The organism is Mesorhizobium sp. CA10 (assembly GCF_020165285.1).
Lineage (GTDB): Bacteria > Pseudomonadota > Alphaproteobacteria > Rhizobiales > Rhizobiaceae > Mesorhizobium.
In genome coordinates this window covers 114564-338448 of the sequence record NZ_JAIUHV010000003.1, presented here as the reverse complement: position 1 = coordinate 338448, position 223885 = coordinate 114564, and the positions used below count along the sequence as shown (strand labels likewise).

Here is a 223885-nt window from a genome sequence, read left to right as displayed (position 1 = left end):
ACATGGCTTGACGGCTCATATCTGGCATCTGAAAAGGGCACGCCTGCGGACGTGGCGGAATTGGTAGACGCAAGGGACTTAAAATCCCTCGATCTCTGATCGTACGGGTTCGATTCCCGTCGTCCGCACCACCCTTCGCTCTTCGGAGAGTCCTCCGAAGCCTTGGCGAAGGAGGAGCTTCGGATGGCAGGCCGACTCGAACGCGCAATCGGCTCAACCTTTCATCGGATTGAGCTTCAGATACTGGATCAGGATGATCGTCTTGGCGTCGACGATGCGGCGGTCGGCGATGCCGGCCAGCGCCTCGTCCAAGGGCATTTCCAGAACCTCGATGTCCTCGCCTTCCTCCGGCGCGCCGCCGCCGTCGGAAATGCGGTCGGCTGGCGAATAGCGCGCGGTGAAGAACCAGAGCCGCTCCGTCACGCTGCCCGGGCTCATGAACGGCGAAAACAGCCGCTGGACATCCTTCAGGTGATAACCCAGTTCCTCTTCCGCTTCCTTGCGGATGGCGGTTTCGGGATCGTTCTCGTCGAGCAAGCCGGCGCAAGCCTCGATCAGCGGCTCGTGGTGGCCTACGGCGTAAGCCGGGAAGCGGAATTGACGCACCAAGAGGACGGTCGAGCGCTGCGGATCGAAGGGCAGGATCACCGCGCCGTCGCCGCGGTCGTAGGTCTGGCGGGTCTGCGTCTCCCATCGCCCGTCGCGGCGGCGATAGTCGAGCACCGTCTTCTTCAGCACCGCCCAGTCGTCCGAAAGGACCTCCTGCGAACGGATGCGAATGCGATCTTCCATGACGACCTCCGTATTGGTCGCAAAGGCGTAGCGGTGAAAGGTGTCGCAGGCAATCCAGGAAACCGATTGGCCTCGAAACCGATTGGTCCAGCGGGAGTCTCACCGGCTCGTGTCTGGCGCGCCGCGTCGCGACTGCCTAGATAGCGGTATCTCTCCAGGAGCCCGTTTCACATGACGTCATCGCTTTTCCAGCCGATCACCCTCGGCGGCCTCACCTTCCCCAACCGCATCGCGGTTGCCCCTATGTGCCAGTATTCGGCCGAGGACGGCTCGGCCAGCGATTGGCATCTCCATCACTGGATGAACTTGGCAATGTCGGGCGCCGGCATGGTGACCGTCGAGATGACCGATGTCGAGCGGCGCGGGCGCATCTCGCATGGCTGCCTCGGCCTCTATTCGGACGACAACGAGGCGGCCGCGAAGCGTACGCTCGACGCCGCCAGGCGCGTCGCCGCGCCCGCCACGAAATTCGGTGTCCAGCTTGCCCATGCCGGCCGCAAGGCCTCCAACCGCAAACCCTGGGAAGGCGGCGGTCCGCTGCAGCCGGGCGAAGATCCCTGGCAGACGGTTTCTGCGTCGGCCATCGCCTACGACACGGGCTGGAACGTGCCGCATGCGTTGGAGGAGGACGAGATCCTGGAGCTCATTGCACGTTTTGCGCAGTCGGCCGTGCGCGCCGAACGGGCCGGCTTCGACTTTGCCGAACTGCACGCCGCGCATGGCTATCTGATCTTCCAGTTTCTCTCGCCGCTCTCCAACCAGCGTACCGACCGTTGGGGCGGGTCGCTGGAAAACCGCATGCGCTTCGCTCTCGAAATCGCCAGGGCGGTGAGAAAGGCCGTCCCGTCCATGATGCTGGGGGCGCGCCTTTCGGTTAAGGAATGGGTCGAAGGCGGTTTCGACATCGAGGACGCGATCGAGGTGGCCAAGGCGCTGAAGGCCGAGGGCATCGCCTATATCTGCTGCTCCAGCGGCGGCAATTCGCCCCTGCAGCAGGTGCCGCCCGGTCCCGGCTACCAGGTGCATCTGGCGGAGGCCGTGCGCAACGGCGCCGGCATTCCGACGCGCGCCGTGGGACTGATCGACGATCCGAGCCAGGCCGAGGCGATCGTCGCCGAAGGCCGTGCCGACATGGTGGCGCTGGCGCGCGCATTCCTCGCCGACCCGCGCTGGGGCTGGCGCGCGGCCGCCGCCTTCGGCGAGGAAATCCATCCCGCGCCGCAGCTGGCACGTTCGGTGACGACGATGCGGCATTGGATGAAGGCCGCCGGCTAAAGCAATTCCAGGGGTGACACCGTCAGGCTCGGCGGCTTCGCCGTGGCTTTCCGTCCGAATTGCGTCAAAACAAAACCGGAAATCGGCCGGGTCCTGAGACGTTTGGGCGCAGGATCCTCGCCACAACTGCAACCAATTTGGCCGCTTTACGTTGGCGGCCATGATGGACAACAAACCCTTTGAAAAGCCGGTGGTGGTCGAGCTCGGCCATGTCGGCAAATACCGCCAGATAAGCAGCACCCGCGAGGCCGCCGAGTGCCTGATGACCGTTTGGCCGCTCAATCGCGGCGATCGCCATCGTTATGCTCTCGACACTTGCCTCAAAGCGCTGGAAGGTTATCGTTCGACAGCGGACGCGCGTCGCGCCCTTGTCGAGGCAGCCAGGGAATCGGAAGTTCTGGTTCCCGAAGACAGGCTGCCCGACGGAAAGCTGCACTGAGCACGCTTCTTAACCGGAGGATTCCATGGCGAAGCTGACTTACAAGATCGTCGAGCATGATGGCGGCTGGGCCTACAAGGTCGGCTCGACATTTTCCGAGACTTTCCGCACGCACCAGGAGGCGCTGCGCGCCGCCGAGATCGCCTCGTCCGAACAGCAGGTTGCCGGCACCACCGACGGCATCCAATATGAGGACGCCGAAGGCACGTGGCACGACGAACTCGCCGACGGCCGCGACCGCCCGCAAACCGAAGTCTCCGACTAGGCGAGTTGGAACCGCCCCGCGACTGGCGAAGCCGGAAGGCCTCGCACCGGCCGCTGGTGGCTATGCGGCACTACTTACCGCAGTAGTTATCGTTGACGTTCTGTTGCGAGTTGGCATCCGGACCGGGTGTGTTGTGGGCACACGGCCCGATGCCACCGGTATTCCCGTAGGTGGTCAGCCCGGAGCCGCCATTGATGCTGCCTGTGGTATAAGGATCTACCTGCTGCCTCGTGTCGGGGCGATGATCGCGGTGCCACCACCACCAGTCATCGGATGACTGCGCCATGGCTGCGCCACCCATGGCCAGCACCAGCGCCGAAGCTGCAATGAGTCTTGTAATCATTGGATTCTCCATTCTCTTGATCGCCAAAAAAACGGGCGCCAAGGCCCTGGCGACACCAACGAAACCCTGGGTTGGGTGCGAAGGTTCCCCTGGAAATTCCGGGTAGGACAGAATGTCCGACACATTTGCGTGACGCCGCGTGAAGAGCCGCGAGCCCCCACCAAGGTCAATTGCGGTCAATGCGCGAAAGCGCGCGCGGCGATACGCTGGACGAAGGCGACGACCCGTTCGGGGTCGTAAATTGCGGCATGTGGCCCAGGCCTTCGATCCGCTCAAAGTCGAGGGCGTCGATCTTGTCCAGCATCGGTTGGCCATGGACCGCCTCGCCGATTACCTGGTCGCCGGTGCCGAACAGAATGCCTGCCGGCATCGCAATTTCGCGGTAAGACCGTTCGATTTCGCCAAGATCCCGTTCCACGGCCACGACATCGGTGGAGGTGGCGAAATAGTGGGATGGACGCAGCCCAAGCCATCCGCCGCCGCCGATCATGTAGTCTGCCGGAACCGCTTGCGGCGCGAAAATGAACCGCAGCGTCGGCTGCGCGTAACGGAGGCTGAGCGGTATCGCCACCGTATAGGCCAGGACACGGCGCAGCAGTCGTGACGGAACATAGAGCAGGTCAAATCCCTGACGCCCCCTCGCTTCCAGATGCGTCAGCGGCGAGAGCAGCGCAATGCCGGAAATCGCGGTCGGATGCCCGGTCGCCAGCGCAAGCGCGATGGCCCCGCCGAGCGAATGGCCGACGACCAAAGGCCGTTCCAGGCGCAATTCCTCGATGAAGCGCCGCACGATATCAGCCTGCTCGGGCAGCCGGCCGGTGGCCCCGCTCGCCCGAACTGAATAGCCGGAGCCCGGCCGGTCGAGGGCGATCAGCCGGTAGCCAGGACCGAAGCGGCCGAACAGCGTCTGGCGGAAGTGGTGGAGTTGAGCGCCCAGCCCGTGCACAAAGATGATCGGCCTGCCGTCGCCCTCTTCCACATAGTGGATGCGGTTGCCGTCGATCTCGACGAATTTGCCGCAAGCCGGCACCAGTCTTTCGGCCTTTGCCGCAATCCACCAGGTCGCAACTGTCACGGCCAGCACGGCAAGCGCCGCCGCGACGAGCAAGCCGGCGAGCAACCACAGGACAAACGACATCAGCATGTTTTCACCCCAAGCCGACCGACCGCACCATATCCGCAACGGCCGCCGCCACAAGCGCTGATCCGGCTTTCGCATTGCGGCCCGCCGCGGGCCGCGTTATCTCAGGCGACCTTTGCTGCCGGAGCCCGCCATGCCTGAAATCGTCACCGCCGCCATGCTCGTCATCGGCGACGAAATCCTCTCCGGCCGCACCAAGGACAAGAACATCGGCCATCTCGCCGACATCATGACGGCGATCGGCATCGACCTGAAAGAAGTGCGCATCGTCCCCGATGAGGAGGACGAGATCGTTGCGGCGGTGAATGCCCTGCGCGCTCGTTATACCTACGTCTTTACCACCGGCGGCATCGGCCCGACGCATGACGACATCACCGCCGACTCCATCGCCAAGGCCTTCGGCGTGCCTTGCGAATACGACGCCAAGGCCTATGCGCTGCTCGAAGCAAGCTACGCCGGGCGCGGCATCGAGTTCACCGAAGCGCGCAAGCGCATGGCGCGCATGCCGCGCGGCGCCGACCATATCGACAATCCCGTCTCGGTCGCGCCGGGCTTCCGCATCGGCAACGTCCATGTCATGGCCGGCGTGCCGTCGATCTTCCAGGCCATGCTCGACAATGTGGTGCCGACGCTCAAGGCAGGCACCAAAATGCTGTCGGCCACGGTGCACTGCCCCTTCGGCGAGGGCCTGATCGGCGGGCCGCTGGCCGAGATCCAGAAGGCGCATCCAGGCACCATCATCGGCTCCTATCCCAAATATGGCGACGGCAAGTTCTGGACCGAGCTCGTTGTCCGCGCCCGCAGCGAGGAAGCGCTCGAGGCCGCGCGCAAGGACGTCGAGGAGATGGTGGCGGGCTTGGCCAAGGCAGGCTGATCCGCGGCTGGAACCAGTCAATGCGCTGAGGCGTTCCCTTGCCGCGCAGATGCGCGGGGTAAACAATTGAGGGACCAGCCATGCGCTTCAAGACGATTGTGGCCATTTTGCAGAACGAACAGGACGCCGAGCGCGTGCTCGATTGCGCCCTTCCGCTTGCCGAAAGATTCGAGAGCCATCTCGTCGGCATCCATGCCGAGGCGCTTCCCGTGCCCTACACATCGGCCACGGGCTTTCCCGACACCGAATTCCTGCAGGTCTCGGCCGAGATGAACAAGGAGCGCGCCGACAAATTGCAGGCCTATTTCCTCAAGCGGATCGAGGAATCCGGCCTCTCCTTCGAATGGCGAAGCCTGGAGAGCTTTTCCGGCGACAGCGCGCTGACCGGCATATCGAGCGTGCGCGCCGCCGATCTGATCATCGCCGCGCAGCGTGACACCGGCGGCGATCCGAGCGCCGATGTCGACACGCTGGTCTACGATGCCGGCCGGCCGGTGCTGGTCGTGCCGCATGACGGCCCGCTGGTGACAACCTTCAGGCGTGTGTTGCTGGCCTGGAACGGCAGCAAGGAAGCGGCCCGCGCGGCCTTCGACGCCCTACCCTTCATTGCCGAGGCCGACAAGACCGACATTCTCGTCATCGATCCGCCCGAGAGCCTGGACGAATCCCCCGAAGCGGCCGGCGCCGAGATCGCGGCCGCCCTGTCGCGCCACGGCGCCAATGTTAGCGTCTCGGTGCAGAAGTCGGATGGCTCGGCGATCGACGACATAATCCAGTCGAGGATGGCCGAATCCGGCACCGACCTGCTCGTGCTCGGCGCCTACAGCCACTCCTGGCTGCGCCAGCTCCTGTTCGGCGGCGTCACCCGCACGGTGCTGCGCAGCACGAATGTAGCCGCTTTCCTGTCGCGGTGACGCCGGAGCAACTCCGGGAAAAGCGCGACACGGTTTTCCGTCCGCGATGATATCTCAGTCACGCTCTCCAACGGAGGTCCACCGGTCTCCCGCGGAAGATCGTCGGAAATTCAGGTCGAGGGCCGTCTCACCTGCGATGGTCAAACATCATCCGGGGACGTTCATCCGCTGTCCCTTGCCAAGAGCAAGGCTTTCCAGCTAATTCCGCCTGCATTCCATTGTTTCCGCGCGCTGATGGCGCGCGCTTGCGGAGTGCGCGAACATGTCCCTTCCCGAAAAAGCCTTTCCCGTCTCCTGGGACCAGTTCCACCGCGACGCCCGCGCGCTTTCCTGGCGGCTGTCCGGCGCCAACAAGGGGCAATGGAAAGCGATCGTCTGCATCACGCGCGGCGGCCTGGTGCCCGCCGCCATCATCGCGCGCGAGCTCGGCATCCGCGTCATCGAGACGGTGTGCGTCGCCTCCTATCATGACTACACCAGCCAGGGTCAGCTGCAGGTCCTGAAGGAGATTTCGCCTCCGCTGCTCGCCGATGACGGGGCCGGCGTGCTGATCATCGACGACCTGACCGACACCGGAAAGACGGCCGGGATAGTGCGCGCGATGATGCCGAAGGCGCATTTCGCGACGGTCTATGCCAAGCCGAAGGGCCGTCCGCTGGTCGACACGTTCGTCACTGAGGTCAGTCAGGACACCTGGATCTACTTCCCGTGGGACATGGGCTTCACTTACCAGAAGCCGATCGCGGACGATCACGCCGGCTGAACGGCCATCTTATTCTCCAGAGAATCTGCCTTAAACTTCGGTCGTGTAGCCGCGCCAAGGAGCACGACTACTTTGCAGGATCGACTTTTTCTGGTGAGATTTTCCGACAGAGTGAAGTTTTTTACTTTTAAAGCTCATAATTCGCCGTAAGATTCGTAAGGTGGCAAACGATTCTGGAGGCTGGGGCAGCTTCTTACCATGTTGACGAGGCCGACGACGCACAACCAGATGGCCGAAAGAGTCCGGCGGCTCTTCGGCGTTGCGCCTTGTCGCCTTCAGGTTGCCGCCTTGCCTTGGCGCGAGAGCGAGAACGGCGTCGAGATCATGCTGATCACCAGCCGCGACACCGGTCGCTGGGTGCTGCCCAAGGGTTGGCCGGAGGCCAGGGAACCGCTTTGCGAAGCCGCCGCTCGCGAAGCAGGCGAGGAAGCCGGACTGCGCGGCTCCATATCGCATGTTGAAGCCGGCCGCTATTTCTACGCCAAAGTCCTCGCCTCCGGCGAGGAAGTGCCTTGCGAGGTGCTGGTCTTTCCGCTGCATGTCGACCGCGTCGCGGATCGCTGGAAGGAGAAGCGCGCGCGAACGCGCAAATGGGTTGGCCCGAACGACGCCATCCGGATGGTCAACGAACCCGACCTTTGCCAGATCATTGCCGGCTTCTGCGCCGCGCCGCGCAAGTTCGCCTGACCCGCTCAGGCACGGCCAAAATCGTCGGAACTGAGCCGGGTCCAACGATCGCCCATCAACCCGCCGATGAAAATGTCGCCGGAGCGGACCGCTTCGATGACCTCGGCGATTCGCGAGCGGACCATCGTGCCCCCGGCATAGCGGAAGAAGACGTCCTTGTGGCCGAAGAGTTGCGGCATGAACCGGTTCTGCGTCTGCCCGGCGATGCCGACGCAGCCCATCTCCCGCGCAGCCGCGATGAGGCCATCCAGCGTCGCTCCCCAATGGGATCCGGATGCCTGGATTTGCAACAGGTTCGCGATGCCGCCGGCCTGGCCGTAGAAGGCGTAGCAGCCCAGCATCCTGCCCGTTTCGTCGTAAGTCCCGCCGAAATGAAGTGGCCCGTCGGCCCGCTTCTCGGCCGCCAGCGCGAGCAGCCGCGGCAACTCCTCGCCCCTCCAACTCGGCCGAAGGGAGTAATCGGTCATGAGGGCGGGCAGTCGCTCCGCAAATTGGGCCGCATCGATCAGCTCCCGGTGGATCCGTTGGGATGACGAATGCTGGGCCGATGGCTCGAACCTTCTTCTTGCAAGAGCGTCGAACGCTCTCGCGCAAGGATCGAGCGCCAGGCGAGGCAGCCCGGGCCATTTTCGGCGCAGCACGGCGGCGGCCATGGCGCCCGGCCGGAAAATACAGGTCCATTCCAGGCAATGCACCGGCAGCAGCTGGTACTTCATCGGACGCGCGAAGGCCAAGGATGTCCGGTTGGCGGAATCGGTCAGGTACAGGTCGAATTCGCTCTGATGCAGGGCACGCAGCAATTGCGGGCCGGCCCAACCGTGATCGGTGCGGGAGTCGGTCATGAAGGGACCGATGATGGCCGCGCTCAATGCTCTTCCATTGAGCTCATAGCGGGCTTTCAGAACGCCCATGAAGCCACCCAGGCGGCCCTGCGGGTTGATCTGGACAAGAGCCTTGCTCTCATCCCCGTCCAGGTAAAGCCCCCTCATATAGTCCGCCGTCTGCGCGATCGCGCGATCGCGCTGGCGGCGACGATGGCGAAACTTCATCAGGAAGAGCGCGGCGACCTGCTCGAGATCCTCGGCGGTTAAAGGCCGAACCGAGCCATGCTGGGATTCCAGTGGGGCAACCACCTGTCCCGGACTCGCGGAAACAAGATTCATCGTGATTGCCTATACGAAAGCGCTAAAGGCGGTCGTGCTTCTCAAAGGAAATCTCCGCCTGGTCGGTTTCCTGCAAAAAATCCTATAGGCCTTCTTCTGCCACATCTGATTTTCTTTTCTGTAAATACATTCAAATCATTGCTTGAAAGCACGTAAATAGCTAAAATCTAAAATAGAATTTCCTAAAAACTTCGACTTATATAAAGTAGTTTGAAAAACATATTGAGCCGCTCTAACCGCATGACGGGAGAGCGGTTGCAACCGCGTTGCAGCGGACGGCGCCCGGCGGAGGCCGAGCGCCGTCCTTTCCTCAGGCAACGAGGCCCTTGGTCAGCTCGAGCGCCTGACGCTCGAACAGCCGCCGGTAGATGCCGCCGTTCAGCCGGATCAGGTCGTCGTGCGAACCTTCCTCGGCGATACGCCCGCGATCGAAGACCAGCAGCCGGTCGAGCGCGCGCACCGTCGAGAGCCGGTGCGCGATCACCAGGGTCGTGCGCCCGACCATCAATCGCTCCATCGCCTTCTGGATCAGCACTTCCGATTCCGAATCGAGGCTCGATGTCGCCTCGTCCAGGATCAGGATGCGCGCGTCGGCCAGAAAGGCGCGGGCGATCGCCACACGTTGACGCTCGCCGCCCGACAACTTCACGCCACGCTCGCCGACCAGGGTTCCATAGCCCTTGGGCAGGCTGGTGATGAAATCATGCGCGCTCGCGAGTTTGGCCGCATGCTCGATCTCGGCCTGGCTGGCGCCGGGTCTGGCATAGGCGATGTTCTCGGCGAGCGACCGGTGGAACAGGATCGGCTCCTGCTGGACGATGGCGATCTGGCTGCGCAACGAAGCCTGCTCGACCTGTGAGATGTCCTGCCCGTCGATCAGAATCCGCCCGGCACTCACATCGTAAAGCCGCTGGATCAGCTTGACGAAGGTCGTCTTGCCCGAGCCCGAATGCCCGACCAGTCCGATGCGCTCGCCGGCCGCGATATCGACCGAGAAATCGCGGTAAAGCGGCAGAAGGTGACTGCCGTAGTGGAACGTCACCTTGTCGAAGGCGATGTGCCCGTCGGCGATGCGGATCGGCCGGGCGCAGGGCCGGTCCTCGATGCCGAGCGGCTCGGACTGGAAGTCGACCAGTTCCTCCATGTCGTTGATCGAGCGCTGCAGGTTGCGGATATGCGTGCCGATGTCGCGCAGATAGCCCTGCAGCACGAAAAACGAGGTCAGCACGAAGGCGACGTCGCCGGCGCTCGCCTGGCCCCAGGCCCACAGCATGAGGGCAAGACCGATCACCGCCGCCCGCATCATCAGCAGCAGCGCCCCTTGCGTTGTGCCGTTGGCGGTGCCGCGCATCCAGGTGCGGCCGGTGCGCAGGCGCCATTTGGCGACGACGCGCGCCAGCCGCGCTTCCTCGCGAGCCTCCGCGCCGAAGCCCTTGACGACGGCGTTGCAGCTCACCGCGTCTGCCAGAGAGCCGCCCAGCCGCGTGTCCCAGCTGTTGGCGAGCCGTGCGGCAGGCGCGACATAGCCGAGCGACAGCATCGCCGTGACGGCGATGAACAGCACCGAACCGGCGGCCACCACGGCCCCCATCAACGGCCAGAACCAGCCAAGCAGCAGCGTGGAGCCGACCAGCATGACGACCGACGGCAGCAGCGCGATCAGGATCGTGTCGTTGAGCAGGTCCAGCGCCCACATGCCGCGCGTTATCTTGCGCACCGTCGATCCGGCAAAGCTGTTGGCGTGCCAGTCCGTCGAGAAGCGCTGCACCCGATGGAAGGCATCGGCCGCGATGTCCGACATCATCTTCAGCGTCAACTCGACGATACACAGGAACGCGACATTGCGCAGCACGACGCCGGCCAGCGCCAGCGCGATCAAGGTCGAGAACGCCGTCATCGCCGCATTCCAGGCGATTGCGTCGGTTCCGGCGCCGCTGGCGACGGCATCGACCAGGCGGCCGGAATAGAAGGGTGTCAGCACGTCGGCGAGCGTCGAGAGCAGGAAGGCGCTCATAATGAGCGAAAGCCGCCACGGCTGGCGGCGCCAGTGGCTGAATGTAAAGCCAAGCACGCTGCGAAAGGCGCTTGCGCGCAGGTCGATCTTGAAACGAGCCATGATGTCATACGGGCGCAAACGAGCCCGGTCCCGGTAAAAATCGAATTGGAAAACCCGCGTCCGCGCTTTGCGGCGACCCTGAAAGCGGGAGGTTCAGTATGGTAGGCCGCCTGCCCTGAGGCGGCGACCGGCAGCGGCAAATGCCTGTTCCGCGTCCGGCTCTCCGAGAAACCCTCGGAGCGCCGGCGCCGACCTAGGCCTCGCGGCCTCGCATAACGATGTCAAATCCTGCCATACGGTCCTCCCGGAAGGGAATCGCGGAAAGGTTGTTATAGGCAGGCATCAGCCGATCGCCAAGTCGGCCCGTCGCCAAAACGACATCTGGTCCAAGCACTGCGACGAATTTGCAACAACGGCGGGTTGTGCGGCCATTAGACAGTCAGGCTGTCGGCTTGCGATCCAGCCGCATGTAGCGCCCGTCGGTCGACGCCTTGAACCCAAACTTCTCGTAGAGGCTGTGGGCGTCGTTGGTCGAAAGGCTCCAATGCGTCACCATCCCAACCTCCGGGTGATCGATCAGCGCCTGGACGAGCCGCTTGCCGATCCCCCGCCCGCGATGTTCCGGCCAGATGATGACGTCGGCAACATAGGAAAAGACCGTGTAGTCGGTGATCGCGCGGGCAAAGCCGACTTGCCTGCCGTCAAGATAGGCGCCGACGCAAAGCGAGTTGTCGAAGGCGCGACGGTGGGCCTCGTCGGTTCTGGATGCGCCCCAATAGCTTTGCATGAGCTGGTCGGAGGTTGCCCGGAAATCGATCCGCGACAGGTCGAAACTGATTTCAACATCCTGCATGCGCGCGCAATCTCGCGGACTAGCCGCGGTCCCGGAACCGATTGGTGATCGGATAACGGCGGTCGCGGCCGAAATTCTTCCGTGTGATCTTCACGCCGGGCGCCGCCTGGCGGCGCTTGTATTCGGCGATGTAGAGCAGGTGCTCGACGCGCGTCACCGTCGCCCGGTCGTGGCCGCGCGCGACGATGTCGTCGACGCTCATCTCGTTCTCCACCAGGCATTCCAGAATGTCGTCCAGAACCGGATAGGGCGGCAGCGAATCCTGGTCGGTCTGGTTCTCGCGCAGCTCCGCCGACGGCGCCTTGTCGATGATGTTGTTGGGGATCACTTCGCCCGACGGTCCGAGCGCACCCGGCGGCACATGGTTGTTGCGCCAGCGCGACAGCGCGTAGACCTGCATCTTGTAGAGATCCTTGATCGGGTTGAAGCCGCCATTCATGTCGCCGTAGAGCGTGGCGTAGCCGACCGACATCTCGCTCTTGTTGCCGGTGGTGACCACCATAGAGCCGAACTTGTTGGAGATCGCCATCAGGATCGTGCCGCGGGCGCGGCTCTGCAGGTTCTCCTCGGTGATGCCTTCCTGGGTGCCCTCGAAGAGCTGCGTCAGCGCATGCTTGAAGCCTTCGACCGGCTCGAAGATCGGCACGATGTCGTAGCGGCAACCAAGCGCGCGCGCACAGTCCTCGGCGTCCTTCAGCGAATCCTTCGACGTATAGCGGTAGGGCATCATGATGGTGCGCAGCCGCTCTTCGCCCAGCGCATCGACGGCCAAAGCCGCGCAGATCGCCGAGTCGATGCCGCCGGAGAGGCCAAGCACGACGTTCTTGAAACCGTTCTTGTTGACGTAGTCGCGCAACCCCAGCATGCAGGCCCGGTAGTCGGCCTCTTCGCGTTCGGGGATCTTCGACATCGGGCCTTCCGAGCAGACCCAATGATCGCCTTTCCGTTTCCAAGTGGTGACGGCGACCGCCTCCTCGAACTGGCTCATCTGGAAGGCCAGCGTCTTGTCGGCCCCGATGGCGAACGAAGCGCCGTCGAAGATCAGCTCGTCCTGGCCGCCGAGCTGGTTGGCATAGATCATCGGCAGGCCGGTCTCGATGACCTGGCGGATGACGACCTGGTGCCGGACGTCGATCTTGGCGCGATAGTAGGGGGAGCCGTTCGGCACCAGCAGGATCTCGGCGCCGCTTTCGGCAAGCGTCTCGCACACGGCGATGTCGCCCCAGATGTCCTCGCAGATCGGAATGCCGATGCGCACGCCGCGGAAGTTGACCGGACCCTGCAGTTCCGGCCCGGCCTGGAAGACGCGCTTCTCGTCGAACTCGCCATAATTCGGCAGGTCGAGCTTGTAGCGCTCGGCGATGATCTTGCCGCCGTCGGCGAAGACGATCGAGTTATGCGTGCCGCTTTTGCGCTTCAGCGGCGTGCCGACAATGACGCCCGGCCCGCCATCGGCCGTGTCCTCGGCGAGGTCCTGCGCCGCCTTCTCGCAAGCCTTCAGGAAGGAAGGCTTCAGCACCAGGTCTTCCGGCGGATAGCCGGCGAGGAAGAGCTCGGTGTAGAGCACCATATCGGCGCCCTGGCGCGCCGCGTCCGCCCTCGCCTCGCGCGCTTTTGCCAGATTGCCGGCGACGTCGCCGACGGTCGGGTTGAGCTGGGCGACGGCAATGCGCAGGATATCGGGAGCGGTCTTGGTCATGGTACGGATTTAGCGTGGCTGAAATCGCCCCGCAATGGCGTTTGGTTGTGCCACTTAGGATCGATCGAAGATCGTATCCTGACTAATCGGCGGAGCCGATTATGTCCCTGATCGATTGAGGACCGTATCCTGACTAATAGGCGGCGCCGGCAGAGCCGACTATCTCCCTGATCGACGGACGTCGATCGATCCCAACCACTTAGTCGCCCATATATTCGCGCAGCGCCTCTGCCGAGCGGTTCTCGCCGATCGACATCGCTAGGATGCGCGAGATGTGGCGGCGCGGCAGGCCGGTCTCGGCCGACCATTGGTTGATCTGCGCCTGGATCTTGTCGAGGTCCCGCTTCGAGGTCGGGTTTTCGGCGATGTCGAGGCCGGCATCGCGCAATGCCGCCGCCATGTCGGTAGAGACGACAAACGTGTCCCATTCGAGCCAGCGCAGGAAATACTGGCCGGTGTTGCCGCCGAGCCGGCTGCCATGCTTGGCGAGATAGGCGGTCAGGCCGACCTGATCGTCCGCGGGCCAGGAGGCGATGAATTTGCCGAAACTGCCATTCTCCTTCGAGACGCGATCGACGAAGGCGGCATTGTCGCGCACCGACTTGATCTTCTGCGGATTGCGCACGATGCGGCTGTCGGATGCAAGCTCGTGCCAGAAGTCGTCCGGCTGGAACAGAAGCCGCTTCGGCTCGAAGCCTAGGAACGCTTCCTCGAAACCTGGCCATTTCTGCTCGATGACCCGCCACACGAAGCCGGCGGCGAAAATGCGCTCGGCCATGGTGGAGAGGATGCGGTCGTCGGGGATCTTTGCAACCGCCATATTATCGGGCGCGGGGCCAAGCAACTGCGCCAGCACGGCCTCTCCGCCCTTGCGCTTTGCCGCCCGTGCATGGATTTTCTGGAAATCGAGCATCATTGTCCCCGCTTGTTCGCCGCAATCTATCACTTCACGTCCGGCCCGGCAGCCTCTACCTCTATCGACGCCCGGCCGAAGGAGAGGACAAATGAACAAGATCGTCGAAGATATGGCGAACCGTCTGCTCAAGCGAAAGCCGGACGGTTTCGGTCCGATCGAGAGCCGCGTGCTCCAGTCGACGCTCGAGCGCACCACCATCACCCGCGACACCAACAAGGCCGTGGCCTTCCACGAGACCTATGGCGACCGTATTGCCGACACCATCGCCAGGATCGGCGGCTCCTGGTCCTTCATCCTGAGCTTCCTGGCCTTTCTTGTTGTCTGGACTGCCGGCAACGCCTGGCTGCTCACCCGCGACGCCTTCGACCCCTACCCTTTCATCTTCCTCAACCTTGTTCTGTCGATGCTGGCGGCTATCCAGGCGCCGGTGATCATGATGTCGCAGAACCGCCAGACCGAGCGCGACCGCATCGACGCCGCCCATGACTACGAGGTCAATCTGAAGGCCGAGATCGAGATCATGGCCCTGCATGAAAAACTCGACGAGCTTCGCCATAGCGAGATCATCGGCATGCGTGACGAAATCCTGCGCATGGCCGAGCAGATCAGGCGCATTGACGAAAAACTGTCCGCGCGGCCCGCAACGGAATGAGCGAGACTATCCATCGCCTCATCGAGCAATACGGGCTGATCGCGGTCTTCCTGGGTTGCGTGGCCGAAGGCGAAAGCGCGGCGATCCTGGGCGGCTTCTTCGCTCATCAGCATGTTTTCGTGCTGTGGCAGACTTTCTTTGCCGCCTTCCTCGGCGCCTTCGCCGGCGACACGTTCTTCTTCACCCTGGGGCGCAGCTTCGCTGAACATCGCTATGTGAGACTGTTGCGCAGGCGTCCGGGCTTCAGCCGAGCCTATCGCCTGCTCAACACCCATCCCAACATTTTCGTGCTGACCAACCGCTATATCTACGGCATGCGCCTGGTCGGCGGCGTCGCCGCCGGCCTGTCGACCGTGTCCATGCCGCGTTTCGTCATCCTGAATGCCATCTCGTCCGCGGTCTGGTCGGCCCTGTTCAGTGGCATCGGCTATGTCTTCGGCCTGGGCGCGGAGGAAATCGTGGGCCAGGCGTTTGCTCGCCATCAGCGCCTGCTCATCGCCCTCGGCGTCGGCATCGTTATCGCCATGGTCGCCTGGTTGGTAGGCCATCACTTCGCGAAGCGCGAACGCGCCAGGGAAGACCAGGCAGGATCTTGATCAATCCGCGAGGATCAGATCGGCGCGCCGACAAGGCGTTCGATGAGGGCGATACCCCAGACGCCGCCGGCGATCACGATCGAAATCAGCACGGCCAGCGAACCGCAGTCCTTGGCAAGTTGGATGTCGATGTGGAATTCGCGCGAGATTGCGTCGCAGGCCGCCTCGATGCCGGTGTTGAGCACTTCGACCATGATCAGGAGCAGCACAGCACCGATCAGCAGGGCATAGCCGCGCCAGGAAACCGAGATGAACCAGCCGGCCGGCAAGGCGAGCGCCAGCAACAGCAATTCCTGCTGGAACGCCTTTTCGTGGGCGGCCAACTTGCGGAAGGCCCGCACTGAATTGATGAAAGCATCGATCAGCCGCTGCATTCCTCTGCCCCTTTGCGAGTCACCGGCAGGGGATATCGCAATGGTGGGATCAAGGGAATAAGGCAGCCGCTGCAAAATTCATCCGCCCGCGACCTTTATCGACGGCGCCGATTTCTCGAACTGCGGCAACCCGTCCTCGATCGAATAATAATCGCCCTTGTCGCCGACGAAGATGTGGCATTCGCCCTGAAGCCCGCTCGGTTCCTCGAATGAACCAGCCATAACCGAAACATATGCATCGCCTTTCGGCTTCCAGAACAGCACCGAGCCGCATGTCTTGCAAAAGCCACGCTTGGCGAAGTCGGATGCCTCATACCAGGTGAGATTTTCCATGCCTTCGATAACGATGTCGGCGTCCGCTACATTGGTTGCGGCGTAGAAATGGCCGCTCTGCTTGCGGCATTGTGAACAATGGCAATAAATCACGCCGCGTAGCGGGCCCTTCGTTCTGAAACGCACCGCCCCGCACAGGCACGATCCGCTATGATTGTCGTCCATTCCGGCCTCCTTCGACGTCGTCTGCACCGTTCATTGCCGGATGTAGAATTTCAGTTTTGAGATGACCGCGCACCGGAAAATGCGACACCGAAGCGACGCGTTTCAGAAGCTGCCCCTGCACCGCTTTGCACCCTGTGGTAGCAAGGACAATGAGGAAATGCAGGCTATTAAGGAAACTTTAGCAGGACTGCATTTATGATTCCCACAAGCGATGGTCGTGTTGGGGACGCGCCGTCGCAATTCTGATTCAAATCCCCGCGTGAGCGAACGCCGGCGGTGGCAGGTCTCCGGTCGCACTGAAGGGGCAGTGAACAGACATGAAGCCGGCAGCCATTCCGACCGACAGGAATACCGACATCGCCAGCACCGTCGTGACGACGATGCGACAGCTCGGCGTGCTTGGCCTGCCGCGTAACTATGAAATCTTCTACGAGGCGCTCAGCAGCAGCAATCGCGAACTCAGCCTTGCCGTCGTCTCGTTGAGCAACCGCCCAACCCAGGAAGATCTCGACCGCATCGGACGGAGCTTCTTCCCGCAGCACCACGGCCCCGCCATTGTCGAGCACGCCCGTGAAGTGGTCGCCAAGGAGCTCGAGGACATCGCCGCCCTGTTGCGCAGCGAGCGCTCGCATATCGAGAAGTATGGCCGCATCCTCGACGAGACCTCGAGCGGCCTGAGCAATCGCAGCCTGCTTTCGCAAGAACTCCTGCAGAAGATCGCAGGCGCGATGTCGGCCGCCACCAGCTCGACGATCGACCATGGCCGTCAGATCGCCAGCACGCTCAGCGAAAAGACAGCCGAGCTTGAAAGCGTCAAGTCGAAGCTCGAGGAATACAAGCGGCTTGCCGACACCGACCCGCTTACGCAGCTGTGGAACCGCCGCGCCTTCGACAAGGAGATCACCCGGATCTACAACAGCAACCGCGGCATCCTGTTCAACGCCTTGATCCTTGCCGATATCGATCATTTCAAGGACCTAAACGATCGCTATGGCCACCCGGTCGGCGACAGGATCCTGCAGATCATCGCCGAGATCTTCCAGTCTAGCGTGCGTGCCGACATATTTGTCGCGCGCACTGGCGGCGAGGAGTTCGCGCTTATCGTCGAAGGCGCCAGCGAGGAAGCCACATACGAGATCGCCGAGCGCATCCGCGCGCTCGTCGAGCAGACCCCGTTCACCGGCAGCCAGACCGGCATGAACTACGGCACCGTTACCGTGTCGCTGGGCATCTGCATGGCCTCGGAGGCAGAGAACCCCGAAGATCTCTACACCAAGGCGGACCAGGCCCTTTACCGCTCCAAGGTCGGCGGCCGCAACCGTGTGACCAAGCACTCGGCCGTGGTCAGCCGGGCTGGCAAAAGCTGGCTGCTTTACAAAAAAGACTGACACGCCCCTTTCCAGGCGAATTTTTGTGGATTATATTTTCCACAGAAATGAAAAGGGTGCGCTTATGCAACGTCCAGTCGCGGCCGCGACGGCGGCCGAAAATGCCGTCGTTACCAAGGCCACGCTGCGCGCGGCCGACCTGCTCGATATCACCGCCAGGACGCTTGCCTTGGTCATCGGCGTGTCGGAAGCAACGGTCTCGCGCATGCGCCGGCAGGAATTCCTGCTTGAACGCGGCACCAAGCCCTTCGAATTAGCGGTGCTGTTCGTGCGCCTGTTTCGCTCGCTCGACGCCATCGTCGGCGGCGACGAGACCGTCGCCCGGGCGTGGCTGAAGAATCCCAACACCACGCTCGACGGCACGCCGCTCGAAAAAATCCTGACGATTGCCGGACTTGTCGATGTCATTGCCTACCTGGACTCCCGGCGCGCTCTCGTCTGAGGCCGTCCGGCTCGAAGGCAAGTACTGGCGGATGGTCGAGGCGCAGCACCGCGTCTCGACCCTTAAGCTCATCGACACGCTCGATGAGCAGGCGCTGCTTGAGGATCTCATCGAGGACACCAAGCCGCGGATCCCGCTTGAGTGCCGCCATCTCCACTATCTGTTGGCGACGCCTTTTCGCTACGGCTCCGTCTATCCGTACGGCTCCCGCTTCCGCCGCGCCGGCAAGACGAAAGGCGTCTACTACGCCGCCGAGACGGTGCTGACGGCGGTGGCGGAGATGGCCTTCTACCGCTTGCTGTTTTTTGCGGAGTCGCCGGCGACGCAATGGCCGAGCGACGCGGCGGAATACACCGCCTTCGCCGCCGCGATAAAATGCGACCGCGCAGTCGACCTGACACGGCCGCCGCTCGATCGCGACGAGAAGGCCTGGACGCACGCCACCGACTACACCGCCTGCCAGGCGATCGCCGACGTCGCGCGTGAGGCCGAACTGCAGGCGATCCGCTATCGCTCGGCGCGCGATCCCAAGGGCGTCAATATCGCGCTGTTGACGTGCAAGGGCTTTGCCAAGGCAAAACCGCTGGAGCCGCAGACCTGGCGCATCCGGATCGGCTCTTTCGGCCTTCAGGCGATCTGCGAATTCCCGGACAAGCGGCTGGAATTCTCACGCACCGCCTTTGCCGATCCCCGATTGGCCGGCATGCGCTGGGAGCGGGCCACCTGATATCGGCGATGAGCAGTATTGAGATTCAGCCGAGCAGAAGATCGTCATTCGCAGGCCGACCTCTCCTGAATATCGATACAGTTTAGGCCAGGATGTTGACGGCACGCGCCGCCACCAGCGCTATGGTCAGGAGCGAGATCATCGCTTCGGCCATCATCAGGAGCTTCGCGCGCTGCGTGAGCGGCAAGGTGTCGGTCGGCGAGAACGCCGTGGCATTGGTGAAAGCCAGGAAGACATAGTCGACGAAGCCCGGCAGCCAGCCCTGTATCTCGCGATCTGGTAGCGTCATTTGCGGAAACAGGAAGTCTGCCTGCGCGCGCTTGACCAGCCCGCAGGTCGGCGGGCCTCCCCGGTCAGTGCTCCAGAACCACAGCGCAAAGACAATCACATTGGTGACCCAGATGTTGAGCGCGTCGACGAGCAGCGTCGTGCCGGCCCCGGCATGCCCTTCCAGCAACGCCCGCACCAGGAAGACCAGCGACCCGCAATTCATGATGCTGATGACGCCGGTCATCACCAATGCTGCGCGGCGGATATAGAGGCGCAATCGGCCGATCGCGTACCAATGCTCATGGTCGACGGCGTTGCGCGTCGCCATTTGCGTCCAGGCCGTCGCGATCGACAGGGGCGCCAGCAGCGCCGCCTCCACTGTAGGGGCCAGCCAGCGCGGACCGAAGGACAGGTTGTTGATGACCAGAAGCTGCAGGCAGATGACGACGAGAACCGCGGCGCGCGCCGACCAGAAATCGAGGCCCCGGTGATGGATGACGGCATGCTGATGGCGCATGGAGGAACCTGTATTGCTAAAACCGCGGCGCTACGGACGGGCTCCCGCAATGATCGCCGGCCGGTCCTGCCCGAAGCGCCGGCGACGGGTTCCATCGCAATCTTGGTTTTACAATGTTGCCGAAGAATACTTTTTCGTAAGCTTTTGCTATCGGACTGTTCAGCAATCCATCGGTCTGATTTTAGGCCCGTATGTCGAGAACCAGTGAATCCGTGCATGTCTGGCCCGCCGCGGCTGCGGCGGAAGACGATCTGTCTTCCATCTGGAAAGGTCTGGTCCGGCATCCATGGCGGTTGCTGGCGCTTTTATGCCTGATCCAGATCGCTTGCTGGACCGTCATGCCCGCGCTCGTCAATGTTGGGCCGCCGCGCGACGTCGTCGAGGGTTTCATGTGGGGACGCGAATGGGTGCTGCTGACCTACAAGCACCCGCAACTCCCCTGCTGGCTGCTCGAGATCAGCCACCTGCTCACCGGCTCGTTCCGCTGGCCGCAATATATGCTGTCGCAGTTGATGATCTCGACGACTTTCGTCCTGGTCTACCTTCTCGCGCGCGACATCATGGGCCCGACCCGGGCGATCGCCGCCGTGCTCTTGATGCCGTCGATCTATTTCTTCGGCTGGCCGACCCCGCAATTCAACCATGACTATGCGCAGATGCCGTTCTGGGCCGCAATCTCATGGTTGCTATGGCGCTCGGCGCGCGACGGCCGTCCAGGCTGGTGGCTCGCCCTCGGCCTCGTCTCCGGCATCGGGCTCTACGCAAAGTTCTCTACGGCTCTGCTACTGGTGTTCGGTGGTATCTGGATTTTGTACGACGCCCGCGCTCGAAGCCGGCTTGCCACCCCATGGCCATGGCTCGGTCTTGCGGTTTTTCTGGGCCTCGCGGCGCCGCTGGCAATTGCGCTTTTCCGCCTCGATTTCCTGCCGCTGACCTATGCGGAGCATCGCAACGCCTGGGTGCTCGCTAACCGCGCACGGCTCTACTATATCGGCGTTCAGCTTGCAGGGCTTGCCGCTCTTCCCGCCGTTCTTGCTATTTCCGGCCTGCTGCGACGGCGGCCCGACCCGGCACGAGACCCCTTACCGGCCCGCCCTGCCCCCGAGCGGCGCGCGATTGTCTACCTGGCATGGATGGGCCTGGGGCCGGCGCTCCTGATCATGGCCGCCTCGCTGTTTACCGGCACCGGCGAGTCCTGGGGCGCGACGATGTACAATTTGGTCGGCACCCTCGCGGTTGCACTCTTGGGACAGCGCCTGGGGCTGGCCGAGTTGCGCCGGCTGACGCTGCTGGCACTGCTATGCGTGGTCGGCGTATCGAGCGCCTATGCGATTACACGCTGGACCGGTTGCAACGTCCTCGGTCGCCTGCAGCCGATGTGCTGGCCGGCACGATCGGTCTCGCAGACGGCCGAAGCGATCTGGCATGAGACGGTACCAGGACCACTGGGCATCGTCGGCGGCGAGGACGGCGTGGCTCAGCTTGCCGGGTTGGAAGCGGCGGACCAGCCGTCCATCTTCACGGCTCTCGACAGGCGCCTTGCCCCCTGGATCACGGACCAGCGCCTGCGCGATCAGGGCCTGCTGCTGGTGTGGCCGACCGGTTGGAGGCTCTCCCCGCAACAGCAGGCGTGGATCGCCGGCCTGCCGGTCAAGACCGTGCCGTTCGACTGGTCGCTCAAGGCACCGCCGCTGGAGATCAGCTTTGCCGTCATTCCGCCCGGCAGGACCAGTTTCCCGGGCGATCCGCCCGGACCGCCCGATCCGGAATGACCCGCGACTTGAAGTTTATCAGCCCGACGTCAAAAGGCGACGGCATCGCCGCCAGCGCCTCCGACGATAGGCGTCAAGCCTCTGTTCAGGCGTTAGCGGCCTGCTTGTGCTGGACCGGATGGCTCTTTTTGAGCAGGTCCGAGACCAGGAAGGCGAGCTCGATCGCCTGATCGGCGTTGAGGCGCGGGTCGCAATGGGTGTGATAGCGGTCCTGCAGGTCTTCCGCCGTGATGGCGCGGGCGCCGCCCGTGCATTCGGTGACGTTCTTGCCGGTCATCTCTATATGGATGCCGCCCGGATGCGTGCCTTCCGCGCGATGAACTTCGAAGAAGGTCTGCACTTCCTTGAGGATGCGGTCGAACGGCCGCGTCTTGTAGCCGGCCGCCTCGATCGTGTTGCCATGCATCGGATCCGACGACCAGACAACGTTGCGGCCTTCCTTCTTAACTGCCCGCACCAGCTTCGGCAGATGCTCGGCGACCTTGTCGGAGCCGAAGCGCGCGATCAGCGTCAGACGGCCCGGCTCGTTTTCAGGATTGAGCAGGTCGATCAATTCCATCAGGCCGTCCGGCGTCAGCGACGGCCCGCATTTCAGACCGAGAGGATTCTTGATGCCGCGGCAATATTCTATATGCGCGTGATCGGGCTGGCGGGTGCGATCGCCGATCCAGATCATGTGGCCGGAGGTCGCGTACCAGTCGCCGGAGGTCGAATCGACTCGCGTCAGCGCTTCCTCATAGCCGAGCAGCAGCGCCTCGTGGCTGGTGTAGAAATCCGTTTCGCGCAGCGCGAAATTGGTTTCGGACGTGATGCCCACCGCGCGCATGAAATCCATCGTCTCGGTGATGCGGTTGGCGAGCGATTCGTATTTTTCTCCCTGCGGGCTGTCGGCGACGAAGCCCAGCATCCAGCGATGCACGTTCTCCAGGCTGGCATAGCCGCCCTGCGCGAAGGCGCGCAGAAGGTTGAGCGTCGCGGCGGACTGGCGGTACGCCATCTCCTGGCGCGCCGGATCCGGAATGCGCGAGGAGGCGTCGAATTCGATACCGTTGATGATGTCGCCGCGGTAGCTCGGCAGCGTCATGCCGGCCTTGGTCTCGTTGTCGGACGAGCGCGGTTTTGCGAACTGGCCAGCGACGCGGCCGACCTTCACCACCGGCTGCGCGCCGGCGAAGGTAAGCACCACCGACATCTGCAGGAAGACGCGGAAGAAGTCGCGGATGTTGTCGGCGCCATGCTCGGCAAAGCTCTCGGCGCAGTCACCGCCCTGGAGCAGGAAGGCTTCGCCGGCGGCGACCGCCGCCAGCTGCTTCTTCAGCTTACGCGCCTCGCCGGCAAAGACCAGCGGCGGATAGGTCGCAAGCCGCGCTTCCGTGGCTTGCAAAGCCCCAAGGTCCGGGTAGGCCGGGACCTGCTTGATCGGCTTTGCTCTCCACGAATTCGGCGACCATTTCGTCATCGCTGCACCCAACGCCCTTCCAGAGCAACTCCAGGAAAGTGTAACGGCTTTCCGTCCGGAATTGCGTCAAATAAACCGGCGAGCGTGCTTGCCCGCCATTCCAGCCTCGATACGAGGTCGCGGCTCCTTACACGAAGCCGACTGCCTATTCTAGCCGGGTTTTTCAGTGGTGGCGAATGCGTTGAGCTGCTCGGCTTCCAATGTAGACGCCGTTACGCGGCCTTGTCGACGAGCCGCGCCAGTTGCGTCATCACCACGGCCGAGCCGGCGAGCCGCTTCTCCGCGTTCGGCCAGTCGCGGATGAAAACGACGCTATGGTCGGCCCTGATCTTGGCCAGCGATCCCTGCTCGCCGATGAACTTGACCAGCCCGACCGGATTGGGGAACTCGCGCTTGCGGAAATGAATGACGACGCCCTTGGGCCCGGCATCGAGCTTCTCGACATTGGCCCTGCGGCAGAGCGCCTTGATGAAGACGATCTTCAACAGGTGCGTCACCTCTTCCGGCAAAGGCCCGAAACGGTCGATCAGCTCGGCGCCGAAGCCGTCGATCTCCTCGGTTGTTTCGAGGTCGCCCAGGCGTCTGTAGAGCGCCATGCGGAGCTGCAGGTCGGGCACATAGCTTTCCGGGATCATCACCGCGGTGCCGACGGCGATCTGCGGCGACCAGCCGCCGTCCTGCGCCTCGCCGGTATCCTTCACCTCGGCCACCGCCTCTTCCAACATCTGCTGGTAAAGCTCGAAGCCGACCTCCTTGATATGGCCGGACTGCTCTTCGCCCAGAAGATTGCCGGCGCCACGGATGTCGAGGTCGTGGCTGGCGAGCTGGAACCCTGCGCCGAGCGTGTCGAGCGACTGCAGCACCTTCAGCCTGCGCTCGGCCGTATCGGTGAGCTTGCGGTTCGCAGGCAGCGTGAACAGCGCATAGGCGCGGACCTTCGAACGGCCGACGCGGCCGCGCAACTGGTAGAGCTGCGCGAGGCCGAACATGTCGGCGCGGTGGATGATCAGCGTGTTTGCGGTCGGGATGTCGAGGCCGGATTCGACGATGGTCGTCGACAGTAGCACGTCGTACTGACCGTCGTAGAAGGCGTTCATGATGTCGTCGAGCTCGCCCGGCGGCATCTGGCCATGCGCCACTGCCACTTTCAGCTCCGGCACGGATTCCCTCAGGAAATCATGGATTTCGGCCAGGTCGCTGATACGCGGCACGACATAAAAGGAATGGCCGCCGCGATAGCGCTCGCGAAGCAGTGTCTCGCGTATGACCAGCGGATCGAAGGGCGAGATGAAGGTGCGCACCGCCATGCGGTCGACCGGCGGCGTGGCGATCAGCGAGAGCTCTCGAACGCCGGTCAGCGCCAGTTGCAGCGTGCGCGGGATCGGCGTCGCCGACAGCGTCAGCACATGCACGTCGGACTTGAGATCCTTCAGCCGCTCCTTGTGCTTGACGCCGAAATGTTGCTCCTCGTCGATGATCAGCAGGCCGAGGCGCTTGAACGAGATCGAGCTGCCGAGCAGCGCGTGCGTGCCGACGACGATGTCGACCGTGCCTTCGGCGATGCCCTTCTTGGTCTCCGCCAATTCTTTTGAACCAACCAAGCGCGACGCCTGCGCAATGCGGATCGGCAGGCCCGAAAAGCGCTGCGAGAAGGTTTTGAAGTGCTGCCGCGACAACAACGTCGTCGGCACCACGACCGCGACCTGGAACCCTTCCATGGCCGCGATGAAGGCGGCGCGCAACGCAACTTCCGTCTTGCCGAAGCCGACGTCGCCGCAGATCAGCCGGTCCATCGGTTTGCCGGCGCCGAGATCATCCAGGACGGAATCGATCGCCGTCTGCTGGTCGTCGGTCTCCTCATAGGGGAAACGCGCGGCGAACTCGCCATAAAGCCCTTCCGCCGGAATCATGGAGGGCGCTGCACGCATCTGCCGCTCGGCGGCGATGCGGATCAATTGCCCGGCCATGTCGAGCAGGCGCCGCTTCAGCCGTGCCTTGCGCGCCTGCCAGGCGCCGCCGCCCAGCTTGTCGAGCGTCGCCTCAGCCGAATCCGAGCCATAGCGCGACAGAAGCTCGATGTTTTCCACCGGCAGGAACAGGCGATCGTCGCCGGCGTAGTGGATTTCGAGACAGTCATGCGGCGCGCCGAGCGCTTCGATGGTGCGCAAGCCGATGAAGCGGCCTATGCCATGGTCGGCATGGACGACGATGTCGCCTGCCGACAGCGACGAGGCTTCGGCTATGAAATCGGAGGCCTTCTTCTTGCGCTTGGAACGCCGAATGAGCCTGTCGCCGAGGATGTCCTGCTCGGCGACGACGACCAGATCGTCGGTCTCAAAGCCGGATTCGAGCGGCAGCACGGCAAGGCCCGCCTGCCCCGGCTCTAGCTTTTCGACCTCCGCCAGCGTCGCGACAGATTTCAGATTACTGAGATGGTGCTCCGCGAGAATTTGCCCGAGCCGGTCGAGCGAGCCTTCAGTCCAGCCGGCGACGACGACGCGGCGACGCGCCGCGCGCTCGTCGGCAATGTGCTTCACGACGACGTCGAAGACGTTGATGTTGGGATCGGCGCGCTCCTCGGCAAAGCTGCGGCCTTGCCGCGAGCCGCCATGGAAGACTTTTTTGCCGCCGACGTCGGGGGCGTCGAAGACGGTGAAGTCTATGTCCTCGCGCGGTCCGAGCGACGCCTTGAGGTTTTCGGGCGAGAGATACAGCAGATCCGGCGCCACCGGCTTGTAAGGTACGGCATCCTTGAGCGCGCTGTCGGCCTGCTTCCGCCGCGCCTCGTAATGGTCGAGGATCAGCGTGTGGCGCTCGGCCAAGGCCTCATGTGCCAGATGGTCGAACACGACGGGCGCGTCCGGCAGATAGTCGAACACGGTCTCCAGCCGCTCGTAGAAGAAGGGCAGCCAGTGCTCCATGCCGGCGAAGCGGCGGCCTTCGCTGACCGCCGCGTAGAGCGCGTCGTCGCGCGACGGCGCGCCGAAGGCCTCGATATAGGACCGGCGAAAGCGGCTGATCGTTTCCGGTGTCAGCGCCACCTCGCTCATCGCTTGCAGCGACATCGACTTGCGCTGCCCGGTGGTGCGCTGCGTCGCGACGTCGAAGACGCGGATCGATTCCAGCGTGTCGCCGAAGAAGTCGAGCCTGAGCGCCTCGCTCCAGCCGGGCGCGAAAAGGTCGAGGATGCCGCCGCGCACCGCGAATTCACCAAGCCCGCGAACGGTCGGCACGCGCTCGAAGCCGGAGGTCTCCAGCCGCGCGATCAACGCATTCATGTCGATCTGGTTGCCGGGCTTGGCGTGGAAAGTCTGAGCTTCGATCAGCTCGGCCGGCGGGATGCGCTGCAGCAACGCATTGGCGGTGGTGAGGATCACCGCGCGATGCGGTTTCTTGGCCAGCGCGATCATGGCCGAAAGCGCGTCGAGCCGACGCGCCGCGGCATCTGCGCCGGGCGAAACGCGGTCGTAAGGCAGGCAGTCCCAGGCCGGCAGCTCCAGCACCGGTAGGCCGGGCGCGGCAAAGGCGAGCGCCTCGATGATCGCCGGCAGCCGCTGGCCGTCGCGCGCGACGAACAGCAGCGGCTTGTCGGGCGCGATCTCCTGCGCCGTCCGCACCAGGGCGAAGGCTTCGTAGCCGTCGGCGACGCCGTCGACGATGAACTGGCCGGCGCGGCCCTTGGGCAGGCCAATGGAAGGAATGAGGGTCATGGATATGCGTTTTTCAAAATGTCATGGTCCGGTGCGACGCCAGGATCTTCCGCAGAACCGCGCAGTCGATATCGGGCGGAACCGGGCGCTCGCCGGTGACCATCGGGAAAAATTCAGTGTCGGGAATTTCGAGAAGTCTCTCATATTGGTCGATTTCATCGCCGGTCAAGGCGCCGATCTCGGCGTCGGCGAAGGAACCGAGGATCAGGTCCATCTCGCGCATGCCGCGATGCCAGGAGCGGAACAGGAGCTTGCGGCGGCGCGCGTCCAACCCCTCGCTTGATCGCTGTGTTCCGGTCATGGCGCCGCATCCCTGTCCAAGCGGCGCATATAGCGTGGATAGAGAGCGGTGTCAGCCTTTGCGCTGCCCTCGTCGCGACATAAGCTGACACCATGCGTCCCACCATCCTCGATCCCTTGTTCGTTCCGATCACTTCGCTTGCCGGCGTCGGCCCGAAGGTCGGATTGCTGATCGAGCGTGTCGTGCCGGCCGACCTCGGCGATCGCGCTGCGCGCGCGGCCGACCTTCTGTTCGTGCTGCCCAACACCGTCATCGACCGCCGCAACCGGCCTGGCATCGCGCTGTCGGCCGAGGGCCAGATCGTCACGCTCGAGGTGCGCGTCGACCGCCATCAGCCGCCGCCGCGCGGCAACAGGTCGGTGCCGTACAGGGTTTACGCCCATGACGACACCGGCGAGGTCGCACTGACCTTCTTCCATGCCCATGCCGCCTATTTGCAGAAAATGCTTCCCGAGGGCGAGCGTGTGGTGATCTCGGGCCGCATGGAGTGGTTCAACGGCCGCCCGACGATGGTCCATCCCGACCACATCGCGCCGATCGACGAGGCCGAGGGCCTACCGTTGGTCGAGCCGGTCTATCCGCTCACCGCCGGCCTCTCGGCCAAGGTGCTGCGCCGCGCCATCGGACAGGCGCTTGGCCGCCTGCCAGAACTGCCGGAGTGGCAGGACGATGCCTTCATGCGCCGCCATACATTCCCGTCCTTCAGCGATGCGCTCGCCCGCATCCATTATCCGAAGGATCCGATCGACGTTGCCGTCGAGGGATCGGCCTGGCGACGCCTTGGCTATGACGAATTGCTGGCCGGCCAGGTTTCGCTGGCGCTGGTGCGAGCGAGAATTCGCCGCCTCTCGGGCCGGCCGCTTACCGGCGACGGCCGCATCGTCGAGAAGCTGCGAGCTGCCCTGCCCTACAAGCTCACCCCCAGCCAGGAATTCGCGCTCGGCGAAATCAATGCGGACCTTGCCGATCCCGAACGCATGCTGCGCCTGCTGCAGGGCGATGTCGGCTCAGGCAAGACGGTGGTGGCGCTGCTCGCCATGGCGCGCGCGGTCGAGGCCGGCGGCCAGGCGGCGCTGATGGCGCCGACCGAGATCCTGGCGCGCCAGCATCTGGCGACGATCGCGCCGCTAGCGGAAAAAGCCGGCCTGCGCCTCGCTATCCTGACCGGGCGCGAGAAGGGCCGCGAGCGTGCCGAGACGCTTGCCGGTCTTGCCGGCGGCGAAATCGACATCGTCGTCGGCACGCATGCGCTGTTCCAGGAAAGCGTGACGTTTCACGACTTGGTGCTTGCCGTCGTCGACGAGCAGCACCGCTTCGGCGTTCATCAGCGCCTCGCCATCACCGCCAAGGGCGATGCACCCGATATGCTGGTGATGACGGCGACGCCCATTCCGCGCACGCTGGTGCTGACCGCCTTCGGCGACATGGACGTCTCGAAACTGACCGAGAAGCCGGCCGGCCGGCAGCCGATCCGCACCGTCACCTTGCCGATGGAACGGCTGGATGAGCTGGTCGGCCGCATGCTTGACGCCGTCGCCGATGGCCAGAAGATCTACTGGATCTGCCCGCTGGTCGAGGAATCCGAAGAGATCAAGCTGATGTCGGCGGAGGACCGCTTTGCTTCGCTGAAACCGCTCTTCGGCGACCGGATCGGCCTGGTGCACGGTCGCATGAAGGGTGCGGAGAAAGACGAGGCGATGCGCTCCTTCAACCAGGGCGAAACGCGCATCCTCATCGCCACCACCGTGATCGAGGTCGGCGTCGACGTGCCCGACGCCACGATCATGGTGATCGAGCATGCCGAACGCTTCGGCCTTGCCCAGTTGCACCAGTTGCGCGGCCGGGTCGGGCGCGGCGACAAGCCCTCCTCCTGCGTCCTGCTCTACAAGGAGCCGCTCGGCGAGACGGCCAAACGCCGGCTCTCGGTGATGCGCGAGACAGAGGACGGCTTCAAGATCGCCGAGGAGGACCTGAAACTGCGCGGCGAAGGCGAGTTGCTGGGCACCCGCCAGTCCGGCACACCAGGCTTCCAGGTGGCGCGCCTCGAGTTCCATGCCGATCTGCTCGAAGCCGCGCGCGATGACGCGCGGCTGATCTTGTCGCGCGACCCGGAATTGCAATCCGAACGCGGTGAGGCGCTGCGGCTGTTGCTTTACCTGTTCGGCCGCGACGAGGCAGTGCGGCTGCTGCGCGCCGGCTGAGCGGCGCCAATCGCCGGGTTGGCGAGGCCGCCTTCGACGGGCTCGCCGTTCAGTGTCACCAGCTTGGCCTTGACCTCCGGCGCCACCATGCCGGCCGAGACGATCAGCTTGGCGCCGTCCTCGATCGACATGTCGAGTGGCACGATCTCGGATTTGTGGACATACATCAGGAAACCGGTGGTCGGATTGGGCGTGCAGGGCATGAACACCGCAATCAGCGGATCGCCTTCCTGATCGAGCTTCTGGTTGATCTCGGTTTCCTTGTCGCTGGCGACGAAGACCAGCGACCAGACGCCCTTTCTCGGATATTCGACCAACCCGACCTGGCGGAACATGTCGCCCTTGTTCGACAGCACCGTCTCGAAAATCTGTTTCAGCGAGCCATAGATGCCACGCACCAGCGGCATGCGGCCAAGCAGCCGCTCGCCGAAATTGACAATGGCGCGGCCGACGATGTTCGCCGTCAGGAAGCCGATCAGCGTGATCAGCACCAGCGCCACGATCAGCCCGAAGCCCGGAACCGGGAACGGCAGATAGGTATCGGGGTTGTAGCGGGCTGGGATATAGGGTTTTACCCAGGAATCGACCCAGCCGATCAGCGACCAGGCGATATAGACCGTGATCGCCAGCGGCGCGCAGACGATGAAGCCCGTCAGGAAATAATTCCTCAGCCGGGTCATGCCAGAGGTCTTCAGGGCGTCGGACATGGGTTCACCGCGGCGCAGGTTGCAACGCTGAGATTAGTGAACCGCGAGCCGGTTTGGAACTGCGAAGTTTTTAAGGGTGCCCTCCATCAACCGGCTTTCAGCATTCCAAATGGAAGCTGCTCCGTTCGCGATTGGCCGCAACACCCCTCCCTCGTCATCCACGGGCGGAGCGGGGGCGAAGCGGACGCGCGGACCCGAGGATCCATTCCGAGACGCCGGCCAAAAAATGCCACCCGTCAGAATAGTCCCCTAACCCTCAATCCGTTATCGTTCACGCATGACCGGCTATGTCTATATGACAGCAAGCAAGAAGCGCGGCACCATCTACACTGGTGTGACGAACGATCTTGGCCGTCGGATGCCGGAGCACAGGTCCGGCGAAGGCTCGCGCTTTATCGGGCGCTACGGCTTACAACGCCCGGTCTGGTACGAGGAGTATTTCGACATCCGCGATGCGATCCAGCGTGAAAAGTCGCTGAAACGCTGGCCTCGCCAGTGGAAGATCGAACTGATCGAAAAGGCAAATCCCGAGTGGTTCGAGCTGTTCCGCGGTATCGGGTGGTAGTGCCTAATTCTGCACCGCTTTGATCCGCCGCAAACGTCACGGAATGGATCCTCGGGTCTGCGCAGGAGCTTCGCTCCTGCTCCGCCCGTGGATGACGAAAGAAGGCTGTTGGCCGTCGCACTTCGAAGTACTGTCACTAACCGAGGAACCCATGACGCAATCCACAATCCGGCGGTAGTGACGGTGCTACTCCACCGTCACCGACTTCGCCAAGTTGCGCGGCTGGTCGACGTCGGTGCCCATGAAGACGGCGGTGAAATAGGCCAGCATCTGGATCGGCAGCGCGTAGATGATCGGCGAGATGATCTCCGGCACTTCGGGCAGGATGATCGTCTCCATCGTCTTGATGCCGGCCTGCGCCGCGCCCTTCTTGTCGGTGATCAGGATGATCTTGCCGCCACGCGCCGCCACTTCCTGCATGTTCGAGACGGTCTTTTCGAAGATGCGGTCATGCGGCGCAATCACGATCACCGGCATGTTCTCGTCGATCAGCGCGATCGGACCATGCTTCAGCTCGCCGCCGGCATAGCCTTCGGCGTGGATGTAGGAGATTTCCTTGAGCTTCAGCGCGCCTTCCATGGCCAGCGGAAAATTGGTGTCGCGGCCGAGATAGAGCACGTCCTTGTAGCGCGACAGCTCGCGCGAGATGCGCTCGATCTGCTCGTCGAGCTTCAGCACCCGGGTGGCATAGCGCGGCGCCTCGGAAAGTTCGCGCACCAACTGCTTTTCCTCATCGCGCGAGATCGTGCCGCGCGCCACGCCCGCGCGGACCGCGAGCGCAGCCAAGACGGATAGCTGGCAGGTGAAAGCCTTGGTCGAGGCGACGCCGATCTCCGGCCCGGCCAAGGTCGGCAGCACGACGTCGGATTCGCGCGCCATGGTCGATTCCCGCACATTGACGACAGCGCCGATTTTCATGCCGGCCTTGCGGCAATAGCGCAGCGAGGCAAGCGTGTCGGCGGTCTCGCCCGACTGCGAGATGAAGAACGCCGCGTCATTGGCCGAAAGAGGCATCTCGCGGTAGCGGAACTCGGAGGCGACATCGATGTCGATCGGCAGCCGCGCATAGCGCTCGAACCAGTATTTACTGATCAGCCCGGCGAGATAGGCGGTGCCGCAGGCTGAAAGCGCCAGGCGGCCGATCTTGGCGAAGTCGAAGGGCAGGTCGAGCGGCTTCGACACCCCCGATGCGAAATCCAAGTAATGCGCCAGCGTGTGCGAGATCACCTCCGGCTGCTCATGGATTTCCTTTTCCATGAAATGGCGGCGGTTTCCCTTGTCGACCATGAAGCTGGTCGACAGTGACTGCTGGCGCTTGCGGTCGACCTGTCTGCCGTCGATGTCGTAGATGGTCACGCTTTCGCGACGCACGACCGCCCAGTCGCCGTCCTCGAGATAGGTGACCGCATTGGTAAAAGGCGCCAGCGCAATGGCGTCGGAGCCCAAAAACATCTCGCCCTCGCCATGGCCGACGGCCAAAGGCGGTCCGTTGCGGGCGCCGACGATCAGGTCCTCGTCGCCCTTGAACATGATTGCCAGGGCAAAGGCGCCGGAAAGCCGCTTCAGCGCCGCATGCGCGGCTTCCACCGGCTTCAGCCCCTTGGCGAGCTCGCGCGCCACCAGATGCGCGACGACCTCGGTGTCGGTCTGCGAAGAGAAAGAGTAGCCGTCGCGGGTGAGTTCGTCGCGCAGCTCGGCGAAATTCTCGATGATGCCGTTGTGGACAATGGCGACGCCCTCGGAAAAATGCGGATGCGCATTGGTCTCGTTGGGCACGCCATGCGTCGCCCAGCGTGTGTGGCCGATGCCGATCGTGCCGTCCAGCGGCTCGTCCTTCAGCCGGCGTTCGAGATTGACCAGCTTGCCCTCGGCGCGGCGGCGGCCGAGCTCGCCCCTTTCGATGGTGGCGACGCCGGCCGAGTCGTAGCCGCGATATTCAAGCCGCTTCAGCGCATCGACGATGAGCGGCGCGACTTGGCTTCGGCCAACGATTCCAACGATACCGCACATGGCGATTGCCCCCGATTCCCAGCAGAAAACCCAGCGCTATCTATGGATTGCCGGCCTGCCGTAAAAGTCACTTTGCGTTTCGTTCCATGTCACCGGGAACGGTTTTGTACCATTGGACATTCTCAGATCGCCCTTGCAATCCGGTTACCGCAAACGCTCGTCTTGTCGCTTAGACGGTTTGGCGGCGTTCATCACCATGTAAACATTTGTGGCCGGAGCATGTCATCGTTCGAACGACAAACGCCACGCCACAGTTGGCAAAGGCCCGTATGGCGAACGCTCCTTGGGGCCTTGCCTCGGCTCGAATTGGGCAGTTTCTTCGACCAATGAGCAAAGCGACGCATACCGTAACGCTGTGGCGGCCGGTTGGACCGCAGGAGTTGACGCTGATCAAGGCTTTGGGCATGCGCGAATTTCCGCCGCGCCTGCCCGATCAGCCGATTTTCTATCCGGTGCTCACTGAAGCCTATGCTGTCCAGATCGCCCGCGACTGGAACGTGCAGGCGAGCGGTTCCGGCTTCGTCACGCGGTTTGAGGTCCTGAAAAGCTTTCTCGACGGCTACCGCGTCGAGCACGCCGGCAGCAGGGCGCATCTCGAATATTGGATACCCGCCGAAGACCTGCCTCAATTCAACAAGGCAATCGTCGGCGAGATCGTGGTAACGGCTGCTTTCGGCAAAATCACCGAAAGCACCACCTGAAACGCTATTCCGCCGCAGCCTTCTTCTTCGCCGCGGCGGCGGAAGCAAAGCGCTCGCGCAACTCCTTGCCCTTGCCGGGGATCGTTTTCTGGCGGGCGCGGCCAAAGGCCAGCGCGTCGTCGGGCACGCTTTCGGTGATCACGCTGCCGGAGGCGATGTACCCGCCCTTGCCGATCGAGACCGGCGCCACCAGCGAGGAATTCGAACCGACAAAGGCCCCCTCGCCGATGTCGGTGAAGAACTTCGAGTAGCCGTCATAATTGCAGGTGATGGTGCCGGCGCCGATATTGGCTGCCGCACCCACGCGCGCATCGCCGATATAGGTCAGGTGGTTGACCTTGGCGCCCTCCTCGATCGTCGCCTGCTTGACCTCGCAGAAATTGCCGACCTTTGCCTTGTTTCGAAGATCCGCGCCGGGCCGCAGCCGGGCGAACGGCCCGACATCGCAATTTGAGGCGATCATTGCGCCCTCGATATGGCTGAAAGCATGGATCTTGGCGCCCGATGCGATCTTGACGCCCGGCCCGAACCAGACATTTGGCTCGACGATCGTATCGGTGCCGATCTCGGTATCGTGCGAGAAATAGACGGTTTCGGGCGCGATCAGCGTAACTCCTGACAGCATCGCCTCGCGACGGCGGCGCGCCTGCCAGATCGCTTCCGCTTCGGCGAGCTCGGCCCGGTTGTTGATGCCGAGCGCGCTTTCGAAACTCGCTTCCGTCGCTACCACGTCCAGCCCTTCCGCGCCGGCGATCTCGACGATGTCGGTGAGGTAGAATTCGCCCTTGGCGTTCTTGTTGCCGACCTTGTCGAGCAGCCGCAGCGCATGCTTGGCCGCAACCGCCATCATGCCGGCATTGCAGAAGCCGATCTTTTTCTCTTCCTCCGAGCAGTCCTTCTCCTCGCGGATGGCGATGAGATGACCGTCCTTTTCGATCAACCGGCCGTAGCCGGTCGGGCTTGGCGGACGGAAGCCGATGACCGCGACGGCGGCACCCTCTGCCAGCTTCTGCCGCGCGGCGGCCAGCGCCTGCGCATCGATTAGCGGCGTGTCGCCGAACATCACGAGAATATCGTCATAGCCCTTTGATATCGCTTCGCGCGCGGCAAGGACCGCATGCCCGGTGCCGAGCCGCTTCTCCTGCACGAAGGTCTCCGCCTTCGGCGCAAATTTCTGCACCGCCTTGCGCATCTCGTCTGCGCCGTGGCCGATCACCAGCGCCACACCGGTCGCGCCGGCAGCCTCAGCGGCTTTCACGACATGCGCCACCATCGGCAGGCCGGCAATGGCATGCAGCACCTTGGGCATCGCGCTTTTCATGCGCGTGCCTTCGCCGGCGGCGAGGATAACGGACAGGCAGGTTCTCTGGCTCATGAATGGGCAACCGTATGAAAAAGGTTTGAATCAACGCATGTTAACAGCGTAGGCCATGCTGCACCAATGCGGTTAAATTCCGGTGAGATGGCAAAGCCAAGTCTCCAAGTGCGAACGTCGGGTGTGATGCCCGATACAAAAGCACCGCCACGGTGGCGTCAGCCGGTTACACAGGTCAGGAAATATCCCCGGCCTGCTGGGGGTGCTGCGTCGCAAGCGGGATGGCGAAGTCTCGTGAAGGCAAGGTCGAGCTGCGTTTTCCGTTCCACATCGGCGACGGGCGGAGACTGGGAGAGATGGATACCATGCGCGTGGCGCGTCTGGAAGTTGGCGGGACATGGACGCGGAGCGGCACGCGTGCAGGCGCTTGGCCGAGCGGTGCGATGACCGTGCGGCGCCACCTCGCTGCGATCCTAGCTTGCGACGTGGTCGGTTATTCGCGCCTGATGGAGCGCGACGAGCGCTGCACGCTCGAGCGGCTGAAGATCTACCGCAAGGACCTCCTCGAACCGCTGGTCTCCGAGCATCAGGGTCGGATCGTCAAGCTCACCGGCGACGGCATGCTGTGCGAATTCGCGAGCGTCGTCAACGCGGTGACCTCGGCGATGGCGATCCAGCGGACCCTGGCAGAACGCGAGGCGGAGACCCCCGAGGAAGAGAGGATTCGCTTCCGCATCGGCGTCAATCTCGGGGACGTGGTTTGCGAGGAGGATGGCGACCTCTACGGCGACGGGGTCAACATCGCCGCCCGCCTCGAAAGCGTCGCCGATCCCGGCACCGTTGTCGTCTCGGGCACCGCCTACGACCACCTTCAGGGCAAGCTCGACTGCGGCTTCACGCCGCTCGGCGAGCTGCGCCTCAAGAACATCGAGCGGCCCGTGCGCGCCTACCGCGTCGAGTCCGACGCCAGCGCTGCCCCGCCTCCCCTGCCCGAGAAACCCTCGATCGCGGTTCTGCCTTTCACCAACATGAGCGGCGACCCCGATCAGGAATACTTCGCCGACGGGCTGGTGGAGGACATCATCACGGGATTGAGCCGAGTGAACTCCTTCTTCGTGATCGCCCGCAACTCGTCCTTCACCTACAAGGGCCGGGCGGTGGACCTGCGCCAGGTCGGGCGCGAGCTGGGCGTCCGCTACGTGCTCGAAGGCAGCATCCGCAGGGCAGGATCGCGGGTGCGTATCAGTGGGCAGTTGGTGGACGCGATCAGCGGACACCATGTCTGGGCCGACCGCTTCGAGGGCGATATGTGCGACATCTTCGACCTGCAGGACAAGGTGACCGAGAGCGTCGTCGGCGCTGTCGAGCCGAGCATCCGGCTGGAGGAAATCAAGCAGGCGCGCATGAAGCCGACCGACTACATGAGCGCCTACGACCTCTACCTTCGCGCGCTGCCGCGCTTCTACAGCATGACGCGCGAAGGCTTTGCCGACGTGCGTCGGCTCACCAACGAGGCGCTTAGCATCGACCCCGGCTTCAACTTGGCGAAGGCACTCGGCGCCTATATCCGCAGCATATCCGTGAGCCAGTGCTGGCACGAGCCCGAGGATACCCGGGTCGCCACGCGCATGGCGCGCGAGGTACTGGCGGAAGCGCGCGACGACCCCACGAGCCTGCGCTTCGCCGCGCAGGTGATCGCCTACAGCGCGAAGGAATACGAGATGGCGCTGGCCACGATCGAACGATCCCTGCTGCTCAATCCCAATTCGGCGCAGGGCCATACGAGCTGCGGTTGGGTCAACGCACATTCAGGCCGCCCGCTCGTCGCGATCGAGCACTTTCACAGGGCAATGCGGCTGAGCCCGGTCGACCCCGAGAAGGGCATCGCGCTCTCGGGCATCGGGATGAGCTACCTGATGCTCGAGCGCTACGAGGAAGCGCTGGCATGGGGAGAACGCGCGCTGCAGGAGATGCCGAACTACGGCTCCTCCCACCGGGTGGTGATTATGGCGCTGGTCAAACTCAACCGGCTGGAGGAGGCGCGGGCGGCGGCGCGGCGGCTGATGGAGGCGTTCCCGACCTACACGCTCACCCTGCAGAGACAGATCAACCCATGGCAGGACAAGGTGTTCGGCGAGCGTTACGTCGAGGCGCTGGGCATCTCCGGCGTGCCGGAGTGATCGTCGCGGCGGAAATTCCGGTGAGACGGCGGAGCAGGTGACTCGATGGGTTGTCTGAACATAGTGGTCGCCCCAGGTCTCCATAGCAAATTATGGAACACGAGATAGAGGGCACCGGACCCTTCGATGCTGATCTCTACAACGGGTTCACAGCTCGACTCTCTGCCAGCAACTAAACTACCCCAGCCTTCCCAGCACCGGGAAATTCTCCAAGAGCCAATAGGACGCGCTCTGCACGCCGCCAGTGAGGAAAAACACGCCGGCGATGACCAGCAGCGCGCCGATCGCTTTCTCGACACGGCCGAGATGGACGCGGAATTTGCCGAGGAAGCGCATGAAGGCGCCGGAAAACAGCGCCGCGATCAGGAACGGGATGCCGAGGCCGAGCGAATAGGCGGCAAGCAAAAGCGCGCCCTCACCCACGGTCTCGCGCCCGCCGGCCAAAGTCAGGATCGGTCCCAGCACCGGGCCGATGCAGGGCGTCCAGCCGAAGGCGAAGGCCAGCCCCATGACATAGGCCGCGATCATGCTCGCCGGCTTGCCCTGCGATTGGAAGCGCGCCTCGCGCGACAAAAGCGGAATGCGCAGGATGTCAAGGAAGTTCAGGCCCATGATGATGATGAGCGCTCCCGCCGCCATCGCCAGTGGCTCCTGCCAGACGCGCAGCAACCGCCCGATGGTCGAGGCCCCGGCGCCGAGCGCCACGAAGACGGTGGAAAAGCCGAGCACGAAGGCCACGGAAGCATAAAGCAGCGCGCCGCGCGCGCCCTCCTTCGCCGTGACGCTCTGATTGCCGCGGAAATCGTCGACGGAAACGCCGGCCATGTAGCAGAGATAGGGCGGCACCAGCGGCAGCACGCATGGCGACAGGAAAGAGATCGTCCCTGCCCCGACCGCGCTGACATAGCCGATGTCCAATGCCATCCAATGAGTCCGATTGTGCTAGCGACGATATAGCGATGCGGGCACGCTCCTGCCAATCACCATTGTGTGGCAAGTCGCCGCTTCGCCGCAGGAAGAAACAGGCAAACGCGTTGACCGAACAAGCGCGCGATAGCCGCCCGCCCGGTTCGAGGCGCGCATACATCCATCCCCAAAAAATGTGATCTTTGCCATACACTCTAAGAGTGTATCGTCCGCGGCCGCTTCCCAAATTGGCCGCTTCCCCTTGACCGATGGCAAAAGCACGGCCATGTGAGCGACGAAAAGAGTGGGATTTCGTCGTGCGTCGCGGAGTTCTTCCGCCACCTCACAGCTGATTAAGAGACCTCATGGACGTCGTCGTCGTCGAATCGCCGGCCAAGGCGAAGACAATCAACAAATATTTGGGCAAGAACTATAAGGTTCTGGCCTCGTTCGGCCATGTCCGCGATCTGCCGGCCAAGGACGGCTCGGTGCGGCCCGACGAGGACTTCGCCATGTCCTGGTCGGTCGACACCGCGTCCGGCAAGCGCCTCGCCGACATTGCCAAGGCGGTCAAGGATGCCGACGGGCTGATCCTCGCCACCGACCCGGATCGCGAGGGCGAGGCGATTTCCTGGCACGTGCTCGAAGTCCTGAAGCAGAAGCGCGCGCTGAAGGACAAGCCGGTCAGCCGCGTCGTCTTCAACGCCATCACCAAGGCCTCGGTGCTGGATGCCATGGCCAATCCGCGCCAGATCGACGCGCCGCTTGTCGACGCCTATCTGGCCCGCCGCGCGCTCGATTATCTCGTCGGCTTCACGCTTTCGCCGGTGCTGTGGCGCAAGCTGCCGGGCGCCCGCTCCGCCGGCCGCGTGCAGTCGGTGGCGTTGCGCCTGGTCTGCGATCGCGAATCCGAGATCGAGCGCTTCATCCGCGAGGAATACTGGCAGATTGCAGCCATCCTCGGCACGCCGCGCAACGACAGTTTCGAGGCGCGGCTGACCGCGTTTGCCGGCAAGAAGCTGCAAAAACTCGACATCGCCAACAAGGCTCAGGCCGACGACATCAAGGCGATGCTCGAAGGCGCGACCTTCAAGGCATTGTCGGTCGAGGCCAAGCCGACAAAACGCAATCCCGGCCCGCCCTTCACCACCTCGACGCTGCAGCAGGCCGCCTCGTCAGGCCTCGGTTTCTCGGCCACGCGCACCATGCAGGTCGCGCAAAAACTCTATGAAGGCATGGACATCGGCGGCGAGACCGCCGGCCTCATCACCTATATGCGGACCGACGGTGTGCAAATGGCGCCGGAGGCGATCGAGGCTGCCCGCAGCGCCATCGTCAGCGAGTTCGGCGCCAAATACCTGCCCGAAAAGCCGCGTTTCTACACCACCAAGGCCAAGAACGCCCAGGAAGCCCACGAGGCGATCCGCCCGACCGATTTCAAGCGCACGCCGGCTTCCGTTCGGCAATATCTCGATGCCGACCAGGCCCGGCTTTACGAGCTGATCTGGAAGCGCGCCATCGCCAGCCAGATGCAGCCGGCCGAGATCGAACGCACCACGGTCGAGATCGAGGCGGTCAACGGCGCCCGCACCGCGGAGCTGCGCGCGATCGGCTCGGTCGTCCGCTTCGACGGCTTCATTGCCGCCTACACCGATCAGAAGGACGAGGACGCCGAGGACGAGGAGAGCCGCCGCCTGCCCGAGATCCGCTCCGGCGAGCAGCTTGCCCGTCAGGCGATCAACGCCACCCAGCACACCACCGAGCCGCCGCCGCGCTACTCCGAGGCGTCGCTGATCAAGAAGCTGGAAGAGCTCGGCATCGGCCGGCCGTCGACCTACACCGCGATCCTGAAGACGCTCGAGGACCGCGACTACGTCACCATCGACCGTCGCAAGCTCGTGCCGCAGGCCAAGGGCCGGCTGCTCTCGGCCTTCCTCGAAAGCTTCTTCGAGCGTTATGTCGAATATGACTTCACCGCTTCGCTCGAGGAGAAGCTCGACGAGATTTCCGACGGCAAGCTCGCCTGGAAGGACGTGCTGCGCGACTTCTGGAAGGATTTCTCCGGCGCCGTCGACGACATCAAGGAACTGCGCGTCACCGACGTGCTCGATGCGCTCAATGAAGAGCTCGCGCCGCTGGTCTTCCCGGAGCGCGAGGACGGCTCCAATCCGCGTATCTGCCCGAAATGCGGCACCGGCAATCTGTCGCTGAAGCTCGGCAAGTTCGGCGCCTTCGTCGGTTGCTCGAACTATCCCGAATGCTCCTACACCCGCCAGCTCGGCGACGCCGCCAATCCCAATGGCGAGAACGGCAATGGCGAGGACGGCGTCAAGCTGCTCGGCAAGGATCCTTACACCGCCGAGGAAATTACCCTGCGCAGCGGCCGTTTCGGCCCCTACATCCAGCGCGGTGAGGGCAAGGAAGCCAAGCGCTCCAGCCTGCCCAAGGGCTGGACGCCCGACTCGATCGACCACGAGAAGGCGCTGGCGCTGCTGGGTCTGCCGCGCGATGTGGGAAAACATCCCGAAACCGGCAAAATGATCTCGGCTGGCCTCGGACGCTACGGCCCGTTCGTGCTGCATGACGGCACCTATGCCAATCTGGAAAGCATCGAGGACGTGTTCTCGATCGGCCTGAACCGCGCCGTTTCGGTGATCGCCGAGAAGCAGCAGAAGGGCAAGGGTGGCCGCAACGGCGCCACGCCGGCGGCGCTCAAGGAATTGGGCGATCATCCCGACGGCGGCGGCAAGATCGTCGTTCGCGACGGCAAATATGGTCCGTACGTCAACTACGGCAAGGTCAATGCGACGCTGCCAAAAGGCAAGGATCCGCAATCGGTGACGATGGAAGAAGCGCTCGCCCTGATTGCAGAGAAGGAAGCCAAGGGCGGAGGCGGCAAAAAGCCCTTCCGCCGGGCGGCGAAGAAGGGGTAGCAGGACGTGGCGCGCAGGATCTCCGGAAGAAGCCACGGCGATCCGCGCAACGCCGACACCAGGGCCAAGGTCAAGGACAACTATCGTCCGTCGCGTGACGAGGTCCTGCGCTACATCGCCGAAAATCCCGATCGTTCCGGCAAGCGCGAGATCGCCAAGGCCTTCGCGCTGCGCGGCGATGACCGCATCTGGCTGAAAGACCTGTTGCGAGACCTGCAGGATGAAGGCCTCCTCAACAAGGAGCGCAAGCGCCTCACCCGCGCGGGCGCCATCCCTCATGTCGCGGTGCTCGACATTTTCAGCCGCGACGATGACGGCGTGCTTCTGGCGAATCCGAGCGAATATACCGGCGCCGGCTCGCCCCCCGTCATCGCTATCCGCATCTCGCGCGCCGCCGGCGGCCCAGTCCCCGGCATTGGCGACCGCGTGCTTGCCAAGACTTTCCCGACCGACGATCCGTCAGGCCCTGCCTATACCGGGCGGGTGATGAAGATCTTCGAGAAGCGCAGCGACGCCGTGCTCGGCGTCTTCCGCGTGCTGAAGGATGGGACGTTCCGCATCGAGCCGGTCGAACGGCGCCAGCCGGAACTGATCGTCGACAAGGAATTCCAGAACGGCGCCAGAAATGGCGATCTGGTGGAGGTGGAGCCGGCGCGGGCATCCCGTTACGGACTGCCCCGGGCAAAGGTGCTGGCGGTGCTGGGCTCGCTGAGCAGCGAGAAGGCCGTCTCGATGATCGCCATCCACGCCCACGACATTCCCCATGTCTTTCCTGCGGACGTGATTGCCGAGGCCGAAGCGGTGAAGCCGGCGACGCTCGATCACCGCGAGGACTGGCGCAGTCTGCCGCTGGTGACCATCGATCCGGCCGATGCCAAGGACCATGACGACGCGGTCTTCGCCACGCCCGACACGGACGAGAAGAATCCCGGCGGCGTTGTCATCACCGTGGCGATCGCCGATGTCGCAACCTATGTTCGCTACGGCACGTCGCTCGACCGCGAAGCCCTGAAGCGCGGCAATTCGGTCTATTTTCCGGACCGCGTCGTGCCGATGCTTCCTGAACGCATCTCCAACGATCTCTGCTCGCTGCGCGAGGGCGAAGACAGGCCGGCAATCGCCGTGCGCATGACCTTCTCCTCGGAAGGCCGCAAACTCAGGCATTCCTTCCACCGCGTCATGATGAAGTCGGCCGCCAAGCTCGCCTACCCGCAGGCGCAGGCCGCGATCGACGGCGCGCCCGACGACAAGACACGGCCGATCCTCGACAGCGCTTTGAAGCCGTTATGGGACGCCTACGCCGTGCTCAGGCGCGGCCGCCAGTCCCGCCAGCCGCTTGAGCTCGACCTGCCCGAGCGCAAGATCCTGCTGAAGCCCGACGGCACGGTCGACCGCGTCGTCGTGCCGGAGCGCCTCGACGCGCACAAGCTCATCGAGGAATTCATGATCCAGGCCAATGTCGCGGCCGCCGAGACATTGGAGGGCAAGAAAGAGCCGCTCGTCTACCGCATCCATGACGCGCCGTCACTCGCCAAGCAGGAATCGCTGCGCGAGTTCCTGGCAACGCTCAGCCTGTCATTGGCGCGCGGCGCGCAGATGCGGCCGAGCCAGTTCAACGGCATTTTGGAGCGGGTGCGCGGCGCCGACAACGAGGCGCTGGTCAACGAAGTGGTGCTGCGCTCGCAGAGCCAGGCGGAGTACTCGCCGAAGAACATCGGCCATTTCGGCCTCAACCTCAGGCGCTACGCCCATTTCACCTCGCCGATCCGCCGCTACGCCGATCTGATCGTGCACCGCGGGCTGATCGCGGCGCTTGGCCTCGGGCCCGGCGGCCTGGCGCAGCAGGAGGCGGACCGGCTGGAAGAGGTCGCCGCGCTGATCTCGGCGACCGAGCGTCGCGCCATGGCGGCCGAGCGCGATACGGTCGACCGGCTGATTGCCGCCTATCTCGCCGAGCGCGTCAACGACACGTTCGACGCGCGCATCTCCGGCGTCACCAAGGCGGGACTCTTTGTCCAATTGCCGCAGTATGGCGCCGACGGCTTTATTCCGGTGTCAACTCTGGGCGGCGACTACTATATCTACGACGAAACCGCCCGATCGCTGTTCGGGGAACGCACCGGCAAGGGCTATCAGCTTGCCGATCGTGTCGAAGCTCGGCTGGTCGAGGTCGCGCCAATGGCCGGTGCGATGCGTTTCGAGATGCTGACCGACCCGAAGCCCCTGCCCGGCTCGAGGCGGTCGTTCCACAAGGCCAAGGGCCGCGCCCGCGCGTCGCAATCGCGTTCGGGACCGCGTGGCAGGAGACGATAATGCCAGGTAACTTTCAAGTGCAAGAACAGGTCTTCGGCGGCGAGCATCATTCGGGCCGCGTCGCGCGTCCCCTGTGGACGGCGATCAAGCGCGGGATACTCGGCCGCTGCCCGCATTGCGGCAAGGGAAAGCTGTTCCGCGCTTTCGTGAAGCCCGTGGACAAGTGCGAGGTCTGCGGCGAGGAGCTGCACCACCATCGCGCGGACGACCTGCCTGCCTATCTGGTCATCGTCATCGTCGGTCACATCGTCGTTGGCGGCTTCATGGCCGTCGAGGCCGCGTCGACGCTGTCGACCTGGCAGCACGCGATGATCTGGGTTCCGCTGACCATTATTCTGGCCGTCGCACTGCTGCAGCCGGTCAAGGGAGCTGTCATCGGCCTGCAATGGGCGCTTTATATGCACGGCTTCGGCGACGAGAAGGACGAATTCGAGAGCCATTAATTAAGTCAGGCCGCACCGCGGTCGGCCCTGGTGCAAAGGCCGCGACGCGCAAGCCACTTTCGCATCAAGAAAGTTTCCGCTAGGTCGAGCGCATGGAAGGAATGACCAAGGCGGATGTCGACAAGCTCGATAAGGGCCTGCCCGTACGCAGCGGCAGGGCGTTGCGTCCGCGTGATGCCGCGACCCTCATTTTGCTCGATCGCCGCGGCAAGGACGTTCTGGTGCTGATGGGCCGGCGCCATGCCGGGCACGCCTTCATGCCCGGAAAATTCGTCTTCCCCGGCGGCCGCACCGATCCCGCCGACAGCCGCGTTCCCGTCGCTGCCCCTCTGGGTGGTGAGGAAGAAGGCAAGCTGGCCGCAGGCCCCGGCCGTGCCAGCGCGGCGCGGGCCCGCGCAATCGCCCTGTCGGCGATTCGCGAGACCTATGAGGAAGCCGGCCTGCTGATCGGCCGCAAGGGCACCTTCTCGACCGCAAAGCGCGACTGGCAGGGTTTCGCCGAACACGGCGTGATCCCCTCGCTGGACGCGCTCCGCTTCGTCGCCCGCGCCATCACTCCGCCCAATCGCGTGCGCCGTTTCGACACGCGTTTTTTCAGCGCCTGGCGCCACGACGTTGCCGTGGAATTGCCCGGCGGCGGTCCGACGAACGAACTCGAAGAACTCGTCTGGCTGCCGCTTGCCGATGCCCGCAAGGCCGACATCCCCGACATCACCGGCATGGTCCTGGAAGAACTGGAAAGTCGGCTTGCCGAAGATCCATTGTTGCGGCCGGGGGGCGCCGTGCCGTTCTTCCGGCTCGTCCGCAACCGCTTCGTCCGCGAAGTCCTTTAGAAGCAGAGCATTTTGATCTCATGACGGTCGATACCCAACAACAGGGCGACGAACGCGTACACTGGCTGCCGATGGTCGCGGCGATCTCCTCGATCAGCGTCGTCGGCATCGCCATAGGCTTAGGCATGCCGCTGCTCAGCGTCATTCTGGAAAGCCGCGGCCATTCCGCTTCGATGATCGGTCTCAACACCGCTGTCGCCGGTCTCGCCTCGATTGCCGGCGCGCCGCTCGCTACGCCGCTTGCTATGCGGCTCGGCGTCGCCTGGACCATGCTGTTGATGATTGCCATCGGCGCGCTCGCCTTCGTCGGCTTCCATTTCGCGCCGGACTTCTGGATGTGGTTTCCGCTCCGCGTCGCCCTGCATATCTCGCTGACGGTATTGTTCATCCTGTCGGAATTCTGGATCAGCACCTCCGCCCCGCCGAACCGGCGCGGCCTTGTGCTTGGCATCTACGCCACCGTGCTGTCGCTCGGCTTCGCCGCCGGACCATGGCTGTTCGCCCATCTCGGCAGCACAGGCTTCCTGCCGTTCGGCGTCACCATAGCGCTGGTGACGCTTGCCGCCATTCCGGTGCTGGCCGCTCGCAACGAGAGCCCGAGCATCGTCGCCGACAGCGAAACCAGCCACTTCCTGCGCTATATCTGGCTGGTGCCGACCGCGACCTTCGCCGTGCTTGTTTTCGGCGCCGTCGAGACCGGCGGTTTCTCGCTCTTCCCCGTCTATGGCAGCCGTATCGGCTATTCGGAAGCCGACGCCGCGCTGCTCCTGACTATGATCGGGCTCGGCAATGTGCTTCTGCAGATCCCGATCGGCATGATCAGCGACCGCGTTTCCGACCGCCGCTACCTGCTGCTGGCCTGCGCCACGGTCGGGCTCATCGGCACGGTCTTCATGCCGTTCTTCGCACAGAACTGGCATCTGATGGCGGCCCTCCTGTTCGTCTGGGGCGGCGTCGTCGCCGCCATGTACACGATCGGCCTTGCCCATCTCGGCTCGCAGCTGTCCGGCCATGAGCTGGCATCGGCCAATGCTGCCTTCGTACTCTGCTATGGTGTTGGCATGGTGCTGGGTCCGCAGGCGATCGGCATCGGCATGGATGCCTTCGGCCCATCCGGCTTCGGCTGGTCGCTGGCCTTCTTCTTCGCCGCCTACATGGCTCTGATCCTGGTCAGGCTGGTGCGCAAGATTCTCTAGGCGATGCCGCTGAAGCGTCGGGCATCCTGACATCACCGTGTCAGCAGCACCCCTGTTATAACCTGCCTCCGACGCGAGGTAGGAGAATTGCGATGGTCGACAGCGGCTTTGAAACCAGATCCCTCAGGATGGAACTGCTTCTGCTCGTCACATTCCAAGCGCCGGCCGCCGATGTCGACCGCATCATGGAGGCCGTGGTGGCGATCACGCCGCTGCGCATGGGCAAGTATGACGCCAACGCCTATCAGTCGGCGCAAGGCATCGAGCGCTACCGGCCGCTCGAAGGCGCCGCGGCCGGCGCTGAGACCGAACTGCGCCGGCGACCCGGCACCGTCGAAGTGTCGTTCGAGATCGCCGACGACCAGGCGCTCGCCGCTCGTGTCGTCGAGGCGATATTCCAAGCCCATTCCTATCAGGAGCCCGTCATCCGCATCCAGCCACTGCTCGCCAGCCGTTCCAAGGGTCTTGACGACCGCGCCAATCCGAACCGCTGGTGGAACACCACGGGCGACTGGAAAAAGGCGGGGCAATTGGTCGAGCATAACGCTTGAGACGTGGACACGGGCCATGCCGAAATGAGGCGAAGAAGGCGCTCGGGCTTGACTTTCCGGGCGCGTTCTTTATGTGTCGCGCCAAGTTTCCCGCGTCCGGGTGTTTTCCCCGTGCTTCAGCGGCCAAAACTCCACGAACATTAACGGACGAAAATCATGGCCAAAGCCGCAAACATCAAGATCAAGCTTCTGTCGACCGCCGACACCGGGTTCTTCTACGTCACCAGCAAGAACAGCCGTACCAAGACGGACAAGCTCTCGTTCCGCAAGTACGATCCGGTCGCCAAGAAGCACGTCGAGTTCAAGGAAACCAAGATCAAGTAATCTGGTTATCCCGAGAAATCGAAACGCCGCCCTTTGGGCGGCGTTTTTGTTTTAGGAAGGACCGGACGACAAAAAGGGGGCCGGTCGGCGGTTGGCAGCGGTACGAGGAGGCCACTATGTGCCAGCGCCGGCCGGCCGACCCCACGGACCCAGGAGATGCGGCGGACCTGAGCATCATGGGGTATTTTTGGATCGAGCCGGCTACTCTACCCTCGCGCCGGCCTCGTCTTCTGTCTATGCGTCGCAGATTTGCGCAAGACCTCATAAAAATCAACCATTTCTTAACCACCGCTCACGAATCGCTTGGGTTAAGGTAAATTCGTAACCCTGTTGCAGCGCTGGAGAATCGTCGCCTTTATGCCGAGCATGTCTCCCGAAAGTGGAAACCGGTTTCAGGATAAAGACAGGCGCGTGCGGGGTCTGAAAGATCGCGACGCGTTTTAGGCAGCCTTGGCGACCACCCTGTTGCGGCCGCCGCTTTTGGCCTCATAGAGCGCCAGGTCGGCGCGCTTCATCAGCGCGGCGACGCTGTCGGTCCCTTTCAGGAGAGACGACACGCCGACGCTGACCGTGACCTCGATCGCCTTGCCGTCGGCACCGATGGCAAAAGCTGCCTGTGCGATCTCGGCGCGAATGCGTTCGGCCACCTTCTCGGCGACCGCGCCGTCGGTGTCCGGCATAACCACGACGAACTCCTCGCCGCCGAAGCGGCAGGCGAGATCGATGCCGCGCACATTCTTGCGCAGCCGCCGGGCGAACTCACGCAGAACGTCGTCACCGCCGTCATGGCCATGGGTATCGTTGATCGACTTGAAGCGATCGAGATCGGTGATCATCACCGACAAGGGCCGCCGCCGCGCCACGGCGCGATCGAACAGTGTCTGCAGATGGCTGTCGAGGTAGCGGCGGTTGTGCAGCCCGGTCAGCCCGTCGATGACCGCCATCTCGATCGTCTGGGCGACGCTGGCGCGCAACTGATCGTTGTAGCGCTTGCGCCGCACCTGTGTGCGCAGGCGCGCCGTCAGCTCATGCTGGTCGATCGGCCGGATCAGGTAGTCATTGATGCCAAGTTCCAGACCACGCAGGATGCGGCCCTCCTCGCCCTCGTCTGCGAGCAGCATGATCGGCAGGAAGCGGGTGCGGTCGAGCGAACGCAGCTGCGAGCAGAGTCTCAGCGCATCGAAGTCGGAGAAGGCAGTCGAGATCAGCACGCATTCATACGCCGTCTCGGCCGCCTGGAAGAACCCCGCATTCGGGTCGGTCGCGACATCGAGCTCGGCGGTGTTGCGCAGCATCTTCTGGATGCGTTCGACGGAAGTTTTGCGCTCGTCGATGAGCAGCACCCGCGGCTTTGCGTCTTCGGTCGCGAAATCGCGGCTCAGAAGTTCCTCGATGCCGATATTGCGCGTGGTCGAGGCGCGCAGCCTGAGCTCGTCGGTCAGCGACTTCAGCCTGACCAGGCTCTTGACGCGTGTCATCAACTGCAGGTCGTTGACGGGCTTGGTCAGGAAATCGTCTGCGCCCGCCTCGAGGCCGCGTACCCGGTCTGACACCTGGTCGAGCGCGGTGATCATGACGACAGGGATATGCGAGGTCGCCGGATCGCTCTTCAGGCGCTTGCAGACCTCGAACCCGTCCATGTCCGGCATCATCACATCGAGCAGCACGACGTCGACCTTGCCGTTCTCGCAGGTCTCGATCGCATCCGGGCCGTTATTGGCCGTCAGCACCTCGAAATACTCGGCAAGCAGCCGAACCTCCAGCAGCCGCACATTGGCGGGGATATCGTCGACGACGAGGATCCGCGCGGTCATCTCAAAACTCCGGTTCTGCTGGTCTCGGGCATCAGGCGTCGCCCAGATAGGATTTGATCGTCTCGATGAAGCGCGGCACCGAGATCGGCTTGGAAATATAGGCCTCGCAGCCGCCCTGGCGGATGCGCTCCTCATCGCCCTTCATGGCGAAGGCGGTGACGGCGATAACGGGGATCGAATGCAATTCGTCGTCTTCCTTCAGCCATTTGGTCACTTCCAGGCCGGACACTTCCGGCAGCTGGATATCCATCAGGATGAGGTCCGGCCGGTGCTGGCGCGCGAGGTCGAGCGCCTCCAGGCCATTGCGCGTGCGAACCGTTTCGTAACCGCTGGCTTCGATGAGGTCCCGAAAGAGCTTCATGTTGAGCTCATTGTCCTCGACGATCATCACCTTCTTAGCCATCAGTTTCCCGTCCCGACCGCCCTCGAAGCCGAAGGCCGTCGCAATGCGTCCCCTTCGGACCGCACCCAACCCATTTCCACTCTAGCCCAATATGATTGACGAAACGGAAACCGGAGGTTGGAAAGCTGCACCAATTCCACCTTCGGACGTTGCATGGGAAAGAGCGGAGGCTTGCCGCAAGCGACGCTTGCCGTTACTGCGGAAGGAGACTCGAAAAAATCCACCATTGCAAAGGTAACGATGGCGAACGCAGCGTCAATGCGCGAGGGAGCGGAAACCATTGCCGTCAAGGCCCTGGCCTTCGTCGCCGCCGACCCGGAGCTTCTGCCCCGCTTTCTGGCGATCACGGGCATCGAGGCGAACTCGATCCGCAGGGCCGCAGCTGAGCCGGGCTTCCTTGCCGGCGTTCTGCAATTCATCCTGGCACACGAGCCGACGCTTCTGCGCTTCGCCGAGGAAACCGGCACGCCGCCAGCCGCCGTCGGCAAGGCATTGCGCGCCCTTCCGCTCGGCGACGACGATCACGAGCGCTCGACATGAGCGACGATCCCGAGACGGCGCGGCAGATCGAAGAGCTTGCCGCGGATGACCGGCCGCTGCTGGTGCTCGACGTCGACGATGTCGTGCTCGAATTCGTCCGGCCCTTCCCGCATTTCCTGAAAACGCGCGGCTTCGGGCTGACGCTGGCTTCCTTCCGCCTCACCGGCAACATCGCCGAGACGGTGAGCGGGCGGCTGATCGAGCAGCCGGAAGTGACGGCGCTGCTCGGCGATTTCTTCGACGCCCAGGCGGACTGGCAAAGCATCGCAGAGGGTGCGGCGGACGCGCTGGCGATGCTCGGCCGAAGCGCCGAGATCGTCCTGCTGACCGCCATGCCGCACAAGCACCGCGCCGTGCGCCGTGCGCATCTCGATGCGCTGGGGCTCAATTACCCGCTGCTGACGACGGAAATGGCCAAGGGACCCGCCATCGCGAAACTGCGCGGCGTCGGGGGCCGGCCTGTCGCCTTCGTCGACGACCAGCCTTCCAACCTGGTTTCGGCGCGCAACTCCGTGGCGGATGCCCATCTCTTCCATTTGATGGCTGACAACTCGCTGCGCGCCTTCCTGCCACCGACGCCGGAAGACATTATCTCGGTCGACGACTGGTGCGATGCGACGCCAAAGATCGCGGCCGCGCTCGGGCTTTAACCCAAGCACTCAGGGCTTCAGCTTCGCTCCGGCCCCACCATTGTCGCCGCCGTCCGAATCGTCTCCGCCGGTGGAATCATCCGTTCCGTCCGCGCCGTCATCGCCTGAGTTGTCATCCTGACCGGCGCTGTCGTCCTGGGCGGCGTCCGGTCCCTTCAGCATCGCGCCGTTGACCGTGACTGATCCATCGGCCTTGGTGTTGATCGTCCACTCCAGCCGGCCATCCGGCAGCGTCTTGCCAAAGCCTTTGACGGCCAGGGCAAAGGGGAAGGCCTGCGCCATCTGCTCATCGCTTTTGGCGGCTTCCTTCAAGGCATCGACGATCTTGTCATAGCCGGCGACATCGACGGTCACGGTCGCATCGGGTTTCTCGCCGGGAAAGGTCATCTCGCCTTCCAGCGCGACTTCGATGGCGCCGTTCTTCACCGTGCTGTGCCCGATCACGACCTTCGGATTCTTGGCCTTGAAATCGGCGACCAAAGCTTTGCCGAATTCATCCGACAGCGGCGGATTCTTATTGAGATCAAAGCCTTCGATCGCCTTTTTCGCCATCGTATCGAGATCGATATTGGCGCCGCCGAAATGCAGGTCGATGTCGGTGGGCAGCAATGGGGTGGTCCATTCCGGCAGGGTCTGATGCGGGATCGTCAGACCGGCAGCCTTGATCGCGTAATCGACCTTGCCGTTCTGGGAGATGCCGTCCATGCCGAATGCGGTGCTGAATTGCGTGGCGCCGAACTTGCCGACAGGGCTGTCGACCTCGAAATTCTTGAAGCCGTAATTGCCGTCGATCCTTTCCCAGATGGGCAGCGCGGCCAGCATAAGCGATTTGAGCTCAGCCTGGTTGGCCTTGAGCTTGGCTTCATCCTCATTGGCCACGGCAAAGGCAAGCAGGTCGAGCAGCGGCTTCGTCCGCACGCCCTTGCCGTTTGCGTCCACCGAAAGTTCCGGCGTCTTCAAGGTGAGCGGAAAATTCATCCCGCTGTCGGGATCGTTCACCTTGATCATCTCGACGAAGTCCGAGACTTTCTGCGTTGCCGTGAAGTCGACGCCGCCATTGGCGGATTTGGTCGCGGTAACGGTGGCGGTGCCGGCGCCAGTCGAGACATCTGCCTGCTGCTTGGCTTGCCGCGACGTCATGGTCATTCCGGCCAATGAGCTGGTCGCGCTGGTGAAGGCGGCGAGGGCCGGATCGTAGACGCTGGTCAGCTTGCCGTCCTTGATCGTGAACTCCATGCTCTGACGGCCTTCCGGTCCTTCGAACTCGAAGGATGCGCCTTGCGAGAAATTCGACGAGACGTCCCAGGATCCGTCGCTGCGCGGCTTCACCATCAGCGCGTATGGCGCCATGTCGAATTTAACAAGCTTCTGTTCCGGCAGCGCATTGACAAGCGCCTTGACGTCAAGCGCGATCTTGTAGGCGTCGCCCTCGACCGAAACCTTGAGCACGCCCTTGTCGAACGCCTGCTTGCCGAAATAGCGCGCCAGATTGTCGGAAAGATCTTTGGCGCCTTGATTGTCGACGGTCTGGGCAAAAGCCGGCGCGCTGAGCGCGAGGGCAAAGGCAAATGGCAAAATACGCTTCACGTCAGTTCTCCGTGATTTCGGAAGACGAAATATTCATGCTTCTGGTAGGCAAGAAGCGTAACAGCCGCAAGACGCCGACTGTAGGCCAAAAGCTCATTCGGCTAAAGCGCTAGGCGCATCAGCGCCCAAAGCACAAGGCGCATCAGTACCTAAAGCACAAGGCGCATCAGCGGCCGGCCGGGCTTGCGCTCCACCAGCCTCTCGAAGCCGGCCTTCTCGAACACCCGTGACGAGCCGACGAAAAGCCCGATCGAGCGCGAATCGCGCGACAGATCGATCGGGCAGGCCTCCAGCAGCCTCGCTTTATTCTCGCGGGCGAAAGCGATTCCGCCCTCGACAAGGCGATGCGTGATGCCCCGCCCCCTCGCCCTGGGGCGGATGAAGAAGCAGGAGATCGCCCAGACGGCCGGGTCGCCGGCATCGGCGGGATCGACCGGGGCCGAGCCCCTGCCCTGATTGTTCCACTCGGGGATGTCGGCGCGCGGGCCGACCTGCATCCAGCCGACGGCCTTGCCGTCCTCGAGCGCCAAGAGCCCCGGCGGCGGGCCCGTCTCGATTCGCGCCTTGATGAGATCCTTGTTCCGCTCCTTGTCGCTGGCGCGGCGCTCCGCCGGCGACAACCGGAAATGCGTGCACCAGCAGCCGTAGCAGGCACCCTGCTTGCCGAACAGGTCCTCGAAATCGGGCCAGCGTTCAGGAGTCAGCGGTGCGATGGTCGTGCTCATGCGTTCTCCCCAGGCCAAGCTTGTTGCCAGCCTTGCGCTGTCGTACCATTGCATTTGTTCTCTTTATGTTCGCAGCGATGGCGGCTCCTGTCAACAATCCCGAACACGGTTTTTGCCGTGACTGCCTGGCGCTCCAGCGCGGCGAGACGCGTCGCTGCGATCGCTGCGGCAGCCCGCGCCTTGTCCATCACGCCGAGCTCTACCGGCTGCGGATCGCCCATATCGATTGCGACGCCTTCTACGCGGCGGTCGAGAAGCGTGACAATCCCGCGCTGAAGGACAGGCCTGTGATCATCGGCGGCGGCCGGCGCGGCGTCGTTTCCACCGCCTGCTATATCGCCCGCATCCAGGGCGTCCGCTCGGCCATGCCGATGTTCAAGGCGCTCGAACTGTGCCCCGAAGCGGTGGTGATCCCGCCCGACATGGAAAAATATGTCGGTGTCGGCCGCCAGGTGCGCGCGTTGATGCAGGCGCTGACGCCGCAGGTCGAGCCGCTGTCGATCGACGAGGCCTTTCTCGACCTCGCCGGCACCGAGCGGCTGCACGGCATGCCGCCGGCGCTGGTGCTTGGGCGCTTTGCGCAGACGGTGGAAAAGGAGCTCGGCATCACCGTTTCGGCGGGCCTCTCCTACTGCAAGTTCCTGGCGAAAATTGCCTCGGACTTCCGCAAGCCGCGCGGCTTTTCCGTGATCGGCGAAGCCGAGGCGCCAAGCTTCCTCGCCGCGCAGCCGGTGACGATGATCTGGGGTGTCGGCAAGGCGCTGGCCGCGACGCTGGAGCGCGACGGCATCCGCATGATCGGGCAGCTGCAGCGCATGGAGCGCGGCGACCTGATGCGCCGCTATGGCGTGATGGGCGACCGGCTCTACCGCCTGTCGCGAGGCGAGGACGACCGCCCGGTCGATCCGGACGGCGATGCCAAGAGCGTCTCGGCCGAAACCACCTTCGACAACGACATCGGAGCCCTGGCGGAGCTGGTGCCGGTGCTGCGCGGGCTGTCGGAAAAGGTCTCGGCCCGGCTGAAAAAATCCGGCATCGCCGGCCGCACCGTGGTGCTGAAGCTGAAGACGCAGGATTTCAAGACCCGCACCCGTAACCGCCAGCTCGGCGACCCGACGCGCCTGGCCGACCGCATTTTCCAGACCGGGCTCGACCTGCTGCGCCGCGAGGCCGACGGCACAAAATTCCGCCTGCTCGGAATCGGCGTCAGCGACCTCTCCGACGACCAAAAGGCCGATCCGCCGGATCTGGTCGACGTGCAGTCGCGCAAGCGCGCGCTTGCCGAAGGCGCGATGGACACGCTGCGCGACAAGTTCGGCAGGAAAGCCGTCGAGACCGGCTATACATTCGGCAAGGGGGGCGCCGCCAATCCGCCCGAGCCGCTGGAAGATTGAAGGGTCAGGTGCGCTTGAGGTCGATCCGGCTCGTCACCACCATCTTGCCGGTTGCCGGATCCATGTCGGTCACCGTCATGCGCATATTGTCCGGCCCGATCTTTTCTACGGTCAGCTCCGCATTGCGGTCGCCATTGACGACTTTCGCCCAGTGGATGTCGAGGTTGATTGCGTCGCCCTTGCGGCTTCCGCTGAGCCCGGCAGGTCCGCTGCGCGAACCTATGTAAGTGCCAGTGTAGCTCGCCCCGTCGACCTTCAGGTCGGCGCGGATTTCCCGCGACATGATCAACAACGTACGACAGGTGCCGTCAAGCGAGAGCGAGTCCGCCGTCGCGTCCGAAGTGAAGTTGCAGTTGATGTTCATCACCGGCGTGTTCGTTCTGATCCTGACCATCCCCTTACCGGAGAACTTCCCCTGCAGCGATCGCAGGAAAGCCGCCTCGTCGGCATGCGCGCCCGTCGCGCAGAAAAAACAGGCGGCGGCCAGCAAAGCGGCGGTCGATTTCATCAAGACGTTTCCCTCTCGCGATCATGCGCCCTCCGACGGAAGGCGTGGACTTAACGGGTGCTCAGCCGCCAGGTTCCGCCGCCGCGATGACGATTTTTTGACGCCCGCTCCGCTGGCCCAGTGGAATGACGCCACTAACGGTTGCGGCCCGGGTTCGGGCTTGCGACATAGGGCTCAAATGGCGCCCGCTCCCTCGATCCCAAAAGCCGCGTTCTGGATGGCTCTGTCAATCGCCTCGATGCTGGCGATGTCGGTTGCCGGCCGCGAGACGACGGCCGAGCTCAACGTCTTCCAGGTGCTGGAGCTGCGCTCGGTGATCGGTTTCTTCATCCTTTTGCCGCTGGTGATGATGAGCGGCGGTTTTGCCGCGATGCGCAGTGAGCGCCCGTTCGCCCATATCGCCCGCAACATGATCCACTATACCGGCCAGGCCGCCTGGCTCTACGCGCTGACGCTCATTCCGCTCGCCGTGCTGATCTCGATCGAGTTCACCACGCCGATCTGGACGGCGATCCTGGCGGTCAGCTTTCTGGGGGAAAGACTGTCCCGGTCGAAGCTCACGGCGATCGTGCTTGGCCTGATCGGCGTGGTCGTCATCGTGCGCCCCAGCGCCGGCTCGATGGATCCCGGCCACCTCGTCGTGTTGGGCGCCGCGGTCTGCTTCGGCATCTCGATGGTGCTGGTCAAGTCGATGACCAAAACCGAAAGCGTGGTGCGCATCATCTTCTGGATGCTGATCATCCAGTCGGCGGTTGGCCTGATCCCGGCTCTCTACAGCTGGCACAACCCTTCGCCAGGGCTCTGGCCATGGATCTTCGTCATCGCCTTCACCGGCATGTCGTCGCATTTCTGCCTGGCCCGCGCGCTCGTCCATGCCGATGCCACGATCATCTCGCCGATGGACTTCCTGCGCGTGCCGCTGACGGCGCTGGTCGGCTGGCTGCTCTACCATGAGCAGATCGACGTCTTCACCGCCGGTGGCGCGGCTCTGATTCTCGCCGGCAATTTGCTCAACCTGCAGAAGAAGACGCCGCGGGTGGCAGAGGCGGAGGCGGCAACGCCCTGAGCTAGAGCATGATCCCGAAAAGTGGGAACCGGTTTTCGGACAAAGATCATGCTCCAACAAAAAGCTAGAGCGTTATGGCGATTCAACGAAGCGCCATCACGCTCTAGACCAGCTCCACGTCCACCACGCCCTGCACCGCGCGCATGGCGGAGGCGATCTGCGGCGAGACGCGATAATTACCCAGGCCGATCTCAATCTCGCCCTGCGCCTCTCCCTTGAGAACGATGATGCTGACTTGACTGTCGCCACGCTGTTTGAGCTGCGATTGAATGATCGACGATGGTCCATCGTCCCTGACGAAGATGCGCAGCGCTTTCTGGATGCGGCTGGCTTCGTCGTCCAGTGATTGCACCGAGTTGATGCGCAGGTTTACGCCCTCAGGCCTGTCTTCGGCCGCAACCATGATCACCACCGAACTGCCGGGCTCCAGCATGTCGCGATACTGCGCCAGGCCTTCGGAAAACAGCACAGCCTCATACTGTCCCGTCGTGTCGGAAAACTGCACGACGCCCATCTTATTGCCGGTACGGGTCTTGCGCTCCTGCTTGGAGGTGACTGTGCCGGCAAGACGCCCGGCGGCGGCGCCGCGTTTGACCGCAGCCGAGAATTCCGCCCAGTTCTGCACCCGCATCTTCTGCAGCGCGGACTTGTACTCGTCGAGCGGATGCGCCGAAAGATAGAAGCCGACGATCTGGAATTCACGGTGCAGCTTGTCGGCAGCAAGCCACGGATCGGTCGCCGGCAGGTTGAGAGCCTGCGACTGGCTCCCAAGCGAAGCGCCGAAAATGTCGGCCTGGCCGGAGATGGCGTTCTGCTGCGCCAGCGAGGCAAGGCCCATCATCCGCTCGACGCCGGCCATCATCTGCGCGCGGTCATGGCCGAAGCAATCGAGCGCGCCCGCCATGATCAGGCTTTCGAATACGCGCTTGCCGACGATCTTGGGATCGACCCGCTCGCAGAAATCGGCAAGGTTCTTGAACGGCTTCTCGCCGCGCTTCTCGACGATGTGCTCGACCGCCGCGTCGCCGACGCCTTTCAGCGCCGCCAGCGAATAGAAGATCTTGTTCTCGCCGACCTCGAAGGGACGGAAACTCGACATCACCGACGGCGGCACCACCTCGATGCCGAGGCGCATGGCGTCCTGGCGGAAATCGGCCAGCTTGTCGGTATTGCTCATGTCGAGCGTCATCGACGCCGCAAGGAACTCGACCGGGTAATGCGCCTTGAGATAGGCGGTCTGGTAGGAAACGACCGCATAGGCCGCGGCGTGCGACTTGTTGAAGCCGTAGTCGGCGAACTTGGCCAGGAGGTCGAAGATGAAATCGGCCTGCGGCTTTGAGACGCCGCGCTCGACTGCGCCCGTGACGAAGCGCTCTCGCTGCTTGTCCATCTCGGCGCGGATCTTCTTGCCCATGGCGCGGCGCAGAAGGTCGGCTTCGCCGAGCGAATAGCCGGAAAGCTCCTGCGCGATCTGCATCACCTGTTCCTGGTAGACGATGACGCCTTGGGTCTCCTTCACCAGATGGTCGATCTTGGGATGGATCGAGGCCATCTCCTCCTCGCCATGCTTTCTGGCATTGTAGGTCGGGATATTCTCCATCGGGCCGGGGCGATAGAGCGCCACCAGCGCGATGATGTCCTCGATGCAGTCCGGCCGCATGCCGATCAGCGCCTTGCGCATGCCGGCACTTTCAACCTGGAACACGCCGACCACCTCGCCGCGCGACAGCATCGCGTAGGTGTCGGGGTCGTCGAGCGGTATCTTGGCGAGATCGATGTCGACGCCGCGTCGCCGTATCAGCTTCACTGCCGTTTCCAGCACCGTCAGCGTCTTTAGGCCGAGGAAGTCGAACTTCACCAGCCCCGCCTGCTCGACATATTTCATGTTGAACTGGGTGACCGGCATGTCCGAGCGCGGATCGCGGTACATCGGCACCAGCTCGGACAGCGGACGGTCGCCGATGACAATGCCCGCGGCATGCGTCGAAGCATGCCGGTAGAGGCCTTCGAGCTTCTGCGCCGTGTCGAGCAGCGTCTGCACGATCGGCTCCTTCTCCGCCTCCTCGGCGAAGCGCGGCTCGTTGGCGATGGCGTCCGCCAGCTTGACCGGATTGGCCGGGTTCTGCGGCACCATCTTGGAGAGCTTGTCGACCTGACCGTAAGGCATCTGCAGCACGCGGCCGACATCGCGCAGCACCGCGCGCGCCTGCAGCGTTCCGAAGGTGATGATCTGCCCGACCTGGTCGCGGCCGTATTTCTGCTGGACATAGCGGATGACTTCCTCGCGCCGGTCCTGGCAGAAGTCGATGTCGAAGTCCGGCATCGACACCCGATCCGGATTGAGGAAGCGCTCGAACAGCAGCGAGAAACGCAGCGGGTCGATGTCGGTGATGGTGGTCGAATAGGCGACCAGCGAGCCGGCGCCCGAACCGCGCCCCGGCCCGACGGGAATGCCTTGCGCCTTCGCCCATTTGATGAAGTCGGCAACGATCAGGAAGTAACCCGGGAACTTCATCTTCTCGATGATGCCGAGCTCGAATTCGAGCCGCTCGCGATATTGCTCGACCGTGTAGCCGGGCGTCGGCCCGTGCGCGGCCAGCCGCGCCTCCAGACCTTCGCGCGCCTGCCGGGCAAGCTCGGCCGCTTCCGCCTTCTCGGCTGCGTCCTTGTCGGCGGCATCGGCACCGGTGAAGCGCGGCAGGATCGGGCTGCGGGTCTTCGGATAGTAGGAGCAGCGCATTGCGATCTCGACCGTGTTGTCGATCGCTTCGGGCAAGTCGGAAAAGAGGCGCGCCATCTCTGCCTGCCCGCGCAGGAAATTGTCAGGCGAAAGCCGCCGGCGGTTGTCGGCGGCAACCACCGAGCCTTCGGCAATCGCAATCAGCGCGTCATGCGCCTCGTAATCCTCGCGTTTGGAGAAGAAGGCCTCGTTGGTTGCGACCAGGGGCAGGTCATGCGTATAGGCAAGGTCGACGGTCGATTTCTCGACCATGCGGTCGTAGCCGGCGACCCGCTCCAGCTCGACATAAAGCCTGTCGCCGAACAAGCCTTTGAGGAACAGCAACCGCTGTTGAGCGAGGTCGCGCCGGTCCGCTTTGAGCGCACTGCCGATCGGACCGCGCGGCCCACCGGTCAGACAGATCAGCCCGTCGCACCGATCTTCCAGCATAGCGCTGGTCAGATGCACCGGCTCGCCTGGCGGCGTCTCCAGATAGACCTTGCTGATCAGCCGCACGAGATTGCTGTAGCCGTCCTCACTGGCGGCGATCAGCACGACCGGCGACATCTCCGGCCCATGGCGGCGGCGGTCGCGCTGGCCGTCGCTCGCTTCCCCGGAAAAGGCCAGATCGATCTGGCAGCCGATGATCGGCTGGACGCCGTCCTTGACCGCCTTCTGCGCGAATTCCAGCGCGCCGAACAGATTGTTGGTGTCGGTGACGGCGATCGCCGGCGCCTCGTCCTTGACGGCATGGCCGACGATCGCGCTAAGCTGCAAGGCGCCCTCGAGCAGCGAATAGGCCGAATGCACGCGCAGATGGATGAACCTACGCGCCGGCGTTTCGGGCCGCGCGGCCTTCACTGCCGCCTCGCGCTGCAAAGGATCGCGTGGAAGTCGTTCATCCGCCATGTTTTTTCACGCTGTGCCAAGACTCATCGGTGCAGATGTATTGTCCCGGACGGGGCCATACCAGTCCAGCACAATCGACCGCAGACCACAGGCGGTCCCGCACCGCCCCTTCTCAGGCAAACTCCATGATCACCGCATCGACCGCCAGGCTGTCGCCGGGCTTCGCGTTGAGCTTGGCTATCGTGAGGTCGCGTTCGGCGCGCAGTACGTTTTCCATCTTCATCGCCTCGACCACGGCCAGCGTCTCGCCGGCCTTGACCTCCTGGCCCTCGGCCACGGCGATCGAGACGACGAGACCAGGCATTGGGCAAAGCAGCATTTTCGAGGTGTCGGGCGGCAGCTTCTCCGGCATCAGCCTTTCGAGCTCCGCGATGCGCGGCAGCATGGCGCGCGCCGTCACCGACATGCCTTTCCAGGCGATGCGCAAACCGTTCAGCGTCGGACGGATCTGCGCCGCGACCTTGTCGGCGCCGATCGTGCCCTGCCAGATCGCGTCGCCCGGCCGCCAGTCCGAGGCGACGGTCAGCGGCTTGCCCCCGTCGATCGACAAATCGACCTCCATCGGGATGGAAATCATGCCGTCGACGATCTCGACCGGGAGATAGTCCGCGCCGATCTTCACCACCCAGTCGCGCTTGAGATGTCCCGAATGCGGCGCCAGCCGGCCGCTGAGGCGGTCGAGCCGGTCGCGGCGCAGCAGTTCGATCGCCGTTGCGACGGCGGCGAATACCGCCCTCTCCTCGCCATCCGGCGCGACCGGCGAAAAACCGTCCGGATATTCCTCCACGATGAAGCCTGTCGACAGCCGCCCCTCGCGCCAGCGCGGATGCTGCATCAGCGCCGAAAGGAACGGGATGTTATGCTCGATGCCGTCGACGATGAACCTGTCCAACGCCTCTGACATGACGTCGATGGCTTCCAGCCTTGTCGGCGCCCAGGTGCAGAGCTTGGCCACCATCGGGTCATAGAACATCGAGATTTCCGAGCCTTCGGTGACGCCGGTGTCGTTGCGGATGACGGTGCCGCCGAACGTACCCTCCTCCGGCGGTCGATAGCGCGTTAGCCGGCCGATCGACGGCAGGAAGTTGCGGAAGGGATCCTCCGCGTAAAGGCGGCTCTCCACCGCCCAGCCGTTGAGCTTCACGTCGCTCTGCTTGATGCCGAGCTTCTCGCCGGCGGCAACGCGGATCATCTGTTCTACCAGGTCGATGCCGGTGACCAGCTCGGTCACCGGGTGCTCGACCTGCAATCGCGTATTCATTTCAAGGAAATAGAAATTCTTGTTCTTGTCGACGATGAACTCGACGGTGCCGGCGCTCTGGTAGTCGACGGCCTTGGCCAGGGCCACCGCCTGCTCGCCCATCGCCTTTCTGGTCTTGGCATCGAGGAACGGCGACGGCGCTTCTTCCACCACTTTCTGGTTGCGGCGCTGGATCGAGCATTCGCGCTCGCCGAGATAGACTGCCGTGCCATGCGCGTCGGCCAGCACCTGGATTTCGATATGGCGGGGATCGACGACGAACTTCTCGATGAAGACGCGGTCGTCGCCGAAGGAGCTTTTCGCTTCCGAACGCGCACGCTCGAAGCCGTCGCGCACCTCCGATTTGCTCCAGGCGATGCGCATGCCCTTGCCGCCGCCGCCGGCCGAGGCCTTGATCATGACCGGATAGCCGATCTCGCCGGCTATCCTTTCGGCATGGTCGGCGTCTTCGATGACGCCCAGCCATCCGGGCACGGTCGAGACCTTGGCCTGGCTGGCGAACTTCTTCGATTCGATCTTGTCGCCCATGGCCTTGATGGCCTTGGGCTTCGGCCCAATGAAGACGATGCCTTGCTTCTCCAGCGCCTCGCAGAAAGAGGCGCGCTCCGACAGAAAGCCATAGCCCGGATGCACGGCTTCGGCGCCGGTCTCCTTGCAGGCGGCGATGATCTTCTCAGGCAACAGATAGCTCTGTGCCGCCGGCGAAGGTCCGATATGCACCGCTTCGTCGGCCATCTCGACATGCACGGCATCGCGGTCGGCATCCGAATAGACCGCGACGGTGGCAATCCCCATCTTGCGCGCGGTCTTGATCACGCGGCAGGCGATCTCGCCGCGATTGGCGATCAGGATTTTCTTGAACATTCGGATGTCGTCCTCCGGCGAAGCGGTCCAGTTCTATGGACAATCCCGCCATGTCTCAAGTGGCCGGCCGGTGCGCATCCGACTTGCTCGAATTGCGACTGCCGCGCCGAAAAACGTCGCAAGGGAAGTTGGCCGCCAGCAAGGAAAGCGATAAGGTGGTCGATGGGCTCGGAGATACAAACGGCGGGCAGAGATTTCGTCCCGCCAGGCGGGAACGGCGGCCTGCCGTAACCTGAAACTTACTGATTGCCTTGGGAGGAAACGCCTGATGAAAACGCGTGCCGCAGTCGCCGTCGCCGCCGGAAAGCCGCTGGAGATCATGGAGGTCGACCTCGAGGGGCCGCGCGAAGGCGAAGTGCTGGTCGAGGTCAAGGCGACCGGCATCTGCCATACCGACGAGTTCACGCTGTCGGGCGCCGATCCGGAAGGGCTGTTTCCGGCCATCCTCGGCCATGAGGGCGCCGGCGTGGTCGTCGATGTCGGCAAGGGCGTGACCTCGGTCAAGAAGGGCGACCATGTCATCCCGCTCTACACGCCCGAATGCCGGCAGTGCCCGTCGTGTCTATCGCGGAAGACAAACCTCTGCACCGCCATCCGCGCCACGCAGGGACAGGGCCTGATGCCCGACGGCACCTCGCGCTTCTCGATGGGCAAGGACAAGCTGTTTCATTACATGGGCTGCTCGACCTTCTCCAACTTCACCGTGCTGCCCGAGATCGCGGTGGCCAAGGTCAATCCCGACGCTCCCTTCGACAAGATCTGCTACATCGGCTGCGGGGTCACCACCGGCATCGGCGCGGTCATCAACACCGCCAAGGTCGAGCAGGGCGCAACCGCCGTGGTCTTCGGCCTCGGCGGCATTGGTTTGAATGTCATCCAGGGTCTTCGCCTTGCCGGCGCCGACATGATCATCGGCGTCGATGTCAACAACGACAAGAAGGCCTGGGGCGAGAAGTTCGGCATGACGCATTTCGTTAATCCGAAGGAGATCGACGGCGACATCGTGCCTTACCTGGTCAACCTGACCAAGCGCGGCGCCGACCAGATCGGCGGCGCCGACTACACTTTCGACTGCACCGGCAACACCAAGGTGATGCGCCAGGCGCTGGAGGCCTCGCATCGCGGCTGGGGCAAGTCGGTCATCATCGGCGTCGCCGGCGCCGGCCAGGAGATTGCGACCAGGCCCTTCCAGCTGGTCACCGGCCGCACCTGGATGGGCACCGCCTTCGGCGGCGCGCGCGGCCGCACCGATGTGCCGAGGATCGTCGACTGGTACATGGAGAAAAAGATCCAGATCGATCCGATGATCACGCACACGCTGAAGCTCGAGGACATCAACAAGGGCTTCGACCTGATGCATGAGGGCAAGTCGATTCGCAGCGTCGTGGTTTACTGAGAAAACAAGCCGCCGACCTATGGCCAGCGACTGAAGTTGCACAGGTTCAACAAGGGAGGAACTCAATGCCTGAAAAACTGCATCCGAAGATCGACAACGGCTTGCCGAGGGAGAGCGCGAGCTTTGCCGGTGGCACGCTGGTCTGCGCCTGCACCAGCAATCCGGTGAAGGTGAAGGTCAAGGGCCAGATCGCCCACAACCATGCCTGCGGCTGCACCAAATGCTGGAAGCCGGACGGCGCTATCTTCTCGGTCGTGGCCGTCGCCGGCACTGGCGATGTCACCGTCACCGAGAATGGCGACAAGCTGAAGGTGGTCGATCCCGCCGCGCTGATCCAGCGCCATGCCTGCACCGGCTGCGGCGTCCACATGTACGGCCCGGTCGAGCGCGACCATCCCTTCAAGGGCCTGTCCTTCATCCATCCCGAGCGCTTCGAGGAGGATGGCTGGTCGCCGCCGGGCTTCGCCGCCTTCGTCTCCTCGATCATCGAATCCGGCGTGGACCCGAGCCGCATGGCCGGCATCCGCGGCCAGCTGAAGTCGATCGGGCTTGAGCCCTATGACTGCCTCAATCCCGGCCTGATGGACTATATGGCCACCTGGACCGCCAAGAAGTCCGGAGCCTTGGCGGCCTGACAATTGCGAAATTTCATGCGAAGGGGCCGGCCTATGTCGGCCTCTTCGTACATTTGGAGATAAGGTTGCCTGCCCCCATCATTTATGTCGACGCGGATGCCTGTCCGGTCAAGGCCGAGGTCGAGAGGGTCGCGGAGCGCCACGGCGTCGTCGTCACCTATGTCTCCAATGGCGGCCTGCGGCCGTCGCGCGATCCGATGATCCGCAACGTCGTCGTCTCCAAAGGCGCGGATGCGGCCGACGACTGGATCGCCGAGAACGCCAGGGCCAACGACGTCGTGATAACGGCCGACATTCCGCTTGCCGCGCGCACGGTGGCGCTAGGCGCGCATGTGCTCGGCCCTACCGGCCGCCCCTTCACCCCGGAAACCATCGGCATGGCGGTGGCGATGCGCGATCTCAAGCAGCATCTGCGCGAGACCGGCGAAAGCCGGGGCTTCAATGCCTCCTTCACACAGAAGGACCGTTCGCAGTTTCTCGGCGAGCTCGACCGCATCTTGCGGCGCGCGCTCAAATCCGTCACACCGGACTGATCCAACGTCTTCAAGGGCCTCAGGCCATGGGTGACGATCTCAAGACGCCGATGCATCGGCACATGCAGTTCGCCCTCGCCGCGGCCATCGGTATCGTGGCACTGCTGCTTGCCTTGTTGCTGCGCTGGCCGCTCCCCTACTCGATCGGCGCCAATGTGTTCTTTGCAAGCTATATCGCCCTGGTGCTGACCCTGATGCCGAGCCTTACCGGCCGCTATCTCCGCAAGAATGCGCGCGCGACCGACCTGCCCGTGCTGCTGATCTTTGCCGTCACCCTCTTTGTCGTCGGCGCGGCCATCGTCTCGCTGTTCCTGCTGATCAACCGCAAGGATGCCGCGCATCCGCTGCAGCTCGCCTTCGCCATATTGTCGATCCCGCTCGGCTGGTTCACAATCCACGCTATGGCGTCGCTGCACTACGCGCACGTCTATTGGAAGGATGGCGACGGGATCGACGAGAAAACCCACAAGAAGATGCCGGTCGGCGGCCTCGATTTTCCGGGCGGCAAAAGGCCGGAAGGCTGGGATTTCCTCTATTTCGCGACGGTCATCGGCATGACGGCGCAGACGGCGGACACGGCCGTCACCACCTCGCAAATGCGGCAGGTCGTGCTTGTTCATTCGATCCTGACCTTTTTCTTCAACACGGTGATCGTCGCGGCGGCAGTCAATCTCGCGGTCAGCCTGGGCTCTCCGTAATAAATCCGTGATCGCATGAAACATTGCCTTGTGCGGCGACGTATTGAGGGGGAGACAATGACCTGAGAAGCCGCTTGCTTGAGGCGGCCGGAGGCAAGATGGACACCGTTGCCAACAACCATTCCGCCGCCGAGGCGGACGGCAAGGACACGACCCTCATCTACCGGCAATCGCGCTGGACGCGGTTGACCCACTGGATTTGGGCTTTCTCGCTGTTCTTCATGCTGCTTTCCGGCCTGCAGATCTTCAACGCGCGGCCGCAGCTCTATGTCGGCAAGCAGTCCGGCTTCGAGTTCAACAACACGATCCTCCAGATCGGCGCCGAAAACACCGCCAACGGTCCGCGCGGCTTCACTGAAATCTTCGGCCATCGCTTCGACACCACCGGCGTGCTCGGCTGGTCGGGTCCCCCGGGACAAGAGACGCCCCGCGCCTTCCCTTCTTGGGCGACGATCCCGTCCTATTACGACCTCGGCACTGCCCGCGTCGTGCATTTCTTCTTCGCCTGGATCCTGACCACCACCCTGCTCATCTGGCTGATCGCCAGCCTGGTCAACGGCCATATCCGTCGCGATCTTGCCCCTCGCGTGTCAGACCTGCGCAAGCTGCCGCGCGACATCGTCGATCATGCGAAGCTGAAGTTCCACCACACGCGCGAATACAACACGCTGCAGAAAATGGCCTATGGCGGCGTGCTCTTCGTGCTTTTGCCGCTGATGATCGTCACAGGCCTCGCAATGTCGCCGAGTATGAATTCGGTGCTGCCCTGGCTCAACGAAATCCTCGGCGGCAGGCAGACGGCGCGCACCATCCACTTCACCGTCATGGTGCTGCTCGTGCTTTTCTTCATAGTCCACATCCTGATGATCCTCGCCGCCGGCTCGATCAACGAGCTGCGTTCGATCGTCACCGGCTGGTACCGCACCGACCCGCCTGCGAAGCACGTTGAGCCGACCGAGAGGAGCGCCTGACATGGCAAAATTCCTGATCAGCCGCCGCAAATTCCTCACCTCCGCCAGCCTCGGCCTGTCCGGCATCGCGCTGTCGGGTTGTGACGTATTCGACAGCGGTCTCGGCATCGGCGGCGGACTGCGCAGCTTCCTCGAAAACGCCAATGGCCTGACCTGGCGCGCGCAGCGCCTGCTTGCCGGCCGGGACGCGCTGGCGCCGGAATTCACCGAGGCCGATATCCGCCAGCCGCAACGGCCGAACGGCGTTACCGCGCCGGACGACGACACCTACAAGGGCCTGCTCTCCAACAATTTCGCCGACTGGCGCCTCGAGGTTTCAGGCCTCGTAGAGAAGCCGCTTTCGCTGACCCGCGAGCAGCTTCAGAACATGCCGAGCCGCACGCAGATCACCCGCCACGACTGTGTCGAAGGCTGGAGTTGCATCGCCAAATGGACCGGCACGCCGCTGTCGCTGGTGCTGGACCAGGCCGTGGTCAAGCCGCAGGCCCGCTATGTCATGTTCCACTGCCTCGACACGATCGAGCAAAGCCTGTCCGGCGACATCAAATATTACGGCACCATCGACCTGATCGACGCCCGCCACCCGCAGACGATTCTTGCCTACGGCCTGAACGGCAAGCCCCTGCCGGTCGAGAACGGCGCGCCGCTGCGCGTGCGGGTCGAGCGCCAGCTCGGCTACAAGATGCCGAAATACATCTACAAGATCGAGCTGGTCGACAGTTTCGCCAATGTCGGCGGCGGCCGCGGCGGCTACTGGGAGGACAATGGCTACGACTGGTATGGCGGGATTTGACGGCCCTCGCCTACAGGCCGAGCACGATCTAGCGGCCGCCGAGCTTGGTGTCATCGAGGAGCGTCTCGACAACGACAACCGGCGGCTGACCGGTCGTGGCGACAACCGTGCTCTGGTCTTTGCGCTGCGGGATGAGCAAGGCCGCGCCGTCGGGGTCGCCGCCGGCTATTCCTGGGCGAGCATTGCCGAGCTCACGCTGGTGTGGGTCGACGAAGCCTATCGAGGCGTTGGCCACGGCAGGAAGCTGCTCGATGCCTTCGTCGCGGAAGCCGCCGCGCGCGGCTCGCTGCGGATATGGGTTTCGACCCACGACTTCCAGGCGCCTGGCCTGTACGAAAAGGCCGGCTTCGAGCGCATGGCCGAATTGACCGGCTGGCCCGAAGGCCATTCCAACATCATTCTTTGCAAGACGATTGCAGGAAACGCCTAAGCCACTTTCTCAAGCAGCGGTTTCAGCGCCGGATGGACTTCCGGCGCCGCGTGCTTGATCAGCGTCAGCAGCGCGCGCTCGTTGTCGCGCAGCGGCCGCCGGCCGCCGCCGACACGCTCGGCAAGCCATTCGGCCTCGCTGGCGTCGATCGTCTCGGCGCGGCGAGCACGCGCTTCGGCGGCCCGGTTCCTGGCTTCCCATTCGGCCTCGATATCGCCGGACGAATGATAGGCTTCGACGATCGCCGCGAAACCACCCGAGACCATCCGGCTGAAGAAGCCGCCAAGCGTCGGCGCTGCCTCGTCGAGGAAGTTTTCGTGGCGCAGCGCCACTTCCCGCGTCGGCGGCTCGTAGCCGGTCGAGCACATGACGTGGTTGGCGATCGCCTTGACGAAGAGGTCGCTCCAGGACGGATCGTTGTCGGCTGCCGCGGTCCGGTCGTTGATCCTGAACAGGACCTCCGCCTCGGCCTTGCTGATGGCGATGTTGCCGTCGCCGCCATAGGCATAGAGGATGCGCCGCAGCAGATCGACCTCGGCCTTAGCGATATGGCCCGGAACCAGGCTGCCGCCATGCATCAGCGGACCCTTGCCGTCTATTACCGCATGCGCGACCTGTTCCAGCGCATAGGCCGAGAGCTCGCTGGGGGAGGACCTCGCTTCCTCCAGCACATGCACCAGCAGTTCAAGCTCGGTGCGGCCATCGACTATGCCGTCGCGCGAGACGGTTCGGACCAGCCAGTCGGCATTCTGCTCGGAGATATAGCCCTCCGGCTTTTCCTGGTGGACGATGTAATCGGTCACCGCCTCGACGAAGAACGGCGCCCATTCGCCGCACTTGTCGCGCGCCGTCTGGTCGAGCGCGAACAGCGCCTCCGCCTCGCCGCGACTCACCGCGCCGTCGGCGAAGACCTCGCGCCGCAGCATCGTCACATCTTCGGCCGTGATCTTGTTCTTCGAGATCAGCCCCGCCACCGGAGCGCTCATGATCAATTCGCCCATCTGCCGTCCCTGCCCGTCGCCCGTTGCCGGCGAACTGAGTGCGTTACCCCGCCAAGCTTTATCAGCATTATCTTGAGAAACCGGCAAACGGCGTGGTTAGCGAAGCCTTGTCGGCCAATCCATGTCGCTGAAAAGCAGGACGCGCTTAAAATGTCGCTGGGAGGTGACAAGGTGTCGCCGACGGGCTATGGATGACACGTCGAGGACTTAGGCGACTGAGTCCTACCTGTTTGCGGGAGAGAGCAGCGCAAGCTGTCGCCGAAGGGGAAATCGCCCGAAATCTCTCAGGCAAAAGAACCGTGGACGGGAAAGACAACTCTGGAAAGTCGGGAATCTTCCCGCGCCGAAGGTGTAAGCGCTGCCGACAGAGTTACGGGGCGCGAGTCTCTCAGGCTTCAGACAGAGGGGCACGACTAGGCCGCCAATGGCGGTCGATCGCCGTGCGACTCTGGAGAAGACATGACAGGCCAAGACACCAGACACCTCCCCCTTGAGGATTTGCATCAGGCCGCGGGCGCGCGTTTCGGCGCCTTCGCCGGCTGGTCGATGCCGCTCACCTACCCGCCCGGCGTGATGAAGGAGCATCTTCACACACGCGAGCATGCCGGCCTGTTCGACATCTCGCATATGAAGCTGTTCGAGGTCTCCGGTCCGGGAGCCACTGCCTTGTTGAACCGCGCCTGTCCGCTCGATGCCGGCGCGCTGGAAATCTCGCAGTCCAAATACACCTTCTTCCTCAACGAGGCTGCCGGCATCATCGACGACCTGATCGTGACGCGCCTGGGCGATAACCGGTTCATGGTGGTGGCCAATGCCGGCAACGCGGTGGAGGACGAGAAGCATCTGCGCGCGCTTGCTGCCGGTTTCGATGCCAGGGTCGATCCGCTCGACCGCGTCTTCCTGGCGATCCAGGGGCCGGACGCCTGGGCAGCTTTGGCGCGGGCCGGCATCGAGACCGGCTCGCTGCTTTTCATGCATGGGGTCGAGCCCCGGCAAAACTGGTTCATGAGCCGCTCCGGCTACACCGGCGAGGACGGGTTCGAGATCGGCCTGCCGGAAGCGGATGCGCGGGATCTGGTCGCCAAGCTGCTGGGGGACGAGCGCGTGCAGTGGATCGGCCTTGCCGCCCGCGACAGCCTGCGGCTCGAGGCCGGGCTTTGCCTGCACGGCCAGGACCTGACGCCCGAGATAAACCCGGCAAACGCGGGATTGATGTGGGCAATTCCCAAGGAAGTTCGCGCTTCCGGCCATTTCATCGGCGCCGACGCGCTGCGCTCGATCCTCGAGCGCGGGCCGTCGCAGAAGCGCGTCGGCCTGAAGCCCGATGGACGCCAGCCGGTGCGCGCGGGCGCCGCGTTGATCGATGCCGACGGCCATCCGGCCGGTCATGTCGCTTCGGGCGGCTTCGGCCCCTCGGCGGGCCACCCGGTCGCCATGGGCTATGTCAACGCCGCGCTTGCAAAGGCCGGCACGAAGCTCTTCGCCGATGTCCGCGGGACGAAAATTCCAGTGGACGTCACGCCCCTGCCCTTCACCCCACACCGCTACCGCAAAGGATGATTCCAGATGGCAAAGACCTATTTCACGGAAGACCATGAGTGGCTGCGCGTCGACGGCGGCGTCGCTACGGTCGGCATCACCGATTATGCGCAGGAACAGCTCGGCGATCTCGTTTTCGTCGAGCTGCCGGAAATCGGCCGCAAGCTCGCCAAGGGCGACACCGCCGTCGTGGTCGAATCCGTCAAGGCGGCCTCGGACGTCTACGCGCCGGTCGACGGCGAGATCACCGAAGCCAACGCCTCCCTGTCGGCCGACCCCTCGCTGGTCAATTCGGCCGCGACCGGCGACGGCTGGCTCTGGAAGATGAGGCTGGCCAACGAAAGCCAGCTCGACAGCCTCATGGATGAAGCCGCCTACAAAGCCCATATCGGCTGATATCAGGATCCTGGAAATGACCGCAGCACCTATTCCCTTCTCGGCCCGCCACATCGGCCCAGGCGTCAACGACGTCAGGGCAATGCTCGCCGTCATCGGCGTTCCATCCGTCGAAACGTTGATCAGCCAGGCCGTGCCGAGATCGATCCGCCTCGACCTGCCGCTCAACCTGCCCGCTCCGGCGAGCGAAGCCGAAGCGCTGGCCGAATTGTCGGCGATCATGGCGAAGAACACGGTGCTGAAGAGCTTCATCGGCGCCGGCTATCACGGCGTCTTCGTGCCGCCGGTCATCCAGCGCAACCTGTTCGAGAACCCGGCCTGGTACACGGCCTACACCCCATACCAGGCCGAGATCAGCCAGGGCCGGCTGGAGATGCTGTTCAACTTCCAGACCCTGGTCGCCGAGCTCACCGGCCTGCCGGTGGCGTCGGCCTCGCTGCTCGATGAAGCGACTGCCGTCGCCGAAGCCGTCGGCATTGCGCTGCGCCACCACCGCGACAAGCGCACCAAGGTGGCGCTTGCCGGCACGCCGCATCCGCAGACGCTGGACGTCGTGCGCACCCGCGCCGAGCCGCTCGACATCGAGGTCGACGGCGAGACGATCGACGACAACACCGCCGCCTTGCTCGTCTCCTGGCCGGACACGTTCGGCGTCTATGGCGACCACAAGGCGGCGATCGAGAAGGCCCGCGCCGCCGGCGCGCTGGTCGTCTTCATCGCCGATCCGCTGGCGCTGACGCTGACGGATGCGCCGGCGAAGCTCGGCGCCGACATCGCCGTCGGTCCGATGCAGCGCTTCGGCGTGCCGATGGGCTTCGGCGGCCCGCACGCCGCCTATTGCGCCGTCTCCGACAAGCTGACCCGCCTGATGCCAGGCCGCCTTGTCGGCCAGTCGACCGATACCAAGGGACGCCCGGGCTACAGGCTGGCGCTGCAGACGCGCGAGCAGCATATCCGCCGCGACAAGGCCACCTCCAACATCTGCACCGCGCAGGCGCTGCTGGCCAACATGGCCACCGCCTATGCGATTTGGCACGGCCCCGCCGGCCTGCAGGCAATTGCCGGGCAGATCCACGCGTTGGCCGGCCGCCTCGCCTCGGGCCTCAAGGCAGCCGGTGTTTCGGTGCTCGGCGCGAGACGCTTCGATACGGTCACGGCCGAGGTGAAGGGCAAGGCCGCTTCGATCGCGCAAGCCGCCGAGAAAACCGGCCGGCTGTTGCGCGTCATCGATGCCGACCATGTCAGCATCGCCTTCGACGAGACCTCCACGGAAGCCGATCTCGAGGCGATCGCTGCCCTGTTTGGCGCCAAGCCCGGCGCGGCTGAAGGCAGCTCCATGCCGGGCAAGCCGCGCGGCAAGGAGTTCCTCACCCAGCCGGTCTTCCACGACAATCATTCCGAAACCGAGATGATGCGCTTCCTGCGCCGTCTGGCCGACAAGGACCTGGCGCTCGACCGCACCATGATCCCGCTCGGCTCCTGCACCATGAAGCTCAACGCCGCCGCCGAGATGATGCCGGTGAGTTGGCCGAGCGTCGCCAATCTGCATCCCTTCGCGCCGGCCGGCCATTCGGCGGGCTATCGCAAAATGGCCGCCGACCTGGAGGCATGGCTGTCGGAAATCACCGGCTTCGACGCCGTCAGCCTGCAGCCCAATGCCGGCAGCCAAGGCGAATATGCCGGCCTGCTCGCCATTCGCGCCTATCACCGCGCGCGCGGCGAAGGCCACCGCACCATCTGCCTGATCCCGTCTTCCGCGCATGGCACCAATCCGGCAAGCGCCGCGATGGCCGGCATGAGCGTCGTCGTCGTGCGTTGCCTGGACGACGGCAATATCGACATGGACGATCTGCGCGCCAAGGCCAATGAGCATTCCAAGAACCTCGCGGCGCTGATGTTCACCTACCCTTCGACGCATGGCGTCTACGAGGAAGGCGCGCGTCATCTGTGCGCGCTGATCCACGAGCATGGCGGCCAGGTCTATTTCGATGGCGCCAACCTCAACGCCCTGGTCGGCCTCGCCCGTCCCGGCGACATCGGTGCCGACGTCTGCCACATGAACCTGCACAAGACCTTCTGCATCCCGCATGGCGGCGGCGGCCCGGGCGTCGGTCCGATCGGCGTCAGGGCGCATCTGAAACCCTATTTGCCGGGCCATGTCACCGAAGGCTCGGCGCATGCCGTGGCGGCGGCGCCCTTCGGCAGCGCCTCCATCCTGCCGATCACCTGGATGTATATCCGCATGATGGGCGGCACCGGCCTGAAGCAAGCGACGGAGACGGCGATCGTTTCGGCCAACTATGTGGCGACACGGCTCGCGCCGCACTACCCGCTGCTCTACAAAGGCAGAAGCGACCGCATCGCCCATGAGTGCATCCTCGACACACGCGTGCTCAAGGATAGCGCAGGTATCAGCGTCGACGATATCGCCAAGCGCCTGATCGACTATGGCTTCCATGCGCCGACGATGTCGTTCCCGGTTGCCGGCACTCTGATGGTCGAGCCGACCGAGTCCGAGCCCAAGCGTGAGCTCGACCGGTTTTGCGAGGCGATGATCGCCATCGCCGCCGAGGCGGCGAAAGTGGCGAAGGGCGAGTGGCCGTCCAGCGACAACCCGCTGGTCAACGCCCCGCACACCGCGGCGGAAGCGCTTGCCGGTGAATGGAAGCATCCCTATTCGCGACTGGAGGCGGCCTATCCGGCGGGCGACGCCGATCTGGCGGCGAAATACTGGCCGCCGGTCTCGCGCATCGACAACGTCGCCGGCGACCGCAACTTGGTCTGCTCCTGTCCGCCGCTGTCGGAATATCTCGGCGCGGCCGAGTAGCGTCTGCTCAGGCAGACTTCAGGGCCGGCCCGGCATCGGGCTGGACCGCTCCGTCCTGAACGACGACACGGTTGCGCCCGGCACGCTTGGCCGCATAAAGCGCGGCGTCGGCCTGCGCCAGCACCTCATGGAGCGGACGGCCCGCGATCGACCCGAAACCCATACCGCCGCTGACACTGCTGCGCAGCGGCCCGCGATGGGTCGCGACGACCTCGGTGCCGAAAGCGACGCCGATCCGGCTTGCAATGTCATGCGCTTTTTCCGGTGTCACGCGCGACATGACGAGCGCGAATTCCTCGCCGCCCAGCCGGAACGCGTCGATCCCTGTCCTGCCATATTTCCTGATCACCGCCGCGAAGCGGCAAAGAACCTGGTCGCCGACGGGATGACCGAAGACGTCGTTGGTCATCTTGAAATGGTCGAGATCGAACATGGCGATCGCCATGAACGGACCGAAGCTGCGCTCGCCGTAAAGCTCGGTGAGCGCCCTGCGGTTCATCAGGCCGGTCAGCGGATCGGTCATGGTTTCGGCCTTGAGCTCGATCTGCGCCTGCAGATGGTGCAGTGAAAGCGTCAATGCGCCGAGGCCGGTCATGCAGGCGACCGCGACGACGGAGTTCAATCGCTCCGCCCAATTGTCGGGCGCGGCGCCGAGAACCCATTGCTCTTGCGTCAGCAACGCCAGGCCGCACAGCACGAAGGACAAGCCGCAGGCGCCGCTGAGGAACGAAACGACGAGCAATATCCGGCGGTCGTGATCCCCCTTCATCCAGAACATCGCCCCGATCGCCGCAAGCAACGCCGTCACGGCCGCATAGGTGATCTGAAAGCCGATGCCGTCGAAACCGAGAAAGGTGAAGATCGCGCAGGCAGCCATCGCGGCCAGCGTCGGCACGATGGCGCGGCGGTAGTCGCGAAAGCCGAGATACTGCATCGCCGACAGGCAGAGGACCAGGAAACCCAGGGTCAGCAGCGCGAGCACGACCTGGCACAGCCAGGGATCGGCATTCTTGGTATAGCGCCAGAACGCGACGACATGGGCGACGAGCACGAGGATGCCGCAGGCGACCGTGAGCACGAAGCGCGCCCTCGGTGTGGCGAGCCAGATCGCAAACATAGTGATGCTGAGGCATGTACCCGACAGCGCCGCCGCGAGCAGGAGCGAACTGAAATCCAACATCCTGAAGAACTGCCTCTAGCGGGTGCCCGTCGCTCCTCAATGTAGACTGGCGGCGCCCGGCGCAAACCGTTTTCGGCGGACACCCAACGCTACCTCGACACAGGGTTTACAAAGCGTCGACATGTGAGGCGAAATCCCATGACGGCACACGGAATACGCGAAGCGGGAGCAGGATCAGCCCTTGTCGAGCAGCGCCAGATTGGCATCGACCACTGTCTGATCGGCCATGCCGGCCTTGGCCTCGAGCAGCAGCGCGCGCGCTTTTTTCTTGTTGCCGCGCAGAAGCTGCGAATAGCCCATATTGTTGACGATCTGCGGCTTGCGCCCGGCGACCTTCAACAGCTGCATATAGGCGCGATCGGCGAAGTCGAAGCGGCCAAGCTCGTCATAGGATGCGGCAAGCCCCATCCAGGCCTCGGCATTGTCGGACTTGAGCTCGACCGCCTTGCGGAAATGCTGTTCGGCAAGGCCGAAATTCGCCTCGCGGAACTGCGCCTTGCCTTCAACGAGGTCGTTGGCGCTGACGTCCTTGGCCACCGGCTGGATCGCCGTGGTCTTGGTCGTGTCGACATCGTTGTTCGTCGTGCAGCCGGTAACCATCAAGACGGCCGCCAATGCCGCCGCTGCCCTGGGAAGTCTCTGACGCATGCCCCTGCCCCATCGCCCGATTTGCCGGGTCGTTCTTCAGGAAAAACGATACAGGACAGCGATTAAGCTTCGGTGCCGAAATGCAGATAAAATTCGGTTGCGCGCCAAGGATGCGTTAACCACGGCTATGTCCTGGATTCAGGTCAGGCCGAGTCGAAAATGGCGGATTCCGAGAACCGGGGCGGAGCGCAGGAAGCTGCCGTTTGCAAACCGGCCTCAGCTGAATACTCAATGCGCGGTCAGCTTCACGATGATCGGAATGATGGCGATCATCAGCACCACCGGCAGGATACAGACCGTCACCGGGACCGACATCTTGGCCGGCAGGGCATGCGCCTTCTCCTCGGCCAGCGACATGCGCTTGTGCCGCATTTCGTCGGAAAAGACACGCAGCGAGCCCGACAGGCTGGTGCCGAGTTCCTTGGATTGCTGCAGCAGCGTCGCGAAGGAGCGAACCTCGTCGAGGCTGAGGCGGTCGGCAAGCGCCTTCAGCGCGTCGTCGAGGCTGCGCCCGGCCCGCAACTCCAGCGACACCAGGATCAGGTTCTGGCTGAGCGACGGATAGGTCCTGGCAAGCTCCCTGGAGACCCGCTCGATGCCGGCCTCCATGCTCATGCCGGCATCGGAGCAGACGATCATCAAATCCATGAAATCGGGAAAGCCGTTGCGGTATTCGCGCATCTTTTCCCGAATTTTCTGCATCAGCACCAGGCCAGGCAGGAAATAGCCGCCGGCAGCCGACAGGATAATGAAGGTCCAGCGGCTGGTCATGGTCGACTCGGCGCTTGCCGCCCAGTGATTGACCAGGAATGCGCCGAGCGCCGCGCCGACCAGCGCGGCGAAACGGATGAGGAAGAACATGCCGACGGCGCGCGGTTCCATGTAGCCGGCCTGGATGAGCTTCAGGCGCAGCCGCGCGACATTTTCCGGATCGCTCTTGGCGTAGAACTCCTGTGCCCGTTTCACCGCCTTCTCGCGCACGGCATTGGTGCTCTTCTTGGGCGCGGGCTCCGCCTGCTCGGCCGGTTGCAATGTCTCCACCTTCAGCCGGCGCTTGACCTCGCCGCGATCGCCCTTAGCGAGCACCAGCGGCCAGGCGACGGCGCCGCCGCCCAGCACAAGGAGCAGCACGGCGAACGGCACCAGCGAGGTCGGCGCGAGCGAGGCGAGGAAGCGGATCACGTCTTCCATCTCAGAACCTGAAATTCGACATCTTGAACATGATGGCGTTGCCGAGCAGCAGCCAGATGATGGAGCCGCCCATCATGTACCAGGTCTTCGGCACGTCCCAGACATCCTGATAGAACTGCGGCATCAGCACCATGATGGCGGTGAACAGAAGCACTGGCACCGCGGTCAGGATGTAAGCCGACATGCGCCCTTCCGTCGAAATGGCGCGCACCTTGCGGCGCAGCTTGCCGCGGTCGCGGATCGTCGCCGACAGGCCATCGAGGATCTCGCGCAGATTGCCGCCCGAACTGCTCTGGATCGAGACCGCCGTGACGAACAGCGGCAAGTCCTCATGCCCCACCCGGTCGAAAAGATTGTTCAACGCCGAGACCAGGTCGGAGCCGTAGGTCACCTCGTCGGCCACGACGCCGAACTCGGTGCCGATCGGATCGGCCATCTCGCGCGACACCATGGCAATCGCCACCGGCACCGGATGGCCTGCCTTCAGCCCGCGCGTGATCAATTCAAGCGCCTCAGGCAGTTGCATCCCGAAACGCTTGTGCCGGCGCTTGCGCATCCAGCGCAATGCCATGACCGGCAACACCGGCAACAGCAAGAGAAGCAGGATAAGGCCGAACAGGAGCGGCAAGCCCTTCCAGATCGCCACGAGCGCCAGGGCGAGAGCGATCCCCGATGTGATCGTCAGGAATTTCGGCAGCGGCGTGCTTATGCCGGACTGCGTGCGCAGGGCGCGGAAGCGGTCGAGGGAAAAGATGGAGGTGCCGCCGTCGATCCCGCGTTCCTTGCGCAGTTGGATCAGCACCTGCTCCTGGCTGATCTTGTTCTCCGCGAGCTTCATGCGGCGGTTGATGGCCGTGCGCTTGTCGCTGCGCCCGGCATAGAGCAGATAAAGGCCCTCGGCGATCATGATGCCGGTGAGCGCCGCCGCGGCGTAGACGACGTAGACCGGGCTGAATCCCTCGAACACCGGCCTAGTCCTGCGGCCGGCCGGGTTCGAAATACTTGCCCGGGAATTCGATGCCCATGTTGCGCAGGTCCTCGAGGAAGCGCGGGCGGATGCCGGTCGCCTCGAAGTGGCCGAGGATCTTTCCGTCCGCCTCCATGCCGGTGCGCACGAAACGGAATATCTCCTGCATCTGGATGACGTCGCCTTCCATGCCGGTCACTTCGGCGACGCTGGTCACCTTGCGCTTGCCGTCGGAAAGGCGCGTCAGCTGGACGATGATGTCGATGGCGCTGGAGATCTGGCTGCGGATCGACTGCACGGTCATCGGCATGCCGGTCATCCCGAGCATCTGTTCCAGACGCGAGATGGCATCGCGCGGCGTGTTGGCATGGATGGTGGCCATCGAGCCTTCATGGCCGGTGTTCATTGCCTGCAGCATGTCGAAGGCTTCCTCGCCGCGACATTCGCCGAGGATGACGCGGTCGGGGCGCATGCGCAGCGCGTTCTTGACCAGGTCGCGCTGCTTCAATTCGCCCTGGCCCTCGATGTTGGCCGGACGCGTCTCCATGCGCGCGACATGCGGCTGCTGCAATTGCAGCTCGGCCGCGTCCTCGATGGTGATCAGGCGCTCGTCTTCCGGAATGAAGGCCGACAAAGCGTTGAGCATCGTCGTCTTGCCCGTGCCGGTGCCGCCGGAGATGATCGTGGTCTTGCGGGCATGCACCGCCGCCGCCAGCACCTCGGCCATGTTCTGGGTGATGGCGCCGAATTCGACGAGCTTGTGCAGGCCGAGCTTGTTCTTGGAGAACTTGCGGATCGACACCAGCGGGCCGTCGACGCCGACGGGGCGGATCGCCGCGTTGAAGCGCGAGCCGTCGAGCATCCGGGCGTCGACCATGGGCTGAGATTCATCGACGCGGCGGCCGACCGCCGCGACGATTTTATTAATGATTCTAAGCAGATGCGCCTCGTCCTTGAACGGGATGTGGACCTGCTGCAGCTTGCCGCGCTTTTCGACGAAGCAGTTCTGGTGGCCATTGATCAGGATATCGTTGATCTCGGGATCCTTGAGCAGCGGCTCCAGCGGGCCGAGGCCAACCATCTCGTCGACGATGTCATCGACCAGGGCGTCGAGCTCGGCATTGTTGATTGCCATCCGCTCCTGGCGCGTCTTTTCCGAGACGAAATCATGCACCTGCCGGCGCATTTCATCCCGGGGCAGCCGCTCCAGCGCCACGAGGTTGATCTCCTCGAGCAGCATGCGATGGATGCGCACGCGTGCGTCCAGCACCTTGTTGGCGCTCTTTGCGGGGGCTGCCTCAGGCCTGGGCGGCGCCGGTTTGCGGGTCGTCGGGATGATCACTGCATTGTGCGTGACCGGCGCGGGTTCGGGCGCCCGCTGCGGGCGGACGTCGCGGCTCTGCAGGTTGGAGAAGCGGCTGGTCATCCTGCCTTCCTCTTCAGCAAGCCTTTGCCCAGGCCGAACAGCGACCTCGACTTGGCGATCGTCTGGACGGCCTCCTCGGGCAGGATGATCTTCTTCAGGTCGTTGACGACATTGGCGTTGGGGTCGATGGCGTGCAGCGGTACGCCGCGGTCGACCGCCTCGCGCACCAGCCGGTAATTGTTGGAGATGCCGCCGACGAAATGCTCGCCGAGTATCTCCTGAACGTCGGCCTGCTTGATGCCGTTGTCGAACATCTTCTGCTCGAAGCGGTTGACGATGACGTTGGGCTTCACTTCCTTGCCGGCGGTCTCATACACGGCCTGGATGAGACGCTGCGTATGGCGCAGGCAGGGCACCGTCATCTCGGCGACGATATAGAGCTTGTTGGAACCCAGCAGCACCGTCTCGGTCCAGGGGAACCAGGTGCGCGGCATGTCGATGACGACATTGTCGAAATAGGCCGCCACGAGGTCGAGCATGCGCACCACGACATCGGTCTTGAACGAGCGCATGTCCGAGGGTCGCGTCGGCGCGGCAAGCACGCACAGCCCGCTCGCATGCTTGGACAGCATCACGTCGAGCAGTTGCCGGTCGAGGCGCTCCGGCTGGTTCTCGATTTCGGTGATGTCGAAGCGCGGTTCGAGGTCGAGATATTCGGCGCAGGCGCCCTGCTGGAAATTGAGGTCGACGACGCAGGTCGAGGCGCCCCGCATCACCGAATGATGCAGCTGGAAGGCCGTCTGCAAGGCGAGCGTGGTGGTGCCGACGCCGCCGGCTGCCGGCATGAACGTATAGATATGCGATTCGGTATTCTCTTCTCGCCCCGGTCCTTGCAGCGCACGGATGACGGAACGCACGAGGTCGGCCGTGGTGATCGGCTTGACCAGGAAATCGGCGACCTTGAGCTGCACCAGGATGCGTACCGCCGCCGCGTTGAATTCCTGGGTGACGACGACCACCGGAACGCTGCCTTCCAGCCGCCGCATGACACGCTGCAGCGACTCGATTTCCTCGAGCTTGGCTGCATCCATGTCGACGATGACCGTGCCGAAGTCCGCCTCGAGGATCTCGCCGCGCAGTTCGTTGACGCTCTTTTCCAGCGTCAGAAGCTCGATGACCTCGGAGGCCGCAAAAGCCGTCCGCGTGTCCTGCAAGAACGTCCTGTCCGTCGAAACGAGCAGGATCTTCTTGGTCTTGCTGCCAGATGCCATCCTCGCCAGCCCATCAATTCGATGTTGTTGATGATGTCGTCGGTGACGACACGGAGCTGGCCTTCGCACCGACGCCAGCGCTCTCGGAACCCGGACGCTGGGCCGGCACCAGAAGCCTTGTGTTCTGCACGCCGTACTTCCAGGGATCGACCATCTGCATGGCAGTGTTGGATGCCTGCGCGTTGCCGGCCGCCAAGGTCACCCCTTCGGCGCGTACATAGTCGTCGCTGGTGCAACCGCCGGCGAAACCGGCGAGCAGCAGAGCGATGCAAACGGGGATGCGCATGCCTTAATCCTTTGGCAGATCGAGAAAGTGGCCGGACGTGGCGGCAGCCACCGGGCGGGCGGCGCTGCCGTCAGCCAGCGCCACCGGACGCTTTGACGCCGAGGCGTTCACTTCTTCGGTGTTGTTCAGGAAATAGTCGGCGGGACTTGCCGGCTGGGTGCCGTCGGTCGGCTCGACCATCTTCTTCGAGGGATCGACCGGCTTGACCAGGTAGGGCGTGACGATGATCACCAGATCGGTCTCGCGCCGCTGATAGGACTTCGAGGAAAACAGCGGGCCGAGCACCGGCAGCTTGCCGATCCCCGGCACCCGCGATGTCGTGATGTCGTTCTGCGACTGCAGGAGGCCGGCGATCATGAAGCTCTGGCCGTTCTTGAGGTCGACCGATGTCCTGGCGCGGCGCACGATGAAAGCCGGAATGGAAATGCCGCTGCTGACCTGGATGGAAGCGGACGGGTCGATCGAGGACACTTCCGGCGCGATGTCGAGGCTGACCAGCCCGTCCTTCAGCACCGTCGGCGTGAAATCGAGGCCTACGCCGTACTTCTTGTAGGTGACGCTGATCTTGCCATTGTCTTCGGAAACCGGGATCGGGAATTCGCCGCCGGCAAGGAAGCTCGCCGTCTGGCCCGAACGCGCGATTAGGTTCGGCTCCGCCAGCCGTCGCGCCAGGCCGCGTTCCTCCAGCGCCTTGATGGCGATGTCGATGGAAACGCCGTTCGACAGCAAGCTGCCGATGATCTCGCCTGTTCCGGCAGCCGTCAGGTCTCCTCCATCCGGGTTCAGCACGACTTTGCGGTTGCCGATGCCATAGGCGAAATTGGCGGCGTATTTGGCGCCGAGGTCCTGGCCGGCCTGGCGGTTGATCTCGACGAATCGGACATTGAGCTGAACCTGCTGCGAGGACGAGATGTTGACCGAGTTGATGACTTCCTCATTGCCGGAAAAGCGTGACGCAATCTTGCTGGCTTTGTCGGCGGCGACCGCATCGTCGGCTTCGCCCGACAGCACGACGCGCCCGTTCGCCGAGCCGACCTTGATCTTGGCGTCGGGAACGCTGGCGCGGATGGTGCTGGCAAGCTGGTCGGTGTCCAGCGTCACCTCGATGTCGATGGTGCCGACAAGCTGCTTGTTCTGGTCGAACAGGGCAATGCCGGTGGTACCCAGGTTGTTGCCGAGCACATAGAAGGATTTGTCGGTCAGCGGGTTGACGTTGGCGATCTCCGGATCGCCGATGACGATCTGGTAGAAGGCGGCGCTCGTCATGATCGTCTTCGGCTTGCCCTTGGCGACCTTGATCGAGGCGTTCTTGTTCGCCGAGACATAGACGACGTCATTGCCCGCCCTTGCCGGCGCGGCGACGGCAAGCACTGTCGCCGCCAGCGCAATCACGCCGAGAAGACGCCATCCCCCGGTCGTCCGAAATGTATCAAACCCGAACATCCTGCCCCGTCCCCGCCGGTCCCCACCGGCTATTGCTGCAGTTCCTGCGGCGGTTGCCGCGAAGGAACCTTGTATTCCTCGACCTTGTCGCCGCGCGTCACGATCACCGTCTTGAATTTCGGCTCGTCCTGGTCCTTCGTCACCGCATTGACGAGCGAGGCGGCGCTCGCCTGCGCATTTGCGGCAACCGAACCGCCGAAGGACGAGATGGTCGTCAGCCCGCTTTCGCTGGCGCTGGCGTCGGCGGCCGACCGCAGCGACAACGACAGCGTGCCGACGGTGCGGGCAAGCGCCACCTTCTGCGCCCCGTCGTTGGTCACCTCGATGGTCACCGAATTGGCGACTTGCGGCTCGGTCTTGCGTTCATCGGCGCCCTGTCCGACCGAGAGCACCTTGGCATCGGAGACAACGATCTCGGACGTAACGGTCGAGCCGGCAGCCCCTTGAGCATTCTTGGACACTTCCTGGATGTCCCCAGCATCGCGCGTCAGCACGACGTCGACGCGGTCTCCCGGCGTGATGAAGCCGCCGACGCCGGCGATCTCGTCGGTGCGGATGGTGACGGCCCGCATTCCCGCCGACAGCATGTTGGAAAGCGTGGCGCGGCCGTTCGGTCCCGACAGCTTGGTGAGCAGCACCGGTTCGTTGACCTCGATCGGCGACAGCACGACCCGGCTGCCGTCCGCAAGCAGCTTGTCGATTGTCGGGAAAGCGCCCTGCGGCAGCGAATCCTGCGGCCACGGAATCTCGGCGAGTTGCGGCCGTCCAAGCTCCATGCCGTAGCGCAGCGGCGCTTGCGCCACCACGATGGTCTTGAACTCGACCTTGGGCTGCTGCGGCGCCACGACGACCTTGACCTCGGCCTGAGCCTTCGCCTGGCTCTTGACCCAGAAATCCGCCGCAAAGATCGAGATCGCGCCGAAAACGGCGGCGATGCCGATCATGGTTATGGCCCTGCCCCTCACAATGGAACCCCTGACGCCCGTGGTCTTTTGTTGGTTGGGCCTCACGCTAGGCGTTAATGTTAAAGAATCAGGAATCCCGCGACCCGCCAACCGCCCTATTTCGGCCGGCTTGGTTATCGAATGGTTTTGGAATAAGAGACAGTTTGAATCCCTGAACGGAACAGGAACTCGTTCGCCCGCCAAAAGCGTGGCAGTATCCACGAATGATTCGTATTACCGGACGCTAGGCCTCGCATGGACGACAACAACGACCTCTTCGGCAAGATGGAAAAGCCGGCACAGCAAGTGCGCGCGCCCTCGCGGCCCGCCGATCCGCTGGTGCAGGCCGCGAAGCGTTCGACCGCCGCCCGCGACGGCAGCGAGGGCTACAGCGCCGCCGATATCGAGGTGCTGGAAGGGCTCGAGCCGGTGCGGCGCCGTCCGGGCATGTATATCGGCGGCACCGACGACAAGGCCATGCATCACCTGTTCGCCGAGGTCATCGACAATTCGATGGACGAAGCGGTGGCCGGCCACGCCACCTTCATCGACGTCGAGCTTTCTGCCGACGGCTTCCTGACCGTCACCGACAACGGCCGCGGCATCCCGGTCGATCCGCATCCGAAATTCAAGAAGCCAGCGCTCGAAGTCATCATGACCACGCTGCATTCGGGCGGCAAGTTCGACTCCAAGGTTTACGAGACCTCCGGCGGCTTGCACGGCGTCGGCGTCTCGGTCGTCAATGCGCTGTCCGACCACCTCGAGGTCGAGGTCGCGCGGGGTCGTCAGCTCTACCGGCAGCGTTTTTCGCGCGGCGTCCCGGTCAGTGGATTGGAGCATCTCGGCGAGGTCCACAACCGCCGCGGCACGAAGACCCGTTTCCATCCTGACGAGCAGATTTTCGGCAAGGGCGCCGCCTTCGAACCGGCGCGCCTTTACCGCATGACGCGCTCGAAGGCCTATCTGTTCGGCGGCGTCGAGATCCGCTGGACCTGCGATCCGTCGCTGATCAAGGACAAGGATCAGACGCCGGCAAAGGCCGAGTTCCATTTCCCCGGCGGCCTCAAGGACTATCTCAAGGCGACGCTGGGCGACGAATTCCAGGTCACGCGCGAGGTTTTCGCCGGGAAGAGCGACAAGCAGGGCGGCCACGGTTCGCTCGAATGGGCTGTGACCTGGTTCGGCGGCGACGGTTTCCTCAACTCCTATTGCAACACCATTCCGACCCCCGAAGGCGGCACGCATGAGGCCGGCTTCCGCAACGTGCTGACGCGCGGGTTGCGCGCTTACGCCGATCTCATCGGCAACAAGCGCGCTTCGATCATCACCACCGATGACGTGATGATCTCGGCCGCCGGCATGCTGTCGGTGTTCATCCGCGAGCCGGAATTCGTCGGCCAGACCAAGGACAGGCTGGCGACGATCGAGGCAATGCGCATCGTCGAAAACGCCCTTCGCGACCCGTTCGACCACTGGCTGGCAGACAATCCGCAGGAAGCCTCCAAGCTTCTGGACTGGGTCATCGCGCGCGCCGACGAACGCGTGCGGCGCCGCCAGGAAAAGGAAGTCTCCCGCAAAAGCGCGGTGCGCAAGCTGCGCCTTCCGGGCAAGCTTGCCGACTGCACGCAGAACGCCGCCGCCGGCGCCGAGATCTTTATCGTCGAGGGCGACTCGGCCGGCGGCTCGGCCAAGCAGGCGCGCGACCGCGCCAGCCAGGCAGTGCTGCCGCTGCGCGGCAAGATTCTCAATGTCGCCTCCGCCGGCAACGACAAGCTTGCCGCCAACCAGCAGATTTCCGATCTCATCCAGGCGCTCGGCTGCGGCACGCGTTCCAAATATCGCGACGAGGATCTGCGCTACGACCGCGTGATCATCATGACCGACGCCGACGTCGACGGCGCGCACATCGCTTCGTTGCTGATCACCTTCTTCTATCAGGAGATGCCGAACCTGATCCGCGGCGGCCATCTCTACATGGCCGTGCCGCCGCTCTATTCGATCCGGCAAGGCGGCAAGGTCGGCTACGCCCGCGACGACGCGCACAAGGACGAACTGCTGCGCACCGAGTTCACCGGGCGCGGCAAGGTCGAGATCGGCCGCTTCAAGGGCCTGGGCGAGATGATGGCCTCACAGCTCAAGGAGACCACGATGGATCCGAGGAAGCGCACGCTTTTGAGGGTCGACGTGATCGACGCCGAGCAGGCCACCAAGGATGCCGTCGATGCGCTGATGGGCACCAAACCTGAGGCGCGTTTCCGCTTCATCCAGGAGCGCGCCGAATTCGCCGAGACGGACGTGCTGGATATCTGAACGCCGTCCGGTCCATAACAGGCTCCGGCACGGAGACCCGGTGTGACCTGGACGCGGTTTAAAGAGCTTGTCGAGACACCCTTAAGCGGTCTGACGCAGCCGACCCGTTCGGACTGGATTTTTGCCCTGCGCACGGTTTCGGCTGGACTGGTCGCGCTGCTTGCCGCCTATGCGCTGAAGCTCGATCACCCGCAATGGGCGATGATGACGGTGTTCATCGTCGCGCAGCCGGTCGCCGGCATGGTGCTGGCAAAGGGCTTCTACCGGCTGCTCGGCACGCTGGCCGGCGGTCTCGCCGCAGTCGGCATCACTTCACTGTTCGGCGCCGACCCGTGGCTGCTTGTCACCGTGCTGGCGCTCTGGATCGGCGTCTGCACGCTGGTCTCGTCGCTGTTGCGCAATCCGGAAGCCTATGGCGCCGCGCTTGCCGGCTACACGGCGATGATCATCAGCCTGCCGGCCCTCGGACAACCGCATATTCTCGTCGACCTCGCCGTCGCGCGTTGCGCCGAGATCGTGCTCGGCATCGTCTGCGCCGGCGTGACCAGCCGGTTGATCCTGCCAAAGCTCGCAGCCGACGCTATCATTTCCAGGTTGAAGCGCAGCATCCACGACCTCGCCGAATATGCCGGCGGCGCCTTTTCCGGCGGCGACCCGGCGAGCCTCGCCGCGCTCCAGCGCAAGCTGATCGCCGATGCCCAGACGCTCGCTGAGATGCGCACCTATGCGCGGCTGGAGGCGCCGAGCTTCGCCACTCGCGCCCACCCGGTGCGGCGCACGATCGGCCAGCTTCTGTGGGCGCTTTCGGCGGCGCGCGCGTTGCACAGCCACCGCAGGCCGAAGAACGCGGCGCTCATTCCCGTGCGCAGCGAATTGAAAGCCTTCGTCGGCGAACTGGCGGCGACGCCCGGCGCGCTCGACGATACCGGGCCCTGGGTGGCGCGGCTCGACGCGATCGCGAGCAAGGCCAGGGAGATGCCCGAACTGCCCAACGATACCGGCTCCAAGGATAACGGCGAAGACAAGGTCGGCACCATCACCCGACTGACCATCGCCGGCGATTTCGCCGAGGCGCTGAAGCAGGTGATGCGCGGGCTGGAGGCGCTTCGCTCGCCTGTCTCCAGCAAATCGAGCGAGCGGGGCCAGCCGGCGCTGGTTGTCCACCGCGACTACCAGGCCGCATGGCGCAATGCCGTGCGCGCCGCGCTGGCGACGTTGCTCGTGGCGATTTTTTGGCTGACGACCAGATGGTCGGAAGCCGCCGGCACCGTCATCCTCGTCGCCGTCGTCTCCAGCCTGTTCGCATCGCGCCCAGATCCCGTGCAGTCCGCCTGGGGTTTTTTCACCGGCACGCTGATCGCGCTGCCTTTTGCCTTCCTTGTCGGCCAGGTCGCGCTGCCGGCGCTGCCGGGCTTCGGCTGGTTCACCCTCTTCGTCGTGCCGATCCTGGTGCCCGCAGCGCTCGGCATGGCCAATCCGCGCCATGTCGGCGTCGCCACCGCCTTCGCCATCAACTTCCTCGCCTTCCTCAGCCCGCATCAGCAGATGATCTACGACCCCGGGCCGTTCTTCGCCGGCTCGGCCTCGATCCTGGTCGGCATCCTGATTGCCATCGGCGTCTTCATTGTCGTGCTGCCCGCCGATCCCTGGGTCACCGTGGAGCGCATCTCGCAGGCGATGCGCGAGGACCTGGCCCGGCTTTGCCTGCATGAGCGCATTCCCCGCCGTTCGGCCTTCGAAAGCCTCGCCTATGACCGGATCAATCAGTTGATGCCGCAGGTCCAGCGGACGGGCCGCAAGGGCGATCCCATTCTCGGCGGAAGCATCGCGGCCGTCACCGTCGGACTGGAAGTGCTGCGGCTGCGCCACGCGCAACTGAACTCCGCCGTTCCGCATGAAACAGTCGAGTCCATCGGCAATTTCCTGCGCGCCCTGGCGCGCGAATTGCTGTTTCGGCAACCGGGCGAGCCGCAGACCGCGACCATCGCGGTGGCGAGGCAATACGCGGCCAGCATCGCCCAACGCAGCGATCGGCTCGAAATACTGCAGATCGCCGCCTCGCTGCGCATCATTGCCGCGGCGATGGAAGATTACCCGGATTTCTTTGCGAAGGGTCGCGCTTAACCGCCTCGGGACGTGTCTGGTTTGGGCCTTCCCGAGAATGGGTCCTTGCTGGACTGGTCGACACCTTTTAGGGTGGACACATGGCGCTCAAGCGGATGGACAACATCGGAATCGTCGTTGAAGACCTCGACGCGACGGTTGATTTCTTTCGTGAGCTTGGCCTTGAACTCGAAGGGCGTGCCACGATCGAAGGAGAATGGGCCGGGCGTGTCACCGGGCTCGGCGATCAGCACGTCGAGATCGCCATGATGCGCACGCCCGACGGCCACAGCCGACTCGAGCTGTCCCGCTTCATCAAGCCGCCCGTCATCGCGGATCACCGCAATGCCCCGGTGAACGCATTGGGTTACCTCCGCGTCATGTTCGCCGTGGACGACATCGACGACACGATTGAGAGGCTCCGCAAGCGCGGCGCCGAGCTCGTCGGCGAAGTCGTCCGGTATAAGGACGCGTATCGGCTTTGCTATATCCGTGGGCCTGAAGGGCTTCTCATAGGACTCGCCCAGGAACTCAGCTGAGGCCTGATATGTGTCCCTAGGCCGCGGCGATGGCCAGCGCATGTCCGCGCGCGTTTTCGCGCAGCGCGTCGAGATGGATCGACTTCACCAGCCCTGCGAGATCGCCCTCGGCCGCTTGGCCGCCGAGTTCCTTCAGCATCAGCCAGCTCACTTCCTGCACGCCGGCGACACGCCGGCCATTGGCGACCTCGCGCCAGACTTTCAGCGCCCTCAGGATGATGCCATGCGTGGCCGGCGCAAGCCCGGCGCTGCGGAACAGCGCCTGCAGCGCAACGTCGTGCCCGCCGGCGAGAAGTGCCGTCACCCGTTGCTCGGATTGTCGGGCTAAGGCCACCAGCGTCGAGCCGAAGAAGTCCACCTTGCCATGCGCGATGGTGCGGATGATGAAACCGGCGGTGAGGTCGCCGCGCAGCCGCAAATGCTCGATCAGCGCCGCATGCTCCTCCATGCGCGTTCCCTCGATCAGCGTCACCGAGGCTTTCACGCAGGCATCACGCAGGACGCGATCGGCGCGCGCCGCCCCCATCATCGCCAGCACCAGCGGCGAACCTTTCAAGGTCTCGCCGAGCTTGACCAGCAACATGTGCCGGCAGTCGGCCGGCAGGCGCCGATCGGCAATCAGCGCCTCGCGCACCAGCGGCAGGTGGCCGTGCCGCTCGGCCATGCGGCGGAAGCTCAGCGAAGCGATCTCGGCGCCGCTGTTGCCGATCAGCGCGGCGCAGGCTTCCGGTTCGCCGATCTCGGCGATCGCCGCCGCCAGCGACATCGAGACGACCGGACGGTTGGCGATCAGCTTCTGCGTCACCTTCTGGCCGCAGGCGACGCGCTCGACCAGATCGGCGTCGGTAAGCAGCGGCGAACGCGCGAGCACCAGCGCCGCCACTTCCGGCTGGTCGGCGGCCAAGGCGCTGATCACCTGCGGCGGCGCGTGATGGCTCATCGACAGCGCCTCGGCAAGCGCCAGGCGCACCTTGGACGAAGCGTCGTCCAGAAGCAGCGTCAGCGCCGCCTCGGCGGCACAGCGATCCTCGAACGGCAGATCGGAGTTGACATAGGCGCGTGCCAGCGCGCTCGCGGCGGCGGCACGCTCGGAAACCCTTGCCGTATCAATCCATTTTAGAAAATGCGAAACAACCATGCCGACCAGCTGCGCCCTTGCCGGAAAGGTCCCGGCCCCGTTGTGAACGGTAGGCTGCAAATGGTTTACGAACGGTTCACCATGTTTCTTAACCGGCTTGATGGGGGCGCAGCCAACGCCTATCAAGCAAGGACATCGGAGGAAATCGAACCATGGCCGGGCTTTATCTGGAAGAGTTTGTCGTCGGCCATGTCTTCCGCCACACGCTGCGCAAGACCGTGACCGAGAGCGACAACATGCTGTTTTCGGTGATGACGTTGAACCCGCAGCCCTTGCACATCGATTTCGACTTTGCCGCGAAAACCGAATGGGGCAGGCCGCTGGTGAATTCGCTGTTCACGCTCGGCCTGATGATCGGCATCTCGGTGAACGACATCACCGTCGGCACCACGGTCGCCAATCTCGGCATGAAGGAAACGGTGTTTCCGCACCCCGTCTTTCACGGCGACACCATCCGGGTCGAGACGACGGTTATCTCCGTGCGCGACTCCAAGTCGAAACCCGATCGGGGCATCGTCGAGTTCGAGCACCGCGCCTACAATCAGAATGACGTTCTTGTCGCCAAATGCACCAGGCAGGCAATGATGCTGAGGAAGGCGGCCTGATGCGCTCGCTGCTGTTCGTGCCCGGCGATTCCGAGCGCAAGCTGGAAAAGGTATTCGAGGCCGGCGCCGACGTGGTCATCGTCGATCTCGAGGATTCGGTCGCCGCCGCCAGCAAGGCAGCGGCACGCGCGACCGCAGCCGGTTTCATCTCCAGCCAAAGGCACCGGACGGGTTCGGCAATCTATGTGCGGGTCAACGATCTTTCCACCGGCCTGACCGACGCCGATCTTGCGGCGCTCGTCGTGGCGAAGCCCGACGGCATCATGCTGCCGAAGTCGAACAGCGGGCAAGACGTCCAGCAGCTGGCGGCAAAGCTGCGCGTGCACGAGGCCGAGAACGGGCTTCCGGACGGCGCCATAAGAATCCTGCCGATCATCACCGAGACCGCGGCGGGCGTGCTGGCGGCGGCGAGCTATGCCGGCGCAAGCGCGCGGCTTGCCGGCCTGACCTGGGGCGCGGAGGATTTGTCCGCGGCGATCGGCGCGCGCGCGACCCGCGACGAGAGCGGCCGCTACACCGACGTGTTTCGTCTGACGCGGACCATGACCATTCTGGCGGCCGGCGCGGCCGAAGTCGCCGCCATCGACACCGTCTTTCCCGATTTCCGCGACATGGCCGCCCTCGAGAAGGAATGCCGCGAGGCCGAGCGCGACGGCTTCACCGGCAAGATGGCGATCCATCCGGCGCAGGTGCCGGTCATCAATGCCGCCTTCACGCCGTCCGCCGAAGCGGTCGCGCGATCGCGGGCGATCGTCGATGCCTTCGCGGCGGCGGGAAATCCGGGCGTCGTCGGCATCGACGGCAAGATGTATGACAGGCCGCATTTGCGTCTGGCCGAGCGTTTATTGGCCCGCGCCAGGGCGGCGGGCAGCCTTGCCTGAGGTTACCAGACCATCGGAATCAGCTTGTAGCGCACGCGCGCGGCATAAACGTCATAGCCCTGCAGGCCGGTTCGCAACGTCTTTTCCTCGATGAAGGTGCGGATGCCGAGCAGGACGATGAAGACAAGCACCGACGCCAGTCCCCACCAGGAACCAAGCAGCAGCGCCGTGCCGGCGAAATAAAGTATGGCGCCGGCATACATCGGATGGCGGACATAACTGTATGGGCCGGTCGTGATCACCTTCTGCCCGCGCTCGTCCTGGATCTTCACGACAGGTGCAGCGAAGCTGTTTTCCAGCATAGTGAGATAGCAGATCCAGATACCTACGAGCAGGACCAGCACGCCGACCACCCGCACCCAGACGGGAGCTGCCGACCAGCCGAAACGGAAGTCGAGCCCCATCAGGGCCAACCAGGCGAAGATGCCGAGCAGCAATATGCTCAGCAATATCTTGTCGGCAGGCGTCTGGGTCTTCTGGATCGGCGGGCGGAGACGCTCATTCATCAGACCTGGATCGCGCCATGCGAGCGCAATGCCCATCGTAAGGCTCAGCCCGACCATCACGACTATGTACACCCAAGCTCCGGTCCAGTGCAGCGTGCCGGCCGACAGAAACAGCAGCACGCCCATGATGCCGAACCATACGAATGTCTGGAAAACCAATCTCGAGATCATGACAACCTTCCCGTGATGTCCCCGCCGCTATTGGCCGCCCGCCGCGCCGTTTCCTCCGAAAACCACAAATAATCCTAACCGGCCCAGGGACCGGCGTAATCGGCATAGAGCTTTGCCGGATCGGGCCGCGGTCGCTCCGGCGCCGGCCCCTGATAGGAGCCGATGTGGACGAAGCCGATGACACGCTCCTGCGGCGACAGTCCGAGGATTGCCCTGCCCTCCGGAACGTCGGAATACCAGTTGCTGATCATGTTGGTGCCATAGCCCAGCGCGTTCGCCGCGATCATCAGGTTCATCGCCGCCATGCCGCCCGACAGGAACATCTCCCATTGCGGGATCTTCGGGTTCTCCTTTGGTACCGACACGACGCCGATCACCAGCGGCGCGCGTGAGAAGCGCGCCAGTTCCTGGTTGCGCCGGCCTTCCGGCAGCGGCCCCTCGCGCTGTTCGGCAAGTGCCGCCAGCTTCTTGCCGATCTCGATGCGCGCCTCGCCGCGATAAAGGATGAACCGCCATGGCTCGAGCCGGCCGTGGTCGGGAACGCGCGAGGCGGCCGCGATCATCGTCGCGATCTCGGCATCGCTCGGCGCCGGCTCCTTGAGGTCGGGGATCGGCGCAGAATTGCGGGTGAGCAGAAAGTCGATGATCGGCGACGCCATGGGCGCAAGTCTCCTGAAGGCATTCGATTTTGAGCTGAAGCACGCCATCGGGAGGTCGGGCGGCTCGGGCGGTGGCGTTTTGCGCCTGATAAGAAGCCGCCGCGCCGGGCGGCGCGCTTCTAGGCCTTGAAATTGCCACCGCCTTGGGCTTCAACGCAAGGCATGTTTGAGGGGATCTTGCGCCTTTTCGTGATCGCACTCGTCGCTGCGTTGTTCGCGGTGCCGGTTTCCTTCGCGCTGGCCCAGAACGCCAACGACATCGGCGACATCAAGCTTCCAGACATTTCGAGCTACGCAACGCCGAAGGCCGGGACGCCGCTGGCGCTCGGCAACGGCGGCGCCATCACGCTGTCGGCGCAGTTGACCGACAAGGGCGCCGACATCACCCGCGGCATCGTCTGGCGGGTTTTCAGGCCGCAGCCCGCCAGTGATGGCAAACTGCCGATGGTAGCATCCGCCCATGGCGGCACAGCCGTGTTCCAGCTCGACCCCGGCAGCTATCTTGTCCATGCCTCCTACGGACGCGCCGGCGCCACCAAACGCATCACGGTCGGCAAGGAGGCAAAGCGCGAAAGCCTTGTGCTCGACGCCGGCGGCCTGAAGCTCGACGCGGTGACGTCGGGCGGCGCGCCCATCCCGCCGAAGAAATTGCGCTTCTCGATCTATGAAGGCCAAGCCGCGGCCAATGGCGACCGGGCGCTGATCGCCCCCGACGTCGCGCCGAACACCGTTGTGCGGCTGAACGCCGGCACCTACCACGTCGTCTCCACCTACGGCGCGGTCAACGCCGTGATCCGCTCCGACATCCGCGTCGAGGCCGGCAAGCTGACGGAGGCGACCGTCGAGCACCGCGCCGCCGAGATGACGATGAAGCTGGTGCGCGAGCCCGGCGGCGAGGCCATCGCCGACACGTCCTGGTCGCTGCTCAACGAGAGCGGCGATCCGATCAAGGAAGCGGTCGGCGCCTTCGCCTCGATGGTGCTGGCCGAAGGCCAATACACCATCATCGCCAAGAACCGCGACCGTATCTACCAGAAGGATTTCACGGTCGTTGCCGGCCAGAACCAGGAAATCGAGGTCGTGGCCAACGAATCCTCAGCCATCGACCCCGAGGAAGGCGCGGACTGATCGGGCTGATCAGGCTGCCTTGCGCATCCGCTTCGGCAGGAACGGCACGCGGCCACGCAGCGCGGAAGGCGTGGCCAGATCGAAGACCGCGCGATACAGGCGATCGAGCAGCGCCTTGCGGTCGCGCAGCGGCTCGAGGTCGCTCCATCTCAGCACGTCGCCGATGCGCACCTCAATCGCCTTGCCGGACAGTCGCGCGAATTCGCGGATAAGCAAGGAGGTGCGCAGCGTCAGCGACGCCCTGCCGATGAATTTCGCCACGCGGTTGTCGCGCTCGGCCATATTCATCGGGCCGCTGACGAGATGGAACAGGCGGCCGTTCTGGCCGGAGAAATGCATCGGGATGACCGAGGCCTTGGCGTCCTGGACGAGCTTGGCCGGGAACATCTTCCACGGCAGGTCGATGGCGCGGCCGAAACCCTTCGGCGCCGTGGCGACGCCGCCGGCCGGGAACACGACGATGGTGACGCCTTCCTTCAACAGCCGCACCGCTTCATGGCGCACCGCCATGTTGTTCTTCAACGCTTCCTTGGTCTCGGAAAAATCGATCGGCAGCGAATAGGGCTCCATCTCGCGGATCCTGAGCAGATCCTTGTGGATCATGACCCGGAACGGCCGGCCGAGCTGCTCGGCCAGCGACAGCACCGCAATGCCGTCGCCGATGCCGAAGGGATGGTTTGCGACGATGACCAGCGGCGTGTCCGGCAGCGCTGGCGGCGGCCATTGCACAGCGTTGCGGACCTTGACGTCGATCAATTCCAGCATGCGGCTGAATACGCGGTCGCCTGTCGGCACAACCTGGCGACGCCAGAAATCGTAGAGCACGGCGAAGCGGTCGCGCCCCGACAGGCCCTCGACCGAATGGATGAACCAGCGCGTCAGCACCGGTTGATGCGGGTTGGCGTAGGAAAGCTCGGGAAACCGTCTTTCCCGCAGTTTCAACTTGAGCATGGCGGCTCGTTACAAGGCTGGCGTGACAGGCATATGAAAATGGCGGTGGACACGCCACCGCCATTCAAGGAAGCGCTGGTAAGTCAGGCTGCGCGACGCTTGCGGTCGGGCGAGACCGCCTCGTCGGTGAGAGACTTCACGGCATCCTCGAGCTTCAGCGATTCCTGGTCGCGGGAGCCAAGCCGGCGGACATTGACGGTTTCCTCTTCCGCCTCGCGCCTGCCGCAGACGAGGATGACCGGCACCTTGGCGAGCGAATGCTCGCGCACCTTATAGTTGATCTTCTCGTTGCGCAGGTCGGCTTCGGCGAGCAGCCCCGCGGCCTTCAGCCGCTCGACCACATTCAAGGCGTACTCGTCCGCATCCGAGGTGATCGTCGCCACCACCACCTGCAGCGGTGCGAACCACAGCGGGAAATGGCCGGAATAGTTCTCGATCAGGATGCCGAGGAAGCGCTCCATCGAGCCGCAGACGGCGCGATGCACCATCACCGGCTGCTTCTTCTCCGAATCCGAGCCGATATAGAAGGCGCCGAAGCGCTCCGGCAGGTTGAAGTCTACCTGCGTGGTGCCGCATTGCCATTCGCGGCCGATGGCGTCCTTCAGCACATATTCGAATTTCGGCCCGTAGAACGCACCCTCGCCCGGATTGATCGAGGTCTTGATGCGGTTGCCGGAGCGCGTGCGGATCGTCTCCAGCACGTTGCTCATGATCGCTTCGGCATGATCCCAGGCCTCGTCGGTGCCGACGCGCTTGTCCGGCCGGGTCGACAGCTTCACGCTGACCTCCTCGAAGCCGAAATCGGCATAGGTCGACAGGATCAGGTCGTTGATGCGCAGGCATTCGGCCGCGAGCTGCTCCTCGGTGCAGAAGATATGCGCATCGTCCTGCGTGAAGCCGCGCACGCGCATCAGCCCGTGGAGCGCGCCCGACGGCTCGTAGCGATGCACATTGCCGAACTCCGCAAGCTTTACAGGCAGTTCTCGGTATGACTTCAACCCATGCTTGAAGATCTGCACATGGCCGGGACAGTTCATCGGCTTCAGCGCGAAGACGCGGTCGTCGTCGGTGTCGTCGCCGGCGACCGTGACCTTGAACATCGCGTCGCGATACCAGCCCCAGTGTCCCGACGTCTCCCACAGGCTCTTGTCCAGCACCTGCGGCGCGTTGACTTCCTGATAGCCGTGCTCGTCGAGGCGGCGGCGCATGTAGTTGATCAGGTTCTGCACCATCTTCCAGCCCTTGGCGTGCCAGAAGACGACGCCTGGTCCCTCTTCCTGGAAATGGAACAGGTCCATCTCGCGGCCGAGCTTGCGGTGGTCGCGCTTCTCGGCCTCTTCCAGCAGGGTCTGGTAGGCATCGAGTTGCGCCTGGTCGGCAAAGGCTGTGCCGTAGATGCGCGTCAGCATCGGATTGTTCGAGTCGCCGCGCCAATAGGCGCCCGCCACCTTCATGAGCTTGAAGGCATTGCCGATCTGCCCGGTCGAAGCCATGTGCGGACCGCGGCACAGGTCGAACCAGTCGCCCTGAGCGTAGATCTTGAGGTCCTGGTCCTCCGGAATCGCGTCGATCAGCTCAAGCTTGTAGCGCTCGCCCTTCTCGGCGAAGACCTTCTTCGCCTTCTCGCGCGACCACACTTCCTTGGTGAACGGCTTGTTGCGCGCGATGATCTCGCGCATCTTCTTTTCGATCACCGGAAAATCGTCCGGCGTGAACGGCTCGTTCCTGGCAAAGTCGTAATAGAACCCGTTCTCGATAACCGGCCCGATCGTCACCTGCGTTCCCGGCCACAGCTCCTGCACGGCCTCGGCCAGCACATGCGCGGCATCATGGCGGATGAGCTCCAGCGCGCGCGGATCCTCGCGGGTGATGATCTCGACCTTGCCGGACGTGCCGAGCGGATCGGAAAGATCGCGAACGGTGCCGTCGAGGCTATAGGCGACAGCCTTCTTGGCCAGCGACTTGGAAATAGACTCGGCAAGGCCGGCGCCGGTCAGCGCCGCGTCGTAGTCGCGGACCGAACCATCGGGAAATGTCAGGGAAACGGAATTCGGCATCAGGATTCTCCTATCCAGTCCCGCAAACGAGCGCGGGTGGTGAAATGCATGTCGCAGGATGCGTGCGGCTTGCAGAGGGTTAGCCGGAGGCGTCCGGCGCGGCAGTCTTTTATGAGGAGTTTCCGCCGCCGTAAAGCCGCCAGCCATCTATTTGACAGGCTGTTCTATTTGATGAGGTCGGGCAAATCCTTCAGGAACGCCGCCCGCGTCGCGAGACCCTTCGGCTCTCCGGTACGCTTGGAATCGACGACCAGCCTTGCAAAGACGATGCGCCGGCTCCCCTTCTCGGCCCAGCCGACGAACCAGCCGAGCGAGCGTTTGCCGTCCTGGCCGAGCCTGGTGCTGCCCGTCTTGCCTTGCACCGTCCAGTCCCCTGCCGCGAAGGTCGGCAGGATCGCCCTGGTCATCTCATGCGCCTTCGCCGACACCGGCATCTTGCCGGCGAGCAGCTGGCGCAGAAACGCCGTCTGCTCGACCGGCGATATTTCGAGCGAGGAATTGATCCAGGATTGCGTCAGCCCGTTGTCCCTGCCGGTATCGCCCGAGACATCCTTGTTGCCATAGCCGAATTTCGACACGTAGCCGGCGAACTTCTCGGCACCGAGCCTCCGCGTGATTTCGCGCGAGTACCAGACGATGGAATCGCGTTCCCAGATCGTCGGATCGACGGTCTTCTGGTCGCGCTTCGCCGCCTTGAACTCCGGCTTGTACTCCCAGCTCGGCATATGCTCGTCTGTCAGGATGCCGGCATCGTAGCCGATCAGCGCCAGCGGCACCTTGAAGGTAGAAGCCGGGCTGACGCGCTGCTCGCAGACGCCGTCCTGGTAAAGTGTTGCGCCGCTTTGCTGATCCTGGATCAGCGTGCAGTGGATGTCGCCGAGCGGCGCCGATTGCGCCCGCACCGGCAAGCCCAGCATCCAGGCCAGCAGGAAAAGGACGATGGCGAAAATGAAAGGATAGCGGTCCATCTGGCGCATGGCGAAGTCACTCCGGAATGAGATTGCAGGAGCGGCTTAGCGAGGCGACTTGTCTCGATTTTGTCTCAAATTCGCAGTGTTCGTGCAGCTTCGCGTTAACCCTACCGGATCGTTAAAATCCGCGTCGCGCGGGACGGCGAAGCGATCAGATTTCGGGCTCGCTGTGCCTTTTGCCGATCCGCCAAAAGCGCCAGGGCATGAACCAGACATAGCGCTGGGCAAGCACCTCCGGCACGCGGTCGATGCCATGCGTCCCGAACGGCCCGCAGCGCAGCACCCGGAATAGTCCCATCCAGCCGCCCGCCCACAGGCCATGGCGGGCAATCGCCTCATGCGCATATTCGGAGCAGGTCGGCAGGTGCCGGCAGCTGTTGCCGACGAAGCCGGACAGCGTCAGCTGATAGAGGCGCACGAGCGATGTGCCCAGGATGCGCCCGGGCGTCTTGCGCCAAGGTCCCGGCCAATTGCGCCCGCGCTGGATTGGCCGGCCGCCATGCGTATGTCCGGGATGGTCGCCCACCCGCATCTCCACGGTTGTTTTGCTACGCGATAGATGTGTCCTTCCGATCTCGAACGCAACGCCCTTTCCCCTCATGGCCTGGCGCGACGGACGGGATGCCGGTCGGCCACTGGCGCATGGCGCGTGCAACTGCCGGGCCTTTCCTCGCACCAGCCGGGGTGCCGGCTCTTGTCGCGCCACTGAAACGTCGCGATCAGCATGACATCGCTCAGAATGGCCAGGAACTGGTTCATGGCAGTGCTCCTTTGAGCACCGATTAGACTGCCACTGGCCTTCCCTTTCAAACGAGTATAATTTCCGCTTCGGATAATCTGAGGTTATGCGAATGAAGCGAGGGCGGCTGCCGCTGACGGCTCTCAGGAGCTTCGAATCTGCCGGCCGGCACCTTAGTTTCAGCCTGGCGGCCGAGGAGCTTTATGTCTCGCAGGCCGCGATCAGCCGGCAGATACGCGAGCTCGAGACCTTTTTGGGCAGACCGCTGTTTCTGCGCCTCCATCGCCGCGTCGAGCTGACGGATGCGGGGCAAAGGCTGCTCGACCGATTGGTCAGAAGCTTCGACGACATCGACCGCGTGCTTTCGGAGCTCACGGCCTCGCCGGCACAAGCCGTCGTCCGTGTAAGCGTCGAGCCCTCGCTTGCCGCCATATGGCTGGTGCCGCGGCTCAATCGCTTTCGCCAATTGCGGCCCGACATCGATGTGTCGCTCGAAGTCGATCCACGGCCGATCGAGTTCCGCAGCGATCAGCCCGAACTCGCCTTGCGTTTCAGCGCCCACGCCACGTCATGGCCGCGTAGCGAGGCCGAGCGCCTGGCCTCGACTGTCGATTCACCGGTCCTGTCGCCGGCGCTGCTCGCCTCCGGCCCTCCGCTGGAAAAGCCGATCGACCTTCGCCATTACACGCTGCTGCATGAGGAAAACCGCCAAGGTTGGGCGCGCTGGTTCCAGGCCGCCGGCGTGCCCGCCGACGCAGTGCCCGCGCGTGGCCCGATGCTGGCCGATGTCTCGCTGTCGAAACAGGCTGCCCTGCTCGGACATGGCGTGGCGCTCGGCGATCTCTTGCAGATCGGCGACGAACTTGCGTCAGGCACTTTGATCAAGCCGTTCGATATCGATGTGGCTTCCGGCGCCTACTGGCTGGTGGCCAGGAGCCTGCGGACTCTGCCGGAACCCGCCAAGGCATTTGCCGACTGGATACGAAGCGAATTCGCCGTTACCAGGGAAGCGGCCTGACCGCTGCGCTCAAGCCGCCTGTTCGGCGCGCTTCTTCTCGATCTGGCCGATCGCGTCGACCACCGCGTCGAAGGTCAGCATGGTCGAGGCATGGCGCGCCTTGTAGTCGCGCACCGGCTCCAGATATTTGAGGTCGGCGAAACGGCCTTCAGGCGGCGCGCCGTTCTCCTTCAGCATCTTCAGCATGGTTTCGCGCACGGCGCGCAATTCGTCGGCGCTGGCGCCGACCACATGCTGGGCCATGATCGAGGACGAGGCTTGGCCGAGCGCGCAGGCTTTCACGTCGTGGGCGAAATCGGTCACCACGTCACCGTCCATCTTGAGGTCGACCGTGACGGTCGAGCCGCACAATTTGGAATGCGCCCTGGCTGTCGCGTCGGCATCGTCGAGCCGGCCGATCCGCCCTATATTCCCGGCGAAACCGAGAATTTTCGCATTGTAGACGTCGTCGATCATATTTTTCCAATCCGTCGCCGCCAAGCGAACAGGCTTTGCCGCTCTCGCGTCTTCCTTTCGCGCCGCTCGAACCATATATAATGGTCGCAGTCGGGCATCGACAAGGCGACGAAAAAGCCGTTGTCCCTGCTCATCTGTTCACGCCGCTTGCGGGATGGAAATGGGCGATTTTCACCCAAAAGGTCGTGGTCCGTTCAACTCGTTCCACCTTTGAGTGGGACTACGGGAGACGCCTTTATGGATGCCGTCATCAAGAAAATCATGCCCCCGTCCGAATATTTGGAAAAGCCCGTCACCGACCGGCCGAGCGAAGCCGAGGTCGAAGCCGCCGTGCGCACGCTTTTGCGCTGGACCGGCGACAATCCGGACCGCGAAGGCCTGATCGACACGCCCAAGCGCGTCACCAAAGCCTTCCGCGAAATGTTCAACGGCTATGACATGTGCCCGGCCGACGAGCTTGGCCGCACCTTCGAGGAAGTCGCCGGCTATGACGATCTCGTCATCGTCAGGAACATAAAATTCCATTCGCATTGCGAGCATCACATGGTGCCGATCATCGGCAAGGCGCATGTCGGCTATCTGCCTGACGGCAAGGTCGTCGGCCTGTCGAAGATCGCGCGCGTCGTCGACATCTTCGCGCACCGGCTGCAGACGCAGGAGGCGATGACCGCGCAGATCGCAGGCGTCATCCAGGACGTGCTCAACCCGCGCGGCGTCGCCGTCATGCTCGAGGCCGAGCATATGTGCATGGCCATGCGCGGCATCCGCAAGCAGGACTCGACTACGCTGACCTCCACCTTCACCGGCGTCTTCAAGGACACGCCGGAGGAGCAGGTCCGCTTCGTCACCATGGTGCGAGCCGGCGGCTGATCGCCGCCATCGCCGGCCACTAGGAAGAAAGATCGACCGGCGATGTCGGCACTGCAATTCCCCAAAGCCCCATCCGATAAGAAATCGCTGGAGGAAGGCTCCGTCCTTTCTCCGCGCTTCGATGCGGCCGGCCTCGTCACCGTCGTCGTCACCGATGCCGGCGACGGCATGCTCTTGATGGTCGCGCATATGAATGCCGAGGCGCTGGCGCTGACGCTGGAGACCGGCATTGCCCATTACTGGTCGCGCTCGCGCAACGCGCTGTGGAAGAAGGGCGAAACCTCGGGCAATTTCCAGCAGGTCGTCGAGATGCGCACGGATTGTGACCAAGACGCGATATGGTTGCGCGTCAAAGTGTTGGGCCACGACGCAACCTGTCACACCGGACGGCGTTCCTGCTTTTATCGGACGGTGGGGCTGAATGACGGCAAGGCGACGCTTGCCGGCGACGGCAGCAGGCCGCTGTTCGATGCGGACCAAACGTATCGGAAGCCGGTGTGAACCATTCAATATTCACAAACTACTCAGATTCACTATTCTCAAATATCCTTGCGGTAGAAGGGATACGGGACAAGGGAGATCATGATGCTCGAATGGGCGTCATTGCGCAGCAGACCTGACGTTCGGGAGGCCAACGGCCCCGCATCGTCAGGCGGCACGTCCGACCCGAAGCCAGAAAGCAAAGCCGGGATCTCGCTGGCGCTCGGCGGCGGCTGCGCCAGGGGCTGGGCCCATATCGGCGTGCTGCGCGCGCTTGACGAGGCCGGCATCGAAGTATCGATGATCGCCGGCACCTCGATCGGCGCGCTGGTCGGCGGCTGCTACCTTGCCGGCAAGCTCGACGAACTGGAAGAATTCGCCAGAAGCCTGACCAAGCGGCGCATTTTCGGCCTTCTCGATCTCAATCTTCGCGGCAGCGGCCTGTTCGGCGGCATGAGGCTCGATCAGCGCCTGCGCGAGCATCTCGACGGCGCCCGCTTCGAAGACCTGGCGAGACCCTTCGTCGCCGTCGCGTCCGAAATCCGCACCGGCCATGAAATCTGGCTGTCGAGCGGCTCGCTTGTCACCGCCATGCGCGCCTCCTATGCGCTGCCGGGCGTCTTCGAGCCGGTGGCCTGCAACGGCCGCATGCTGGTCGACGGCGCGCTGGTCAACCCGGTGCCGGTCTCGGTCTGCCGCGCCTATGAGCAACCGCTCGTCGTTGCGGTCAACCTGCATTACGACCTGTTCGGCCGCGCCGCCGTCATCAAGCACAGCGCCGGCGAGCTGCTTGTCGAGAACGACGCGCCGCGCCCCGGCCAGGTCAATCCCCAGTCACACCAGACGCGCCTTGGCATCACCGGCGTCATGGTCGAGGCTTTCAACATCATTCAGGACCGGATTTCGCGGGCCAGGCTCGCCGGCGATCCGCCGGATATGTCGCTGCAGCCCAAACTCAGCCATATCGGCCTGACGGAATTCCATCGCGCCGACGAGGCGATCAGCCTCGGCTATCAAGCGACGAAGTCCCAGATCAACGAACTGACCCGGCTGCAGTCCGTCCTGGTCTGATCGCAATCCTTGAGTTGTGTTGAGATTCAGGCGAGTGCCGCATCGCTGATGCGGAACTGCACCATGCGGTTGCCGTTCCAGTAATTGCCCGACAATGAACCGGCGATATGCACGGTCCTGCCCCTGTTCTTAAACAGGAATTCGCCGAGCGCGGTGTCGACCGCACGGAACGCTATGGCTTGGATGTTGCCGCCGCTTTGCGACTGCAGATCCACGCGGATGTGGTTGGTGCCGATCGCGCGCGCGTCGGCCAGCCGATGGCGCGGCAGCACGAACACCGGCGCAATGTGCCCGGCCCCGAATGGCCCGGCTTTCTCCAGCGCGTCGAGCAGCGCGATCGTGGCGCCCTCGGCGGCCAAGGCGCCGTCGATCGCCAGGCTCTCCTCGTTCTGCAGCCGGAACACGTCGGCCGCGGCGCGGTCCTCAAAGAAGGCGCGCAGTTCGCCGAGCTTGGCACGCTCGACAGTGATGCCGGCGGCCATCGCGTGGCCGCCGCCCTTGACGATCAGCCCGGCCTCGGCAGCCTCGCGCACCAGCCGGCCGAGATCGAAGCCGGTCACCGAGCGGCCGGAGCCCGTGCCGATGCCGGTCGAATTGAAGGCGATGGCGAAGGCTGGGCGGCGTGCATGATCCTTGAGCCGCGAAGCGATCAGCCCGACGATGCCCGGATGCCAGCTATTGCTGGCGGTGACGATGACTGCCGGGCCGTTGCCGCCGGCAAGCTCGGCATCGGCCTCGGCGCGCGCCTGTGCCAGCATCTCCTGCTCCATCTGCTGGCGTTCCTGGTTCAGCCGGTCCAGTGTCTCGGCAATGCCTGCCGCCTCGACGGGATCGTCGGTTGCCAGAAGCCGGCTGCCGAGCGCGGCATCGCCGATGCGGCCGCCGGCATTGATGCGCGGGCCGATCAGGAAGGAAAGATGGAAGGTGTTGATCGGCTCGCCGATGCGCGAGACCCGCGCCAGCGCCGCCAGCCCCTCATTCTTCTGTTGGCGCAACACCTGCAGCCCCTTGACGACGAAGGCGCGGTTGACGCCGGTGAGCGGGACCACGTCGCAGACCGTCGCCAGCGCCACCAGATCGAGCATCGAAAGCAGATCGACCGGCGCGGCGTCCGGCAGCCTCTCGCGCAGCACTTTGGCCGTCTGCACCAGGCACAGGAAGACGACGCCGGCGGCGCACAGATGTCCCTGCCCCGACAGGTCGTCCTCGCGATTGGGATTGACCACGGCGTCCGCCGCCGGCAACGGGCCGCCGACCTGGTGATGATCGAGCACCACGACATCGGCGCCGGCTTGCCTGGCCGCGTCGATCGAGGTCGCGCTGTTGGTGCCGCAGTCGACGGTGACGATCAGCTTCGCGCCGCGCGAGATCAAGTCCCGCATCGCTTCCGGATTGGGCCCGTAGCCTTCGAAGATGCGGTCCGGGATGTAGATTTCCGACGGCACCGAAAAATGGGTGAGAAAGCGTTTGATGAGCGCCGACGAGGCCGCGCCGTCGACATCGTAATCGCCGAAGATCGCAACTTTTTCGTGGGCGACGACCGCATCGGCCAGCCTCGCCGCCGCCTTCTCCATATCGGTCAGCGATGCTGGATTCGGCAGAAGCTCGCGAATGGTCGGATCGAGGAAGCGCGCGGTCTGCTCCACGCTGACGCCGCGCCCGGCAAGCACCCGCGCCACGATGTCGGGCACGCCATGGCCCTGCGCCATGGCCAAGGCGGCCATGTCCTGGCGCTCGGTCAGCCGGTGTTCCCACGAAACACCGGTCGCCGACTGCCTGACATCGAGGAAGAACCGTTTCTCGCCCGTCATGCGACGCGCCGTCTGCACATCATCATTGCGCAGATATCAATATGCGACGGCCGGAGCAATTGCGGGGAAGCGGGCAATGCGGGGAAAGGTGTGGAACGTTTTCCTCGAATTGCGGCAAAGCGCCCGGACGAAGGCAAATCAGAACTTATCCAGATCCTGGTGACGCGCCTTGATCTCGCGCACCGTGCGCGAGGACGACCGCAGCACGATGGTGTGCGTGGTGATGAAAGTGCGGCCGAACTTCACCCCGTCGAGCAAATTGCCGTCGGTGACGCCGGTCGCCGCGAACAGCACGTCGCCCCGCGCCATGTCGTGGGCGCGATAGATCCGCTTCGGGTCGGAAATGCCCATTTGGTGCGCGCGCGCCACCTTCTCCGGCGTGTCGAGGATCAGCCGGCCCTGCATTTGTCCGCCGGTGCAGCGAAGTGCGGCCGCCGCCAGCACGCCCTCCGGCGCGCCGCCGGTGCCGAGATAGATATCGATGCCGGTCTCGTCCGGATCGGTGGTGTGGATGACGCCCGCGACATCGCCGTCGCCGATCAGCCGGATCGCCGCGCCCGTGGCGCGCACGGCGTCGATCAGCTTGGCGTGACGCGGCCGGTCGAGGATGCAGGCGGTGATGTCTGAGACGGCCACGCCCTTGGCCTTGGCCAGATTGGCGAGGTTTTCGGCCGGCGAGGCGTCGATGTCGATCAGATCTTCGGGATAGCCGGGACCGATGGCGATCTTGTCCATGTAGACATCGGGCGCGAACAGCAGGCTGCCCTTTTCCGCAATCGCGATTACGGCAAGCGCGTTGGGCAGGTTCTTGGCGCAGATCGTCGTGCCCTCGAGCGGATCGAGCGCGATGTCGACGGCCGGACCTTTGCCGGTGCCGACCTCCTCGCCGATATAGAGCATCGGCGCCTCGTCGCGCTCGCCTTCGCCGATCACCACCGTGCCTTTGATGGCCAGCCGGTTGAGCTCCTGGCGCATGGCGTCGACCGCCACCTGATCGGCAGCTTTCTCATCGCCGCGCCCGCGCAGCCTTGCCGCCGCGACGGCGGCCCGTTCGGTCACACGCACGACTTCCATCGTAAGGATCCGGTCGAGACCGGCGGTGATGTCCTGGGCTATGTTCATGGACAGAAATTCCTCGTGAAACTCAACCTCCCGCCAGAGGTGGGCTTCTTCTGACAAAGCTCCATGACAACGGCAAGACTTGCCGGGTCATTTTTCGAAATGACAGCAAAATCAATCGATTGAAGGCGGAACCGGACTCGGGCTTATTCCGCCCGCTCGATGCGGATCACTTGCGGCTTGTCGGTCAGATGACCATCCTTGGTGATGCCTTCGACGGCCCTGCGCACCGCAGCTTCCGTGGTCTCATGCGTGACGAGGATCACCGTCTTCTGCGCCTGCGTTTCCGCGCCGGCAGCCTGTTGAACGATCGATTCCAGCGAGATGTCGTTGTCGGCCATGCGCTTGGCGATGGCCGCGAACACGCCGGTGCGGTCATGCACGGTCAGCCGTATGAAATAGCCGCCGGCATGGCTGCGCATCTGCGCTTTCTTGTAAGGCTTCAGTTCCTTCGCCGGCCAGCCGAAGACCGGGCCATGCTGGAAGCCCGGTCGGCTCTTGGCGATGTCGGCGATGTCGCCGACGACCGCCGAAGCGGTCGCATTGCCGCCCGCGCCCGGACCCGAGAGCAGGAGCTCGCCCAGGATATCGGTCTCGATCGCCACTGCGTTGGTGACGCCATGCACCTGCGCGATGACCGACGCCGTCGGCACCATGGTCGGATGGACACGCTGCTCTATGCCGCTGTCGGTGCGCTGGGCGACGCCGAGCAGCTTGATGCGGTAGCCGAGATCGCCGGCCGCGCGGATGTCGGCCTGGGTGATGTTGGAGATGCCTTCCATATAGATGTCGCCGGCGGCGATCCTGGTGCCGAAGGCAAGGCTGGTCAGGATCGACAATTTGTGCGCCGTATCGTGGCCCTCGATGTCGAAGGTCGGATCGGCCTCGGCGTAGCCGAGCCGCTGCGCATCCTTCAGGCAGGCGTCGAAGGAGATGCCTTCGGCTTCCATGCGGGTCAGGATGTAGTTGCACGTGCCGTTGAGGATGCCGAAGACGCGGGTCACCGCGTTGCCCGCCATTGCCTCGCGCATCGTCTTGATGACCGGGATGCCGCCGGCCACCGCCGCCTCGTAGTTGAGCAGCACACCCTTCTTCTCGGCGATCTCGGCAAGCGCCACGCCATGCTTGGCAAGCAGCGCCTTGTTGGCGGTCACGACATGGCGCCCGGCCTCGAGCGCCGCTTTCACCGAGAGCCGCGCCGGCCCCTCGTCACCGCCGATCAGCTCGACGAAGACGTCGATATCGGCCTTTTCGGCCAGCTTGACCGGATCATCGAACCATTTGGCGACGCCAAGATCGATACCTCGGTCGCGTTTCGGATCGCGGGCCGAAACGGCGGTCACGACGATGTCGCGACCGCACTGCCGGGTAAGCTCCGCCGCCTTGTCGCGCAGCACGCGCGCCACCGAGGCGCCCACCGTGCCAAGGCCGGCAATTCCAACACGCAATGCTTCAGCCATGTCCGGCGAGGCCCCTCAATTTGCAAAAAATGTCAGGTGCAAAAAATGTCAGGCAACTCAACGGTGAGCGGCTAAAGGCACCACATTGTTGGGCTGCTTCGCGGTGGTCGCGAGGAACTTCTTGATGTTGCGCGCGGCCTGGCGGATCCGGTGCTCGTTCTCGACCAGCGCCAGGCGCACATAGTCGTCGCCATGCTCGCCGAAGCCGACCCCCGGCGCCACCGCGACATCCGCATGCTCGATGAGCAGCTTGGAGAATTCCAGTGAGCCGAGATGGCGAAACGGCTCCGGGATCGGCGCCCAGGCGAACATCGAGGCCGCCGGCGCGGGAATGGTCCAACCGGCGCGGCCGAAGGAATCGACCATTACGTCGCGCCGCTTATGGTAGACCTCGCGCACCTCCTCGATGTCGGCGCCGTCGCCGTTCAGCGCATGCGCCGCCGCAACCTGGATCGGTGTGAACGCGCCATAGTCGAGGTAGGACTTCACCCGCGTTAGCGCTGAAATCAGCCGCTCGTTGCCGACCGCGAAGCCCATGCGCCAGCCGGGCATGGAAAAGGTCTTCGACATCGAGGTGAACTCGACGCAGACATCCATCGCGCCCGGCACCTGCAGAACCGACGGCGGCGGATTGCCGTCGAAATAGATTTCCGAATAGGCGAGATCCGACAGGATGATGATGTCGTTCTTCTTCGCGAAGGCCACCACGTCCTTGTAGAAATCGAGCGAGGCGACAAGCGCCGTCGGGTTCGACGGATAATTGAGGATCAGCGCCAGCGGCTTGGGGATCGAATGGCGGATGCCGCGCTCGACCGCCGGGATGAAGCCGTCATCGGGCTCGACCTGCAGCGAGCGGATCACCCCGCCCGACATGATGAAGCCGAAGGCATGGATCGGATAGGTCGGATTGGGGCACAGGATGACGTCGCCGGGCGCGGTGATCGCCTGCGCCATGTTGGCGAAGCCCTCCTTCGAGCCCAGCGTCGCCACCACTTGCGTATCGGGATTGAGCTTCACGCCGAAGCGGCGCTGGTAGTAGTTGGCCTGGGCGCGGCGCAGGCCCGGAATGCCGCGCGAAGCGGAGTAGCGATGCGTGCGCGGATCGCGCACGACTTCGCACAATTTGTCGACGATGGCTTTCGGCGTCGGCAGGTCCGGATTGCCCATGCCAAGGTCGATGATGTCGGCGCCGCGCGAACGGGCGCTGGCCTTCAGCCGGTTGACCTGCTCGAACACGTAAGGCGGAAGCCGGCGGACCTTGTGAAATTCTTCCATTTCAGTTCCAGACCATCAGAGTTTCGGCGCGCGATATAGACTTAATTGCAGCTAGGGTCGAGGGCGGGGTCGCATTTGCCCTCGATCTGCTTCAGCGTGTCGGCGCCATGCGTCTTGGCCAAAGTGTTGAGCGCGGCCGAATTCGCCGGCGCCTTGACGCCGCTGCCCTTGGCAATCTGCGTCTGCTCCTCGGCCTTGAGCTGGGCGAGGTTCGCCGCGGTCTCTTCCTTGGTGAGCTGCTTGGCGGCCACCTGCGGCGGGATGTTGAGGTTCGGATAGGAACCGGTGTCCCTCGGACCTTCGGTCAATGCCGTCGGCGCATTGTTCGTGCTGGTGCTGGTGCAGCCGGCAGCGGGCAGCAGCATGCCGGCCAGCCCCGCCATCAGCGCCATGCGGCAAATCGAACCCGGCCTGAGAAAAAAAGTCCCGCCAACATTAATCGTCATATTGTTTTCCTGGCAGCCGGGTTAGAGCGAATTGGACCCGGTCAGATGTCCCATGGTAATATGTCAAGAAAACGCTCCGGGAGGAACCCCGCGAACCATGTCCAAACCTGACGATTCGGACAAAGCGGAAAATGGCGGACCTTCGGCCATCGAGCAATATCTGGTGAAGGATCCCGAGCGCTTCGCCCTGAACATGGCGCGCATGGTCGAGCAGGCCGGCAAGGCGGCTTCCGCCTGGGCCGAACCGCGCGAGAAAGGCGAAGTGCGCGACCATGTCGCCGAACCCGTCGTCGACATGGTCAAGACCTTCTCAAAGCTTTCGGAATACTGGCTGGGCGACCCGCAACGCGCGCTCGAAGCGCAGACACGGCTGTTTGCCGGCTACATGACCGTCTGGGCGAACGCCATCCAGAAGGTCAATCCCAACGCCGAAGCGCCACAGGACGCGGTTCAGCCCGAGCGCGGCGACAAGCGCTTCCAAGACCCCGAATGGGGCCGCAACGCCTTCTTCGACTTCCTCAAGCAGGCCTATCTGGTCACCTCGCGCTGGGCGAACGAGCTTGTCGAGCATGCCGAGGGCCTGGATGAGCACACCCGCCACAAGGCGAGCTTCTACGTCAAGCAGGTGTCGAACGCGATCGCGCCGTCGAACTTCATCCTGACCAATCCCGAGCTGTTCCGCGAGACCATGGCCTCGAACGGCGAGAACCTGGTGCGCGGCATGAAGATGCTGGCCGAGGACATCGCCGCGGGCCGGGGCGACCTGAAGCTGCGCCAGGCCGACTACACGCCCTTCGAGATCGGCAAGAACATCGCCACCACGCCCGGCAAGGTCATCGGCCGCAGCGATGTCGCAGAGATTATCCAATACGACCCGGTAACCGAGACGGTGCTGAGACGGCCGCTGCTGATCTGCCCGCCATGGATCAACAAATTCTATATTCTCGACCTCAACCCGCAAAAGTCCTTCATCCGCTGGGCGATCGAGCAGGGCCACACCGTCTTCGTCATCTCCTGGATCAATCCCGACGAGCGTCACGGCGCCAAGGGCTGGGAGGCCTATATCCGCGAAGGCCTGCAATTCGGCCTCGACATGGTGGAAAAGGCGACCGGCGAGAAGGAAGTCAACGCCATCGGTTACTGCGTCGGCGGCACGCTCCTGGCTGCCGCGCTGGCGCTGTTGGCGCAGGAAGGCGATCACCGCATCAGATCGGCCACCTTCTTCGCCACCCAGGTGGACTTCACCTATGCCGGTGACCTCAAGGTGTTCGTCGACGAGGACCAGGTCGCCGCGGTCGAGCGCTCGATGAACGAAAAGGGCTATCTCGACGGCACCAAGATGGCCACCGCCTTCAACATGCTGCGCTCGGGCGACCTGATCTGGCCCTATGTCGTCAACAACTACATGCGCGGCAAGGAGCCCCTGCCCTTCGATCTGCTCTACTGGAACTCCGATTCCACGCGCATGGCGGCGGCCAATCACTCGTTCTACCTGCGCAATTGCTATCTCGAGAACAATCTCTCGCGCGGCACGATGGAGCTTGCCGGGCGCACGGTCTCTCTGGCCGACATCACCATCCCCGTCTACAACCTGGCCACGAAGGAAGACCACATCGCCCCGGCGCTTTCAGTGTTCCTCGGATCGCAGTTTTTCGGCGGCGACGTCGAGTATGTAATGGCGGGTTCCGGTCACATCGCGGGCGTCGTCAACCCGCCTGCCGCCAGGAAATATCAGTACTGGACCGGCGGCAAGCCGGTGGGCGATTTCAGCGCGTGGCTTGCCGCGGCGCACGAGCATCCTGGTTCATGGTGGACGCACTGGCAGCACTGGATCGAGGCCCAGGACGACATCCGCGTACCCGCCCGCAAACCCGGCAAGCGTATGAAAACCTTGGGAGATGCGCCGGGCACCTATGTCAAGGTGCGTGTGTAACGGGCTGTAATGTGTGGTGAGTTGACGGGCCGCCAAAACAGGGCGAAATGGTGGCGTCAATCGTTCGGCGGCCTCAAATCACCTTCCGACGCAGAATAATTCCGAGGCTTGCAGATTCGACACACGTCCCGTTTCCGGTTGGGAACAGGAGGGTTATCGCGGCGCGGCACTGGAGTGCGCGGCGATGACGAACCGACCGGATATCGAGGGGGAATTTGTTTTGAAATCAGCAGGTTGGCGTCTTGCACGAAGGGGAAGCTGCAGCATTGCGGCAGCGCTTTTCTCCGTGCTCCTGGCCTCCTGCACATCGACCGGCGACCCGACGATGTCGGTCGTTTCGCCCGCCTACAATTCAACCGCCGGCGAAATGAGCGCGACATCCAGCGCCAAGACTGCGACCTCGGCCGATTCGTCCTTGCAGGCATCGGCGCCGGCCGAAGCGACGTCGACCGTGATGAGCGAGGGCGATACGCCTTTGCCCGAGAAGGTCGCCTATGTGCCGGAGACGCGGCCGGACGGCACGTTCCCCATCGCCATCCCTGCCGGCGCCCAGGCCATTGCCGGGAGCACGCCGCAACCGCTGGTTCAGCAGGCGCAAACGGCGGAACAGACGCTAGCCGTCGCCAAGCAGGTCGCCGCCGGCGATGCCGCCACCGTCGCGTCGAAGGCGCAGGCGACCACGCAGGCCATGAGCAACGGCGTCTATGTGACCGCGGCCGAGCCGGCGCAGCCGCAGATCGCCGCGCCGAAGAAGGGCCTGTTCGCCTCGCTGTTCAGCACCACGCCGGCTTCGGCCGCCCCCGCCCCCCTGATCAACAATGCACGCTCCGGCGACCAGCCCGCCGCGCAGGCCAAGACCACGCCGCCGCCGGCCAAGCCGATCGTGACGCTGGCCTCGGCGACCCCAGCCGAAAAGCCGGTGCAGCTGGCCTCGCTCGACAACCCGAGCAATCACATCACGGGCGCCGACGCTCTTCCCGGCGTGCGCCAGACGGCGCTGTTCGAGATCAAGCGCAAATCCGGCATCGACGACGAAAGCGACGTCGACCTCAACGAGGACGAAGGCGGCGGCGGTTCCTACCAGGTGGCGTCGGCCGCCGGCTTGGCCAGGCTCGCGCCCAACGGTCTTTTGAAGCAGAACGAAAGCGTCGACGTCGCCTGCCTCAAGCCGTCGCTGGTACGGGTGCTGAAGACGATCGAGGGTCATTTCGGCCGCAAGATGATAGTCACCTCCGGCTATCGCGATCCCTCGCGCAACCGCCGCGCCAACGGCGCCAAGAATTCGCTGCACATGTATTGCGCCGCCGCCGATATCCAGTTGCCCGGCGTGTCGAAATGGGAACTGGCGAGCTACGTCCGCTCGATGCCCGGCCGCGGCGGCGTCGGAACCTACTGCCACACCGAATCCGTCCATATCGACGTCGGCCCCGAGCGCGACTGGAACTGGCGCTGCCGCAGGCGCAGCGGCGGCGGCGAGGACGGCTGATACGTTTGGCCTGGTCTGGAGCGGCATGGCCGGTTTTACCGGTTGCGAGCCGATCGCCGCCAACGCCGACATTCGTCTCAACACGCCACCACGGACGTCAGTTTCAACACGCCACCACAGACGTCGGCGATTAGCCGAAGCCCTTCGAACTTCGTCGTCCACGGGCGGAGCGGGAGCGAAGCGGACGCGCAGACCCGAGGATCCATTCAGTGACCTTGACCGCGGAGTGCAGCGGCGCAAGTTCTGCACCGTTGCGGCACGTCAGCCGCGCGGATTCTATGGTCTGCGCGCGTCGCTTCGCTCCTTGCTCCGCCATAGAATGACGATCGCGAGGATGTTCCGGCTAATCTCCAGGGATGCGCGGCCAAGCGAAACCGCCACCCGAGGGGCTTTGTGCCGCCTTTGAAAAAAGTTGTCGCATGTGGCGGCAGATGGGTTGCCGGTTGGCAACAACGCAATTATAAGCCGCTTCGTCTGAGCGCGCCCATCGTCTAGCGGTTAGGACACCGCCCTTTCACGGCGGTAACAGGGGTTCGATTCCCCTTGGGCGTACCAGCAATCTCAAGCACTTAGTGACGCTTATGCCGACTCTGTCCAATCTTTGGCCAATATCGGGCTCGAAATCCGGCTGGTCCGGTGTCGCGTTGACGGTTGGTTAACGTTACGTTACCCTATCATTAGCTGTTGCTAAAGAAGGGGTAACGCTATGAAAACGGCAATCGTTTGTGCGGCTCTCGTTCTCGCGGCGTCAAGTGCCGCTGTGGCCCACGATAAGAAGCCGACGCTCACTGCCCAAAAGGCATGTGCAGGGCTGTCGATCAAGGCGACTGCAGCGGCCAAACTTGACTGTACTGCGACCGGAACCGCCAATTCACCACAGACCGAGGTGGGCAGTTCCAAGCCCCGCCTTGGCTACGAGACGAGCCGTCCCGAAGTGTTTTCTTTCGGACTTTAGTTACTGGCGTGCCCGCCCCAATGAGGCAGCGGGCCGCTCAAAGATCGGTGGTGCAGACTGTGTTTTAGTTGATTGCCGAATGCGTCTCGCCGGTCAGGCGCCGCGCCTCCTGACGGCCGAAGGTCTCTGCCGCCATGGCTTTCATCGTCTCCGTAGTCACAATGAATTTCGCCTCGCGAACGCGTTCCTGGCTCCCATCACAGGCGCGCTGGTTAACGAAGTAGACACCCGGAACAGATTGGCTGCCATCGACACCCTCGCTGCCACCACCACCGCCGCCCGGTCAGTAACGCTCTCCGCACTTGTGAGCTTAGTTCAAGCCAGCCCCGTCATGTGGACGAGCCGAAAAACCCCATGGCCGATCGCGAGCATGAATTCACCATGGTTGGCGGCCAAATCCCAGCCGAAGAACGCAGCCCAACAAAAGAGCACCAAAGTAAAGCGCATTAGCGAATTCTAATGTGTGATAGTTGACCAAACCTTTACGCAATGACCGCATTCCGGCGCCTGGAAATCGGTGGAAAAGGTATAGAAACCTATATCAATGCAGAGATGCTAATTTAGCCTCGCTTTAGCCGACTCTACCCACCCCTACCGAGTCGGCTAGGGCCCGGCGGTTCACCCAACGCAAACCCCAACGCGGAACTGTCGGGCCGCTCTATGGCTAAGGCGTCCACCCCTTACGCTGCTCTGGCGTCAGAGCGTGGCTTGGGTGAACTGCAACCGGAAACGCGCTGTTAACGCCGTTCGCGGACGACAGGAGCCGTCCTCGACCCGAAAGTGTAAAATTCCCTCCGCTCTCGACCGTGGAGGCGAGAATGAAGATGCTTCGGATTGGGCAATGACGGCGCCAAACTCTGCATCGGAAAGCGTCGCGTCGGCAGAATATGAAATTCCGCTGACGGCAGAGCAGTTTGCCGATTTGGGGCGGGCGACTGCCGTTATATCACAGTTGGATTCGATGTTAACGGAGGCGTTGTCCAGCGCCTCCCAAACTCCTGCATGGGCGGCTTACATCTTTGCGGAGCGAACAACCATGTCAGCAAAAATAGGCATGCTGGAGCAGATCGCCCAAAAGTTTTTGGATGCGGAGGCAAAAAGAGCGGCAAAAACCTTGGTCAAGACGCTCTATAAGGTCAACGACGACCGGAACACTCTCTTCCACGGTATGTGGGCCTATCATCTCGATCCGCAGAAAGAGCGGGGGTTTCCCGCGTGCATCTGGCAGAGCAAAGCTCCGATCCGACCTGCTGACTTGCCCGACATTGCTGCTCGGGCGGCATTAGCGACACGGGAGGTCGGTAACTTTTTGGCTTTGGTCAATCCTGGGTTCCGCGACACGCCATGGGCAAAACCCAGACGGCTTTTTATCGCAACCGAAAACGTCGACCTTGGAACTTTCATGTCGGGAAAAACAAAACGCGCCAGTATCTAGGGGCTCGGCAATGCTCGTCCCGCTGTAATTGCTGCGATCGGCATCGCCATGCTCGCTAGCGCCGTTGGCGCTACCGGCAGCACGATATGCTCGGGATGGCGGCAAGCGCCCTGATGGCCGCACTGGTCGTGGCTGCTCTACTTTTGCCAGTTTGCGAATATTCGCAGGCTATATCGTTGTAGGACGGGAATGCTTGCATCGGCCTTGCACAGCAGAGATTGCCGGTTTGATCCCCGGCAGCTCGTCGGGCCTGAGGAGCGCGGGGGCGACAGCGACAAAGACCGGTACGTCAAAATTCGATCGTCGAGTCGTTCCGGTAGACACGCTCCCGTCATATTTTAGCAAAATCTGAAACAAAACGATTTCGCCCGCGTTGAAAGCTCCACAAAGGAGCTTCGGCGATGGACCCGGCAACTGCGGCAGTGATGGTTTTGCTTTCGTGCAGCCCGGGCGACGCGTCCATCTGCAAACCGGCTAGGACAGCGCCTTCGGTGTTCGCCTCCCTCAACGAATGCCGTACCTCGTTGGCAGCTGAACTCGCGGGCGCTCCCAGCGGAAGAATGATCGGCCGATGCCAGGTCGTCGATCCGGCTGTTACAGGCTCCCTGCCAGCCGGCTATACGACAGTTACAGTTACGCACGGCGGCAGCACCGTCAGGTATATTGTTCCGCACAAAGAATAGTCCGCCGCCAGATCCAGCGGGTCATCGACTGTCCAAAGACAACTTATCAGCAGCCCAGCTGCTTCCTCCGCGAATGTTGCCCACCCGCACCAATACGAAACCCGTGATGTGATCGAGTCAACACGATAGAGGTCGCCGTGAGGCTGTTCCTTTGCTCGGCCAAGACGTTGGCGGGCGCCTTCAAATCGGTGCTCAACGACTTTGCCTTTTCGGTGTAGGGTTCTGTCTCGGCCAGGGAGGCGCGGATGAACCTGCTTCGGACAGCGCTCTTATGCGCGGTTATGACCGGCGCGGCCGGGCTGCAGCCCGTCCTCGCCGAGGATCGGCCCGTCAAGCCTAACGGCGACGCAGAGCAACAGCAGCCGCCCGTTCACTGTGTGGGACAGAATTGCCTGCCGCCGAAGGACGATCCCGCCCTGGAGTGCAAGGGGCAGGATTGCACGCCGGCTCCAGCAACCGACCAGCCGACAGGCCCGGTGATCGAAAAGGTCAAGTGAGGCAGTCCGACGGCGCCGATCCCCATCGGGAAACGACGTCGAACACCACCGTCTGGTGCAGCTTCCCCCGCCGATTTTCCAGCCGGGTCGTTCCGCCATAGCGCTGACGGCGCGATCGACACCGCCAGGCCCGAAATCATCGACGTCCGCACCGGTCCGCGGCAGGCATCGAGGACGCGATAACCGGTGAGGCGTGCCGTCTATCCGTCGCTAACGGCTCGAGCAAATCTCCGTGAGTGATGGCCCGTAAGCAATATCCCACTATATAACAGCGTCGTTGAGGTAATGAGATGTCAGGCGCCTACGATCTCGGAACCAATCTGGTCCGCTGCATCTATGAAAAACGCATAGATGCACCGGCCATTCTTGATCCCGGCACGCATTTTCCCAATGCCGCGAAGTTCACCGCCGCCTGGCGCGATATCCGCGATGAGGCGCTGGCGGCGAAGCTGAACAAGGCGCCGCGCTTCCACGACATCATGCCGGAACAGGCCAATATCTCGGCCAATGACGGTCTCGACTGGCGCATGTTCGTGCTCAAGGCCTATGACATGACGATCCCGGCGAACCTCGCAAGGATGCCGGTCCTGAGCCGGCTGCTTTCGGAATGCCCCGAGGTCAAATCGGCCGCCGTCTCGTTCCTCGCCCCGCGCAAGCACATCCCGCCGCATCGCGGACCCTTTCGCGGCATCATGCGGTTCCATCTCGGCCTGGTCATCCCCAAACAGCCCGACGGCCGTCCGGCAACGATCATGATGATCAATCATGAGGAAAGGCGCATCGCCGACGGCGAATGCTTGCTGTGGGACGATACTTTCGAGCACGAAGTGATGAACAATTCGGATCAGCCCCGCGTCGCTCTCCTGCTCGACGTGTGGCGTCCGCAAATGCCGCTGGACATGGAAATCCTGTCGCGCGTGATCGTGCGCGGCGTGCAGGTGGGAATGCGCTATCGGGGCGTGTCGTTCGGCGGCTGAACCGATCGAAATCTACGCTCGCGCCTCGCGATACGTTCCTGCCCCGCTGCCACGCTTGCCGGGAAACATCGCGTCCCTCGCTAGCAATCCGCTGACGCGGCAGAAGGCTGCGAACGCGCGGCAGGCTTCCTCGGCGCTGACCACATCGACCGTCGCCCCGAAGCAGGCGTTGAATGCGGCTTCGTAGACCTTGCCCTGCCGGCGCTTCGGCCAGTCCTGCAGGAAATCGAGCGCCTGCTCGACGCTGTAGATTTCCTCGACCGGCAGGTCGGGCGCGGGCGTGATGCGCACCGGCACTTGGAATTGCAATCTGTCCATCCCCTGTCTCCCGAACTGGCGCAGCCGAGAGCAACGCCGTTCGATGTGAAAAGTTGCTTTTGCGGCCTTCTGACTCGCAAATGTGACCTCAGTGCGGTGAAGAACCGGTTCGCGGGTGCGCGGATCAGGCCCTTGCCGCTACTGGTTGGCCGGATCCTCCCTCGCGTCATAGGTCATGCGGGTAACCACCATCAGCAGATAGGCGGACGGCAGCGCGAAGATGGCGCCGAGCACGATCGCTGCCGTTCCTTCTTCCGAACATCAGGACCGACCTGACCACGAAATGGCCGGGAGAAGGCCGCAATGGGCGCGGCAACTGCACTTCGTCCTTGAACCTTGCGGCTTGCGGTGCCAAATCTGGAGCAGATTTTTCGCATTCGGCTCCTTTGAAGCCTACGCCGGCAAACGGACAAAATGGTTACTTATCTCGACGCCTCCACCGCGCCCCTTCGAAATACCGGTCAGATCCGCCTCTATGGCGAGGACGGCTTCGCCGGCATGCGCAAGGCCTGCGACCTCACCGCGCGCTGCCTCGACGAGCTTGTGCCGATCGTGAAGCCCGGCGTGACCACGGAAACGATCGACCGCTTCGTCTTCGAATTCGGCATGGACCACGGCGCGCTGCCGGCAACGCTCAATTATCGTGGCTACACCAAATCGTCCTGCACCTCGATCAACCATGTCGTCTGCCACGGCATCCCCGACAACAAGCCGCTCAAGGAAGGCGACATCGTTAACATCGATGTCACTTATATCCTCGATGGCTGGCATGGCGATTCCTCGCGCATGTATCCGGTGGGCACGATCAAGCGTGCCGCCGAGCGCTTGCTCGAAGTGACCTATGAGTGCCTGATGCGCGGCATCGCCGCGATCAAGCCCGGCGCCCGCACCGGCGCCATCGGCGCCGCGATCCAGACCTATGCCGAGGCCGAGCGCTGCTCGGTGGTCCGCGACTTCTGCGGCCACGGCGTCGGCCAGCTTTTTCACGACGCGCCCAACATCCTGCATTACGGCACCGTCAATGAAGGCGTCGAAATGCGGCCGGGCATGATCTTTACCGTCGAGCCGATGATCAATCTCGGCCGGCCGCATGTGAAAGTGCTGTCGGACGGCTGGACGGCAGTCACGCGCGACCGCTCGCTGTCGGCGCAGTATGAGCATACGATCGGCGTCACTGACACCGGCTGCGAGATCTTCACGCTGTCGCCGAAAAAGCTCGACCGCCCTGGCCTGCCGGGGTAGGCCGGATCATCGTTTCATGGAAACGATGGCCCGCCCCTATCCTCTTGTTTGACGCAATTCCGAACAGAAAACCGCTTCACACTTTTCCTGGAATTGCTTTAGGTTTCAGCCAAAGCCTGAGGGGGAGCGGCGGCATGGGCAAAGTCGAGGACGAGCGGGCATTCTTTTCCGAAGGCTGGATTGAACCGCCTAAGGCAGTGCAAAAGAAGGCGGCACCTACCGAGAAACCGCATTATCACGGCCATCGCGACCGCCTGCGCGAGCGCTTTGTCGCCGGCGGACCGGACGCCCTGCCCGACTATGAACTGCTCGAGCTGCTACTCTTCCGGCTGATCCCGCGCGTCGACACCAAGCCCATCGCCAAGGCGCTCATCGCCCGCTTCGGCTCGCTGGCCGAGGTGCTCGGCGCGCCGGCATCCCTGCTTGAAGAAGTCAAAGGCATCGGACCGGTCGTTGCGGCCGATCTCAAGGTCATCGCCGCGACGGCCCAGCGCATGGCGCGCGGCGAGGTGCGCGGCCGCGAAGTCCTGTCCAACTGGACGCAATTGCTCGACTATTGCCGCTCCGCCATGGCCTTCGAGAACCGCGAGCAGTTCCGTATCCTGTTCCTCGACAAGAAGAACGGGCTGATCGCCGACGAGGTACAGCAGACCGGCACCGTCGACCACACGCCGGTCTATCCGCGCGAGGTGGTCAAGCGCGCGCTCGAGCTCTCAGCCAGCGCCGTCATCCTGGTGCACAACCATCCTTCTGGCGACCCCACACCTTCCCGCGCGGACATCGAGATGACCAAGCAGATCATCGATACGGCCAAGCCGCTCGGCATCGCCGTGCACGACCACATCATCATCGGCCGCAAGGGCAACGCCTCGATGAAGGGTTTGCTGCTGATCTGAGGCGTTTGCCCGGCATTTCGGGATTGCCGGGACATCGTCTCCTCATCAGATAGTCGGCTCTGGAATTTCAGCAAGAAATCAAGCATGATGGCACTTGGTATCTTCCCGGGATGCTTCGCGCTCCCGCGAAATACCGGGAGGACGGGACATGGCCATTGTGCTTGTACTCGTTTTGGTCGTTGTGGGCTCGGTGCTGTTCCACCTCCTGAGCCCATGGTGGTGGACGCCCATCGCCTCGAACTGGGACTACATCGACAACACCATCACCATCAGCTTTTGGATCACCGGCATCGTCTTTGCCGCTGTCGTGCTCTTTATGGCTTATTGCGTCTTCCGCTTCCGGCATCGGGAAGGCAATCGCGCGGCATATCAACCGGAGAACAGGCGGCTCGAATCGTGGCTGATGATCGCAACGGCGGCCGGTGTCACCGCCTTGCTGGTTCCCGGCCTCTTCGTCTGGAGCCGCTTCGTCAACGTTCCCGGCGAGGCCGCCGATATCGAGGTTGTCGCCCAGCAATGGCAATGGAGCTTCCGTCTGCCCGGCAAGGACGGCAAGCTCGGCACCTCCGACACCCGCATCGTCTCGGCTGAAAACCCGCTCGGCATCGTACCCGGCGACCCGAACGGCCAGGACGACGTCGTGGTCGAGGCGGCGGACCTGCACCTGCCGGTCGGCAAGCCGGTCAAGGTGCTGTTGCGCTCGATCGACGTGCTGCACGATTTCTACATCCCGGAATTCCGCGCCAAGATGGATATGATTCCGGGATCGGTCACGTATTTCTGGTTCACGCCGACGCGGACCGGAACCTTCCAGGTCTTGTGCGCCGAGCTGTGCGGCCAGGGACATCCGCTGATGCATGGCGTTGTCATGGTCGATACCGAGCAGGACTATCTGGCCTGGCTCGGCCAGCAACAGACCTTTGCGCAATTGTCCGCGTCTCAGCAAACGGGCTCGGCGAACCAACCGTCGGAAAAGACGATGGCGTCCAGTTTGGATGTCGCGGCAAAACTCGAAACGCTCGAGGCCCGCTGAACAGGGCGCGGAGGTGCTCCCATGGTCGACGTCACACCCGCAGATGCCGTTCCACCCGCCGAAGTCGCGGAGATGGAACTCTACCATCCGCACAGTTGGTGGACGAAGTACGTCTTTTCACAGGACGCCAAGGTCATAGCAGTCCAGTATTCGGCGACGGCCATGGCTATCGGCCTCGTCGCGCTGATGCTGTCCTGGCTGATGCGCCTGCAGCTCGGCTTCCCCGGCACGTTCGATTTCATCACTCCGGAGGCCTACTATCAGTTCATCACCATGCACGGCATGATCATGGTGATCTATTTGCTCACCGCGCTCTTCCTTGGCGGCTTCGGCAATTATCTCATTCCGCTGATGGTCGGCGCCCGCGACATGGTCTTTCCCTATGTTAACATGCTGAGCTATTGGGTCTATCTGCTCGCCGTGCTGGTCCTGGTGTCGAGCTTCTTCGCGCCGGGCGGGCCGACAGGCGCCGGCTGGACGCTCTACCCGCCGCAGGCGATCATGACCGGCACGCCGGGCGGCCAGGACTGGGGCATCATCCTGATGCTCTCTTCGCTCATCCTGTTCATCATCGGCTTTACCATGGGTGGCCTGAACTATGTGGTGACGGTGCTGCAAGGCCGCACCCGCGGCATGACCTTGATGCGCCTGCCGCTCACCGTCTGGGGCATCTTCACCGCCACGGTCATGGCGCTTCTGGCCTTCCCGGCACTGTTCGTTGCTTGTGTGATGATGCTGCTCGACCGTCTGCTCGGCACTTCCTTCTTCATGCCGGCAATCGTCGAGATGGGCGAGCAACTGCAGCACAATGGCGGCAGCCCGATCCTGTTCCAGCATCTGTTCTGGTTCTTCGGCCACCCGGAGGTCTACATCGTGGCGCTGCCGGCCTTCGGCATCGTGTCCGACCTGATCAGCACGCATGCGCGCAAAAACATCTTCGGCTATCGCATGATGGTCTGGGCCATCATCGCCATCGGCGCGCTGAGCTTCGTGGTCTGGGCGCACCACATGTATGTCAGCGGCATGAATCCTTATTTCGGCTTCTTCTTTGCCACCACGACGTTGATCATTGCGGTGCCGACCGCGATCAAGGTCTATAACTGGGTGCTGACGTTGTGGCGCGGCGACATCCATCTCACCATCCCGATGCTGTTCGCGCTCGCCTTCATCGTCACCTTCGTCAATGGCGGCCTGACGGGCTTGTTCCTCGGCAACGTCGTCGTCGACGTGCCGCTGTCGGACACGATGTTCGTCGTCGCACATTTCCACATGGTCATGGGCGTCGCGCCGATCCTGGTGATCTTCGGCGCGATCTATCACTGGTATCCGAAGGTCACCGGACGGATGCTGGACGAGACACTCGGCCGCTTCCATTTCTGGATCACCTTCCTCGGCGCCTACCTGATCTTCTTCCCCATGCACTATCTCGGCCTGATGGGCGTTCCGCGGCGCTACGCCGAACTCACCGACATGAATATCATGACGGAATCGGCCCACCATCTGAACTCGTTCATCAGTATCATGGCCTTCATCGTCGGCTTCGCCCAGATGGTGTTCCTGTTCAACCTGATCTGGAGCATTCGCCATGGCCGTGAGGCCGGCGGCAATCCGTGGCGGGCAACGACGCTCGAATGGCAAACGCCTGAGACGCCGCCGGCGCACGGCAATTTCGGCAAGGAACTGCCGATCGTCTATCGTTGGGCCTACGACTACAGCGTGCCGGGCGCCAAGGAGGACTTCATCCCGCAGAACGTGCCGGGCTCCTTCGGCCCCTCCAGGGAGCCGGCATGAGCGTCATCCTGGTCTTCATGTTGGTGATCGCCGGCTTTGCCGGTTGGTGGCTTTCGCACCAGCGGTTGACAGCCAAGCCGTGGCTGGAGCAAGGCGTGGCCGGGGACGTCGTCGGCTTCGACCGGTCTTCCCTGCCCACCGCCAAGATCGGCCTCGGCGTCTTCCTCGCCGTCGTCGGCTGCCTGTTTTCGCTGTTCACCAGCGCCTATTTCATGCGCATGGGCCTGTCGGACTGGCGGCCGCTGCCGCTGCCGCGCCTGCTTTGGCTCAACACCGGCGTGCTGGCGCTGAGCAGCGTCGCGCTGCAATGTGCGGTGGTCGCCGCGCGCAGAGGCCAGGTGGACATGGTAAGGCTCGGTCTTGCAACGGCGGGGTTGACCGCCCTCGCCTTCCTCGCCGGCCAGTTGATTGCATGGCGGCAGCTGACCGAGGACGGCTACCTGTTGGCCTCCAACCCGGCCAACAGCTTCTTCTATCTGATCACGGCGATGCATGGCCTGCACATACTGGGCGGGCTGGTCGGCCTTGGCCGGACGAGCGCCGGCGCCTGGAACGGAACGCGGCGGGAGCGGCAGCGCCTCAGCGTCGAGCTATGCGCCATGTATTGGCATTTCCTGCTTTTCGTCTGGCTGTGCATCTTCGCCGTCCTGGCCGGTTGGGCGGCGACGTTCGTGAGCATTTGCCAACGGCTGCTGACCTAGGAGACTGGCGATGGCCGAGACCACACTGACGCATACCAGCCAGATGGATCGCCCCCAGGGCTTGCGCGGGATCGCCGCCGACTGGGCCTCGGATCAGCGCGCGTTCAAAAACGTGTCCTGGGGCAAGGCCATGATGTGGATCTTCCTGCTCAGCGACACCTTCATTTTCGGTTGCTTCCTGCTTTCCTACATGACGGCGCGGATCTCCACGCGCGTGCCGTGGCCGAATCCAAGCGAGGTCTTCGCCTTGCGCATCGGCGGCTCGGAGATCCCGCTGATCCTGATCGCCATCATGACATTCGTTCTCATCTCGAGCAGCGGAACCATGGCCATGGCGGTCAATTTCGGCTATCGCCGCGATCGGCGCAAAACCGCGATCCTGATGCTTTTGACCGCCGCGCTCGGCGCGACCTTCGTCGGCATGCAGGCCTTCGAATGGACCAAGCTGATCACCGAAGGGGTCCGGCCGTGGGGCAATCCCTGGGGAGCCGCGCAATTCGGCTCGTGCTTTTTCATGATCACCGGCTTCCACGGCACGCACGTCACGATCGGGGTGATCTTCCTGATCATCGTGGCGAGAAAAGTCTGGCGTGGTGACTTCGACACCGGCCGGCCCGGCTTTTTCACCAGCCGCAGGGGCCGCTACGAGAACGTCGAGATCATGGGGCTCTATTGGCACTTCGTCGACCTGGTCTGGGTGTTCATTTTCGCCTTTTTCTATCTGTGGTGAGAGGCAGGTTCTGTTGAGAGGAAGACATGGCTGAAGCAACCGCAAACGGTCTCGGACAACACGCACTGCATCCCGCCCATGATGCGGCGATCGTCGCCAAGGCGGAGACGCATCAGGAGCACCCGATCAAGCTCTATCTGGTCGTCTGGGCGTGGTTGTTCATTCTCAGCACCTGCTCCTATCTGGTCGACTATTTCGGCCTCCACGGCTATCTCAGGTGGTCGCTGATCCTGATCTTCATGATGCTCAAGGCAGGACTGATCGTCGCCGTCTTCATGCACATGGCCTGGGAGCGGCTGGCGATGATGTATGCAATCATCCTGCCCCCGATACTGGTGCTGGTTTTCGTGGCGATGATGGTCTTCGAGGCCGACTATACGCTGCTGACTCGTATCGCGTTTTTCGGGCCTGGCCCCTGACACCCGATGCGGGGTCCAGCCGCAGCATGACGGGCCGGGGACGGCCGGTTCCGATGCCTTGAAACAACAGGCCGCCGGCCCATTTTGGTTTGGCGCATGCGCCGTGAACTCAAGCAAAGGACGCGGACAATGACGATAGCAAACAGACTGAGAAACTTTATCGACCGCAAGGGCATCTCCTACGATACCGTGGGGCATCATCGAACTGCCACCAGCAGGCAGGCCGCCATTGCCGCGCACGTGCCCGGCAGCATCATGGCGAAGTCCGTGGTCGTTCACCACGAACTCGGTTATGCGCTGGCCGTGGTGCCAAGCACCCACAGAATCGAACTCGGCAAGCTGCAGGACGTCATGGACAAACGCCTCGGCCTCGCTTCCGAAGACGAAGTGGTATCGCTCTTTGACGATTGCGACGTCGGCGCCATACCGCCGATCGGTGCGGCTTATGATGTGCCGGTCATTCTGGACGAGAGCCTGCGTGATGCCGCCGATATCTATTTCGAGGGCGGCGACCACAAGACGCTTGTGCATGTCAGCGGCAAGGATTTCCGCAACCTGACGACGGACGCGCGCCAGGCGCGGTTCAGCTATCCGGCCTTCTGACGCATAGAGGCTCCCGCCGCTGCGTCACGGCAGGGCCTGATTGCTTCGACGGTCTGGGGCAGCCGGCGGCTCTACGACCTTGCGGTAAAAACATGCCGGGGCCGAGGATCGGCAGCACGACCGCCAGTCGTCCAGGGCTGCTTTTTCGGTATTCTCAAGATGCGAAGGTGAACGTCATGGACACGCGGACGCTTCTCATACTCGGCCTTGGCATAGTCATTCTGCTGCTATTGGGTTTTTTTGCACTCCCGGCGTGACGGTGCTGGGGGCGATATTCATCTGCGCAACTGCCGGCGTCTTCCTTCCGGATAAGCTGGCGACCATCAAAAGAGTCTGGACGGCGGTGTTTATTTGGAAAACTGCTTCAGGTAGGCGATGACGTTGGCTATGTCCTGATCGTTCTTGAGGCCGGGAAACGCCATCTTCGTCCCTTTGACCATCGCCTTGGGGTCGTGAAGATATTTTGTCAGCGTAGGCTCGTCCCATTTGATGCCGGATTTTCCGGCCTCGATCATGGCCGTGGAATAGGTGAAACCGGGATGCGTGCCCGCGGTGCGCCCGATGACGCCGTGCAGAGACGGGCCGACCTTATTCTGGTCCTGGTCGGCAATGTGGCAGACCTTGCACTTGGTGAACACCTTCTCGCCTGCGGCGGCGTCTTGCGCCTGCGATGGGCTTGCAAGGAAGCTCGTAGCGGACAAGACGATGAAAAGCGCGGTTGCGCGCATGGCACTTCCTCCCTGATCGTCATTTACGTCGGACGGCCCGCGCCACGCTGGCGTATCCTGCATGGCGGGCGGCCGCGTCTCTTCAGTGGAATTGCGGCACCTACATACCACAGAATCGAACCAATGGGCAAAAATTGCCGGCCTGCGAAGGCTTAGGCCATGCGCCGAGGACTAACTGCCCAAAAAGCGGTCCAAGCCTTCTGAACGGCGACGGTCAGGGCGGGTCGGTCTTGCAGCTTGCCGCGATCTGCCCGATCACGTCCGAAAGGCCCGCAAGCTCGAAATCAGCCTCGCCGCGTCCCGACAAAAGGCCGAAGCGCCACGACAGCGTCAGCCGGTTCGCTGAAGCCAGACGCTTGATGCCGTCGTCTCCATCCCTGACCAGTGTTCTGCCGCGCGGGCCGACCGACCAGCTTTCATCGGTTTTGCCGCCGCCGTCGACCGCGACGGAGATGGTGATCTTGCGGCTGGCGGAGACAGCATCGTTGAGCTGGAGCCACTCGCTCCAGCGTGGTTCGCCGTCGGGCCGGCAAGCCAATGTCAGCACAGGGCTGTAGCCCAACGCTCCGCCGCCGGTGATCAGTTTGTTGCTGGCGTGGAGCGACGCCGTGATCTGACCATCATTGCCGGCGCCAACGCTCCAGTTGCCGAGAGCCGGCTCGGCCCGGGCGACACCGGCGGCTGCGGCAAACAAGAGCGCCGCGGCGGCAACCACGTCTCTCATCGTGAATTCCAGCCTCACCAATGCCTCCAAACACCCGCGAATGCGATGAAGCGCAGATAATGTTCAACCGTTGGTATCGCCAGCGGCAGGCCTTCAAGACAAGTTGTCTGTGTTGCCGCGCCGCCACAATAAAGTAGCTCCTAATGAAAAAGGCCGCCCGGAGGCGGCCTTTCCAAATCGCGGTGTTGAAACCTATTACTCGGCTTCCTTGGCGGCTTTTTTCTTTGGCGCGGCCTTCTTCTTCGGCTCTTCCGCCTCGTCGGTGGCTTCGCCTGCCTTTGCTTCGCCAGCCTTTGCGTCGCTTGCCTTGGCTTCGGCCTTCTTCGAGGAAGCCTTCTTGGCCGGCTTCGCCTTAGTCGCGGTTTCGGCCTCTTCGTCGTCGGCCATCAGCTCGTCCTTGCCGACCTTGACGTCGTTGACCGAGATCTGGCCAAGCAGATAGTCGACCACCTTCTCCTCGAACATCGGCGCGCGCAGCGCGTTGATGGCTTCCGGGTTGCTGCGATAATACTCGAAGGCTTCCTGCTGCTGGTTGGCCGGGAAGCGGCGCACCTGCTCGAACAGGCCGCGCTGCAGTTCCTCGTCCGACACGGTGACGCCGGCCTTCTCGCCGATCTCGGCCAGGACCAGACCGAGGCGCACGCGGCGCTCGGCAAGGCGCATATATTCGGCACGCGCTTCTTCTTCCGTCGTCTCTTCGTCGGCGAAAGTGCGGCCGGCGGCTTCCAGGTCGCGGTTGACCTGGCCCCAGATGTTGTTGAACTCGGCCTCGACGAGCTTCGACGGCGCCTCGAAGGAGTAGGATGCGTCGAGCTGGTCGAGCAACTGGCGCTTCACCTTCTGGCGGGTCATGGAGCCGAACTGGTTCTCGATCTGGCCGCGCACGATCTCGCGCAGGCGCTCGAGCGACTCCAGGCCGAGATTCTTGGCCGTCTCGTCATTGATCTCGAGCGCGCCGGGCGCCGACACTTCCTTGACGGTGACGTCGAAGGTGGCTTCCTTGCCAGCCAGATGCGCCGCCTGGTAGTTTTCGGGGAAAGTGACGGTGACCTGCTTCTCGTCGCCGGCCTTCGTTCCGATCAGCTGCTCCTCGAAGCCCGGGATGAACTCTTTCGAGCCGAGCACCAGCGGCTGGTCGGTGCCGGCGCCGCCGGCGAAGGCCTCGCCGCCGATCTTGCCGACATAGTCGATGGTCACACGGTCGCCCTCGGCGGCCTCGCCGGTCTTCGGCTCGTAGCTGCGCGCCGATTCAGCGACGCGCTTGACCTGATCCTCGACTTCCGCGTCCGGCACGTCATAGACCTGGCGCGTCACCTTGATGTCGGAGAAATCCTTGATCTCGATCGGCGGGATGACTTCGTAATTGAGGCTGAATTCGAAATCGGCGCCGCCGGCCAGGATCTTCTCGGCCTCCTTCTCGTCCTCGGTCATGATCACTTCGGGCTGCATGGCGGCTTTTTCGCCGCGCCCCGAGATGATCGAACGGGTCGAGTCATTAAGGATCTCGTTGACGACCTCGGCCATGAACGACTTGCCGTACACCTTGCGCAGGTGCTGCACCGGCACTTTGCCCGGGCGGAAGCCGTTGATGCGCACCTTGCCGCGGGCATCGGTCAGCCGCGCCATCAGCTTGGCTTCCATGTCACCGGCCGGCACGGTGATCTTGATCTCGCGCTTGAGACCGGAGTTGAGCGTTTCGGTGACCTGCATCCTAGAACCTTTGTTTTCAACAATGAGACTGCCGAACGGTTTTAGCCGTTTACAGCCTGCCGGTATGATCTTGCCGGAAATGGCTTTTGGGACGGAACCTGGCGATTTGACCGCGAATGCGGCTCAAATTCTCCTGAACTGCGCCTTGCCGGATGCGAATAAGTCTTTGTTTTTCCTATAACTTTTCACATCTTGCAGAAGCGGAAACTCACTTTCCGTCACATTCGACACGCCTTTTGTCACAGGCTAGGCTAATTTTCAACTATCTTCGCTCCAATGCATGCCGCCCAAAACTGCGCAGCGGTTTTGGGAGAACGGCATGCATCAAGACAATGCCTGAAGCGCGTCGCCCGAACCGTTTCGACACGACGCGCTTTAGCCGGATAAGCATACTTGAGCGCCGACATTGACAGAATGATGGCTACATGGGATTGCCGGGGAAAGCGGATGTGGCGGAATTGGTAGACGCCCTGGATTTAGGTTCCAGTGCCGAAAGGCGTGGGGGTTCGAGTCCCTTCATCCGCACCATCCTTCGCTCTTCGAGCTTCGGATGGCAGGCCACCACCTGAGGCTCGAAGAGCCGAAGGTGTCCTCCGAAGCCTTGGCTATCTCCTGGCGGCGCAAGCAAGGCCCTCACGCTCTCGGAGACCATCCCGCTTTGCGCATCCGACGCACTTGAAATAGCCCTTTAACAGGTTCTTACTTGCAACAGGCGGGTCGGGGCTCTGTCAGATTGTGCGCGTAACTTCTCTGGTTCTGGGGCTTGGGTCAGCTCTCGCGGCGGCGTCTCAGGTTGAGGCTTTGGAGTACATTCCGGCTTCTCTTCCGGGTCAGCGGCCAATGCTCATTGTCTCCGGTGAGTTTAGCGCCAATGAGTCTTTGAACGGCTTCAGCCGCGCGGTTGCGAGCAGCGGGGCCAAGGTGATTGTATTCAACTCCCCTGGTGGCAATGTCGGCGGTGCTATTCGGTTGGGGCGTATGATCCGCGCAGCAGGGTTGGATACGCTTCAGGTTGGCCAATTGCAGTGCGCTTCAGCCTGCTCACTGGCCTTCCTGGGTGGCATCCACCGTGTTGCCGAACCAAGTTCCATCGGCATCCACCGGGCGTTTCTCAAACCGGCTGACGGGATGTCCACCGAAGAAGCGAAGGCCCGCGTCCAGCTCGGAACGGCTGCAATCACGTCTTATGTGGTCGAGATGGGAGTGGACCCCAAGCTAATAGAATTGGCTTCGAGCTATGGCAAGCATGACATAAGATATCTATCGGCCAGCGAAATGGCTGACTTGCATGTGACCAATGCCGCAGCGAACCAGTCGCCGGCAGATATTTCACAGGTGTTAACGAGGCCCAATCCTGCGCCCATGTCCGCCCCTGCACCCGACCCCAGGCAACTGCCGGAAAGCATTGCGGTCGCCTTCGTCAGGGATCTCATCGAGCATCATGGCGACAACGACGATTTCGCTCTTGCCCAAGTTCAGGCATCCTACGCTCCCAAGGTCGATTATTATGGCAAGCTGACGAACTTGAGGTCGATCGTTCAGGACAAGAGGAACTATTACCGGCGGTGGCCTGAACGCGGATATAGCGTCCGCAAGGACAGCATCGTGGTCAACTGCACCAACGATCGCTGCATGGTCTCGGGCGTCTACGACTGGATTGTGCGCAGTCCCTCGATACACAAGCAGGAAAAAGGCGTGGCAAATTTTAGCTACACGATTTCGATCGGTCCCTATCCCAAAATTATCGCAGAGACAGGGAGTGTCCAGCGATAAGCGGGACCACCGTTAGCGCGGACACAGACGTCAAGCCTCTATACGCTCAATAAAGCGGCTCCTCGAACAGCGTCTTGTCGCCGTCCATCAGCGCCTTGATCTGTGCCGTGCCGTCGGAGGCGAGCGCGAGCTTGATGCCGAACGGCCGCACGCGCATGTCGTCCTGGATCGCCATTCCTTCGCCTTCCGGCAGATAGAAGCGGTCGATCCCGTAGTCGGGCGCGATCGTCGCTTCCGGATCGCTGAGACCCCAGCCCTCCCCGACATGGCCGGCAATGTCTGCTTCGTCCGCGCCGGCCGGGACCGGCGCTTTGCCGAACCAAGCCGCGGTCGGCTGCCAATAGCCGTCGGAGCCCTTCTTCAACCGGACCACGATCGCTGTGTCGTCGCTGGAGAACTTGCCTTGCGGAAGGTTGACGATCAGCTTCACCGGGATGCGCGAAATGTTGTTGTTGAGCGAGATATAGTCGCCGCGCAGGAGGTCGCGCGGATCGACGGGTTGGATTTTCAAGAGGACTTCCTTGCCGTTGCGCAGGATCGCGGCCCGGCCGGCTATGATCCAGCTGAGAAAGCCGATCTGGACGAGCGCCAGCACCAACGCCGAGATGATCAGCTTCTTGCCGGTCATGCTGCTGCTCCTGTCTCGGCGGGCGCTCTCATGCGCTTCTCGATACGGATGATGATCAGCGCCAGTACGCCGAGCAGCACGGCAGCCGCCAGGAAGAAGCCGGCCGTATCCAGCATCGAAAGCAAGGTGACGCTATAGATAATTGCGAGTTCGAAGGCGAAGCCGGCATAGGCCAGCCAGCGCAGGCCCCTGCTCTCGCGGCCGGCCAACATGACCGCCGCCACGATGCCGGCAAGCGCTATGATCGAGGCGAGGGCGAAACCGCTGTTATAGGTGCTTTCATCCGCCAGCTCGAACTGGATCATCGCCATGCCGGTCAGGAAGCCGAGCAAGGCGTGCAAGGACAGCCGGCCGCCCAGCTGCAGGATCCTGTCGATCGGATCGCCGGCAAAGACCGAGGCGGCAAAGAGCAGCACTGACGCGATGGCCAGCGACATCGCCACCGGCAGCGCGTCGTGATCCGTCGCCAGCAAGACCAGATACAGAATGACAGACAGGACGATGAGGTGGCGCGCTGCCCGGCTGCGCGTCCAGAACGAAATGGCGAACAGGACGATCGCCATGACGATGAAGAGATGAGGAATTTCCGCGCGCCAGTAGAAGCCGAACCCCTTGAGGACCAGCCAGGCATCGGCAATGCCGACTGCAGCCACCGTCAGCGGGTTCGAACGCAGCGCTACTGCCGCCAGCGCCGTGCCGGCACACCATGTCACCAGCGCCGAGGCCTCGTCGCCCGAAAGATGGTACATCTGGCCGATCAGCGCGATCGATCCGCCGAAGGCGGCGGCTGCAACGATCCACAGCGCCTCGCCGATCGCGGCATGGTCGCGCGTCTTCAGCACCGCGCCGCCGACATAGCCGGCCAGGATGACGGCGAAAAGCGCCGCCACACGAACGACACGCGGAATGGCCTCCCAGTTGGCGGCGACGAAAATCAGGATCGCTGCGCCGAACAGAAGCGCCGCCATCATCGCCAGGATCGAGCCGAAACTCAGCGACGCGCGCTCGTTGGCAGCGACGTCGCGCGTCAATGCCTCCGCCGTGGCGGGATCGATCAGCCCTCTCTCCCGCCAGCGGGCGATATCCGCCCTTAGCCGTGTCGTATAGCTCGCCATGCTTTCCCCCAAAGCCTGGTCATTTCCTCAACCGGGGCAGCCAAACCGTTGACGCGGCGGCACTTTCCGATTCGGCCTTCTTTGCGACGCAGGCGTGAACGGCCGTTAATGTTGCATTGCACAATTTGCATTGCTGCCATGCGCCAACGGCACTTTTAAACCGATATGATCCCACCTATTTTCTGTTCGTACACAAACGGAATGATCCGAAGTTAAAGACGAAACGAGAACTACCATGAACCTGATCCGCAACTACCGCAACTGGCGCCGCTACCGGGACACCGTCTCCGAGCTGAACCGCCTGTCGAACCGTGAACTGACCGACCTCGGCATCAGCCGCAGCGACATCCACTACGTCGCCCGCAAGGCGGTCTAATCCGCTTCGGACCGCAAATGGTCCGAACCAGTTTTGAAGAGAGTTAAGACAATGAACCTGATCCGCAGCTATCGTAACTGGCGCGTTTATCGCGACACCGTTGCTGAGCTGGGTCGGCTTTCAAACCGCCAGCTCCACGATCTCGGCATCGTTCGCGACGAGATCAAGATGGTCGCCCGCAAGGCGATCTAAGCAAGGCATTTCGCCAGGGTCGACCTCCTCCCCGACCCTGACGGATACGGCCAACCCTCACCTCCTCCCGAGGGTTGACCACCAAAACGGCGCCCGCCGGACCTCCTCCCCCGGCGGGCGTTGTTCCCGAAGCGAACGCAGTTCGTCTTCGAAGGCTTCGCCCCTTCTCAAAGACGAAAAGAATTTTCGTCCTCAAGGGCGATAAGGAATTTCGTCAAAGCCGACCTCCTCCCCGGCAATGACGAATGAAGGTCGATCTTCACCTCCTCCCGAGGATCGACCCCCAAAACGACACCCGCCGGACCTCCTCCCCCGGCGGGTGTTGTTGTTTCTGGCACAGGCACCGGCCTCGTGCGTTGTCAGCTGGCAATTGCAATCGCGTCCCCAAGCTATTATTCCGGCGCTCATGAGCAAAAATCCCGTACACGTCATCGGCGGCGGCCTCGCCGGCTCCGAAGCCGCATGGCAAATTGCGCAAGCCGGCGTTCCGGTCGTGCTGCATGAGATGCGCCCCGTACGCGGCACCGACGCGCACAAGACCGACGGCCTGGCCGAGTTGGTCTGCTCCAACTCCTTCCGCTCCGACGATGCCGAAAACAACGCCGTCGGGCTGCTGCACGCCGAAATGCGGCTTGCCGGCTCGCTGGTCATGAGTGCCGGCGATGCGAACCAGGTGCCGGCCGGCGGCGCGCTGGCAGTCGACCGTGACGGCTTTTCCGACGCGGTCACCGCGAGGATCGAGGCGCATCCGCTGATCACCATCCAGCGCGAGGAAGTGCCGGGGCTGCCGCCCGAGGATTGGGACCAGGCGATCATCGCCACCGGCCCGCTGACGGCGCCTTCGCTGGCGCAGTCGATCGCCGAAGCTACCGGCGCCGATGCGCTCGCCTTTTTCGACGCGATCGCGCCGATCGTGCATTTCGACACGATCGACATGAACACCGCCTGGTTCCAGTCGCGCTACGACAAGGTCGGTCCCGGCGGCACCGGCAAGGACTACATCAACTGCCCAATGGACAAGGAGCAGTATCTGTCCTTTGTCCAGGCGCTGCTCGACGGCCAAAAGACCGAGTTCAAGCAATGGGAAGGCACGCCCTATTTCGACGGCTGCCTGCCGATCGAGGTGATGGCCGAACGCGGTGTCGAGACCCTACGCTACGGGCCGATGAAGCCGATGGGCCTGACGAATGCCCACAATCCGACGGTCAAAGCCTATGCGGTGGTGCAGCTCCGGCAGGACAATGCGCTGGGCACGCTCTACAACATGGTCGGCTTCCAGACCAAGCTGAAGCATGCCGAGCAGGTGCGCATCTTCCGCACCATCCCCGGGCTTGAAAACGCGGACTTTGCGCGTCTCGGCGGCCTGCACCGCAACACCTACATCAACTCGCCGACGCTGCTCGATCCCTCCCTGCAGCTGAAATCGCGCCCCGGCCTGCGCTTTGCCGGCCAGATCACCGGCTGCGAAGGCTATGTCGAAAGCGCGGCGATCGGCCTGCTCGCCGGCCGCTTCGCCGCTGCTGAGCGCCTCGGCCAGGCGCTATCGCTGCCGCCTGCGACCACCGCATTCGGCGCGCTGCTCAACCACATCACCGGCGGCCACATCGTCTCCGACGACGAGCCCGGCAAGCGCTCCTTCCAGCCGATGAACGTGAATTTCGGCCTGTTTCCGCCGGTCGAGGCGCCGAAGACCGAAGGCAAGCGCCTGCGCGGCAAGGACAAGACCGTCGCCAAGCGCCATGCCATCACCTCGCGCGCTCTGGCCGATTGCAGGGTGTGGCTGGGGCTGCCGGCGCGGGCGGAAGCGGCGGAGTAGGGTTTTCGGTGCGGGTTGGACGGCCCATATAAAGTAGGATACTATCCCACTTTATGCGTGGAGCAATGCCATGGAATCCGCTGAGAAAATGTCCATCACCGTCACGCCAGCCATGGCACGTATGATCCGCGAAAAAGTCGAGGACGGCTCCTTCGGCTCCGCTAGCGAAGTCATCCGCGCCGCGCTCCGCGCCTTCCAGCGCGAGGAGCAAGAGCATGCCGAGCGCATGGCATCGATCCGTGCGCGCGTAAAGGCTTCGATCGAGGACAAGAGACCCGCCGTCCCGCTCGATGAAGCAATCGACCGGGTGAAGAACCGAATTTCACAGCTGGCGCAAGGCCATGATGATCCAGCGCCTCGTCGTCGTTCTTAGCGAAAACGCGATCTCCGATCTCGAAGCGATTGGCAGCTACATCCTTGAGAAGGGCGGCAGCGAAAACGTCGCCAATGGCTTCATGGATCGGGTTAGAGAGCGCTGCCGAAGCATCGGCAATGCACCTCGCCGCGGCCGCTCGCGCGATGACATCGCACCCGGGCTACGAACCGTCCCTTTCGAACATTCCGCGGTCATCACCTATGTTGTCGAAAGCGATGTCGTTCTCATACTCAACATCTTCTACGGCGGCCGCGACTACGAGACATTGATGCGCGACGGTGGTTCTGGCGATCAATCCTAAGGCGTTGATTACTCCGCCGGCTCCGCGCCTGCCCTCGGCAACCCCGGCTTGCCCGCCTCTCCCGGATTCCTCCGCACATAAGCCGCCTTCAGCGTCTGCGACGTATCGCGCGAACCGTCATGGCTCCAGCCTGGCGGCTGGATGAGATAGTTGATACGCTGACCAAGCGTCAGCCCCGGCGCCAGCGCATCCTTGAACATGCCGATCCATTCGTGGAACGCAACCTTCAGCGGATTGAAGGTGCCGATGTTCTTTACGATGCCGTAGCGCGCCCGGTCCTCCTCCAATTCCTCGACGAAGGTGCCGAACATGCGATCCCAGACGATCAGCGTGCCGGCATAATTGGCGTCGAGATAGCGCGGATTGGTGGCGTGGTGGACGCGGTGGTGCGAGGGGGTGTTGAAGACGAATTCGAACCAGCCCCACATCTTGCCGATCGTCTCGGTGTGGATCCAGAACTGCCAGACTAGGTTGAAGCCGAAAACGAAGGCGATCACCGCAGGATGGAAGCCGAGCAGCACCAGCGGCGCCTGCAGGATGAAGGTGAAGGTGAACAGCCCTGTCCAGCTTTGTCTCAGCGCCGTCGAGAGATTGTAGTGCTGGCTGGAATGATGGTTGACGTGCTCGGCCCACACCCATCGCACCCGGTGCGCGATGCGGTGATAGACATAGTAGCGCAGGTCGTCGAGCAGGAAGGCGGCGACGAACACCCAGATCGACAGGCCGAGGTTGAAGAAGCGGAATTGCCACAGCCACAGCAGCGCCCAATAGGACACGACGCCGAGCAGCAAGCCTGCGACGACATTGCCGGTCCCCATCATCAGGCTGGTCAGCGTGTCGCGCGTTTCGAACGATCCCCTGGCGCGGCCGGTGCGCACCAGCCAGAGCTCGATCAGGATCGCCGCGACGAAGAACGGGATCGCAAGCTGGGTGACCTGCGGGAAATTATACTCGTCCATCACGCCGCCTCCCGGATCCGATCATGGCTTTGCAATGCCGCCGCCACGGCCAGCGCGCCGGCTTCGTCGGCAAAAGCAAACCGCCCGCCTTTCCAGGTGAAATCATTGAGCCGCAGCGAGACCACATTGCCTTCCCTGGTCAGCGCCAGAATGTCCTGGGGCGTGACGATGCGCGTCAGAAAACAATCGCCTATGCTCCGGACGATGCCGCAGCGCTGCGGGCCAAGATCGAGAAACGCGGCATGGCTGTCGGCTGTCAGCCGTATTGAACCCGGTCTTTCGTCGGGAAAATCCTCGGCAAAGCGTGCGAGCGCATGATCGGCGCCGGCAAGCGTCGCGGTCGTCGTGCCGCCGGTGAAATGCACGGCCGCGACCGACAGCGCGATGCCGAACACGACAAGGACGACCAGGACTGGCAGGCTCATGGAAAGATGGCTCCTCCGGCGGCCCGCATTTCTTCGACGCGAGTCCACATGGACGGAATCCCTAGCACGGTTGACGTTTACGTCAAAGGGGGCGTCCAGCCCCGCATCGCATGACGCAAGAGCAGCCAGTGCCGGCGCAAGGTTGAGAGCGTTGCCGTCGCACTGAGCGGCGACCTGCCCGTCTTCTCCATCCTGCCGAGATAGGCATCGGTCAGCGCTAGCGGCAGGAAGGCGGGCCGCAGCGCAACGGGAAGCGCTGGCGCACCTTTCTCGAAGGCGTTGAGATGCTCGCGCGCCAGCGCAATCATCGCCGCAACCGCGCGCTCGGCGGCTGCCCCGCCTTCGCCTTTGACGAACTCTTCCGGCGTCGTGCCGGCCGCCGAAAGGATGTCGGCGGGCACAAAACACTGTCCGCGCCGACGATGGAGCGGCAGAAGCAACAACAGGCCGGTGATCGCCTGCGCGCAGCCGGCCCTGCCCGCCAGTTCGGCAAAGCCGGGCGCCGCGGCGGGATCGAGCACCATGGCCGCAAGCTGGATCAGCGCCGCGGCCGTCTCGCCGCAATAGCCCTCGAGATCGGTCCGCGACGGCATCGGGTCGTCGTAGAGATCGAAGATGCGCGCCTCGAGCATGTTCTCGAAAGCAGCCTTCGGCAACCGGCAGGCGGCGATCGTCGCGCGCAGCGCATCGGCGGTCGGGTGGCCTGTCTCGGCATCCCCTTCGGCGGAAATGACGTCTCGCCACCATTGCAGCCTGACCTCGCCCGGCAGCGGCTCATGGATGCGATCGCGCACGCCGGCGATCTCGGCATTGAAGGCGTAGAGCGCGAGCAGCGCGTCGCGCTTGTCGGCCGGCGCGTAAAGCGCCGACAGATACCGGTCATGGTCGACGGCGCGCACCGCACCCATGACGATGTCGCCATTCTTGATGATCTTGGTCGTGCCGGCCATTCAATCGACGGCGATCAGCGCCGCGGCCACGGCGCGGTCTTCGGCGAGCAGCACATTGTAGGTCCGCACCGCCGCTCCCGTCGACATCGGGTCCGCCGAAATCCCGGCCTCCTTTAGCGCGGCGCGCAGCGCCGCCGGCAGCGGCCGCAGTTCCTTGCCCATCCCGACCAGCAGGATCTCGACTTTGCCGGCCTCGGCGAACAGCTTGTCGAAATCCGTGGCCTTCAGCGCCAGCGGATCGGCGGGCTCCCAGCCATGGATGCCCGACGGCAGGACGAGCAGCGATCCGCGATGCGACATATCGGCAAAGCGAAAGCCGCCATTGCCATAGGCCTCGATCGCCGCCTTGCCCGGGAAATGCGCCTCGCGGATGATGATGCCTTTGGCCATGGCTCTAGAACATGATGCCGAAACGGCGTCAGGTCGCCACCGCCTTGCCGTTCACCGGCTCCTCAGCCGAGGCCTGCGGCCTCAACTTGAAGAGGATCAGCAGCGGCGCGGCGATGAAGATCGACGAATAGGTGCCGAACACCACGCCGAACAGCATCGCCAGCGTGAAGGAGCGGATCACCTCGCCGCCGAACAGCACCAGTGCCAACAGCGCCAGCGACGTGGTGACGGATGTCAGCGTGGTTCTGGACAGCGTCTCGTTGATGGCATTGTTCAAGAGCTGCGGCAGCGGCATCTTCTTGTATTTTCGCAGATCCTCACGAACGCGGTCATAGACCACGATGGTGTCGTTCAGCGAATAGCCGATGATGGTCAGGATGGCCGCCAGCGACGACTGGTTGAACTCCAGCCCTGTCAAGACGAAGAAGCCGATCGTCATCACCACATCGTGCACCGTGGCCACGATGGCGCCGACGGCGAACTGCCATTCGAAGCGGAACCAGACATAGAGCAGGATGCCCGCAAGCGCGATCAGCATGGCGATCGTGCCCTGCTTGGCCAACTCGCCTGAGACCGTCGGCCCCACCACCTCGACCCGGCGGAAGTCATACTGGTCCTGCAGTTCGCCCCGCACCTTGTCGATGACGGTCTGCTCGGCATTCTCGCCGGCGTCCTGCGTGCCGACACGGATCAGCACGTCGTTCGGCGCGCCGAACTGCTGCACCTGGATCTCGCCGATATTGAGCTCGGAGAGCCTGTTGCGGATGTCGCCGAGATCGGCATCGCCCTTCTTGGACTGCACCTCGATTATCGAGCCGCCTTTGAAGTCGATGCCGTAGTTGATGCCAAGTGTCAGGAACCCGACGACCGACAGGATCGATAACGTGCTGGAGAGAGCGAAGGTCCAGCGGCGGATGCCCATGAACGGGATCTTCGTGCCCGGCGGAATGAAGGTGACCGGCGCGCGCGGCAGTTCCTTCGGCCGGGCGCGGCGCAGCCAGATCGACACCAGCATGCGGGTGAAGGTGAAGGCTGTGAAGACCGTGGTCAGAATGCCGATCGCGTAGGTGATCGCAAAGCCCTTGACTGGCCCTGTGCCCAGCCAGAACAGCACCACGGTGGCGATCAGCGAGGTGACGTTGGAATCGATGATAGTCGCCAGTGCCTTCGAGAAGCCGGTGTCGATCGCCTGGATCACCGAACGGCCGTTGCGCCGCTCTTCGCGGATGCGCTCATAGATCAGGACGTTGGAGTCCACCGCCATGCCGATGGTGAGCACGATACCGGCGATGCCGGGCAAGGTCAGCGTGGCGCCGAGCAGCGACAGCGCGCCGACGATCATTGCCACGTGCACGGCCAGAGCGATGTTGGCCAGGAAACCGAGGAACCCATAGGCGACGAACATGAAGGCGACGACGAGAATTGAGCCGATCACGCCAGCCACCTTGCCGGCGTGGATGGAGTCCTGACCAAGGCCCGGGCCGACCGTACGCTCTTCGATGATCGTCAATTTGGCCGGCAGGGCGCCGGCGCGCAGCAAGACGGCGAGGTCGTTGGCGCTCTCGGTCGTGAAATTGCCGGAGATCTGGCCACTGCCGCCAAGGATCGGCTCGCGGATCACCGGTGCCGAAATCACCTGGTTGTCGAGCACGATGGCGAACGGCTTGCCGACATTCTGTTGGGTCGCCTGACCGAACCTGGTCGCCCCGCGGGAATTGAAGGTGAACGAAACCACCGGCTCATTGGTCTGTGAATTATACGTCGGCGTCGCATTCGACAGGTCTTCGCCCGAGACGATAACGCGGTTCTCGACGAGGTAAGGAACCGGAGGGTCGTCCTGCGAATAAAGGACCGAGTCGCCAGCCGGCGGGCGATTCTTCATCGCGTCCTGGACCGGCACCGACGTGTCGACCATCTGGAACGTCAGCTTGGCGGTCTGGCCGATAATGTCCTTGAGCCTTTGCGGGTTCTGGAGCCCGGGCACCTGGACCAGGATGCGGTCGTCGCCCTGCCGCTGCACGATCGGCTCGGTCGTGCCAAGCGCGTTGACGCGTCGCTCCACCACCTCGATCGCCTGCGAGAGAGCGGTCGTGGTGCGATATTTGATGCCCGCATCCGTGACGGTGAACTTCAACAGCCCAGGCTCGGAATCGTCCAGCGCCATCGACTGCACGGAACCGCCGGCAAACAGACCGGCGGTCACCGGATTGGTTATCGGCTTCAGCGCTGTCTTGGCGGCTTCGACCTGGCTCGCATCGTTGATGCGCACCTGCACGGTTCGGCCTGTTCCGCCAAGGCCGGTATATTGGATCTTGGCGTCGCGCAGCAGCGTCCTGATCTCGTCACGCGTCGTCTGCAGCTGGTCCTTGATCAGGTCGTTCTGATCCATCTGCAGCAGGATGTGCGAGCCGCCCTGAAGATCGAGGCCCAGCGTCATCTGCCGCTTCGGCACCCAGCTCGGCAATTGCGCCAGCATGCTTGCCGGGAAGAGATTGGGCGCGGCGAGGATCACTGTGACGGCCACCGCGAGCCAGATCAGGATCATCTTCAGGCGCGAGAAATAGAGCATTCGTTTTATCCGTTCAGGCGTACAAGCGGCAGCGTTCCGCCATCGAGGTTAGGATTACTTCTTGGCGTTCTGGTTCGCCACCGGCTCGCCCTTGACGCGCACGTCCGAAATCGTCGAGCGCAGCGCCGTCACCTTGGTTCCGCCGCCAAGGTCGATCTCCAGCTCGTTGTCGTCGATCACCTTGGTCACCTTGCCGACGAAGCCGCCGCCGGTCACCACCGTGTCGCCGCGGCGCACCGCCGACAGCATTTCCTGGCGCTTCTTCAACTGCGCACGCTGCGGCCGGATGATCAGAAAATACATGATCACGAAAATCAGGACAAACGGCAAAATCGAGATCAACATGTCTGGCGAGGCGCCGACGCCCTGGGCGTATGCCGGTGTAACGAACATCAAGAAACTCCTGGATGGTGAAATACCGCTGCGGCGGCCCCGCGAAAATTTGGCCGGAATATAGTCGGTAAACTTGCCAATGCAACTGCGCTGCGAGCCCGATCCGTTGCTTTTCCAGCCGTTTGCGGCGTGCTAGAGCGTCGCAGCGGAAGCGGCTTCGAGGCCACCGAAAAGATCATGCTCCAACAAAAGCTTGGACCTGGTTCTTGCAGCGATGTCATGGAAGCTGCTCCCACACGCTGAAATGCCTAAACAAAAAGACCTGATATGACCGACAGCCTGGACGCATTGAACAAGAAACTCGATCGCCTGATCGAGGCAGTCGCTCGCCTCGCTCCGCCGCCGGTTCCTCAGACCGATCTCGGTGTTGCCGACTGCTTCGTGTGGCAGGCAGACCCTGGCTTCCTGGAACCGGTGCGCAAGGTCAACCGCGTCGACATCGGCCTGATCCGCGGCGTCGACCGCGTGCGCGACATCCTGCTCGACAACACCGAGCGTTTCGCGTCCGGCTATGCGGCCAACAACGTGCTTTTGTGGGGCGCGCGCGGCATGGGCAAATCGTCCCTGGTCAAGGCCGTGCATGCCACGGTGAACGCATCCGACAAGCTCGAGCGGCCGCTGAAGTTGATCGAAATCCACCGCGAGGACATCGACACGCTGCCCAAGCTGATGGGTCTCCTGAAGGCGGCACCCTGGCGCTTCATCCTGTTTTGCGACGACCTTTCCTTCGATCATGACGACACGTCGTACAAGTCGCTGAAGGCGGCGCTCGAAGGCGGCGTCGAGGGCCGGCCCGGCAACGTCATCTTCTACGCCACGTCCAACCGAAGGCATCTGCTGCCGCGCGACATGATCGACAATGAGCGCTCCACCGCCATCAACCCTTCGGAAGCGGTCGAGGAAAAGGTCTCGCTTTCCGACCGCTTCGGCCTGTGGCTCGGTTTCCACAAATGCTCGCAGGACGAGTATCTCGACATGATCGACGGCTATGTCCGCTACCACGATCTGGCGATCGACCCCGAGCAGCTGCGCGCCGAGGCGCTGGAATGGGCAACCACGCGCGGCAGCCGTTCCGGCCGCGTCGCCTGGCAGTTCACGCAGGACCTCGCCGGGAGGCTCGGCAAGCCGCTGAAGGATTGAAAAGTTAACGTCAACTGGGCGACAGCGCCCGTCGCAAGTCGCGCGGCGTCTGGCCGATTTCGCGACGCATCCAATGCGCCAGATGTGACTGATGCGCGAAGCCCGTCAATGCTGCCACCTCGCTCGTGCTCAGATCGCCTTGCTTGAGCAGAACGCGCGCCCTTTCCACACGGCGTCGCAGCACGTAGCGATGCAGGGTGACGCCCGTCGCCAGCTTGAACCATGTCCGCAAGTGCGAGCTGCTCGCGCCGGCAACCCGGCTCAGCCGGTCAATCGAAAGCGGCTCGTGGAGAGCGGCCTCGATGTGTTCCAGAACCCGCTTGAGCTGCGCATCCGACAACCGGTTCACTCGAACCCTGTCCGGCCCATCGAGACCAAGCAGCCTCACCGCAAGGGCGGCGCCGATGCTGTCGGCAAACAAAGGGCCGCTCGGCGCGCCGGCATTGAGGTCGCTCTGCAGCGCTCGGGCGAGATGTTCGATGCGCTGGTCACGAAGCAAATGGCGCGTGTCGAGCCGCGACGCTCGCACCCTGCCGCCAAGTTCTGCGGCGACCCTTTCCATCAAAGCCGGCTGCAAGACGATCTCAATCGTCTCGAACGGGGTTTCGGCCTCGAAGCCGCCCTCCTCCCCAGCCGGCACCAGGTCGATATCGCCGGCGCGCCTGACGAAATATCGCCCAACCTGGTTGCAGTAGGAGCGCGTTACCGCGCTTGCATGCACCATGATGCGATGGTGTGGCGCCCGGGACAGGCGATGGACGCCTGCTTCAACACGGCGGGAGATCATTGCTACGTCGGACGAGGATCGGGCCGGCTCGAATTGCGAAGGCATGCTCTCTCGATTCATGGCGGAACCTGTCCAAGATTTGGCAATTCCCGCGCGATTTTCAACGCCGTGAACTCGTACTCACGCCTCTCCATCAAGCTTGGAAGAGAGGTTGCAATGAGTTTCTATGTTGTTGTCGGCGCGGGCCCCGTTGGGCGCGAGACGGCTCGTCGTCTTGGCGAAGAAGGACACGATGTCGTGCTCACAAGCCGAAGCGTCGGTTCGAACGCGTTGCCGAATGTGCGGACGATACGGGCTGACGCCACGGACGCCGCGGAGCTGTCACGCGTTTGCCGAGGCGCCGATGCCATTTTCATGTGCGCCATGGCCACATATCATCGGTGGCCCACCGACTTTTTCCCAATAATCGACGGCACCGTGCGCGCGGCGGAAGCCGTCGGCGCGAAGCTCGTCGTGCTTGGCAACCTCTATGGTTATGGGGGAAATGCCGACCGTCCGCTTCGCTCCGACATGTCTCTAGACCCGACTTCGAAGAAGGGAACCGCCAGGACCATCATGTGGCAGCGGGCGGTCCGCGCCAGTGTGCCGGCGATCGAAGTGCGGTCCAGCGACTATCTCGGACATGGCGCGATCAGCTACTTCTCGCTGGTCGCGCTGCCTTCCATTATCGAAGGCAAGCCCACCGCCTTCATTGGGGACCTCGACGCAACTCATGCCTGGGCCTTCACCAAGGACGTCGCGAGCACGCTTGTCGCGGCCTCCCGCTATACGGGTGAATGGGGACGGGCGTTTCATGTTCCTTCGCAATACGCCTCGCCCCGCGAGCTTATCCGGAAAACCGCGGCAATGCTCGGACACGAGATCCCAGAGACACGCTCCTATTCCGTCCCCGAGATGGAAGCCCTTGGCATGCATGAGCTCGTCGAGATGCGGTACCTCTTCGAGAGCCCCTTGCTGGTTGATAGCTCCGACGCGGAGACACTTCTTGGCGTGAAGGCCAGCAGCCTTGAAGAGATGATCGCCGATACGCTCCGTGATCATCTCTGAACCTTGCGGGCAGGCATGTTGCACGGATCTGAAAAAGCCCGCTCCTTGCGGAGCGGGCTGAAGACGGCGGGCCGGACTGGAGGTCAGGCGGCCCGCAAACGGTTCTTGTTCTATTCGAGGTAGCCGCTCGGATCGACCGGGGCCGAGTTCTTGCGCACTTCGAAGTGCAGCTTGGGCGAGTCGGTGGTGCCGCTCATGCCGGACAGCGCGATCTCCTGGCCGCGCTTGACCTTCTGGCCGCGCTGCACCTCGATCGAGCTTGCATGGCCATAAACGGTGACCAGGCCGTTCTCGTGCCGCACCAGCACGGTGTTGCCGAACTCCTTGAGGCCGTCGCCGGCATAGATGACGACGCCGTTCTCGGCTGCCTTGATCGGCGTACCTTCCGGCACCGCTATGTCGACGCCGTCCTTGCCGGAGCCGAAGCCCGAGATGACCCGGCCGCGCACCGGCCAGCGCATCTTGCCGATCCCGGTCGCGTCGGGCGCCACCGCATCGTCGTCCTCGGCCTGCTGGATGACCTTGGCGTCCTTCTTCGGCGGCGTATAGGAGGCGAGCGTCTCGGTGGTCTTGGCCGCCGGCGGCGTCGTTGCCGTCGTCACCGGATCGACCGCCGGCTTGGTGGCCGCGGGCTTTGCCGCGGCAACGGCGACCGTGCCGCCGGCCGGAACCTTGAGCGTCTGGCCGACCTTGAGCAGGCCGTCCTGCATGCCGTTGGCCTTCTTCAGCGCCACGACGCCGACGCCGGTCTTCCTGGCGATCGACGACAGCGAGTCGCCATGCTGCACCGTGTAGGAGCCGCCGGCGCCGGCCGGCTTGGCCTCGGCCATCTGCGCCGCTGGCTTGGGGTTCTTCGAGCCGCTGGCCGCGGCCGACGTATCGACCTGAGCGGCCGACTTGCCGTCCTTGATTTTCGGCTGCTGCGGCAGCACCGCGACCTTCTCCGGCGCGCCGGCAGGCTGCTTCGGCGTATTCACCGGCTTGCCCTCGGCGACCTTCGGCTCCTTGCTGGAATAGGCATAGGCGGGAATGACGATCTTCTGGCCGCTGCGGATGCCCTTCTTCGGATCGATGCCGTTGACCTTGGCGATGGCATCGGCAGGCACGTGATAGTGCTGCGCCAGACCCGAAAGCGTCTCGCCGTCCCTGACCACGATTTCGGTCGCATGCGGGGCAGCACTGGCGTTGCGCACGGCGTCGGGCTCGGCCGTCTTGAACGGCTTGGCTGGCGCGACGGTGTTGGTGGTCGTCCTGTCGACATGCGGTGCGGGGGCAAGCGCGGGAGCCGGAGCAAGGGCGGGGGCTGACGCTGTGCGCATCGGCCTGGCCGGCGGGGCGGCAGGCTGCGAGGGCGGCGGCAGCTGCTGCGCCGTGACCGGCTCGAGGCTCGAGCGGCTCACCGACTGGGTGTGGGTGCCGTCGACCGGCGCCGGCGCGACCGTGTCGCCCGGATAGGGCTGGTCGACATTCTGCTTGTTTATGATGGCGCGCTGATTGTTGGTGGACGACGTGAACACGTCGTCGACACCGTTGAAGCGCATCGACTGGGAACTGCACCCGGCCGCCGCGCCGGCAATCATCAGGACAGCGCAACCGCGCGCCAGATTACGTCTGTTTGCCTTCAAGTGATTGAATTGCATCGCACTAACCCGCACAGACCCGGTACAAACTGGTCACGATTAAAGCGCGTTAATGTTACTGGGCGGTTAACCCATTAGAATCCGACAAAAATTTTCTTAAAACATTGGCGGAAATTTTGGCGAGGGCTGTGAGGCCCTTAAATCACCATCGCGACGCTGCGCAGGATGGGCTGCAGCCTGACCATGCCGATGTCCTCGCGCTCGAAGCGGCTGCCGACCTTGGTGAGCTTGGCCAGCACCTGCTCGCCCTCCTCCGGGCCGATCGGCGCGATGACCACGCCGCCGCTCGACAGCTGGTCGAGCAGGAAGCGCGGCAGGCTGTCGAAGGCCGCCCAGGCGACGATGCGGTCGAACGGCCCTTCATTGGGCAGGCCATTCGAGCCATCGGCCTGGCGGACGATGACATTGCTGATCGCGAGCGCCTCGAAGCGCTGCTTTGCCTGCTCGGCCAGCGTCTTGTAGCGGTCGACGGTGATGACGCGCGCCGCAAGCCTCGACATGACAGCGGCCGTGTAGCCCGAACCGGTGCCGATCTCGAGCACGCGGTTGCCCGGCTCGATATGGAGCGCGGCGATCACCGCCGCCTGCAGATCGGCGCCCTCGATCGCCTCGCCGCATTCGATCGGCAGCATGCCGTCCGACCAGGCGACTGCATGGAACTGCGCCGGCAGGAAACCACGCCGCGGCGTCGCCTCGAAGGCGGCGACCAGCGCCTTGGGCGCCGCGCCCCTGCCCCGCAGCCTGAGCAGGAAAGCGGCAAAACCTTCGCGGTCGTCGATGCCCGTATTCATGCCAAAACCGTGTTCATGCCAAAACCCTATTTTATGACAGCGCCTTGGTCAGTTGGTCGCGGAGCTCATGGGCGGTGAGGTCGAGCTGCAGCGGCGTCACCGACACCAGCCGGTTGCGCAGCGCATGGAGATCCGTGCCCTTCTTGCCTTCGACCGGCTCGCGGCCGAAGCGCAGCCAGTAGTAAGGCAGGCCGCGCCCGTCGCGCCGCTCGTCGACCCAAAGGCTGTGCACCAGCTTGCCCTGCGCGGTGACGACGGTGCCCTCCACCTCGTCCGGCGCGCAGTTCGGGAAATTGACGTTGAGCAACACGCCGTCCGGCAACGGCGTTTCCACCAGCCGCTTGAGCAGCGCCGGCGCCAGCGCCTCGGTCGTCTCGTAAGGCACGACGCGATCCTCGCCGACATAGGAATAGGCCTGGCTTACCGCGATCGAGCGCACGCCGAGCAGCGCGCCTTCCATGGCGCCCGCAACGGTGCCCGAATAGGTGACGTCGTCGGCGATGTTGGCGCCGGAATTGACGCCGGACAGGATCAGATCCGGCGGTCCAGGCAGGATTTTTTTCGTGCCCATGATGACGCAGTCGGTCGGCGTGCCGCGCACGGCATAGTGCTTCTCGCCAATCTTGCGCAGCCTGAGCGGTTCCGAGATCGACAGCGAATGCGCGTAACCGGACTGGTCCTGCTCCGGCGCAACCACCCAGACGTCGTCCGACAGCGTGCGGGCGATACGCTCGAGCGACGCCAGCCCCTCGGCATGGATGCCGTCGTCATTGGTCAGCAGGATGCGCATCAAGTCACTTCGCTTCGATCTTTGCGAGACCACCCATGTAAGGCCGCAGCACTTCAGGAATGGTTACGCTGCCATCCTCATTCTGGTAGTTTTCGACGACGGCGATAAGAGCCCGGCCGACCGCGGTGCCCGAACCGTTGAGCGTGTGGACGAAGCGATTTCCCTTGCCGTCCTTGTCCTTGTAGCGGGCATCCATGCGCCTGGCCTGGAAATCGCCGCAGACCGAGCAGGACGAGATTTCGCGATAGGCGTTCTGCCCCGGCAGCCAGACCTCGATGTCGTAGGTCTTGCGCGCACCGAAGCCCATGTCGCCGGTGCAGAGCGTGACGGTGCGGAACGGCAGGCCGAGCCGCTTCAGCACTTCCTCCGCGCATTCAGTCATGCGCTCATGCTCGGCGAGCGAGCTTTCCTGGTCGGTGATCGAGACCAGCTCTACCTTGTAGAACTGGTGCTGGCGCAGCATGCCGCGCGTATCGCGGCCGGCCGAGCCGGCTTCGGAGCGGAAGCATGGCGTCAGCGCGGTGTAGCGCAGCGGCAGCTTTTCATGCGCGGTGATCTCTTCTCGCACGAGATTGGTAAGCGGCACTTCGGCCGTCGGAATGAGCCCAAGCCGACTGTCGCCATGCGGCGTGAAGAACAGGTCGAGTTCGAATTTCGGCAGCTGATTGGTACCGAACAACACCTCGTCGCGCACCATCAGCGGCGGGATGATCTCTTCATAACCGTGTTCGGTGGTATGCAGGTCGATCATGAACTGGCCTAGCGCCCGCTCCATGCGCGCCAATTGGCTCTTCAGCACCGTGAACCGCGAGCCGGACAATTTCGCCGCCCGCTCGAAATCCATCATGCCCAGCGCTTCGCCGATCTCGAAATGCTCCTTCACCCAATTCGGACGCGTCGGCACCTCGCCGACGATGCGCTTGACGACATTATCGTGCTCGTCCTTGCCGACCGGCACGTCGTCAAGCGGCACGTTGGGCAGAACCGCCAGCGCGTCGTCCAGCGCCTTGTCGAGCTCGCGCTCGCGCGCCTCGCCATTCTGGATGAACGCCTTGATCTCGCTGACCTCGCCCTTGAGCTTCTCGGCGAGCGCTGAATCGCCTGAACGCATGGCGTTGCCTATCTCCTTCGAGGCGGCGTTGCGGCGTTCCTGCTTGACCTGCAGCTCGCTGAGATGCGAACGCCGCGATTCGTCCTTGGCGACCAGGTCGTCGACCGTGGACTGCGCTTCATCCGCCGGCCACGAGCGCTTCACCAGCGCTTCGACAAGGGCCTTGGGGTTGTCGCGAATCCATTTGATATCAAGCATGGTCGATCCTCAAAGCAATGCATGTCGCCCACAAGTGTGTCGCGATTCTGGGACAACGACATGCATCAAAACTAAAACTTAAAGCGCGCCGCTTGAATCCGTTTCAGCGCGACGCGCCTCAAGGATCGAGGGGGTAAACCGCATCCGCCATCGATGCAAGACGGCGGGCAGAACGACAGCCGCGATTTTCCCGGGTTGACCGCTTTCGTCTAGGTGTGTTGAGATTCAGGTCAGGCCGAGCCGAGAACGGTGGTTTCCGAGAACCGGAGCGGAGCGTACTTGAAGTACGTGAGCACCGGAAGCGCAGGAAACCATCGTTCGCAGGCCGGCATCACCTGAATATCAACGCGAGCCTAGGCCGACGGCGCATCCGGCGTGTTGCTGGCGGCAGAGCTCCCCGCCTCCGCCTGCTCGCGCGCCAGGCGGTCGCGCGCCTGGCTGCGCTCGATCATGCGCGAGGACCAGATGGCGACCTCGTAGAGAATGATGGTCGGGATGGCGAGGCCGCACTGGCTCATCGGATCGGGCGGCGTCAGCACGGCCGCAACGACGAAGGAAAGGACGATCGCCCATTTGCGCTTCTCGGCCAGCGCCTGCGACGACAATATGCCGACGCGGGTCAAAAGGCTGGTCACCACCGGCAGCTGGAACACCAGGCCGAAGGAGAAGATCAGCGTCATGATCAGGCTGAGATATTCCGACACCTTCGGCAGCAGAGAGATCTGCACCTGGTCGTTGGTGCCGGTCTGCTGCATGGCCAGGAAGAACCACATGACCATCGGGGTGAAGAAGAAATAGACAAGCGAGGCGCCCATCAGGAACAGGATGGGCGATGCGATCAGGAACGGCAGGAAGGCGCTGCGCTCGTTCTTGTAGAGGCCGGGCGCGATGAACTTGTAGATCTGCGTGGCGATCAGCGGAAAGGCGATGACCATGCCGCCGAACATGGCGAGCTTCACCTGAGTGAAGAAGAACTCCTGCGGCGCGGTATAGATCAGCTCGACCTTATGCGGGTCGAGCCCTGCCCACTGCGTCGCCCATTTGAAGGGGACGACCAGAAGGTTGAACAGGCGCTTGGCGAAAAAGAAGCAGACGAGAAAGGCGACGAAGAAGCCGCCAAGCGACCAGATCAGGCGGCGGCGCAGCTCGATGAGATGCTCGATCAGCGGCGCGGACGATTTCTCGATTTCTTCCTTTTCCTTGTCCGAAACGCTCACTTGGTCCCGCCCGTCATCTTCTTGCCGTCGGTTGCCTTCTTCGCGGCCAGCTTCTTCGCCGCGGCAGGCGTTGTCTCAGTCTTGGGCGCGACCTTCCTGGCGGGCGTGGCGGCTTTAGCCGCAGCCGGCGAGGATTTGGCCGGCGCTTTCGCTGCCGACGCCTTTGATGCCGCTGCCGTTTTCGCCGCTGCGCCGGCGGTCCTTGCTTTGGCGGTCACCGCCTTTTTCGCCGACTTGGCCGGCACGGCGGTGTCAGAAACCGGTGCGGTGACGGAGGCGTCGGTCATGGCCGGGAAGGCTGGAGCGGCAGAGCTAGCCTCGGGCCCACCGACGCCAGGCAGGTCCGTCGCACCGTTCTTGAGCGGCTCGGCGGCCTGCGGCGTTTCCGCTGCCGGCGCCGCCGGATCGGCGGCCGGCTTGGGCTTCATCATCGTATCGACGCCGGCGCGCACATCGGCCGCGGCCTGCTCGAACGGATTGAGCTGCTTGCGCACCTCGTTCATCGGATTGAGGCCGCGAAGACTATCGATCGAGCTCTTCACATCGTCGAGCTCGGCTTCCTTCAGCGCTTCGTTGAACTGCTTCTGGAAGTCGCCGGCCATGGCGCGCAATTTCGCCGCGGTGCGGCCGAAGGTGCGCAGCATGTTGGGCAAATCTTTCGGCCCGACGACCACGATCATGACGACCGCGATCACCAGCAGCTCGCTCCAACCGACTTCGAACATGACAATCTATTCCGACGGGTGCCTGCCGCCCAAAAATGCGAAGCGGTTTTGGGACAACGGCATGCTCAAAGCAACAACCAAGATCAGCTCTTGCTGACCTTTTCCTTGGCCGGCGAAACAGTCTCGTCAGCGCGATGCTCGACGGTACGCTTGTCGTCGGCGTCGTCGTCGGCCATGCCCTTCTTGAAGCTCTTGATGCCCTTGGCCATGTCGCCCATCAGTTCCGGGATCTTGCCGCGGCCGAACACCAGAAGCACGATGACCAGCACGATCATCCAGTGCCAAATCGAAAATGAACCCATAACAATCTCTCTCGAATGGTTTCCCTCGGCGATGATCTATGCATTTTCGCTCAGGGATTCAAACACAACCGCTACGAAGTTGATAAAATGGCTAGCGGATGTCACGCACTTTCGGCGTGAGCGGCTTGCTACGAATCCGCGCAGCCTCTGCTAATAGACCATTCGCGGCGATTTGATGATCACTCGTCGGTAACGCGCGGCGTCAGCAGCCCGAGCTCCTCGAGGTCGATATCCGTCAGCGCATCCTCGTCTTCGGCGAGCGCGTCCGGGTCGGCCGGCGGAACCGGCATCGAGAAATTCGCCGGCATGCGCGTCGAGAGCAGGCCAGCGCCCTTCAGCTCTTCCATGCCGGGCAGATCGCGGATCTCCTCCAGCGCGAAATGATCGAGGAAAGCGTCGGTGGTGCCGTAGGTCACCGGCCGTCCGGGCGTGCGGCGGCGCCCGCGCATCCTGACCCACTCCGTTTCCAGCAGCGTGTCGAGCGTGCCCTTCGACGTTTCGACGCCCCTGATGTCCTCGATCTCGGCGCGCGTCACCGGCTGGTGATAGGCGATGATCGCCAGCACTTCGAGCGCCGCGCGCGAGAGCTTCCTTTGCTGCACGGAGTCCCGGCTCATCAGGAAAGCCAGGTCGCCCGCGGTACGGAAGGCCCAGGCATCGCCGACCCGTACCAGGTTGACGCCGCGCTTGGCATAGATTTCCTGCAGATCCGCCATTGCGGCGGCAATGTTGACGCCTTCCGGCAGACGCGCGGCAAGCTGCTTTTCGCTGACCGGCTCGGCACTGGCGAATATGATCGCCTCGGCCATGCGCACGGCTTCCGACAATTGCAGCCGCTCGGCGGGGTTTTCGATGGAACCCTGCTCGGCCATCTCGTCTTCCGGTTCGTCCTCGACCTTGAACGGAATGACCGAAGCGTTGGCGCGTTCGCTCATGATACCACCTCGACTGCCCTTACCCCTTGCGCGCGGCCGCGCAGATAGATCGGCGCGAACACCTGATCCTGCCGCACTTCCAATTTGCCCTCGCGCACCATTTCGAGCGTCGCCGCGAAGGAACTGGCCATCGCCGTGCGCTTCTCTTCCGGCGCCGCCAGATATTCGATCAGGAAGCTGTCGAGCGTCGTCCAGTCGCCGACCGAGCCGATCAGCCGCGCCAGCACCTCGCGCGCATCCTTGAGCGACCACACGGCGCGCCGGGCGATCGTCACATTGTTGATCGCCTGCCGCTGGCGCTGCTGCGCATAGGCGGTGAGCAGATCGTAGAGCGAAGCCGAAAAGCTGTTGCGCTTCTCGACAATGACCATTTCCGGCATGCCGCGCGCAAAGACGTCGCGGCCAAGGCGGTTGCGGTTCACCAGCCGCGCCGAGGCGTCGCGCATGGCTTCAAGGCGCTTCAGCCGGAATTGCAGCACGGCCGCCAGTTCCTCGCCGCTTTCGCCCTCCTCGCCCGGCTGTTTCGGGATCAAGAGCTTCGACTTCAGGAACGCCAGCCACGCCGCCATCACCAGATAGTCGGCGGCAAGCTCTAACCTCAGCGCCCGCACTTTTTCGACGAAGGCCAGATATTGCTCCGCGAGCGCCAGGATAGAAATGCGCGCCAGATCGACCTTTTGGTTGCGGGCAAGATGCAAAAGAAGATCGAGCGGGCCTTCGAAACCCGCCACGTCGACGACCAGCGACGGGTCGCCGGTCAGGCGTGAATCGTCGTTCTCGGCCCACAGGCGGTCCATCGGTGCGGCCTTCGCGGCCTTGCCTTCCAATGTCTCCGCCACTTGCCCTTCGTCCTTCGGTTCAGGCCACCGCTTCGAAATAGGTGGCGAATTCTGCGCGTATGGCCGTTTCGTCGGCGACGTCGCGATCCTTTATATAGGTCAGCGCCCGCTCGGCGCGCTGCAAAGACTTGCCTGACAGCGCCGTCGTGCGCGACGCGATCCCCGACATCTCCTCGAAAACGCCGTTGCAGTGAAGGACGAGATCGCAGCCGGCCGCAAGGATCGAGGCCGCCTTTGTCGGGAAATCCCCAGAAAGTGCCTTCATCGACGTGTCGTCGCTCATCAGCAGCCCGTCGAAGCCGATCTCGCCGCGGATCACCTGATCGACGACCTTGGCGGACGTCGTCGCCGGATTGTCGGGGTCGACCGCGCTGTAGACGACATGCGCCGTCATTGCCATCGGCAGCTCGTTCAACGCCTCGAACGGGGCAAAATCATGCCGTCTGAGTTCATCGAGCGGCGTATCGACGGTCGGCAGCGCGAAATGCGTGTCGGCAAAGGCGCGGCCGTGGCCGGGAATATGCTTCATCACCGGCAGCACGCCGCCCGACATCAGCCCCTCGGCCGAGGCCCGGCCAAGCTCGATCGCAGCATTGGGCTCCTTGCCATAGGCGCGCGCGCCGATGACGTCGCTGGCGCCTTCGACGGGCACATCGAGCACCGGCAGGCAGTCGGCGGTGATGCCGAGGCGCGAGAGATCGAAGGCATGCAGCCGCGCCATCAGCCAGGCGGCGCGGCGGCCGACCTCGCGATCGTCGCGCCACAGCGCACCAAGCGCGCCCCCGGACGGGTAGTTTGGCGCCAGCGGCGGGCGCAGGCGCTGCACCCTGCCGCCTTCCTGGTCGATGAAGACCGGAGCCTCCGGGCGACCGACGCAGTCGCGCATCGAGGCGACGAGGTCGCGGATCTGCCCGGCTTCGCCGATGTTGCGCGCAAACAGGATGAAGCCCCAGGGACGTTCGTCCCGATAGAAGCGGATTTCGTCCTCGGTGAGGGATTTCCCGGCGCAGCCGAGGATCATGGATTTTGATTCGCTCATGCCCGGAAGCTTAAGGCTTTGAGCGAGCAAAGGGAATCACCCCTGCCCTCGGACCAGCCAAAGCCCGCAACCGTCCACAACGAAAAGCCGGCGCGGCCTCGCGGCGCCGCCGGCTTTGATAGGCTTGATTTAATCAGCGCGATACGAAGCAGTTGCCGCCGGCCGCCTTGTAGCTGGTGCAGAGGCTGATCGCATCGTTGCGCGACTGGGCCGCAACGCGGACGCGGTAGAAGGTGCCCTTGCCCGCGACCTCGGCCTTGACGATGTTGGCCGTGCGGCCGGACAGCACGCCGCCATAGCGGCGCTGCAGGTCCTGATAGGTCGACTGCGCGCTTTCGACCGTCGGCTGCGAGGCGATCTGCATCGACCACGAGCCGCCGCCGGCGGCCGCCGCCGGATCGATCGAAGCGACCTGGTCCGGCTTGACCTCGCCGACGATATCGACCGGCTGGTCGGACGGACGCGCCGGCGCCACCGGCGCCACTGCCGGCGTGTTGGCCGACTGCGCCTTGGCTTCAGTCTTCTTCGCGGGTTTCACCGGCTTGACGGCCGGCGCATCGGCCTGATCCGTAACGGCCTGGCCCGCGTCGGAAGCCACGGTTCCCGTCTGCTGGCCGTCGGAGGCCGGCGCGACATGTTGCGGCGCCGGATCGTTCGGTTCGGCCGCGGCGACCTTCGGCGCGGCGGCTGGAGCCGGGTCCTCGCGCGGCACCAGCGAGCCGTCGGGTTTCACCATCATCGTCTTCACCTTGCGCGGCGCGACGGCGACGACATCGTTGTTGGCGGTGTTCTCGGCATCCTGCTGCAGCACCTGGGCGATGCGGTCTTCCGACTTCGGCGCCGGTGCCGCCGGCTGCGCGCTTGCGGGCGCGGCAGGTTGCGCGCTTGCGGGCGCGGCAGGTTGCGTGCTTGCGGGCACAGCCGCTTGCTCGACGCCGGGCAATGCTGTGCCTGGATCGCCGGCGGCGTCAGTGCCGGCCGCGGCGCCGTTATCCTTGGGCGAAAGGTCGACCACCCGGCTCTGCGGCGGTTCCTTCGATGCCAGATCCACGGGCTGCTCGGTGGTGTTCACCAGCTTCTGCTGCACCGGCTCGGCCGGCTTGGCCGCGCCGCTGCCCTTGGCGACCGCGTCGTAAACCTTGTTGTCCTGGTTCGGCACCACCGTGCCGCCGGGATTCTCGGGCTTCACCTTGATCGGCGAATTGTCGGCCTTGACGATCACCGGGGCCGCGCCGCCGCCTTTGCCGCCGAAAGAGAAGGCCAGCGCGCCAAGACCGCCGAAGACCACCACTGCGCCGACGAGCGCCGCGATCATCACGCCGCGCCGGCGCGGCTGCGCCGCCTCGCGCTCGGCGAGCCCGGGGATCGCCATCGCTTCTTCGAGCTCGGGATCATAGTCGAGCTCATCGGCGGCGAATTCGTCCGCCTGCGAAACCGGCCGGCTGCCGGGCAAATCATCGGCATCGTAATCATTCGCGGCGGCAAGCGCAGCCGGGGTCACCGGAGCCGCCGGAGCCTCGGCACGCAAGTCGCGACGATCATAGCCACTGAAGCCGGCATTGTAGGATTCGTCGTCATAGCCGCGGCTCTGTGCCGGCGCCGACGCGATCTCCGTCGCGTTCATGTCGGTGAGCAGGCTGGCGAATTCCGCATCGAGATCGTCATATGCGGGTGCCGCCGGCTGGTCCTCTTCGAAGCTGAGCTCCGGAATGTCGAGGTCGTCCGCGAGCGCGACCACGCGCTCCGGCACGTCGACCGTCTCCACGTCGGGCATGTCATCATGCTCGCGGGTTTGCTGCACAGGCGCCTGCGCCGGCTTGGCGTAGGCGGAGTAATCCGTAGCCGGTTCGATGCGGTAGGCCGGCGCCGCCACCTGCATTGGCGCTGAAGGCGCGGCCATCTGCACCGGCGTCGAGGCTGCCGGCTGCGCAGCAGACGAAGCCTGCACCGGCGGAGCGGCGGTCGGGGTCGAGCGACTCCACGACCTTGCCGGCTCGGCGTTCGTCGAATGCAGCCAATCGGACGAATTTGCCTTCGCCCGGGCGGCCTCCTGCTCAGCCTCGATACTCCGGGCGAAAGCGGCGCCGAATTCGTCGTCATCAAAATCGACCGCGGGCTCTGCCTTGGCCGAGGTTGCAAAATCCTGGCGATCGAGCTCGCTGGCGAGCAAGTCGTCCAGGTCGCTTTCAACCGGCTGACCGCCCTGGCCGCTCTGCGACGGCTTCTGCTCGTCGAGATTCCAGTCGAGATCGTCGGCCTCGGCCTTCTCGCTTTCGTAGTTCGCAGGTTGCGCAACCAGCCGCGGCGCGGGAGCAGGCTCCCTGACAGCCGGCATAGGCCGCGCGGTCATGGCGCCAAGCAGCGCATTGAGCTCGTCTTCCAGGCTGCGCTCGCTGGCGGCCGGCTTCACGGGTTCATTGGCCGCGCTCGGCGGAACCGGAGCGGCGACGACGGGAGCCGCCTCGGCGACGGTCGGCTGCAACGCGGCAACAGGCTCGACGGCCGGAGCTTGCGGCTCCTCGTTCAACGCATCGCGAAAGCTCAGCTCGAAATCGTCATCGAGGGTCAGCGCGGCGGCAGGTTCGGGCGCGGCGAGCTCCGGCTCGGCGGCGGCCGTCTCGGCCGGCGCCTCGACAGCCGGCGCAGACTCGTCGTCAAGCGACAGCTCAGGCTCTTGAAGATCCTGACCCTGGCCGAGATCCATGCCCTGGCCGAGATTGATATCGACATCGGTCATCGCCTGATCGAAATGACCGGCAAAATCATCCTCGGAAATCAGCGGGGCGGCTGCGTGAGCTTCGACCGGCTCGGCGGCCTGCGCATGCTGCTCCGGCTCGTGGCTCTCAAACGACAGCTCGTCTTCGAGCGACATCTGGACCGCGTTGTCGAAATCGGCGTCGAACGCCGCCTCGCTTGCGGCCTGCATGGCCTGGACGGCGTCCTGACGCGCGTCAGCCGGCTCTTGATCATCGAGGTTGGCAAGCTCTTGATCGTCGAGTTTGGCAGGCTCGTGATGGTCGAGCTGGAAATCCTGGTCCAGCGAAGCCGCCATTTCCCGGTCGATCGCAAGATCATCTTCGACCGGCGAGACATCGAGCGAACTGGCGACGGCCTTGTCGAAATCGTCGTCGAAAGCGACCTCCGGCTCGGAAGCTTCTTCTGGCACCGGCGCGAAATGCGCCTCAGATGCAAAATGCGCCTCTGGCGCGACTTCCGGTTCGGGAGCCGCCTGCGGCTGCGGCGCAAAATCCGGCTCCGGCGCACGGGCCACAGCGAAGTCGGCATAATCCGCCGCGTCGTCGAATACGAAATCCTGCTCGAAGGAAGCGGTAAGCTCGTCGTCATTCGCGGCGGCGCTGGCAGCCTCGAAGGCCGGCTCTTTGCTGATCTGATGCAGTGCAGCCTGCTGAGCGATCGGCGCGCTTTCCTCGACGGAGTCGAACTCGCCCATCAACTCCTTCTCGAGGTCGATGTCGAAATCGTCAGCCTCCACGGCCTGATTGGCCTTCTCGGCCGCGGGGGCCGGCTGCCGCACTGGCTGGCGCGGATCGAAACCCATGATCCGGGTCAGTTCAGCGAACGGATCATCGTCGGCGATGTCGTTGTGGTCGGCTACTTTCAGCGGGGTTCTGTCTGCCATTATTGTTCCCGAACTCGCACACAGTCGGACGCCATGGACGTCGCGCAGGGTTGGCCCTTACCAGCGCAATGTGGGCAAAAGGTGACAGGTTTTTTAGTTAAACCTAACGCATTTCGATGGGCGCGTCTGCCCCGATAAGCGTCAAGCCGGAAGTCAAAACATCCGAAACAGCCTGCACCAGCCCTAGTCTGGCATAAGTTGATTCTCGGTCGTTAACCTTAACAAAACGTAAGTCTTGGTTGTCGTTGCCGCGATTCCACTGTGCATGGAAGCCGGAAGCCAGATCGTAGAGGTAGAATGCCAGCCGGTGCGGCTCCAGCGAAAGCGCCGCGGATTCGATCAGCCGCGGATATTCGGCCAGCTTCCGGATCAGCGCGATCTCGCCCTCGTCGGCCAGCGCAGCCACCGAGGCCGCGAGTCGGTTGCGATCAAAGTTCGCCTCGCCGAGCTGCTCGCTCGCCTGCCTGAAAACGGAATGGCAGCGCGCCGACGCATACTGCACGTAGAACACCGGATTGTCCTTCGACTGCTCGGTGACCTTGGCGAAGTCGAAATCGAGCGGCGCGTCGTTCTTGCGGTAAAGCATCATGAAGCGGATCGGGTCGCGGCCGACCTCCTCCACGACCTCGCGCAGCGTGATGAAATCGCCGGACCGTTTCGACATGCGGACAGGCTCGCCGTCGCGGAACAGTTTTACGAGCTGGCAAAGCAGCACGGTGAGCTTGACGGCATCGCCGGCAACCGCGCGCGCCAGCGCTTCGAGCCGCTTGACGTAGCCGCCATGGTCGGCGCCGAGCACATAGATCAGGTCGACGAAGCCGCGGTCGACCTTGTCCTTCAGGTAGGCGACGTCGGCGGCGAAATAGGTGAAGGAGCCGTCCGACTTGACCAGCGCCCGGTCCATGTCGTCGCCGACCGCGGTCGAGCGGAACAGCGTCTGCTCGCGGTCTTCCCAGTCGTCCGGCTTCTCGCCCTTGGGCGGCGGCAGCTTGCCTTTGTAGATGTGACCCTTCAGCGTCAGGTCGGCGATCGCCGCCCGGATCTTCTTGGCGTTCTCGGCATGCAGCGTGCGCTCGGAGAAGAACACGTCGTGATGCACGTTGAGCAGCGCCAGATCCTCACGGATCATCGCCATCATCGCGTCGACGGTGCGGTCCTTGACGATCGCCAGCGCTTCCTCTTCCGGCATTTGCAACAGGCCGCGGCCGAATTCCTCGGCCAGCGCCTGGCCGACGGGGACCAGATAGTCGCCCGGATAAAGACCGGGCGGGATCTCGCCGATATCGTCGCCGAGCGCCTCGCGATAGCGCAGCAACGCCGAGCGGCCGAGCACGTCGATCTGCGAGCCGGCGTCGTTGATGACGTATTCCTTGGTCACGTCGTAGCCGGCGAATGCCATCAGATTGGCCAAAGCATCGCCGACCACGGCGCCGCGGCAGTGGCCAACATGCATGGGGCCGGTCGGGTTGGCCGAGACATATTCGACATTGGCCTTGCGGCCGCCGCCGACGGTCGAGCGGCCATAATTGCGCCCCTTGCCGAGCAACGCCGCCAGGTGCGTGTGCCAGAATGCGTCCTTCAGCCTGAGATTGACGAAGCCCGGCCCGGCGATCTCGGCCGAGGCAATATCAGCGTCGCCCCGCAGCGCTTCGGCCAGTTTTTCGGCAAGCGCGCGAGGGTTCTGTCCGGTGGGCTTTGCCAGCACCATCGCCGCATTGGTCGCGAGGTCGCCATGGCTGGCGTCACGCGGCGGCTCGACCGCGATACGCGACAGGTCAGGCGCGGCCCCATCCTTGTCTTTCAGGTCAAGGGCTTCGACGGCTTTTATGATCCGCGCGTTGAAATCGGCGAAAATATTCATCGGAAGTGCTCTGGGCTTTAAGAGGCGACCGGCTCGATGGCCGGCAAAATCGAGGCTCGCCCTAGCTCAAATCGGGCGTATGGTCAAACAGACGCCGATGTTCCTTGAGTGCATAGGTGTCGGTCATGCCGGCCAGGAAGTCGGCGACGCTGCGCGCCTTGATGCGGTCCTCGGCCCGGTCGAGCCCTTCGCGCCAGCCGTCGGGCATGGCGCGCGGATCGGCGAAATAGACGTCGAACAGCTCGCGCACGATCTGTTCGGCATCGGCCCGCACCCGCATAACCTCCGCATGCCGGTAGAGATGCTTGTAGAGAAAGGCCTTCAATTCCTTTTCGGCCGCCGCCATGCTGGCCGAGAAGGTCACCAGGGTCTCGCCGGCCGCTCGCACCGCATCGGCGCTGTCCGGCTTGAGCCGCTCGATATTGGCGATGGTCGATGCGATGACATCCTCGACCATCAGCGTGATCTGCCGGCGCATCAGCTCGTGGCCGGTGCGCACATCGTCGAGCTGAGGATATTTGGCACGCACGCTGTTCAGGATCGAGCCGGGCAGACCGACCTCTCCAAGCATATCCAGCGTCAGCAGGCCGGCGCGCAAGCCGTCGTCGATGTCATGGGCGTTGTAGGCAATGTCGTCGGCGATCGCCGCACACTGCGCCTCGATGCCGGCGAAGCGGTCGAGCTCGAGATCGTGCAGCTCCGAATAGTCGCGGATCGCCTGCGGCACCGGGCCCTTGAGCCCCTTCCCGCTCGCGTCGGTCAGCGGGCCATTGTGCTTGACCAGCCCCTCCAGCGTTTCCCAGGTGAGGTTCAGCCCGTCGAATTCGGCATAGCGCCGCTCGAGCCGCGTCACGATACGCAGCGACTGGGCATTGTGATCGAAGCCGCCCCAGGTCGCCATCTTCTCGTTGAGCGCGTCCTCGCCCGTATGGCCGAAGGGCGTGTGGCCGAAATCATGCACCAGCGCCACGGCTTCGGCGAGATCCTCGTCGCCGCGCAATGCCCGCGCCAGCGCGCGGGCGATCTGGGCCACCTCGATCGAATGCGTCAGCCGCGTGCGGTAGTGATCGCCCTCATGCGCGACGAACACCTGCGTCTTGTGCTTCAGCCGGCGAAAGGCGGTGGAATGGATGATGCGGTCGCGGTCGCGCTGGAACGGTGTGCGGGTCGGGCTTTCCGGCTCGTCGAACAGGCGGCCGCGCGAGCGCGCCGGATCGCTCGCATAGGCCGCGCGCGGCCGGTCGCCGAACCCGATGTCGCCGAGAGCATCCTTGCCCTGCCGCTCGTCCATTGATCCACCAGTTGACTTGGCCCCGCCCGCTTCATACCTATCATGTGAAACCGAAAGCAAGGTGACGCCGATGGGCGCGGATGCCAAGACTGCCATGAAGGTCGAGATGACCGATGCCGCGGCGAAGCGGATCGCCAGGATTGTTTCCGGCGAACCGGGCAAGACGGCGCTGCGCGTTTCCGTCGAAGGCGGCGGCTGCTCCGGCTTTTCCTACAAATTCGATTTGGTAAGCGACCGCAACGATGACGATGTCGCCATCGAGAAGGACGGCGCGACCGTCCTGATCGATGACCTGTCGCTGATCTATATGGGCGGCTCTGTGATCGATTTTGTCGACGATCTGATGGGCCAGTCCTTCCAGATCAGGAACCCGAACGCGGTCGCCTCCTGCGGCTGCGGCACGAGCTTTTCCATATAGTCCGATGCCTGCCATCGGCGCGGTCCGTCAGGTCGCGCTCTCGGCTGGCCGCGATTTCGATGCGACGCTTGCTTTCTGGCGCGACGTGCTTGGTCTGAACGTGCACGCTCGCTACGACCCGCCCGGTATTGCCTTCATTATGGCCGGTGACGTGCGCCTCCTCTTCACCGACGGCGTTCCGGCCGGCACCGTCTATTTCGACATCGCCGGCCTCGAAGCCTTCCACGCCGAGGCGAAAGCCGCGGGCATTCCCTTCACCGCGCCGCCGACGCTCGTCCACCGCGACACCGAGGGGCGGTTCGGCCCGGCGGGGGAAAGCGAATGGATGGCCTTCCTAAAGGACCCCGCAGGCAATACGATCGGCCTCGTCGAACGCCTGCCGCCCGAAGAGCATTGAGGTCCTGATGAAGATCGTCACCTGGAACATCAACGGCGTTCGCGCCCGCATCGGCAATCTCACCCACTGGCTGACCGAAAGCGCGCCGGACATCGTGTGCCTGCAGGAGATCAAGACTGTCGACGACCAGTTCCCGCGCGCCGAGATCGAGGCGCTGGGCTACAATGTCGAGACCAACGGCCAGAAGAGTTTTAACGGCGTCGCTCTCCTGTCGAAGCTACCCTTCGACGAGGTCAATCGCGGCCTGCCCGGCGACGATGCGGATGACCATGCCCGCTTTATCGAAGGCGTTTTTTCCACCGACCAGGGCGCCTTGCGCGTCGCTTCGCTCTATCTGCCGAACGGCAATCCGGTCGACGATGAACGGAAGTTTTCCTACAAGCTCGCCTGGATGGCGCGGCTGGAGCGTTGGGCGCAGGAGCGGCTGCGGCTCGAGGAAGCGCTGGTGCTGGCTGGCGACTACAACGTCATTCCCGAACCCGCCGATGCTCGGTTTCCCGAAAATTGGCTGGGCGACGCGCTGTTCCAGCCGCAGACGAGGCAGGCCTTTCGCCGGCTGAAGAATCTCGGCTTCACCGAAGCTGTGCGCGCCGTGACCGACTCGGCCGGCGTCTACACCTTCTGGGATTATCAGGCCGGCGCCTGGCAGAAGAACAACGGCATCCGCATCGACCACCTGCTGCTCTCGCCCGAAGCCGCCAACCGCTTCTCGTCGGCCTCGGTGGAAAAGCACGTCCGCGCCTGGGAAAAGCCGTCCGACCACGTGCCGGTCGCCATCGACCTCAGCCTGCAGCCCGCCTGAGACGTTGCCAGGCACCCTGACCCAGTATCGCCACAAATCCCGTCTTTGATGCGGCTTGCTGTGGGGGTTGAATGGCGATCCGATTTCTTTTCTGGCCAGCCGGCCTTGCCTTGGCGCTTGCCGCGCCGGCGCCGTTGCTGGCGGCGCCAACCTGTCTTGCCAACGGCAAATCCTTCAACGTCGGCGAGACAGCGTGCCTGACGCTGGCCGGCGAGAGTTACCTCGCCCGCTGCGACATGGTTCTCAACAACACGTCCTGGACCAGGATCAAGGACGAATGTCCGGGCGAAGCGCCAAAGCCGCACCCGACATCGCTTTCGACCCCGACGCCCCGCCAGACGCCGACGGAGCCGACCGAGAACTGAGGCCTCGTTGATCTCCCCACCATCCAGGTTACGCTATGCACACATCTTCTGAGACTGGCGCGACTGATCAGGCCGAGGCTTGATTGCCAGGTGGTTCCCCCAATCCGTCGCTGCTTCGCAGCGCCACCTTTCCCCCCTCCGGAGGGAAAGGAAGGGAGCCTTGCCGGACGAGCGTTGACGACAAAAAGCTTGGCGCCTTGCTCTACCCCGTCGATCGGGGGAGAGGTGTCTCGGCGAAGCCGAGACGGAGTGGGGGGTCGACCAGCGCTACATTAGCCAATGCATGCGCAAGCTGCCATGCACGCTATCGCCAACCTGCGCTTACTGGTCGCCGTTGTTGCCCTTGGTCAGGATATCGTCGGCGAGCGAGATCGCGGTCCGGCGATCGGCCTCGCCGGCCGCGGCGAAAGCCTCTTCCTGCATGTTGCGGATCCAGGGCTGGTCGGCCGCCGGAGCCCGCGCCAGCGCCGCGGTCATCATCGCCAGGCCGCGCACGACCTTGCCGCTCTGGAACAGTAGATTGCCGAGCGTCGCCTGCGCGCCGGCATGGCCCTTCTCGGCCGCGAGCTGCAGCCAGCGGCCTGCCTGCTTGACGCTGGCCTTCACGCCACCCTCGCCCTTGAGGAACATTTGGCCGATCTCGAACTGGGCGTTTGGATTGCGGTAGTTAGCGGCGGCGCGCATGTAATATTCCTGCGCCGCGACGTCGTTTTCCTCGACCGGGGTGCCGGGAATGCCCTTGCGAAGATAGTCGCCGAGCGCCACCAGCGCGTCCGACACATAGCTTTCTTCCGGCGAGCCGGGCTCGACATCCTGATCGACGATTTCCGAGAAGAACTTGAAAGCGGCGTAATCGTCGCGCGTCACGCCGTCGCCTTCGGCATACATGCGCGCAAGCTTCCAGGTGGCGCCGATCTGGCCGTTCTCGGCGGCGTATTTATAGGCTTCGACCGCCTGATCCTTATGGCCGCTCTTGTAGGCGGAGAACCCGAACTGGAACACCGCCCAGGGGCTCGACTGCGGCTTCACGCCGGTCTTGTCGTCGAACACCTTGTCGTCGAAGGCCATGGCCTGCCCGACGGCGCCCAAGGTCGCCAGAGCGACCAGTGCCGAAAAGACAGACGACCTCAACACCTCAGATGTCCGCATAGCAGTGCGTTTCTTTGGCGGCGCCCGGATGGGTCACCGCGCCGTCGCGGGCCGACCCGACGGCCTGCGCATATTTCCAGATCGCGCCGGACTGATAGTCGGTCTTGCGCGCCTTCCAACTCTTTGCCCGGGTCGCCAGTTCGGCGTCCGACAGGGCCACCTCGATCGTGCCTTTCACGGCGTCGATCGAGATCACGTCGCCATCCCGGATCAGCCCGATCGGCCCGCCGACCGCCGCCTCGGGCCCGACATGGCCGATGCAGAAGCCGCGCGTGGCGCCGGAGAAGCGCCCGTCGGTGATCAGCGCCACCTTGCCGCCCATGCCCTGGCCGTAGAGCGCCGCCGTCGTCGACAGCATCTCGCGCATGCCCGGACCGCCGCGCGGCCCCTCGTAGCGGATGACGAGAACCTCGCCTTCCCGGTAGTTGCGCTGCGTGACCGCCTCGAAGCACTCTTCTTCCGAATCGAAGCAGCGCGCCGGACCGGAGAATTTCAGTTCCGACATGCCCGCGACCTTCACGATCGCGCCTTCGGGGGCAAGGTTGCCCTTCAAGCCCACAACGCCGCCTGTCTTGGTGATTGGCCGATTGGCGGGACGCACAACATCCTGGCTTTCATTCCAGGAAACGTGCTCCATATTTTCGGCCAAAGTGCGGCCAGTGACCGTCAAGCAGTCGCCATGCAGATAGCCGTGGTCGAGCAGCGTCTTCATCAGAAGCGGAATGCCGCCGGCCTCGAACATATCCTTGGCGACATATTTGCCGCCCGGCTTGAGGTCGGCGATATAGGGCGTCTTCTCGAAGATCGCCGCCACGTCGAACAGGTCGAACTTGATGCCGGCCTCATGCGCGATCGCCGGCAGGTGCAGCGCCGCGTTGGTCGAGCCGCCGGTGGCCGACACCACGGTCGCCGCGTTCTCCAGCGCCTTGCGCGTGACGATGTCGCGCGGCCGGATGTTCCTGGCTATCAGTTCCATGACCTTTTCGCCCGAGGCGAAATTGAAGCGGTCGCGCATCTCGTATGGGGCCGGCGCGCCGCAGGAATAGGGCAGCGCCAGGCCGATGGCTTCAGCAACGGTCGCCATGGTGTTGGCGGTGAACTGGGCGCCGCAGGAACCGGCCGAAGGACAGGCCGCCTGCTCGATCTCGAGTAATTCGGCGTCGCTGATCGATCCGACCGAATGCTGGCCGACCGCCTCGAACACGTCCTGCACGGTGATCTGCCGGCCGCGATAGCTGCCGGGCAGGATCGAGCCGCCATAGATGAAGATCGACGGCACGTTGAGGCGCACCATCGCCATCATCATGCCGGGCAGCGACTTGTCGCAGCCGGCGAGCCCGACCAGCGCATCGTAGCAATGGCCACGCATGGTGAGCTCGACCGAATCGGCGATGACCTCGCGCGACACCAGCGACGACTTCATGCCCTGGTGGCCCATGGCGATGCCGTCGGTGACAGTGATGGTGCAGAACTCGCGCGGCGTGCCGTTGGCGGCCGCAACGCCCTTCTTCACCACCTGCGCCTGGCGCATCAGCGAGATGTTGCAGGGGGCAGCCTCGTTCCAGCAACTGGCGACGCCGACCAAAGGCTGCGCGATCTCGGCCGCCGACAGGCCCATGGCATAAAGATACGAACGATGCGGCGCCCGCGCCGGACCTTCGGTCACGTAGCGGCTGGGCAGCTTGGCCTTGGAGATTGCCTTGGCGTCCATCATCGTCCTTGCCGCACACCCCGCGGCCGGTCCCATCGCCGCGCCAACCTGGCACGCATCCCGGGACATATCTCGGGTGCTCCGGGTTTATGGCGGGAAATGGGCAGTTCCCTTGGCAAGTCTTTTAGCGCGGGGGTTGTTCATAAACTGTTGCCAAAACGTCACAATCGTATCGGGCGCCGGATGCGCGGCGAATCTGCGATAGCGGGTCAAAGGACCAGGTGGATCGCCTGCCGGACAACAAAAAAAGGCCGGGCATTGCCCGGCCTTTTTTGTTGAATTTTCAGAATCTTAGAACTTGATCTTAAGTCCGCCCGAAACTGCCGTAACCAGATCGTTGCCGAAGTCGTAGCTGGCATCGGTACCTGCCACATAGCCGTCCTTGTCAGTCAGGGTGCCAGAATGGCCACTCGTCAACACGCCGATCGCGCCGGCCAGGCGAAATTCGATGTTCGGGCGCGGTGTATAGGCAACGCCGCCGCCGAGCGTCCATGTGTCGCTCTGCGAACCGTAACCATGCGAGGTGCCACGATCCCAGGTGAGCTGACCGGCAGCACTCCACTGATCGTTGAACTTGTGGCCAATACCGCCGCTAACCGTCCAGCCGTCCTGATACATCAAATCCAACGAGGTCCACCTGACCGGTATCGGAGAGGTCGTTGTACAAGCGGCAATGCCTTTCGAGGCCTGCGAGCAGATCGGAATGCTCTGCAGAATGCTCCAGTTGACCCACTTAACTGAGCCGAACGCAAGCCAGCCGGGAGCTATACCCGACTGGACCTTCAATTCGACAGAATCCGGCATCGAAGCTTCACCGTAGATCGGAATAACCGGACCGCCGACATGGGTTAAGTCAAGGGTACCCGCAATGTTGTCCAGCTTCACTTGGGAATTGTAGACGAGGCTGGCGCGCAATGCGATCTCAGGAATTTCATAGGCCAGCCCAGCGCGCCAGCCCCAACCACTGCTGGACAAGTCTACGCGGCCAGTGCCGGAGAAATTCGGGAAGAGCGGTGATACAAGGTCTTCCTTGAAGCCATAGACTTCCTGATAAAATACGCCGCCAATGAAGCGAACCTGGCCCTTGCCAGCATCCATCTTATAGGAACAGGTGGTAGCGTAGTTGTCGCTGTTGATTTTAGTTTCCATGTTGGATTGCGCGCCGACCCACTGGCCAGGGGCCGTATGCGCGCCCCAAGGTTGCGAGTAGTCGAACATACAGTCGATTCCAGGCACGACTTGGGCCTTAACGCCGATGCGAGGCACCCAGTAGTTCTCGCTGTCTTTGGCACTAGTGGAGCCCACGACGGTGCCGTTGAACGGATCCGTATCCTTCGCGTTCTTGAGTTTGCGGTCCGGCATCACATACGTTGCTTCCGCTTCCGTGGCGAACGGCGCCGGATCGAAAAGCAAGTCGATGTCATAGCCGCCGCGCTCGATACCGCCGGCATGCGCGGGATGCATCGCGGCGCCGATCAAAGCGATCGAAAAGCACCCTGCCCCCAGCAGCGCTTTGACTCGCAAAGTGTTCATGGAAATCCCTCCCCAAAATACAAGTGGCTCAAGCTAGAACCAATTCGGGTTAACGACGCAACAACGATTTCAGGAGCTGTACATGTACATCTTGACAGCACCTATTTTTGCCATGGTCATCGACGCCGCAATCGGCGCCTAAATCGCGCGAGCCGGTGTCAAAGGATCGAAAAAATCCAACGAAACTGCCCAAAACAGGGCAAAAACGGCCGGTTTTGAGGCTGACCGGCCCCATTGTTACATTATGGCAACAATGGGGCGCAAACTTTCCGTTTACGTCAAAATTAACGTAGCGGCAGCCGCATTTTCGAGGCAGCTAACGTACCGGAAAGCGCCTTTAGAGTGAGGGCGAATCTTGCCGTTCAGCCGGCGTCGCGGACCCTGGTCAAAGCCACCGAAAGCTTCTCCTGCGCCTCGCGATATTCGGCGAGTTTCTCGCGCTCTGCCTCGACCACTTCTTCCGGCGCGTTGGCGACGAATTTCTCGTTCGAAAGCTTCTTGTGCAGGCGGGCGATCTCCTCGGTCACCTTGGCCAGTTCCTTCTGCAGCCGCGCGGCCTCGGCCTGGAGGTCGATCAGGCTGCCGAGCGGCAGGCTCACCGTCGCCTCGTTGAGCACGATCTGCGCCGAACCTTGCGGCGGCGCATCGGCGAGCGCGATATCGCCGACACGCGCCAGCCGCTTGATCGCCTGCGCGTGGCGCTCCAGCCGCTCCTGCGTCAGCGTGTTGGCGCCGATCACCGTCAGCGGCGCGATTGCCGCCGGCGGCACATTCATCTCCGAGCGCACTGAGCGGACGCCCGAGACGAGATCGACCAGCCAGTTGATGTCGGCGGCGGCCTCCTCATCCTCGAAGTCGGGCGACGGCCATGCGGCGTGGCAAAGCAGCGACGAGCGCTCCTTGCCCTCGCCCGCGGTCTGCGCCCACAACTCCTCGGTCATGAACGGCATCATCGGATGCAGGAGCTTGTAGATTTCGTCCAGCACGAAGGCGACGCAGGCCCGGCTCTCGGCCTTGGCGGCCTCGTCCGTGCCTATGAAAACCGGCTTCAATAGTTCCAGGTACCAGTCGCAGAACAGGTTCCAGACGAAACGGTAGGCAGCACCCGCCGCTTCGTTGAAACGATAGCTGGTGATGCCTTCGGTGACCGCGCGCGCCGCCCGCGTCAGCTCGGTCAGGATCCAGCGGTTGACCGGCAGCTTGGCGTCGTTCAGCCAGAACTCGTCGTTGCGCGCGACGTCGTTCATCTCGGCAAAGCGCGTCGCGTTCCACAGCTTGGTGCCGAAATTGCGGTAGCCGGCGATGCGCGCCGGATCGAGCTTCACGTCGCGGCCTTGCGCCGCCATGACCGTCAGCGTGAAGCGCAGCGCATCGGCGCCGTATTCCTCGATCAGGTCGAGCGGATCGATGACGTTGCCTTTCGACTTCGACATCTTCTGCCCGTTCTTGTCGCGCACCAGCGCGTGTACATAGACGGTGTGGAACGGCTCCTCGTCCATGAAGTGCAGGCCCATCATCATCATGCGGGCGACCCAGAAGAAGATGATGTCGAAGCCGGTCACCAGCACGTCGGTCTGGTAATAGGTCTTGAGCTCCGGCGTCTGGTCGGGCCAGCCGAGCGTCGAGAACGGCCACAGCGCCGACGAGAACCAGGTGTCGAGCACGTCCTCGTCGCGGGTCAGGATCTCGCCGGGCTGGAAGTTCTCGAGCTTATCCTCGACCCAGGCCTTCCACGGCCCTTCCAGCGCGAGGTAATACTCAATGGCGGCAGCGAGCGCCTCTTCCTCGGTCTTCTCGACGAAGACGCGCCCGTCCGGTCCGTACCAGGCCGGGATCTGGTGACCCCACCAGAGCTGGCGCGAGATGCACCAGGGCTGGATGTTCTCCATCCAGTCGAAATAGGTCTTTTCCCAATTCTTCGGCACGAAGTTGGTTCGGCCCTCGCGCACCGAAGCGATCGCCGGCTTGGCGAGCTCGGCGGCGTTCACATACCACTGGTCGGTCAGGAACGGCTCGATCGGCACGCCGCCGCGGTCGCCATGCGGCACGGTATGACGATGGGCCTCGATCTTGTCGAGGAAGCCGCCGGCCTCCATCAGCTCGACGATCTTCTTGCGGGCCGTGAAGCGGTCGAGCCCATCCAGCTCGTCCCATACCGCCTGGCGCTCCGGCGTGACCTCTAGGCCGGCCAGGAAGTCCTCATTGTCCTTCAGCTTGATGGCCGCTTCGACCGTCAGGATGTTGATCGCGGGCAATTTGTGGCGCTTGCCGACCTCGAAGTCGTTGAAGTCATGCGCCGGCGTGATCTTGACCGCGCCGGAGCCTTTTTCCGGATCGGAATACTCGTCGGCGACGATCGGTATCTTGCGGCCGACGATCGGCAGCACGACGTTGCGGCCGACCAGACCGGAGAAGCGCTCGTCATCGGGATGCACGGCCACGGCCGTGTCGCCGAGCATCGTCTCGGGACGCGTCGTGGCGACCGTGATGAAGGTCTTCGGGTTCTCAGGGTCGAACGCCTCGCCGTCGATCGGATAGCGGAAGTGCCAGAGATTGCCGTTCACCTCGTGCTGCTCGACCTCGAGGTCGGAAATGGCGGTGAGCAGCTTCGGATCCCAGTTCACAAGGCGCTTGTCCTTGTAGATAAGGCCTTCCTTGTAGAGGGTGACGAAGACTTCGAGCACGGCCTTGGACAGGCCTTCGTCCATGGTGAAGCGTTCGCGCGACCAGTCGGCCGAGGCGCCGAGCCGCTTCAGCTGGTTGAAGATCGCGCCGCCGGATTCGGCCTTCCACTCCCAGACCTTCTCGATGAACTCTTCGCGCGTCAAATCGCGGCGGTGGATCTGCTTTTCCATGAGCTGACGCTCGACCACCATCTGCGTGGCGATGCCGGCGTGATCCATGCCGGGCTGCCAGAGCACGTTCTTGCCGCGCATGCGCTCGAAGCGCACCAGAATGTCCTGCAGCGTGTTGTTGAGCGCATGGCCCATATGCAGCGAGCCGGTGACGTTCGGCGGCGGGATGACGATAGTGAAGGCTTCGGCCCCTTCCTCCGCGCCGGCGCCGGCCCGGAAGGCGTCTGCCTCTTCCCAGATTTTGGCGATCTTCGGCTCGACGGCTTTGGCGTCGTAGGTCTTATCAAGCATGGAGGAGGTCCGAACTGTCGGGAACAAGCGTCCGGTGTAAATCGGAAGGTCTTGGCCGAGTCAACCGCGAGCGCAGCGATCGCTTCCACAGATAGGTCTGCCGCGGCCAGCGGCAATGCCGGCTAAGCCAGGACAGACGCGTTCATCCAGGCACCTTAAACAAAAGCGCCGCCCCAAGGCGGCGCTTGTCAGCCTGCATGTAGGTGCGGTTACTGCGCCCCGCGCGCCACGCGCTCGATCTCCTCGCGCACCAGCCTTTCGACCAGCGTCGGCAGGTTGTTGTCGAGCCAATCCTGCAGCATCGGCCGCAGCATCTCCTCGGCCATCTCGTCGAAGCTTTTCTTGCCGCGGCTGGCAAAAGCATCGGAAAGCTCGCCAAAGGCCGCGGCGACCTGCCGGCCCGTATGCTCGGAAAGGATCGCGGGCCGGGCCGGCTGCGCCTCCGGTTCGGAGGCCCGGGACGCGCCTACAGGCGCGGAATCTTCGAACGCCGGCTCTTCCTTCTCGACCTCGGCCTTCGGCGCGGCTTCCGGGGGCCGGATGGCCGGTCTAGCGGTGACCGTGCTGCCGCCGACCGCCGCTATTTCGCGCCGCCAGTCGGCGACAATGGTCTCGGCCGTCTGCGGCGCATTTGCCGCGGCTGGCTTGCCTGCGGCCGCTTGCGCGCCCGGCGCAGTGCTCTCAAGCTCAACTGTCGGCGCAGCCGTAGGCGCAGTCTTCACCGGCTCGGCGCGGGCGGCGCGCGGCAGCACTGGGTCGGTCGCCGCAAGCTGGGCCTGGACCTCGGCCAGCGTCGGCGGCTTGCGGACGTCGGCATGCAATTCGGAACGAAAGGCATCAACCTCGACAGCCGGCGCGCCAGCCGCGGCCGGCTCGAGATCCTGGCGCAGCTCGCCGGCCTCGGCCGGTTGCTTGCGCCCGGTGTCGCTGTCTTCGATGATCCTTCGGATGGAAGCCAGTATCTCTTCCATGGAAGGTTCGCGCTGCGCGCTGCTTGCCGTCGCCATCGTCACATCCGCCGCCCTAGTGACCTGTCCAAGAACTTGACCTGTTCCAGAACCGACCGTTCAAGAACTTGACCCGCCCAAGAATTCCGTCCTGCCCGGGCCGGAATTCGAATCAATGGAAACAGCGTAACCGACCGATCGTCATCCGAGAATCCCCAATCTGGGGACACGTTGGATTTCAACAGATTAGGCGGCACGCAGCGGAATGAGTCTCCCGGAAAGACAAACGCCGCGCGTCCATCGGACACGCGGCGCTCGCAGGAAGCATGCTGTCGGCAATCAGCGCCCGTCGGGCGTGCGCAGTCCGATCCACTTGTCCTTGACGGCGTTGTAGTGCTCTTCCGGCCGGTATTTGGCGACTGCCAGGCCAAGACGGTCGACCGACAGCCGGCCCATCGCCGACAGGATGGCATAGCTCGCCACCACCACGTCGCGCTCGGAACTGGCCTGGTTGATCTTGGCAGTGATGACCGCGTTCTGCGCGTTCAAGACGTCCAGCGTCGTGCGCTGGCCGACATTGCGCTCCTCGATGACGCCGTTGAGCGCCAGTTGCGCGGCATCGATCACCTGCCTGTTGGCATCCACGCTCTGGCGCGCGGCGACATATTGCGTCCAGGCCGAGACCACGGCCTGGCGCACCTGGTCGCGGCTGACATCGACCTGGATGCGCGCCTCGCCCAGTGATTCCTTGCTCTGCCGCACCAGCGCCGAGGTCCGGCCACCCGAATAGATCGGAATGGTGAGCGAAGCGCCGATATTGGCCGATGTCGAACTACCGTTAGGACTGGTGATGGAACTGGGAACGGTGTGGGTGTAGTTGTCCGAAACGCCGGCGGAAGCCGTAAGCTGCGGCAGCAGCGCGCCTTCCGACGACTTCACCGCAAAGGCCGCGGCATCGACGAGATGCTGTGTTGCAAGAATGGCGGGATGTTCGGCGGAAGCGATAGCCAAGGCGGAATCGACGCTACCCGGCAACAGCTTGCCAAGCGGCGAGGCTGCCTTGAGCTTGCCCGGCTCGTCGCCGACGATCTGGTGATACGTGGCGGCGCTCGCCAGCGCCGTCGCGCGGGCGGCGCTCAGCTGCGCCACGGCCGTCGCGCGCGAGGCATCGGCCTGGGCCACGTCGGTGCGGGTGCCCTCGCCGACCTCGAAGCGCGAGCGGGCGGCGCGCGCCTGCTCGGTCAGGAACTGCAGGTTTTGCTCGGTCAACGCCGCGACCTGGCGGTCGCGAATCACGTCCATATAGGCGCTCGCCGCATTGAACAGGATATTCTCTTCGGTGTTGCGCAGGCTTTCGACCGAGGCCTTCACCTGCGATTCGGCGGCGGCGACATTGTTCTTGGTCTGAAACCCGTCGAACAGCGTCTGGTTGATCTGCACTCCGAAGCTGCCCGTCGTTAATCTCCGGCTGGTGCCAAAGCCATGTATGTTGGTGTAGTCGATGTTAGCCGAACCGGTGACGGTCGGGCGCCAGCCCGACTTGGCGATGGCCACGCCCTCATCGGTGACGCGAACCTCGGCGCGGGCCGCGTTGAGCTGCGAATTGTACTGATAGGCTTTGGCGAGCGCGCCCGTGATGGTTTCGGCGGAGGCGGCCAGCGGCGAAAGCGCGGTGGCCGAAACAAGGATAGCTACTAAAATACTCTTGCGTAGAGGCGGCACGTTATATCCCTCATTCGTTTTGCATGGGAACCACGCCACGCCAACCTACCCTTACGGATCGGCCAGCGCCGCGTTGTTTATCGTTCCCCCGCTGACGGCCTCCCAAAAACACCCGGTTAACCAAATCAGCAACGATTGTCAGGCTCAAGCGATCATGACAGCGCCTTCGCTGCAAGGCAAAAACGCTCAGAATTCAAATGCGTGAGCACGTTCGAAGCCCGGTAGTGGCTTAATTGCCGCATTAAAGGCACGCCTTCCGGTTACAACCCCCCCTGCCTTGACAAACAGCCGGGCCACGCCAGAGTTGCCACGCCCTTCGACCGCAACCAGGCGTCCATCTTCCGCGAGCTGGTCAAGCAATGCCTGCGGCACTTCCTCGACGCTGCCGCCGATGAAGATGACGTTGTAGGGCCCTTTGGCGGCCTGCCCTTGCGGCAGCGGCCCGGTAACGACCGTGACGTTTTGGCAGCCAAGGCTGGAAAGTGTTGATTTCGCGGCCTCCGCCAGCGCTGCATCGCTCTCCAGCGCGACGACGGAACGCGCGAGCCTGGACAGCAACGCGGCGGAGTAGCCGGTGCCGCAACCGACATCGAGCACCGAATCGCTCGCGTCGATCTCGGCCAGCTGCAAAAGCTTGGCGAGCGGCGACGGCTCCATCAGGTAGCGTGCGCCGCTGCCATTGGCGCCGTCGGAAATGCGGATGTCTTCGTCGATATAGGCCAGATCCTGCTGTCCGGCGCCGACAAAGGCCTCGCGCGGAACGCTCAGCATCGCTTCGATGAGCGGCCCGCTGGTCACGTCTGTGGTGCGGATCTGGCCGTCGACCATCTTCACGCGGCGTTCGGAGAAATCAGCGTTCATGTCCCAACAATCCGCTCCCCGCGCCAGGCGCGCGGCCAAAACTTCAACCGGAACCCCGCTCCGGCGCGATTGCGCTGGAGCCCGCAAGCATCTGGAGGCCTCGCCCGGAATCGAACCGGGGTGCAAGGATTTGCAGTCCTCTGCGTAACCACTCCGCCACGAGGCCTCGCAATGCTCCCGGCGTTCCGAGCGAACTCATTATGTTGGCGCTCAAAGGTCGTCAAGCGCTCGCGCGTCATTCCCGGCGCTTTCGCATCGAGCGCCAAAGTGGTGATTACCAATCGGTTTCATGGGTCCGGAATCACTGCGGCGGAGGCCGCCCCGTGCTCTCAGTCGGGCCGCCGCCGGCGTTCCCACCAGACGACGAAACGCCGCCGGTGGCGTCGGATCATCGCGAATTCATAGGATAGAACCAGGAGACCGAGCGGAATCATCCAGAAACCGAGAATCGGCAGAAAGCCCAGAAGCCCGCCGAGCGTAAGTAGCATGCCGATCGCGATTCGCCAGCCGCGCGAGCGCGGCATGGTGAACTCGCGGCCGAAGATCGAAATCTTCCGCGCCGGGGCGTTGTCATCATCCGCTGCGGTCATTCAAGCCAGATCCCATCTGCTGCCTAAGCCATGTCAAGACGACAACCGGCCGCTTTGTTCCGCGCCGGTGTGAAGCCCTTCATATGTGGGCGCGCCGAACGATGGCACAAATAGCCGCATCAAAAACTGGAGAAAAATTGCGAAATGCTTCTTTGCAAAGCCGAAAGGTGTTTGCTATAGGCTGCGCCACTCACGTCAGAGCCTCCGTTCCCCGGTAGCTCAGTGGTAGAGCAACCGGCTGTTAACCGGTTGGTCGCTGGTTCGAATCCGGCCCGGGGAGCCAAGTTCCACTCGGAACGCCTTGTATCTCGACGTTTTCAAAGCCCGGCCTTTCCCAGCGGTCCACATTCCGGCACGCTCGAGGTTCAACCTCAAGGTAATGTCCGTCAAGCGCATCCACGACTGTGCCGAAACCGTCTGATTGTTGTCTGTTTCCAGATGCTGGCGATGCAGAATTGAGGGCAGGCGCCCGCCAAAAAAACCCGCCGGCCCATGGCAAGGCAGCGGGTTTTAAACGGCGGCCGCATCCATGCGGAATCGACCGCCTCAACCCGTCACCCGAGCGCATTGGGATCATTCCCTAGCGGGAGAACGGTGTGATGTGCTGATAGAGGGGAGGCTTCAGCCTCCCATCTTCTTGGCCATCGCGCAGAAGTCCGCGTGCGCCTTGTTGATGGTTGCGTCGCCGCAGTCTTTCAAAATCGCTGTACGCTCATCCGGCTTCATGGCCATCCAGGCAGTCTTGAAATCCGCCTCGGTTCTCAATGTTTTCATGCCAGCGTCGGTGAAGAACGGCGACATCTTGGCCGGGTCGTCGAGCGCAGACGTGCCGGTGCTACTACCGGCCATCGCGGCACTACCCATCATTGCGAGCGCAACTGCGCTCATGCAGAGCATCTTGATTTTCATTTAAATATCCTCCGGTTAGGTCCCAATGAAATGTGACCGTGACGAAAGAACGCGCAGTCATTCGAGACGTTCCCACGCGTTGCAAACAACCAAGGCGGTTGCGCCCGAATTACAGTGACGGTGCAGCCTCACATTGCTCCAGGAGCGCTGGCTCTGATCATTAGCCACCGTAATTCCGCCAAATCTGAAGCCTGGCATCTCGATTGCTCACCAATTGAACTAACGCAGACAACGACGTTAGGCCCAACGGAATGGGCATTCAGTCCAAATTGCTGGTCTTCACGAGGCCAAATAACCTTGCGAAGGAAAGGCAGGGGCAAATGGCCTGGAAACGAGCGATTGCTGTCAAAGACTGGTCTTGCGCCATGAGTGACGAGATTGGCCGCGTGGTCTTGGCCATAAACTCGACCGAAGGTGAAACGACCTACGTTCTGATGACAACCTTCCAGGCGGCGAAAATGGCTCAGGAGCTGCGGTCGCCGAAGATGGTCCCCCGATACGACATGTAGCCAGTCCAGCGGGGTTCCTAACGCATGATTGTTGAATTCGCAGGTCCGGCTGGGTCAGGCAAAACGACATTTGCGCATGCGCTTTATGAACAGTTGCGGGCTCACGGACACCCTGCACGGATTGTTCTCACTGACCGGCGGGTTGTTCACCGATCCATGCTGGACCCCGGCGGCATTGTCACTGCGATGTGTCGAGTCGCTCGCGCGGCTGCACGCTCGATTGGCATGGCCTGTCGCCCATCCGCAAATGCCGTCGACTTCAGAATTCGCGCAAACCTGGTGCACACACTGCCTCCCAGAAACGTGATCTGGCGCATCAGGCTAAGTCAATACGTTCTCCGCCTTGCCCGCGCATGGCGCCAATCTGCCGCGAGCGAGGAAATTCTTATTTTCGACGAAGCCTTCGTTCAGGCGGTTTCGATGCTCGCCTGCTTCAGTGGAACAGCAGATGAGACGTGCCTTGCACACGCGCTGGATTTCATCCCGGAGTCGGACGTGGTGGTTAGAATCGACGCCTGCGAGCAACTTCTCATCGAGCGGCTTCACCGGAGACAGAAGAGCCACACCTTTGCCGAGCGTTTGTTCGAAACCGGATTGGACAAAAGGCTTCAGTCGGCCACCGTCGTGGCGCGCGTATGCGGCTTGCTGACGGCACGCGGCCGGTCGATCATTGACGTCGACGCCAACAATCAACGTGCACTAACGCTGGCGATCGACGAAATCGAAGAGGAAATCTTGGCGAGGTACAAACGCAGCTTGCACTCAGCAGCCTATCCGCCAATCCCGTTGGATTGAGTGGCGGCCTACAACGGACTTCCATTCACCGTCGGCGAAGACGGCTGCAGCCGCCAAACGTCTACACCCGCACGGGCAGTTCGGTCACCGTAGTTCCAGGAACAACCGTCGATTTATTGGCAAGGCGGGTCTTGGTTCCCACTGGCTGGCTAGGCATCCTCCATTCGTATGGCAAGAATCTTGGGTCGGGCTGATAGGCTCGATCTCAGCCGGAGCGTTGCGAGCCTTGCTGGTCAGGCCCGGCCTGACTGGTTCTACCCCGCCAGCCTTGCCGGGCCGCTTCGCCGAGGTGACGACCCACTGTCGTCGCCGGCTAGGCCTCGTCCTCTTCGATGCCAATGCTGTCCCCATCGCCATGGACCTTGTTCCGGTCCCATTCGTTGGTTTTGTCGGGCGGCAGCATTTCGGATTTCGCGTTGCTTGTCCTTGCGCGGCTTGGGACCTGTCAGATCGCGCGATGATTTAGGGTCGATTGAGCTTATCCCCGCGGTCGAACAGAATGCCAACGGCAGGCGGGCTCGAATGTCCTGCTGTGGGATGCAGCCGCCTGACTTGTAAGCGTTCGCCGCTGCTTGCCAGGGCCGGCGGCCCGGTGCGAGGCTAGCAAGCCAGGTGGCTTGGGAGCGCGGCGGTTCGCCGTCGATGTCCGTCGTTGCCTTCATTCAACAGTTCCAGCAGCGCGGTACAATCGATCAGATCGTGAAACTGGGCGCTTGGGTCAAGCCGAAGGCAGGAGCCGTAAGATCGCAGGCTTCGCAGCCCCTGCATTTTTTGCAGCCTCGCCCGACGTTCCGCTTCTCCCGGCAATGGCCGAGTTGAGCTTTTGTCCTTTTCCATCGGAGACTGCATGAGCAGCCCCTCCCTGAGGTTTCGGTCGCAGCGACGATCCTATAACTCGCGCAACAACGCTGCCATCATCCATTTGCAGGCCAACGCCTCCGGCGGGACTGAGGTGAACCCGGCATCCGGCGACAGGAACCTTTGCGGAAAACACCCGTTGACTCTGCTGCGAGAGGGGTCGACGATATCTGGGATCCGTTGCCTTGGACGCAAAAACTGACAGAAAAGAGCGCGAAACCGCTCCCGCCGAAGAATCGCGTGCTCAGCCGCGGTCCGATCGGCAGCAACGCCCGCCGGGCGACGACAAGCGCGTCGAAGACAGACCCGTAGAAGACAAGCGCGACGACGAGCAGACGCAAGACAGGCAGGCGAATGACGGTTCGTCCGACGGCAACAAGCCCGGTCTCGTCAAGCGCCACCCCTACATAGCGACGCTCATCGCGATCCTCGTCTTGTTGGTCGTCGCGGCGGTGGTGATCTGGTGGATCAACGCACGTCAGTATGAATGGACCGACGACGCCTTCATCGACGCGCGAACGGTAACGGTCGGCGCGGAAATTGCCGGGCGCATCACCGACGTTGCCGTGACCGACAACCAGCCGGTCGAGGCCGGCGCCGTGCTTCTGCGCATCGACGACAGCGACTACCAGGCCTCGCTCAAACAGGCACAAGCCGGCGTGGCGGCGGCGCAGGCCGAGATCGCCAACGTCCAGGCCCAGACCCAGGCGCAGAACGCCAAGATCGATGTCGCCGGAAAGCAGGTGGCCCAGGCGCAGGCCGCGTTCGAATTCGCCAAATCCGAGGACCAGCGCAACCGCGAGCTGCTCGCCAAGGGCACGGCGACGCAACAACAGGCACAGCAGGCCGCTTCGACCTTGCGCCAGGACCAGGCAGCGCTCGATGCCGCCAACGCCAATGCCGAGGCGGCGAAAAGCCAGGTTGCGGTTCTGCAGGCACAAGGCAAGAGCGCCGAGGCCAAGCTTCGGCAGGCTGAGGCCACCGAGGATCAGGCCAGGACCACTCTCGCCCGCACGATGATCACGGCGCCCGTGGCAGGCCATGCCACTAACATCACGGCGGCGAAAGGCACCTATGCGCAGCCCGGCCAGGTGCTGATGATGTTCGTGCCCAAGGACGTCTGGGTGAAGGCGAACTTCAAGGAGACGCAGCTCGACCTGATGCGGCCGGGCCAGCCCGTCGACATCGCCATCGACGCCTATCCGGAAAAGACCTTCCATGGCCATGTCGACAGCGTCCAGGCCGGCAGCGGCACGGCGTTCAGCCTGCTCCCGGCCGAAAACGCCACCGGCAATTTCGTCAAGGTGGTACAGCGCGTGCCGGTCAAGATCGTCTTCGACCAGCCGCCCGGCGTCTATCTCGGTCCCGGCATGTCTGTGGTGCCGACGGTCAAGGTCAGATGAGCGATGCCGCAACAGTCCAGGGCGACCAAAGCCGGTCGGCGGCCGGCGGGCGCAACCCCTGGCTCATCGCGATCGTCGTCTCGATCGCCACCTTCATGCTGGTGCTCGACACCTCGATCGCCAATGTCGCGCTGCGCAACATCGCCGGCAGCCTGGCCGCCGGCATGGATGAAAGCACATGGGTGATCACCACCTATCTCGTCGCCAACTCCGTCATCATCCCGGTCAGCGGCTGGCTCGCCAGCGTCATCGGCCGCAAGCGCTATTACATGATCTGCGTGGCCACATTCACGCTCGCATCGCTGCTGTGCGGACTGGCCCCCAATCTGCCGACGCTGATCGCCTTCCGCATCCTGCAGGGGCTCGGCGGCGGCGGCATGGCGCCGAGCGAGCAGTCGATCCTCGCCGACACTTTTCCGCCGGAGAAGCGCTCCCAGGCTTTTGCCCTCTACGGCATTGCGGTCATCGTTGCGCCAACGGTCGGCCCGACCATCGGCGGCTGGCTGACGGACAATTTCTCGTGGCATTGGATCTTCTTCATCAATGTGCCGTTCGGCATCATGTCGCTGGCGCTCGTGCAATGGCTGGTGATCGAGCCCGACATTCTCGAGCGCGAGCGCCGCGAGCGGCTGAGCAAGGGGCTGAAGGTCGACTGGATCGGCTTCATCCTGGTGGCGATGGCGCTCGGTTGCCTCGAAGTCTTTCTCGATGAGGGCCAGCGCAACGACTGGTTCGCCTCGACCTTCATCACCATCTTCGCCGTGATCTCGGCGGTGTCGTTCCTGCTGCTTGTTCCTTGGGAGTGGACGAGGCGCGATCCGATCGTCGACATCCGCCTGCTTTTCAGCCGTCAGTTCGGCATGTCGTTCCTGGTCATGATGGCGGTGGGCGCGGTGCTCTTCAGCACCACGCAGCTTTTGCCGCAACTGCAGCAGACGACCTTCGACTACACCGCCACCCTTTCCGGCCTGTCGATGATGCCGGGCGGCATCGCCATGCTGATGCTGATGCCGATTTCGGGCTTTGCCGCCGGTATCGTTCAGCCGCGCTATCTCATCATGCTGGGCATGTCGGTGGTCGCGGTCGCGCTCTGGCACACGACTTCGCTGACGCCCGATGCCAGCTTCGGTTTCTTCGCCTATGCGCGCGTCTATATGATGATCGGCCTGCCGTTCCTGTTCATCCCGATCTCGACCGCCGCCTATGTCGGCCTGCCGCCGCAGAAGACCGATCAGGCGTCCTCGCTGATCAATGTCGCGCGCAACCTCGGCGGCAGCATCGGCGTGTCGCTGTCCAACACGGTGATTGCCCAGAACGCCCAGCTCCATCAGTCGGTGCTGGTCAGCCACACTGCACAATCGAGCGACACCTATCAGCAGACGCTTCGCCAGATAACCGACCATTTCGTCGCCGAAGGCTCACCGCTGGCCGAGGCCAGGCAACAGGCCGTGGGTTGGATCGGCCAGGAGATCGGCCGCCAGGCTACGCTGCTCGCCTATGTCGATGTCTTCTTCTATTGCGCGGTAGCGACGGCGCTGCTCGTGCCGCTCGCCCTGCTGCTGCGGCCGCCGAGGCCCGGGGCAGCCAAACGGCAGGACAGTCCCGCCGTGTGACAGAGCCGCTTGCAAAAGGATGCTTGTGCGTCAATGTCGGGCGATGGTGCGGCAAATTTGGAGGGGACTATGCGCAACATCACAATATCGGCACTGCTGGCGATAGCCGCCGTCTACGCGACCGCGGCCAACGCTTTGGACAGCGGCAACACGCCGGTCGTGGTGACGCCGCTGGCGGCGAAGACGACGACCGCATCGGGCCAGCCGATCACGCTGCCGCAAAAGAATGTCGAGGTTCAAGTCTCGTCATACCAGATAGCCCCCGGCGCTACCCTGCCGGTGCACAAGCACCCCTTCCCGCGCTATGCCTATGTCGAGCAAGGCACGCTCAGGGTCGCCAATGTCGAGACCGGTGCCGCCAACACCTACAAGACCGGCGACTTCATCGTCGAGATGATCGGCCAGTGGCACCAGGCCACCAATATCGGCACCGATCCGGTAAAGCTGCTGGTGATCGATCAGGTCGAGCAAGGCGCCAAGAACACGATCCTGAAACAGTAGCCGGCGAGAGGCCCGCTTCGGAGCGGGCGCCCTCCTCCCACCTTATCCCCAAGCGCCCACGGGTTGCCGCGTGGTGGCGTTCAGGCGGTTGAACGCATTGATCAGCGCGATCTGGATCACCAGGGCGGCGAGCGCCTTGTCGTCATAGTGGCGCGCCGCTTCGTCCCAGACGTCGTCCGGCACCGCATCGGAACGGTCGGCCATGCGCGTCGCTGCCTCTGCAAGCGCAAGCGCCGCGCGTTCGGCTGCGGTGAAATAAGGCGTCTCCCGCCATGCCGATACGGCGAAGATCCGCTCGTCCTTCTCGCCGGCCTTCTTCAATTCACGCGCATGCATGTCGACGCAGACGGCACAGGCATTGATCTGGCTGGCACGCAGATGAACGAGCTTGCGCGTCACATAAGGCAAGCCGCCGGCTTCGGTCGACTTGTCGAGCGCCAGCAGCGCCTGCAGCGCGCCGGGAATGAGCATCACCGGGTTCTTCAATCTTGCTTCCATCGTCGGTCTCCTTCAGACGTTTTCTGCGAGCCCTGGATGCAGACGCATCAGGGGACTTGCACCACATGCCGGCGCAAATGTCGGGATCAGCCCGGCCGGGCGGCAACCTGCTCAAGCCGCTCCAGGATGCGCGGCCAACCGCTTCCCATGCCTTTGTAGCCAGGCTCGTCCTGCGGCCTGAAGCCGGATTGCTCCATCCGTACCCGGGTGGCATCGCCTTCTGGCGTCAACGACCATGTTACCACCGTCTTCAGGCCACTGTCGGACTCGCTGCCGTCGCCCCAGCTGTAGGCGAGCAGCCTTGGCGGTTCGACCCTCAGCACCACACAGTTCGTCACGCCCGACCAGCCGGGCACGGGCTTTGCGCGAAAGGTGAAGCGATGGCCTTCGACCGGCGCGAAGTCGTTCTCCATCAGCCATTCGGCAACGAGATGCGGAAACGTCAGCGCACGCCAAATCTTGTCGGCGCCGTGTGGAATGAGCCGCTCGACAACGATCGATTTGGTTTCATCCTTCGTCGGGTCTTTGGCGATACCGTCCATGGCATCCTCCTTGTCCAATTGTTCCAACAATTTCAGCAAAGCCGCGAGACAGCGCTTCCAGTGACGGCTGGCGCGTCGATAGCTCTGCGCATCACGCGGCCTGAAGCCCGATTGTTCCACGCGCAGATGGGTGCCGGTTTCGGTCGGCGTCAGCGTCCAGGTGACGACAGTCCTCAGGCCGGTCTTTGTGCGATCCTCTTCACCATCTCCAGGCGGCAGGCCGTCCTTCCCATTACATCAATAACTCACCAGCTATGGGTCATCTATAACCTGACAGTTATGAATGTCAACGGCATTCTGCACCAAGCCCCGATAATCACCGCCGGACCCTGGATCGATCGTTGCGGCTTTCGCGGCAATCGCCGCGATGCTAGGGCTGGCGATCAGTTGAAATATGGATGGACATTGGTGACCCACGCCCGACTCCCCCTGATCGAAATTTGCGTCGAAGGCATTGACGGGCTGCTCGCCGCGCAGGCCGCCGGCGCCGACCGGGTCGAGCTCTGCGCCAGCCTGATCGAAGGCGGCATCACACCGAGCCTGGGCACGGTGCGCGCCGCGCTCGAAAGCGCGACCATTCCCTTCCATGTCATCGTGCGCCCGCGCGGCGGCGACTTCCTCTACAGCGAGGCCGAATACCGCTCGATGCTCACCGATGTCGAAGCGCTGCGCGAGCTCGGCGTGGCCGGGGTCGTCGTCGGATGCCTGACCGCCGACGGCGCCATCGACGAGGCGCGCATGAGCGCATTGGTTGAGGCCGCCGGCCCGCTCAACGTCACCTGCCACCGCGCCTTCGACATGACGCGCGATCCGGCCGAGGCGCTCGAAGCCTTGATCCGCTGCAAGGTCGGCCGCGTGCTGACCAGCGGCCAGCGCGACACGGCGGTCGAAGGCGTCGGGCTTCTGGCGGAACTCGTTCGCCAGGCCGGCTCGCGCATCATCATACTCGGCTGTGGCGCACTCGCCCCCGACACGATTGGCGAGGTCCGCAGGCGTACGGGACTGACCGAGATGCATTTTGCAGCACTTGCGGACGTGCCGAGCGCCATGCGCTACCGCAACCCGAATGTCGGTATGGGCGGTAACGACGTCGACCGCGAATACCGCAACACGGTGACCGATCAAGCCAAGGTGGCGGCGATGATCGCGGCCGCGAGAGGCTGATGGCGCAAGTGATGAGCAAGGAATTGCTGCCGATCGAACGCGTCTCGCCCGCCGACGAGCCCGCCATCCTCGCGCTCAACAACGAGCATGCGGCGGAGCTGTCCTGGCTCGAGCCGGAACGGCTTTCCTTCCTGCTCGGCGAGGCTTTCTACACCCGCCGGATCGGCGCGCTCGAAGCCTTCATCCTATGCTTCGACCAGGACGCAAGCTACGACAGTCCGAACTTCCTCTGGTTCCGCGAGCGCTATACGCGCTTTGTCTATGTCGACCGTGTGGTGGTTGCGGCCGGGGCGCGCGGCCGTGGCCACGCCCGACGGCTTTACGAGGATCTGTTCGAGCATGCCCGGCGCGCCGGCCACGCGATCGTCACCTGCGAGGTCAACGCCGATCCGCCCAATCCGGCCTCCGATGCCTTCCACACAGCGCTCGGCTTCGCCGAGGTCGGCGATGCGGTGATCCACGGCGGCAAGAAGTCGGTCCGTTATTGGGCAAAGCCAATCGCCGCCTGAAGATGCCTCCGAAGCCGCTGGCAAGGAAAACAAGCCGCAGCTAATATGGCCGTTCCGCTGGTTGGGGGCGACGTCATGGCGAGCAATGTCTTCCGCTTCGACGAAAGCTGGGACATCCCTGAAGGCACGCCGCAGGAAGTTTGGGACGTGCTGTCGGACGCCCAGCTTCTGCCGCTCCGGTGGGGCGATGCCTACAAGGAGATCGAGCCGCTCGACAGGAAGGGCAAGGGCGTCGTCGGTGCGCGCGCCAGAGCGAGAGCGCGCGGCGCCCTGCCCTATGAGCTGAACTTCATCATCGAGGCCGCCGAGCTCGACCCCGGCCGGCTGGTGGTGGTGAAGACCTTCGGCGATTTCGACGGCCTGTGGCGGGCGGAGCTGTCGCCGTCCGGAGCAGGCACCCATGTCGATCTGGTTTGGCAGGTCACGGTCGAGAGGCCGATCCTCAAACTTCTGGCGCCGATTCTGAGATCAGCCTTCGCCTGGAACCATCGCTGGACCACGCCGCGCGGCGAAGCCGGGCTCCGCCGCTACCTCGCTGCGCAACGAGCGACGAAACCTGCTTGATCACCAGTTTCGGTTGAGCCAGCCGCGGGCGGGTTTCTCGACGATGTAGTAGCTCGCGAGCGCACAGGCGAACACGGCCGCCAGCATCGGGATTGTCGCGCTGCCGCGCTCATCGACGAATTTGTAGAAAGGCTGCTGCCACAGATAAAGCGAATAGGACCACAGGCCAAGCATCACCATCGGCCGCGACGACAACGGCCCCGTCAGGTAGCCGCCCGCGAAGTCGAGCGTGTTGATGGCGAGCGCCAGCAGCGGCACGCCGACAAGATAGTGGATCGTGGTCGGCACCGGATCGAGGAACAGCAACACGCCGCCAACCGCCGCCGCAAGCGCCACATGCTGGTTTTGCAGGAAAGCCGGCAGGCGCCCGTCGGCCTTGAGCAGGCAGATCGCGGCGGACAGCAGGATCGAGGCGATATGCACGTCGCTCCGCCAGTAACTGGTCTCGTAGCCCATGCCGAGAATGCCGTACGAAATGGCGCCGTTGGCCATTGCCAACAGCGCCAGCACCACCAGCAGCCGCACGACATTCGCCCGACCGGTAACCACCACGCTGATCAGCGCCAAAAGGATATAGGAATGCTCCTCGACGCAGAGCGACCAGATGTGGTCGAGCGCGCCGGCGCGGGTGATCAGGACGCCGGCGTAATTGTAGGTGAAGGTCAGCGCCGTCAGCGCCGCTTTCCACTTGAAGGCGATGAAGGTTCCGGTCAGGCCGATCATGGCGGCAATCACGAACATTAGCAGCGCTGGATAGATGCGCGAGAAGCGGCGCTTGAAGAATTTCTTCAGCGGAAAGCGCTCGATGAACAGGATTTCGCCCATCAGCCGGCCACTCAGCACGAAGAAGAACTCGACGCCGAGCACGCCGAGATTGAGCCCTGGGACCGGAAAGAAATGGCCGACCAGCACCATGGCGATCGACAAGCCTCGCCAACCGTCGAGATAGGCCAGTCTTGCCCTGGCTTCCCTGTCGGTCGCGGCCCGCGGCAGGACAACGGACGCTGCGGAGATGTCGGTCATACCGTGCCTTCGCGACTTGAGGTCCGCATGCGAAACATTGCCCGCAGCCTGGACCATCTGGTATTCCCGCCGGATTTATTTTGCAGTGCGGGATAACTTTGTGCAAGTGCGAAGCCGCAATTCGACAGGCGTTTGCGCCTAAACCATTGCCGCAGCGAAAGAAAAAGGGGCCGCGAGGCCCCTTCTTTGAGGCATGGCGTCGCCGTTCAGGCGTTGGCTGCGGCCACGGCGCGCTTGGCCATCACCGCGATCAAATTGGCGCGGTAATCGGCGGAAGCATGGATATCGCTCATCAGCCGCTTTGCCGACACTTTGAGGTCGCCGAGCGCCGCGACATCGAAATTCTTCGCCAGCGCTGCCTCGATTTCCTTGGAGCGGAAGACGCCGTCCTCGCCGGCGCCTGTCACTGCCGCCCTCACCCCGTCCTTGCCCTTGGTCACGAACACGCCGACGATGGCGTAGCGCGAAGCCGGGTTGCGGAATTTCTGGTAGGCCGCCTTGGCGGGAGCGGTAAAGCTCACCGCCGTGACGATCTCGCCGTCCTTCAGCGCTGTCTCGAACAGGCCCTTGAAGAACTTGTCCGCCGCGATCTCGCGCTTGTTGGTGATGATCGTCGCGCCCAGCGCCAGCAATGCCGCCGGATAGTCGGCCGCCGGATCGTTGTTGGCGATCGAGCCGCCGATCGTGCCCTTGTAACGCACCGCCGGGTCGCCGATCAGCGATGCCATATGTGCAAGCGCCGGGCAGGCCTTCTTCAGCTTCTCGTCGGTGGAGACGTCGTAATGCGTCGTCGCGGCACCTATGGTCACGGTCTTGCCGGACACCTTGATGCCCTGCAGGTCCTTCAGCCGCGAGACGTCGACGAGGTCCGACGGTGCCGCGAGCCGCGTCTTCATCGCCGGGATCAGCGTCATGCCGCCGGAGAGCAGCTTGGCGTCGCCGTTCTTCAGCAGCCTTGCGGCGTCGGCGACGGAGGAAGCGCGATGGTAGTTGACGGAATACATGGGATCCTCCCCTACAGTGGTTAGGCAGTAGTGAGTAGTCAGTAGTCGGTAGGCCCGCTGCCGGAGGTGGCACGGTTCCCTATTCGCTACTCACTACTCCCTACTCACTCATTTCTTCGCCCGAATGGCCGACCACACCGTGGCCGGCGATGCCGGCATGGCGATGTCGACGACGCCGAGCGCATCTGTGATGGCGTTGATGACCGCCGGCGGCGAACCGATGGCGCCGGCCTCGCCGCAGCCTTTGACGCCGAGCGGATTGCCCGGGCACGGCGTGTTCGAGGTCGAGACCTTGAAGGACGGCAGGTCGGCCGCGCGCGGCATGGTGTAGTCCATGTAGCTTGCCGTCAGGAGTTGGCCGCTGGCGTCGTAATGCGCGCCTTCCAGCAACGCCTGGCCGACGCCCTGGGCGATGCCGCCATGCACCTGCCCTTCGACGATCATCGGATTGATGATGTTGCCGAAATCGTCGGCCGCGACGAACTGGACGATCTCCGTCATACCGGTTTCCGGATCGATCTCGACCTCGCAGATGTAGCAGCCGGCCGGGAAGGTGAAGTTGGACGGATCGTAGAAGGCCGTCTCCTTTAGCCCGGGCTCCATGCCCGCCGGCAAATTGTGGGCGGTGTAGGAGGCAAGCGCCACCTGGAACCAGGGCAGGCTCTTGTCGGTGCCCGCGACCTTGACCTCGCCATTCTCGATGACGATGTCGCCCTCGTCCGCCTCCAGCAGATGCGCGGCGATCTTCTTGGCCTTGGCCTCGACCTTGTCGAGCGCCTTGACGATGGCCGACATGCCGACGGCGCCGGAACGCGAGCCGTAAGTGCCCATTCCCATCTGCACCTTGTCGGTGTCGCCATGCACGATCGAGACGGAGTCGATCGGCACGCCGAAGCGCTGGGTGACCAGTTGCGCGAATGTCGTCTCATGGCCCTGGCCATGGCTGTGCGAGCCGGTGAGCACCTCGATCGTGCCGGCGGCATTGACGCGCACCTCCGCCGATTCCCAGAGGCCGACGCCGGCGCCGAGCGAGCCGACCGCCGATGACGGCGCCAGGCCGCAGGCCTCGATATAGCAGCTCATGCCGATGCCGCGCAGCTTGCCCTGGTTGGCGGCGTCGGCGCGACGCTTGGTGAAGCCGGCATAGTCGGCGGCTTTCATCGCCGCATCGAGCGAAGCGTTATAATCGCCGGCGTCATAGTTCATTATGACGGGAGTCTGGTGCGGGAAGGACGTGATGAAGTTGCGGCGTCGGAGTTCCGCCGGCGACACGCCAAGCTCGCGCGCCGCGGTCTCCATCGTGCGCTCGAGCACATAGGTGGCCTCCGGCCGCCCAGCTCCGCGATAGGCATCGACGGGCGCCGTGTTGGTGTAGACGGCGCGCACATTGGCGTGGATCGCCGGGATGTTGTACTGGCCCGACAGCAGCGTCGCGTAGAGATAGGTCGGCACGCAAGACGAGAACAGCGACATGTAGGCGCCGAGATTGGCTATCGTATCGACCTTGAGAGCGGTGATGCGGTTGTCCTTGTCGAAGGCCATCTCCACCGTCGAGACATGGTCGCGGCCATGCGCATCCGAAAGGAAGCTTTCGGTGCGGTCGGCCACCCATTTGACCGGGACACCGGTCTTCTTCGATGCCCACAGGCAGACGATCTCTTCCGGATAGATGTAGATCTTGGAGCCGAAGCCGCCGCCGACATCGGGCGCGATCACGCGCAGCTTGTTTTCCGGCGCGACGTTGTAGAAGGCGCTCATCACCAGTCGCGCGACATGCGGGTTTTGCGACGTCGTCCAGCAGGTATAGTGGTCTTCCGCCTTGTCGTAGTGCCCGAGCGCCGCGCGCGGCTCCATCGCATTCGGCACCAGCCGGTTGTTGACGATCTTCATGCGCGTGACATGGGCCGCCGACTTGATCGCCGCGTCGGTCGCCTTGGCGTCGCCGAGCTCCCAGTCGAAGATCAGATTGTTCTCGGCCTCGGCATGGATCTGCGGCGCGCCGGGTTGGATCGCCTTCGTGGCATCGACCACGGCCTTCAATTCCTTATAGGTGATCTCGACCGCTTCGGCCGCATCGCGCGCCTGGCCCTTGGTCTCGGCGACGACGACCACCACGGCGTCGCCGACATAGCGCACCTTGTCGACAGCGAGTGGCGACCACGCGCCCATCTTCATCGGCGTTCCGTCCTTGGAATGGATCATCCAGCCGCAGATCAGATTGCCGATGCCGTCGGCCTTGAGCTCCTTGCCCGTCAGGACGCCGACGACGCCCGGCATGGCTTGCGCCTTCTTAACGTCGATTTTCTTGATCTGCGCATGCGCGTGCGGACTGCGCACGAATACCGCATGCTTCATCCCGGGGACCACCATGTCGTCGACATAGCGGCCGCCGCCGGTGATGAACCTCTTGTCTTCCTTGCGCGCCACGCGGGCGCCGACGCCTTCGATACCCATTGCGGAAATTCCTCCGGAATTTAGGGGAGTAGTGAGTAGCGAATAGTGAGTAGGAAAAGATTTGGAGTAGGGGTCGGTCACAGAGACGCCGACCATTCGCTACTCACTATTCGCTACTCACTACTCACTCATCTCACGCTGCCTGCTTCGCCTTGCCCTTGGCGCCCTTCGACATCGCCTCCGATGCGGCGAGGATCGCCTTCACGATGTTGTGGTAGCCCGTGCAGCGGCAGATATTGCCGTCGAGCTCGGCGCGCACAATCGCTTCGTCGAGGCCTTGCGGGTGACGCGCGATCATGTCGGTCGCGGCCATGATCATGCCCGGCGTGCAGAAGCCGCATTGCAGCCCGTGATGCTCCTTGAACGCGGCCTGCACCGGATGCAGCTCGGCGCCGTCGGCCAACCCTTCGATGGTGACGATGCTCGAGCCGGAAGCCTGAACGGCGAGCATCGTGCAGGACTTCACCGCCCGGCCGTCGACATGCACGACGCAGGCGCCGCATTGCGAGGTATCGCAGCCGACATGCGTTCCGGTGAGGCCGAGATGTTCTCGCAGGAAATGCACCAGCAACGTTCGGTCTTCGGTACTACCGCTGACCCGTTTCCCATTCACAGTCAACGACACGTCCGACATGCAGCCTCCCTGGGTATTAACCTTGGTCCTCACCTTGCCGATGCCGTGCCTGTGCTTCGGCAGCGCGCAATTGCGTACCGTACAACGGGCAAAACAGTGCTGCCAGCGCTGCGTCCCTTGTACTTTCGGTCATGGCCGATAGCCTGTTGAGCATGATGCCCGGCCCATTGCCAAATCAGGGATTGAGGGCAAAGATGCCCTCGACGCGAAGCGTGCCTGACACGCATAAGAAAAGACACGCATAATCAGCGTTGGAGGAAATTGCGGAGAAGGCGGCTGGCCAGTTCTAGCACACGCTATGCATCGGGCCTTTCGGCGCTCACCACGGATGAGCCCGACCCGAACGTTTTTGCTCGGGCCATCGCGGCCGAAGCGGCGATCGTCGACGCCGGCTTCGCGCTTTTGTTCTTCTCCCAGAGCCTGGTCGACGCGGCGGCGCTCGCGCAGGCGTTGACGGCACACGCTCCGTCGCTTGCCTATGCCGGCTGCTCGACCGCCGGCGAGATCACGCCGCAGGGGCTGGAGGAAGGACATGTCCTTGCCCTGCTTCTGCCGTCGGCATCGTTTTCGACCGTCGCCACCATGGTCGAGAACCTCTCCTCGTCGGGCATGGACCGGATCACCGGCGAGGTCGCCTCGCTGCGGCGCCTGCTGCGCGGGCGCGTCGGCCAGGATCGGGCCAAGAACATATTCGCGCTCTGCTTCATCGACGGGCTGTCCTATGCCGAGGAAGCGGTTACCTCGGCCATCCACTGGGGGCTGGACGACATTCCACTGATTGGCGGCTCGGCCGGCGACGACCTGAAATTCGAGACGACCAGGCTGATCGCCAACGGCACGGTCGCGTCCGACAGCGCCATCGTCGTGCTGGTCGCGACCGAGATCCCCTTCCACGTCTTCAAGACCGATAATTTCATTCCGACCGACGAGAAGCTGGTGGTGACGGCGTCCGACCCGGACCATCGTGTCGTGCGCGAGTTCAACGCCACCAACGCGGCGGAAGAATATGCCGCCTCCGTCGGCATCGTGCCGCAGACGCTGACGCCGCTGAGCTTTGCCTCGCACCCCGTGGTGGTGAAGGTCGGCGGCGAATATTATTGCCGCTCGATCCAGCGCATGCACCCTGACGGCTCGCTGTCCTTCTTCTGCGCCATCGACGACGGCGTGGTGCTTTCCATCGCCCAGCCCAAGAACATGGTCGAAGCGACGCGCACCGCTCTCCAGGATGTCGAGCATCGGCTCGGCGGCATCGACATGATCCTCGGTTTCGACTGCGTGCTGCGCCGGCTCGACGCGCGCAACCGCCAGGTCTTCCGTGACATCTCCGAGCTCTATCGGACCAACAAGGTCATCGGCTTCGGCACCTATGGCGAGCAATATCGCTCGATGCATCTCAACCAGACCTTTACCGGCATCGCCTTCGGCGAGCGCCAGGCGGCCGAGTGAGCGCTGATGCCGCTTCGCGACATCGACGACCTCGAAAGGCTGAAGAAGATCAACGCCGCGCTGGTCAGCCGCGTCGAGCGCTCGATGGACCAGCAGGGCAACGCCTTCTCGCTGTTCCAGACCGCGATCTCGCTGGAAAACCGGGTGCGCAACCGCACCGAGGAATTGCACGCGACGCTGCGCCGGCTCGAGCAGTCGAACATCGACCTCAGCGCGGCGAAGGAGAGCGCCGAGCTGGCGAACCTCTCCAAGACCAGGTTCCTCGCCGCCGCCAGTCACGACGTGTTGCAGCCGCTGAATGCCGCGCATCTGTCGGTCTCGGCGCTGGCAGAGGTCCAGGCCAGCGATGAAGGCAGGAAGCTGGTGCGCCAGGTCGAGCGCTCGCTGGAGACGATGGAGGACCTGCTGCGCACGCTGCTCGACATCTCCAAGCTCGACGCCGGCGTGGTGCAGCCCGAGATCGTCGACGTCAGCCTGGAAGCGCTGTTCTCCTCGCTGCGCTCGGATTTCCTTCCGGAAGCGGCAAAGAAGGGCCTGTCGCTTAAATTCCGGCCCGTCAATGTCGCGGTGCGTTCCGACCGCACGCTGCTCAGGCGTATCCTGCAGAACATCCTCTCCAACGCGCTGCGCTACACCCGCTCCGGCGGCGTGCTGGTCGGCACAAGGCATCGCGGCGACACCATCCGCATCGACGTCGCCGACACCGGCTGCGGCATCCCCGAGGACCAGCGCGAGGCGGTGTTCGAGGAATTTCACCGCGGCACGTCCACGCTTGCCGATGCCGGGCTCGCCGGCGGGCTCGGGCTCGGCCTGGCGATCGTGCGCCGCATGGCGGCCGCCCTCGGCCACCCAGTCACCTTTTCCTCCAAGGTCGGGCGCGGCACCATCTTCCATATCGATGTGCCTGTCGGCATGGCCGCGGCCGAGCCGGCGATGGCTGCCGCCGACATTGAGCGGCCGCGCGGCTACGGCCTGTTCGGCACCAAGGTGCTCTTGGTCGAGAACGACATGGACGTGCTCTCGGCAATGACCTCGCTGCTCGAGCGCTGGCAATGCCTGGTGCGCGCCGCCACCTCGACCGACGATGCGCTCGACCTGCTCGGCGACACCGCGTGGGTCCCCGACATCATCATCGCCGACCAGCATCTCGACGGCGGCGATCTCGGCACGTCAACGATCGCCGAAGTGCGCGACTATCTCGGCCGGACCGTGCCGGCGCTGATCGTCACCGCCGACGGCTCCGAACCCGTCGCCAAGGCCGCCCGCGCCGCCGGCATAGAGCTGATGCGCAAGCCGCTGAAGCCAGCGCAACTACGCGCGCTGCTGGCGCATTTGTTGGCTTAGGCGCCCGCCTTAAAACCCCGCCTGATCCCGAAACAGCTCCGCATTGTCCAGCTTCGAGACCTCGATCACCGCCTGCGTGCGGCTATAGACGTTGAGCTTGCGCAGTATCTCCGAGACATGCGCCTTCACGGTGGTCTCGCCCACCTGCAGCTCGTAGGCGATCTGCTTGTTGAGCATGCCCTGTCGCAGCATCTGCAGGACCCTCAGCTGCTGCGGCGTCAGCTTGGCCAGACGCTGCACCATGTCGGCGCGGTCGGTGCTGTCGGGCTCCGGCGGCTGGCTCTCGTAATTTTCCGGCACGTAGACCGCGCCATCCATCACCGAGCGGATGGCGGCGGCGAGGTCGCTCTTCCTCGCCGATTTCGGGATGAAGCCGGCGGCGCCGTAGGACAGCGCCTCGGAGATGATCTTCGGCTCCTCATAGCCCGACACGATCACCACCGGCAGCCGCGGATAACGGGTCCTCAGCTGCAACAGCCCCTCGAAGCCATGCACGTCGGGCATGCTCAAATCGAGCAGCGCGAGGTCGAACGGCTTGGCGTCGGCAAGAAGCTCGATCGCTTCCCCGATCGAACGAGCCTCGACCGTATCGACGTCCGGATAGGCCATCTGCACGGCGCTGTGCAGCGCCTCGCGAAACAGCGGGTGGTCGTCGATGATCAGGAAGCGGGCGCGATCGTTGACGGCGGTCATTGCTCAGGATCAGGCATCGGTTCGGTTTCGGCCGGCACAGCATAGTCTCGCGGCCCTGGCCAGATTATTGGCAAATAGTATATCGCCCAAATGGTATACGGCATTGTCGGTGAAGCGACAGGGCCAACATGTTCGTGGCCATAGAGCCTTGCTCGCCCGTCGAAATCGGCTGAAGGTGCGGACGATTCATGCCAGCACGGAGACCGCCCATGCCCGAATTCGTCCTTCCGCCGCCGGCCATTGCCTCGGTTGCCGTCGCAGGCTCGGCGGAGCGGTTCGCCGTGCGCCGCATCTTCTGCGTCGGCCGCAATTACGCTGCGCATGCGCGCGAGCTCGGCAATGACGAGCGCGACCCGCCCTTCTTCTTCACCAAGCCGGCCGACGCGGTGGTCGACAGCGGCGCCGAGATCCCCTACCCGCCGCTGACCTCGAACCTGCACCACGAGATCGAGCTGGTTGTGGCCGTCGGCAAGGCCGGCTTCCGCGTTCCGCGCGAAGACGCGCTCGCCCATGTCTGGGGCTATGGCGTCGGCGTCGATCTGACCCGCCGCGACCTGCAGGATCATGCCAAGAAGGCGGCGCGCCCCTGGGATTGGTCGAAGGCGTTCGACCAATCCGCGCCTTGCGGGCCGCTGGTTCCGGCCGCGAAATCGGGGCATCCGGAAAAAGGCCGCATCTGGCTTGCCGTCAACGGCGTGGTGAAGCAGGACAGCGACCTGGCCGAGCTGATCTGGCCGATCGCTGACATCGTCGCTATCTGCAGCGAGGCGGTCGAGCTGCAACCCGGCGATCTGATCTTCACGGGCACGCCTGCCGGAGTCGGCGCGGTCCGGGCCGGCGACAGGATCACCGGCGGCGTCGACGGCATCGGCGAGATCGCGGTCACCATCGGGCAGCCGAGGCCATGAGCGACCTCGTCCTTCATAACTACTACCGCTCCTCCACCTCCTACCGGGTGCGGATCGCGCTGGAGATGAAGGGCCTGACCTACACTTATGTGCCGCACCATTTGCGCCATGGCGAGCATCTCGAGCCCGCCTATCGCGCCGTCAACCCGCAAGGGCTGGTGCCGGCGCTGGTTCTGGACGGCGGCACGCTTTTGACCCAGTCGCTGGCGATCATCGAATATCTCGACGAGATACAGCCTGAGCCGCCGCTGCTGCCAAAAGATGCGCTGGGTCGGGCTCGCGTCAGGATGCTGGCGCAGATGATCGCCTGCGACATCCACCCGGTGAACAATCTGCGCGTGCTGACCTCCCTTCGTAGCTTGTTCGGCGCCGGCGACGAGGACGTCGTCAACTGGTTCCGGCACTGGGTGAACGAAGGTTTCCAGCCGCTTGAGAAGATTCTGGCTTCGTCGCCTGAGACCGGCACCTTCTGCCACGGCGATGCGCCTGGCCTTGCCGACATCTGCCTTGCCGCGCAGGTCGCCAACAATGCCCGCTTCGGCGTCGACATGGCGCCCTACCCGGTGATTGCGCGCATCAACGCCGCCTGCATGGCGCTGCCGGCGTTCCAGAGGGCTGCCCCGCAGAACCAGATTGATGCCGAATAGAGAAGCCAGGGATCCCGACGAGGCAAAGACGCTCGCCGACATCGAAAAATACGGCTGCCACATCCTCTATGTGCTGGAGGAGGACGAGCATCCGCCCTTCGCTTACTCGGTCGGGATCGAGCACAATTTTGGCGTCCCTGAATTGGTCGTCATCGGGCTCAAGCAGGAGCTTTCGCTGACCATTATCAACGAATATTGCCGACGGGTGCGCAGTGGCGAGAGGTTCAGCGTCGGGGAGCGGGCATCGGGTTTCCTGGGAGGCGGCTTCGACTGTCAGTTCGGTGCAGTCCATCCCGATCACTACCCAGAATACTTCGGCTGGGACATATGGTTTTATGACGGGCCCGATTTCCGGATTGTGCAGCTTATTTTTCCGACAACGTCCGGTGTTTGGCCGTGGGATGCCGAAGCCGATGACTGGTTTCGCGAGCGGCAGCCGCTGCTTGATGCCCCGCCGTAACTAGTGTCCAACTCTCAGCGTCGCTGCCCAGAACGCCAACAACCGAAATTACCGATCGGTCCGCCGGTTCCGGCACTGGCAGAATCGATTTCCGATCGACCGGCGGCGGAATCGGCTATCGTCGCTCTCGGGCAAGCGAAGGGTGGAGTTGCCGATGAAAGCTGTCGTCTTCGAGAAATTCGGCGAGGCGCCGACGATCCAGACCGTGCCCGATCCGAAGCCGGCCGCCGACGGCGTTGTCATCAAAGTCGAGGCGACCGGTCTTTGCCGCAGCGACTGGCATGGCTGGATGGGGCATGACGACGGCATCACGCTGCCGCACGTCCCCGGACATGAGTTGGCTGGCGTCGTCGTCGCCGTCGGCAAGCAGGTCGGCCGCTGGAAGGCCGGCGATCGCGTCACGGTCCCCTTCGCCGTCGGCTGCGGCCGCTGCTTCGAATGCACTTCGGGCAACCATCAGGTCTGCGAGCATCAGACGCAGCCGGGCTTCACCGGCTGGGGCTCGTTCGCCGAATATGTCGGCATCGAGCATGCCGACACCAATCTGGTGCGCCTGCCCGAAGAGATGGAATTCGCCACCGCCGCCAGCCTTGGCTGCCGTTTCGTCACCTCCTTCCGCGCCATCGTCGACCAGGGCCGGGTGACGCCCGGCGAATGGGTCGCGGTGCATGGCTGCGGCGGCGTCGGCCTCTCGGCGATCATGATCGCCAGCGCCATGGGGGCCAATGTCATTGCCATCGACCTCACCGACGAGAAGCTGGAATTCGCCAAAAAGATCGGCGCGGTGGCGACGATCAACGCCTCGGCGACGCCGAACGTGGTCAAGGCGGTCAAGCAGATCACCAATGGCGGCGCGCATATGTCGATGGACGCGCTCGGCCACCCGACCACCTCCTTCAACTCGATCTCAAACCTGCGCCGTCGCGGCCGCCACGTTCAGGTCGGGCTGATGCTTGGCGAGCATGCCCGCCCGCAGGTGCCGATGGACAAGGTCATCGCGTTCGAGCTCGAAATCCTCGGCAGCCACGGCATGCAGGCCTATCGCTACAACGCGATGATGGAGATGATCCGCACCGGCAAGCTGAAGCCCGAATTGCTGGTGGGCAAGAAGATCAGCCTCGAGGAAGCGCCCGCCGCGCTGATGGCGATGGGTGGCTTCGAGGGCATCGGCATCGGGGTGGTGACGAAGTTCTGAGCAATTCCAGGAAAAGTGTGAAACGGTTTTCCGTCCGGAATTGCGTCAAAACAAATCAGTAGGCGCTTTACCGCGCGAACTTCTTCGCCCCGAACACGCAGGCCACCACGCCGAGCGTCACGACCACCATCATCGGGCTGACTTGCTCGTGCAGCAGCGTCGCCGCCAGCGCCAGGCCGAAGAAGGGCTGCAGCAGCTGCAGCTGCCCGACGGCGGCGATGCCGCCTTGTGCCAGGCCGCGATACCAGAACACGAAACCGATCAGCATGCTGAACAGCGAGACATAGCCGAGACCGATCCAGGCGCCCGAACCGATGGCGGCGAAGGATGGCGGCAGTGTCGCGAAGCTCAACGCCAGCATCACCGGCAGCGACAGCGCCAAGGCCCAGCAGATCACCTGCCAGCCGCCGAACTTGCGCGACAGCTTGGCGCCTTCCGCATAGCCCAGACCGCAGACGATGATGGCGCCGAGCATCAGGCCGTCGCCGACCGGCGACGCGGTCACGCCTTGCGCCAGAGCGAAGCCCGCCACTAAAGCGCTTCCCAGGCACGAGAACAGCCAGAAAGCCGGGCGCGGACGGTCGCCGCCGCGCAGCACGCCGAAGATCGCAGTCGCCAGCGGCAGCAGGCCGACGAAGATGATGGAATGCGCCGAGGTGACATGTTTCAGCGCCACCGCCGTCAGCAACGGGAAGCCGACCACGACACCCAGCGCCACGACGACGAGCGAGATCAAGTCGCTGCGCTCCGGACGCTTCTCGCGAAACAGCAGCAGCATCGCAATCCCGAGCAGACCGGCAATCGCCGCCCGGGCCGCCGTCAGGAAGGTCGGGTCGAAATCCATCACCGCCACCCGCGTCGCCGGCAGCGATCCGCTGAAGATCAGCACACCGATGAAGCCGCTGAGCCAGCCGTCAAAACTCTTTTCCATCATATGCTCCGTTTGCGCTTTCGTACCGGTGCGGGCCATGGAATCACCAGAGACAATGCGGTACAATTCAACAAAACTGTAATGGCCGGCAGGGAAGTACAGATGGACGCATCAGGCCCAAATGGAAGCGGCGCCACCCTTGTCGAAACCGTCATGGCGGCAATCCGCCAGCGCATCGCGGCGCGCACGCTGACGCCCGGAGCCCGCCTGCCGTCGATACGAGCCATGGCCAGATCCATGCAGGTTTCAAAATCGACCGTGGTCGAAGCCTATGAGCGCCTTGCGGCGGAAGGCACGATCCGTTCGCGGCCTGGCTCCGGCTTCTACGCCGCCGGCCAGCTCGCACCATTGTCGCTCGCCGAGATCGGCCCACGGCTGGACCGAGCCGTCGACCCGCTCTGGGTGTCGCGGCAATCGCTCGAAGCCGGCGAGGAGATGCTGAAACCCGGCTGCGGCTGGCTGCCGGCGTCCTGGATGCCGCAGGCCGCCTTGCGCCGGGCGCTGCGCAGCGCAGCCCGCGCGGACGACGTGACGCTTGCGGACTATGGCACGCCGCTCGGTCTGCCGCCGCTGCGCCAATTGCTGGCAAGGCGCATGGCCGAGCATGGCATCGAGGTCTCGCCGGACCAGATTATGCTGACCGACTGCGGCACCCAGGCGATCGATCTTTTGTGCCGCTTCCTGATCGAGCCCGGCGATGCGGTCCTGGTCGACGACCCCTGCTACTTCAACTTCCATGCGCTGCTGCGCGCGCATCAGGCCAAGGTTGTCGGCGTGCCTTACACGCCTTCGGGGCCGGACATCGAGCTATTCGCCGAGGCGATCGCCGAGCACCGGCCGCGCCTCTACATCACCAATTCCGGCATCCACAACCCGACCGGCGCGATCCTGTCGCCGGTCACCGCGCATCGGCTCCTGAAGCTCGCCGACCAGGCGGACCTCACCATTGTCGAGGACGATATCTTCGCCGACTTCGAGCATAGCCCTGCTCCGAGGCTCACGGCCTTCGACGGGCTGCAGCGCGTCGTCCAGATCGGCTCCTTCTCGAAGACGCTGTCGGCCTCGGTGCGCTGCGGTTTCATCGCGGCGCCACCCGACTGGATGGAGGGCCTGACCGATCTCAAGATCGCCACCACATTCGGCGGCGCCCGGCTGGCGGCCGAACTGGTGCTGACCCTGTTGAAGGACGGAAGCTACCGCAAGCATGTCGAGCAGTTGCGCACGCGCCTGTCGCGCGCCATGGCCGAGACCGCCGGCAGGCTGAAGGCGATGGGCATCGTGCCCTGGATCGACCAGCCTGCCGGCATGTTTCTCTGGTGCCGCCTGCCCGACGGCATCGACGCCGCCGACGTCGCACGCCATGCGCTTTCGGACAATGTCGTGCTGGCGCCCGGCAACGCCTTCAGCCTGTCGCACACCGCCGGCCGCTTCATGCGCTTCAACGTGGCCCAGTGTGCCGACGAATGCATTTTCCAGGTGCTCGAAAAGGCGGTAGCCGCGTCTCGTCGCAAGGCCGCGTAGTCCAGTCTCGGCAGGCCTTACGCCCCTGCCCGCTTGCGGCGCTCATACATCATCACCAGCGTCTCGGCAGTCAGCGCCGGCTTCTGCTCGCCTTCGATCTCGACGGTGTTGGCCGCCTTCATCAGATACTGGCCGGGACCGCGGTCCTCCATGGAAAGCAGCGTGGTGCGCAGCCTGATGCGCGCGCCGGCCTTGACCGGCGCCAGGAAGCGCACCTTGTCGAAGCCGTAGTTGAAGGCGGCCTGGGTGTTTTCCGGCACGATGCCCATCTCCAGCGCCAGCGCGCCGATGATCGACAAGGTCAGGTAGCCATGCGCGATCGTGGTGCGGAACGGGCTCTGCCGTTTCGCCCTTTCCGGATCGACATGGATCCACTGGTGGTCGCCCGTGCATTCGGCGAACTGGTCGATGCGCTGCTGGTCGACCGTCGTCCAGTCGGACACGCCGAGCTCCTGCCCGGACATCGTGCGCAACTGTTCGAAGGTCGGCGGCGTTCTCGGCCGTGTTTCCGTCATTCCGGCTTTCCCATCACTCTTGCCTGTCTCCCGACCATGAAGCGGCGGCCTCTGTCAATTCGCCGCCCCGCGATTTTCGCCGGTAGAGTTGATGCTTTGGGGCAGGCCGAGAACGCTCGGACACCTGCGCCGGTTGCATCGCATGTCGGTCGGTGATGGGTCCGAAATCGCCAGGTAGCCTATTTCTTTTCGTAGCCGGCGCGGATTTCCGCCATCGCATCCCGGATCCGGTCGCGCAGGATCTCGATCGATTCGGTGCTGGATTTGCGCACAAGGTCGGCCACTTCGCTGGCATTCTTCAGCGTCGTCTCGAACGACCTGCGGGCAAACTCCGCCTGCTTGCTCATCAGGTCCTGCGGATTGCCGGGCGTCTGATAGTTCTGCGCCATCCGCGTGATCTCATGCATGGCATTCTGGACCATCTCATGCTGCCTCGCCAGCACCGAGGATGCGCCGGCCGCACTTGCCCTCGCCGATTTTTCCAGGGCTTCGAGGTTTTTGCGGTGATGGTCGAGGATCGCCTGGACGTCGACATTCGGCAGCTTGAGGTCGCGGCCGAACCTGCTGAACATGTCGAGGAACGAGTCCGATTCCGGTTGTCTTGCCATGCCCTGCCTCCCTGCCGGCCGCCATGCGGCGCCCTTGAAGGAGAATAGTGCTCCTTGGGCCAGCGTCAATTGACGAGGAACAGCCGCTCCGCCGTATGGAGCGCCAACCCGGCAAGCCCGCCGACGATCATGCCGTTGAAGCGGATATATTGCAGGTCCCTGCCGATATTGGTCTCGATCAGCCGCGTCAGCTGCGCCAGGTCCCAGCGCTTGACCTGGTCGGCGATGAATGTCGACACCCCGCTCTTCTGGCTTTCCACGAACGAAGCCAGCGCCACGACAAAACCCTGGTTCATGTCGACCCTGATCTGGGCGTCGTCGGCCAGATGCCTGCCGATTTCGACGAACATATTGGCGAGGTGCTCGCGGATCGTCGAATTCGGCGCATTGACGTCCTGCTCGATGAACAGGCGCAGGCTCGTCCACGCATCGCCGGCCAGCGCCCGCACTTCCGGACGGCCGAGGAAATCGCGCTTCAGCTTCTCGGCGCGCCTTGCATATTGTTTCCAGGTCCTGAGCCGCTCGATGAAGCCAAGCACGAAGCCGTCGAATTCGGCACGCATCGGATGGTTGGGATCGGCCCGCACCTCGTCGAGCAGCGAACCCGCCGACGCGACGATCTTCTTCAGAAGATAGGCGTCGGCGCGAAACAAGTTGAACAGCGACGGCAGTTCCTCGCGGATCTTTTCACGCATCGTCGCCAGGGCCTGCTCGTCGTTGAGGAAACGCCCGACGACCCGGATGAACTCGTCGAAAAGCTTCTGGTGGCGGCGATCGTCGGTCAGCGCCGACAAAAGATCGGCCGCGAGCGGCGCCAGCGGCACCTTCTCGATCTGCTCCAGCATGCGGCTGGTGACGAAGTCACGGAGGCCTGATTGTTCCACCGCCGTCAATGTCTGCGGCACCAGGCGTACGACGAATCGCGACAGATCGGAGGCGCGTTCGGCGTCGGCCAGCCAGTCGGCGACCAAAGCGGCGAAATCGACCTCGGCGAGCTTCTCGCGCACCGGCTCCGGCGCCAGGAAATTGGCCTCGATGAAGCGGCCGAGATTATCGGCGATCCGGTGCTGGTTCTCCGGAATGATGGCCGTGTGCGGGATCGGCAGCCCGAGCGGCCGCCGGAACAGCGCCACCACGGCATACCAGTCGGCGAGGCCGCCGATGGTCGCCGCCTCGGCGAAAGCCGCGACGAAGCCGAGCCACGGATGGCCGCCCTCGAAGGACTTGGCGAGCGCAAAGACGAGGATGCACAGCGCGAGCGCCGCGGCGGCGACGAACTTGGTCCGCCGCAAGGCCGAGAGCTTCGCCTTGGCATCGGCGTCGAATCGAACCGGCGCGGGGGCCGAAGCTGACTGTGACATGGAAAAGGCCGTTTCCTGTTTGCACCCGCTTCTATCTAGTGGCCGCGCCGGCAAAACGCTCGTTCGAAGCGCGGGAGCACCAATCTGCGCCGGCATGCACAAAAAGTTGACACGATTATTCAGCTATGTGCCGGTCCAGTCTGGAATTGTTCCAAACTATGGGCCATATTCGGCTTCAAGCTAATATTTCGCGAGGATACCATGCGGCTCACGCGCCAGACCAATTATGCGATGCGCATTCTGATGTATTGCGCCGCTAACACTGAAAGGCTGAGCCGCATCCCCGAGATCGCCGCCGCCTATTCGGTGTCCGAGCTGTTCCTTTTCAAGATCCTGCAGCCGCTGGTCGAGGCCGGCCTGGTCGAGACCGTGCGCGGCCGCAACGGCGGGGTGCGGCTCGGCCGCGCGGCGGAACAGATCAACCTGTTCGATGTCGTGCGCGTCACCGAAGAGAGTTTCGCCATGGCCGAATGCTTCGAGAACGACGCAGCCGAATGCCCGCTGGTCGACAGCTGCGCCCTGAATTCGGCGCTGCGCGAGGCGCTCAACGCCTTCTTCGCCGTGCTTTCCCGCTACACGATCGCCGACCTCGTCGCCGCGCGCCCGAATGTGCGCAGCCTGCTCGGCATCGACCTTCTCGAGCAGCGCGCCCCGGCAGCCTAAGCCACCGACTGCGGCAGCACGAACGGCACGCTGCCGGCGGGCAGAGCACCAACCTTCAGCCTGCAGTCAAACACCTTTTCGATCATCTCGTCGTTCAGCACGTCCGCCGGCGACCCCGCGGCCGCCAGCTGGCCGCCATGCAGCACAAAAATTCGGTTGGCATACATGGCCGTCAGATTGAGGTCGTGCAGGATCGCTACCACGCCGCCGCCGCGCCGGGCAAAATCGAGCGCGATGTCCATGATGATGAGCTGGTGCTTGATGTCGAGGCTGGAGACCGGCTCGTCGAGGAACAGATAGCGCGGCCGCCCTTCGAGCACCGGCGCCCAGACCTGGCAGAGCACGCGGGCAAGCTGCACGCGCTGCTGCTCGCCGCCGGAAAGCTCCTGGTAGAAGCGGCCGACAAAGCCGTCGAGATCCACCCGCGCCAGCGCCCGCTCGGGCAAACGCGCATCCTCGCCGGGCAGCACGCCGGAGCGTCCGCCGATCAGGCCGAGGCGAACGATCTCGCGCACGGTGAACGGGAAGGACAGCGTCGTGGCCTGCGGCAGCACCGCGCGCAGCGTGGCTGCCTCGACCGGCTTCATGACCGACAGATCGCGGCCGTTGAGGGTGACGGTGCCGGTATAGGCGAGCTCGCCCGTCAGCGCCTTGAGCAAGGTCGTCTTGCCGGATCCGTTTGGCCCGACGAGGGCTGTTACTTCGCCGGGCCGCGCCGCGAAATCGACATGCGACACGATGCGCTTGCCGCCGATCGCCACCGAAATGTCGCGCGCTTCGATCATGGCGAACTCATAAATCAACGACGCCGCGCTGGCGCAGCAGGATCCACAGGAAGAACGGCGCGCCGGCGATCGCGGTGACGATGCCGATCGGCAGTTCGGCGGGCGCGACGATGGTGCGGGCGACCGCGTCGGCGATGAGAAGCAGCGATGCGCCGAGCAGGGCCGAGGCCGGCAGCAAATAACGGTTGTCCGGCCCGATCGCGAGCCGCAGCACATGCGGCACGACGATGCCGATGAAACCGATGCCGCCGCTGACCGCGACCGAAGCCCCGACCGCCGCCGACACCGCGACGACAGTCGTGTATTTCAGCCGCTGCACCGCAATGCCGAGATGGCCCGCGGTCGCTTCGCCCAGCGCCAGCGCGTTGAGGCCGCGCGACAGGAACGGCATTGCCGATAGCGCCAGCACGATCACCGGCCCCACGGTGCCGATCTTCGGCCATGTCGCGCCGGCAAGCGAACCGAGCTGCCAGAAGGTCAGGTCGCGCAGCTGCCGGTCGTCGGCCATGAAGATGAGGATGCCCGTCGCCGCCATAGCAAGAGCGCTGATGGCGATGCCGGCAAGCAGCATCGTGGCGACCGACGTCCGTCCCTGGCGCGTGGCGATGGCGTAAAGCAGCAATGTCACCGCGAGCCCGCCGAAGAATGCCGCGAGCGGCAAAGCGAGCGTGCCCAGCGCAAGCGTGACGGGCGCAAGCCAGGTCGTGCCGACCACGATGATCGCCACCGCACCGAGACTGGAGCCGGCGGAGACGCCGATAAGGCCGGGATCGGCAAGCGGGTTGCGGAACAGCCCCTGCATCACCGCGCCGCAGACGGCCAGCGCCGCGCCAATCAGCACGCCGAGCAGCACGCGCGGCATGCGGATATCATAGACGATCAACTGGTCGCGCGCGGCCAACGCCGCGTCGGCAGGCATGGTGCCCGTAAACCAGCCGCGGATGACGCGGACCGCGGAGGCGTCGGAAGCGCCCGACGTCAGGGACAGGAACAGGCAGAGAGCGAGCGTCACACACAAGAGCGCGATGACAAGCCTTGCCCGGGCCGAGCGGTCGCCATCGGCCGCCATCACCCTGCCCGCGCCGGCAATGGATTGTTCGGCCATCGCCGCTCAGTCCAGGACCTGGTTGCCGTAGAGCGAAACGGCAAGATCATGGATGGCTTCGGCCGTGCGCGGCCCGAAGCCGAGCAGGTAGGCGCCCCCCATGCTGATCATCTTGCGGTCGGCGCCCGCCGGTGTTGAAGCGACGGCAGGGTTGGCGAACAGCTCCTCTTCCGAGATCGGCGGTCCGGCGCCCTTCATCGTCAGGATGACGTCCGGCCTGGCGCTGACGATCGCCTCGTCGGTCATCGACTTGTAGCCGGAAAAACCCTCGACCGCATTGACCGCGCCGGCCAGCTTGACGATGCCGTCGGCCGCCGTGTCGCTGCCGGCGGCAAGGATCTTGCCGCCCTGCGTCGACAGCACGAAGAGCACGCGCTTGCGATCCTTGATCACAGCCGTCTGCTTTTCGGCCGCCGTCAGCTTCGCGTCCGTCTCGGCGGTGAGCTTCTCCGCCTTGGCCTCGACCCCCAGCGCTTTTCCCACGACGCGGATCTTTTCGAGAACGCCCTCATGATTGTAGTTGTCCGGCACCTCGACGAAAGGCACGCTCGACTTCTTCAGCACGTCGACCGCTTCTTTCGGGCCGCTGCCCTGCAGCGCCAGGATCCCGGTCGGATTGACAGACAGGACACCCTCGGGCGACAGCGCGCGCATATAGCCGACATCCGGCAGCTTCGCCGCCGCCTCGGGATAGCTGCTGGTCGAGTCGCGGGCGACGAGGCGGCCTTCCTCGCCGAGCGCATAGACGATCTCGGTGATCGAGCCGCCTATGGAGACGATCCGCGAGCTGTCCGAAAAGACTGTCATGCCTTCGTCCGCCTTGGCCGGCAGGAGGGCGACGGCAAGCAGGACGCCGAGCATCGGCGCGAGCGCTGCGCGGAAACTGAGAACAAAGCGCATTGGGTGCTACCTCATGCAGCGGTCGGATTGGGAATGCGGGGCAGGTTCTCGGCGAGAAAACGCCAGTCTTCCCGCTCGCCTTCGCCTTCATGGCGCTTGCCGAAGAACTGGATGATCATGCCGCCATTGGCGTCATAGGCCTCCAGCGAGGTGACATGGCCGTCCTTGGTGGGTTTGCGCACCGCCCAGACTTCGCGGATGTGGTCGGTCCTCAGATGCAGATGGAAAGTCTCGTCGAGCACGTTGAGCCACGGGCCCATCGGCTTGACCGATTTGATCGGGCCGGAATGGATCTGGATGCAACCGCGGTTGCCGACGAAGCACATGATCGGCATCTCGCCTGCCGCAGCGTGATGGAACATGGCGATGACCGCATCATTGTCGAGCAGCCAGGCATAGTCCTGGCCCACCATGCGCACGGCCTCGCGGCGGCTGAGCTTCAACGTCTTCAGCATGCCGAAGAACTGATGCACGTCGGTAAGCCGGCTCCAGCGGTCGCGCAGATCGCCGATCGAGGCAGCCGCGCCCTGCCTGTCATCCTCTCCTTCCGCGGAGCGTGGAAGGATCGCGACGGTCGGTTCCTGGTTCGACGATTCGAGGCTCGCCACCAATTTCTGGTAGGCATAGAGGTTGGATGCGGGCTTCAGATGCACCTTGTGCACCGCCTCGCCCGCCGCGTCGAAGAACTGCAGGCTGCGGCGGATCTCGCCGCCGTCGCGCTTTTCGACGGCAAAGCCATGCGCCCAGACCTTCGGGAAGATGCGCAGGTCGATGTTTTCGCCAAGCACCATGGCGTTGTGGTTGCCGGTCACGACCTTGTCGTAGACGCCGATCTTCTCGTGCACGGCGCTTTCGTTCCGGGTCAGCGCCATCACCTCGCCGACCGCCTCGAGGCCGGTCAAAAGATCGCTGACACGCGGCTCGACACGGACAGTGCCGAAGCCGCAGTGCGCTGCAACGAGTTCCGCTTCCGAAATGCCCAGTTGCGCCGAGAGATCGCGCTCCCGCATTTTCGGATTTTCTTCTCGCGCCCGCCGGATTTCCTCCGGCGATGACTTAACGCGCTGGTCCATTTCGTCCACCTGTATCGTCTGATCTCTGCTCGTCTGCCGCCCGCCGGTTCCGATCACTTGTTGAGGATCAGCTTGCCCTGGCGGGTGATCTTCAGGCGATAGAGCGCGCCGTGATGCTCGATGCCGATCTCGTGCTCGCCCTGGAACAGCGTGTTGCTGGAGAGCGTCCTCACCGCTAGCGGTACCCTTTCGTAATGCATCTGCGTGTCTTCCGGGCGGCGGACGCGATAGCGGAAATCGTTGGGATTGTGCGTGTTCATCGGGTCGGTCCTTTCCTCTGACGGCCACCTTGGCCGCAGCCTCATAAAATGGCGATTCAATTCTTGACTATATTAATCATGTTTACTAGTCGTGCATTACCGGAGTAAATGAGTCAAGATTTAAGACGCCGGATGTGATCAAAAATGCGAGCGAGCCACCGGCCAGCCAGCTGCGAGCCTGAAATCTGGAGTTGGGGCAATGGGGTTGGCGACTTGGGGACGGACAGGCCTTGCAGGCAATAGTGCGGGGCCGGGCTTTCGATCGATTGCAAAGACAATCGCCGCATTGATGGCCGGAGCGGCGGCGATCGCGCTCAGCGCGCACGCCGCCAAAGCGCAGCAAGCCGCGCAGCCGGTCAACCAGCAGCAGGCCGATCAGAAAAAGAAGGCTGACGAGAAGGCTGCGGCCGAAGGGACGCTTCTCGACAAGATCCTCGTCATCAGCCGCACGGGCGAAACGGCGATCCAGTCGCTGGCCTCGGCCAGCCATGTCGACCAGGAGCAGCTCGACCGCCGCATGGCGACGACGCCGAACGAGGTGCTGCTCGGCGTGCCGGGCGTCGCCGTCCAGGCCGATGCGCGCCGCGTCAGCTCCAGCATCAACATCCGCGGATTGCAGGATTTCGGCCGTGTCGCGGTGATCGTCGACGGCGCAAGGCAGGATTTCCAGCGCTCGGACCATGGCACGCAGTCGACCTTCTATGTCGATCCCGAGCTGATCAAATCCGTCGACATCATCCGCGGCCCGACCGCCAACACCTATGGCTCCGGCGCCATCGGCGGCGTCGTCTTCTTCGACACCAAGGACGCGGCGGATTTTCTCAAGCCGGAGGAGACTTGGGCCGGCTCGCTGACCGGGCGCTATGAAAGCAACGGCAAGGGCTGGACCACCAGTGCGACCGGCGCTTACCGGATCAACGAGAACTGGGACGTTCTCGGCAACATCGTCTACCGCAACTATGGCGACTACAAGAACGGCGGCGGCGACACCGTTGCCGGCACCGGGTTCGACGTGCTGAGCGGCCTGCTCAAGACCACTGTACGCCCAACCGAAAACAGCGAATTGAAGCTCGGCTGGGTCGGCTCCAAGGACGGCTGGACCGAGACCAGCGGCGGCGTGCCGGCGAATGACGTCGACCTCAAGTCGAACACTTTCACAGCTCGCTACAACATCACCGACGATGCCAGGAGCTGGCTCGACCTCCACATCAACGCCTCCTACAACAGAACCAATCTCGACCTGACGACGCTTACCGCGCAGAACCGCTTCGATCCGGTCACCGGCCTGCCCGTGCTGCTGCCCGCCGGCTCGCTGTCCACCTTCGATGTCGGCACGACCGGCATCGACATCTGGAACACGTCGCGCTTCGAGACGGCGAGCGTCGCCCACGAACTGACCTATGGCGGTGACTGGGTCGGCGACGACGTCGATACCGGCGGCACGGCCGGCGGCGACTCCTTCTACACGCCGTCGGGCAAGCGCAACGTCTCCGGCGCCTACATCCAGGACAAGCTGACTTGGGAGTGGCTCGAGGTCATTGGCGGCCTACGCTACGACCATTACAGCCTGGAGGACGACACGAATGAGACCTCCGGCGACCGGGTCTCGCCGCGCATCACGGTCGGCGTCTCGCCCTTCGAAAGCGCAGGTCTCGCCGGCCTGCAATTCTACGGCACCTATGCCGAGGGTTATCGCTCCCCCTCGCTTACCGAGACGCTGATCAGCGGCAACCATCCGGCCGGCGTCAGCTTCCCGTTCCTGCCCAATCCGAACCTCAAGCCCGAGACCGGCAAGACCGTCGAGTTCGGCGTCAACTACCAGCAGAACGACATCATCGAGGGCGGCGACGCGCTGCGGCTCAAGGCAGCCTACTTCCACAACAATGTCGACAATTACATCGACGGCGTGACGCTCTCGCCCTTCGATCCGACCAGCGGTTGCCCGTTCGGCCCGGGCATTCCGATCTGCTTCCAATACCAGAACTTCGCCAAGGCCAAGATCAATGGCTTCGAGCTGGAAAGCGTCTACGACGCCGGCTGGGGCTATGCCGGCCTGTCGGCCTCCATCATCAATGGCCACACCATCTTCTATGAAGGCGAGCGCGCCGACCTCGCCACCATCCCCTCCTCGCAGCTGACGGCCCAGCTCGGTCTGCACTTCCTCGAGGACAAGCTGACCGTCGGCGGCGAGGTCCAGTACAACGGTAAGCCCAAGGGTAATCCGGCGGCTAAGGATTATACGCTGGTCAACGCCTTCGCGAGCTACCAGACGACCGACAATCTCAAGCTCGACTTCCGCGCCGACAATCTGTTCGACGTCAAATACACCAATCCGCTCAACGGAGGCACCACCGCCGTCCTCTATGAGCCCGGCGTCACGCTGAAGCTGGCGGCAACCATGCGCTTTGGCGGCTGAGGAATGGAAAGCTTGACGGCATCGCCTCGCCTGCTGACCTCGGCGCTGGCGATGTCGCTCGGCCTGGCGCCGGCGTGGCCCAGTCCGCGCCGACTCCGGCCCGAGGCGCTTTCGGCGTATAGGGATGGGATTGCATCCGGCCATTCCGCATGGCGCCGTGGCGTGGCCTGCTTCCGGTCCAGCGCGATAGGCGGCAACCGATCTTGATTTGACAATTCCTTGTCGCGTGCGGCAGGTCTCGGCGCGAGACATGCAGGACATCAATCAACCTTCCGATGCAGGCAATGAACCGGCGATCAAGCCGGACGCGCCGCTCATGCAGACGCGGCAATCCGCGGGAGACCGCAGATGGGCAGTGGCGATCATCGCCTCCGGCCTGCTCCATGGCGCCGCCGCGGCGGCGTTTCTGATCGCACCCGCGGGGACATTCGTTTCCGCGGACGCGATCAGGGCTGAGGGCGCCGACCAGTCCGGCGCCAACGTCATCGGCAGCGCCTTGGACGACCAGGCGTCCGGCGCGGTGGATGTTACCCTGGTCCCGGATCCGCAGCCGGTGAAACGCCAGGCCGCGAAACCCGCTCCGCCGGCCGAGGCGACGCAGCCGGCAAGTGAGCAAGTGGAGCGCCAGCCTCCGCCGGAAGCTGTCAACGAGCCGGCCCCGGATATCCTGGCGGCCGCCGCGCCGCGCCAGGATGATCAGAGCGTCTTCACGGACAGCAGGTCGACGCCCGCGATCAAGCCGCAAAGCACACAAGCGCCTCCTGCCGAGCCCGAGCAATCGCCGGTCCCGAGCGCGACATCGAGCGCATCAGCCGCGCCGGCGGGGCCAAGCGAAACCGTTGAACCGCGAGGCACGGCGGATGGCGATACGCGCGACGCGCCGGTCGTCGCCAGCAAGGGCAAGAAACAGGCCGCCGGCAATGCCCTGGAATCCCGCTACAGCGGTGAAATCCAGAAGAAGCTTGCCCGCGCCAACCGTCGCGTTTCGAAATCGATCCAGGCCAAGGCTCGCAACAATGCCAGGGTGGTTTTCGTCGTCGCGGCCGACGGCAGCGTCAGCGACCTGCAGCTCGCCGAAAGTTCAGGGTCCGCCGAGCTCGATCAGTTCGCCTTGACGCTGGTGCGCAAGCAGGCACCGTTCCCTCCCATTCCGCCCGAGACCGGAAAATCGAGTTGGGTGTTCAAGGCGCGGATCGGCCCTTTTTAAAACCTTCGCCATCCCAAGAATTCGTCCATGTCGAAAGGAAGCCGATGTACATCGCCATGAACCGCTTCAAGGTCCAGAACGGCTCGGAAGAAGCCTTCGAGAATGTCTGGAAGAACCGCGATTCAAGCCTCTCCGAAATGCAGGGCTTCAGGGAATTCCACCTGCTGCGCGGGCCGGTCAACGAGACCGAGGGCTATACGCTGTTTGCCTCGCACACGGTCTGGGCAAGCCAGGAGGATTTCGTCGCCTGGACGAAATCGGAGAACTTCCGCGCCGCCCATCGCAATGCCGGCGGCTCGAAGGTGCACTATCTGGGCCACCCGCAGTTCGAAGGCTTCTCGGTCGTCGAAGGCGCCTGAAACGCGCCTCCGCCAAAAGAGCCCGTCTCGAGCTGACTATGCTGCGGCGAGCAAACTGGCGTTCCCGCCCGCCGCCGTGGTGTCGACACAGACCGCGCGTTCATGCGCGTAGGCCGCCGGGTTGAGCACCTCGCTGACCAGCGGGACGATCGGCCCGGAGCGCTCGGCAATCACCTTGCGCACGATGCGCGCCGCCTCCGGCGTGCCGGAGAAGGCGACGACATCGACGCGCAGCGAACGCGCCTCGACCGGATCGGGCCGGCCGTCGATCGCCGCCAGCGGCAGGCCTTTGCCGGTCAGCGCCGATAGCGCCGCCGGCGCGCCCGGCGCCACGGCCAGCACGGCATTGCCGGCCGCAAGCGCCTGGATCGTCTGGGCAAGCAGCGTCTCGGCATCCGGACCGAGGCACAGCACTCGGCCACGCGGTGCCAGCGACAGCGTGTTGGCCTCCCCGGTCGGCCCGGGCAGGTCGACCTGGCCGAAATCGAGGCTGGCAGCTGCGGCGATCGCCGCCGCGCCCTTGCCGCGCAGATGCTTCCTCAGGATCGCCACGCGGTCCGGTCGCGTCGACCAGCCGCCGAGCGTGGGATCCGGCAGATTGTCGGCAAGCTCGGTCGCGGTCACCTTGTGGCCTTCGCCTACCTCGGTGCCGGCCTCAGGCCCCTTGCGGAACCGGCGCAGGTAATGCGGTCCGCCAGCCTTCGGGCCGGTGCCCGAAAGCCCCTCGCCGCCGAAAGGCTGCGAGCCGACGACGGCGCCGATCTGGTTGCGGTTGACATAGATGTTGCCGGCATGGATGCCGTCGACGAAATGCTGGACGCGGCCTTCAATGCGCGTGTGCAGACCGAAGGTCAGCCCATAGCCCTTGCGGTTGATGGCGGCGATCACCGCGTCGATCTCGTCGGCATCGAAGGTCGCAACATGCAGCACCGGGCCGAACACCTCCCGCTCCATTTCCTCGATGCCTTTGACGCGGAACACATGCGGCGCCACGAAACGGCCGGTCGCCGGCGCTTCGAGCTTGGCGATCAGCCTGCCTTCCAGCCCCTTCTTCTTGCAATAGTCGCTGATCGAAGCTTGCGCCTCATCATCGATTACGGGGCCGACGTCGGTCGAAATCGCCCAAGGATTGCCGACATTGAGCGCTTCCATCGCGCCCTTCAGCATTTCCAGCATCTTCTTCTCGACGTCCTTCTGGACGTAGAGCACGCGCAGCGCCGAGCAGCGCTGGCCGGCGCTCTGGAAGGCCGAGGCGAGGATGTCGCGCACCGCCTGTTCCGGCAGCGCGGTGGAATCGACGATCATTGCATTCAAGCCGCCCGTTTCGGCAATCAGCATGGCGTCCGGCGCAGCGGTCTCGGCCAGTTGCCTCTCGATCAGCTTGGCGACCTCGGTCGAGCCGGTGAAGCAGACGCCGGCAATGCGCGGATCGGCCGTCAGCGGCGCACCGACCGAGGCGCCATCGCCCGGCAAAAGCTGAATGACGTCTTCCGGCACGCCGGCCTCGCGAAGCATTTCCACGGCGCGGAAGGCGATCAGCGGCGTCTGCTCGGCCGGCTTCGCGATCACCGAATTGCCGGTGACCAAAGCTGCCGCGATCTGGCCGGTGAAGATCGCCAGCGGGAAATTCCACGGCGAGATGCAGACGATCGCGCCGCGCGCTTGCGTGCCAGCTTCGGCGTTGGCCGCCTCGGCCGCGTAATAGCGCAGAAAGTCGACCGCTTCGCGCACTTCGGCGACGCCGTCGGCCAGCGACTTGCCGGCCTCGCGGGTGGCGAGAGCGAAGAACTCGACCGCATTGGCCTCGTAGAGGTCGGCGGCGCGATTGAGGATCGCGGCGCGCTCGGCAACCGGACGCTTCGCCCAGGCGGGTTGCGCGTGGACGGCGATGCGCACGGCGGTCGCCACCTGCTTGGCTGCCGCCTCATGCACGGTGCCGACGATCTCGTCGGGCTTGGCAGGATTGACGATCTGGCGCGGCTGGCCGTAGCCGGCGGCGCGCGTGACCGGCTTGGCGTGCCAGCAATCCGTTCCGGCGAACGCCGTCCTCGCCTTGTCGATGGCCGCGAGCGTCACCGGATCGGTGATGTCGAAGCCCTTGGAATTGCGGCGTCCGGCGCCGAAGATCGCGGCAGGACGGGCGATCGCCGGATTGGCGGCCGGCCCCTGCGTCTCGACAACCGCGAGCGGATCGCGCGCGATCTCCTCGGGCTCGACCTCCTCGTCGGTCAACTGGTGCACGAAGGAGGAGTTGGCGCCGTTTTCCAGCAGGCGCCGCACCAGATATGCGAGCAGGTCCGAATGCGCGCCGACCGGCGCATAGATGCGGCAGCGCGTGCCTTCGGCCTGCCGCACCGTCTCGTGCAGCGCCTCGCCCATGCCGTGCAGGCGCTGGAACTCGAAGCTGTCGCGGTCCTTCGCCATCGATAGGATGGCGGCAACCGTGTGCGCGTTATGTGTGGCGAATTGCGGATAGATGCGGTCGGTCATCGACAGCAGCTTCTTCGCGCAGGCGAGATAAGAAACGTCGGTGTTGGCCTTGCGGGTGAAGACGGGATAACCGGACAAGCCAAGCGTCTGCGCCCGCTTGATCTCGGTGTCCCAATAGGCGCCCTTCACCAGCCGCACCATGATTTTGCGATCGTATTTCCTGGCAAGCGCATAGAGCCAGTCGATGGCGAAGGCCGCGCGCGGGCCATAGGCCTGGATGACGACGCCGAAACCGTCCCAGCCGGCAAGCTCCGGCTCGGCCAGCACGCGTTCGATGACGTCGAGCGACAGGTCGAGCCGGTCCGCCTCCTCGGCATCGATGTTGAGGCCCATGCGCGAATGCCGGGCGGCAAGCGCCAAGGACAGCAGCCGCTCGGCCATCACCGGCAGCATCGTCTCGCGCTGCGCCACCTCGTAGCGCGGATGCAGCGCCGAGAGCTTGACCGAAATGCCGTGATTGTAACGGATGTCGGGACCGTTCGACCCGGCATCGAGCGAGGAGATCGCGTCGGCATAGGCGCGGTGGTAGCGCAGCGCGTCGGCTTCGGTGCGGGCCGCCTCGCCCAACATGTCGAAGGAATAGAGGTAGCCCTTCTGCGTCATCGGCCGGCCGCGCTTGACGGCCTCGGCGATGGTGCGGCCGAGCACGAACTGCTCGCCCATCTCGCGCATCGCCGCGGCGACCGCCTTGCGGATCACCGGTTCGCCCAGCCTGCGCACCATGGCGCGCAGCGTGCCTTCGATCCCGCCCTCGCCTTCGTCGAGCACGCGGCCGGTCAGCATCAGCGCCCAGGTCGAGGCGTTGACGAAGATGGAGCTCGAGCCGCCCGAATGCGCCGACCAGTCATGCGGCGCGATCTTGTCGGCGATGAGATCGTCCATCGTCTCGGCATCGGGCACGCGCAGCAGCGCTTCGGCCAGGCACATCAGCGCCACGCCTTCCTTGGTCGACAGGCCGTAGGCCGAGAGAAAGACCTCCATCAGCCTTGGATCGGTGGATCCGCGCACCGCACGCACCAGATCGGCCGCGCGCGCCGAGATCGCCTTGCGCTCTTCGGCTGACAAGCCCACCGCCGCCGACAGGCGCTTCACCGCCTCGTCTTCGTCGGGCAAATAATTGGCGCGGATCTGCTGGCGGATGGCGTCGAGCGGCATGTCGGGGTCCATGAAAGCGAGCGTGAGCGAAACGGTCTGGCGGTCGCCGGACCGAATGGCGCAAGCTAGCACAGCTGCGGATTCCAGTCGGTCCAAAGAAATCGACATGGCAGACTGATCGATCTAACATATAGCGACTAATCCCATCATTTCGACTGCAATTTTGATGATCGAAGACCAATTGGACCGCATTGACCGCAACATCCTGTCCGCGCTCGGGCGCGACGGTCGGCTTTCGATGTCTGAACTCGCTTTGAAGGTGGGCTTGTCGAAGACGCCGGTGCAGGCGCGCGTGAAGCGGCTGGAGAAGGACGGCTACATAAGAGGCTATCGCGCGGTCATCGACCGCGAGCGCATGGGCGAAGGCCATGTCGCCTTCGTCCAGGTGAAGCTATCGGACACGCGCTCGGCAGCGCTCGACGCCTTCAACCGCGCCGTTCAGGGCGTGCCGGAGATCGAGCAATGCCACATGATGGCGTCGAGCTTCGATTATCTGCTGAAGGTCCGCACCACCGACATTGCCGCCTACCGCCGGGTGCTCGGCGAGCGCATCTCCGCCTTGCCCCACGTCGCCCAGACGTCGACCTTCGTGGCGATGGAGACGGTGAAGGATCGCTAACCTACTCGGACAAGGTCTTGAGGAAAGCCACCAGCGCGGCCCGCTCGCGCTCGGACAGGTCGAGCGGGTGCACTTCGGAGACCCCTTCCACGCTGGGCGGCGCCTTCGAATAATGCGCCACCACCTCGTCGAGCGTCGCGAACTGCCCGGCATGCATATAGGGCGGCCGGTAAGCCGCGCCCCTGAGCGACGGCGTCTTGTAGGCGCGCGTGATCTGCGGACCGTCCTTCACCATGAAGCGCAGCTCGCGGCAGGCGCTTTCGTCGCCGTCGCGGAACTTGCCGAGGCAGTTGAAAGGATCGGCCTCGACCTGCGCCACGGCATCGACGCGCCCGCGGTCCGGCGGCAGGCCGTCGATCGGCGGCACGCCGGTGTTGTGGAAGGAGTTGTCGGTGAAGCGCGGGCCATTGTGGCAGGTCACGCAATTGGCCTTGCCGATGAACAGCTTCAGTCCGAGGATCTCTTCCGGCGAGAACGCCGCATTGCCTTCCGGCTTGGCGCCGGTGGCCAGATCGATGGCGAAGCGGTCGAAGCGCGTCTGCTCAGGCTCGATCGATCGCTCGAAGGCGGCGATCGCCTTGCCGATATTGGCGAAGACGCGGTTGACGTCGTCTTGCCGGCCGGCGGGCATGGCGTTCCACGCGGCCTTGTCGGCATCGCTGCCGAGCGGGCTGGCGTTGGCCGGCACCGCCGAAAGATCGGGCAGCGGTCCGAAGATGCGCTCATAGCGCTCGCCGAACCGCTTCTTGATGTAATGCGCGAAGGCGGCCCGGTTGCCGGCCTGCTCGAGCGGGTTTTCAAGCGGCGTCAGCGCCTGCGCCCACAGGCTGTCGCGCCTGCCGTCCCAGAAGAACCATGGATCGCGCGCCACGCCCGCCAGCGGCATCGTGCGGCGGTTGGTGTGGCCGACGCCGACCGCCTGCGGCAGGTCGTCCTGGAACTGACGGTCGATCTTGTGGCAGGTCGAGCAGGACACCGTGCCGTCGCGGCTCATGCCGGCATCGAAGAACAGCGTCGAGCCGAGCGCGGCAGCCGCCGGCACATCCGCATATTGGTTGGTGGTGTCGACTTTGAGCGAGGGCAGCGTGTTCAGCGCCAGCGACGCGATGGTTTTCTTCTCGGCGTCGCTGAACTGCGGCTCGCCGCAGCCGCCCAGCAAGGCGAGAGCGGCTAAAGCCAAGAGGCTCGCAACGCTGATCAGCCGCCTCATTGCCCGCTCACAAAACGATGTTGAAGACGACGGAATCGGAGCCCGCCGCCGCCGAGATACCGAAGTGCAGCTGCCACCAGCCGCTCATCGTGAACTTCACGCCGTCGATGCGGTAGCGCCCCTGGCCCAAATAGTCGGTCGCCTGCGGACTGGTCGGCAGGCCGTGATCGTGCCGCGGCATCCCGCCGGAAACGTTGATGGCCGCTCCTTCCACCGGCGCGCCGGCGGCGGTCTTCAGCGTCAGCAGCCAGGACTGCAGCTCGCCCTGCCGGACGACGCCGCGCTCCGGCTCGAAGCTCGCGACGAACAGGCCGTTCGCCGTCTTTTTCGAGCGCGACAGGTCCGGTCCGGGCGCCGACTGCGGCAGCGTCAGATAGATGGCGGCCACGATGCCGACCACCAGCGCGGCCAGACCGAGACCCGCAAGAATGTAACGCCATATCGATGCCAAGCCCGTTCCTCTTCGGCTGCTAACGTCGCGGGCGCCTTGTCGCGTCCCGCCCTGCCTGTGGGAAATCGCTTCTGGCGCAAAATTCGCCGGTAGCCAAGCATGGCGCTGCCGGCCGCAAAAAGCTACAGCAACAAGATGTTAGGAAGGGACAAGCCCGCATGGTCAATGGTATCGCATCGATCGGCGAATGCATGCTGGAATTGTCGGGCCAGGCCGGCCCGAACTGGCGCATGGGCTTTGCCGGCGACACCTTCAACACGCTCTGGGCGTTGCACGCCTTGAGCCCGGATCGGCCCGCGACCTATGTGACGGCCTTCGGCGACGATCCCTTCTCGCACGACCAGATCGCTTTCTTTGCCGAGAACGGCATCGGCATAGGCAACAGCCCGGTCATTGCCGGCGCGCGCCCCGGCCTTTACGCCATAACGCTTACAGGAGCCGAGCGCGCCTTCACCTACTGGCGAAGCGACGCGGCCGCGCGCCAGCTCGCCTCGGATCCGACAGCACTGGCAAAAAGCCTTGAAAACCAGGCGCTTGTCTATTTTTCCGGAATCACCCTGGCAATTCTGGACGCGGCGGCGCGCCAAACCCTCCTCTCGGCCGTGGCGACTGCCCGCAAGGCCGGCTCGCTCGTCGCCTTCGACCCGAATTACCGGCCGCGTCTGTGGCCGAGCCGCGAAGCGGCGCAGGCCGCGATCCTGGAAGCGCTTGCGGTGGCCAACATTGCGCTGCCGACTTTTCCGGACGAGCAGATGCTGTTCGGCGATGAGACCCCGGAGGTCACAGCCAAGCGCCTGGGCAAGCTGACCGGCGAGGTCGTGGTCAAGAATGGCGAGCAGCCGGCCCTGATTGCGCTGAACGGCGCTTCACAAGCTGTCGACGCGGTGCATGTGGCTGCCCCCGTCGATACCACGGGGGCCGGCGATTCCTTCAACGGCGGCTATCTCGCCGCCCGGCTTGCCGGCCACGCGCCTGCCGACGCGACACGCCGGGCGCACAAAGTCGCCGCCGCGGTGGTGCAGGTTCGCGGCGCGTTGGCTCCATTCGAGACGTTGAGAGCTGCATTCGACAGTTAAACAGCATCGAAGCTTAGGTAGCAATCACTTCAATACTGTAAAACCTTAAGGCAGACGGAACCGATATTCCGTCACCTGATGATAGATCTGCCCGGGCCACAGCGTCGCCTGCGGGAAATAAGGCCGGTTCGGCGCGTCCGGCCATGTCTGCGCTTCGAGGCAGAGGCCTGAAAACGCCTTGTAGCGGCGGCCGTCGAGCCCCGGCGATGTCGGCGCGACGAACTGACCGCTATAGAGCTGCAGTCCCGGTTCGGTGGTCCAGACTTCCATCTCGACGCCGGAATTGGCGCCTTGCACCCAGGCAGCCTGGTGCAGCGGACCACGGCTGGAGGCCAGGCAGTAATTCAGGTCGTAGCGAAGCTGCTCGCCTTCCATTTCCATGCGCAGCGGCCGCGCCTGCCGGAAATCGTAGGGCGTGCCGTCGACCGGCTTCACGACACCTGTGGGGATCATCTCATCATCGACCGGCGTGTAGGCGCCGGCGTTGAGCATCAGCCGGTGGTCGAGGATGTCGCCGGCGCCGCCGTCGTCGAGATTGAAATAGGAATGCTGCGCGAGGTTGCAGAGCGTCGGCTCCTCGCAGGTCGCGGTCAGCTCCATGCTGAGCGTGCCTGGGATCTTCAGCCGATACGTGCAGGTGACGTCGAGCGCGCCGGGAAAGCCCATCGCGCCGTCCGGATCGTGCAGCGTCAGCGTTACGAAATCGCGGCCATGCAGCGAGACGGCCCATGGCCGGCGGAAAAAGCCTTCCGAGCCGCCATGCAGCGTGTGCTTGCCGAGAAAATTCTGCTCGGTCTGGAAGCGGTTGCCGGCGATGGTGAAGCGGCCGCCGCCGATGCGGTTGGCGAAGCGGCCGACGACGGCGCCAAAGAAGGCGCGGTCGGTCTCGTAGGGCTCGAATCGGTCGTAGCCCAGCACCAGCGGCGCGTCATGGCCGCTCAGCCTGAGGTCCTGAATGATGGCGCCGAGCCCGATGATGTTGGCCGTGATGCCGCCGCCGCGAATGGTGAAGCGGCGCACGGCCTCGCCCGCCTGCGTCGTGCCGAAGACCTCGCCGTCTTTCATTGCCATGCCCGAAATGTCATTTCCGATCCGTGGATTTAGGCCGGCTGCGTATCATCCGGCAAGCGCAGGCTAAGGCAATTCCAGGAAAAGTGCGCAGCGGCTTTGCGCCAAGACAAGGCGATAGAGCAGTCCACCGTTGTCTGAAACGGTGGACTGCTGGGGGCGCCTGCCCCTGTTCCGGGAATCGATATCAGAGCCCGAGGCCGCCGAAGCAGGCATATTTGGTGTCGAGGTAGTCCTCGATGCCCTGATGCCCGCCTTCGCGGCCGAGACCGGATTCCTTGACGCCGCCGAACGGCGCCTCGGGCGTGGTGATCAGGCCTTCATTGACGCCGACCATGCCGTATTTCAGGCCTTCCATGACGCGGAAGGCGCGGCCGAGATCGCCGGTGTAGAAATAGGCGGCAAGGCCGAACTCGGTGTCGTTGGCCAGCGCGATCGCCTCTTCCTCGGTCTCGAACTTGAACACAGGCGCGATCGGCCCAAAAATCTCTTCCTTCATGAAGCGCATGTTCGGCGTGGCGCCAGAAATCACCGTCGGCTGGAAGAACGAGCCGCCCAGCGCATGGCGCTTGCCGCCGGCGACGACCTTGCCGCCCTTCGACGTCGCATCGGCGATGAATTCCTCGACCTTCTCGACCGCTTTCTCGTCGATCAGCGGCCCCTGCTGCACGCCTTCCTCGAGGCCCGAGCCGACCTTGAGGTTGTTGCTGGCGGCAGCCAGCTTCTCGACGAACTTGTCGTAGATGCCGGCCTGCACGAGGAAGCGGTTGGTGCACACGCAGGTCTGGCCGGAATTGCGGTACTTGGCCGTGATGGCGCCGGCAACGGCGCGATCGACATCGGCGTCGTCGAAGACCAGGAACGGCGCGTTGCCGCCCAGCTCCATCGACACTTTCTTGACCGTCGAGGCCGACTTCTGGATCAGGATCTTGCCGACCTCGGTTGAGCCGGTGAAGGTGATCTTCTTGACCAGCGGGTTGGCGCAGATCTCGTCGCCGATCTCGCCGGCAGAACCGGTGACAACGTTGACGACGCCTTTCGGGAAACCGACCTCCTCGACAAGCGCGCCCCAGGCGAGGCCCGAGTAAGGCGTCTGCGAGGCCGGCTTGACCACCGCGGTGCAGCCGGCGGCCAAAGCCGGGCCGATCTTGCGGGCAAGCATCGAGGACGGGAAATTCCACGGCGTGATGGCGGCGATGACACCGACCGGCTCCTTGGTCACCAGGATGCGGCGGTCGCCCCATGGCGACGGAACGATGTCGCCGTAGACGCGGCGGCCTTCCTCGGCGAACCAGAGGATATAGCTGGCGGCCGAGCCGATCTCGCCCTTGGATTCGGTGAGCGACTTGCCCTGCTCGATGGTCAGCAATTCGGCGAGCACGTCCTGATTGTCCATCATCGCGTCATGCAGCTTGCGCAGCAGCTTCGAGCGCTCGAGCGCGGTGGTCTTGCGCCAGGTCTTGAAGGCTTCCTCGGCGGCCTCGATGGCGCGGCGGGTCTCGGCCTTGCCGGCCTTAGGCACGGTGCCGATCTTGAGGCCGGTCGCCGGATTGTTGACGTCGATGGTCTGACCGCTGTCGGCCTGCACCCATTCACCATTGATGAGGTTGGCCTGGCGCATGAAATGGCTGGTTTTCTGAAGCATGGTCTGGCCTCCGTTCGGCGCGCTGATCGGCCGTTTTTCTGGATATCCGTTGAAGCGTGCTTCAAGAGCCGCACGCCGGCGCATTGCTCTTACCTAGGGAAAGGCGGGCAAGCAATCACAAGATGGCATATAGGGGTTGGGCAGCAAAAGCGAGCCGCCTTCAGCGGCTCTATCCGAAGACGTGGATCACCACCGTCAGCCAGAACGACGTGGTTACCACCGCGCTTGCGGTGGCAAGCGTCATCTGGTTCGAGGCCAGCGCCTGGCCGGTGTTGAACTGGACGGCGATCAGATAGGAGTTGATGCCCGAAGGGAGTGCCGCAACCACCACCGCGACCTTGGCCGTCAGCGGCGGCAGGCCGAGCAGCCAGACGAAGGCCAGCACCAGCGCCGGCATCGCGAACAGTTTCAGCACCGACAGCGCCAGCGCCGGCCTGATATTGCCGGAGATGCCGAAGCGGCGCAGGCTGAGCCCCATGGCGAACAGCGCCACCGGACCGGCCGTGTCCGCGAGCGTATTGACCAACCGTTCGACCAAGTCCGGCAGCGGCGCGCCGGTGAGGCGCCAGGCGAGCCCCACCAGGATGCCGATGATCAGCGGATTGAGGAACAGGCGCCTGAGGAAGTTTTTGACGACGCGCAGCGGATGCACCGTCTCGCCGCTGCCGCGCCCGAACATCTCGAACAGCACGATCGAGGCCATCATCATGATTGGCAGGTGGACCGAGACCAGCAGTGACAGCACCTCGAAGCCGCTGGCGCCGAATATGCCGAGGACGAAGGGCGCGCCGAGCAGCACCACATTGGAATAAGCCGAGGACACGCCGCCGACGATGCCCGCGCGTGCATCTCGCTTGAAAACGCGCGTCATCATCAGATGGCCCGTGGTCCAGGTGATGGCGGCGGCCGCAAAATAGGCGCCCCACAGCGACCAGGGCGTTACGCCGTGGAAATCCGATTTGACCATGGTCCGGAAGAGCAGCAGTGGCATCGCCACGCTGACGGCGAATTCCGAAATGCCCTCCCCGCTCGCCGGCTTCAGATAGAGGGTGAGCCCGGTCAGATAGCCGAGCGCCACAAGGCTGAAGACGAAGAGGACGGTTTCGGTAAGCGGAGTCATTTCTTGGGCGGAGACATTTTTCCCGTGATAGGCGGGCCCTGACTGCGGTGCAATCGCACCGAACGGAACGGCGCTCCATTTGCTCTGCTGCCCCGCTGCTTGTCTTTCGGCCTGCTTTGCGGTCCCTATATGCCAATCACCACCTTGCCTTTGCGGGCTGCCATAGGACTTCCGATGCTGCGACTTGCCCTGGCGCTCTTCCTGCTTGCCGTTCCCACCCTGGCTCACGCGACCGACGCGGGCTGGGCGTTGCTGCGCGACGGCGGCCATGTCGTTCTGCTTCGCCATGCCTTCGTCACCGGAGCTGCCGACCCGGCCAATTTCGACATCGGCAATTGCGCCACGCAGCTCAACCTGTCGGAGCGCGGCAAGCAGCAGGCAAGCCGCATCGGCGCGCTGTTCGCGGCGCGCTCGGCGCCGATCGATCACGTACTCTCCAGCCGCTACTGCCGCTGCCTCGATACTGCCCGCATCGCTTTCGAATCCGAGCCGCAGCCCTTCGCGCCCCTCGACCTGCTGAAAACCGACCCGGCCGAGAAGGCCGCGCAAATGGCCGCGATCATGAAGGAGATCCGTGGCTATTCCGGCTCCGATAATCTGGTGCTGGTCACGCATGTGGAGAACATCGAGGCGCTCACCGGCGTAGCGCCGCGCGAGGGCGAGGCCGTGGTGGTGGCGCCGGACGGTGATGGTCTCAAGGTGCTGGGACGGGTCACGTTCTAAGACGCCGCGCCCGCCGGTGTTGCCGAAATGCAACTCCCGCAAGAAGCCGCAAATCCGCCGCGACAATGCCGCTTGCGACAACCCGTCGCAGGGTCTATAGGCGCGCTCCCGGTCACGAAAACCGAAGCGAGCACAACGGTTGGAGCTTTCGTCTCCGCCCGCGCAGCCGGCTCTGCCGCGCTGTGTGCGGCGCCGTTTCGGGTGTTGGGATCGCCGATGTAGCTCAGAGGTTAGAGCGCCGGATTTAGGTCCGGAGGTCGAGGGTTCGAGTCCCTTCATCAGCACCACGGATAGCTCAGTTGGTAGAGCATCAGATTTGTCATCTGACTGTCGAAGGTTCGATTCCTTCTCCAACGGCCTGATAAGCCGACACCATCAGGTGGTGTTATCCAAACGGTCCGGGGACCGGAATGCGAGGATTTCACGGACGGCAAGGCTTCGGCCTCGCCGGGCGGTGACATTCTGCGCCATCGGCTCGCGGCCAGGTTCGCGGTGACGATCAAGGCGCGGCGCGGCCGGCAAAGGAAGCTTCGGCTTCCGGCGCCCGCTTCGCCGCCCCGCGATCCGCTCCCACGGGCCCGCCACGCGCCGATGCCACCGGTCCCCGGATCATTCGTGCCCAGGACAGTACGACGACGTGAAACGAGAAACGAAAGGATGATCGACGCATGACGTGACGCCTCACATGGGGCCATGCCCGACAGGAGTAAGACAATGAAGACCATTCTCGAAAAGGCTCTTGGACGCCAGCGCGTCCTGGTGAAGGAAAGTGAACGTGCCGTCACCCTCTACAAGGGTGAGATCCAGGCGATCCTGATGCCGGGCGAGCATTGGCTCGCCAACCGGCGCGGCAACCTGGAAATCTCCAGGCACGACCTGAAGAACCCGGAATTCGTTTCGGCTTACGAGAAGGCGTTGTTCGACAAGCTCCCGGATGTGGCCGCGCGTCACCTCACCGTCATCCGCACCGGGCGTACCGACGTCGCCGTCGTCGAGCGCGACGGCGCCTTGCATGCCGTGCTCAACCCGGATCGCAAGCTCGTGCTGTGGACGGATGCCGGCCCGTGGAAGGTCACGTCCGTCGACACGGCGGCCGATCTCGCCGTCGATCCGGCCTTGATGCGCCGGATCGGCCAGGCCCGGAAGACGGAACATGTGTTCCTCTATCCGGTCGTGGACGGCCAGGTCGGGTTGCTGTTCGTGGATGGCGTCTACACCCGCACGCTTGCCGCGGGTGTGCACGCCTTCTGGAATGTCGGGCGCATGGTCCAGGTGAAGGTTGTCGACGTCAAGCGCCAGTCGCTCGATGTTGCCGGGCAGGAAATGCTGACCAAGGACCGCGTGACGATCCGCGTCAACATCGCCGCCGAATACCGGGTCGTCGATCCGGTGACGGCGGTGAGCACGGTGAAGGACTTCTCCGAAGCCCTCTACCGCGCCCTGCAGTATGCCTTCCGCAAGACGCTTGGCGCGCTCACGCTCGACCAGATCCTCGACAAGAAGGTCACGGTCGACGAGGACGCGGCTGCCAAGGTGCGCGACGACATGGCCGTGATCGGCGTCGAGGTCAGCGATATCGCTCTCAAGGATGTGATCCTGCCGGGCGACATGCGCGAGATCCTCAACCAGGTGGTTTCGGCCGAGAAGCAGGCCGAGGCCAACGTCATCCGCCGCCGCGAGGAGACGAACGCCACCCGTTCGCTGCTCAACACGGCCAAGGTGATGGCCGAGAACCCGGTGATGCTGCGACTGAAGGAGCTCGAGGCTCTCGAGGCCATCGCCGGCAAGGTCGAGCGGCTCACCGTCCACAACGGAACGGGCGGGTTGCTCAACGACCTGGTCAAGCTCCGCGACTGATGCATGTCGCCCAAAGTGGTTCCGGCTTTGGGAAGACGGCATGCGAAACAAAAGCTGACGCCGCGTCAAATGGGAGGGGCCGCCGGGCAGGCCGGCGGCCCCTCTTGCGCTCCCAAAGCCCACATCCCATCTGCCCCGGCGCGTCAGGCCTTTTCCTGCCGGGAAAAACCGATTAGACAGCGCCCAAACAAGATGCGGACAGATTCCGCCCGCAACCGAAGGAAGAGCCCTTGTCCACCACGTTCGAGAAAGTCGCCAAAATCATTGCCGACACCAGCGAGATCGATATCGACACCATCACGCCCGAGAGCCACACGATCGACGATCTCGGCATCGACAGCCTCGATTTCCTCGACATCGTCTTTGCCATTGACAAGGAATTCGGCATCAAGGTGCCGCTCGAGAAGTGGACGCAGGAGGTCAATGACGGCAAGGCCTCGACCGACGACTACTTCGTCATGAAGAACCTGTGCGCCAAGATCGACGCGCTGGTCGCGGCCAAGGCCGCCTGAGCCGGCTCGGGCGCGGTCTTGACGCGCCCCGCCAGCTGACCCACAACAGCCGCCCATGAGTTCTCACGACGTCGTCATCACCGGCATCGGCCTTGTCTCTTCGCTTGGAGAGGGCCCTGATGCGCATTGGCAGAAGCTCACCCGACCGGGCCTTGAGCCGGTGCTCGAGGCAGAGCGCTTCGCGCCCTACACCATCCATCCCCTGCCCGAGATCGACTGGAACCTGCAGATCGCCAAGCGCGGCGACCAGCGTCAGATGGAAACCTGGCAGCGTCTCGGCACCTATACCGCCGGCCTGGCGCTCGACGATGCCGGCATCAAGGGCAGTGACGAGCTTTGCGCCACCATGGACATGGTGGTGGCGGCCGGCGGCGGCGAACGCGACGAAGCCGTCGATGCCGCGATCCTTGCGGCCTCCGAAAGCCGCAATGACCGCGACGTGCTGCTCAACGAGAAGCTGACCACGGAACTGCGGCCGACTTTGTTCCTCGCCCAGCTCTCCAACCTGCTCGCCGGCAACATCTCGATCGTCCACAAGGTCACCGGTTCGTCGCGCACCTTCATGGGCGAGGAAGGCGCCGGCGTCTCGGCCGTCGAGACGGCGGCCGCGCGCATCCGCTCGGGACAGTCGACCCATGTTCTGGTCGGCGGCGCCTTCCAGACCGAGCATTCCGACATGCTGCTCGGCTACGAGCTTGCCGGCTACCTGCATCGCGGCCCGTGGAAACCGGTCTGGCAGCGCCAGGGCTCGGAAGGCGGCGGCGTGGTCACGGGCTCCGGCGGCGCCTTCCTGGTGCTCGAGCAGCGCGAGCACGCAAAAAACCGCGGCCGCAAGATCTACGCCGAGCTTGGCCATGTCGTCTCCGGCCGCGCCAGGCGCCGGCAAGGCGAGTTGAATTCTGAGATTGCTGCGCTGCTGAAGCAGGCTGCCCTTCCCGACGGCGATCTGCTGACGGTTTCCGCCGCCTCCGGCGCCCACGCCGCCACGGCGGCCGAAAAGGCCGTTCTCGATGCCAACCCGGCTTTGGCTGTGCGCGCCTTCTCGACGCTGACCGGCCATATGAAGGAGGCTCAATTCCCCTTTGCGGTTGCGCTCGCGGCAATGGCCGTCGATCGCGGGGCCGGTTATCCTGCCTTCGATGCCACGGTGGAGCGCTCATTCGAAGGCACCCCCAATTCCGTTCTTGCAACCGCGATCGGCTATCACCAATTCGAAGGCCTGGGGCTGGTTAAAGCCGCTTAGATCGGTTTTTCGCAATTCCCGGGCGGAAAACCGCTACATACCTTTCCTGGAATTGCTCGATAACGAGGCAAGACAAAGCATGGCCAATCTTCGCGACCACATGGGCAGGCCTATCGTCGCCGTTACCGGCATCGGCGTTGTGACCTCGCTCGGCGTCGGCAAGGCCGACAATTGGGCGGCGCTGACCTCGGGCAGATCCGGCATCCATCCGATCACCCGCTTTCCGGTTGACCACCTCAACACCCGCATTTCCGGCATGGTCGACTTCCTGCCGTCGAGCTCGAAGGGCGCCAGCCACCTCACCTACGAACTGGCCGAGACGGCGGCCCAGGAGGCCGTCTCGGAAGCTGGTCTGGAATCCGGCGATTTCGGCGGCCCGCTGTTCCTGGCCTCGCCGCCGGTCGAGCTCGACTGGATCGACCGCTTCTCGCTCTATAATTCCGACAAGCAGGACGCCGGTGCCGAAAGGTTGCTGCGCGTGGCGCGCGGGCTGAAGGAGCTGGATGTCTTCGAGACCACGCAGTTCGGCTCGATCGCCGATCGCCTGGCCGACCGCTTCGGCACGCGTGGCCTGCCGATCACCCTGTCGACCGCCTGCGCCTCGGGCGCCACCGCCATCCAGCTTGGGGTCGAGGCGATCCGGCGCGGCGAGTGCGACAAGGCGCTGTCGATCGGCGCCGACGGCTCGGCCACCGCCGAAGCGCTGATCCGCTTCTCGCTGCTCTCGGCCCTTTCCACCCACAATGATATCCCCGAAAAGGCCTCAAAGCCCTTCTCCAAGGATCGCGACGGCTTCGTGCTGGCTGAAGGCTCCGGCGCGCTGGTGCTGGAATCGCTAGAAGGCGCCCTTGCGCGCGGCGCGACGATCCTCGGCATCATGCGCGGCTGCGGCGAAAAGGCCGACGATTTTCACCGCACCCGCTCCAAGCCCGACGGCTCGCCGGCGATCGCGGCGGTGCGCGCCGCTCTTGCCGATGCGGGCCTTGGCGAAGACGAGATCGACTACGTCAATGCTCACGGCACCTCGACGCCCGAGAACGACAAGATGGAGCACCTGTCGCTGTCCACCGTCTTCGGCGAGCGCATCGGCTCGATGCCGATCTCGTCGAACAAGTCGATGATCGGCCACACCCTGTCGGCCGCCGGCGCGGTGGAGGCCGCCTTCTCGCTGATGACCATGCGCGAAAGCGTCATCCCGCCGACGATCAATTACGACAATCCCGATCCGGCCATCGTGCTCGACGTCGTGCCGAACAAGAAGCGCAACGCCGAAGTGGGCACGGTTTTGTCGAATTCCTTCGGCTTCGGCGGCCAGAACACCTGCCTTGTCATGGCGCGGGAACCGGTCTAAGCGGACTTTTCCGCTCTTACAGACCCGACAGGCCACATGCGCGCATTGCAACTTATCGAGGACCGCCGCCTTGAAACGGTGGACCTGCCGCCTCCCCCGCCGCCTTCGCTGGGCGAAGTGACGCTCCGCATCAAGGCGGTGGCGCTCAACCATATCGACGTCTGGGGTTGGCGCGGCATGGCGTTTGCCAAGCGCAAGCTGCCGCTGGTCGTCGGCGCCGAGGCCGCCGGCGAGGTCGAGGCGGTCGGCCCCGGCGTCTCCAACCTGCTGCCGGGACAATTGGTGTCGATCTACGGCGCGCGCACCTGCGGGCTTTGCCGCGCCTGCCGCGAAGGCCGCGACAATCTCTGCGAGCATGTTTCCGGCGTCCATGGCTTCCATCTCGACGGCTTTGCCCAGGAAAAGATCAACCTGCCGGCGCGTCTTCTGGTGCCCGCGCCTCCCGGCGTCACCGAGATCGGCGCGGCGGTCGCGCCTGTCACCTTCGGCACGGTCGAGCACATGCTGTTCGACAACGCCAGGCTGGAACCAGGCGAAACCATCCTCGTCCATGCCGGCGGCTCCGGGATCGGCTCCGCTGCCATCCAGCTCGCAAAGAAGATGGGCTGCACTGTCATCACCACGGTCGGCTCGAACAACAAGATCGACAAGGCCAAGGCGCTTGGTGCCGACCATGTCATCAACTACCGCGAGGACCGTTTCGAAGGCGTCGTGCGCAAGCTGACCAGGAAGAAGGGTGTCGATGTGGTGTTCGAGCATGTCGGCGCCGACACCTTCGCCGGTTCCATGCTGTGCTTGAAGCGCGGCGGCCGTCTCGTCACCTGCGGCTCGACCTCGGGCGTGTCGACGCAGGTCAACCTGATGCAGCTCTTCCAGCAGCAGCTGAAGCTGCTCGGCTCCTTCGGCTGCCGCATGGAGAACATGGCCAACGCCATGCAGAAGATGGCGGCCGGCCTCGTTGCGCCGGTCATCGATACCGAAGTCGGCTTCGACGACATCGACGCCGCGCTGAAGCGCATGGAAGGCCGCGACGTCTTCGGCAAGATCATCCTGCGCGTTTCCTAAGACAGGATGGTCGGCAAGGTGTTCAGGAAAGCCCGCCGGGACTTCATGTTCCGCTACGGCCGGCGGCTGCGCCAGCTGGAGCATTGGCTGGTCGCCAAGCTCGCCATCGTGTTGCTCTCGCTGCTGCGGCTTCTGCCGCCGGACAGCGCGCTCAACTTCGCCGACCGCGTCGCCCGCCGCATCGGCCCGATGGTCGGGCGCCACCGCGTTGCGGTCAACAATCTGCGCCTTGCCTATCCGCAAAAGAGCGACGCCGAGATCGAAGCCATCGCGCGCGACATGTGGGGCAACATGGCCCGCCTTGCCGCCGAATACATCTTCCTCGACGCGCTGTTCGACTTCGATCCGAACGCTTCGAAGCCGGGCCGGGTCGAGGTAGGCGGCGTCGAGCATTTCCACGAGATCGCCGGCGAGACGAAGCCGCATATCCTGTTCACCGGCCATCTCGGCAATTTCGAGCTGCTGCCGGTGGCCGCGGCCACCTTCGGCATGAACATCACGGCGCTGTTTCGCCCGCCAAACAACCCCTATCTCGCCGATTACATCCACTCGACGCGCCGCTCCTCGATGGGCGCCCTGCTGCCCTCCGCCGCCGGCGCGTCCTTCGCCCTTGCCGCCATCCTCGAAAAGGGCGGCAATATCGGCGTGCTTGTCGATCAGAAATTCTCGGGCGGCGTAGACACGACCTTCTTCGGCCGCCCATGCCAGAGCAACCCGATGCTCGGCATGCTGGCCCGCCACTATGACTGCGATGTCTATCCCGCCCGCTGCGTCAGGCTGCCGGGCAACCGCTTCCGCCTGGAAATCGAGGACAGGCTGACCTTGCCGCGCACCGAAGGCGGTAGCGTCGATGTCAGCGCCACCACCCAGCTGCTCACCGATGTGGTCGAGCGCTGGGTGCGTGAGGACCCCGGCCAGTGGATGTGGTTCCACAAGCGCTGGGAAATCAGCGGCCGTCGCCGCAAGCGCGGACAGTCGAAGGCGACAGTCGGCCTGTAACCGGTCGGCCCGCCGACCAGGCT

209 protein-coding genes, 7 tRNA genes and 1 riboswitch (1 of these 217 running past the window's edge) are annotated in these 223885 nt (G+C 63.8%); of the genes, 108 read left to right on the top strand and 108 right to left on the bottom strand.

Translation table 11 applies throughout. The features are described from left to right. Nucleotides 1-45: 45 nt before the first annotated feature. Nucleotides 46-131 (top strand) — tRNA-Leu (locus LB535_RS08595). A gap of 82 nt (nucleotides 132-213) precedes the next feature. Here LB535_RS08595 and LB535_RS08590 read toward each other — a convergent pair. Next, nucleotides 214-792: an NUDIX domain-containing protein gene (locus LB535_RS08590; RefSeq protein ID WP_224631872.1), complete on the bottom strand. Its 579-nt coding sequence runs from the start codon at nucleotides 790-792 to the stop codon at nucleotides 214-216. A 171-nt stretch (nucleotides 793-963) separates the two neighbouring features. Between LB535_RS08590 and LB535_RS08585 the strand changes: the two genes are divergently transcribed. The 3 genes from LB535_RS08585 to LB535_RS08575 all read left to right on the top strand — a co-directional run bounded on the left by LB535_RS08585 (nucleotide 964) and on the right by LB535_RS08575 (nucleotide 2771). After that, the gene (locus tag LB535_RS08585) at nucleotides 964-2067 is read left to right on the top strand and encodes an NADH:flavin oxidoreductase/NADH oxidase (RefSeq protein ID WP_224631871.1); all 1104 of its coding nucleotides are present in this window, start codon (nucleotides 964-966) and stop codon (nucleotides 2065-2067) included. Between the two features lie 160 nt (nucleotides 2068-2227). Then, a complete protein-coding gene (locus tag LB535_RS08580) occupies nucleotides 2228-2506 on the top strand; it encodes a DUF982 domain-containing protein (protein ID WP_095765138.1) in 279 nt (92 codons plus the stop codon). Nucleotides 2507-2531: 25 nt separating this feature from the next. Further along, complete coding sequence (locus LB535_RS08575) at nucleotides 2532-2771, top strand: DUF2188 domain-containing protein (protein WP_095765137.1); 240 nt, start codon at nucleotides 2532-2534, stop codon at nucleotides 2769-2771. 70 nt (nucleotides 2772-2841) lie between these two features. Here LB535_RS08575 and LB535_RS08570 read toward each other — a convergent pair whose 3' ends face one another. Then, the gene (locus tag LB535_RS08570; protein ID WP_224631870.1) at nucleotides 2842-3114 is read right to left on the bottom strand and encodes a hypothetical protein; all 273 of its coding nucleotides are present in this window, start codon (nucleotides 3112-3114) and stop codon (nucleotides 2842-2844) included. 166 nt (nucleotides 3115-3280) lie between these two features. Beyond that, on the bottom strand, nucleotides 3281-4252 hold the full coding sequence (locus tag LB535_RS08565) for an alpha/beta fold hydrolase (RefSeq protein ID WP_224631869.1): 972 nt from the start codon (nucleotides 4250-4252) through the stop codon (nucleotides 3281-3283). Nucleotides 4253-4388: 136 nt separating this feature from the next. Between LB535_RS08565 and LB535_RS08560 the strand changes: the two genes are divergently transcribed. The 4 genes from LB535_RS08560 (at nucleotide 4389) to LB535_RS08545 (ending at nucleotide 7493) form a co-directional block, all read left to right on the top strand. Then, complete coding sequence (locus LB535_RS08560) at nucleotides 4389-5129, top strand: competence/damage-inducible protein A (RefSeq protein WP_224631868.1); 741 nt, start codon at nucleotides 4389-4391, stop codon at nucleotides 5127-5129. Nucleotides 5130-5209: 80 nt separating this feature from the next. Continuing rightward, nucleotides 5210-6043 (top strand): universal stress protein, encoded by an 834-nt coding sequence (locus tag LB535_RS08555; protein WP_224525470.1) that lies wholly within the window; start codon nucleotides 5210-5212, stop codon nucleotides 6041-6043. Between the two features lie 262 nt (nucleotides 6044-6305). Then, the gene (gpt, locus tag LB535_RS08550) at nucleotides 6306-6806 is read left to right on the top strand and encodes a xanthine phosphoribosyltransferase (RefSeq protein WP_095765134.1); all 501 of its coding nucleotides are present in this window, start codon (nucleotides 6306-6308) and stop codon (nucleotides 6804-6806) included. Between the two features lie 198 nt (nucleotides 6807-7004). Continuing rightward, a complete protein-coding gene (locus LB535_RS08545) occupies nucleotides 7005-7493 on the top strand; it encodes an NUDIX hydrolase (RefSeq protein ID WP_224543776.1) in 489 nt (162 codons plus the stop codon). Between the two features lie 5 nt (nucleotides 7494-7498). Here LB535_RS08545 and LB535_RS08540 read toward each other — a convergent pair whose 3' ends face one another. From LB535_RS08540 to LB535_RS08520, 5 genes are all read right to left on the bottom strand, one after another. Then, the gene (locus tag LB535_RS08540; RefSeq protein WP_224631867.1) at nucleotides 7499-8656 is read right to left on the bottom strand and encodes a hypothetical protein; all 1158 of its coding nucleotides are present in this window, start codon (nucleotides 8654-8656) and stop codon (nucleotides 7499-7501) included. A 310-nt stretch (nucleotides 8657-8966) separates the two neighbouring features. Beyond that, nucleotides 8967-10772 carry an ABC transporter ATP-binding protein gene (locus LB535_RS08535; RefSeq protein WP_224631866.1) on the bottom strand — a complete coding sequence of 602 codons (1806 nt, stop codon included), beginning with the start codon at nucleotides 10770-10772 and terminating at the stop codon, nucleotides 8967-8969. Nucleotides 10773-11151: 379 nt separating this feature from the next. Further along, on the bottom strand, nucleotides 11152-11565 hold the full coding sequence (locus tag LB535_RS08530; protein ID WP_224631865.1) for a GNAT family N-acetyltransferase: 414 nt from the start codon (nucleotides 11563-11565) through the stop codon (nucleotides 11152-11154). A gap of 19 nt (nucleotides 11566-11584) precedes the next feature. After that, complete coding sequence (locus LB535_RS08525; protein WP_224631864.1) at nucleotides 11585-13264, bottom strand: NAD+ synthase; 1680 nt, start codon at nucleotides 13262-13264, stop codon at nucleotides 11585-11587. A 199-nt stretch (nucleotides 13265-13463) separates the two neighbouring features. Next, nucleotides 13464-14177 (bottom strand): DNA-3-methyladenine glycosylase I, encoded by a 714-nt coding sequence (locus LB535_RS08520; RefSeq protein WP_224632084.1) that lies wholly within the window; start codon nucleotides 14175-14177, stop codon nucleotides 13464-13466. Nucleotides 14178-14268: 91 nt separating this feature from the next. Here LB535_RS08520 and LB535_RS08515 point away from each other — a divergent pair, with 91 nt between their 5' ends. Continuing rightward, the gene (locus LB535_RS08515; RefSeq protein WP_224543773.1) at nucleotides 14269-14832 is read left to right on the top strand and encodes a DUF1003 domain-containing protein; all 564 of its coding nucleotides are present in this window, start codon (nucleotides 14269-14271) and stop codon (nucleotides 14830-14832) included. After that, nucleotides 14829-15428: a DedA family protein gene (locus LB535_RS08510; RefSeq protein ID WP_224631863.1), complete on the top strand. Its 600-nt coding sequence runs from the start codon at nucleotides 14829-14831 to the stop codon at nucleotides 15426-15428. Before LB535_RS08515 ends, LB535_RS08510 begins: the two co-directional genes overlap by 4 nt. Before the next feature lie 14 nt (nucleotides 15429-15442). On the opposite strand, the gene LB535_RS08505 is transcribed toward LB535_RS08510, so the two are convergent. Both LB535_RS08505 and LB535_RS08500 read right to left on the bottom strand, forming a co-directional pair. Beyond that, entirely contained in the window at nucleotides 15443-15802 is a 360-nt protein-coding gene (locus LB535_RS08505) for a diacylglycerol kinase (RefSeq protein WP_095765126.1), read from the bottom strand. 78 nt (nucleotides 15803-15880) lie between these two features. Further along, nucleotides 15881-16300 carry a GFA family protein gene (locus LB535_RS08500; RefSeq protein ID WP_140691016.1) on the bottom strand — a complete coding sequence of 140 codons (420 nt, stop codon included), beginning with the start codon at nucleotides 16298-16300 and terminating at the stop codon, nucleotides 15881-15883. A 317-nt stretch (nucleotides 16301-16617) separates the two neighbouring features. Here LB535_RS08500 and LB535_RS08495 point away from each other — a divergent pair, with 317 nt between their 5' ends. The 3 genes from LB535_RS08495 to LB535_RS08485 all read left to right on the top strand — a co-directional run bounded on the left by LB535_RS08495 (nucleotide 16618) and on the right by LB535_RS08485 (nucleotide 18857). Next, nucleotides 16618-17688, top strand: coding sequence for a sensor domain-containing diguanylate cyclase (locus LB535_RS08495; protein WP_224631862.1), 1071 nt, complete (start codon nucleotides 16618-16620; stop codon nucleotides 17686-17688). A 64-nt stretch (nucleotides 17689-17752) separates the two neighbouring features. After that, the gene (locus LB535_RS08490; RefSeq protein ID WP_140840295.1) at nucleotides 17753-18130 is read left to right on the top strand and encodes an antitoxin Xre/MbcA/ParS toxin-binding domain-containing protein; all 378 of its coding nucleotides are present in this window, start codon (nucleotides 17753-17755) and stop codon (nucleotides 18128-18130) included. Continuing rightward, the gene (locus LB535_RS08485; protein ID WP_224631861.1) at nucleotides 18090-18857 is read left to right on the top strand and encodes an RES family NAD+ phosphorylase; all 768 of its coding nucleotides are present in this window, start codon (nucleotides 18090-18092) and stop codon (nucleotides 18855-18857) included. The genes LB535_RS08490 and LB535_RS08485 overlap by 41 nt, the downstream gene beginning before the upstream one ends. 82 nt (nucleotides 18858-18939) lie before the next feature. Here LB535_RS08485 and LB535_RS08480 read toward each other — a convergent pair whose 3' ends face one another. Continuing rightward, the gene (locus LB535_RS08480; protein WP_140840299.1) at nucleotides 18940-19644 is read right to left on the bottom strand and encodes a hypothetical protein; all 705 of its coding nucleotides are present in this window, start codon (nucleotides 19642-19644) and stop codon (nucleotides 18940-18942) included. Nucleotides 19645-19835: 191 nt separating this feature from the next. On the opposite strand from LB535_RS08480, the gene LB535_RS08475 reads away from it, so the two are divergent. Beyond that, nucleotides 19836-21416, top strand: a complete 1581-nt coding sequence (locus LB535_RS08475; RefSeq protein ID WP_224631860.1) for a glycosyltransferase family 39 protein — start codon at nucleotides 19836-19838, stop codon at nucleotides 21414-21416. Nucleotides 21417-21501: 85 nt separating this feature from the next. Here LB535_RS08475 and LB535_RS08470 read toward each other — a convergent pair whose 3' ends face one another. The 3 genes from LB535_RS08470 to LB535_RS08460 all read right to left on the bottom strand — a co-directional run bounded on the left by LB535_RS08470 (nucleotide 21502) and on the right by LB535_RS08460 (nucleotide 26886). After that, on the bottom strand, nucleotides 21502-22875 hold the full coding sequence (locus LB535_RS08470) for a class II 3-deoxy-7-phosphoheptulonate synthase (protein ID WP_224602650.1): 1374 nt from the start codon (nucleotides 22873-22875) through the stop codon (nucleotides 21502-21504). A gap of 212 nt (nucleotides 22876-23087) precedes the next feature. After that, the gene (gene mfd, locus LB535_RS08465; protein ID WP_224631859.1) at nucleotides 23088-26585 is read right to left on the bottom strand and encodes a transcription-repair coupling factor; all 3498 of its coding nucleotides are present in this window, start codon (nucleotides 26583-26585) and stop codon (nucleotides 23088-23090) included. A 13-nt stretch (nucleotides 26586-26598) separates the two neighbouring features. Next, a complete protein-coding gene (locus tag LB535_RS08460; protein WP_224631858.1) occupies nucleotides 26599-26886 on the bottom strand; it encodes a succinate dehydrogenase assembly factor 2 in 288 nt (95 codons plus the stop codon). Nucleotides 26887-26978: 92 nt separating this feature from the next. On the opposite strand from LB535_RS08460, the gene recG reads away from it, so the two are divergent. Next, entirely contained in the window at nucleotides 26979-29087 is a 2109-nt protein-coding gene (recG, locus tag LB535_RS08455) for an ATP-dependent DNA helicase RecG (protein ID WP_224631857.1), read from the top strand. Here recG and LB535_RS08450 read toward each other — a convergent pair. Continuing rightward, nucleotides 29039-29794 (bottom strand): DUF502 domain-containing protein, encoded by a 756-nt coding sequence (locus LB535_RS08450; protein ID WP_224602655.1) that lies wholly within the window; start codon nucleotides 29792-29794, stop codon nucleotides 29039-29041. The two genes, recG and LB535_RS08450, sit on opposite strands and share 49 nt — an antisense overlap. A 277-nt stretch (nucleotides 29795-30071) precedes the next feature. Between LB535_RS08450 and LB535_RS08445 the strand changes: the two genes are divergently transcribed. Further along, nucleotides 30072-30359 (top strand): GIY-YIG nuclease family protein, encoded by a 288-nt coding sequence (locus LB535_RS08445; RefSeq protein WP_224631856.1) that lies wholly within the window; start codon nucleotides 30072-30074, stop codon nucleotides 30357-30359. 186 nt (nucleotides 30360-30545) lie between these two features. Here the strand turns inward: LB535_RS08445 and glmS are convergent, their stop codons facing one another. Beyond that, the gene (gene glmS / locus LB535_RS08440) at nucleotides 30546-32369 is read right to left on the bottom strand and encodes a glutamine--fructose-6-phosphate transaminase (isomerizing) (RefSeq protein WP_095765116.1); all 1824 of its coding nucleotides are present in this window, start codon (nucleotides 32367-32369) and stop codon (nucleotides 30546-30548) included. Between the two features lie 326 nt (nucleotides 32370-32695). Between glmS and LB535_RS08435 the strand changes: the two genes are divergently transcribed. Then, on the top strand, nucleotides 32696-33070 hold the full coding sequence (locus tag LB535_RS08435; protein ID WP_224631855.1) for an ADP-ribosylation/crystallin J1: 375 nt from the start codon (nucleotides 32696-32698) through the stop codon (nucleotides 33068-33070). Nucleotides 33071-33074: 4 nt separating this feature from the next. On the opposite strand, the gene glmU is transcribed toward LB535_RS08435, so the two are convergent. Continuing rightward, nucleotides 33075-34445 (bottom strand): bifunctional UDP-N-acetylglucosamine diphosphorylase/glucosamine-1-phosphate N-acetyltransferase GlmU, encoded by a 1371-nt coding sequence (gene glmU / locus LB535_RS08430; protein ID WP_224631854.1) that lies wholly within the window; start codon nucleotides 34443-34445, stop codon nucleotides 33075-33077. 221 nt (nucleotides 34446-34666) lie between these two features. On the opposite strand from glmU, the gene LB535_RS08425 reads away from it, so the two are divergent. Beyond that, nucleotides 34667-36565, top strand: a complete 1899-nt coding sequence (locus tag LB535_RS08425; protein WP_224631853.1) for an adenylate/guanylate cyclase domain-containing protein — start codon at nucleotides 34667-34669, stop codon at nucleotides 36563-36565. A 177-nt stretch (nucleotides 36566-36742) separates the two neighbouring features. Here the strand turns inward: LB535_RS08425 and LB535_RS08420 are convergent, their stop codons facing one another. Then, entirely contained in the window at nucleotides 36743-37489 is a 747-nt protein-coding gene (locus LB535_RS08420; protein WP_224631852.1) for a cytochrome c biogenesis CcdA family protein, read from the bottom strand. 347 nt (nucleotides 37490-37836) lie between these two features. On the opposite strand from LB535_RS08420, the gene topA reads away from it, so the two are divergent. The 7 genes from topA to rpmG all read left to right on the top strand — a co-directional run bounded on the left by topA (nucleotide 37837) and on the right by rpmG (nucleotide 46064). After that, nucleotides 37837-40404 carry a type I DNA topoisomerase gene (gene topA, locus LB535_RS08415; RefSeq protein ID WP_224631851.1) on the top strand — a complete coding sequence of 856 codons (2568 nt, stop codon included), beginning with the start codon at nucleotides 37837-37839 and terminating at the stop codon, nucleotides 40402-40404. Nucleotides 40405-40410: 6 nt separating this feature from the next. After that, complete coding sequence (rnr, locus tag LB535_RS08410) at nucleotides 40411-42717, top strand: ribonuclease R (protein ID WP_224631850.1); 2307 nt, start codon at nucleotides 40411-40413, stop codon at nucleotides 42715-42717. Next, complete coding sequence (locus tag LB535_RS08405) at nucleotides 42717-43160, top strand: DUF983 domain-containing protein (protein ID WP_224631849.1); 444 nt, start codon at nucleotides 42717-42719, stop codon at nucleotides 43158-43160. Before rnr ends, LB535_RS08405 begins: the two co-directional genes overlap by 1 nt. A 92-nt stretch (nucleotides 43161-43252) precedes the next feature. After that, nucleotides 43253-43993 (top strand): NUDIX hydrolase, encoded by a 741-nt coding sequence (locus LB535_RS08400; protein WP_224631848.1) that lies wholly within the window; start codon nucleotides 43253-43255, stop codon nucleotides 43991-43993. Between the two features lie 20 nt (nucleotides 43994-44013). Continuing rightward, nucleotides 44014-45189, top strand: coding sequence for an MFS transporter (locus LB535_RS08395; RefSeq protein WP_224602661.1), 1176 nt, complete (start codon nucleotides 44014-44016; stop codon nucleotides 45187-45189). Between the two features lie 92 nt (nucleotides 45190-45281). Continuing rightward, nucleotides 45282-45740, top strand: coding sequence for a hypothetical protein (locus tag LB535_RS08390; RefSeq protein ID WP_224602663.1), 459 nt, complete (start codon nucleotides 45282-45284; stop codon nucleotides 45738-45740). Nucleotides 45741-45896: 156 nt separating this feature from the next. Further along, the gene (rpmG, locus tag LB535_RS08385; RefSeq protein WP_006201775.1) at nucleotides 45897-46064 is read left to right on the top strand and encodes a 50S ribosomal protein L33; all 168 of its coding nucleotides are present in this window, start codon (nucleotides 45897-45899) and stop codon (nucleotides 46062-46064) included. 440 nt (nucleotides 46065-46504) lie between these two features. Here the strand turns inward: rpmG and LB535_RS08380 are convergent, their stop codons facing one another. Beyond that, nucleotides 46505-47878: a PleD family two-component system response regulator gene (locus LB535_RS08380; RefSeq protein ID WP_095765104.1), complete on the bottom strand. Its 1374-nt coding sequence runs from the start codon at nucleotides 47876-47878 to the stop codon at nucleotides 46505-46507. A 31-nt stretch (nucleotides 47879-47909) separates the two neighbouring features. Then, nucleotides 47910-48281 (bottom strand): response regulator, encoded by a 372-nt coding sequence (locus LB535_RS08375; protein ID WP_027166515.1) that lies wholly within the window; start codon nucleotides 48279-48281, stop codon nucleotides 47910-47912. Between the two features lie 240 nt (nucleotides 48282-48521). Between LB535_RS08375 and LB535_RS08370 the strand changes: the two genes are divergently transcribed. Both LB535_RS08370 and LB535_RS08365 read left to right on the top strand, forming a co-directional pair. Further along, nucleotides 48522-48821, top strand: a complete 300-nt coding sequence (locus LB535_RS08370; protein ID WP_140840333.1) for a DUF3572 domain-containing protein — start codon at nucleotides 48522-48524, stop codon at nucleotides 48819-48821. After that, nucleotides 48818-49471: a hypothetical protein gene (locus LB535_RS08365; protein WP_095765102.1), complete on the top strand. Its 654-nt coding sequence runs from the start codon at nucleotides 48818-48820 to the stop codon at nucleotides 49469-49471. Before LB535_RS08370 ends, LB535_RS08365 begins: the two co-directional genes overlap by 4 nt. 9 nt (nucleotides 49472-49480) lie before the next feature. Here LB535_RS08365 and LB535_RS08360 read toward each other — a convergent pair whose 3' ends face one another. Both LB535_RS08360 and LB535_RS08355 read right to left on the bottom strand, forming a co-directional pair. Beyond that, nucleotides 49481-51058, bottom strand: coding sequence for a hypothetical protein (locus LB535_RS08360; protein ID WP_224631847.1), 1578 nt, complete (start codon nucleotides 51056-51058; stop codon nucleotides 49481-49483). Between the two features lie 149 nt (nucleotides 51059-51207). Further along, nucleotides 51208-51783 carry a GNAT family N-acetyltransferase gene (locus LB535_RS08355; RefSeq protein WP_224601593.1) on the bottom strand — a complete coding sequence of 192 codons (576 nt, stop codon included), beginning with the start codon at nucleotides 51781-51783 and terminating at the stop codon, nucleotides 51208-51210. Nucleotides 51784-51848: 65 nt separating this feature from the next. Here LB535_RS08355 and LB535_RS08350 point away from each other — a divergent pair, with 65 nt between their 5' ends. Beyond that, entirely contained in the window at nucleotides 51849-53177 is a 1329-nt protein-coding gene (locus tag LB535_RS08350; RefSeq protein WP_224601595.1) for a DNA polymerase IV, read from the top strand. 4 nt (nucleotides 53178-53181) lie between these two features. On the opposite strand, the gene LB535_RS08345 is transcribed toward LB535_RS08350, so the two are convergent. Then, entirely contained in the window at nucleotides 53182-53685 is a 504-nt protein-coding gene (locus LB535_RS08345; protein WP_224628148.1) for a hypothetical protein, read from the bottom strand. A gap of 178 nt (nucleotides 53686-53863) precedes the next feature. Here LB535_RS08345 and LB535_RS08340 point away from each other — a divergent pair, with 178 nt between their 5' ends. Beyond that, complete coding sequence (locus LB535_RS08340) at nucleotides 53864-54751, top strand: DMT family transporter (RefSeq protein ID WP_224631846.1); 888 nt, start codon at nucleotides 53864-53866, stop codon at nucleotides 54749-54751. Between the two features lie 103 nt (nucleotides 54752-54854). Here LB535_RS08340 and dnaE read toward each other — a convergent pair whose 3' ends face one another. Together dnaE and LB535_RS08330 are read right to left on the bottom strand one after the other, a co-directional pair. Further along, complete coding sequence (dnaE, locus tag LB535_RS08335; protein ID WP_224631845.1) at nucleotides 54855-58379, bottom strand: DNA polymerase III subunit alpha; 3525 nt, start codon at nucleotides 58377-58379, stop codon at nucleotides 54855-54857. 112 nt (nucleotides 58380-58491) lie between these two features. After that, a complete protein-coding gene (locus LB535_RS08330; RefSeq protein ID WP_224631844.1) occupies nucleotides 58492-60504 on the bottom strand; it encodes an acetyl/propionyl/methylcrotonyl-CoA carboxylase subunit alpha in 2013 nt (670 codons plus the stop codon). Between the two features lie 268 nt (nucleotides 60505-60772). On the opposite strand from LB535_RS08330, the gene LB535_RS08325 reads away from it, so the two are divergent. The 7 genes from LB535_RS08325 to LB535_RS08295 all read left to right on the top strand — a co-directional run bounded on the left by LB535_RS08325 (nucleotide 60773) and on the right by LB535_RS08295 (nucleotide 65960). Further along, entirely contained in the window at nucleotides 60773-61900 is a 1128-nt protein-coding gene (locus tag LB535_RS08325) for an S-(hydroxymethyl)glutathione dehydrogenase/class III alcohol dehydrogenase (RefSeq protein ID WP_140627385.1), read from the top strand. 65 nt (nucleotides 61901-61965) lie between these two features. Beyond that, nucleotides 61966-62535, top strand: coding sequence for an S-(hydroxymethyl)glutathione synthase (gene gfa / locus LB535_RS08320; protein WP_140840349.1), 570 nt, complete (start codon nucleotides 61966-61968; stop codon nucleotides 62533-62535). 65 nt (nucleotides 62536-62600) lie between these two features. Further along, complete coding sequence (locus LB535_RS08315) at nucleotides 62601-63068, top strand: YaiI/YqxD family protein (protein WP_224631843.1); 468 nt, start codon at nucleotides 62601-62603, stop codon at nucleotides 63066-63068. A 26-nt stretch (nucleotides 63069-63094) separates the two neighbouring features. Then, complete coding sequence (locus LB535_RS08310; RefSeq protein WP_224602678.1) at nucleotides 63095-63766, top strand: DUF1345 domain-containing protein; 672 nt, start codon at nucleotides 63095-63097, stop codon at nucleotides 63764-63766. Nucleotides 63767-63864: 98 nt separating this feature from the next. After that, nucleotides 63865-64737, top strand: a complete 873-nt coding sequence (locus LB535_RS08305; RefSeq protein WP_224631842.1) for a cytochrome b/b6 domain-containing protein — start codon at nucleotides 63865-63867, stop codon at nucleotides 64735-64737. Between the two features lies 1 nt (nucleotide 64738). After that, the gene (locus LB535_RS08300) at nucleotides 64739-65530 is read left to right on the top strand and encodes a molybdopterin-binding protein (protein WP_224631841.1); all 792 of its coding nucleotides are present in this window, start codon (nucleotides 64739-64741) and stop codon (nucleotides 65528-65530) included. Further along, nucleotides 65502-65960, top strand: a complete 459-nt coding sequence (locus tag LB535_RS08295) for a GNAT family N-acetyltransferase (RefSeq protein WP_224631840.1) — start codon at nucleotides 65502-65504, stop codon at nucleotides 65958-65960. The genes LB535_RS08300 and LB535_RS08295 overlap by 29 nt, the downstream gene beginning before the upstream one ends. Here the strand turns inward: LB535_RS08295 and LB535_RS08290 are convergent. Then, nucleotides 65957-66961, bottom strand: coding sequence for a hypothetical protein (locus LB535_RS08290; protein ID WP_224631839.1), 1005 nt, complete (start codon nucleotides 66959-66961; stop codon nucleotides 65957-65959). The two genes, LB535_RS08295 and LB535_RS08290, sit on opposite strands and share 4 nt — an antisense overlap. A 223-nt stretch (nucleotides 66962-67184) precedes the next feature. Continuing rightward, nucleotides 67185-67271: riboswitch (glycine riboswitch) on the top strand. Between the two features lie 149 nt (nucleotides 67272-67420). Between LB535_RS08290 and gcvT the strand changes: the two genes are divergently transcribed. From gcvT to gcvP, 3 genes are read left to right on the top strand one after another with little or no spacing between them, the layout of a single operon-like run. Next, nucleotides 67421-68521: a glycine cleavage system aminomethyltransferase GcvT gene (gene gcvT, locus LB535_RS08285; RefSeq protein WP_224631838.1), complete on the top strand. Its 1101-nt coding sequence runs from the start codon at nucleotides 67421-67423 to the stop codon at nucleotides 68519-68521. A 6-nt stretch (nucleotides 68522-68527) separates the two neighbouring features. Further along, nucleotides 68528-68896, top strand: coding sequence for a glycine cleavage system protein GcvH (gene gcvH, locus LB535_RS08280; RefSeq protein ID WP_095765085.1), 369 nt, complete (start codon nucleotides 68528-68530; stop codon nucleotides 68894-68896). 16 nt (nucleotides 68897-68912) lie between these two features. After that, nucleotides 68913-71723, top strand: coding sequence for an aminomethyl-transferring glycine dehydrogenase (gene gcvP, locus LB535_RS08275; protein WP_224631837.1), 2811 nt, complete (start codon nucleotides 68913-68915; stop codon nucleotides 71721-71723). A 7-nt stretch (nucleotides 71724-71730) separates the two neighbouring features. On the opposite strand, the gene LB535_RS08270 is transcribed toward gcvP, so the two are convergent. From LB535_RS08270 to cpaB, 9 genes are all read right to left on the bottom strand, one after another. After that, a complete protein-coding gene (locus LB535_RS08270; RefSeq protein WP_224525376.1) occupies nucleotides 71731-72903 on the bottom strand; it encodes a GGDEF domain-containing protein in 1173 nt (390 codons plus the stop codon). A gap of 174 nt (nucleotides 72904-73077) precedes the next feature. Continuing rightward, nucleotides 73078-73551, bottom strand: a complete 474-nt coding sequence (locus LB535_RS08265) for a hypothetical protein (RefSeq protein ID WP_224631836.1) — start codon at nucleotides 73549-73551, stop codon at nucleotides 73078-73080. 228 nt (nucleotides 73552-73779) lie between these two features. Beyond that, the gene (locus LB535_RS08260) at nucleotides 73780-74742 is read right to left on the bottom strand and encodes a type II secretion system F family protein (RefSeq protein WP_224631835.1); all 963 of its coding nucleotides are present in this window, start codon (nucleotides 74740-74742) and stop codon (nucleotides 73780-73782) included. Nucleotide 74743: 1 nt separating this feature from the next. Next, a complete protein-coding gene (locus LB535_RS28975; protein WP_095765080.1) occupies nucleotides 74744-75709 on the bottom strand; it encodes a type II secretion system F family protein in 966 nt (321 codons plus the stop codon). 4 nt (nucleotides 75710-75713) lie between these two features. After that, nucleotides 75714-77135 (bottom strand): CpaF family protein, encoded by a 1422-nt coding sequence (locus LB535_RS08250; protein WP_140840376.1) that lies wholly within the window; start codon nucleotides 77133-77135, stop codon nucleotides 75714-75716. Then, nucleotides 77132-78346 carry a CpaE family protein gene (locus LB535_RS08245; protein WP_095765078.1) on the bottom strand — a complete coding sequence of 405 codons (1215 nt, stop codon included), beginning with the start codon at nucleotides 78344-78346 and terminating at the stop codon, nucleotides 77132-77134. Before LB535_RS08245 ends, LB535_RS08250 begins: the two co-directional genes overlap by 4 nt. A gap of 13 nt (nucleotides 78347-78359) precedes the next feature. Next, on the bottom strand, nucleotides 78360-78632 hold the full coding sequence (locus tag LB535_RS08240; protein ID WP_095765077.1) for a hypothetical protein: 273 nt from the start codon (nucleotides 78630-78632) through the stop codon (nucleotides 78360-78362). Between the two features lie 3 nt (nucleotides 78633-78635). After that, nucleotides 78636-80075: a type II and III secretion system protein family protein gene (locus LB535_RS08235; protein WP_224631834.1), complete on the bottom strand. Its 1440-nt coding sequence runs from the start codon at nucleotides 80073-80075 to the stop codon at nucleotides 78636-78638. Nucleotides 80076-80104: 29 nt separating this feature from the next. After that, nucleotides 80105-81019 (bottom strand): Flp pilus assembly protein CpaB, encoded by a 915-nt coding sequence (cpaB, locus tag LB535_RS08230; protein WP_224525372.1) that lies wholly within the window; start codon nucleotides 81017-81019, stop codon nucleotides 80105-80107. A 255-nt stretch (nucleotides 81020-81274) separates the two neighbouring features. Between cpaB and parE the strand changes: the two genes are divergently transcribed. The 3 genes from parE to LB535_RS08215 all read left to right on the top strand — a co-directional run bounded on the left by parE (nucleotide 81275) and on the right by LB535_RS08215 (nucleotide 85971). Beyond that, the gene (parE, locus tag LB535_RS08225; RefSeq protein ID WP_224631833.1) at nucleotides 81275-83329 is read left to right on the top strand and encodes a DNA topoisomerase IV subunit B; all 2055 of its coding nucleotides are present in this window, start codon (nucleotides 81275-81277) and stop codon (nucleotides 83327-83329) included. A 42-nt stretch (nucleotides 83330-83371) separates the two neighbouring features. Beyond that, a complete protein-coding gene (locus tag LB535_RS08220) occupies nucleotides 83372-85453 on the top strand; it encodes an FUSC family protein (protein WP_224631832.1) in 2082 nt (693 codons plus the stop codon). Between the two features lie 80 nt (nucleotides 85454-85533). Beyond that, a complete protein-coding gene (locus LB535_RS08215; RefSeq protein ID WP_224631831.1) occupies nucleotides 85534-85971 on the top strand; it encodes a VOC family protein in 438 nt (145 codons plus the stop codon). A gap of 16 nt (nucleotides 85972-85987) precedes the next feature. On the opposite strand, the gene LB535_RS08210 is transcribed toward LB535_RS08215, so the two are convergent. Further along, a complete protein-coding gene (locus tag LB535_RS08210; RefSeq protein ID WP_224631830.1) occupies nucleotides 85988-87109 on the bottom strand; it encodes a DUF2336 domain-containing protein in 1122 nt (373 codons plus the stop codon). Nucleotides 87110-87261: 152 nt separating this feature from the next. Between LB535_RS08210 and LB535_RS08205 the strand changes: the two genes are divergently transcribed. Beyond that, nucleotides 87262-87714 (top strand): MaoC family dehydratase, encoded by a 453-nt coding sequence (locus tag LB535_RS08205; protein WP_224631829.1) that lies wholly within the window; start codon nucleotides 87262-87264, stop codon nucleotides 87712-87714. Beyond that, on the top strand, nucleotides 87714-88595 hold the full coding sequence (locus tag LB535_RS08200) for an HpcH/HpaI aldolase/citrate lyase family protein (RefSeq protein ID WP_224631828.1): 882 nt from the start codon (nucleotides 87714-87716) through the stop codon (nucleotides 88593-88595). The genes LB535_RS08205 and LB535_RS08200 overlap by 1 nt, the downstream gene beginning before the upstream one ends. A 2-nt stretch (nucleotides 88596-88597) precedes the next feature. Here LB535_RS08200 and LB535_RS08195 read toward each other — a convergent pair whose 3' ends face one another. Continuing rightward, on the bottom strand, nucleotides 88598-89272 hold the full coding sequence (locus tag LB535_RS08195; RefSeq protein ID WP_224631827.1) for a methyltransferase family protein: 675 nt from the start codon (nucleotides 89270-89272) through the stop codon (nucleotides 88598-88600). Nucleotides 89273-89346: 74 nt separating this feature from the next. Next, complete coding sequence (locus LB535_RS08190) at nucleotides 89347-89931, bottom strand: nitroreductase (protein WP_140840394.1); 585 nt, start codon at nucleotides 89929-89931, stop codon at nucleotides 89347-89349. Nucleotides 89932-90093: 162 nt separating this feature from the next. On the opposite strand from LB535_RS08190, the gene LB535_RS08185 reads away from it, so the two are divergent. Then, nucleotides 90094-91059, top strand: coding sequence for a hypothetical protein (locus LB535_RS08185; protein ID WP_224631826.1), 966 nt, complete (start codon nucleotides 90094-90096; stop codon nucleotides 91057-91059). 9 nt (nucleotides 91060-91068) lie between these two features. Here LB535_RS08185 and LB535_RS08180 read toward each other — a convergent pair whose 3' ends face one another. From LB535_RS08180 to LB535_RS08160, 5 genes are all read right to left on the bottom strand, one after another. Next, on the bottom strand, nucleotides 91069-92010 hold the full coding sequence (locus LB535_RS08180; protein ID WP_224631825.1) for a lysophospholipid acyltransferase family protein: 942 nt from the start codon (nucleotides 92008-92010) through the stop codon (nucleotides 91069-91071). An 83-nt stretch (nucleotides 92011-92093) separates the two neighbouring features. Next, a complete protein-coding gene (gene thrS / locus LB535_RS08175; protein ID WP_224631824.1) occupies nucleotides 92094-94067 on the bottom strand; it encodes a threonine--tRNA ligase in 1974 nt (657 codons plus the stop codon). A 164-nt stretch (nucleotides 94068-94231) separates the two neighbouring features. Further along, nucleotides 94232-95044: a class D beta-lactamase gene (blaOXA, locus tag LB535_RS08170; protein WP_224631823.1), complete on the bottom strand. Its 813-nt coding sequence runs from the start codon at nucleotides 95042-95044 to the stop codon at nucleotides 94232-94234. Nucleotides 95045-95189: 145 nt separating this feature from the next. Further along, entirely contained in the window at nucleotides 95190-95570 is a 381-nt protein-coding gene (gene yidD, locus LB535_RS08165) for a membrane protein insertion efficiency factor YidD (RefSeq protein WP_224632083.1), read from the bottom strand. A gap of 65 nt (nucleotides 95571-95635) precedes the next feature. Next, nucleotides 95636-95797, bottom strand: a complete 162-nt coding sequence (locus tag LB535_RS08160) for a hypothetical protein (RefSeq protein ID WP_224631822.1) — start codon at nucleotides 95795-95797, stop codon at nucleotides 95636-95638. Nucleotides 95798-95889: 92 nt separating this feature from the next. Between LB535_RS08160 and LB535_RS08155 the strand changes: the two genes are divergently transcribed. After that, nucleotides 95890-96795 (top strand): LysR substrate-binding domain-containing protein, encoded by a 906-nt coding sequence (locus LB535_RS08155; RefSeq protein WP_224631821.1) that lies wholly within the window; start codon nucleotides 95890-95892, stop codon nucleotides 96793-96795. 9 nt (nucleotides 96796-96804) lie between these two features. Here LB535_RS08155 and LB535_RS08150 read toward each other — a convergent pair whose 3' ends face one another. Further along, nucleotides 96805-97251 (bottom strand): iron-sulfur cluster assembly scaffold protein, encoded by a 447-nt coding sequence (locus LB535_RS08150; protein ID WP_140627330.1) that lies wholly within the window; start codon nucleotides 97249-97251, stop codon nucleotides 96805-96807. 237 nt (nucleotides 97252-97488) lie between these two features. Here LB535_RS08150 and folE point away from each other — a divergent pair, with 237 nt between their 5' ends. The 3 genes from folE (at nucleotide 97489) to LB535_RS08135 (ending at nucleotide 99672) form a co-directional block, all read left to right on the top strand. Next, nucleotides 97489-98121: a GTP cyclohydrolase I FolE gene (gene folE / locus LB535_RS08145; protein ID WP_095765060.1), complete on the top strand. Its 633-nt coding sequence runs from the start codon at nucleotides 97489-97491 to the stop codon at nucleotides 98119-98121. A 42-nt stretch (nucleotides 98122-98163) separates the two neighbouring features. Continuing rightward, entirely contained in the window at nucleotides 98164-98622 is a 459-nt protein-coding gene (hisI, locus tag LB535_RS08140) for a phosphoribosyl-AMP cyclohydrolase (RefSeq protein ID WP_224631820.1), read from the top strand. An 84-nt stretch (nucleotides 98623-98706) separates the two neighbouring features. Beyond that, a complete protein-coding gene (locus LB535_RS08135; RefSeq protein ID WP_224632082.1) occupies nucleotides 98707-99672 on the top strand; it encodes a patatin family protein in 966 nt (321 codons plus the stop codon). Nucleotides 99673-99698: 26 nt separating this feature from the next. Here LB535_RS08135 and recJ read toward each other — a convergent pair whose 3' ends face one another. From recJ to LB535_RS08110, 5 genes are all read right to left on the bottom strand, one after another. Next, complete coding sequence (recJ, locus tag LB535_RS08130; RefSeq protein WP_224631819.1) at nucleotides 99699-101483, bottom strand: single-stranded-DNA-specific exonuclease RecJ; 1785 nt, start codon at nucleotides 101481-101483, stop codon at nucleotides 99699-99701. A 138-nt stretch (nucleotides 101484-101621) separates the two neighbouring features. Continuing rightward, nucleotides 101622-102605: a class II fructose-bisphosphatase gene (glpX, locus tag LB535_RS08125; RefSeq protein ID WP_224631818.1), complete on the bottom strand. Its 984-nt coding sequence runs from the start codon at nucleotides 102603-102605 to the stop codon at nucleotides 101622-101624. A gap of 143 nt (nucleotides 102606-102748) precedes the next feature. After that, the gene (locus tag LB535_RS08120; protein ID WP_224631817.1) at nucleotides 102749-104062 is read right to left on the bottom strand and encodes a homoserine dehydrogenase; all 1314 of its coding nucleotides are present in this window, start codon (nucleotides 104060-104062) and stop codon (nucleotides 102749-102751) included. Nucleotides 104063-104119: 57 nt separating this feature from the next. Then, nucleotides 104120-105337, bottom strand: a complete 1218-nt coding sequence (locus LB535_RS08115) for an LL-diaminopimelate aminotransferase (RefSeq protein WP_095765055.1) — start codon at nucleotides 105335-105337, stop codon at nucleotides 104120-104122. A 41-nt stretch (nucleotides 105338-105378) separates the two neighbouring features. Further along, nucleotides 105379-105783 carry a hypothetical protein gene (locus LB535_RS08110; RefSeq protein ID WP_224631816.1) on the bottom strand — a complete coding sequence of 135 codons (405 nt, stop codon included), beginning with the start codon at nucleotides 105781-105783 and terminating at the stop codon, nucleotides 105379-105381. A 97-nt stretch (nucleotides 105784-105880) separates the two neighbouring features. Between LB535_RS08110 and phaC the strand changes: the two genes are divergently transcribed. The 7 genes from phaC to LB535_RS08075 all read left to right on the top strand — a co-directional run bounded on the left by phaC (nucleotide 105881) and on the right by LB535_RS08075 (nucleotide 113749). Continuing rightward, nucleotides 105881-107716, top strand: a complete 1836-nt coding sequence (phaC, locus tag LB535_RS08105; protein WP_224525320.1) for a class I poly(R)-hydroxyalkanoic acid synthase — start codon at nucleotides 105881-105883, stop codon at nucleotides 107714-107716. 325 nt (nucleotides 107717-108041) lie between these two features. Continuing rightward, nucleotides 108042-109202: a YcbK family protein gene (locus LB535_RS08100; RefSeq protein ID WP_224631815.1), complete on the top strand. Its 1161-nt coding sequence runs from the start codon at nucleotides 108042-108044 to the stop codon at nucleotides 109200-109202. Between the two features lie 480 nt (nucleotides 109203-109682). Continuing rightward, nucleotides 109683-109757, top strand: a tRNA-Glu gene (locus LB535_RS08095). Nucleotides 109758-110236: 479 nt separating this feature from the next. Beyond that, a complete protein-coding gene (locus tag LB535_RS08090; protein WP_224631814.1) occupies nucleotides 110237-110617 on the top strand; it encodes a hypothetical protein in 381 nt (126 codons plus the stop codon). Between the two features lie 381 nt (nucleotides 110618-110998). Continuing rightward, nucleotides 110999-111592 (top strand): hypothetical protein, encoded by a 594-nt coding sequence (locus tag LB535_RS08085; protein ID WP_224631813.1) that lies wholly within the window; start codon nucleotides 110999-111001, stop codon nucleotides 111590-111592. 928 nt (nucleotides 111593-112520) lie between these two features. Beyond that, a complete protein-coding gene (locus tag LB535_RS08080) occupies nucleotides 112521-112772 on the top strand; it encodes a hypothetical protein (RefSeq protein ID WP_224631812.1) in 252 nt (83 codons plus the stop codon). A gap of 290 nt (nucleotides 112773-113062) precedes the next feature. After that, nucleotides 113063-113749, top strand: a complete 687-nt coding sequence (locus LB535_RS08075; protein ID WP_224631811.1) for an aspartyl/asparaginyl beta-hydroxylase domain-containing protein — start codon at nucleotides 113063-113065, stop codon at nucleotides 113747-113749. Nucleotides 113750-113761: 12 nt separating this feature from the next. Here LB535_RS08075 and LB535_RS08070 read toward each other — a convergent pair whose 3' ends face one another. Continuing rightward, nucleotides 113762-114067: a DUF982 domain-containing protein gene (locus LB535_RS08070; RefSeq protein WP_224631810.1), complete on the bottom strand. Its 306-nt coding sequence runs from the start codon at nucleotides 114065-114067 to the stop codon at nucleotides 113762-113764. A 414-nt stretch (nucleotides 114068-114481) separates the two neighbouring features. Here LB535_RS08070 and map point away from each other — a divergent pair, with 414 nt between their 5' ends. The 8 genes from map to LB535_RS08030 all read left to right on the top strand — a co-directional run bounded on the left by map (nucleotide 114482) and on the right by LB535_RS08030 (nucleotide 121482). Continuing rightward, nucleotides 114482-115309: a type I methionyl aminopeptidase gene (gene map, locus LB535_RS08065; protein ID WP_224631809.1), complete on the top strand. Its 828-nt coding sequence runs from the start codon at nucleotides 114482-114484 to the stop codon at nucleotides 115307-115309. A gap of 134 nt (nucleotides 115310-115443) precedes the next feature. Then, a complete protein-coding gene (gene radC, locus LB535_RS08060; RefSeq protein WP_095765043.1) occupies nucleotides 115444-116205 on the top strand; it encodes a RadC family protein in 762 nt (253 codons plus the stop codon). Nucleotides 116206-116353: 148 nt separating this feature from the next. Then, complete coding sequence (locus LB535_RS08055) at nucleotides 116354-117238, top strand: cytochrome c oxidase subunit II (RefSeq protein ID WP_224631808.1); 885 nt, start codon at nucleotides 116354-116356, stop codon at nucleotides 117236-117238. Between the two features lie 21 nt (nucleotides 117239-117259). Beyond that, nucleotides 117260-119029, top strand: a complete 1770-nt coding sequence (gene ctaD / locus LB535_RS08050) for a cytochrome c oxidase subunit I (RefSeq protein ID WP_095765041.1) — start codon at nucleotides 117260-117262, stop codon at nucleotides 119027-119029. Continuing rightward, nucleotides 119026-119730, top strand: a complete 705-nt coding sequence (locus tag LB535_RS08045) for a cytochrome c oxidase subunit 3 (protein WP_224631807.1) — start codon at nucleotides 119026-119028, stop codon at nucleotides 119728-119730. Before ctaD ends, LB535_RS08045 begins: the two co-directional genes overlap by 4 nt. 10 nt (nucleotides 119731-119740) lie before the next feature. Continuing rightward, entirely contained in the window at nucleotides 119741-120460 is a 720-nt protein-coding gene (locus LB535_RS08040; protein ID WP_095765039.1) for a heme-copper oxidase subunit III family protein, read from the top strand. A 26-nt stretch (nucleotides 120461-120486) separates the two neighbouring features. Then, the gene (locus LB535_RS08035; RefSeq protein WP_095765038.1) at nucleotides 120487-120879 is read left to right on the top strand and encodes a cytochrome C oxidase subunit IV family protein; all 393 of its coding nucleotides are present in this window, start codon (nucleotides 120487-120489) and stop codon (nucleotides 120877-120879) included. A gap of 129 nt (nucleotides 120880-121008) precedes the next feature. Continuing rightward, nucleotides 121009-121482 carry an aminoacyl-tRNA deacylase gene (locus LB535_RS08030; protein ID WP_095765573.1) on the top strand — a complete coding sequence of 158 codons (474 nt, stop codon included), beginning with the start codon at nucleotides 121009-121011 and terminating at the stop codon, nucleotides 121480-121482. Nucleotides 121483-121829: 347 nt separating this feature from the next. On the opposite strand, the gene LB535_RS08025 is transcribed toward LB535_RS08030, so the two are convergent. From LB535_RS08025 to tig, 3 genes are all read right to left on the bottom strand, one after another. Further along, a complete protein-coding gene (locus tag LB535_RS08025) occupies nucleotides 121830-122210 on the bottom strand; it encodes a c-type cytochrome (protein ID WP_224631806.1) in 381 nt (126 codons plus the stop codon). 214 nt (nucleotides 122211-122424) lie between these two features. Next, nucleotides 122425-122934: a hypothetical protein gene (locus tag LB535_RS08020; protein ID WP_224631805.1), complete on the bottom strand. Its 510-nt coding sequence runs from the start codon at nucleotides 122932-122934 to the stop codon at nucleotides 122425-122427. Nucleotides 122935-123129: 195 nt separating this feature from the next. Then, nucleotides 123130-124644 carry a trigger factor gene (gene tig / locus LB535_RS08015; protein ID WP_095765035.1) on the bottom strand — a complete coding sequence of 505 codons (1515 nt, stop codon included), beginning with the start codon at nucleotides 124642-124644 and terminating at the stop codon, nucleotides 123130-123132. Between the two features lie 443 nt (nucleotides 124645-125087). Here tig and LB535_RS08010 point away from each other — a divergent pair. Then, a tRNA-Leu gene (locus LB535_RS08010) sits at nucleotides 125088-125172 on the top strand. A 312-nt stretch (nucleotides 125173-125484) separates the two neighbouring features. After that, complete coding sequence (locus LB535_RS08005) at nucleotides 125485-126417, top strand: hypothetical protein (RefSeq protein ID WP_224631804.1); 933 nt, start codon at nucleotides 125485-125487, stop codon at nucleotides 126415-126417. Nucleotides 126418-126463: 46 nt separating this feature from the next. Here the strand turns inward: LB535_RS08005 and LB535_RS08000 are convergent, their stop codons facing one another. Both LB535_RS08000 and LB535_RS07995 read right to left on the bottom strand, forming a co-directional pair. Continuing rightward, entirely contained in the window at nucleotides 126464-127045 is a 582-nt protein-coding gene (locus tag LB535_RS08000; protein ID WP_224631803.1) for a GDYXXLXY domain-containing protein, read from the bottom strand. Further along, entirely contained in the window at nucleotides 127042-128160 is a 1119-nt protein-coding gene (locus LB535_RS07995; protein WP_224631802.1) for a DUF2157 domain-containing protein, read from the bottom strand. Before LB535_RS07995 ends, LB535_RS08000 begins: the two co-directional genes overlap by 4 nt. Before the next feature lie 235 nt (nucleotides 128161-128395). Here LB535_RS07995 and LB535_RS07990 point away from each other — a divergent pair, with 235 nt between their 5' ends. From LB535_RS07990 to LB535_RS07970, 5 genes are all read left to right on the top strand, one after another. Further along, the gene (locus LB535_RS07990) at nucleotides 128396-128536 is read left to right on the top strand and encodes a DUF1127 domain-containing protein (protein WP_095765031.1); all 141 of its coding nucleotides are present in this window, start codon (nucleotides 128396-128398) and stop codon (nucleotides 128534-128536) included. Between the two features lie 51 nt (nucleotides 128537-128587). Beyond that, entirely contained in the window at nucleotides 128588-128728 is a 141-nt protein-coding gene (locus LB535_RS07985; protein WP_071031998.1) for a DUF1127 domain-containing protein, read from the top strand. Between the two features lie 406 nt (nucleotides 128729-129134). After that, nucleotides 129135-130544 carry a methylenetetrahydrofolate--tRNA-(uracil(54)-C(5))-methyltransferase (FADH(2)-oxidizing) TrmFO gene (trmFO, locus tag LB535_RS07980; RefSeq protein ID WP_224631801.1) on the top strand — a complete coding sequence of 470 codons (1410 nt, stop codon included), beginning with the start codon at nucleotides 129135-129137 and terminating at the stop codon, nucleotides 130542-130544. Between the two features lie 70 nt (nucleotides 130545-130614). Then, nucleotides 130615-130917 carry a type II toxin-antitoxin system ParD family antitoxin gene (locus tag LB535_RS07975; protein WP_224631800.1) on the top strand — a complete coding sequence of 101 codons (303 nt, stop codon included), beginning with the start codon at nucleotides 130615-130617 and terminating at the stop codon, nucleotides 130915-130917. Continuing rightward, entirely contained in the window at nucleotides 130889-131221 is a 333-nt protein-coding gene (locus LB535_RS07970) for a type II toxin-antitoxin system RelE/ParE family toxin (protein ID WP_224632081.1), read from the top strand. Before LB535_RS07975 ends, LB535_RS07970 begins: the two co-directional genes overlap by 29 nt. A gap of 8 nt (nucleotides 131222-131229) precedes the next feature. Here the strand turns inward: LB535_RS07970 and LB535_RS07965 are convergent, their stop codons facing one another. From LB535_RS07965 to yajC, 6 genes are all read right to left on the bottom strand, one after another. Beyond that, nucleotides 131230-132180 carry a sterol desaturase family protein gene (locus LB535_RS07965; protein ID WP_224631799.1) on the bottom strand — a complete coding sequence of 317 codons (951 nt, stop codon included), beginning with the start codon at nucleotides 132178-132180 and terminating at the stop codon, nucleotides 131230-131232. After that, nucleotides 132180-132605: a hypothetical protein gene (locus LB535_RS07960; protein ID WP_140830705.1), complete on the bottom strand. Its 426-nt coding sequence runs from the start codon at nucleotides 132603-132605 to the stop codon at nucleotides 132180-132182. The genes LB535_RS07965 and LB535_RS07960 overlap by 1 nt, the downstream gene beginning before the upstream one ends. A gap of 77 nt (nucleotides 132606-132682) precedes the next feature. Then, nucleotides 132683-133555, bottom strand: coding sequence for a phytoene/squalene synthase family protein (locus tag LB535_RS07955; RefSeq protein WP_411969545.1), 873 nt, complete (start codon nucleotides 133553-133555; stop codon nucleotides 132683-132685). Continuing rightward, the gene (locus LB535_RS07950) at nucleotides 133556-133945 is read right to left on the bottom strand and encodes an Mth938-like domain-containing protein (RefSeq protein ID WP_140840452.1); all 390 of its coding nucleotides are present in this window, start codon (nucleotides 133943-133945) and stop codon (nucleotides 133556-133558) included. A gap of 28 nt (nucleotides 133946-133973) precedes the next feature. After that, nucleotides 133974-136514, bottom strand: coding sequence for a protein translocase subunit SecDF (secDF, locus tag LB535_RS07945; protein WP_224543651.1), 2541 nt, complete (start codon nucleotides 136512-136514; stop codon nucleotides 133974-133976). 54 nt (nucleotides 136515-136568) lie between these two features. Continuing rightward, a complete protein-coding gene (gene yajC, locus LB535_RS07940; protein ID WP_095765024.1) occupies nucleotides 136569-136907 on the bottom strand; it encodes a preprotein translocase subunit YajC in 339 nt (112 codons plus the stop codon). A 267-nt stretch (nucleotides 136908-137174) separates the two neighbouring features. Between yajC and LB535_RS07935 the strand changes: the two genes are divergently transcribed. Then, nucleotides 137175-138047: an ATP-binding protein gene (locus LB535_RS07935; protein WP_140840456.1), complete on the top strand. Its 873-nt coding sequence runs from the start codon at nucleotides 137175-137177 to the stop codon at nucleotides 138045-138047. A gap of 10 nt (nucleotides 138048-138057) precedes the next feature. On the opposite strand, the gene LB535_RS07930 is transcribed toward LB535_RS07935, so the two are convergent. Then, entirely contained in the window at nucleotides 138058-138879 is an 822-nt protein-coding gene (locus LB535_RS07930) for a helix-turn-helix domain-containing protein (protein WP_411969544.1), read from the bottom strand. A 111-nt stretch (nucleotides 138880-138990) separates the two neighbouring features. Here LB535_RS07930 and LB535_RS07925 point away from each other — a divergent pair, with 111 nt between their 5' ends. Beyond that, nucleotides 138991-139881, top strand: a complete 891-nt coding sequence (locus LB535_RS07925) for an NAD-dependent epimerase/dehydratase family protein (protein WP_095765569.1) — start codon at nucleotides 138991-138993, stop codon at nucleotides 139879-139881. Nucleotides 139882-139991: 110 nt separating this feature from the next. Here LB535_RS07925 and LB535_RS07920 read toward each other — a convergent pair whose 3' ends face one another. From LB535_RS07920 to LB535_RS07855, 13 genes are all read right to left on the bottom strand, one after another. Next, complete coding sequence (locus LB535_RS07920) at nucleotides 139992-141521, bottom strand: peptidoglycan DD-metalloendopeptidase family protein (protein WP_224631797.1); 1530 nt, start codon at nucleotides 141519-141521, stop codon at nucleotides 139992-139994. 137 nt (nucleotides 141522-141658) lie between these two features. Further along, complete coding sequence (locus LB535_RS07915; RefSeq protein ID WP_224631796.1) at nucleotides 141659-142312, bottom strand: protein-L-isoaspartate(D-aspartate) O-methyltransferase; 654 nt, start codon at nucleotides 142310-142312, stop codon at nucleotides 141659-141661. 31 nt (nucleotides 142313-142343) lie between these two features. Beyond that, nucleotides 142344-143102 (bottom strand): 5'/3'-nucleotidase SurE, encoded by a 759-nt coding sequence (gene surE, locus LB535_RS07910; protein WP_095765020.1) that lies wholly within the window; start codon nucleotides 143100-143102, stop codon nucleotides 142344-142346. Between the two features lie 4 nt (nucleotides 143103-143106). Beyond that, nucleotides 143107-144411, bottom strand: a complete 1305-nt coding sequence (gene serS / locus LB535_RS07905; protein ID WP_224631795.1) for a serine--tRNA ligase — start codon at nucleotides 144409-144411, stop codon at nucleotides 143107-143109. A gap of 353 nt (nucleotides 144412-144764) precedes the next feature. Further along, a complete protein-coding gene (gene tatC / locus LB535_RS07900) occupies nucleotides 144765-145628 on the bottom strand; it encodes a twin-arginine translocase subunit TatC (protein ID WP_140546602.1) in 864 nt (287 codons plus the stop codon). Beyond that, nucleotides 145625-146353, bottom strand: coding sequence for a Sec-independent protein translocase protein TatB (gene tatB / locus LB535_RS07895; RefSeq protein WP_224631794.1), 729 nt, complete (start codon nucleotides 146351-146353; stop codon nucleotides 145625-145627). The genes tatC and tatB overlap by 4 nt, the downstream gene beginning before the upstream one ends. Nucleotides 146354-146436: 83 nt before the next feature. Further along, nucleotides 146437-146655, bottom strand: a complete 219-nt coding sequence (locus tag LB535_RS07890) for a twin-arginine translocase TatA/TatE family subunit (RefSeq protein ID WP_027167260.1) — start codon at nucleotides 146653-146655, stop codon at nucleotides 146437-146439. A 179-nt stretch (nucleotides 146656-146834) separates the two neighbouring features. After that, a complete protein-coding gene (scpB, locus tag LB535_RS07885) occupies nucleotides 146835-147590 on the bottom strand; it encodes an SMC-Scp complex subunit ScpB (protein WP_095765016.1) in 756 nt (251 codons plus the stop codon). Beyond that, the gene (locus tag LB535_RS07880; protein WP_095765568.1) at nucleotides 147587-148387 is read right to left on the bottom strand and encodes a segregation and condensation protein A; all 801 of its coding nucleotides are present in this window, start codon (nucleotides 148385-148387) and stop codon (nucleotides 147587-147589) included. Before LB535_RS07880 ends, scpB begins: the two co-directional genes overlap by 4 nt. Nucleotides 148388-148448: 61 nt before the next feature. Next, nucleotides 148449-149468: a beta-N-acetylhexosaminidase gene (nagZ, locus tag LB535_RS07875; protein ID WP_224631793.1), complete on the bottom strand. Its 1020-nt coding sequence runs from the start codon at nucleotides 149466-149468 to the stop codon at nucleotides 148449-148451. 133 nt (nucleotides 149469-149601) lie between these two features. After that, nucleotides 149602-153108 (bottom strand): SPOR domain-containing protein, encoded by a 3507-nt coding sequence (locus LB535_RS07870; RefSeq protein WP_411969543.1) that lies wholly within the window; start codon nucleotides 153106-153108, stop codon nucleotides 149602-149604. Between the two features lie 103 nt (nucleotides 153109-153211). Then, nucleotides 153212-154969 carry an arginine--tRNA ligase gene (argS, locus tag LB535_RS07860; RefSeq protein WP_224631790.1) on the bottom strand — a complete coding sequence of 586 codons (1758 nt, stop codon included), beginning with the start codon at nucleotides 154967-154969 and terminating at the stop codon, nucleotides 153212-153214. 61 nt (nucleotides 154970-155030) lie between these two features. Further along, nucleotides 155031-156260 (bottom strand): deoxyguanosinetriphosphate triphosphohydrolase, encoded by a 1230-nt coding sequence (locus tag LB535_RS07855; protein WP_224631789.1) that lies wholly within the window; start codon nucleotides 156258-156260, stop codon nucleotides 155031-155033. 70 nt (nucleotides 156261-156330) lie between these two features. On the opposite strand from LB535_RS07855, the gene erpA reads away from it, so the two are divergent. From erpA to LB535_RS07835, 4 genes are all read left to right on the top strand, one after another. After that, entirely contained in the window at nucleotides 156331-156678 is a 348-nt protein-coding gene (gene erpA, locus LB535_RS07850) for an iron-sulfur cluster insertion protein ErpA (protein WP_224631788.1), read from the top strand. A 4-nt stretch (nucleotides 156679-156682) separates the two neighbouring features. Beyond that, the gene (locus tag LB535_RS07845; protein WP_224631787.1) at nucleotides 156683-157075 is read left to right on the top strand and encodes a VOC family protein; all 393 of its coding nucleotides are present in this window, start codon (nucleotides 156683-156685) and stop codon (nucleotides 157073-157075) included. 7 nt (nucleotides 157076-157082) lie between these two features. Continuing rightward, nucleotides 157083-157877 carry an exodeoxyribonuclease III gene (gene xth / locus LB535_RS07840; RefSeq protein WP_095765010.1) on the top strand — a complete coding sequence of 265 codons (795 nt, stop codon included), beginning with the start codon at nucleotides 157083-157085 and terminating at the stop codon, nucleotides 157875-157877. A 71-nt stretch (nucleotides 157878-157948) separates the two neighbouring features. Next, the gene (locus tag LB535_RS07835; protein WP_224631786.1) at nucleotides 157949-158242 is read left to right on the top strand and encodes a hypothetical protein; all 294 of its coding nucleotides are present in this window, start codon (nucleotides 157949-157951) and stop codon (nucleotides 158240-158242) included. Nucleotides 158243-158563: 321 nt separating this feature from the next. On the opposite strand, the gene LB535_RS07830 is transcribed toward LB535_RS07835, so the two are convergent. The 9 genes from LB535_RS07830 to LB535_RS07790 form a co-directional block, all read right to left on the bottom strand. Further along, nucleotides 158564-159391 carry a tetratricopeptide repeat protein gene (locus tag LB535_RS07830; protein ID WP_095765008.1) on the bottom strand — a complete coding sequence of 276 codons (828 nt, stop codon included), beginning with the start codon at nucleotides 159389-159391 and terminating at the stop codon, nucleotides 158564-158566. Next, nucleotides 159378-161102: a dihydroxy-acid dehydratase gene (ilvD, locus tag LB535_RS07825; RefSeq protein ID WP_224601726.1), complete on the bottom strand. Its 1725-nt coding sequence runs from the start codon at nucleotides 161100-161102 to the stop codon at nucleotides 159378-159380. Before ilvD ends, LB535_RS07830 begins: the two co-directional genes overlap by 14 nt. Before the next feature lie 291 nt (nucleotides 161103-161393). After that, the gene (locus LB535_RS07820; protein ID WP_224625929.1) at nucleotides 161394-162635 is read right to left on the bottom strand and encodes an OmpP1/FadL family transporter; all 1242 of its coding nucleotides are present in this window, start codon (nucleotides 162633-162635) and stop codon (nucleotides 161394-161396) included. Between the two features lie 362 nt (nucleotides 162636-162997). Further along, entirely contained in the window at nucleotides 162998-165781 is a 2784-nt protein-coding gene (locus tag LB535_RS07815; protein WP_224631785.1) for a valine--tRNA ligase, read from the bottom strand. A 209-nt stretch (nucleotides 165782-165990) separates the two neighbouring features. Further along, on the bottom strand, nucleotides 165991-166788 hold the full coding sequence (locus LB535_RS07810; RefSeq protein ID WP_224625931.1) for a PopZ family protein: 798 nt from the start codon (nucleotides 166786-166788) through the stop codon (nucleotides 165991-165993). Between the two features lie 279 nt (nucleotides 166789-167067). After that, nucleotides 167068-168450: a TolC family outer membrane protein gene (locus LB535_RS07805; RefSeq protein WP_224631784.1), complete on the bottom strand. Its 1383-nt coding sequence runs from the start codon at nucleotides 168448-168450 to the stop codon at nucleotides 167068-167070. Nucleotides 168451-168636: 186 nt separating this feature from the next. Then, complete coding sequence (locus LB535_RS07800) at nucleotides 168637-169311, bottom strand: protein-L-isoaspartate O-methyltransferase family protein (protein ID WP_224631783.1); 675 nt, start codon at nucleotides 169309-169311, stop codon at nucleotides 168637-168639. Nucleotides 169312-169403: 92 nt separating this feature from the next. Further along, nucleotides 169404-169477: transfer RNA gene (locus LB535_RS07795), tRNA-Cys, on the bottom strand. A gap of 163 nt (nucleotides 169478-169640) precedes the next feature. After that, nucleotides 169641-169901 carry a hypothetical protein gene (locus LB535_RS07790; protein WP_095765002.1) on the bottom strand — a complete coding sequence of 87 codons (261 nt, stop codon included), beginning with the start codon at nucleotides 169899-169901 and terminating at the stop codon, nucleotides 169641-169643. Nucleotides 169902-170109: 208 nt separating this feature from the next. On the opposite strand from LB535_RS07790, the gene LB535_RS07785 reads away from it, so the two are divergent. Continuing rightward, a tRNA-Asn gene (locus LB535_RS07785) sits at nucleotides 170110-170184 on the top strand. Nucleotides 170185-170522: 338 nt separating this feature from the next. Here LB535_RS07785 and LB535_RS07780 read toward each other — a convergent pair. Next, the gene (locus LB535_RS07780; RefSeq protein WP_095765001.1) at nucleotides 170523-170810 is read right to left on the bottom strand and encodes a hypothetical protein; all 288 of its coding nucleotides are present in this window, start codon (nucleotides 170808-170810) and stop codon (nucleotides 170523-170525) included. 251 nt (nucleotides 170811-171061) lie between these two features. Between LB535_RS07780 and LB535_RS07775 the strand changes: the two genes are divergently transcribed. From LB535_RS07775 to LB535_RS07755, 5 genes are all read left to right on the top strand, one after another. Beyond that, complete coding sequence (locus LB535_RS07775; RefSeq protein WP_176476901.1) at nucleotides 171062-171319, top strand: hypothetical protein; 258 nt, start codon at nucleotides 171062-171064, stop codon at nucleotides 171317-171319. A 24-nt stretch (nucleotides 171320-171343) separates the two neighbouring features. After that, complete coding sequence (locus tag LB535_RS07770; RefSeq protein ID WP_224631782.1) at nucleotides 171344-172114, top strand: AAA family ATPase; 771 nt, start codon at nucleotides 171344-171346, stop codon at nucleotides 172112-172114. Between the two features lie 1043 nt (nucleotides 172115-173157). Then, complete coding sequence (locus tag LB535_RS07765) at nucleotides 173158-174375, top strand: HlyD family secretion protein (RefSeq protein ID WP_224631781.1); 1218 nt, start codon at nucleotides 173158-173160, stop codon at nucleotides 174373-174375. Next, nucleotides 174372-175988: a DHA2 family efflux MFS transporter permease subunit gene (locus LB535_RS07760; RefSeq protein WP_224631780.1), complete on the top strand. Its 1617-nt coding sequence runs from the start codon at nucleotides 174372-174374 to the stop codon at nucleotides 175986-175988. The genes LB535_RS07765 and LB535_RS07760 overlap by 4 nt, the downstream gene beginning before the upstream one ends. A 69-nt stretch (nucleotides 175989-176057) precedes the next feature. After that, complete coding sequence (locus LB535_RS07755; RefSeq protein WP_140840507.1) at nucleotides 176058-176489, top strand: cupin domain-containing protein; 432 nt, start codon at nucleotides 176058-176060, stop codon at nucleotides 176487-176489. Nucleotides 176490-176531: 42 nt separating this feature from the next. Here the strand turns inward: LB535_RS07755 and LB535_RS07750 are convergent, their stop codons facing one another. Continuing rightward, nucleotides 176532-176987 carry a carboxymuconolactone decarboxylase family protein gene (locus LB535_RS07750; RefSeq protein ID WP_095764997.1) on the bottom strand — a complete coding sequence of 152 codons (456 nt, stop codon included), beginning with the start codon at nucleotides 176985-176987 and terminating at the stop codon, nucleotides 176532-176534. Between the two features lie 86 nt (nucleotides 176988-177073). Next, nucleotides 177074-177529 (bottom strand): SRPBCC family protein, encoded by a 456-nt coding sequence (locus tag LB535_RS07745; RefSeq protein WP_095765564.1) that lies wholly within the window; start codon nucleotides 177527-177529, stop codon nucleotides 177074-177076. Between the two features lie 405 nt (nucleotides 177530-177934). On the opposite strand from LB535_RS07745, the gene LB535_RS07735 reads away from it, so the two are divergent. From LB535_RS07735 to LB535_RS07725, 3 genes are all read left to right on the top strand, one after another. Continuing rightward, nucleotides 177935-178693 (top strand): copper homeostasis protein CutC, encoded by a 759-nt coding sequence (locus LB535_RS07735; RefSeq protein WP_411969542.1) that lies wholly within the window; start codon nucleotides 177935-177937, stop codon nucleotides 178691-178693. After that, nucleotides 178693-179202: a GNAT family N-acetyltransferase gene (locus LB535_RS07730; RefSeq protein ID WP_224631778.1), complete on the top strand. Its 510-nt coding sequence runs from the start codon at nucleotides 178693-178695 to the stop codon at nucleotides 179200-179202. Before LB535_RS07735 ends, LB535_RS07730 begins: the two co-directional genes overlap by 1 nt. Nucleotides 179203-179277: 75 nt before the next feature. After that, nucleotides 179278-179766 (top strand): SRPBCC family protein, encoded by a 489-nt coding sequence (locus tag LB535_RS07725; RefSeq protein WP_224631777.1) that lies wholly within the window; start codon nucleotides 179278-179280, stop codon nucleotides 179764-179766. On the opposite strand, the gene LB535_RS07720 is transcribed toward LB535_RS07725, so the two are convergent. The 4 genes from LB535_RS07720 to LB535_RS07705 all read right to left on the bottom strand — a co-directional run bounded on the left by LB535_RS07720 (nucleotide 179767) and on the right by LB535_RS07705 (nucleotide 184881). Then, nucleotides 179767-180846: an acyltransferase family protein gene (locus LB535_RS07720; protein ID WP_224631776.1), complete on the bottom strand. Its 1080-nt coding sequence runs from the start codon at nucleotides 180844-180846 to the stop codon at nucleotides 179767-179769. It abuts the gene before it with no gap. A gap of 149 nt (nucleotides 180847-180995) precedes the next feature. After that, on the bottom strand, nucleotides 180996-181793 hold the full coding sequence (locus LB535_RS07715) for an FAD binding domain-containing protein (protein WP_224631775.1): 798 nt from the start codon (nucleotides 181791-181793) through the stop codon (nucleotides 180996-180998). Between the two features lie 108 nt (nucleotides 181794-181901). Next, nucleotides 181902-184247, bottom strand: coding sequence for a xanthine dehydrogenase family protein molybdopterin-binding subunit (locus LB535_RS07710; RefSeq protein ID WP_224631774.1), 2346 nt, complete (start codon nucleotides 184245-184247; stop codon nucleotides 181902-181904). Between the two features lie 133 nt (nucleotides 184248-184380). Then, nucleotides 184381-184881: a (2Fe-2S)-binding protein gene (locus tag LB535_RS07705; RefSeq protein ID WP_140840520.1), complete on the bottom strand. Its 501-nt coding sequence runs from the start codon at nucleotides 184879-184881 to the stop codon at nucleotides 184381-184383. A gap of 261 nt (nucleotides 184882-185142) precedes the next feature. Between LB535_RS07705 and LB535_RS07700 the strand changes: the two genes are divergently transcribed. Together LB535_RS07700 and LB535_RS07695 are read left to right on the top strand one after the other, a co-directional pair. Continuing rightward, entirely contained in the window at nucleotides 185143-186327 is a 1185-nt protein-coding gene (locus tag LB535_RS07700) for an FIST N-terminal domain-containing protein (RefSeq protein WP_224631773.1), read from the top strand. A 6-nt stretch (nucleotides 186328-186333) separates the two neighbouring features. Beyond that, a complete protein-coding gene (locus LB535_RS07695) occupies nucleotides 186334-187671 on the top strand; it encodes a hybrid sensor histidine kinase/response regulator (RefSeq protein WP_224631772.1) in 1338 nt (445 codons plus the stop codon). Between the two features lie 9 nt (nucleotides 187672-187680). Here LB535_RS07695 and LB535_RS07690 read toward each other — a convergent pair whose 3' ends face one another. Beyond that, nucleotides 187681-188364: a response regulator gene (locus LB535_RS07690; RefSeq protein WP_224631771.1), complete on the bottom strand. Its 684-nt coding sequence runs from the start codon at nucleotides 188362-188364 to the stop codon at nucleotides 187681-187683. Between the two features lie 209 nt (nucleotides 188365-188573). Here LB535_RS07690 and LB535_RS07685 point away from each other — a divergent pair, with 209 nt between their 5' ends. The 4 genes from LB535_RS07685 (at nucleotide 188574) to LB535_RS07670 (ending at nucleotide 191574) form a co-directional block, all read left to right on the top strand. Then, entirely contained in the window at nucleotides 188574-189272 is a 699-nt protein-coding gene (locus tag LB535_RS07685) for a fumarylacetoacetate hydrolase family protein (RefSeq protein ID WP_224631770.1), read from the top strand. Continuing rightward, nucleotides 189269-189919, top strand: a complete 651-nt coding sequence (gene maiA / locus LB535_RS07680; RefSeq protein ID WP_224631769.1) for a maleylacetoacetate isomerase — start codon at nucleotides 189269-189271, stop codon at nucleotides 189917-189919. The genes LB535_RS07685 and maiA overlap by 4 nt, the downstream gene beginning before the upstream one ends. Beyond that, nucleotides 189909-190379: a DUF4262 domain-containing protein gene (locus LB535_RS07675; protein WP_224631768.1), complete on the top strand. Its 471-nt coding sequence runs from the start codon at nucleotides 189909-189911 to the stop codon at nucleotides 190377-190379. The genes maiA and LB535_RS07675 overlap by 11 nt, the downstream gene beginning before the upstream one ends. 154 nt (nucleotides 190380-190533) lie before the next feature. Beyond that, nucleotides 190534-191574 (top strand): zinc-dependent alcohol dehydrogenase family protein, encoded by a 1041-nt coding sequence (locus LB535_RS07670; RefSeq protein ID WP_224631767.1) that lies wholly within the window; start codon nucleotides 190534-190536, stop codon nucleotides 191572-191574. A gap of 67 nt (nucleotides 191575-191641) precedes the next feature. On the opposite strand, the gene LB535_RS07665 is transcribed toward LB535_RS07670, so the two are convergent. Then, nucleotides 191642-192505, bottom strand: a complete 864-nt coding sequence (locus LB535_RS07665) for a DMT family transporter (protein ID WP_224632079.1) — start codon at nucleotides 192503-192505, stop codon at nucleotides 191642-191644. A 102-nt stretch (nucleotides 192506-192607) separates the two neighbouring features. Between LB535_RS07665 and LB535_RS07660 the strand changes: the two genes are divergently transcribed. Further along, entirely contained in the window at nucleotides 192608-194026 is a 1419-nt protein-coding gene (locus LB535_RS07660) for a PLP-dependent aminotransferase family protein (RefSeq protein WP_224631766.1), read from the top strand. A 17-nt stretch (nucleotides 194027-194043) separates the two neighbouring features. Here LB535_RS07660 and LB535_RS07655 read toward each other — a convergent pair whose 3' ends face one another. From LB535_RS07655 to LB535_RS07645, 3 genes are all read right to left on the bottom strand, one after another. Next, on the bottom strand, nucleotides 194044-194541 hold the full coding sequence (locus tag LB535_RS07655; protein ID WP_095764985.1) for a MaoC family dehydratase: 498 nt from the start codon (nucleotides 194539-194541) through the stop codon (nucleotides 194044-194046). Between the two features lie 179 nt (nucleotides 194542-194720). Then, entirely contained in the window at nucleotides 194721-195149 is a 429-nt protein-coding gene (locus LB535_RS07650) for a phasin family protein (protein ID WP_224631765.1), read from the bottom strand. A gap of 65 nt (nucleotides 195150-195214) precedes the next feature. Continuing rightward, a complete protein-coding gene (locus LB535_RS07645; protein WP_224631764.1) occupies nucleotides 195215-196510 on the bottom strand; it encodes a DUF445 domain-containing protein in 1296 nt (431 codons plus the stop codon). A 201-nt stretch (nucleotides 196511-196711) separates the two neighbouring features. Between LB535_RS07645 and rirA the strand changes: the two genes are divergently transcribed. Beyond that, nucleotides 196712-197173 carry an iron-responsive transcriptional regulator RirA gene (rirA, locus tag LB535_RS07640; RefSeq protein ID WP_140543679.1) on the top strand — a complete coding sequence of 154 codons (462 nt, stop codon included), beginning with the start codon at nucleotides 196712-196714 and terminating at the stop codon, nucleotides 197171-197173. Here rirA and LB535_RS07635 read toward each other — a convergent pair. Genes LB535_RS07635 through hemP form a run of 5 tightly spaced genes read right to left on the bottom strand, consistent with a single transcriptional unit; the run spans nucleotide 197170 to nucleotide 201296 of the window. Next, nucleotides 197170-197958 (bottom strand): heme ABC transporter ATP-binding protein, encoded by a 789-nt coding sequence (locus LB535_RS07635; protein WP_224631763.1) that lies wholly within the window; start codon nucleotides 197956-197958, stop codon nucleotides 197170-197172. The genes rirA and LB535_RS07635 overlap by 4 nt on opposite strands. A gap of 7 nt (nucleotides 197959-197965) precedes the next feature. Beyond that, nucleotides 197966-199063: a FecCD family ABC transporter permease gene (locus LB535_RS07630; RefSeq protein ID WP_224631762.1), complete on the bottom strand. Its 1098-nt coding sequence runs from the start codon at nucleotides 199061-199063 to the stop codon at nucleotides 197966-197968. Between the two features lie 6 nt (nucleotides 199064-199069). Then, nucleotides 199070-199963, bottom strand: a complete 894-nt coding sequence (locus LB535_RS07625) for a hemin ABC transporter substrate-binding protein (RefSeq protein WP_224631761.1) — start codon at nucleotides 199961-199963, stop codon at nucleotides 199070-199072. Nucleotides 199964-199974: 11 nt separating this feature from the next. Further along, on the bottom strand, nucleotides 199975-201036 hold the full coding sequence (locus tag LB535_RS07620) for a hemin-degrading factor (protein WP_224631760.1): 1062 nt from the start codon (nucleotides 201034-201036) through the stop codon (nucleotides 199975-199977). A gap of 53 nt (nucleotides 201037-201089) precedes the next feature. After that, nucleotides 201090-201296 carry a hemin uptake protein HemP gene (gene hemP / locus LB535_RS07615; RefSeq protein ID WP_095765558.1) on the bottom strand — a complete coding sequence of 69 codons (207 nt, stop codon included), beginning with the start codon at nucleotides 201294-201296 and terminating at the stop codon, nucleotides 201090-201092. Nucleotides 201297-201495: 199 nt separating this feature from the next. On the opposite strand from hemP, the gene LB535_RS07610 reads away from it, so the two are divergent. From LB535_RS07610 to LB535_RS07600, 3 genes are all read left to right on the top strand, one after another. After that, nucleotides 201496-203712, top strand: coding sequence for a TonB-dependent hemoglobin/transferrin/lactoferrin family receptor (locus LB535_RS07610; protein ID WP_411969541.1), 2217 nt, complete (start codon nucleotides 201496-201498; stop codon nucleotides 203710-203712). 250 nt (nucleotides 203713-203962) lie between these two features. After that, a complete protein-coding gene (locus LB535_RS07605; RefSeq protein ID WP_224631758.1) occupies nucleotides 203963-204919 on the top strand; it encodes an energy transducer TonB in 957 nt (318 codons plus the stop codon). 44 nt (nucleotides 204920-204963) lie between these two features. Next, on the top strand, nucleotides 204964-205278 hold the full coding sequence (locus LB535_RS07600) for an antibiotic biosynthesis monooxygenase family protein (protein ID WP_095764976.1): 315 nt from the start codon (nucleotides 204964-204966) through the stop codon (nucleotides 205276-205278). A gap of 36 nt (nucleotides 205279-205314) precedes the next feature. Here the strand turns inward: LB535_RS07600 and putA are convergent, their stop codons facing one another. After that, the gene (putA, locus tag LB535_RS07595; protein WP_224632078.1) at nucleotides 205315-208923 is read right to left on the bottom strand and encodes a bifunctional proline dehydrogenase/L-glutamate gamma-semialdehyde dehydrogenase PutA; all 3609 of its coding nucleotides are present in this window, start codon (nucleotides 208921-208923) and stop codon (nucleotides 205315-205317) included. 166 nt (nucleotides 208924-209089) lie between these two features. Here putA and LB535_RS07590 point away from each other — a divergent pair, with 166 nt between their 5' ends. Continuing rightward, the gene (locus LB535_RS07590; RefSeq protein ID WP_126060325.1) at nucleotides 209090-209542 is read left to right on the top strand and encodes an Lrp/AsnC family transcriptional regulator; all 453 of its coding nucleotides are present in this window, start codon (nucleotides 209090-209092) and stop codon (nucleotides 209540-209542) included. Between the two features lies 1 nt (nucleotide 209543). Here LB535_RS07590 and LB535_RS07585 read toward each other — a convergent pair whose 3' ends face one another. Together LB535_RS07585 and LB535_RS07580 are read right to left on the bottom strand one after the other, a co-directional pair. Then, nucleotides 209544-210752, bottom strand: a complete 1209-nt coding sequence (locus tag LB535_RS07585; protein ID WP_224631757.1) for a cytochrome-c peroxidase — start codon at nucleotides 210750-210752, stop codon at nucleotides 209544-209546. A gap of 7 nt (nucleotides 210753-210759) precedes the next feature. Next, nucleotides 210760-211203 (bottom strand): FixH family protein, encoded by a 444-nt coding sequence (locus tag LB535_RS07580; RefSeq protein WP_224631756.1) that lies wholly within the window; start codon nucleotides 211201-211203, stop codon nucleotides 210760-210762. 158 nt (nucleotides 211204-211361) lie between these two features. Between LB535_RS07580 and LB535_RS07575 the strand changes: the two genes are divergently transcribed. Next, nucleotides 211362-212279 carry a sugar kinase gene (locus tag LB535_RS07575; protein ID WP_224631755.1) on the top strand — a complete coding sequence of 306 codons (918 nt, stop codon included), beginning with the start codon at nucleotides 211362-211364 and terminating at the stop codon, nucleotides 212277-212279. Between the two features lie 45 nt (nucleotides 212280-212324). On the opposite strand, the gene LB535_RS07570 is transcribed toward LB535_RS07575, so the two are convergent. The 3 genes from LB535_RS07570 to LB535_RS07560 all read right to left on the bottom strand — a co-directional run bounded on the left by LB535_RS07570 (nucleotide 212325) and on the right by LB535_RS07560 (nucleotide 216112). Next, entirely contained in the window at nucleotides 212325-213350 is a 1026-nt protein-coding gene (locus tag LB535_RS07570; RefSeq protein ID WP_140846155.1) for an aldose epimerase family protein, read from the bottom strand. A 184-nt stretch (nucleotides 213351-213534) separates the two neighbouring features. Further along, nucleotides 213535-214992 carry an NAD-dependent succinate-semialdehyde dehydrogenase gene (locus LB535_RS07565; RefSeq protein WP_224631754.1) on the bottom strand — a complete coding sequence of 486 codons (1458 nt, stop codon included), beginning with the start codon at nucleotides 214990-214992 and terminating at the stop codon, nucleotides 213535-213537. Nucleotides 214993-215161: 169 nt separating this feature from the next. Continuing rightward, nucleotides 215162-216112 (bottom strand): AEC family transporter, encoded by a 951-nt coding sequence (locus tag LB535_RS07560; RefSeq protein ID WP_224631753.1) that lies wholly within the window; start codon nucleotides 216110-216112, stop codon nucleotides 215162-215164. A gap of 174 nt (nucleotides 216113-216286) precedes the next feature. Between LB535_RS07560 and LB535_RS07555 the strand changes: the two genes are divergently transcribed. The 9 genes from LB535_RS07555 to LB535_RS07515 all read left to right on the top strand — a co-directional run bounded on the left by LB535_RS07555 (nucleotide 216287) and on the right by LB535_RS07515 (nucleotide 223862). Further along, nucleotides 216287-216835 (top strand): histidine phosphatase family protein, encoded by a 549-nt coding sequence (locus LB535_RS07555; protein WP_224609313.1) that lies wholly within the window; start codon nucleotides 216287-216289, stop codon nucleotides 216833-216835. A gap of 212 nt (nucleotides 216836-217047) precedes the next feature. Beyond that, a tRNA-OTHER gene (locus LB535_RS07550) sits at nucleotides 217048-217122 on the top strand. A gap of 1 nt (nucleotide 217123) precedes the next feature. Further along, nucleotides 217124-217189, top strand: a tRNA-Thr gene (locus tag LB535_RS07545). 360 nt (nucleotides 217190-217549) lie between these two features. Then, complete coding sequence (locus LB535_RS07540) at nucleotides 217550-218692, top strand: slipin family protein (RefSeq protein WP_224631752.1); 1143 nt, start codon at nucleotides 217550-217552, stop codon at nucleotides 218690-218692. Nucleotides 218693-218922: 230 nt separating this feature from the next. Beyond that, the gene (locus tag LB535_RS07535) at nucleotides 218923-219204 is read left to right on the top strand and encodes an acyl carrier protein (protein WP_027167184.1); all 282 of its coding nucleotides are present in this window, start codon (nucleotides 218923-218925) and stop codon (nucleotides 219202-219204) included. Nucleotides 219205-219259: 55 nt separating this feature from the next. After that, nucleotides 219260-220447 carry a beta-ketoacyl-ACP synthase gene (locus LB535_RS07530; protein ID WP_224631751.1) on the top strand — a complete coding sequence of 396 codons (1188 nt, stop codon included), beginning with the start codon at nucleotides 219260-219262 and terminating at the stop codon, nucleotides 220445-220447. A 79-nt stretch (nucleotides 220448-220526) separates the two neighbouring features. Beyond that, nucleotides 220527-221798: a beta-ketoacyl-ACP synthase gene (locus LB535_RS07525; protein ID WP_095764965.1), complete on the top strand. Its 1272-nt coding sequence runs from the start codon at nucleotides 220527-220529 to the stop codon at nucleotides 221796-221798. A 36-nt stretch (nucleotides 221799-221834) separates the two neighbouring features. Then, on the top strand, nucleotides 221835-222863 hold the full coding sequence (locus LB535_RS07520) for a zinc-binding dehydrogenase (protein WP_224522664.1): 1029 nt from the start codon (nucleotides 221835-221837) through the stop codon (nucleotides 222861-222863). A gap of 6 nt (nucleotides 222864-222869) precedes the next feature. Beyond that, the gene (locus LB535_RS07515; RefSeq protein WP_224631750.1) at nucleotides 222870-223862 is read left to right on the top strand and encodes a lipid A biosynthesis lauroyl acyltransferase; all 993 of its coding nucleotides are present in this window, start codon (nucleotides 222870-222872) and stop codon (nucleotides 223860-223862) included. Between the two features lie 22 nt (nucleotides 223863-223884). On the opposite strand, the gene LB535_RS07510 is transcribed toward LB535_RS07515, so the two are convergent. Then, nucleotide 223885: a 1-nt sliver of a L,D-transpeptidase gene (locus tag LB535_RS07510; protein ID WP_224631749.1), read on the bottom strand. 431 nt of this gene lie beyond the right edge of the window; only 1 of the gene's 432 nt is visible here; its start codon lies off the right edge, out of view — the gene reads right to left on this strand; the stop codon is cut by the window's right edge — 1 of its three bases falls inside, at nucleotide 223885.

What these genes read in the sequence shown, in the direction of transcription:
- LB535_RS07520 (WP_224522664.1), top strand. Translation starts at nt 221,835, where the DNA reads ATGCGCGCATTGCAACTTATCGAGGACCGCCGCCTTGAAACGGTGGAC.
- LB535_RS08210 (WP_224631830.1), bottom strand. Translation starts at nt 87,109, where the DNA reads ATGGTTGTTTCGCATTTTCTAAAATGGATTGATACGGCAAGGGTTTCC.
- LB535_RS08115 (WP_095765055.1), bottom strand. Translation starts at nt 105,337, where the DNA reads ATGGAAGAATTTCACAAGGTCCGCCGGCTTCCGCCTTACGTGTTCGAG.
- LB535_RS07685 (WP_224631770.1), top strand. Translation starts at nt 188,574, where the DNA reads ATGCCCGAATTCGTCCTTCCGCCGCCGGCCATTGCCTCGGTTGCCGTC.
- LB535_RS08040 (WP_095765039.1), top strand. Translation starts at nt 119,741, where the DNA reads ATGGCCGAGACCACACTGACGCATACCAGCCAGATGGATCGCCCCCAG.
- gpt (WP_095765134.1), top strand. Translation starts at nt 6,306, where the DNA reads ATGTCCCTTCCCGAAAAAGCCTTTCCCGTCTCCTGGGACCAGTTCCAC.
- LB535_RS08580 (WP_095765138.1), top strand. Translation starts at nt 2,228, where the DNA reads ATGATGGACAACAAACCCTTTGAAAAGCCGGTGGTGGTCGAGCTCGGC.
- LB535_RS08055 (WP_224631808.1), top strand. Translation starts at nt 116,354, where the DNA reads ATGGCCATTGTGCTTGTACTCGTTTTGGTCGTTGTGGGCTCGGTGCTG.
- radC (WP_095765043.1), top strand. Translation starts at nt 115,444, where the DNA reads ATGGGCAAAGTCGAGGACGAGCGGGCATTCTTTTCCGAAGGCTGGATT.
- LB535_RS07725 (WP_224631777.1), top strand. Translation starts at nt 179,278, where the DNA reads ATGGCGAGCAATGTCTTCCGCTTCGACGAAAGCTGGGACATCCCTGAA.
- gcvH (WP_095765085.1), top strand. Translation starts at nt 68,528, where the DNA reads ATGGCAAAGACCTATTTCACGGAAGACCATGAGTGGCTGCGCGTCGAC.
- glmU (WP_224631854.1), bottom strand. Translation starts at nt 34,445, where the DNA reads ATGAGCCAGAGAACCTGCCTGTCCGTTATCCTCGCCGCCGGCGAAGGC.
- LB535_RS07705 (WP_140840520.1), bottom strand. Translation starts at nt 184,881, where the DNA reads ATGTCGGACGTGTCGTTGACTGTGAATGGGAAACGGGTCAGCGGTAGT.
- mfd (WP_224631859.1), bottom strand. Translation starts at nt 26,585, where the DNA reads ATGACCCTCATTCCTTCCATTGGCCTGCCCAAGGGCCGCGCCGGCCAG.
- LB535_RS08460 (WP_224631858.1), bottom strand. Translation starts at nt 26,886, where the DNA reads ATGACCGGAACACAGCGATCAAGCGAGGGGTTGGACGCGCGCCGCCGC.
- glpX (WP_224631818.1), bottom strand. Translation starts at nt 102,605, where the DNA reads ATGAACATAGCCCAGGACATCACCGCCGGTCTCGACCGGATCCTTACG.
- LB535_RS08525 (WP_224631864.1), bottom strand. Translation starts at nt 13,264, where the DNA reads ATGACCAAGACCGCTCCCGATATCCTGCGCATTGCCGTCGCCCAGCTC.
- rpmG (WP_006201775.1), top strand. Translation starts at nt 45,897, where the DNA reads ATGGCCAAAGCCGCAAACATCAAGATCAAGCTTCTGTCGACCGCCGAC.
- LB535_RS08240 (WP_095765077.1), bottom strand. Translation starts at nt 78,632, where the DNA reads ATGCGCATCCCCGTTTGCATCGCTCTGCTGCTCGCCGGTTTCGCCGGC.
- LB535_RS08265 (WP_224631836.1), bottom strand. Translation starts at nt 73,551, where the DNA reads ATGCGTCAGAGACTTCCCAGGGCAGCGGCGGCATTGGCGGCCGTCTTG.
- hemP (WP_095765558.1), bottom strand. Translation starts at nt 201,296, where the DNA reads ATGAACACGCACAATCCCAACGATTTCCGCTATCGCGTCCGCCGCCCG.
- LB535_RS08365 (WP_095765102.1), top strand. Translation starts at nt 48,818, where the DNA reads ATGAGCGACGATCCCGAGACGGCGCGGCAGATCGAAGAGCTTGCCGCG.
- LB535_RS08560 (WP_224631868.1), top strand. Translation starts at nt 4,389, where the DNA reads ATGCCTGAAATCGTCACCGCCGCCATGCTCGTCATCGGCGACGAAATC.
- LB535_RS08215 (WP_224631831.1), top strand. Translation starts at nt 85,534, where the DNA reads ATGGCGCTCAAGCGGATGGACAACATCGGAATCGTCGTTGAAGACCTC.
- LB535_RS07540 (WP_224631752.1), top strand. Translation starts at nt 217,550, where the DNA reads ATGAAGACCATTCTCGAAAAGGCTCTTGGACGCCAGCGCGTCCTGGTG.
- LB535_RS08530 (WP_224631865.1), bottom strand. Translation starts at nt 11,565, where the DNA reads ATGCAGGATGTTGAAATCAGTTTCGACCTGTCGCGGATCGATTTCCGG.
- LB535_RS08150 (WP_140627330.1), bottom strand. Translation starts at nt 97,251, where the DNA reads ATGATCGACGACGTCTACAATGCGAAAATTCTCGGTTTCGCCGGGAAT.
- LB535_RS08180 (WP_224631825.1), bottom strand. Translation starts at nt 92,010, where the DNA reads ATGCTCAAGTTGAAACTGCGGGAAAGACGGTTTCCCGAGCTTTCCTAC.
- LB535_RS07970 (WP_224632081.1), top strand. Translation starts at nt 130,889, where the DNA reads ATGATCCAGCGCCTCGTCGTCGTTCTTAGCGAAAACGCGATCTCCGAT.
- LB535_RS07720 (WP_224631776.1), bottom strand. Translation starts at nt 180,846, where the DNA reads ATGGTCCAGGCTGCGGGCAATGTTTCGCATGCGGACCTCAAGTCGCGA.
- LB535_RS07715 (WP_224631775.1), bottom strand. Translation starts at nt 181,793, where the DNA reads ATGTATTCCGTCAACTACCATCGCGCTTCCTCCGTCGCCGACGCCGCA.
- LB535_RS07995 (WP_224631802.1), bottom strand. Translation starts at nt 128,160, where the DNA reads ATGGCGAGCTATACGACACGGCTAAGGGCGGATATCGCCCGCTGGCGG.
- yidD (WP_224632083.1), bottom strand. Translation starts at nt 95,570, where the DNA reads ATGCGGGTGGGCGACCATCCCGGACATACGCATGGCGGCCGGCCAATC.
- LB535_RS08030 (WP_095765573.1), top strand. Translation starts at nt 121,009, where the DNA reads ATGACGATAGCAAACAGACTGAGAAACTTTATCGACCGCAAGGGCATC.
- LB535_RS08505 (WP_095765126.1), bottom strand. Translation starts at nt 15,802, where the DNA reads ATGCAGCGGCTGATCGATGCTTTCATCAATTCAGTGCGGGCCTTCCGC.
- LB535_RS08520 (WP_224632084.1), bottom strand. Translation starts at nt 14,177, where the DNA reads ATGCTCGATTTCCAGAAAATCCATGCACGGGCGGCAAAGCGCAAGGGC.
- LB535_RS07855 (WP_224631789.1), bottom strand. Translation starts at nt 156,260, where the DNA reads ATGGACGAGCGGCAGGGCAAGGATGCTCTCGGCGACATCGGGTTCGGC.
- LB535_RS08260 (WP_224631835.1), bottom strand. Translation starts at nt 74,742, where the DNA reads ATGGAAGACGTGATCCGCTTCCTCGCCTCGCTCGCGCCGACCTCGCTG.
- LB535_RS07710 (WP_224631774.1), bottom strand. Translation starts at nt 184,247, where the DNA reads ATGGGTATCGAAGGCGTCGGCGCCCGCGTGGCGCGCAAGGAAGACAAG.
- LB535_RS08120 (WP_224631817.1), bottom strand. Translation starts at nt 104,062, where the DNA reads ATGGCTGAAGCATTGCGTGTTGGAATTGCCGGCCTTGGCACGGTGGGC.
- LB535_RS07955 (WP_411969545.1), bottom strand. Translation starts at nt 133,555, where the DNA reads ATGGCCGGCACGACCAAGATCATCAAGAATGGCGACATCGTCATGGGT.
- LB535_RS08070 (WP_224631810.1), bottom strand. Translation starts at nt 114,067, where the DNA reads ATGGACAGATTGCAATTCCAAGTGCCGGTGCGCATCACGCCCGCGCCC.
- secDF (WP_224543651.1), bottom strand. Translation starts at nt 136,514, where the DNA reads ATGCTCTATTTCTCGCGCCTGAAGATGATCCTGATCTGGCTCGCGGTG.
- LB535_RS08370 (WP_140840333.1), top strand. Translation starts at nt 48,522, where the DNA reads ATGGCGAACGCAGCGTCAATGCGCGAGGGAGCGGAAACCATTGCCGTC.
- LB535_RS08450 (WP_224602655.1), bottom strand. Translation starts at nt 29,794, where the DNA reads ATGTCCGACGCCCTGAAGACCTCTGGCATGACCCGGCTGAGGAATTAT.
- LB535_RS07800 (WP_224631783.1), bottom strand. Translation starts at nt 169,311, where the DNA reads ATGAACGCTGATTTCTCCGAACGCCGCGTGAAGATGGTCGACGGCCAG.
- LB535_RS08340 (WP_224631846.1), top strand. Translation starts at nt 53,864, where the DNA reads ATGGCGCCCGCTCCCTCGATCCCAAAAGCCGCGTTCTGGATGGCTCTG.
- LB535_RS08490 (WP_140840295.1), top strand. Translation starts at nt 17,753, where the DNA reads ATGCAACGTCCAGTCGCGGCCGCGACGGCGGCCGAAAATGCCGTCGTT.
- LB535_RS07695 (WP_224631772.1), top strand. Translation starts at nt 186,334, where the DNA reads ATGCCGCTTCGCGACATCGACGACCTCGAAAGGCTGAAGAAGATCAAC.
- ctaD (WP_095765041.1), top strand. Translation starts at nt 117,260, where the DNA reads ATGGTCGACGTCACACCCGCAGATGCCGTTCCACCCGCCGAAGTCGCG.
- trmFO (WP_224631801.1), top strand. Translation starts at nt 129,135, where the DNA reads ATGAGCAAAAATCCCGTACACGTCATCGGCGGCGGCCTCGCCGGCTCC.
- LB535_RS07935 (WP_140840456.1), top strand. Translation starts at nt 137,175, where the DNA reads ATGACCGACAGCCTGGACGCATTGAACAAGAAACTCGATCGCCTGATC.
- LB535_RS08375 (WP_027166515.1), bottom strand. Translation starts at nt 48,281, where the DNA reads ATGGCTAAGAAGGTGATGATCGTCGAGGACAATGAGCTCAACATGAAG.
- LB535_RS08570 (WP_224631870.1), bottom strand. Translation starts at nt 3,114, where the DNA reads ATGATTACAAGACTCATTGCAGCTTCGGCGCTGGTGCTGGCCATGGGT.
- LB535_RS07645 (WP_224631764.1), bottom strand. Translation starts at nt 196,510, where the DNA reads ATGTCACAGTCAGCTTCGGCCCCCGCGCCGGTTCGATTCGACGCCGAT.
- nagZ (WP_224631793.1), bottom strand. Translation starts at nt 149,468, where the DNA reads ATGAGCGAATCAAAATCCATGATCCTCGGCTGCGCCGGGAAATCCCTC.
- LB535_RS08085 (WP_224631813.1), top strand. Translation starts at nt 110,999, where the DNA reads ATGACGGCGCCAAACTCTGCATCGGAAAGCGTCGCGTCGGCAGAATAT.
- LB535_RS08270 (WP_224525376.1), bottom strand. Translation starts at nt 72,903, where the DNA reads ATGTTGGATTTCAGTTCGCTCCTGCTCGCGGCGGCGCTGTCGGGTACA.
- LB535_RS08510 (WP_224631863.1), top strand. Translation starts at nt 14,829, where the DNA reads ATGAGCGAGACTATCCATCGCCTCATCGAGCAATACGGGCTGATCGCG.
- parE (WP_224631833.1), top strand. Translation starts at nt 81,275, where the DNA reads ATGGACGACAACAACGACCTCTTCGGCAAGATGGAAAAGCCGGCACAG.
- LB535_RS07950 (WP_140840452.1), bottom strand. Translation starts at nt 133,945, where the DNA reads ATGGCCAAAGGCATCATCATCCGCGAGGCGCATTTCCCGGGCAAGGCG.
- blaOXA (WP_224631823.1), bottom strand. Translation starts at nt 95,044, where the DNA reads ATGCGCCAGATGGACCGCTATCCTTTCATTTTCGCCATCGTCCTTTTC.
- yajC (WP_095765024.1), bottom strand. Translation starts at nt 136,907, where the DNA reads ATGTTCGTTACACCGGCATACGCCCAGGGCGTCGGCGCCTCGCCAGAC.
- LB535_RS08195 (WP_224631827.1), bottom strand. Translation starts at nt 89,272, where the DNA reads ATGATCTCGAGATTGGTTTTCCAGACATTCGTATGGTTCGGCATCATG.
- LB535_RS08250 (WP_140840376.1), bottom strand. Translation starts at nt 77,135, where the DNA reads ATGACCAGCCGCTTCTCCAACCTGCAGAGCCGCGACGTCCGCCCGCAG.
- LB535_RS08575 (WP_095765137.1), top strand. Translation starts at nt 2,532, where the DNA reads ATGGCGAAGCTGACTTACAAGATCGTCGAGCATGATGGCGGCTGGGCC.
- LB535_RS08100 (WP_224631815.1), top strand. Translation starts at nt 108,042, where the DNA reads ATGTCGGTCGTTTCGCCCGCCTACAATTCAACCGCCGGCGAAATGAGC.
- LB535_RS08445 (WP_224631856.1), top strand. Translation starts at nt 30,072, where the DNA reads ATGACCGGCTATGTCTATATGACAGCAAGCAAGAAGCGCGGCACCATC.
- topA (WP_224631851.1), top strand. Translation starts at nt 37,837, where the DNA reads ATGGACGTCGTCGTCGTCGAATCGCCGGCCAAGGCGAAGACAATCAAC.
- LB535_RS08005 (WP_224631804.1), top strand. Translation starts at nt 125,485, where the DNA reads ATGCTCATTGTCTCCGGTGAGTTTAGCGCCAATGAGTCTTTGAACGGC.
- LB535_RS08485 (WP_224631861.1), top strand. Translation starts at nt 18,090, where the DNA reads ATGTCATTGCCTACCTGGACTCCCGGCGCGCTCTCGTCTGAGGCCGTC.
- LB535_RS08045 (WP_224631807.1), top strand. Translation starts at nt 119,026, where the DNA reads ATGAGCGTCATCCTGGTCTTCATGTTGGTGATCGCCGGCTTTGCCGGT.
- LB535_RS07890 (WP_027167260.1), bottom strand. Translation starts at nt 146,655, where the DNA reads ATGGGTTCATTTTCGATTTGGCACTGGATGATCGTGCTGGTCATCGTG.
- hisI (WP_224631820.1), top strand. Translation starts at nt 98,164, where the DNA reads ATGTCGGCACTGCAATTCCCCAAAGCCCCATCCGATAAGAAATCGCTG.
- map (WP_224631809.1), top strand. Translation starts at nt 114,482, where the DNA reads ATGGTTACTTATCTCGACGCCTCCACCGCGCCCCTTCGAAATACCGGT.
- LB535_RS07525 (WP_095764965.1), top strand. Translation starts at nt 220,527, where the DNA reads ATGGCCAATCTTCGCGACCACATGGGCAGGCCTATCGTCGCCGTTACC.
- LB535_RS07845 (WP_224631787.1), top strand. Translation starts at nt 156,683, where the DNA reads ATGCCTGCCATCGGCGCGGTCCGTCAGGTCGCGCTCTCGGCTGGCCGC.
- rirA (WP_140543679.1), top strand. Translation starts at nt 196,712, where the DNA reads ATGCGGCTCACGCGCCAGACCAATTATGCGATGCGCATTCTGATGTAT.
- gcvP (WP_224631837.1), top strand. Translation starts at nt 68,913, where the DNA reads ATGACCGCAGCACCTATTCCCTTCTCGGCCCGCCACATCGGCCCAGGC.
- LB535_RS08325 (WP_140627385.1), top strand. Translation starts at nt 60,773, where the DNA reads ATGAAAACGCGTGCCGCAGTCGCCGTCGCCGCCGGAAAGCCGCTGGAG.
- LB535_RS07920 (WP_224631797.1), bottom strand. Translation starts at nt 141,521, where the DNA reads ATGCAATTCAATCACTTGAAGGCAAACAGACGTAATCTGGCGCGCGGT.
- recG (WP_224631857.1), top strand. Translation starts at nt 26,979, where the DNA reads ATGCGTCCCACCATCCTCGATCCCTTGTTCGTTCCGATCACTTCGCTT.
- LB535_RS08305 (WP_224631842.1), top strand. Translation starts at nt 63,865, where the DNA reads ATGGACACCGTTGCCAACAACCATTCCGCCGCCGAGGCGGACGGCAAG.
- LB535_RS07690 (WP_224631771.1), bottom strand. Translation starts at nt 188,364, where the DNA reads ATGACCGCCGTCAACGATCGCGCCCGCTTCCTGATCATCGACGACCAC.
- LB535_RS07530 (WP_224631751.1), top strand. Translation starts at nt 219,260, where the DNA reads ATGAGTTCTCACGACGTCGTCATCACCGGCATCGGCCTTGTCTCTTCG.
- LB535_RS07965 (WP_224631799.1), bottom strand. Translation starts at nt 132,180, where the DNA reads ATGGACGAGTATAATTTCCCGCAGGTCACCCAGCTTGCGATCCCGTTC.
- LB535_RS07835 (WP_224631786.1), top strand. Translation starts at nt 157,949, where the DNA reads ATGGCGATCCGATTTCTTTTCTGGCCAGCCGGCCTTGCCTTGGCGCTT.
- LB535_RS07600 (WP_095764976.1), top strand. Translation starts at nt 204,964, where the DNA reads ATGTACATCGCCATGAACCGCTTCAAGGTCCAGAACGGCTCGGAAGAA.
- LB535_RS08025 (WP_224631806.1), bottom strand. Translation starts at nt 122,210, where the DNA reads ATGCGCGCAACCGCGCTTTTCATCGTCTTGTCCGCTACGAGCTTCCTT.
- LB535_RS07625 (WP_224631761.1), bottom strand. Translation starts at nt 199,963, where the DNA reads ATGCGCTTTGTTCTCAGTTTCCGCGCAGCGCTCGCGCCGATGCTCGGC.
- LB535_RS07650 (WP_224631765.1), bottom strand. Translation starts at nt 195,149, where the DNA reads ATGGCAAGACAACCGGAATCGGACTCGTTCCTCGACATGTTCAGCAGG.
- LB535_RS08380 (WP_095765104.1), bottom strand. Translation starts at nt 47,878, where the DNA reads ATGACCGCGCGGATCCTCGTCGTCGACGATATCCCCGCCAATGTGCGG.
- LB535_RS08540 (WP_224631867.1), bottom strand. Translation starts at nt 8,656, where the DNA reads ATGAATCTTGTTTCCGCGAGTCCGGGACAGGTGGTTGCCCCACTGGAA.
- ilvD (WP_224601726.1), bottom strand. Translation starts at nt 161,102, where the DNA reads ATGGACGCCAAGGCAATCTCCAAGGCCAAGCTGCCCAGCCGCTACGTG.
- LB535_RS07660 (WP_224631766.1), top strand. Translation starts at nt 192,608, where the DNA reads ATGGACGCATCAGGCCCAAATGGAAGCGGCGCCACCCTTGTCGAAACC.
- LB535_RS08350 (WP_224601595.1), top strand. Translation starts at nt 51,849, where the DNA reads ATGTTCGCAGCGATGGCGGCTCCTGTCAACAATCCCGAACACGGTTTT.
- LB535_RS07575 (WP_224631755.1), top strand. Translation starts at nt 211,362, where the DNA reads ATGGTCAATGGTATCGCATCGATCGGCGAATGCATGCTGGAATTGTCG.
- LB535_RS08000 (WP_224631803.1), bottom strand. Translation starts at nt 127,045, where the DNA reads ATGACCGGCAAGAAGCTGATCATCTCGGCGTTGGTGCTGGCGCTCGTC.
- LB535_RS08330 (WP_224631844.1), bottom strand. Translation starts at nt 60,504, where the DNA reads ATGTTCAAGAAAATCCTGATCGCCAATCGCGGCGAGATCGCCTGCCGC.
- LB535_RS08345 (WP_224628148.1), bottom strand. Translation starts at nt 53,685, where the DNA reads ATGAAATCGACCGCCGCTTTGCTGGCCGCCGCCTGTTTTTTCTGCGCG.
- gcvT (WP_224631838.1), top strand. Translation starts at nt 67,421, where the DNA reads ATGACAGGCCAAGACACCAGACACCTCCCCCTTGAGGATTTGCATCAG.
- LB535_RS08205 (WP_224631829.1), top strand. Translation starts at nt 87,262, where the DNA reads ATGGCCGGGCTTTATCTGGAAGAGTTTGTCGTCGGCCATGTCTTCCGC.
- argS (WP_224631790.1), bottom strand. Translation starts at nt 154,969, where the DNA reads ATGAATATTTTCGCCGATTTCAACGCGCGGATCATAAAAGCCGTCGAA.
- LB535_RS08155 (WP_224631821.1), top strand. Translation starts at nt 95,890, where the DNA reads ATGAAGCGAGGGCGGCTGCCGCTGACGGCTCTCAGGAGCTTCGAATCT.
- LB535_RS07810 (WP_224625931.1), bottom strand. Translation starts at nt 166,788, where the DNA reads ATGGCGACGGCAAGCAGCGCGCAGCGCGAACCTTCCATGGAAGAGATA.
- LB535_RS07675 (WP_224631768.1), top strand. Translation starts at nt 189,909, where the DNA reads ATGCCGAATAGAGAAGCCAGGGATCCCGACGAGGCAAAGACGCTCGCC.
- gfa (WP_140840349.1), top strand. Translation starts at nt 61,966, where the DNA reads ATGCCTGAAAAACTGCATCCGAAGATCGACAACGGCTTGCCGAGGGAG.
- LB535_RS07670 (WP_224631767.1), top strand. Translation starts at nt 190,534, where the DNA reads ATGAAAGCTGTCGTCTTCGAGAAATTCGGCGAGGCGCCGACGATCCAG.
- LB535_RS07655 (WP_095764985.1), bottom strand. Translation starts at nt 194,541, where the DNA reads ATGACGGAAACACGGCCGAGAACGCCGCCGACCTTCGAACAGTTGCGC.
- LB535_RS07565 (WP_224631754.1), bottom strand. Translation starts at nt 214,992, where the DNA reads ATGCTTCAGAAAACCAGCCATTTCATGCGCCAGGCCAACCTCATCAAT.
- maiA (WP_224631769.1), top strand. Translation starts at nt 189,269, where the DNA reads ATGAGCGACCTCGTCCTTCATAACTACTACCGCTCCTCCACCTCCTAC.
- LB535_RS07985 (WP_071031998.1), top strand. Translation starts at nt 128,588, where the DNA reads ATGAACCTGATCCGCAGCTATCGTAACTGGCGCGTTTATCGCGACACC.
- LB535_RS08035 (WP_095765038.1), top strand. Translation starts at nt 120,487, where the DNA reads ATGGCTGAAGCAACCGCAAACGGTCTCGGACAACACGCACTGCATCCC.
- LB535_RS08395 (WP_224602661.1), top strand. Translation starts at nt 44,014, where the DNA reads ATGACGGTCGATACCCAACAACAGGGCGACGAACGCGTACACTGGCTG.
- LB535_RS08135 (WP_224632082.1), top strand. Translation starts at nt 98,707, where the DNA reads ATGCTCGAATGGGCGTCATTGCGCAGCAGACCTGACGTTCGGGAGGCC.
- LB535_RS08090 (WP_224631814.1), top strand. Translation starts at nt 110,237, where the DNA reads ATGCGTCTCGCCGGTCAGGCGCCGCGCCTCCTGACGGCCGAAGGTCTC.
- LB535_RS07790 (WP_095765002.1), bottom strand. Translation starts at nt 169,901, where the DNA reads ATGACCGCAGCGGATGATGACAACGCCCCGGCGCGGAAGATTTCGATC.
- dnaE (WP_224631845.1), bottom strand. Translation starts at nt 58,379, where the DNA reads ATGGCGGATGAACGACTTCCACGCGATCCTTTGCAGCGCGAGGCGGCA.
- xth (WP_095765010.1), top strand. Translation starts at nt 157,083, where the DNA reads ATGAAGATCGTCACCTGGAACATCAACGGCGTTCGCGCCCGCATCGGC.
- phaC (WP_224525320.1), top strand. Translation starts at nt 105,881, where the DNA reads ATGTCCAAACCTGACGATTCGGACAAAGCGGAAAATGGCGGACCTTCG.
- LB535_RS07570 (WP_140846155.1), bottom strand. Translation starts at nt 213,350, where the DNA reads ATGGCAATGAAAGACGGCGAGGTCTTCGGCACGACGCAGGCGGGCGAG.
- LB535_RS08405 (WP_224631849.1), top strand. Translation starts at nt 42,717, where the DNA reads ATGCCAGGTAACTTTCAAGTGCAAGAACAGGTCTTCGGCGGCGAGCAT.
- LB535_RS08470 (WP_224602650.1), bottom strand. Translation starts at nt 22,875, where the DNA reads ATGACGAAATGGTCGCCGAATTCGTGGAGAGCAAAGCCGATCAAGCAG.
- LB535_RS08555 (WP_224525470.1), top strand. Translation starts at nt 5,210, where the DNA reads ATGCGCTTCAAGACGATTGTGGCCATTTTGCAGAACGAACAGGACGCC.
- LB535_RS07780 (WP_095765001.1), bottom strand. Translation starts at nt 170,810, where the DNA reads ATGAAAATCAAGATGCTCTGCATGAGCGCAGTTGCGCTCGCAATGATG.
- LB535_RS07620 (WP_224631760.1), bottom strand. Translation starts at nt 201,036, where the DNA reads ATGGACCAGCGCGTTAAGTCATCGCCGGAGGAAATCCGGCGGGCGCGA.
- putA (WP_224632078.1), bottom strand. Translation starts at nt 208,923, where the DNA reads ATGCCGCTCGACGCCATCCGCCAGCAGATCCGCGCCAATTATTTGCCC.
- LB535_RS08400 (WP_224631848.1), top strand. Translation starts at nt 43,253, where the DNA reads ATGGAAGGAATGACCAAGGCGGATGTCGACAAGCTCGATAAGGGCCTG.
- LB535_RS08545 (WP_224543776.1), top strand. Translation starts at nt 7,005, where the DNA reads ATGTTGACGAGGCCGACGACGCACAACCAGATGGCCGAAAGAGTCCGG.
- LB535_RS07880 (WP_095765568.1), bottom strand. Translation starts at nt 148,387, where the DNA reads ATGGACCGCCTGTGGGCCGAGAACGACGATTCACGCCTGACCGGCGAC.
- LB535_RS07770 (WP_224631782.1), top strand. Translation starts at nt 171,344, where the DNA reads ATGATTGTTGAATTCGCAGGTCCGGCTGGGTCAGGCAAAACGACATTT.
- LB535_RS08300 (WP_224631841.1), top strand. Translation starts at nt 64,739, where the DNA reads ATGGCAAAATTCCTGATCAGCCGCCGCAAATTCCTCACCTCCGCCAGC.
- LB535_RS07870 (WP_411969543.1), bottom strand. Translation starts at nt 153,108, where the DNA reads ATGGCAGACAGAACCCCGCTGAAAGTAGCCGACCACAACGACATCGCC.
- LB535_RS07635 (WP_224631763.1), bottom strand. Translation starts at nt 197,958, where the DNA reads ATGATCGAAGCGCGCGACATTTCGGTGGCGATCGGCGGCAAGCGCATC.
- LB535_RS08500 (WP_140691016.1), bottom strand. Translation starts at nt 16,300, where the DNA reads ATGGACGACAATCATAGCGGATCGTGCCTGTGCGGGGCGGTGCGTTTC.
- cpaB (WP_224525372.1), bottom strand. Translation starts at nt 81,019, where the DNA reads ATGATCGGCATCGCCGCCGTTTTCGGCGCGATCTCGATCTTTGCGGCG.
- LB535_RS08245 (WP_095765078.1), bottom strand. Translation starts at nt 78,346, where the DNA reads ATGGCATCTGGCAGCAAGACCAAGAAGATCCTGCTCGTTTCGACGGAC.
- glmS (WP_095765116.1), bottom strand. Translation starts at nt 32,369, where the DNA reads ATGTGCGGTATCGTTGGAATCGTTGGCCGAAGCCAAGTCGCGCCGCTC.
- LB535_RS08020 (WP_224631805.1), bottom strand. Translation starts at nt 122,934, where the DNA reads ATGAGAGACGTGGTTGCCGCCGCGGCGCTCTTGTTTGCCGCAGCCGCC.
- LB535_RS07560 (WP_224631753.1), bottom strand. Translation starts at nt 216,112, where the DNA reads ATGACTCCGCTTACCGAAACCGTCCTCTTCGTCTTCAGCCTTGTGGCG.
- LB535_RS07775 (WP_176476901.1), top strand. Translation starts at nt 171,062, where the DNA reads ATGGGCATTCAGTCCAAATTGCTGGTCTTCACGAGGCCAAATAACCTT.
- LB535_RS07990 (WP_095765031.1), top strand. Translation starts at nt 128,396, where the DNA reads ATGAACCTGATCCGCAACTACCGCAACTGGCGCCGCTACCGGGACACC.
- LB535_RS08185 (WP_224631826.1), top strand. Translation starts at nt 90,094, where the DNA reads ATGTTTGAGGGGATCTTGCGCCTTTTCGTGATCGCACTCGTCGCTGCG.
- LB535_RS08295 (WP_224631840.1), top strand. Translation starts at nt 65,502, where the DNA reads ATGGCTACGACTGGTATGGCGGGATTTGACGGCCCTCGCCTACAGGCC.
- LB535_RS07610 (WP_411969541.1), top strand. Translation starts at nt 201,496, where the DNA reads ATGGGGTTGGCGACTTGGGGACGGACAGGCCTTGCAGGCAATAGTGCG.
- LB535_RS07750 (WP_095764997.1), bottom strand. Translation starts at nt 176,987, where the DNA reads ATGGAAGCAAGATTGAAGAACCCGGTGATGCTCATTCCCGGCGCGCTG.
- LB535_RS07925 (WP_095765569.1), top strand. Translation starts at nt 138,991, where the DNA reads ATGAGTTTCTATGTTGTTGTCGGCGCGGGCCCCGTTGGGCGCGAGACG.
- LB535_RS07915 (WP_224631796.1), bottom strand. Translation starts at nt 142,312, where the DNA reads ATGAATACGGGCATCGACGACCGCGAAGGTTTTGCCGCTTTCCTGCTC.
- LB535_RS08355 (WP_224601593.1), bottom strand. Translation starts at nt 51,783, where the DNA reads ATGAGCACGACCATCGCACCGCTGACTCCTGAACGCTGGCCCGATTTC.
- LB535_RS08480 (WP_140840299.1), bottom strand. Translation starts at nt 19,644, where the DNA reads ATGCGCCATCAGCATGCCGTCATCCATCACCGGGGCCTCGATTTCTGG.
- LB535_RS07960 (WP_140830705.1), bottom strand. Translation starts at nt 132,605, where the DNA reads ATGAGCCTGCCAGTCCTGGTCGTCCTTGTCGTGTTCGGCATCGCGCTG.
- LB535_RS08515 (WP_224543773.1), top strand. Translation starts at nt 14,269, where the DNA reads ATGAACAAGATCGTCGAAGATATGGCGAACCGTCTGCTCAAGCGAAAG.
- LB535_RS08565 (WP_224631869.1), bottom strand. Translation starts at nt 4,252, where the DNA reads ATGTCGTTTGTCCTGTGGTTGCTCGCCGGCTTGCTCGTCGCGGCGGCG.
- LB535_RS07585 (WP_224631757.1), bottom strand. Translation starts at nt 210,752, where the DNA reads ATGAGGCGGCTGATCAGCGTTGCGAGCCTCTTGGCTTTAGCCGCTCTC.
- LB535_RS08390 (WP_224602663.1), top strand. Translation starts at nt 45,282, where the DNA reads ATGGTCGACAGCGGCTTTGAAACCAGATCCCTCAGGATGGAACTGCTT.
- LB535_RS08290 (WP_224631839.1), bottom strand. Translation starts at nt 66,961, where the DNA reads ATGGGCGAATTGATCATGAGCGCTCCGGTGGCGGGGCTGATCTCGAAG.
- LB535_RS08435 (WP_224631855.1), top strand. Translation starts at nt 32,696, where the DNA reads ATGAGCAAAGCGACGCATACCGTAACGCTGTGGCGGCCGGTTGGACCG.
- LB535_RS07630 (WP_224631762.1), bottom strand. Translation starts at nt 199,063, where the DNA reads ATGGCCGAACAATCCATTGCCGGCGCGGGCAGGGTGATGGCGGCCGAT.
- LB535_RS08590 (WP_224631872.1), bottom strand. Translation starts at nt 792, where the DNA reads ATGGAAGATCGCATTCGCATCCGTTCGCAGGAGGTCCTTTCGGACGAC.
- LB535_RS07830 (WP_095765008.1), bottom strand. Translation starts at nt 159,391, where the DNA reads ATGCGGACATCTGAGGTGTTGAGGTCGTCTGTCTTTTCGGCACTGGTC.
- tig (WP_095765035.1), bottom strand. Translation starts at nt 124,644, where the DNA reads ATGCAGGTCACCGAAACGCTCAACTCCGGTCTCAAGCGCGAGATCAAG.
- LB535_RS08420 (WP_224631852.1), bottom strand. Translation starts at nt 37,489, where the DNA reads ATGGCATTGGACATCGGCTATGTCAGCGCGGTCGGGGCAGGGACGATC.
- scpB (WP_095765016.1), bottom strand. Translation starts at nt 147,590, where the DNA reads ATGAGCGAACGCGCCAACGCTTCGGTCATTCCGTTCAAGGTCGAGGAC.
- LB535_RS07730 (WP_224631778.1), top strand. Translation starts at nt 178,693, where the DNA reads ATGGCGCAAGTGATGAGCAAGGAATTGCTGCCGATCGAACGCGTCTCG.
- LB535_RS08110 (WP_224631816.1), bottom strand. Translation starts at nt 105,783, where the DNA reads ATGACGATTAATGTTGGCGGGACTTTTTTTCTCAGGCCGGGTTCGATT.
- thrS (WP_224631824.1), bottom strand. Translation starts at nt 94,067, where the DNA reads ATGCCGAATTCCGTTTCCCTGACATTTCCCGATGGTTCGGTCCGCGAC.
- folE (WP_095765060.1), top strand. Translation starts at nt 97,489, where the DNA reads ATGGATGCCGTCATCAAGAAAATCATGCCCCCGTCCGAATATTTGGAA.
- LB535_RS08585 (WP_224631871.1), top strand. Translation starts at nt 964, where the DNA reads ATGACGTCATCGCTTTTCCAGCCGATCACCCTCGGCGGCCTCACCTTC.
- LB535_RS08535 (WP_224631866.1), bottom strand. Translation starts at nt 10,772, where the DNA reads ATGGCTCGTTTCAAGATCGACCTGCGCGCAAGCGCCTTTCGCAGCGTG.
- LB535_RS07760 (WP_224631780.1), top strand. Translation starts at nt 174,372, where the DNA reads ATGAGCGATGCCGCAACAGTCCAGGGCGACCAAAGCCGGTCGGCGGCC.
- LB535_RS08160 (WP_224631822.1), bottom strand. Translation starts at nt 95,797, where the DNA reads ATGAACCAGTTCCTGGCCATTCTGAGCGATGTCATGCTGATCGCGACG.
- LB535_RS08200 (WP_224631828.1), top strand. Translation starts at nt 87,714, where the DNA reads ATGCGCTCGCTGCTGTTCGTGCCCGGCGATTCCGAGCGCAAGCTGGAA.
- LB535_RS08080 (WP_224631812.1), top strand. Translation starts at nt 112,521, where the DNA reads ATGAACCTGCTTCGGACAGCGCTCTTATGCGCGGTTATGACCGGCGCG.
- LB535_RS08495 (WP_224631862.1), top strand. Translation starts at nt 16,618, where the DNA reads ATGAAGCCGGCAGCCATTCCGACCGACAGGAATACCGACATCGCCAGC.
- LB535_RS08190 (WP_140840394.1), bottom strand. Translation starts at nt 89,931, where the DNA reads ATGGCGTCGCCGATCATCGACTTTCTGCTCACCCGCAATTCTGCGCCG.
- LB535_RS07605 (WP_224631758.1), top strand. Translation starts at nt 203,963, where the DNA reads ATGCAGGACATCAATCAACCTTCCGATGCAGGCAATGAACCGGCGATC.
- surE (WP_095765020.1), bottom strand. Translation starts at nt 143,102, where the DNA reads ATGCGCATCCTGCTGACCAATGACGACGGCATCCATGCCGAGGGGCTG.
- LB535_RS08475 (WP_224631860.1), top strand. Translation starts at nt 19,836, where the DNA reads ATGTCGAGAACCAGTGAATCCGTGCATGTCTGGCCCGCCGCGGCTGCG.
- LB535_RS07555 (WP_224609313.1), top strand. Translation starts at nt 216,287, where the DNA reads ATGCTGCGACTTGCCCTGGCGCTCTTCCTGCTTGCCGTTCCCACCCTG.
- recJ (WP_224631819.1), bottom strand. Translation starts at nt 101,483, where the DNA reads ATGACGGGCGAGAAACGGTTCTTCCTCGATGTCAGGCAGTCGGCGACC.
- serS (WP_224631795.1), bottom strand. Translation starts at nt 144,411, where the DNA reads ATGCTTGATATCAAATGGATTCGCGACAACCCCAAGGCCCTTGTCGAA.
- LB535_RS07665 (WP_224632079.1), bottom strand. Translation starts at nt 192,505, where the DNA reads ATGGAAAAGAGTTTTGACGGCTGGCTCAGCGGCTTCATCGGTGTGCTG.
- LB535_RS07815 (WP_224631785.1), bottom strand. Translation starts at nt 165,781, where the DNA reads ATGCTTGATAAGACCTACGACGCCAAAGCCGTCGAGCCGAAGATCGCC.
- LB535_RS07975 (WP_224631800.1), top strand. Translation starts at nt 130,615, where the DNA reads ATGGAATCCGCTGAGAAAATGTCCATCACCGTCACGCCAGCCATGGCA.
- LB535_RS07745 (WP_095765564.1), bottom strand. Translation starts at nt 177,529, where the DNA reads ATGGACGGTATCGCCAAAGACCCGACGAAGGATGAAACCAAATCGATC.
- LB535_RS07930 (WP_411969544.1), bottom strand. Translation starts at nt 138,879, where the DNA reads ATGCCTTCGCAATTCGAGCCGGCCCGATCCTCGTCCGACGTAGCAATG.
- LB535_RS08235 (WP_224631834.1), bottom strand. Translation starts at nt 80,075, where the DNA reads ATGTTCGGGTTTGATACATTTCGGACGACCGGGGGATGGCGTCTTCTC.
- LB535_RS07590 (WP_126060325.1), top strand. Translation starts at nt 209,090, where the DNA reads ATGATCGAAGACCAATTGGACCGCATTGACCGCAACATCCTGTCCGCG.
- tatB (WP_224631794.1), bottom strand. Translation starts at nt 146,353, where the DNA reads ATGTTCGAAGTCGGTTGGAGCGAGCTGCTGGTGATCGCGGTCGTCATG.
- LB535_RS08075 (WP_224631811.1), top strand. Translation starts at nt 113,063, where the DNA reads ATGTCAGGCGCCTACGATCTCGGAACCAATCTGGTCCGCTGCATCTAT.
- LB535_RS08310 (WP_224602678.1), top strand. Translation starts at nt 63,095, where the DNA reads ATGGGTGACGATCTCAAGACGCCGATGCATCGGCACATGCAGTTCGCC.
- LB535_RS08425 (WP_224631853.1), top strand. Translation starts at nt 34,667, where the DNA reads ATGGCGAAGTCTCGTGAAGGCAAGGTCGAGCTGCGTTTTCCGTTCCAC.
- LB535_RS07755 (WP_140840507.1), top strand. Translation starts at nt 176,058, where the DNA reads ATGCGCAACATCACAATATCGGCACTGCTGGCGATAGCCGCCGTCTAC.
- erpA (WP_224631788.1), top strand. Translation starts at nt 156,331, where the DNA reads ATGGGCGCGGATGCCAAGACTGCCATGAAGGTCGAGATGACCGATGCC.
- LB535_RS07515 (WP_224631750.1), top strand. Translation starts at nt 222,870, where the DNA reads ATGGTCGGCAAGGTGTTCAGGAAAGCCCGCCGGGACTTCATGTTCCGC.
- LB535_RS07820 (WP_224625929.1), bottom strand. Translation starts at nt 162,635, where the DNA reads ATGAACACTTTGCGAGTCAAAGCGCTGCTGGGGGCAGGGTGCTTTTCG.